This is a genomic window from Achromobacter anxifer (assembly GCF_903652925.1).
In the GTDB taxonomy this organism is placed as follows: domain Bacteria; phylum Pseudomonadota; class Gammaproteobacteria; order Burkholderiales; family Burkholderiaceae_B; genus Achromobacter; species Achromobacter anxifer.
The window spans coordinates 167761-374122 of record NZ_CAHLAR010000007.1 but is presented as its reverse complement, the minus strand read 5'-3'; the positions used below and the strand labels follow the sequence as shown (position 1 = coordinate 374122).

The 206362-nt window shown below is 66.3% G+C and carries 194 protein-coding genes, 2 tRNA genes and 1 pseudogene; 92 read left to right on the top strand and 105 right to left on the bottom strand.

The genetic code is table 11. The annotated features are described in order from the left end of the window. Both HWY37_RS23245 and argS read right to left on the bottom strand, forming a co-directional pair. Nucleotides 1-271, bottom strand: a pseudogene (locus tag HWY37_RS23245) (SPOR domain-containing protein); the annotation flags it as partial. 9 nt (nucleotides 272-280) lie between these two features. Beyond that, nucleotides 281-1963 carry an arginine--tRNA ligase gene (gene argS, locus HWY37_RS23240; RefSeq protein ID WP_176089947.1) on the bottom strand — a complete coding sequence of 561 codons (1683 nt, stop codon included), beginning with the start codon at nucleotides 1961-1963 and terminating at the stop codon, nucleotides 281-283. Between the two features lie 324 nt (nucleotides 1964-2287). Here argS and HWY37_RS23235 point away from each other — a divergent pair, with 324 nt between their 5' ends. Next, entirely contained in the window at nucleotides 2288-2635 is a 348-nt protein-coding gene (locus tag HWY37_RS23235; RefSeq protein ID WP_175211020.1) for a DUF1840 domain-containing protein, read from the top strand. 89 nt (nucleotides 2636-2724) lie between these two features. After that, nucleotides 2725-3042, top strand: a complete 318-nt coding sequence (locus HWY37_RS23230) for a hypothetical protein (protein WP_175211022.1) — start codon at nucleotides 2725-2727, stop codon at nucleotides 3040-3042. Between the two features lie 67 nt (nucleotides 3043-3109). On the opposite strand, the gene HWY37_RS23225 is transcribed toward HWY37_RS23230, so the two are convergent. The 6 genes from HWY37_RS23225 to HWY37_RS23200 form a co-directional block, all read right to left on the bottom strand. After that, nucleotides 3110-3910, bottom strand: a complete 801-nt coding sequence (locus HWY37_RS23225) for a carbohydrate ABC transporter permease (RefSeq protein ID WP_042795754.1) — start codon at nucleotides 3908-3910, stop codon at nucleotides 3110-3112. Continuing rightward, nucleotides 3907-4782 (bottom strand): carbohydrate ABC transporter permease, encoded by an 876-nt coding sequence (locus tag HWY37_RS23220; protein WP_175211023.1) that lies wholly within the window; start codon nucleotides 4780-4782, stop codon nucleotides 3907-3909. Before HWY37_RS23220 ends, HWY37_RS23225 begins: the two co-directional genes overlap by 4 nt. A 14-nt stretch (nucleotides 4783-4796) precedes the next feature. Next, the gene (locus HWY37_RS23215; protein WP_176089946.1) at nucleotides 4797-6092 is read right to left on the bottom strand and encodes an ABC transporter substrate-binding protein; all 1296 of its coding nucleotides are present in this window, start codon (nucleotides 6090-6092) and stop codon (nucleotides 4797-4799) included. 27 nt (nucleotides 6093-6119) lie between these two features. Further along, nucleotides 6120-7175, bottom strand: a complete 1056-nt coding sequence (locus HWY37_RS23210) for an ABC transporter ATP-binding protein (RefSeq protein ID WP_176089945.1) — start codon at nucleotides 7173-7175, stop codon at nucleotides 6120-6122. A 120-nt stretch (nucleotides 7176-7295) separates the two neighbouring features. Then, nucleotides 7296-8093: a phosphodiesterase gene (locus HWY37_RS23205; RefSeq protein WP_176089944.1), complete on the bottom strand. Its 798-nt coding sequence runs from the start codon at nucleotides 8091-8093 to the stop codon at nucleotides 7296-7298. Nucleotides 8094-8131: 38 nt separating this feature from the next. Next, nucleotides 8132-9145, bottom strand: coding sequence for a LacI family DNA-binding transcriptional regulator (locus HWY37_RS23200; protein ID WP_175211031.1), 1014 nt, complete (start codon nucleotides 9143-9145; stop codon nucleotides 8132-8134). A gap of 316 nt (nucleotides 9146-9461) precedes the next feature. On the opposite strand from HWY37_RS23200, the gene HWY37_RS23195 reads away from it, so the two are divergent. Continuing rightward, nucleotides 9462-10790: an amidase gene (locus tag HWY37_RS23195; RefSeq protein ID WP_175211034.1), complete on the top strand. Its 1329-nt coding sequence runs from the start codon at nucleotides 9462-9464 to the stop codon at nucleotides 10788-10790. A 182-nt stretch (nucleotides 10791-10972) separates the two neighbouring features. On the opposite strand, the gene leuA is transcribed toward HWY37_RS23195, so the two are convergent. The 3 genes from leuA to HWY37_RS23180 form a co-directional block, all read right to left on the bottom strand. After that, nucleotides 10973-12685 (bottom strand): 2-isopropylmalate synthase, encoded by a 1713-nt coding sequence (leuA, locus tag HWY37_RS23190; protein WP_175211036.1) that lies wholly within the window; start codon nucleotides 12683-12685, stop codon nucleotides 10973-10975. Nucleotides 12686-13138: 453 nt separating this feature from the next. Next, nucleotides 13139-14116 (bottom strand): tripartite tricarboxylate transporter substrate binding protein, encoded by a 978-nt coding sequence (locus tag HWY37_RS23185; protein WP_176089943.1) that lies wholly within the window; start codon nucleotides 14114-14116, stop codon nucleotides 13139-13141. A gap of 184 nt (nucleotides 14117-14300) precedes the next feature. Further along, nucleotides 14301-14933: a hypothetical protein gene (locus tag HWY37_RS23180; protein ID WP_175211039.1), complete on the bottom strand. Its 633-nt coding sequence runs from the start codon at nucleotides 14931-14933 to the stop codon at nucleotides 14301-14303. A 16-nt stretch (nucleotides 14934-14949) separates the two neighbouring features. Between HWY37_RS23180 and rpoN the strand changes: the two genes are divergently transcribed. Both rpoN and HWY37_RS23170 read left to right on the top strand, forming a co-directional pair. Next, a complete protein-coding gene (gene rpoN / locus HWY37_RS23175) occupies nucleotides 14950-16377 on the top strand; it encodes an RNA polymerase factor sigma-54 (RefSeq protein ID WP_484456028.1) in 1428 nt (475 codons plus the stop codon). A gap of 132 nt (nucleotides 16378-16509) precedes the next feature. Further along, nucleotides 16510-16791, top strand: a complete 282-nt coding sequence (locus tag HWY37_RS23170; RefSeq protein ID WP_175211043.1) for a (2Fe-2S)-binding protein — start codon at nucleotides 16510-16512, stop codon at nucleotides 16789-16791. A 30-nt stretch (nucleotides 16792-16821) separates the two neighbouring features. Here HWY37_RS23170 and HWY37_RS23165 read toward each other — a convergent pair whose 3' ends face one another. Next, nucleotides 16822-17679 (bottom strand): LysR substrate-binding domain-containing protein, encoded by an 858-nt coding sequence (locus tag HWY37_RS23165; RefSeq protein ID WP_175211057.1) that lies wholly within the window; start codon nucleotides 17677-17679, stop codon nucleotides 16822-16824. Nucleotides 17680-17814: 135 nt separating this feature from the next. Here HWY37_RS23165 and HWY37_RS23160 point away from each other — a divergent pair, with 135 nt between their 5' ends. Both HWY37_RS23160 and bfr read left to right on the top strand, forming a co-directional pair. Next, on the top strand, nucleotides 17815-18729 hold the full coding sequence (locus HWY37_RS23160) for a DMT family transporter (protein ID WP_176089941.1): 915 nt from the start codon (nucleotides 17815-17817) through the stop codon (nucleotides 18727-18729). A gap of 377 nt (nucleotides 18730-19106) precedes the next feature. Further along, nucleotides 19107-19583 carry a bacterioferritin gene (bfr, locus tag HWY37_RS23155; RefSeq protein WP_042795741.1) on the top strand — a complete coding sequence of 159 codons (477 nt, stop codon included), beginning with the start codon at nucleotides 19107-19109 and terminating at the stop codon, nucleotides 19581-19583. 82 nt (nucleotides 19584-19665) lie between these two features. On the opposite strand, the gene HWY37_RS23150 is transcribed toward bfr, so the two are convergent. The 4 genes from HWY37_RS23150 to HWY37_RS23135 all read right to left on the bottom strand — a co-directional run bounded on the left by HWY37_RS23150 (nucleotide 19666) and on the right by HWY37_RS23135 (nucleotide 24286). Continuing rightward, nucleotides 19666-20355, bottom strand: coding sequence for a hypothetical protein (locus HWY37_RS23150; RefSeq protein WP_175211051.1), 690 nt, complete (start codon nucleotides 20353-20355; stop codon nucleotides 19666-19668). Nucleotides 20356-20379: 24 nt separating this feature from the next. After that, the gene (locus tag HWY37_RS23145; protein ID WP_175211053.1) at nucleotides 20380-21987 is read right to left on the bottom strand and encodes a peptide chain release factor 3; all 1608 of its coding nucleotides are present in this window, start codon (nucleotides 21985-21987) and stop codon (nucleotides 20380-20382) included. Between the two features lie 109 nt (nucleotides 21988-22096). Beyond that, the gene (locus tag HWY37_RS23140; RefSeq protein WP_175211055.1) at nucleotides 22097-22726 is read right to left on the bottom strand and encodes a LysE family translocator; all 630 of its coding nucleotides are present in this window, start codon (nucleotides 22724-22726) and stop codon (nucleotides 22097-22099) included. Nucleotides 22727-22759: 33 nt separating this feature from the next. Next, complete coding sequence (locus tag HWY37_RS23135; protein ID WP_176089940.1) at nucleotides 22760-24286, bottom strand: DEAD/DEAH box helicase; 1527 nt, start codon at nucleotides 24284-24286, stop codon at nucleotides 22760-22762. A 303-nt stretch (nucleotides 24287-24589) separates the two neighbouring features. Here HWY37_RS23135 and HWY37_RS23130 point away from each other — a divergent pair, with 303 nt between their 5' ends. Further along, nucleotides 24590-26062, top strand: a complete 1473-nt coding sequence (locus HWY37_RS23130; protein WP_176089939.1) for a YdgA family protein — start codon at nucleotides 24590-24592, stop codon at nucleotides 26060-26062. Between the two features lie 83 nt (nucleotides 26063-26145). Here HWY37_RS23130 and HWY37_RS23125 read toward each other — a convergent pair whose 3' ends face one another. From HWY37_RS23125 to HWY37_RS23090, 8 genes are all read right to left on the bottom strand, one after another. Further along, entirely contained in the window at nucleotides 26146-27354 is a 1209-nt protein-coding gene (locus tag HWY37_RS23125) for a metal-dependent hydrolase family protein (protein ID WP_175208989.1), read from the bottom strand. A 25-nt stretch (nucleotides 27355-27379) separates the two neighbouring features. Continuing rightward, nucleotides 27380-29107 carry an ABC transporter ATP-binding protein gene (locus tag HWY37_RS23120; protein ID WP_175208988.1) on the bottom strand — a complete coding sequence of 576 codons (1728 nt, stop codon included), beginning with the start codon at nucleotides 29105-29107 and terminating at the stop codon, nucleotides 27380-27382. Nucleotides 29108-29114: 7 nt separating this feature from the next. Then, nucleotides 29115-30041, bottom strand: coding sequence for an ABC transporter permease (locus HWY37_RS23115; RefSeq protein ID WP_175208987.1), 927 nt, complete (start codon nucleotides 30039-30041; stop codon nucleotides 29115-29117). A 10-nt stretch (nucleotides 30042-30051) separates the two neighbouring features. Beyond that, nucleotides 30052-31023, bottom strand: coding sequence for an ABC transporter permease (locus HWY37_RS23110; protein ID WP_175208986.1), 972 nt, complete (start codon nucleotides 31021-31023; stop codon nucleotides 30052-30054). Nucleotides 31024-31142: 119 nt separating this feature from the next. After that, nucleotides 31143-32750 carry an ABC transporter substrate-binding protein gene (locus HWY37_RS23105; RefSeq protein WP_176089938.1) on the bottom strand — a complete coding sequence of 536 codons (1608 nt, stop codon included), beginning with the start codon at nucleotides 32748-32750 and terminating at the stop codon, nucleotides 31143-31145. A 356-nt stretch (nucleotides 32751-33106) separates the two neighbouring features. Next, nucleotides 33107-34498, bottom strand: a complete 1392-nt coding sequence (locus tag HWY37_RS23100) for a GTPase/DUF3482 domain-containing protein (protein WP_175208984.1) — start codon at nucleotides 34496-34498, stop codon at nucleotides 33107-33109. Next, entirely contained in the window at nucleotides 34491-35900 is a 1410-nt protein-coding gene (locus HWY37_RS23095; RefSeq protein ID WP_373418170.1) for a DUF2868 domain-containing protein, read from the bottom strand. The genes HWY37_RS23100 and HWY37_RS23095 overlap by 8 nt, the downstream gene beginning before the upstream one ends. Before the next feature lie 120 nt (nucleotides 35901-36020). Further along, the gene (locus HWY37_RS23090) at nucleotides 36021-36911 is read right to left on the bottom strand and encodes an AraC family transcriptional regulator (protein ID WP_176089937.1); all 891 of its coding nucleotides are present in this window, start codon (nucleotides 36909-36911) and stop codon (nucleotides 36021-36023) included. 155 nt (nucleotides 36912-37066) lie between these two features. On the opposite strand from HWY37_RS23090, the gene HWY37_RS23085 reads away from it, so the two are divergent. Continuing rightward, nucleotides 37067-37960, top strand: a complete 894-nt coding sequence (locus HWY37_RS23085; RefSeq protein ID WP_176089936.1) for a DMT family transporter — start codon at nucleotides 37067-37069, stop codon at nucleotides 37958-37960. A 21-nt stretch (nucleotides 37961-37981) separates the two neighbouring features. Here HWY37_RS23085 and HWY37_RS23080 read toward each other — a convergent pair whose 3' ends face one another. The 10 genes from HWY37_RS23080 to petA form a co-directional block, all read right to left on the bottom strand. Further along, nucleotides 37982-39178: an aminotransferase class V-fold PLP-dependent enzyme gene (locus HWY37_RS23080; RefSeq protein ID WP_175208980.1), complete on the bottom strand. Its 1197-nt coding sequence runs from the start codon at nucleotides 39176-39178 to the stop codon at nucleotides 37982-37984. A 25-nt stretch (nucleotides 39179-39203) separates the two neighbouring features. Then, nucleotides 39204-39677: a RidA family protein gene (locus tag HWY37_RS23075; protein WP_175208979.1), complete on the bottom strand. Its 474-nt coding sequence runs from the start codon at nucleotides 39675-39677 to the stop codon at nucleotides 39204-39206. Between the two features lie 97 nt (nucleotides 39678-39774). Continuing rightward, nucleotides 39775-40689, bottom strand: a complete 915-nt coding sequence (gene gcvA / locus HWY37_RS23070) for a transcriptional regulator GcvA (RefSeq protein WP_258129575.1) — start codon at nucleotides 40687-40689, stop codon at nucleotides 39775-39777. A 134-nt stretch (nucleotides 40690-40823) separates the two neighbouring features. Beyond that, nucleotides 40824-40899: transfer RNA gene (locus HWY37_RS23065), tRNA-Asn, on the bottom strand. 722 nt (nucleotides 40900-41621) lie between these two features. Beyond that, nucleotides 41622-41697: transfer RNA gene (locus HWY37_RS23060), tRNA-Thr, on the bottom strand. 68 nt (nucleotides 41698-41765) lie between these two features. Continuing rightward, on the bottom strand, nucleotides 41766-42212 hold the full coding sequence (locus HWY37_RS23055) for a ClpXP protease specificity-enhancing factor (protein ID WP_175208977.1): 447 nt from the start codon (nucleotides 42210-42212) through the stop codon (nucleotides 41766-41768). A gap of 12 nt (nucleotides 42213-42224) precedes the next feature. After that, a complete protein-coding gene (locus HWY37_RS23050) occupies nucleotides 42225-42836 on the bottom strand; it encodes a glutathione S-transferase N-terminal domain-containing protein (RefSeq protein ID WP_006388039.1) in 612 nt (203 codons plus the stop codon). A gap of 154 nt (nucleotides 42837-42990) precedes the next feature. Continuing rightward, entirely contained in the window at nucleotides 42991-43842 is an 852-nt protein-coding gene (locus HWY37_RS23045) for a cytochrome c1 (RefSeq protein WP_175208976.1), read from the bottom strand. Between the two features lie 23 nt (nucleotides 43843-43865). Continuing rightward, nucleotides 43866-45254, bottom strand: a complete 1389-nt coding sequence (locus tag HWY37_RS23040) for a cytochrome b (protein ID WP_175208975.1) — start codon at nucleotides 45252-45254, stop codon at nucleotides 43866-43868. 73 nt (nucleotides 45255-45327) lie between these two features. Beyond that, nucleotides 45328-45963, bottom strand: coding sequence for a ubiquinol-cytochrome c reductase iron-sulfur subunit (gene petA / locus HWY37_RS23035; protein ID WP_175208974.1), 636 nt, complete (start codon nucleotides 45961-45963; stop codon nucleotides 45328-45330). Between the two features lie 140 nt (nucleotides 45964-46103). Here petA and mscL point away from each other — a divergent pair, with 140 nt between their 5' ends. Next, nucleotides 46104-46553: a large conductance mechanosensitive channel protein MscL gene (gene mscL / locus HWY37_RS23030; protein ID WP_175208973.1), complete on the top strand. Its 450-nt coding sequence runs from the start codon at nucleotides 46104-46106 to the stop codon at nucleotides 46551-46553. A 106-nt stretch (nucleotides 46554-46659) separates the two neighbouring features. Here mscL and HWY37_RS23025 read toward each other — a convergent pair whose 3' ends face one another. After that, nucleotides 46660-47427, bottom strand: coding sequence for an aldolase (locus HWY37_RS23025; RefSeq protein ID WP_175208972.1), 768 nt, complete (start codon nucleotides 47425-47427; stop codon nucleotides 46660-46662). 146 nt (nucleotides 47428-47573) lie between these two features. Between HWY37_RS23025 and HWY37_RS23020 the strand changes: the two genes are divergently transcribed. Next, on the top strand, nucleotides 47574-48602 hold the full coding sequence (locus tag HWY37_RS23020; RefSeq protein WP_176089935.1) for an AraC family transcriptional regulator: 1029 nt from the start codon (nucleotides 47574-47576) through the stop codon (nucleotides 48600-48602). A 17-nt stretch (nucleotides 48603-48619) separates the two neighbouring features. Here the strand turns inward: HWY37_RS23020 and HWY37_RS23015 are convergent, their stop codons facing one another. The 3 genes from HWY37_RS23015 to HWY37_RS23005 all read right to left on the bottom strand — a co-directional run bounded on the left by HWY37_RS23015 (nucleotide 48620) and on the right by HWY37_RS23005 (nucleotide 51678). Next, nucleotides 48620-49951 (bottom strand): MFS transporter, encoded by a 1332-nt coding sequence (locus tag HWY37_RS23015; protein ID WP_175208970.1) that lies wholly within the window; start codon nucleotides 49949-49951, stop codon nucleotides 48620-48622. Nucleotides 49952-50001: 50 nt separating this feature from the next. Continuing rightward, on the bottom strand, nucleotides 50002-50628 hold the full coding sequence (locus HWY37_RS23010; protein ID WP_176089934.1) for a glutathione S-transferase family protein: 627 nt from the start codon (nucleotides 50626-50628) through the stop codon (nucleotides 50002-50004). Between the two features lie 273 nt (nucleotides 50629-50901). After that, on the bottom strand, nucleotides 50902-51678 hold the full coding sequence (locus tag HWY37_RS23005; RefSeq protein ID WP_175208968.1) for a Nif3-like dinuclear metal center hexameric protein: 777 nt from the start codon (nucleotides 51676-51678) through the stop codon (nucleotides 50902-50904). A gap of 19 nt (nucleotides 51679-51697) precedes the next feature. On the opposite strand from HWY37_RS23005, the gene HWY37_RS23000 reads away from it, so the two are divergent. After that, nucleotides 51698-52858, top strand: coding sequence for a trypsin-like peptidase domain-containing protein (locus tag HWY37_RS23000; protein ID WP_176089933.1), 1161 nt, complete (start codon nucleotides 51698-51700; stop codon nucleotides 52856-52858). A 66-nt stretch (nucleotides 52859-52924) separates the two neighbouring features. Here HWY37_RS23000 and HWY37_RS22995 read toward each other — a convergent pair whose 3' ends face one another. The 26 genes from HWY37_RS22995 to HWY37_RS22870 form a co-directional block, all read right to left on the bottom strand. Continuing rightward, the gene (locus HWY37_RS22995) at nucleotides 52925-53293 is read right to left on the bottom strand and encodes a helix-turn-helix domain-containing protein (RefSeq protein WP_175208966.1); all 369 of its coding nucleotides are present in this window, start codon (nucleotides 53291-53293) and stop codon (nucleotides 52925-52927) included. 74 nt (nucleotides 53294-53367) lie between these two features. Beyond that, complete coding sequence (gene tatC, locus HWY37_RS22990) at nucleotides 53368-54159, bottom strand: twin-arginine translocase subunit TatC (RefSeq protein WP_175208965.1); 792 nt, start codon at nucleotides 54157-54159, stop codon at nucleotides 53368-53370. Further along, the gene (gene tatB / locus HWY37_RS22985) at nucleotides 54156-54686 is read right to left on the bottom strand and encodes a Sec-independent protein translocase protein TatB (RefSeq protein WP_175208964.1); all 531 of its coding nucleotides are present in this window, start codon (nucleotides 54684-54686) and stop codon (nucleotides 54156-54158) included. The genes tatC and tatB overlap by 4 nt, the downstream gene beginning before the upstream one ends. A gap of 73 nt (nucleotides 54687-54759) precedes the next feature. After that, entirely contained in the window at nucleotides 54760-54987 is a 228-nt protein-coding gene (gene tatA, locus HWY37_RS22980; protein ID WP_013390942.1) for a Sec-independent protein translocase subunit TatA, read from the bottom strand. Nucleotides 54988-55001: 14 nt separating this feature from the next. Further along, complete coding sequence (locus tag HWY37_RS22975) at nucleotides 55002-55370, bottom strand: histidine triad nucleotide-binding protein (RefSeq protein WP_175208963.1); 369 nt, start codon at nucleotides 55368-55370, stop codon at nucleotides 55002-55004. A gap of 17 nt (nucleotides 55371-55387) precedes the next feature. Further along, nucleotides 55388-55738 (bottom strand): phosphoribosyl-ATP diphosphatase, encoded by a 351-nt coding sequence (locus tag HWY37_RS22970; RefSeq protein ID WP_175208962.1) that lies wholly within the window; start codon nucleotides 55736-55738, stop codon nucleotides 55388-55390. Then, nucleotides 55735-56139 (bottom strand): phosphoribosyl-AMP cyclohydrolase, encoded by a 405-nt coding sequence (hisI, locus tag HWY37_RS22965; RefSeq protein WP_042795709.1) that lies wholly within the window; start codon nucleotides 56137-56139, stop codon nucleotides 55735-55737. Before hisI ends, HWY37_RS22970 begins: the two co-directional genes overlap by 4 nt. A gap of 131 nt (nucleotides 56140-56270) precedes the next feature. Beyond that, nucleotides 56271-57089: an imidazole glycerol phosphate synthase subunit HisF gene (hisF, locus tag HWY37_RS22960; protein ID WP_175208961.1), complete on the bottom strand. Its 819-nt coding sequence runs from the start codon at nucleotides 57087-57089 to the stop codon at nucleotides 56271-56273. After that, nucleotides 57086-57826 (bottom strand): 1-(5-phosphoribosyl)-5-[(5-phosphoribosylamino)methylideneamino]imidazole-4-carboxamide isomerase, encoded by a 741-nt coding sequence (gene hisA, locus HWY37_RS22955; RefSeq protein WP_175208960.1) that lies wholly within the window; start codon nucleotides 57824-57826, stop codon nucleotides 57086-57088. Before hisA ends, hisF begins: the two co-directional genes overlap by 4 nt. Nucleotides 57827-57882: 56 nt before the next feature. Continuing rightward, nucleotides 57883-58581 (bottom strand): imidazole glycerol phosphate synthase subunit HisH, encoded by a 699-nt coding sequence (gene hisH / locus HWY37_RS22950; RefSeq protein WP_176089932.1) that lies wholly within the window; start codon nucleotides 58579-58581, stop codon nucleotides 57883-57885. A 34-nt stretch (nucleotides 58582-58615) separates the two neighbouring features. Further along, entirely contained in the window at nucleotides 58616-59203 is a 588-nt protein-coding gene (hisB, locus tag HWY37_RS22945; RefSeq protein WP_042795706.1) for an imidazoleglycerol-phosphate dehydratase HisB, read from the bottom strand. A gap of 1 nt (nucleotide 59204) precedes the next feature. Continuing rightward, nucleotides 59205-60305: a histidinol-phosphate transaminase gene (gene hisC, locus HWY37_RS22940; protein WP_176089931.1), complete on the bottom strand. Its 1101-nt coding sequence runs from the start codon at nucleotides 60303-60305 to the stop codon at nucleotides 59205-59207. After that, a complete protein-coding gene (hisD, locus tag HWY37_RS22935) occupies nucleotides 60302-61606 on the bottom strand; it encodes a histidinol dehydrogenase (RefSeq protein ID WP_176089930.1) in 1305 nt (434 codons plus the stop codon). Before hisD ends, hisC begins: the two co-directional genes overlap by 4 nt. 53 nt (nucleotides 61607-61659) lie before the next feature. Beyond that, nucleotides 61660-62334 carry an ATP phosphoribosyltransferase gene (hisG, locus tag HWY37_RS22930; protein WP_176089929.1) on the bottom strand — a complete coding sequence of 225 codons (675 nt, stop codon included), beginning with the start codon at nucleotides 62332-62334 and terminating at the stop codon, nucleotides 61660-61662. Continuing rightward, on the bottom strand, nucleotides 62331-63596 hold the full coding sequence (gene murA, locus HWY37_RS22925) for a UDP-N-acetylglucosamine 1-carboxyvinyltransferase (RefSeq protein WP_176089928.1): 1266 nt from the start codon (nucleotides 63594-63596) through the stop codon (nucleotides 62331-62333). Before murA ends, hisG begins: the two co-directional genes overlap by 4 nt. Next, nucleotides 63596-63841, bottom strand: a complete 246-nt coding sequence (locus HWY37_RS22920) for a BolA family protein (RefSeq protein ID WP_175208954.1) — start codon at nucleotides 63839-63841, stop codon at nucleotides 63596-63598. Before HWY37_RS22920 ends, murA begins: the two co-directional genes overlap by 1 nt. 5 nt (nucleotides 63842-63846) lie before the next feature. After that, a complete protein-coding gene (locus HWY37_RS22915; protein ID WP_175208953.1) occupies nucleotides 63847-64659 on the bottom strand; it encodes an ABC transporter permease in 813 nt (270 codons plus the stop codon). After that, nucleotides 64656-65468, bottom strand: coding sequence for an ABC transporter ATP-binding protein (locus tag HWY37_RS22910; RefSeq protein WP_175208952.1), 813 nt, complete (start codon nucleotides 65466-65468; stop codon nucleotides 64656-64658). Before HWY37_RS22910 ends, HWY37_RS22915 begins: the two co-directional genes overlap by 4 nt. A 169-nt stretch (nucleotides 65469-65637) precedes the next feature. Further along, complete coding sequence (locus tag HWY37_RS22905) at nucleotides 65638-66267, bottom strand: MlaC/ttg2D family ABC transporter substrate-binding protein (protein ID WP_175208951.1); 630 nt, start codon at nucleotides 66265-66267, stop codon at nucleotides 65638-65640. A 47-nt stretch (nucleotides 66268-66314) separates the two neighbouring features. Then, the gene (locus HWY37_RS22900; RefSeq protein ID WP_176089927.1) at nucleotides 66315-67097 is read right to left on the bottom strand and encodes an MlaA family lipoprotein; all 783 of its coding nucleotides are present in this window, start codon (nucleotides 67095-67097) and stop codon (nucleotides 66315-66317) included. A gap of 81 nt (nucleotides 67098-67178) precedes the next feature. Then, on the bottom strand, nucleotides 67179-67676 hold the full coding sequence (gene mlaD, locus HWY37_RS22895; RefSeq protein ID WP_175208949.1) for an outer membrane lipid asymmetry maintenance protein MlaD: 498 nt from the start codon (nucleotides 67674-67676) through the stop codon (nucleotides 67179-67181). Nucleotides 67677-67688: 12 nt separating this feature from the next. After that, on the bottom strand, nucleotides 67689-68477 hold the full coding sequence (mlaE, locus tag HWY37_RS22890; protein WP_176089926.1) for a lipid asymmetry maintenance ABC transporter permease subunit MlaE: 789 nt from the start codon (nucleotides 68475-68477) through the stop codon (nucleotides 67689-67691). Further along, nucleotides 68474-69310 carry an ABC transporter ATP-binding protein gene (locus HWY37_RS22885; RefSeq protein ID WP_175208947.1) on the bottom strand — a complete coding sequence of 279 codons (837 nt, stop codon included), beginning with the start codon at nucleotides 69308-69310 and terminating at the stop codon, nucleotides 68474-68476. The genes mlaE and HWY37_RS22885 overlap by 4 nt, the downstream gene beginning before the upstream one ends. 242 nt (nucleotides 69311-69552) lie before the next feature. Beyond that, nucleotides 69553-70614, bottom strand: coding sequence for an NAD(P)H-dependent flavin oxidoreductase (locus HWY37_RS22880; RefSeq protein ID WP_176089925.1), 1062 nt, complete (start codon nucleotides 70612-70614; stop codon nucleotides 69553-69555). Between the two features lie 18 nt (nucleotides 70615-70632). Continuing rightward, nucleotides 70633-71610, bottom strand: a complete 978-nt coding sequence (locus HWY37_RS22875) for a Bug family tripartite tricarboxylate transporter substrate binding protein (RefSeq protein WP_176089924.1) — start codon at nucleotides 71608-71610, stop codon at nucleotides 70633-70635. A gap of 25 nt (nucleotides 71611-71635) precedes the next feature. Further along, entirely contained in the window at nucleotides 71636-72859 is a 1224-nt protein-coding gene (locus HWY37_RS22870; RefSeq protein WP_175208944.1) for a YbfB/YjiJ family MFS transporter, read from the bottom strand. A gap of 65 nt (nucleotides 72860-72924) precedes the next feature. Here HWY37_RS22870 and HWY37_RS22865 point away from each other — a divergent pair, with 65 nt between their 5' ends. Continuing rightward, the gene (locus HWY37_RS22865; protein ID WP_175208943.1) at nucleotides 72925-73797 is read left to right on the top strand and encodes a LysR family transcriptional regulator; all 873 of its coding nucleotides are present in this window, start codon (nucleotides 72925-72927) and stop codon (nucleotides 73795-73797) included. Between the two features lie 34 nt (nucleotides 73798-73831). Here HWY37_RS22865 and HWY37_RS22860 read toward each other — a convergent pair whose 3' ends face one another. From HWY37_RS22860 to HWY37_RS22845, 4 genes are all read right to left on the bottom strand, one after another. After that, the gene (locus HWY37_RS22860; RefSeq protein ID WP_175208942.1) at nucleotides 73832-74470 is read right to left on the bottom strand and encodes an OmpW/AlkL family protein; all 639 of its coding nucleotides are present in this window, start codon (nucleotides 74468-74470) and stop codon (nucleotides 73832-73834) included. A gap of 201 nt (nucleotides 74471-74671) precedes the next feature. Then, entirely contained in the window at nucleotides 74672-76138 is a 1467-nt protein-coding gene (locus HWY37_RS22855; RefSeq protein ID WP_175208941.1) for a glutamate synthase subunit beta, read from the bottom strand. 8 nt (nucleotides 76139-76146) lie between these two features. Further along, nucleotides 76147-80886: a glutamate synthase-related protein gene (locus tag HWY37_RS22850; protein WP_175208940.1), complete on the bottom strand. Its 4740-nt coding sequence runs from the start codon at nucleotides 80884-80886 to the stop codon at nucleotides 76147-76149. A gap of 492 nt (nucleotides 80887-81378) precedes the next feature. Beyond that, nucleotides 81379-82149 carry a hypothetical protein gene (locus HWY37_RS22845; protein WP_175208939.1) on the bottom strand — a complete coding sequence of 257 codons (771 nt, stop codon included), beginning with the start codon at nucleotides 82147-82149 and terminating at the stop codon, nucleotides 81379-81381. Nucleotides 82150-82383: 234 nt separating this feature from the next. Here HWY37_RS22845 and fghA point away from each other — a divergent pair, with 234 nt between their 5' ends. The 3 genes from fghA to rpoH all read left to right on the top strand — a co-directional run bounded on the left by fghA (nucleotide 82384) and on the right by rpoH (nucleotide 85137). Further along, nucleotides 82384-83250 (top strand): S-formylglutathione hydrolase, encoded by an 867-nt coding sequence (gene fghA / locus HWY37_RS22840; RefSeq protein ID WP_176089923.1) that lies wholly within the window; start codon nucleotides 82384-82386, stop codon nucleotides 83248-83250. Between the two features lie 83 nt (nucleotides 83251-83333). Continuing rightward, complete coding sequence (locus HWY37_RS22835) at nucleotides 83334-84023, top strand: hypothetical protein (RefSeq protein ID WP_176089922.1); 690 nt, start codon at nucleotides 83334-83336, stop codon at nucleotides 84021-84023. 229 nt (nucleotides 84024-84252) lie between these two features. Further along, nucleotides 84253-85137, top strand: coding sequence for an RNA polymerase sigma factor RpoH (rpoH, locus tag HWY37_RS22830; protein ID WP_373418149.1), 885 nt, complete (start codon nucleotides 84253-84255; stop codon nucleotides 85135-85137). 328 nt (nucleotides 85138-85465) lie between these two features. On the opposite strand, the gene cpdA is transcribed toward rpoH, so the two are convergent. Beyond that, nucleotides 85466-86305 carry a 3',5'-cyclic-AMP phosphodiesterase gene (gene cpdA, locus HWY37_RS22825; RefSeq protein ID WP_175208935.1) on the bottom strand — a complete coding sequence of 280 codons (840 nt, stop codon included), beginning with the start codon at nucleotides 86303-86305 and terminating at the stop codon, nucleotides 85466-85468. Nucleotides 86306-86488: 183 nt separating this feature from the next. On the opposite strand from cpdA, the gene HWY37_RS22820 reads away from it, so the two are divergent. Further along, nucleotides 86489-89287 carry a cation:proton antiporter gene (locus tag HWY37_RS22820; protein ID WP_246302381.1) on the top strand — a complete coding sequence of 933 codons (2799 nt, stop codon included), beginning with the start codon at nucleotides 86489-86491 and terminating at the stop codon, nucleotides 89285-89287. A 19-nt stretch (nucleotides 89288-89306) separates the two neighbouring features. Here the strand turns inward: HWY37_RS22820 and HWY37_RS22815 are convergent, their stop codons facing one another. Then, entirely contained in the window at nucleotides 89307-90119 is an 813-nt protein-coding gene (locus HWY37_RS22815; protein WP_176089920.1) for an NUDIX hydrolase, read from the bottom strand. 291 nt (nucleotides 90120-90410) lie between these two features. Between HWY37_RS22815 and coxB the strand changes: the two genes are divergently transcribed. The 5 genes from coxB to HWY37_RS22795 all read left to right on the top strand — a co-directional run bounded on the left by coxB (nucleotide 90411) and on the right by HWY37_RS22795 (nucleotide 94585). Further along, entirely contained in the window at nucleotides 90411-91568 is a 1158-nt protein-coding gene (gene coxB, locus HWY37_RS22810) for a cytochrome c oxidase subunit II (RefSeq protein ID WP_175208933.1), read from the top strand. A 104-nt stretch (nucleotides 91569-91672) separates the two neighbouring features. After that, nucleotides 91673-93280 (top strand): cytochrome c oxidase subunit I, encoded by a 1608-nt coding sequence (gene ctaD / locus HWY37_RS22805; protein ID WP_175208932.1) that lies wholly within the window; start codon nucleotides 91673-91675, stop codon nucleotides 93278-93280. Nucleotides 93281-93311: 31 nt separating this feature from the next. Next, a complete protein-coding gene (locus HWY37_RS34565; RefSeq protein WP_217481316.1) occupies nucleotides 93312-93437 on the top strand; it encodes a cytochrome oxidase small assembly protein in 126 nt (41 codons plus the stop codon). A 9-nt stretch (nucleotides 93438-93446) separates the two neighbouring features. Beyond that, a complete protein-coding gene (locus tag HWY37_RS22800; protein ID WP_013390978.1) occupies nucleotides 93447-93671 on the top strand; it encodes a DUF2970 domain-containing protein in 225 nt (74 codons plus the stop codon). A 38-nt stretch (nucleotides 93672-93709) separates the two neighbouring features. After that, entirely contained in the window at nucleotides 93710-94585 is an 876-nt protein-coding gene (locus tag HWY37_RS22795) for a cytochrome c oxidase subunit 3 (protein WP_176089919.1), read from the top strand. 103 nt (nucleotides 94586-94688) lie between these two features. Here HWY37_RS22795 and HWY37_RS22790 read toward each other — a convergent pair whose 3' ends face one another. Then, the gene (locus HWY37_RS22790; protein ID WP_006224570.1) at nucleotides 94689-94889 is read right to left on the bottom strand and encodes a twin transmembrane helix small protein; all 201 of its coding nucleotides are present in this window, start codon (nucleotides 94887-94889) and stop codon (nucleotides 94689-94691) included. 38 nt (nucleotides 94890-94927) lie between these two features. On the opposite strand from HWY37_RS22790, the gene HWY37_RS22785 reads away from it, so the two are divergent. The 5 genes from HWY37_RS22785 to HWY37_RS22765 all read left to right on the top strand — a co-directional run bounded on the left by HWY37_RS22785 (nucleotide 94928) and on the right by HWY37_RS22765 (nucleotide 99032). After that, nucleotides 94928-95734, top strand: a complete 807-nt coding sequence (locus tag HWY37_RS22785; RefSeq protein WP_176089918.1) for an SURF1 family protein — start codon at nucleotides 94928-94930, stop codon at nucleotides 95732-95734. Nucleotides 95735-95830: 96 nt separating this feature from the next. Continuing rightward, nucleotides 95831-96406 carry an SCO family protein gene (locus HWY37_RS22780; protein ID WP_373418169.1) on the top strand — a complete coding sequence of 192 codons (576 nt, stop codon included), beginning with the start codon at nucleotides 95831-95833 and terminating at the stop codon, nucleotides 96404-96406. Nucleotides 96407-96467: 61 nt separating this feature from the next. Further along, nucleotides 96468-97502, top strand: a complete 1035-nt coding sequence (locus tag HWY37_RS22775) for a COX15/CtaA family protein (RefSeq protein ID WP_175208991.1) — start codon at nucleotides 96468-96470, stop codon at nucleotides 97500-97502. 13 nt (nucleotides 97503-97515) lie between these two features. Next, nucleotides 97516-98409, top strand: coding sequence for a heme o synthase (gene cyoE / locus HWY37_RS22770; protein ID WP_175208928.1), 894 nt, complete (start codon nucleotides 97516-97518; stop codon nucleotides 98407-98409). A gap of 17 nt (nucleotides 98410-98426) precedes the next feature. Then, a complete protein-coding gene (locus HWY37_RS22765; RefSeq protein WP_175208927.1) occupies nucleotides 98427-99032 on the top strand; it encodes an SCO family protein in 606 nt (201 codons plus the stop codon). Nucleotides 99033-99055: 23 nt separating this feature from the next. Here HWY37_RS22765 and HWY37_RS22760 read toward each other — a convergent pair whose 3' ends face one another. Beyond that, nucleotides 99056-99274 carry a DUF3717 domain-containing protein gene (locus HWY37_RS22760; RefSeq protein ID WP_175208926.1) on the bottom strand — a complete coding sequence of 73 codons (219 nt, stop codon included), beginning with the start codon at nucleotides 99272-99274 and terminating at the stop codon, nucleotides 99056-99058. A 131-nt stretch (nucleotides 99275-99405) separates the two neighbouring features. Here HWY37_RS22760 and HWY37_RS22755 point away from each other — a divergent pair, with 131 nt between their 5' ends. From HWY37_RS22755 to HWY37_RS22730, 6 genes are all read left to right on the top strand, one after another. Further along, nucleotides 99406-100077 (top strand): glycine zipper 2TM domain-containing protein, encoded by a 672-nt coding sequence (locus HWY37_RS22755; protein WP_176089916.1) that lies wholly within the window; start codon nucleotides 99406-99408, stop codon nucleotides 100075-100077. Between the two features lie 44 nt (nucleotides 100078-100121). Continuing rightward, nucleotides 100122-100904, top strand: a complete 783-nt coding sequence (locus HWY37_RS22750; protein ID WP_175207816.1) for a PhaM family polyhydroxyalkanoate granule multifunctional regulatory protein — start codon at nucleotides 100122-100124, stop codon at nucleotides 100902-100904. A 75-nt stretch (nucleotides 100905-100979) separates the two neighbouring features. Continuing rightward, nucleotides 100980-102353 carry a bifunctional UDP-N-acetylglucosamine diphosphorylase/glucosamine-1-phosphate N-acetyltransferase GlmU gene (gene glmU, locus HWY37_RS22745; RefSeq protein WP_175207817.1) on the top strand — a complete coding sequence of 458 codons (1374 nt, stop codon included), beginning with the start codon at nucleotides 100980-100982 and terminating at the stop codon, nucleotides 102351-102353. Next, nucleotides 102326-103738 (top strand): MFS transporter, encoded by a 1413-nt coding sequence (locus HWY37_RS22740; protein WP_175207818.1) that lies wholly within the window; start codon nucleotides 102326-102328, stop codon nucleotides 103736-103738. The genes glmU and HWY37_RS22740 overlap by 28 nt, the downstream gene beginning before the upstream one ends. 144 nt (nucleotides 103739-103882) lie before the next feature. After that, nucleotides 103883-105205, top strand: a complete 1323-nt coding sequence (locus tag HWY37_RS22735; protein ID WP_176089915.1) for a UDP-glucose dehydrogenase family protein — start codon at nucleotides 103883-103885, stop codon at nucleotides 105203-105205. Next, on the top strand, nucleotides 105202-106260 hold the full coding sequence (locus HWY37_RS22730; RefSeq protein ID WP_175207820.1) for a glycosyltransferase family 4 protein: 1059 nt from the start codon (nucleotides 105202-105204) through the stop codon (nucleotides 106258-106260). Before HWY37_RS22735 ends, HWY37_RS22730 begins: the two co-directional genes overlap by 4 nt. A gap of 12 nt (nucleotides 106261-106272) precedes the next feature. Here the strand turns inward: HWY37_RS22730 and HWY37_RS22725 are convergent, their stop codons facing one another. Further along, on the bottom strand, nucleotides 106273-106761 hold the full coding sequence (locus tag HWY37_RS22725; protein WP_175207821.1) for an Lrp/AsnC family transcriptional regulator: 489 nt from the start codon (nucleotides 106759-106761) through the stop codon (nucleotides 106273-106275). A gap of 152 nt (nucleotides 106762-106913) precedes the next feature. Between HWY37_RS22725 and glmS the strand changes: the two genes are divergently transcribed. Next, on the top strand, nucleotides 106914-108746 hold the full coding sequence (glmS, locus tag HWY37_RS22720) for a glutamine--fructose-6-phosphate transaminase (isomerizing) (RefSeq protein WP_175207822.1): 1833 nt from the start codon (nucleotides 106914-106916) through the stop codon (nucleotides 108744-108746). A 92-nt stretch (nucleotides 108747-108838) separates the two neighbouring features. Here glmS and HWY37_RS22715 read toward each other — a convergent pair whose 3' ends face one another. The 3 genes from HWY37_RS22715 to HWY37_RS22705 all read right to left on the bottom strand — a co-directional run bounded on the left by HWY37_RS22715 (nucleotide 108839) and on the right by HWY37_RS22705 (nucleotide 111765). Continuing rightward, a complete protein-coding gene (locus HWY37_RS22715; RefSeq protein ID WP_176089914.1) occupies nucleotides 108839-110080 on the bottom strand; it encodes a hypothetical protein in 1242 nt (413 codons plus the stop codon). 199 nt (nucleotides 110081-110279) lie between these two features. Further along, complete coding sequence (locus HWY37_RS22710) at nucleotides 110280-111137, bottom strand: ubiquinol-cytochrome C chaperone family protein (RefSeq protein WP_217706408.1); 858 nt, start codon at nucleotides 111135-111137, stop codon at nucleotides 110280-110282. Further along, nucleotides 111127-111765: a helix-turn-helix domain-containing protein gene (locus HWY37_RS22705; RefSeq protein ID WP_176089913.1), complete on the bottom strand. Its 639-nt coding sequence runs from the start codon at nucleotides 111763-111765 to the stop codon at nucleotides 111127-111129. Before HWY37_RS22705 ends, HWY37_RS22710 begins: the two co-directional genes overlap by 11 nt. Before the next feature lie 842 nt (nucleotides 111766-112607). Here HWY37_RS22705 and HWY37_RS22700 point away from each other — a divergent pair. The 16 genes from HWY37_RS22700 to HWY37_RS22625 all read left to right on the top strand — a co-directional run bounded on the left by HWY37_RS22700 (nucleotide 112608) and on the right by HWY37_RS22625 (nucleotide 131627). Then, nucleotides 112608-113867, top strand: coding sequence for a nucleotide sugar dehydrogenase (locus HWY37_RS22700; protein WP_175207823.1), 1260 nt, complete (start codon nucleotides 112608-112610; stop codon nucleotides 113865-113867). 38 nt (nucleotides 113868-113905) lie between these two features. Further along, complete coding sequence (locus tag HWY37_RS22695) at nucleotides 113906-116386, top strand: hypothetical protein (RefSeq protein WP_176089912.1); 2481 nt, start codon at nucleotides 113906-113908, stop codon at nucleotides 116384-116386. Then, complete coding sequence (locus HWY37_RS22690; protein WP_176089911.1) at nucleotides 116383-118440, top strand: glycosyltransferase; 2058 nt, start codon at nucleotides 116383-116385, stop codon at nucleotides 118438-118440. The genes HWY37_RS22695 and HWY37_RS22690 overlap by 4 nt, the downstream gene beginning before the upstream one ends. Before the next feature lie 24 nt (nucleotides 118441-118464). Beyond that, a complete protein-coding gene (locus tag HWY37_RS22685; RefSeq protein WP_176089910.1) occupies nucleotides 118465-119619 on the top strand; it encodes a polysaccharide biosynthesis/export family protein in 1155 nt (384 codons plus the stop codon). Between the two features lie 7 nt (nucleotides 119620-119626). Then, nucleotides 119627-120967 carry an ABC transporter permease gene (locus HWY37_RS22680; RefSeq protein WP_176089909.1) on the top strand — a complete coding sequence of 447 codons (1341 nt, stop codon included), beginning with the start codon at nucleotides 119627-119629 and terminating at the stop codon, nucleotides 120965-120967. A gap of 9 nt (nucleotides 120968-120976) precedes the next feature. Continuing rightward, complete coding sequence (locus tag HWY37_RS22675; protein ID WP_176089908.1) at nucleotides 120977-121696, top strand: P-loop NTPase family protein; 720 nt, start codon at nucleotides 120977-120979, stop codon at nucleotides 121694-121696. A gap of 88 nt (nucleotides 121697-121784) precedes the next feature. After that, on the top strand, nucleotides 121785-122849 hold the full coding sequence (locus HWY37_RS22670; RefSeq protein WP_246302380.1) for a KpsE/RkpR family capsule polysaccharide export protein: 1065 nt from the start codon (nucleotides 121785-121787) through the stop codon (nucleotides 122847-122849). Then, on the top strand, nucleotides 122842-124746 hold the full coding sequence (locus HWY37_RS22665; protein ID WP_176089907.1) for a Vi polysaccharide transport protein VexE: 1905 nt from the start codon (nucleotides 122842-122844) through the stop codon (nucleotides 124744-124746). Before HWY37_RS22670 ends, HWY37_RS22665 begins: the two co-directional genes overlap by 8 nt. Before the next feature lie 11 nt (nucleotides 124747-124757). Beyond that, a complete protein-coding gene (locus HWY37_RS22660) occupies nucleotides 124758-125969 on the top strand; it encodes a pectate lyase family protein (protein ID WP_176089906.1) in 1212 nt (403 codons plus the stop codon). A gap of 363 nt (nucleotides 125970-126332) precedes the next feature. Then, nucleotides 126333-126773, top strand: a complete 441-nt coding sequence (locus HWY37_RS22655; RefSeq protein WP_175207898.1) for an ester cyclase — start codon at nucleotides 126333-126335, stop codon at nucleotides 126771-126773. 123 nt (nucleotides 126774-126896) lie between these two features. Then, on the top strand, nucleotides 126897-127856 hold the full coding sequence (locus tag HWY37_RS22650; protein WP_175207831.1) for a Bug family tripartite tricarboxylate transporter substrate binding protein: 960 nt from the start codon (nucleotides 126897-126899) through the stop codon (nucleotides 127854-127856). A 39-nt stretch (nucleotides 127857-127895) separates the two neighbouring features. Further along, nucleotides 127896-128660, top strand: a complete 765-nt coding sequence (locus HWY37_RS22645; RefSeq protein WP_176089905.1) for an SDR family NAD(P)-dependent oxidoreductase — start codon at nucleotides 127896-127898, stop codon at nucleotides 128658-128660. A 12-nt stretch (nucleotides 128661-128672) separates the two neighbouring features. After that, nucleotides 128673-129203, top strand: coding sequence for a VOC family protein (locus HWY37_RS22640; protein WP_176089904.1), 531 nt, complete (start codon nucleotides 128673-128675; stop codon nucleotides 129201-129203). Nucleotides 129204-129265: 62 nt separating this feature from the next. Beyond that, entirely contained in the window at nucleotides 129266-130279 is a 1014-nt protein-coding gene (locus HWY37_RS22635; RefSeq protein ID WP_176089903.1) for a LacI family DNA-binding transcriptional regulator, read from the top strand. A 17-nt stretch (nucleotides 130280-130296) separates the two neighbouring features. After that, complete coding sequence (locus HWY37_RS22630) at nucleotides 130297-130803, top strand: 2,4'-dihydroxyacetophenone dioxygenase family protein (RefSeq protein WP_176089902.1); 507 nt, start codon at nucleotides 130297-130299, stop codon at nucleotides 130801-130803. A gap of 29 nt (nucleotides 130804-130832) precedes the next feature. Continuing rightward, nucleotides 130833-131627, top strand: coding sequence for an SDR family NAD(P)-dependent oxidoreductase (locus HWY37_RS22625; RefSeq protein ID WP_175207836.1), 795 nt, complete (start codon nucleotides 130833-130835; stop codon nucleotides 131625-131627). A 33-nt stretch (nucleotides 131628-131660) separates the two neighbouring features. Here HWY37_RS22625 and HWY37_RS22620 read toward each other — a convergent pair whose 3' ends face one another. Beyond that, complete coding sequence (locus tag HWY37_RS22620) at nucleotides 131661-132428, bottom strand: AraC family transcriptional regulator (protein ID WP_176089901.1); 768 nt, start codon at nucleotides 132426-132428, stop codon at nucleotides 131661-131663. 92 nt (nucleotides 132429-132520) lie between these two features. On the opposite strand from HWY37_RS22620, the gene HWY37_RS22615 reads away from it, so the two are divergent. Then, a complete protein-coding gene (locus HWY37_RS22615) occupies nucleotides 132521-133651 on the top strand; it encodes an MFS transporter (RefSeq protein WP_175207838.1) in 1131 nt (376 codons plus the stop codon). Between the two features lie 75 nt (nucleotides 133652-133726). Here the strand turns inward: HWY37_RS22615 and HWY37_RS22610 are convergent, their stop codons facing one another. Beyond that, nucleotides 133727-133900 (bottom strand): OsmC family protein, encoded by a 174-nt coding sequence (locus tag HWY37_RS22610; RefSeq protein ID WP_175207839.1) that lies wholly within the window; start codon nucleotides 133898-133900, stop codon nucleotides 133727-133729. 77 nt (nucleotides 133901-133977) lie between these two features. Then, entirely contained in the window at nucleotides 133978-134727 is a 750-nt protein-coding gene (locus tag HWY37_RS22605; protein ID WP_246302379.1) for a Crp/Fnr family transcriptional regulator, read from the bottom strand. A 140-nt stretch (nucleotides 134728-134867) separates the two neighbouring features. On the opposite strand from HWY37_RS22605, the gene HWY37_RS22600 reads away from it, so the two are divergent. From HWY37_RS22600 to HWY37_RS22575, 6 genes are all read left to right on the top strand, one after another. Beyond that, nucleotides 134868-136091, top strand: a complete 1224-nt coding sequence (locus HWY37_RS22600) for an ABC transporter substrate-binding protein (protein WP_246302378.1) — start codon at nucleotides 134868-134870, stop codon at nucleotides 136089-136091. A 5-nt stretch (nucleotides 136092-136096) separates the two neighbouring features. Further along, the gene (locus HWY37_RS22595; RefSeq protein ID WP_176089900.1) at nucleotides 136097-137011 is read left to right on the top strand and encodes a beta-keto acid cleavage family enzyme; all 915 of its coding nucleotides are present in this window, start codon (nucleotides 136097-136099) and stop codon (nucleotides 137009-137011) included. A 12-nt stretch (nucleotides 137012-137023) separates the two neighbouring features. Next, nucleotides 137024-137800, top strand: coding sequence for an SDR family oxidoreductase (locus HWY37_RS22590; RefSeq protein WP_175207841.1), 777 nt, complete (start codon nucleotides 137024-137026; stop codon nucleotides 137798-137800). Between the two features lie 169 nt (nucleotides 137801-137969). Further along, nucleotides 137970-138953: a TerC family protein gene (locus HWY37_RS22585; RefSeq protein WP_176089899.1), complete on the top strand. Its 984-nt coding sequence runs from the start codon at nucleotides 137970-137972 to the stop codon at nucleotides 138951-138953. A 23-nt stretch (nucleotides 138954-138976) separates the two neighbouring features. Then, entirely contained in the window at nucleotides 138977-139396 is a 420-nt protein-coding gene (locus HWY37_RS22580) for a universal stress protein (protein WP_175207843.1), read from the top strand. 69 nt (nucleotides 139397-139465) lie between these two features. Beyond that, nucleotides 139466-140245, top strand: a complete 780-nt coding sequence (locus HWY37_RS22575) for a fused MFS/spermidine synthase (RefSeq protein WP_175207844.1) — start codon at nucleotides 139466-139468, stop codon at nucleotides 140243-140245. Nucleotides 140246-140255: 10 nt separating this feature from the next. On the opposite strand, the gene HWY37_RS22570 is transcribed toward HWY37_RS22575, so the two are convergent. The 6 genes from HWY37_RS22570 to dkgB all read right to left on the bottom strand — a co-directional run bounded on the left by HWY37_RS22570 (nucleotide 140256) and on the right by dkgB (nucleotide 149850). After that, nucleotides 140256-141605, bottom strand: coding sequence for a hypothetical protein (locus HWY37_RS22570; RefSeq protein ID WP_176089898.1), 1350 nt, complete (start codon nucleotides 141603-141605; stop codon nucleotides 140256-140258). 19 nt (nucleotides 141606-141624) lie between these two features. After that, nucleotides 141625-143256, bottom strand: a complete 1632-nt coding sequence (locus HWY37_RS22565) for a CHAT domain-containing protein (protein WP_175207846.1) — start codon at nucleotides 143254-143256, stop codon at nucleotides 141625-141627. Nucleotides 143257-143267: 11 nt separating this feature from the next. Then, nucleotides 143268-146096, bottom strand: a complete 2829-nt coding sequence (locus HWY37_RS22560; protein WP_176089897.1) for a PAS domain-containing protein — start codon at nucleotides 146094-146096, stop codon at nucleotides 143268-143270. A gap of 43 nt (nucleotides 146097-146139) precedes the next feature. Further along, a complete protein-coding gene (locus HWY37_RS22555; RefSeq protein WP_176089896.1) occupies nucleotides 146140-148179 on the bottom strand; it encodes a hypothetical protein in 2040 nt (679 codons plus the stop codon). 21 nt (nucleotides 148180-148200) lie between these two features. Then, the gene (locus tag HWY37_RS22550; RefSeq protein ID WP_176089895.1) at nucleotides 148201-148899 is read right to left on the bottom strand and encodes an N-acetylmuramoyl-L-alanine amidase; all 699 of its coding nucleotides are present in this window, start codon (nucleotides 148897-148899) and stop codon (nucleotides 148201-148203) included. A 147-nt stretch (nucleotides 148900-149046) separates the two neighbouring features. Next, nucleotides 149047-149850, bottom strand: a complete 804-nt coding sequence (gene dkgB, locus HWY37_RS22545; RefSeq protein WP_176089894.1) for a 2,5-didehydrogluconate reductase DkgB — start codon at nucleotides 149848-149850, stop codon at nucleotides 149047-149049. Nucleotides 149851-149971: 121 nt separating this feature from the next. On the opposite strand from dkgB, the gene HWY37_RS22540 reads away from it, so the two are divergent. Beyond that, nucleotides 149972-150871: a LysR family transcriptional regulator gene (locus tag HWY37_RS22540; protein WP_175207851.1), complete on the top strand. Its 900-nt coding sequence runs from the start codon at nucleotides 149972-149974 to the stop codon at nucleotides 150869-150871. A gap of 19 nt (nucleotides 150872-150890) precedes the next feature. Here the strand turns inward: HWY37_RS22540 and lhpI are convergent, their stop codons facing one another. Beyond that, a complete protein-coding gene (lhpI, locus tag HWY37_RS22535) occupies nucleotides 150891-151835 on the bottom strand; it encodes a bifunctional Delta(1)-pyrroline-2-carboxylate/Delta(1)-piperideine-2-carboxylate reductase (RefSeq protein WP_176089893.1) in 945 nt (314 codons plus the stop codon). A gap of 414 nt (nucleotides 151836-152249) precedes the next feature. On the opposite strand from lhpI, the gene HWY37_RS22530 reads away from it, so the two are divergent. From HWY37_RS22530 to HWY37_RS22510, 5 genes are all read left to right on the top strand, one after another. Further along, on the top strand, nucleotides 152250-153188 hold the full coding sequence (locus tag HWY37_RS22530) for an ABC transporter permease (protein ID WP_176089892.1): 939 nt from the start codon (nucleotides 152250-152252) through the stop codon (nucleotides 153186-153188). Next, entirely contained in the window at nucleotides 153185-154090 is a 906-nt protein-coding gene (locus HWY37_RS22525; protein WP_059376989.1) for an ABC transporter permease, read from the top strand. The genes HWY37_RS22530 and HWY37_RS22525 overlap by 4 nt, the downstream gene beginning before the upstream one ends. Nucleotides 154091-154141: 51 nt before the next feature. Continuing rightward, nucleotides 154142-155719 (top strand): ABC transporter substrate-binding protein, encoded by a 1578-nt coding sequence (locus tag HWY37_RS22520; RefSeq protein WP_176089891.1) that lies wholly within the window; start codon nucleotides 154142-154144, stop codon nucleotides 155717-155719. A gap of 66 nt (nucleotides 155720-155785) precedes the next feature. Next, complete coding sequence (locus HWY37_RS22515) at nucleotides 155786-157240, top strand: amidohydrolase family protein (protein ID WP_176089890.1); 1455 nt, start codon at nucleotides 155786-155788, stop codon at nucleotides 157238-157240. Nucleotides 157241-157252: 12 nt separating this feature from the next. Then, nucleotides 157253-159013, top strand: coding sequence for an ABC transporter ATP-binding protein (locus tag HWY37_RS22510; RefSeq protein ID WP_176089889.1), 1761 nt, complete (start codon nucleotides 157253-157255; stop codon nucleotides 159011-159013). Nucleotides 159014-159018: 5 nt separating this feature from the next. Here HWY37_RS22510 and HWY37_RS22505 read toward each other — a convergent pair whose 3' ends face one another. Continuing rightward, nucleotides 159019-159678 (bottom strand): aspartate/glutamate racemase family protein, encoded by a 660-nt coding sequence (locus HWY37_RS22505; protein ID WP_176089888.1) that lies wholly within the window; start codon nucleotides 159676-159678, stop codon nucleotides 159019-159021. A gap of 75 nt (nucleotides 159679-159753) precedes the next feature. Here HWY37_RS22505 and HWY37_RS22500 point away from each other — a divergent pair, with 75 nt between their 5' ends. Further along, nucleotides 159754-160710, top strand: coding sequence for a LysR family transcriptional regulator (locus HWY37_RS22500; protein ID WP_175207858.1), 957 nt, complete (start codon nucleotides 159754-159756; stop codon nucleotides 160708-160710). On the opposite strand, the gene HWY37_RS22495 is transcribed toward HWY37_RS22500, so the two are convergent. The 3 genes from HWY37_RS22495 to HWY37_RS22485 all read right to left on the bottom strand — a co-directional run bounded on the left by HWY37_RS22495 (nucleotide 160707) and on the right by HWY37_RS22485 (nucleotide 163884). Continuing rightward, a complete protein-coding gene (locus tag HWY37_RS22495) occupies nucleotides 160707-161639 on the bottom strand; it encodes an N-carbamoyl-D-amino-acid hydrolase (protein WP_175207901.1) in 933 nt (310 codons plus the stop codon). The genes HWY37_RS22500 and HWY37_RS22495 overlap by 4 nt on opposite strands. A gap of 83 nt (nucleotides 161640-161722) precedes the next feature. Continuing rightward, nucleotides 161723-163192, bottom strand: a complete 1470-nt coding sequence (gene hydA / locus HWY37_RS22490; protein WP_175207859.1) for a dihydropyrimidinase — start codon at nucleotides 163190-163192, stop codon at nucleotides 161723-161725. A 266-nt stretch (nucleotides 163193-163458) separates the two neighbouring features. Continuing rightward, nucleotides 163459-163884, bottom strand: a complete 426-nt coding sequence (locus HWY37_RS22485; protein ID WP_175207860.1) for an Lrp/AsnC family transcriptional regulator — start codon at nucleotides 163882-163884, stop codon at nucleotides 163459-163461. 124 nt (nucleotides 163885-164008) lie between these two features. Between HWY37_RS22485 and HWY37_RS22480 the strand changes: the two genes are divergently transcribed. After that, nucleotides 164009-165049: an ornithine cyclodeaminase gene (locus HWY37_RS22480; RefSeq protein WP_176089887.1), complete on the top strand. Its 1041-nt coding sequence runs from the start codon at nucleotides 164009-164011 to the stop codon at nucleotides 165047-165049. Nucleotides 165050-165133: 84 nt separating this feature from the next. Here the strand turns inward: HWY37_RS22480 and HWY37_RS22475 are convergent, their stop codons facing one another. From HWY37_RS22475 to panB, 3 genes are all read right to left on the bottom strand, one after another. Next, nucleotides 165134-165346, bottom strand: coding sequence for a DUF1059 domain-containing protein (locus HWY37_RS22475; protein WP_176089886.1), 213 nt, complete (start codon nucleotides 165344-165346; stop codon nucleotides 165134-165136). A gap of 219 nt (nucleotides 165347-165565) precedes the next feature. Next, entirely contained in the window at nucleotides 165566-166675 is a 1110-nt protein-coding gene (locus HWY37_RS22470) for a YcjF family protein (protein ID WP_175207863.1), read from the bottom strand. A gap of 56 nt (nucleotides 166676-166731) precedes the next feature. Then, nucleotides 166732-167577, bottom strand: coding sequence for a 3-methyl-2-oxobutanoate hydroxymethyltransferase (gene panB / locus HWY37_RS22465; protein ID WP_175207864.1), 846 nt, complete (start codon nucleotides 167575-167577; stop codon nucleotides 166732-166734). Between the two features lie 327 nt (nucleotides 167578-167904). Between panB and HWY37_RS22460 the strand changes: the two genes are divergently transcribed. Next, complete coding sequence (locus tag HWY37_RS22460) at nucleotides 167905-168333, top strand: glycosyltransferase (protein WP_175207865.1); 429 nt, start codon at nucleotides 167905-167907, stop codon at nucleotides 168331-168333. 9 nt (nucleotides 168334-168342) lie between these two features. Here the strand turns inward: HWY37_RS22460 and HWY37_RS22455 are convergent, their stop codons facing one another. The 3 genes from HWY37_RS22455 to HWY37_RS22445 form a co-directional block, all read right to left on the bottom strand. After that, entirely contained in the window at nucleotides 168343-170256 is a 1914-nt protein-coding gene (locus HWY37_RS22455) for a bifunctional metallophosphatase/5'-nucleotidase (RefSeq protein WP_175207866.1), read from the bottom strand. Nucleotides 170257-170420: 164 nt separating this feature from the next. After that, nucleotides 170421-171530 carry an S-(hydroxymethyl)glutathione dehydrogenase/class III alcohol dehydrogenase gene (locus HWY37_RS22450; protein WP_175207867.1) on the bottom strand — a complete coding sequence of 370 codons (1110 nt, stop codon included), beginning with the start codon at nucleotides 171528-171530 and terminating at the stop codon, nucleotides 170421-170423. A gap of 27 nt (nucleotides 171531-171557) precedes the next feature. Continuing rightward, the gene (locus tag HWY37_RS22445) at nucleotides 171558-171848 is read right to left on the bottom strand and encodes a metal-sensing transcriptional repressor (RefSeq protein ID WP_041652083.1); all 291 of its coding nucleotides are present in this window, start codon (nucleotides 171846-171848) and stop codon (nucleotides 171558-171560) included. Nucleotides 171849-172058: 210 nt separating this feature from the next. Between HWY37_RS22445 and hutC the strand changes: the two genes are divergently transcribed. The 7 genes from hutC (at nucleotide 172059) to HWY37_RS22410 (ending at nucleotide 180618) form a co-directional block, all read left to right on the top strand. Then, entirely contained in the window at nucleotides 172059-172802 is a 744-nt protein-coding gene (gene hutC / locus HWY37_RS22440) for a histidine utilization transcriptional repressor HutC (RefSeq protein ID WP_258129536.1), read from the top strand. Continuing rightward, nucleotides 172799-173401 carry a HutD/Ves family protein gene (locus HWY37_RS22435; RefSeq protein ID WP_176089885.1) on the top strand — a complete coding sequence of 201 codons (603 nt, stop codon included), beginning with the start codon at nucleotides 172799-172801 and terminating at the stop codon, nucleotides 173399-173401. Before hutC ends, HWY37_RS22435 begins: the two co-directional genes overlap by 4 nt. Before the next feature lie 207 nt (nucleotides 173402-173608). Beyond that, nucleotides 173609-175297, top strand: a complete 1689-nt coding sequence (gene hutU, locus HWY37_RS22430; RefSeq protein WP_176089884.1) for a urocanate hydratase — start codon at nucleotides 173609-173611, stop codon at nucleotides 175295-175297. Nucleotides 175298-175379: 82 nt separating this feature from the next. Next, nucleotides 175380-176909 carry a histidine ammonia-lyase gene (gene hutH, locus HWY37_RS22425; RefSeq protein WP_176089883.1) on the top strand — a complete coding sequence of 510 codons (1530 nt, stop codon included), beginning with the start codon at nucleotides 175380-175382 and terminating at the stop codon, nucleotides 176907-176909. Between the two features lie 119 nt (nucleotides 176910-177028). Continuing rightward, nucleotides 177029-178423 carry an amino acid permease gene (locus HWY37_RS22420; protein WP_281372261.1) on the top strand — a complete coding sequence of 465 codons (1395 nt, stop codon included), beginning with the start codon at nucleotides 177029-177031 and terminating at the stop codon, nucleotides 178421-178423. A gap of 62 nt (nucleotides 178424-178485) precedes the next feature. Further along, complete coding sequence (hutI, locus tag HWY37_RS22415; protein ID WP_176089881.1) at nucleotides 178486-179703, top strand: imidazolonepropionase; 1218 nt, start codon at nucleotides 178486-178488, stop codon at nucleotides 179701-179703. Nucleotides 179704-179865: 162 nt separating this feature from the next. After that, nucleotides 179866-180618 carry a carbon-nitrogen hydrolase family protein gene (locus HWY37_RS22410; RefSeq protein ID WP_246302377.1) on the top strand — a complete coding sequence of 251 codons (753 nt, stop codon included), beginning with the start codon at nucleotides 179866-179868 and terminating at the stop codon, nucleotides 180616-180618. 28 nt (nucleotides 180619-180646) lie between these two features. Here HWY37_RS22410 and HWY37_RS22405 read toward each other — a convergent pair whose 3' ends face one another. Then, entirely contained in the window at nucleotides 180647-182056 is a 1410-nt protein-coding gene (locus HWY37_RS22405) for an MFS transporter (RefSeq protein WP_175207874.1), read from the bottom strand. 191 nt (nucleotides 182057-182247) lie between these two features. Between HWY37_RS22405 and HWY37_RS22400 the strand changes: the two genes are divergently transcribed. Then, nucleotides 182248-183243 (top strand): tripartite tricarboxylate transporter substrate-binding protein, encoded by a 996-nt coding sequence (locus HWY37_RS22400; protein ID WP_175207875.1) that lies wholly within the window; start codon nucleotides 182248-182250, stop codon nucleotides 183241-183243. A 35-nt stretch (nucleotides 183244-183278) separates the two neighbouring features. On the opposite strand, the gene HWY37_RS22395 is transcribed toward HWY37_RS22400, so the two are convergent. Beyond that, nucleotides 183279-184238, bottom strand: a complete 960-nt coding sequence (locus HWY37_RS22395) for a LysR family transcriptional regulator (RefSeq protein ID WP_175207876.1) — start codon at nucleotides 184236-184238, stop codon at nucleotides 183279-183281. Between the two features lie 131 nt (nucleotides 184239-184369). Between HWY37_RS22395 and HWY37_RS22390 the strand changes: the two genes are divergently transcribed. From HWY37_RS22390 to HWY37_RS22380, 3 genes are read left to right on the top strand one after another with little or no spacing between them, the layout of a single operon-like run. Beyond that, nucleotides 184370-185350, top strand: a complete 981-nt coding sequence (locus tag HWY37_RS22390) for a Bug family tripartite tricarboxylate transporter substrate binding protein (RefSeq protein WP_176089880.1) — start codon at nucleotides 184370-184372, stop codon at nucleotides 185348-185350. A 27-nt stretch (nucleotides 185351-185377) separates the two neighbouring features. Beyond that, nucleotides 185378-186571 (top strand): M20 aminoacylase family protein, encoded by a 1194-nt coding sequence (locus tag HWY37_RS22385; protein WP_176089879.1) that lies wholly within the window; start codon nucleotides 185378-185380, stop codon nucleotides 186569-186571. 25 nt (nucleotides 186572-186596) lie between these two features. Continuing rightward, nucleotides 186597-187334, top strand: coding sequence for a phosphoribosyltransferase (locus tag HWY37_RS22380; protein WP_176089878.1), 738 nt, complete (start codon nucleotides 186597-186599; stop codon nucleotides 187332-187334). Between the two features lie 113 nt (nucleotides 187335-187447). Here the strand turns inward: HWY37_RS22380 and HWY37_RS22375 are convergent, their stop codons facing one another. The 3 genes from HWY37_RS22375 to sorA form a co-directional block, all read right to left on the bottom strand. After that, nucleotides 187448-189133: an MFS transporter gene (locus HWY37_RS22375; RefSeq protein WP_175207880.1), complete on the bottom strand. Its 1686-nt coding sequence runs from the start codon at nucleotides 189131-189133 to the stop codon at nucleotides 187448-187450. A 264-nt stretch (nucleotides 189134-189397) separates the two neighbouring features. Beyond that, complete coding sequence (gene sorB, locus HWY37_RS22370) at nucleotides 189398-189742, bottom strand: SorB family sulfite dehydrogenase c-type cytochrome subunit (protein ID WP_175207881.1); 345 nt, start codon at nucleotides 189740-189742, stop codon at nucleotides 189398-189400. Between the two features lie 10 nt (nucleotides 189743-189752). Further along, nucleotides 189753-190988, bottom strand: a complete 1236-nt coding sequence (sorA, locus tag HWY37_RS22365; RefSeq protein WP_175207882.1) for a SorA family sulfite dehydrogenase catalytic subunit — start codon at nucleotides 190986-190988, stop codon at nucleotides 189753-189755. Between the two features lie 125 nt (nucleotides 190989-191113). Between sorA and HWY37_RS22360 the strand changes: the two genes are divergently transcribed. Further along, a complete protein-coding gene (locus tag HWY37_RS22360) occupies nucleotides 191114-191506 on the top strand; it encodes a DUF2809 domain-containing protein (RefSeq protein WP_176089877.1) in 393 nt (130 codons plus the stop codon). Nucleotides 191507-191543: 37 nt separating this feature from the next. On the opposite strand, the gene HWY37_RS22355 is transcribed toward HWY37_RS22360, so the two are convergent. Further along, a complete protein-coding gene (locus HWY37_RS22355) occupies nucleotides 191544-191759 on the bottom strand; it encodes a hypothetical protein (protein ID WP_175207884.1) in 216 nt (71 codons plus the stop codon). 227 nt (nucleotides 191760-191986) lie between these two features. On the opposite strand from HWY37_RS22355, the gene HWY37_RS22350 reads away from it, so the two are divergent. The 4 genes from HWY37_RS22350 to HWY37_RS22335 all read left to right on the top strand — a co-directional run bounded on the left by HWY37_RS22350 (nucleotide 191987) and on the right by HWY37_RS22335 (nucleotide 193771). After that, nucleotides 191987-192718, top strand: coding sequence for an iron-containing redox enzyme family protein (locus HWY37_RS22350; protein WP_175207885.1), 732 nt, complete (start codon nucleotides 191987-191989; stop codon nucleotides 192716-192718). Nucleotides 192719-192790: 72 nt separating this feature from the next. Continuing rightward, nucleotides 192791-193090, top strand: coding sequence for a 2Fe-2S iron-sulfur cluster-binding protein (locus HWY37_RS22345; RefSeq protein ID WP_175207886.1), 300 nt, complete (start codon nucleotides 192791-192793; stop codon nucleotides 193088-193090). Between the two features lie 4 nt (nucleotides 193091-193094). Further along, nucleotides 193095-193424, top strand: coding sequence for a ferredoxin (locus HWY37_RS22340; protein WP_175207887.1), 330 nt, complete (start codon nucleotides 193095-193097; stop codon nucleotides 193422-193424). Continuing rightward, on the top strand, nucleotides 193421-193771 hold the full coding sequence (locus tag HWY37_RS22335) for a 2Fe-2S iron-sulfur cluster-binding protein (protein WP_175207903.1): 351 nt from the start codon (nucleotides 193421-193423) through the stop codon (nucleotides 193769-193771). Before HWY37_RS22340 ends, HWY37_RS22335 begins: the two co-directional genes overlap by 4 nt. A gap of 139 nt (nucleotides 193772-193910) precedes the next feature. Here the strand turns inward: HWY37_RS22335 and HWY37_RS22330 are convergent, their stop codons facing one another. Further along, a complete protein-coding gene (locus HWY37_RS22330; protein ID WP_175207888.1) occupies nucleotides 193911-194630 on the bottom strand; it encodes a GntR family transcriptional regulator in 720 nt (239 codons plus the stop codon). 79 nt (nucleotides 194631-194709) lie between these two features. Continuing rightward, entirely contained in the window at nucleotides 194710-195453 is a 744-nt protein-coding gene (locus HWY37_RS22325) for a sulfite exporter TauE/SafE family protein (protein ID WP_175207889.1), read from the bottom strand. A 228-nt stretch (nucleotides 195454-195681) separates the two neighbouring features. Between HWY37_RS22325 and HWY37_RS22320 the strand changes: the two genes are divergently transcribed. From HWY37_RS22320 to HWY37_RS22305, 4 genes are all read left to right on the top strand, one after another. Next, nucleotides 195682-197214, top strand: coding sequence for a hypothetical protein (locus HWY37_RS22320; RefSeq protein WP_175207890.1), 1533 nt, complete (start codon nucleotides 195682-195684; stop codon nucleotides 197212-197214). Nucleotides 197215-197389: 175 nt separating this feature from the next. Beyond that, nucleotides 197390-198850, top strand: a complete 1461-nt coding sequence (locus HWY37_RS22315) for an aldehyde dehydrogenase family protein (RefSeq protein WP_176089876.1) — start codon at nucleotides 197390-197392, stop codon at nucleotides 198848-198850. A gap of 40 nt (nucleotides 198851-198890) precedes the next feature. Continuing rightward, nucleotides 198891-199370, top strand: a complete 480-nt coding sequence (locus tag HWY37_RS22310) for a GlcG/HbpS family heme-binding protein (protein WP_175207892.1) — start codon at nucleotides 198891-198893, stop codon at nucleotides 199368-199370. Nucleotides 199371-199382: 12 nt separating this feature from the next. Further along, nucleotides 199383-200390, top strand: coding sequence for a 2Fe-2S iron-sulfur cluster-binding protein (locus HWY37_RS22305; protein WP_176089875.1), 1008 nt, complete (start codon nucleotides 199383-199385; stop codon nucleotides 200388-200390). A gap of 10 nt (nucleotides 200391-200400) precedes the next feature. On the opposite strand, the gene HWY37_RS22300 is transcribed toward HWY37_RS22305, so the two are convergent. Further along, a complete protein-coding gene (locus HWY37_RS22300) occupies nucleotides 200401-200838 on the bottom strand; it encodes a universal stress protein (protein ID WP_175207894.1) in 438 nt (145 codons plus the stop codon). A gap of 242 nt (nucleotides 200839-201080) precedes the next feature. Between HWY37_RS22300 and HWY37_RS22295 the strand changes: the two genes are divergently transcribed. From HWY37_RS22295 to HWY37_RS22270, 6 genes are all read left to right on the top strand, one after another. Then, nucleotides 201081-201572: an ABC transporter permease subunit gene (locus tag HWY37_RS22295; RefSeq protein ID WP_176089874.1), complete on the top strand. Its 492-nt coding sequence runs from the start codon at nucleotides 201081-201083 to the stop codon at nucleotides 201570-201572. Continuing rightward, nucleotides 201569-202462 (top strand): ATP-binding cassette domain-containing protein, encoded by an 894-nt coding sequence (locus HWY37_RS22290; protein WP_246302376.1) that lies wholly within the window; start codon nucleotides 201569-201571, stop codon nucleotides 202460-202462. Before HWY37_RS22295 ends, HWY37_RS22290 begins: the two co-directional genes overlap by 4 nt. Nucleotides 202463-202521: 59 nt before the next feature. Beyond that, nucleotides 202522-202737, top strand: coding sequence for a TOBE domain-containing protein (locus HWY37_RS22285; protein ID WP_006227327.1), 216 nt, complete (start codon nucleotides 202522-202524; stop codon nucleotides 202735-202737). Nucleotides 202738-202859: 122 nt separating this feature from the next. Continuing rightward, nucleotides 202860-204257: a DUF3300 domain-containing protein gene (locus HWY37_RS22280; protein WP_176089873.1), complete on the top strand. Its 1398-nt coding sequence runs from the start codon at nucleotides 202860-202862 to the stop codon at nucleotides 204255-204257. A gap of 5 nt (nucleotides 204258-204262) precedes the next feature. Then, nucleotides 204263-205129, top strand: a complete 867-nt coding sequence (locus HWY37_RS22275) for a DUF2950 family protein (protein WP_175211355.1) — start codon at nucleotides 204263-204265, stop codon at nucleotides 205127-205129. A gap of 173 nt (nucleotides 205130-205302) precedes the next feature. Beyond that, nucleotides 205303-206283, top strand: coding sequence for a YVTN family beta-propeller repeat protein (locus tag HWY37_RS22270; RefSeq protein WP_176089872.1), 981 nt, complete (start codon nucleotides 205303-205305; stop codon nucleotides 206281-206283). Nucleotides 206284-206362 lie beyond the last annotated feature (79 nt).

Below are 206362 nucleotides of genomic sequence, written 5' to 3'. Positions count from 1 at the left end.
CCGTGGCGGTCGGGCCCGTGGACGGGGCGCCGGCGCCGCCGTCGCGTCCGTACAGGCCGGCGTTGGGGTCCGGCGCCTGGCGCGGGTCGGGCAGCTTGCCGTTGTCGCCCTGGCGGCTGGCCCGGTCGACGAAGGGCACGGGCGCCTTGGTGACGTAGAAGGCGACGGCGGCGGCCACGATCAGGCCGATGAGCAAGCCGGCCAGCGCGCCGTACAGGGTGCTGCCGCTTTCGCCGGAGGAACGACGGGTGGTTTTGCGCTTGGTTGCCATGAACCGATGTTACATCCGCTCGGGCGCGGACACGCCCATCAGTTCCAGGCCGTTGGCCAGCACCTGGCGCGTGGTCGAGGCCAGCCGCAGGCGGGCCAGCTTCAGCGCCGTGTCGTCGACCAGCACGCGCTCGGCGTTGTACCAGGCGTGGAAGTCCGAGGCGCAGTCACGCAGCCAGAAGGCGATGTGGTGCGGCGACAATTCCTGCGCCGCCAGCGCCACCACATTGGGGAATTCGGCCAGGCGCTGCATCAGCGCGAACTCGGTCGGGGCGGTCAGCAGCGCGGCGTCGGCCTGGGCCACGTCGGCGGCCGGCATGGCGGCGTTGTTGATCACCGAGCAGATGCGGGCATGCGCGTACTGGATGTAATAGACGGGGTTCTCGTCGCTCTTGGACAGCGCCAGGTCCACGTCGAACACGAATTCCGTGTCGGCGCGGCGCTGGATCAGGAAGTAGCGCACCGCGTCGCGGCCGACCCAGTCGATCAGGTCGCGCATGGTCACGTAGCTGCCGGCGCGCTTGGAGATCTTGACCTCTTCGCCGCCGCGCATCACCTTGACCATCTTGTGCAGCACGTAGGACGGGTATTCCTTGGGAATGCCCTCTTCCAGCGCCTGCAGCCCGGCGCGCACGCGCGCCACGGTGCCGTGGTGGTCGCTGCCCTGGATGTTCACGGCGCGGTGAAAGCCGCGTTCCCATTTGGCCTTGTGGTAGGCCACGTCGGGCACGAAGTAGGTATAGCCGCCTTCGCTCTTCCTCATGACGCGGTCTTTGTCGTCGCCCGTGCCCAGTTCGGTGGTGCGCAGCCACAGCGCGCCGCCTTCCTCGTAGGTATGGCCGCCGGCGATCAGCGCCTTGACGGTCGCTTCGACGCGGCCGGAGGTGTAGAGCGAGCTTTCCAGGTAGTAATTGTCGAACGCCAGGCCGAAGGCCTGCAGGTCCAGGTCCTGCTCGCGGCGCAGATAGGCCACGGCGAAGACGCGGATGTCGTCCAGGTTGTCCACGTTGCCGGTGGCGGTGACGTCCACGCCGTCGGAGTGGATGGTCGCGCCGGCCTGGAAATCCCGCGCGATGTCGGCGATGTAGTCGCCCTTGTAGCCGTCGGCGGGCCAGTCGGGGGAATCGGTCGTCAGGCCGCGGGCGCGGGCCTGCACGCTGATGGCCAGGTTCTGGATCTGGTTGCCGGCGTCGTTGTAATAGAACTCGCGGGTCACGTCCCAGCCGATGGCGTCGTACAGGCGGCAGATGGCGTCGCCCAGCGCGGCCTGGCGGGCATGGCCCACGTGCAGCGGACCGGTGGGGTTGGCCGACACGAATTCGACCAGGATCTTTTCACCGTTGCGCGGCGCGCGGCCGAAGGCGGCGCCCTGCTCGGCCACGGCGGCGATGACGGCCTGGCGCGCGGCGGCGGTGACGCGCAGGTTGATGAAGCCGGGGCCGGCGATTTCAGCGCTTTCGATCAGGCCGGCGGCGCCGGGCTGGGCCATCAGGGCATCGACGATGGCCTGGGCCAGTTCGCGCGGGTTGCGGCGGGCCGGCTTGGCCAGTTGCATGGCCACGTTGGTGGCGACGTCGCCGTGGGCGGCGACCTTGGGGCGCTCCAGCAGCACGGTTGCTTGCGCGTCGGGCAGGCTTTGCGCGACGGCGGCCTGGATCAGGGAGATAAGCTGTTTTTGTTGCTCGAGGAGCATGGGCGTCTGGAGAAGTTCTGAGTTAGTGACGGACGCGCCCGCCAGGGCCGGGCCAGTCGGGCGGAGCGGACAGGCAGCGGCGTATGGCCGGGCGGACCGCGCGCGCCGCATTCATGGCCGCGTCAGGTCCCGCTGTCACGGGAATCTCCTGAATCATAGCTTGATTTGGTTATCGGACAGGCCCTGGCCCGGGCCGGCAAGCCTCTGTCGGCGGGGCCGCAGGGGGCGGATCGTGCCGCTCAACGGACCTGCGTCAGGGGGCCAGTTGGCAGTCCTCGGGTGTTGCGGTAGTGTATGTAAGTAATCAATGTGGGAGACTGGAATATGCTGATCACCTTTCATTCCAAGGTCGTGGCCGAGGTTCTGATGCTGACCGACCATGCCGGCGCGCTGCTGCTGGCAGCCGGCAAGTCCTTCAAGGACAAGATCCCGGAGCGCGGCGTTTTCACCGTCGAGCAGCTGGGGCCGGCCATCAGCGGCATCGAGCACGCGATCGAGGAATACCAGAATGCCCGTGACGGCTCCGAGGAAGAGGACGAGGACAAGGCCCCGGCTTCGCCCATGGCCCGCATGGTGGGCCTGAAGGAGCGCGCCTTCCCCCTGCTGGACATGATGCGGCAATCCCAGGCCGCGGGCGCCGAGGTCACCTGGGAAGTGTCGCGCGGCTGGTAGGCCGGCAAGACTATGTCGCCGGGCGGACAATCTGCCCGGCGTTTTTTGCCTACCCTGGTCGCCTGACGCCACCCCGAGGAAACCACACCATGCGTTGCGATATCACCATTGTTTTCGATTCCCGCCGTTCGCTCGACCTCTCGGCCAGCGTCGAACCCTCGCCGCAACGCCAGAGCGACGCGCGCGACTGGTTCGACGGCGCCTGGGAAACGCTGGGCTGCGAACCGCTGCGTCCCAGCGGCAAGGTCCTGTTGCTGGACAAGGTGCTGGGCGTGGCCGATGCGCTGGGCTACGACACGCTGTCCTCCGACGCAAAGGAAGCCGGCGAGTTCGCGCAGCACCTGGCGCTGGCCCTGGAGCGTCCGCGCATCACCGTGGATCTGCCCGGCCTGACGGTCGGCTACTAGGAATCCGCCGCTTCAAAGAAAACTGCCCCGTCCGGGGCAGTTTTGCTTGGGGGCGGTCCGGTCGCGGTCAGCGGATGCCGGCGCGCATGAACGACTGCACGAACTGGCGCTGGAACAGCAGGAAGGCGATCAGCAGTGGCGCGGCCGACATCAGGGTGGCGGCGGTGATGACCGACCAGTCGATGCCCTGGTCGGTCGACGAGAACACCTGCAGGCCCACCGTCAGCGGCCGGGATTCGACCGAGTTGGTGATGATCAGCGGCCACAGGAAGTTGTTCCAGTGGTGGCTGACCGACACCAGCCCGTAGGCCACGTAGATGGGCTTGGCCAGGGGCACATACACCTTCCACAGCACCTGCAAGGCGTTGGCGCCTTCCATGCGGGCCGCCTCTTCAAGTTCGCGCGGCACGGTCTTGAAGGTCTGGCGCAGCAGGAAGATGCCGAAGGCCGAGGCGAAGTACGGCAAGCCGATGGCGAACACCGTGTCGCGGATGCCCAGCTGGCTCATGGAGCGGTAGTTCTCCACCAGCAGCACGTCCGGCATGATCATCAGCTGCAATAGCACCAGCATGAAGACGAAGTCGCGGCCGCGGAACTCGAAGCGCGCGAAGGCATAGCCGGCCAGCGTTGACAGCACCAGTTGCGCCGCCAGCACCATGGTGACCAGCAGGAAGGTGTTGAGGAAGTAGCGCGGGAACGGCGCGGCGTGCCAGGCGCGGACGAAGTTGTCCAGCGTCAGCGGCGCGAACAGGTCGAAGCGGGTCGCGTAGGCGGGCGGATGGAACGCCGCCCACATGGCATAGGCCAGGGGCAGAATCCACAACAGGCCGAGCGCCCAGGCGCCCAGGGTATCGAGCTTGTCTTTCATTGATAGTGCGTCCTGCGGTCCAGCCAGCGGAACTTGATCAGCGCGGTCAGCGCCAGCACCACCAGCAACACGACGGTCAGCGTGGCGGCGTAGGCCGTGTCCCAGAAACTGAAACCCACCTGGTAGATGTAGTACAGCAGCAGCGTGCTGGCGTTATCCGGCCCGCCGCGGGTCATGACCACCACGTGGTCCACCAGGCGGAAGGCGTTGATCAGAGCGTTGATCAGCACGAAGAGCGTGGTGGGCATCAGCAGCGGCCACAGGATGCGGCGGAAATACTGCCAGCGCGACGCGCCTTCCAGCATCGCAGCCTCGCGCAGCGACGGCGATACCGTCTGCAGGGCGGCCAGGTAGAAGATCATGAAGAAGCCGGACTCCTTCCACACCGTCACCAGCATCAGCGCGGGCAGCGCGGTCTCGCGATTGCCCAGCCAGTTGGGACCCGGCGAGCCGAACAGCTGCATCACCTGGGCGATCAGGCCGTATTGCGGCGTGTAGAAGAACAGCCAGATGTTGGCCACCGCCACCATGGGCAGCACCGTGGGCGTGAAGTAGGCCATGCGCAGGAAACCGCGACCGCTCAGGTTGCGGTTCACCCACAGCGCCATGATCAGCGCGATGCCGATGGACGTGGGAATGGTGCCCAGCGCGAACCACAGGTTGTTCCATAGCGACTGCCAGAACACCGGGTCGTCGAGCATGACGGCGTAGTTGTCCAGCCCCACGAAGCGCGCGGGGCGCGCGCCCTTGGGGGTGGAGAAAAAGCTGTGCCATAGCGTCGCCACCGCCGGGTAGTGCGTGAAGGCGGCGAGCAGCACGATGGCTGGCAGCAACAGCAGCCAGCCATAAAGCGCGTTTAAAGAGCGGCTCATCGTGCTTGTCGGCTTTACTTGTAGGGACGCAGTATGCGGTCGGCCTCGCGTTGCGCGTCGGTCAGGGCCTGCTGCGGCGTCTTGGAACCCGTCAGCGCCGCCTGCAAGGCGTCGTTCAGGGTCTTGGTGACGCGCTGGTTCTCATGCGTGGAGAATTCCGCCACGCTGACTTCCAGCTGGTCGCGCGCGACCGCGGCGGCCGGCACTTCCTGCGCGTACTTCTTCATCTTCTCGGTCTGCCAGGCGGCCGGGGTCACGGCCACGTAGCCCGTGGCGATGCTCCAGTCGGCGGCGCGCTCGGGCGTGGTGACCCATTGCGCGAACTTCAGCGCGGCCTGCTGCTGCGCCGGCGTGCCGCTCTTGAAGATGTAGAAGTTGCCGCCGCCGGTCGGGCTGCCGCCACGCTTCTGCTGCGGCATCATGGCCACGCCGAACGGGAAGTCGGCGTTCTTGCGGATGTTGGTCAGGTTGCCCGTCGTGGTCCAGACCATGGCGGCCTTCTTTTCCAGGAAGTCCTTGGGCGTGGTGCCCCAGTCGATGGTGCCGGTCGGCATGATCTTGTGCTTGGCCGACAGGTCGCGCCAGAACTGGGCGGCTTCCACCACCGCCGGCTTGTCCAGGTAGACCTCGTTGCCGGCCTCGTTCATCAGGATCGCGCCGTTGGGCGTGGTCAGCGCCTGGAACAGCCAGTAGGCGAACGCGCCGCCCGAGGGGATCTCGATGCCCCACTGCGTGGTGTTGCCGGAGGCGTCCTGCTTGGTCAGCTTCTTGCCGTAGTCGACCAGTTCGGCCCAGGTCGCCGGCGCGCGCTCGGGATCCAGCCCCGCGGCCTTGAACAGGTCCTTGTTGTAGTACATGACGATGGTCGAACGCTGGAACGGCACGCCCCAGGTATGGCCGCCGGTGCGGCTATTCTGCATGAAGGCGTCATAGAAGCCGCCCAGCCACTTCTTGTCGGCGTCGGTCTTGGCCAGACTGTCGATCGGCACGATGGCGTCTTCGTCGATCAGCGTGAACATGTCGGTGGACAGCAGCACCGCCAGCTGCGGCGGGGTGCCGCCCTTGAGCGCGGTCAGCGCCTTGGCGATCGAGTCCTGGTAGGAGCCGGCGTAGATCGGCTTGATCTTGATGTCGGGATTTTCCTTCTGGAAATCCGCAACCATGTCGTCGACGATCTTGGTGATCGGGCCGCCGACCGCGACGGGGTAATAGAACTCGACCTCGACCGGCTTGTTCTGAGCCTGTGCGGGCAGCGACAGGCAGGCGGCGGCCAGGCTGGCGGCCAGGGTTTTCAGTACGATGCGACGCATGTTGTTTTCCTTTCCTGTGTACGGGCCCTAGCGGCCGGCGGAGTTGATGACCGCCGAATCGGCGGCAAAGAAGTGCTGCTGGCTGTCCTGCCAGGACAGGCCCAGGGTTTCGCCCGCGCTGGCGCGAAGATGGCCGCCCACGCGCACGGCCACGCCGCTGGTGTCGCCCACGCGGCATACGACGATCGAATCCGCGCCGAAGTACTCCACGCTTTCCACGGTGGCCGCGATGCCGCCGGCGTCGATGCGGATGTGTTCGGGGCGCACGCCGAGTTTCGCCGCGCCAGCGGGCGCGCCTGCGATGTCGGGTCCCTGAGTGCCCGCGATGACGAAGCCGCCCTGCCGAGGGGCCAGGCTGATCAGGTTCATGGGCGGCGTGCCGATGAAGCGCGCCGCGAATTCGGTGGCGGGCCGCGCATACAGGCCGTCCGGCGTGTCGTGCTGTTCGATCTTGCCGCCGCGCAGCAGCACCACCTGGTCGGCCATGCTCATGGCCTCGGTCTGGTCGTGCGTCACGTAGACCATGGTGATGCCCAGGTCCTGTTGCAGCGCGCGGATCTCGCGGCGCATTTCATGGCGCAGCTGCGCGTCCAGGTTGGACAGCGGTTCGTCCATCAGGCAGACCGGGGCCTCCGAAATCACGGCGCGGCCCAGCGCCACGCGCTGCTGCTGCCCGCCAGAAAGCTGCGACGGCTTGCGGTCCAGCAGATGGTTCAGGCCCAGCAGGCTGGCCACGCGTTGCAGGCGGCGGTCGTAGTCGCGGGCCGGCTCCTTGCGCACCTTGAGGCCGAACAGGATGTTCTCGCGCACCGACAGGTGCGGAAACAGCGCATACGACTGGAACACCATGGAGATGCGGCGCTTGGCGGGCGGCAGCTGGGTGACGTCGCGGTCGCCGATATGGATGCTGCCCGAGGTCGGCGTGTCCAGCCCCGCGATCATGCGCAAGGTGGTGGATTTGCCGCAGCCGGACGGACCCAGCAGGACCGTGAAGCTGCCGGCGGGCACCGTGAAGCTCACTCCATGGATCGCGGCGGCGTTGCCGTACTGTTTGGTGAGGTTATCCAGAACGATGGATGACATGCTGTCTCGAAGATCTAATAGTTAGATCCGCATTGTTGCCTGTTATGAAAACCTTTTCATTGTGCAGCGCAAACATGACGGATGTATGGCAGGACAAACTTTCGTAGTCTAGCTTCGGCCTCAGGCGAAAGGGTATGGACCGGGGTATTCCCCGATCACGGCGTGATGCGTGATCAGGTTGCCGCCCTGCCACCAGTGCAGCTGGTAGCCGGGCGGTTCCATGATGTATTGCAGCGTCGGGCGCGGCCCCAGCTCCAGCGCGAGCTGGTGCGCGGTGCCCGGACAGGTGGAGGCGATGGTGCCGCCGAAGCGCTGGAAGATCGTGCGGTGCAGATGGCCGCAAAGCACGCGCTCCACATTGGGAAAGCGCGCCACGATGCGCTCGAGTTCGGGCGCGCCGGCCAGCAGGCCGATGGCGTCCATGTGTTCGATGCCGGTCAGGAACGGCGGATGGTGCATCAGGACCAGCGTGGGCCGCTCGGGCTGTTCCGCCAGGCGCGCGGCCAGCCAGTCCAAACGGTCCTGGCACAGTTCGCCATGGCTTTTCATCGGCACCACCGTGTCCAGCGCCAGCATGCGCAGCGGATAGGTCTCGATGGCGTACTGGATGAACGGGCCTTCGCCCTGCAGATAGCCATGCTCGGGAAACGCGGCGCGCAGCTGGGCGCGGTCGTCGTGGTTGCCGGGCAGCAGGAAATACGGGATCTCCAGCGCTTGCAGGTGTTCGCGCAGCGCCTGGTATTCATGCGGACGGCCCAGGTCGGTCAGGTCGCCCGTGATCAGCACGCAGTCGGGCCGCGGGTTCAGTGCATTGAGCTCGCGCACCGCGGGCGTCAGGAAAGCCGCCGGATCGATGATGCCGTAGGCCTTGTCGCCCGGGGTGCGCATGTGCAGGTCGGTGATTTGTGCGATGAGCATGACGCTTGATCGGATGAATGGTTGTTGTAGGGAAGGACTCAGCGGCGCACGGGCGCGGCGGTGCCGCCGACGACGATGCAGTGCGGCAGGCGGTCCGAGTGCGGGGGCTGGCCCTGGATCTGCGCCAGCAGGTTCGAACAGGCAGTTTCGCCGATGCCGTCGCTGGGCTGCGCCACGGTGGTCAGGGGCGGCGTCAGCAAGGCGCCGAAGCGCATGCCGTCGAATCCGCAAACCGAGATGTCCGAGGGTACGGACAGCCCCAGCCCGACCAGGTCCGCGATGACAGCGGTGGCCAGCAGATCGTTGGAGCAGAACAAGGCGGTGGGCGCCTGCTTGCCGCGCAGCGCGGTCTTCAGCGCGTCCACGTCGCTGCCCGTGTGCGAGCTCATCGAGATGTGCTGGATGGCGTCCAGGCCCAGGCGCTTGGCGCAGGCGCGCGCACCCACCAGGCGGCGGCGGGCGCGGTCGGAAGCGGTCAGCGGACCGGTCACGAGCGCGATGCGGCGATGGCCCAGCGCGGCCAGGTGGGCCACCATGTCGCTGGCGGCGGCGCGGTTGTCGACCGAGGAGAAGGGGTGGGCGGACGATTCGTTGTAGACGAGCACGTAGGGAATGCCGGCATGGTCCAGGTCGTCGAGCGTGGCGCTTTTGGCCGCGTCCGCGACTGTCAGGATCAAGCCATCCACCTGATGGTCCATCAAGCCCTGGACCGCGGCCGATTCCACCGCGGGATCGTAGCCGGTGGCCGTCAGCATGACGCTGTAGCCGGACTCGCGCGCGCGCCGCTCGGCGCCTTCGAAGCATTCGGCGAACACGGGGTTGGACAGCGTGGGCAGGATCAGCCCGATGGTGCGCGTGCTGCCCGAACGCAGGCTGCGGCCCACGCGATTGGGCCGGAAGCCCGCGCGCTTGGCGACGTTGCGGATATGCGCGAGCGTGTCGGGATGCACGATCTCGGGCTGATTGAACGCGCGTGAAACCGTCGCCGGGGAAACTCCCGCCTTGCGAGCCACTTCAATAATGGAAAAGCGGGGCGACGAGCGCGATGCCATGGCGGGGAGGTTGCGGGTTTCGTGAAAACGATTTCATCTTACTCGACAAATATGACCTTTGTGTTGCACGCGTTTGCGCTATGCTGGTAGCAACGCAACAATAATAGCCATGGCGCAACGTGCGATTTTCCCGGGAAAAACCGGCTTTTTCGGTGTTTTTCCCAATTGACTCGACGCGCACAATGGCTGAAGTCGGTCCACCCGAACTGCGCGGCAAGATGTCGCCGCGCAGCGCGGCGGATCCTCGGTCAAAGGGGGCCGGGTGCGTATTTTGCTGCCGCGCGAGATGCGCGGTACCGGTAAAGAGGAAAGGACCATGTCTACTGCCTTAAACAGACTTGGCGCGCTGGAAGCCGCGCGCAAGCTGCAACGGCGCGAATTGACCGCAGAGCAACTGGTGCGCGCCTGCTTTGCGCGCATCGAGCAACGCGAGAACACCATCCATGCCTGGACGGCGCTGCAAAAGCAGGCCGCGCTGGAGCGCGCGCAGGAACTGGACCGCGGCGCGCTGCGCGGACCGCTCCATGGCCTGCCCATCGGCGTGAAGGACCTGTTCGACACCGTCGATCTGCCCACGCGCTATGGCTCGCCCATCTATGAACGCCATCGTCCCGGCCTGGACGCGGCCTGCGTCGCGCTGTGCCGTGGCGCGGGCGCGATCGTCATCGGCAAGACCGTGACCACCGAGTTCGCCACCTATCTGGCGGGTCCCACGCGCAATCCGCGCAACGAGGCCTATTCGCCGGGCGGCTCGTCCAGCGGCTCGGCGGCGGCCGTGGCCGACGACATGGTGCCCTTCGCGCTGGGGTCGCAGACCGCGGCGTCCATCATCCGCCCGGCCTCGTACTGTGGCGTGGTGGGCTTCAAGCCCACCTTCGGCGGCATTCCTCGGGCGGGCGTCAAGAGCCTGGCTGAATCGCTGGACACCATCGGCGGCTTCGCGCGTTCGGTGCCGGACGTGGCGTTGTTCGCCTCGGTGATGATGCGCGATCCGCGCATGCTGGAACTGGCATACGACGGCAAGCCGCGCATCGGCATGTACCGCACCCTGCAATGGCGGCATGCCCAGGCCGAAACCAAGGAAGCCTACGCGCAGGCCGCGGCCATCCTGTCGCGCGCTGGCGCCATCGTCGAGGAAGTGCCGCTGCCGCCCGACCATTGCGTGCTGGTGCAGCTGCATGCCGACATCATGGCGTTCGAGGCTTCGCAGGCGCTGGCCTACGAGCGCCTGGAGCATGCGGCGCAGCTCAGTCCCAAGATCCAGGCCATCCTGGAGGCGGGTTCGCGCATCACCGCGGAAGAGCACATCAAGAACCTGGCCCGCGCCGCCGAATCGCGCGCGCGCGTCAATGCCTGGTTCGACCAATACGATGTGCTGCTCGCGCCCAGCGCCAGCGGCGAGGCGCCGTTCGCGGACCTGGGCACGGGCGACCCGCAGTTCTCGCGCGCCTGGACGCTGTTCGGCCAGCCTTCGTTGAACCTGCCCTTCGCCACCGGTCCGCAAGGCCTGCCCGTGGGGCTGCAACTGGTGGGCAGGCTGCACAGCGACCATCAGACGCTGGCGATCGCGGCCTGGGTCCATCAGCGCCTGCTGGCGGCCAGCGCGCCCGACATCGGCGCGGCCGACATCTGGCCGCGCGGCTGAGCGCCGCCCGATGGGTTTGCGCCATCGAGGCATTGCCTGAAGCAAGATGTGGCCCGGCAGGCAGCGCCATGAAGGCATCGCCTGAAGCAAAACGCGCCCCGGCGGGGCCGCGCCATCAGGGGGGCGCCCAAAGCAAAAAAGCCAGCCCGATAAGGCTGGCTTTTTTTACGCCGGGTTGCGGATCACGCGGTCTCGGCGGTTTCTTGCTCGGTTGCGGTCACGGTGCCGGCATTGATGTGGCGGTTGACGGCGCTCAGCACGGCCTGGAACGAGGCCGTCACGATGTCGCGGTCGATGCCCACGCCGAAGCCGGTGGCGGATTCGCCGACGCGCAGCTCGACATACGAAGCGGCGCGCGTGTCGGTGCCGGTGCCGATGGCGTGCTCGTGGTAGTCCATGATGCGCACGGGCACGTCCAGCGCGGCCACGAAGGCCGAGATGGCGCCATCGCCCTTGCCGGTCACGATGCGGCGTTCGCCGTTGTATTCGAGTTCGGCTTCGATGCTGAAGTGCTGGCCTTCACCGGCCGACGGGTTGCCGTCGATGCGATGGCGCACCAGCTTCCACGGCGACTTCTGTTCGAGGTATTCGCGGTTGAAGATCGTGTGCACGTCGTCGGCCGTGACTTCGCGGCCGGTCTCGTCGGTGACACGCTGGATGGCGCGACTGAATTCGATCTGCAGGCGGCGCGGCAACACCAGGCCGTGTTCCTGTTCGAGCAGGTACGACACGCCGCCCTTGCCCGACTGGCTGTTCACGCGGATCACCGCGTCGTAGCTGCGGCCGAGGTCGGCTGGGTCGATCGGCAGGTACGGCACTTCCCATACGGCGTCGGCCTTCTGCTGGGCGAAGCCCTTCTTGATGGCGTCCTGGTGCGAGCCCGAGAACGCGGTGAAGACCAGGTCGCCGGCATAGGGATGGCGCGGGTGGACCGGCAATTGGTTGCAGTACTCGGCGCAGCGGCGCACTTCGTCGATGTCCGAGAAGTCCAGGCCGGGATGCACGCCTTGCGTGTAGAGGTTCAAGGCGAGCGTGACGAGGTCGACGTTGCCGGTGCGCTCGCCGCTGCCGAAGAGGCAGCCTTCGATGCGGTCGGCGCCGGCCATCACGGCGAATTCGGCGGCGGCCACGGCGGTGCCGCGGTCATTGTGCGGGTGCACGCTGAGCACGATGCTGTCGCGGCGCGCCAGGTTCTTGTGCATCCATTCGATCTGGTCGGCGTACAGGTTGGGGCTGGTGGCCTCGATGGTCGCGGGCAGGTTCAGCACCATCTTGCATTCCGGCGTGGGCTGCCATACGTCGGCCACGGCGTTGGAGACTTCGAGCGCGAATTCGGGTTCGGTCGTGCTGAAGACTTCGGGCGAGTACTGGTAGCGCCACTGCGTTTCCGGGTGCTGGGCCATGTACTGCTTCACCAGGCGGGTGCCGGTGGTGGCGATGTTCTTGATCTCGTCCTTGCTCATGTTGAACACGACCTTGCGGAACGCCGGGGCGCAGGCGTTGTACAAGTGGACGATGGCTTGCTTGGCGCCGGCGGCGGATTCCACCGTGCGGCTGATCAGGTCTTCGCGCGACTGCGTCAACACGATGATGGTGACGTCGTCGGGGATGCGCTTTTCGTCGATGAGCTTGCGCACGAAGTCGAAGTCGGTCTGCGAGGCGGACGGGAAGCCCACTTCGATTTCCTTGAAGCCGATCTTCACCAGCTGTTCGAAGAAGCGGAGCTTGCGCTCGACGCTCATGGGCTCGATCAGGGCCTGGTTGCCGTCACGCAGGTCCGTGCTCATCCAGATCGGCGCCTTGGTGATGCGGCGGCTGGGCCAGGTGCGTTCGGAAAAGTCGCGGGTAAAGGGCGCGAAGGGGACGTATTTGGTGGCGGGGTTGGCAAGCATCATCACTACACCTCGATCGGTTTCTTTTGAATCCCGGGAGTACTGCTCTCGGCGGCTGCGCGACCGGATGACGGTCTTGTGCCAGGGTTTGCCGTGATTGGCCGGCAGGATTCAGAGATAAAAGGGGGAAATCGCGTGTGGCAAGCGTGGCTGCCGAGCTACCACGGGGACACTAGGCCCGGCAACCGATCGGTAGGTATAGCGATAGCGCGATGGAGGAGATGCGAGCGCGCAGGCCGGCAACCGGGGCGTCGAAGCGTCCGGTGGCAATCGCGAAGGAGGTGCGGTAATCGGCCATAGGTTGCTAGTCGAACATATTTTCGGCGGAAGCGCAACTGAATGTTCTTTTGCGTTGATGCGAAAAGCAGGACTGTGGTCGCACTTTTTGCTGAAGAAAATTCAGGAAAAAACGGGGTCGGATAATTTCCCCATTTTTTCCTGCACGCAGGGCGGGCGTTATTGCGTCCGCATGTTCCCGTTCTTCACGACCTTGCCCAGGCGTTCGCGTTCGCTCGCCGCGAACTCGACGAAGCTGGCGCGCGACCCGCCGCCGGGTTCGATGCTGCTTTGGCGCAACGCGTCTTGCACTTCCTTGGTCTGCAGGGATTGTTCGACCGCCGCGTTCATCTTGTCCAGGACATCCGCGGGCGTGCCGGCCGGGGCGAACAGGCCGGCCCAGTGGCCGATGCGGATCGCCGGAAAGCCTTGTTCCGCCGTGGTGGGAATGTCAGGCGCGCTGGCCATGCGCTTGTCCCAGGTCGTGGCCAGAGCCTTGAGCTTGCCGCTCTGGATCAGCGGCAAGGTGACGATGCTGGCTTCTGAGGTGGCGTCGACCTGGTTGCCGATCACGGCCGTCACGCCTTCGGAACCGCTCTTGTAGGCGATGGGGTCGATCGGCAGACCGGTCGCTTCCTTGACCATTTCCGCCACGAAATGCGGCGTGCTGCCGTTGCCCGCGGTGGAGAAGGTAATGCGGTCGGTCTTCGCCGCTTTGGCGCGCGCCACGAAGTCCTTCAGGTCCTTGGCCGGGTTGGACGGATTGGCGACGATGACCGAGGGCGTGATCGACAGCAGCGCGACCGGGGTCAGCTCGGAGTCCTTGTAGGGCTGGTCCGAGCGGATCAGGCTGTTGGTGACGGTGCCGTTGCTGCCGACCAGATAGGTGTAGCCGTCGGCGGGGCTGCGCGCGACGTGCGCGGCGCCCACGACGCCTCCCGCGCCGGGGCGGTTTTCGACGATGACGGACTGATGCAGGGTGGCGCCCACCGCCTTTGCGATGATGCGGGCGACCAGGTCATTGGCGCCGCCCGCGCTGAAGGGGGCGACGAAGGTAATCGGTTTGTCGGGCCAGGCGGCCGAGGCAGGCGCAGCGGCGAACGCGGCTGTGCAGGCCAGCAGCAGTCCGGCGGCATGCCGGGCAGAGGTGCGAAACATGGGTACAGCTCCAGGAGGCTGGCCGCGCATTCGGCTGTTGTGGCCGCCGGGAGGCTGGTTATGGTGCGCGGCCCGCGGTTGCGCGAGCCTGGAGCGGCAGTATAGGGTTGCCTGGCTGGCAAGGGACTGAAACAAACAGGCCGCCTCTCGGCGGCCTGCTATGGCGATGGAGGGAGGACTTGGCTTACCGGGCCGGGCCGATGCGCGGTTCCACGTAGCGCTCGCTGCGCCCTTCGTTGCGTGCTTCGCGGCGGACTTCGTCTCGGGGTTCGCGCGGCGGGCGGCTGTCGGAAGATTCCAGGATGCGGGCCTGTTCTGCGACCATGGCGATCTTGCCGGCGCGGTTGTGGCGGATTTCAGACAGCGCGCGGCGCAGATCGCCGACTGTGAAGGGTTCCTGGCGGTCGCCCCAGGTCCAGCGCAGCACGCCCAGGGTCTCGTCCGACAGATTGGGCGCCAGATCGGCCAGCACGCTGGTTTCGACCGGCGTGGCGCTGCCCGATGCCAGGCTGGCGGACAGCCAGGCGCGCAGCGTGAAGAACACGATCAGGGTCCAGATGCCGGCCACCACCCACCAGATGTAGGGATTGACCTTCTGCACCATGTCCATGGTCGGCTGCCCCAGGGAATGAAGGAATTCGTAGTTCACGGTGCGGCCGAAATTCAGTATCCAGTTGGCGGCCAGATACCAGATGACCACGGCGACGGCGATGACTATCGCACGCACTACGAGTCGGGGAAGCGCCAGTTTGAGCAGGGTCTGGCCAATGAGGCGGCAGTCCTGGCGGACGCTTGCGGGCGAAGTCAGATTCATCATGCAAAATATTGTACCTATGACCCGTCCAATTTTAGAACTGCGACCTGGCCAGCATTTGACGCTGACGCCGCAACTGCAGCAATCGATCCGATTGTTGCAGTTGTCCACGCTCGACCTCGAAGCCGAGATTTCGCAAGTGCTTGCCGAGAACCCGTTGCTGGAGCGGCAGGACGACGCGCCGTCGGCCGAAGCGCCGGCGGAATCCGACCGCGAATCCTCGGTGCAGGATGACGAGCCGGCAGCCGAGCGTGAGACGCCCGTGGACGAAATGCCGGGTTCGGGCGGGGTCTATCCCGATGAGGACTCCAGCCGGCCCGAGGCCGCGCGGCCGGAGACGCTGCGCGAGCACCTGCTGGGCCAATTGATGCTGACGCGCGCTGCGCCGCGCGATGCGGCGCTGGCTGGCCTTCTGATCGACGAACTGGACGAGAACGGCTATCTGGGGTCGCCGCTGGAGGAGATCCTGGGCTGGCTGCCGCCCGAGATGGAGCCGGACATCGATGAGCTGAAGGCCGCCCTGTCGCTGCTGCAGTCGTTCGATCCGCCTGGCATCGGCGCGCGCGACATGGCCGAATGCCTGCTGTTGCAACTGCGCAACCCCGACCTGGAGCAACTGCCCGAAGCGGCGGATTCCGCAGTCCTGGCATGCGCACGGCAGATCTGCGCGCAACACCTGGCCCTGCTGGCGACCGGCAACGCCGCGCGGCTGTGTGCGGCGGTGGGTTGCGACGAAACCACGTTCCGCGCAGCCCATGCCCTGATCCGGCGGCTGGAGCCGCGCCCGGGACGCGCCTGGACGGTGCCCGCGGCTGACTATGCGGTGCCGGACGTCATCGTGCGCAAGACCCGGGGCGGATGGCAGGTGACCCTGAACAGCGCCGCCGTGCCCAAGCTGCAAATCAACGGGCTGTATGCACAAATGCTGGGCAACCAGAAGGAGTCCGCGCACGCGGGGTTGCAATCGCAGCTGCAGCAGGCACGCTGGATGATCCGCAACGTGGAGCAGCGCTTTGACACCATCCTGCGCGTGGCCCAGGCCATCGTGCAGCACCAGACGGCCTTCTTCAGCCAGGGGCCGGCCGCCATGCGTCCGCTCATCCTGAAGGACATCGCCGGCGAGCTCGGATTGCACGAATCCACGATTTCACGGGCCACAACACAGAAGTACATGCTCACTCCGTTTGGCACGCTGGAGCTCAAGCGCTTCTTCGGTACGGGGGTGTCGACGGAGGGCGGGGACGCCACCTCGGCGACGGCGGTGCAGACCTTCATCCGTCAGATGGTTGCGGAAGAGAACCGGGCCAAGCCTTTGTCCGACAGCCAGATCATGCAAAAGTTGGCCGATCAGGGGATAGTCATCGCCCGGCGGACGGTGGCAAAGTACCGCGAGGCGCTGCGGATTGCTCCGGCATCGCTGCGCAAGGCGCAGGCGGCAGCGCGCTGACGGCGCCTTGAAATAAGGGACGGGACTGTGGAAATTCGTCCCTTATTTCAAAGACTTGCGTGACACTTCGGTTGCAAATTTATTTGCTTGCGGGGCTTGCCAGTAGCAGAATAATTTTCGATAATTATTCTCATGTACATTTGCGTATGTAATGCCATCACCGAACGCCAAGTCCGCGCCAGCGTGGACGGAGGCGCGACGACGCTTTCCGACCTGCAATTCGAGCTGGGCGTGGCCACGTGCTGCGGCTGCTGCGCGGCGACCGCCGCCGAATACCTGCCGGGCGGCCGCTGCTCCAGCGTGTGCGACGTGCGCTCCATAGCCGTTCCGGTCAATCCTCCGGCCGCCGTGGTCGAATCGGGTGCGCCCGCTGCCAACAGCAGCTTCCCGATCCCGCTGGTCGCCATCGCCTGAGGATTGCAGTCTCCCTGCGGCTCGCTGCCTTCACGCGGCGGGCCGTGTTGCTTCCTTCTCGCAAAATTCCCGGATAGTCATCGCCAGTTGCCTTGCGGGCTCGCGCAGCGTGTCGGCCAGGCATAGCGCCAGTTCGGTCGACGGCACCGCCGGCAGTGCCGCGTCGATGATCCGATGGTCCGGCAAGAGACAGCGCCGTTCCAGCAGCGCAACCCCCAATCCCCCCGTCAATGCCGCCTGCAAGCCTCTCAGATTCGGGCTTTCGTAGGCGATGCGCCAATGGCGGCCCGCCGCTTCCAGGGCGTGGATGGCGCGGTTGCGGTAGATGCAGCCTTGCGGAAACGCCACCAGCGGCACGGGTTCGCCGGGCGCCAGGGTCATGCCCGGGCCTCCGATCCAATGCAATTGCTCAGCCCAGGCGGCCAGCGAGACGCCCGCGCCGGGCTCCCGTTTGAGCAACGCCACATCAAGATCGCCTCTTTCCAAGGCACGCGTGAGCGCCGAGGTCAGATCGCAGCGGACCGATAGCCGCACGCCCGGCCGCGACCGCGCGAAATCCGCCACCAGGGCAGTGAGCGTGTCGGCCGCGAAATCGTCGGGAATGCCCAGGCGGATGACGTCCACCCGCTTGCGTCCGCTGACGGCCTCTCGGACCTCCGTCGACAGGGCCAGCATCCGCCGCGCATAGCCCAGCAGGCGCTCGCCATCCTCGGTCAACGAGACCTGGCGGCCTTCACGGACGAACAGTGCGCACTCCAGGGTTTCTTCCAGTTTGCGGATTTGCTGGCTGACGGTGGATTGGCTGCGGTGCACGCGCTCGCCGGCCGCGGTGAAGCCGCCGGCATCCACCACCGAAACAAAGCTGTGCAGAAGATCGAGATCAGGCATGGCGGCGTCCGAATGCATTTGATTTTCGAATACTTTCGATCCGAATAAAGAGTTTGTCAATGGATCGGTGCCCGCGCAGAATCTCCCCATCCGCCGCCTATCCGGCTTTGGCGCCCTACTTCGGATGTTCACTCCATGAAGGCCTCCTCGACTCTCTCCGCCGCCGCTTTGCCAGCCCAAGCCGCACCGGGCATCAGCTGGGCGCCCATCGCGGCATTCTGCTTCCTCTGGAGTTCCGCGTTTGCGGCCGCCAAGATCGCCGTGCGGGATTGCCCGCCGCTCACGCTGCTGACCATCCGGTTCCTGATCGCCGGCGCCCTCATGCTGGGCCTCGCCGCGGCCAGCGGCCGCTGGAAGCTGCCCACTGGACGCGATCTGGCGTCGCTGATCCTGCTGGGCGCGTTGAACAACGCGCTGTACCTGGGCTTGAGCTGGTCGGGCATGACCACCGTATCGTCCGCGTTCACCGCCGTGCTCATCAGTACCAACCCTTTGCTGATCGGCGTGTTGGCCGGCCCGGTGTTGGGCGAACGGCTGGGATGGCGCAAGTTGCTGGGCCTGTGCCTGGGACTGGCGGGCGTGGCCCTGGTGCTGCGCTCACGGCTGTCCGGCATGCAGGAAGACCTGCACGGCACGTTGCTGGTCACGGGAGGCCTGGTGGCGCTGGTGGCGGGCACGCTGCTCTACAAGCTGCTGAAGCCGACCTCGGGCCTGTGGACTTCGACGGGCATACAGTCGCTGGCTGGCGCTGCCGCGCTGTTGCCGTTTGCATTGGCGCACGAGAGCCTTGGCGACGCGCACATGACCGCGAGCCTGTTCTGGAGCATGGCTTACATGATCGTGGCGGTGTCGATGGGCGGCTACTACCTGTGGTTCATGATCCTGGGCCGCGCCAGCGCCACCGCGGCCAGCGCGCTGCATTTCCTGATGCCGCCGCTGGGCCTGTTGTTCGGCTGGGCGGTGCTGGGCGAGCACGTGTCGTGGCTGGACCTGCTGGGCATCGTGCCGATCGCGCTGGGCATCTGGCTGGCGACGCGGCGGACCGATTAGCGCATCGTTGTCGTGCATCGCCGCGGCGGGTTGCCGATCCGCAACGGATCGGCTTGCGCCGCTTGCCGCTGTCTTACGCCCAGCCCGGGGACGCATCGGGACATGCAATGGCGCGAATCTGACCGACGATTCCGCCACGCCGCGCGCCGATAGCCCGCGTGGGCGTTGCGCCAAGCATGCAAGGCATCACTCACGCATACTCATTCTCATTGGCCTGTCGCTTTCCGGTAGCGCTACTAAAGCGTTTTACCAAATGCAGCGCTAGGCTAGGCGCGGCCCCGCGCCAGATGGTAGTCTGCCGGGGTTGCGTACGCGCGGCATCGTGCGCTCCTTTGTCGCGATGCATCTGCGTCGCGCCTGACTGCAAGGAGTCCATCATGAAAGGCGACAAAACCGTCATCCAGTTTCTGAACAAGCAACTGACCAACGAGCTGACGGCCATCAACCAATATTTCCTGCATGCCCGCATGCTGAACCATTGGGGCTTCGACAAGCTGGGCAAGCACGAGTACGAAGAATCCATCGGCGAAATGAAGCATGCGGATCGTCTGATCGAACGCATCTTCATGCTGGACGGCCTACCCAACCTGCAAGACCTGCACAAGCTGCTGATCGGCGAAGACGTGCCGGAATTGCTGGCCTGTGACCTGAAGCTGGAGCAAGGCGCCCAGGCGACCGTGAAGGAAGCGATCGCGCATTGCGAATCGGTCCGCGATTATGTCTCGCGCGATCTGTTCCAGGACATCCTGGACGACACCGAAGAGCACATCGACTACCTGGAAACGCAGATCGACCTGATCGACAAGGTCGGCATCCAGAATTACCTGCAAAGCCAGATGTCCGTGCCGGAGTAATCTTCCGGTCATAAAAAAAGGCGCCCTGCGGGGCGCCTTTTTTATTGCTGGCACTGCGCGGCCTGTGCCGCGCGCCGATACTTCAATTCGGACGGGCCGGGCATTCGGCCATCGTGCCCCAAGCGCGGTTGGGACCGCAATACTTGTTGCGCGCAGCCCAGGAGCACGAGGGGCGCTCGAAGAAGCCTTGCGTGGCACAGTGCGCGAGTTCGCTCTTGAGCGCGTCCTTCCAGCCCATGGCGCCAGGCGCTTGGGCAGTGTTCGGGGGCGGCGGGGGCGCCTGCACCATTTGCGGCGTGCCGTAGCCGCTGGCCTGCGTCTGGCCGCCATTGATGGCGGTGGAAGTGCCGGGCGCCTGCAGATCCAGCGTGCTGACGTCGGAGGGGCCCGAGGGCAGCGGCACTTGCTGCGAGGCCGCCGCGATTTCACGCGCCTGGTCGGGGCTGATGCGTTCGCGCGAGAGCTTCACCGAAGGATCGCTGACGCTGTCGAACAGCGAAACGGTATTGACCTGCCATTCGCGGTCGGCGGGCTTGTCGGGCACGCCCAAGGTGCCGTCGATGCGCGGTTGCGGCGGTTGCGCCACATACGGACGGCCATTGGCATCCAGCACGGGCTGCTGGGATGCCGCGGCATCCTGGCCAGGAGCAGGCGCGGCGGGCGGCGCGTGCGCCACCAGCCAGTCACCCAGTTGAATTCCGCCCCAGGCCGACGCGCCAAGCGCGATCAGGAGCGTTGCGAATAAAAAACGCCAAGACATTGCTACCCTCATCTGCCGTGCGGAACCCGAACGGGTCTACGCCTTGTCTCCGAAAACCTTGCCGCCGTGCTCCCGCATGGCATGGAATTTCACATCGGGATACAGTTCCTCGGCCACGCGCAACTGCGCGGGCGAACCGATCAAAAACGCCGCCGCATCCACAACATCATAGGCGATATGGGCCGCATTGGCATCCATGAACTTGCGCAGCGCCTTGGGGTTTTCAGACGTAATCCAACGTGCCATTGTGTAGCGGGAAGGCAGCATCCGGGCGTCCACGCCGTACTCGGTCTTCAAGCGGTGGGCGACCACTTCGAACTGCAGTTGGCCGACCGCGCCCAGCAGCAGCGAGCCGCCGGCGGCTTCGGGGCGGAACACCTGGATGGCGCCTTCCTCGCCCAATTGGGTGAGGCCGGTGCGCAACTGCTTGGTGCGCAGCGGGTCCTTCACTTCCACGGCCTGGAACAGCTCGGGGGCGAAGAACGGCAGGCCCGTGAACTGCAGGGTCTCGCCTTCCGTCAGCACGTCGCCCAGCTGCAGCACGCCGTGGTTGGGAATGCCGATCACGTCGCCGGCATAGGCCTCGTCCAGCAGCTCGCGCCGCTGCGACAGGAACGACACCACGTTGTTGGGGCGCATTTCCTTGTTGGTGCGCGCGACCTTCAGGCGCATGCCGCGCTCGAAGCGGCCGGAGCTGACGCGCACGAACGCGACGCGGTCGCGGTGGGCCGGGTCCATGTTGGCCTGCACCTTGAACACCACGCCGGTGAACTTGGGCTCCACGGGTTGCACCAGGCGCTGCATGGACTCCCGCGGGCCCGGGGGCGGTGCCTGTTCGACCAGCGCGTCCAGCACTTCCTGCACGCCGAAGTTGTTGATGGCGGAGCCGAAGAACACGGGCGTCTGCTTGCCGGCCAGGAACTGCTCGCGGTCGAAGGCGGGCGCGGCTTCGTTGATCAGCTCGATCTCGCCGCTGGCTTGTTCAAACGCCGAGCCGAAGCGCCGCGCGATTTCAGGATTGCTCAGGCCTTCGATGAAGTCGTCGTTGTCGGAGCGGCGCTCCTGGCCGGGGCGGAATACGCGCATGCGGTCCTGGCGGATGTCGAACACCCCGCCGAACGCCTTGCCCATGCCGACCGGCCACGAGAACGGCACAGCGTCCATGCCCAGGTGGCCTTCGATCTCGGACAGCAGTTCCAGCGGTTCGCGCACTTCGCGGTCCATCTTATTGATGAACGTGATGATGGGCGTGTTGCGCGCGCGGCAGACCTGCAGCAGGCGGATGGTCTGGGGTTCAACACCGTTGGCGGCGTCGATCACCATGAGCGCGGCATCCACCGCCGTGAGCACCCGGTACGTGTCTTCGGAGAAGTCCGCGTGGCCCGGGGTGTCGAGCAGGTTGATGACGCAGTCGCGGTATTCCATTTGCATCACGGAGGACGCCACGGAAATGCCGCGCTGCTTTTCGATTTCCATCCAGTCGGACGAGGCGTGGCGCGAAGCCTTGCGCGCCTTGACGCTGCCGGCGATCTGGATCGCGCCTGCGAACAGCAACAGCTTTTCGGTCAGCGTCGTTTTACCCGCGTCGGGGTGGGAAATGATGGCGAACGTACGGCGCCGCGCTACTTCGTGAGGGATGTTCATGATCGGAGGATTTTACTTGGCGCCGCTTTAGGGCCCGGCGCGGTCCGGTATCGGGCATGAAAATGCGAGGGGCATGCGCCGACAGCGGCGCATGCCCCTCGCATGGGGTTCAGGAATGGCGGCGGAACGACGCCAGGAACACGCCCGCCAGGATGAACAGCGAGCCGAAGGTCCGGTTCATCCAGCGGATGTGCTTGGCGCTGCGCAGCATGCGCAACACGCGCGCCGCCAGCAGCGTGTACACGCCCATGGCCACCAGGTCGGTGAACGCCAGCGTGGCGGCGATTGCCGCGTATTGCTGCGTCAGCGGCAGCGCGGTGTCCACGAACTGCGGCACCACGGCCAGCAGGAACACCGTGCCCTTGGGGTTCATGGTGTTGATCAGGAAACCGCGCAGTACCAGTTCACGGATCGAGGCGCGCCTGGGGTCGCCGGAATCCACCGTGACCGGCGCCGCGTCCGTACGGATCTGGCGCACGCCCAGGTAGATCAGGTAGGCCACGCCCAGGTACTTGACCACGTTGAAGGCCATTTCGGACGTGGCCAGCACGGCGCCCAGGCCCACGGCCACCACCACGAACTGGAACAGGATGCCCATGATCAGGCCAGCCGTGTTCCAGTAGCCGCGCGCGAAGCCGTACTTGAGCCCCGAGGACATCGCCGAGATCGCTCCCGCGCCTGGCGAGAACGAAATGGCCCAGGAGGCCAGGAAGAACGTCAACCAGGTGGATAAGGGCATGGCGCGAGTCCGTGGGTGCGGTTGCGGGTGATATTACTTGCTCAGCAGCGCGGCGCGCGGAGCGCCCGCCGGGCGTCCCGAACCGCCGTTGCCTGCCGGACGGGCGGACCCTTCCGGACGGCGGTGGTTCTGCTGCGGACGGCCTTCGTTGCGGCCGGCGTGGGCCGGACGGTCGGCAGGCTTGCCGTCGCGCGGGCCATGGTTGGCACGGCCTTCGCCGCCGGCGCGGGCCGGCGCGGGGGCACGGCCGCCAGCCGCGGCGCGGGGCTGGCCCTGGGCGGGACGCGAGCGGCCGCCGTTGCCATTGCCATTGCCGTTGCCGCCACGGCCGCCATTACGGCCGCCGCCGCCGCGCGGGCTGCGGTTGTCTTCGTCGCGTTCCTGGCGGTCGAAGGCCGCGGCGGTCGTCGCCGGGGGCGTCCAGCCTTCCACGGGCTTGCGCTCGATGGTCTTCTTGATCAGGCGCTCGATGTCCTTCAACAGCTTGATTTCGCTGTTGTCGACCAGCGAGACCGCCGAGCCCGTGGCGCCGGCGCGGCCGGTGCGGCCGATGCGGTGCACGTAGTCTTCAGGCACGTTGGGCAGTTCGAAGTTGACCACCTGCGGCAGCTGGTCGATGTCCAGGCCGCGCGCGGCGATGTCGGTCGCCACCAGCACCGTCACGGTGCTGTCCTTGAAGCCGGCCAGCGCGCGGGTGCGCGCCGATTGGCTCTTGTTGCCGTGGATGGCGGCCGCGGTCAGGCCGTCCTTGACCAGCTTTTCGGCCAGGCGGTTGGCGCCGTGCTTGGTGCGCGTGAACACCAGCACTTGATGCCAGCCGCTTTCGCGGATGATGTGGCTGATGAGGTCGCGCTTGTGGTGCTGTTCCACCATGTGCACCGTCTGGGTGACCAGCTCGGTGGCGGTGTTGCGCGGGGTGACCGACACCTCGCCCGGATTGTTCAGGACGCCGCGCGCCAGGGTGCGGATCTCGTCGGAGAAGGTGGCCGAGAACAGCAGGTTCTGGCGCTGCTTGGGCAGCAGCGCGAGGATCTTGCGGATGTCGCGGATGAAGCCCATGTCCAGCATGCGGTCGGCTTCGTCCAGCACCAGGATCTCGACGCCGGACAGGTCCACGGTCTTCTGGCCGCAGTGGTCCAGCAGGCGGCCGGGCGTGGCGACCAGGATGTCCAGCGGCTTGCGCAGCGCGGAGATCTGGGGGTTGATGTTGACGCCGCCAAACATCACCATGGAGTTCAGCGGGGTGTACTTGCCGTAGGTCTGCACCGATTCCTCGACCTGCGCGGTCAACTCACGCGTCGGGGTCAGGATCAGGCAGCGCGGGCGGCCGGGCTTGCGCAGCTCGGGCTTCTTCTGCATCAGCAGATGCAGGATGGGCAGGGTGAAGCCTGCGGTCTTGCCGGTGCCGGTCTGGGCGGCGGCGAGCAGGTCGCCGCCTTTCAGGACCTGGGGAATGGCCTGGGCCTGAATGGGAGTGGGCGCGGTGTAGCCGGTGTCGGCAATGGCGCGCAACAGGGAATCAGCCAGCCCGAGGTCGGCAAAAGGGGAAGAGGTAGTCAAAACAACTCCAGCGGCAGCCCGTCGCTCAAGTTGAGAGACTCCAATCCAGGCGGACGAATAAGGAGAAAAGGGAAGCGCCCTGATGGGCGAAGCTTGGCAACGAAGGGCCTAGCGGACGTGTGCAGATTGGCAAAGCACACCGGGCGATTGTAGCGGATGTGGCGCTGCAGCACTTGCGGTAATCGGCCGTTCTGTATCAATAAGCAACATATTGCAGTGCCTTTGCACGAAATAAGTGTTTTCCCTAGGCGACAGTCCCTATAATCCGTCCGCTTTCATCCATTTGAAGAATAAAGGATTGCAATGAAAAAATCGGCAGTAGTGGGCGTTGTCGTCGCGCTGGGCGCGATCTGGACCGGCACGGCCTGGTATACGGGCCAGAAGGCCGAGGCTTTCGTCAAGCAATCGATCGATCAAGCAAACATCGAACTGAAGAAGTTTGGTGAAAAATGGGGTGTGACCCCCGTGGTTGAGCTGGTGTCGTTCGACCGCGGCGTGTTTTCGTCCACCGAACGCTACCGCGTGAAGTTCACCGAGCCGGCCGCCGACGGCAAGCCGGCGCAGGAACACGAGATCGTGTTCCTCGAGCACCTGGACCACGGCCCGTTCCCGCTGTCGAACCTGAAGTCGGGTTCGTTCGCGCCGGCCATGGTCGCCAGCCGCTTCCAGCTGGAAGAGACGCCGATCGTCAAGGAATGGTTCGCCGCGACCAAGGGCGCGGTTCCCGTCTCGGGCGCCTATAGCGTCAGCTACGCCAAGAACGTCTCGGGCAACTTCGCCCTGGCCCCCGCCGAATTTGCCAAGGACGCCAACAGCCTGAAGTTCTCGGGCATGAAGGGCGACATCACCTACGCCACCGGCAGCAAGCACGGCACGGTCGCGTTGGCCACCGACAGCCTGGTGCTGTCGGGCCAGTCCGATGACAGCGACATCGTCAGCGTGGCCATGCAGGGCCTGACCCTGAACAGCGACCTGAAGCCGGCCTCGAACGACATGTACGTGGGCAGCCAGAAGGTCGGGTTCAAGAACTGGACCATCACGTCCAAGGAAAAGCCGCCCGTCCAGCTCAAGGACACGGTCATCGCCGTCGACGTGACGGAAGCCGATTCCAAGATGGCAGCAAAGATGGCCGTCGATTTCGGCATGATCAACGTGCAGAACAAGGACATGGCAGGCCTGAAGCTGGCCCTGGACCTGAAGAACATGGACTCGAAGGCGTTCAAGGCGCTGAACGACGTCTATGAGGCTTCGTCGACCCGCATGATGCAAAACAAGGGCGAGCAACAGATGCCCGAGTTCACGGACGAAGAAAAGCAGATCCTCAAGACCAACTTCGAACTGATGCTGGCTGGCAATCCTTCCCTGTCGGTGTCGCCGCTGGAAGTGCGCACCGCCAACGGCACGTCGACCTTCAACCTGGATCTGGACCTGGCCAAGCCGACGTCGATGGACGGCGAGTTCGCCGAGACGCTGCAGCAGGCCATCCGCAAGCTCAACGCCAAGCTGGTGCTGTCCAAGGGCAACCTGAGCGACCTGATGGCGATCGAGCCCCAGGTGCGCGGCGTGCCGGCCGAGCAGGCTCTGCAGACCGCCAAGGGCCAGGCTGAAATGGTGGGCACCATGGCCACCGCCATGGGCATGGCCAAGGTCGAGAACAACAACATCGTGACCTACCTGAACTACGCCGACGGCCAGGTGGACTTCAACGGCAAGAAGATGCCGGTTGAGCAGTTCATGATGATGGTGATGAATGGCGTGATGGGCGGCGGGCGCTAAGACAGGCGTACGACCTCACCGCAGGTAATGGAAAGGCCGCCGCGCTTACGGGCGTGGCGGCCTTTTTCATTGCTTGCTTCGCATCAGAGCGGCAGCGCGCCGGCCGCCACTTCCCCGTTGCGCAGCACCGCCACGTGGAAGCGCTTGTCGGCCGCCTTCAGGATGTCCTCGGCGGGATTGCCCTGCACCAGCAGCAGATCGGCCACCTTGCCGTCGGCGATGACGCCGTGCTCGTCCATGCCCATCAGGTCGTGGCCGCGCGAGGTGCCGGCGATCAGGGCGTCCAACGGCGTCATGCCGAATTCCACCATGTAGGCCAGCTCCATCGCGTTCTCGCCGTGCAGATTGAACGGCGTGCCGGCGTCGGTGCCCATCGCGATGCGCCCGCCCGCCCTGTAGTACATCTGGAACGACTCGCGGTGGCGCTGTTCCACCGCGCGCGCCTTTTCCACGGCGTAGGCGGGAATGCCGTTGTCGGCATTGGCGATGATGTTGCGGACCGCGGCGATGGTGGGCACCAGGTAGGTCTGGGCGTCCAGCATTTCGCGCAGGCATTCGTCGTCCATGAAGATGCCATGCTCGATGGAATCGATGCCGGCGCGCACGGCGTTCAGGATGCCCAGCGTGCCCTGCGCGTGGCTGGCGGTGCTCTTGCGAAAGCGCTTGGCCTCGTGCACGCCGGCCTTCATTTCGTCGAAGCTGTAGTGCGCGTCCATGGGGCTGACGCCCGGCGTCATGACGCCGCCCGTGGCCATGATCTTGACCAGGTCGCAGCCGGCGTGGACCTGTTCGCGCACGGCCTTGATCACGTCCTCGCAGCCGTCGGCGACGCGGCCGATGCGGTTGCCGTGGCCGCCAGTCATGCAGATGATGCGGCCCGAGGCCCTGATGGTGGGGCCGGGAAACACGCCGCGCGCGATGGCATCGCGCACGCCGAATTCCAGATAGTCCTTGCCGCCGCAATCGCGCAGCGCCGTGACCCCGCCGCGCAGGCTGGCCTGGGCGTTTTCCAGCGCCGTCAGCGTGATCTGCGCCGGGCCCTGCTTGCTCAGCTGCGCATTGGGATCGGCGCCGCCGGTGTAGACCAGGTGCACGTGGCAGTCCGCCAGGCTGGGCATCAGGGTCATGCCATCGGTGCGCACGGTCGCGCCGGCAAAGCCGGAGAACTCGCCGGCCGGCGCCACGCGCGCCACGTGCCGGCCTTCGACCAGCACGCCGTGGCCGGGCAGCAGCTTGCCCTTGCCGTCGAAAACCTGGCCGCCGATGAATAGGGTCTGTCGTGTCGCCGTCATGTCTCGCTCCGGGTTGCGCCTGGCGCTACCCCGCCACGTCCAGCCCCTCGCGGGACATGGATTGCAGTCGGGGCATCAGGCCAAGCAGATGTTGGCTGTAGGGGTGTTGCGGACGTTCGAAGAGATCCTCGGTAGCGGCTACTTCCAGCAGTTCGCCATAGCGCATCACGCCCACGCGGTCGCACATCTGGCGGATCACCGGCAGGTCGTGGCTGATGAACAGCATGGTCAGCCCGAGCTCCTCCTGCAGGTCCTTCAGCAGGTTCAGGATTTGCGCCTGGATGGAGACGTCCAGCGCCGAGGTCGGTTCGTCGCAGATCAGGAAGCGGGGCCGCGTGGCCAGGGCGCGCGCGATGCAGATGCGCTGGCGCTGGCCGCCCGAGAATTCATGCGGAAAGCGCTCGGCGGCGCGGTCGCCCAGGCCCACCACGTCCAGCAGGTCGGCCACGATGCGGCGCGCCTCCGCCTCGCTGGCCGCCAGCTTGTGGAAGCGTATCGGCTCGGCCACGATGTCCAGCACGCGCATGCGCGGGTTGAGCGAGGAGAACGGATCCTGGAAGATCATCTGGATCTGCCGACGGAACGGGTTCAGCTGCTTTTCGCCCTTGAGCGCGGTCAGGTCGGTGCCGCCGAAGTTGACCGAGCCTTCGCTGGGCGTATAGAGGCCGGAGATCAGCCGCGCCACCGTGGACTTGCCTGAGCCGGACTCGCCCACCAGGCCGAACACCTCGCCTTCGCCGATGGAAAAGTTGACACGCTTGACCGCGTCCAGCGTGCGCTGGTTGCGCTTGAGCAGCGCGCTCTTGAGCACGAAGCGCATGCTCAGGTCCTTGACCTGCACCAGCGGGCCGCCGGTGCGCGCGCCGAAGTCGCGGCGCTGCCCCAGCCAGTGCGTGGCCAGGTCCAGCGGCTGCGCCGGCTTCTTCACGTCCTCGATGTAGGTCACCAGCGGGAAGCGCCGCAGCTTGATGTCGGGACGCGGCACGGCCGAGATCAGGCTGCGCGTATAGGGATGGTCGGGGTCGCCCAGGATCTTGGCGGTGGGGCCCTGCTCGACCAGCTTGCCGTGGTACAGCACCGCCACGCGGTCCGTTACGTCCGCGATCACGCCCATGTCGTGCGTGATGATGATCATGCCCACCTGCTCTTCGCGGCACAGCTTCTTGAGCAGCTCCAGGATCTGCGCCTGGATCGACACGTCGAGCGCGGTGGTGGGTTCGTCGGCGATGATGACTTCGGGCTCGCAGCACAGCGCCAGCGCGATCACGACGCGCTGCCGCATGCCGCCGGAGAACTGGTGCGGGTACTGCTTGACGCGCAGTTCCGGCTTGTCGATGCCCACCTGCGCCAGCAGCTGCACCGCGCGCTTTTGCGCCTCGGCGTGGGACAGGTCCAGGTGCACCTGCATGGTCTCGACCAGCTGGCTCTCGACCGTCTGCAGCGGATCCAGCGAGGTCAGCGGATCCTGGAAGATCATGCCGATGCGGCGGCCGCGCACCTTGCGCTTCTGCGCGGGGTTCAGCGTGTCGATGCGTTCGCCATTCAGCAGCACGGCGCCGCCCGCCAGGCGGCCAGGCGCTTCCAGCAGGCCGATGACGGCATTGCCTATGGTGGACTTGCCGGCGCCGGATTCGCCCACCACTCCCAGGATCTCGCCCTTCTCCAGGGACAGCGATACGCCGTCCACGGCCACCAGCGTGCCGCGGCGGCTGGGGAATTCGATGCGGATATCTTCGATGTTCAACAGGGCCATGGCGTCCTCAGCGCAGCTTGGGGTTGAGCGCGTCGCGCAGCCAGTCGCCCAGCAGGTTGACCGACAGCACCAGCGCCACCAGCGCGATGCCGGGGAAGATGGAGATCCACCACATGCCCGAGAAAAGATAGCTGTTGCCGATGCGGATCAGCGTGCCCAGCGACGGCGCCGTGGGCGGCACGCCCACGCCCAGGAACGAGAGCGTGGCTTCGGTGATGATGGCGATGGCCAGGTGGATGGTGGCGATGACCAGCACCGGTCCCATCACGTTGGGCAGGATGTGGCGGCGCAGGATGGTGAAGGGGCCGATGCCGATGAGGCGCGCCGCCTGCACGTATTCCTTGTTGCGTTCCACCAGCGTGGAGCCGCGCACGGTGCGCGCGTACTGCACCCAGCCGGAGATGCCGATGGCGAAGATCAGCACGTACAGCGCGAGCTGGTCATGCATGTCGCGCGGCAGGAGGCCGCGCGCCACGCCGTCGATCAGCAACGCCACCAGGATGGCGGGAAACGACAGCTGCACGTCGGCGATGCGCATGATGAAGCTGTCCACGCGGCCGCCGGCGTAGCCGCTGATGAGGCCCAGCGTTACGCCGAGCACCATCGAAAACAGCACCGAGGCGAAGCCCACCAGCAGCGACACGCGCGAGCCGTACAGCACGGCCGACAGGATGTCGCGGCCCTGGTCGTCGGTGCCCAGCAGGAAGTCGGGGCTGCCGCCCTCTTCCCAGGACGGCGGCGTGTTGGCGTCCATGATGCTCAGGGAGGCCAGGTCGAAGGGGTTGTGCGGCGCGACCACGGGCGCGAACAAGGCGCCCAGCAGGATGGCCAGCGTGACGATCGCGGCGACGATGGCGCCAGGCGACCGCTTGAAGCTGTGCCAGAGGTCGCTGTCGGCCGCGCGGGCGAAGAAGGGAGCGATGCGAGCAATCATGCGGATTCCTTTACTTGCTCTGCACGCGCAGACGCGGGTCCACGGCGAAGTACAGCAGGTCCACGACCAGGTTGATGAGCACGAACATGAAGGCGATCAGCACCAGATAGGCCGCCATGACGGGGATGTCCACCATGCTGATGGCCTGGATGAACAGCAGGCCCATGCCGGGCCACTGGAACACGGTTTCCGTGATGATGGCGAAGGCGATGATGGAGCCCAGCTGCAGCCCCGTGATGGTGATGACGGGCACCATGGTGTTCTTCAGCGCATGGCGGAAATTGATCAGCCGTTCCGGCAGGCCGCGGGCGCGCGCGAACTTGATGAAGTCGGCGCGCAGCACTTCCAGCATTTCGGCACGCACCAGCCGCATGATCAGCGTCATCTGGAACAGCGCCAGCGTGATGGCGGGCATGATCAGCGCCAGCCAGCCGGATTTGGTCAGGAAGCCCGTGGTCCACCAGCCCAGGCTGACCACGTCGCCGCGCCCGAAACTGGGCAGCCATCGCAGCTGCACGCCGAAGAACAGGATGAGCAGGATGCCGATCAGGAAGGTGGGCAGCGAGATGCCGGCCAGCGAGATCGCCATGAAGGCCTTGGACAGCACGCCGTGGCGTTTCAGCGCGGTATAGATGCCCATGGGTATGCCCAGGGCCAGTGCCATCACGGCGGATACGAAGGACAGTTCCAGCGTGGCCGGCATGCGTTCTTCGAGCAGTTCGCTGACGGGCCGGCGGTGGCGGTACGACATGCCGAAATCGCCGCGCACGGCGTTGGCCACGAAGTGCGCGTACTGCACCACGAAGGGATCGTCCAGGCCCAGCTGCTCGCGCAGCTGCGCGCGTTGTTCGGGCGTGGTGTCCTGGCCCACCATGCTGGCTATCGGGTCGCCTACGTAGCGGAACATGGCGAACGCGATCAGCGCCACCGTCAACATCACCAGCACCGACTGGATAAGCCGTTGCGCAATAAAGGAAAGCATTATCGGGAGCCCTCGGTTTCAGATAACGCCGGGCCGCGTTTCCCTCGGGTGGGGGGAACCGGGGCTGGGCCGGGCGCGCCCGGGCGGCATGCGCCGCCCGGGGCTCGCTTGCGGGTCGATTACGGCAGGACGACGTCGCGCAGGTCGAGCACGTCGTCGGCGCGCTGGATGACCTTGATGTTGTCCTTCACGCCCCAGGACATGGGCTGCTGGTGCAGCGGCAGATAGCCGTAGTCGTTGCGCACGATCTCGAATGCTTCCTTGATCATGGCGTTGCGCTTGGCCTGGTCGGTTTCCACGCCGATCTTGTCGGTGAGCTCATCGACCTTCTTGTTGCAGTAGCCGCCCAGGTTGAACTGGCCCGCCGCGGTCTTGGCATTGCGGCACGAGGTGAGGTTCAGCAGCGTGTTGTGCGCGTCGGTCGAGCTGGGCGTCCAGCCCAGCATGTACATGCTGGTCTGGTTGCCCGCCTGCAGCAGGATCTTGCCGAAGTACTTGGACTTGGTCTGCGCCAGCAGGTTGATCTTGATGCCCACGCGCGCCAGCATGCCGGCCACGGCCTGGCAGACCTTCTCGTCGTTGACGTAGCGGTCGTTCGGGCAGTCCATGGTGACCGTGAAGCCCTTGGGATAGCCGGCCTCGGCCAACAGCTTCTTGGAGCGTTCGGGGTCCGGCTTGTACGGCGCGCCGAAGGAATCGTCATAGCCGTTGATGGCGGTGGCGATGAGCGAGCCCAGCGGCTTGGCCGCGCCGCGCATGATCTTCTCGTTGATGGCCTTGGTGTCCACGGCCAGCACCACGGCTTCGCGGACCTTGGGATCCTTGAAGGGGTTCTTGCCCTTCACGTCCGAGAACAACAGTTCGTCGCGGTCCTGGTCCATGCCGATGAAGATGGCGCGCGCTTCGGGCGCGGTCAGCGGCTTGACGCCCTTGGCGTCTTCAAGCCGCTTCCAGTCCTGCACCGGCACGGGCTGCACCAGATCCATTTCGCCGGAGATCAGCGCGGCGACGCGTGTGGCTTCCTGCGTGATCGGCTGGAAGATGACTTCGTCGACGTTGGTCTTGATGTCCTTGTTCCAATAGCCGTCGAAGCGCTTGAGCACGGTCTTCACGTCGGGCTGGCGTTCGGCCAGCATGAAGGGGCCGGTGCCGTTGGCGTGCAGGTTGGCGTAGTTGCCCTGGTTGTCGCCCTTGACGTTGGTGGCTTCGGTGGTCTTGTTCTTTTCCGACCACGACTTGCTCATGATGTACAGGAACACCCATTCGCGCGGCAGGATGGGGTTGGGCGTGGGCGTGGTGACTTCGATGGTGTAGTCGTCCACCTTCTTGATGTCGGAGGCCTTGGCGCCATAGCCCTTCATGTCGGAGCCCGGCGTCAGGCTGCGCTTCCAGGAGAAGATGACGTCGTCCGCCGTGAACGGCGAGCCGTCATGGAACTTCACGCCCTTGCGCAGCTTGAACACCCATTTGGTGGGCTCGGGGTTTTCCCAGCTTTCCGCCAGCAGCGGGGTCAGTTTGAGATTGCCGTCGTAGCCGGCCAGCGTTTCGTAGATGTTGCCTTGGAAGCCCAGCGTGAACGTTTCGTTCAGGGCCATCGGATCCATGGACGTCGCATCGCCCTGATACGACCAGTGGAAGGTCTTGGCGGCCGCGCCAGCGCTGAATGCCAGCGAGGCAGCAACGGCAGCCGCGAGCGCAGCTTGCTTCAAGTGGGGAAAAGTACGCATAGCCCTCATGCTCCGTGTGGTGCGCGGATAGCGCGACAGAAGTGACAGGGCCCCGGCCCCATGGGGTGCCGGGGCATGGCGTTGCTGCTTACGACGAAAGACGGATTGGGGTCTGGCGGGACGCAGCGCGAGCTGCGCGCGCGCCGGTGATGGCGCTGCCGGGAATCACTGCGTAGGACTTCGACTTCACGATAGACCCAACCCCTTGTGATTATCATGACGGGGACGGACCCGCGCCGATGCAGAACGAATCTTATAGACGCATTCGTTTAAGCGTCAATCGGTTTGGATTGGGGTTAGTACTTGCTTGCCGACGGCGTGGAATGGTGCGTTCGGCAAGGCTGGCGGCTCTACGCTCAGGCGCCGGTAGGCGGCGCGTCGGCAAGGGTTTTCGCCAATTCGCGCACCACGCGCTTGCGCCGGTCGCTGTCTTCGTAATGCTCGCCCAGGGCTGACCATTCGGGCCGGCTGCGGGCTTCCTTCAGCGCCTCGGGCAAAGGTCCCTTGCGCCAGGCCTCGTCCTCCGGATGATCTAGTCTCAATGGCTCACGCGCGGCGTGGCCGCGCCGTTCCAGGGCTTCGATCAGCTGCCGCTGGCGCAAGGCCAGGAGGCGCAGCACGGGGTCGTCCACGCTGATCTCGCGCCAGCCGCGCAGCTTGCCGGCCATGCGCTTGCCCAGCTTCTCCACGCCTTGCCACAGGCCGCCCGCGGCGGCGCCGATCAGCATGCCGGTGCCCAGGCTCAAGCCCGCGCTGAACAGGTCCACGGCCGCGCCTGCCATCGCGCCGGCGGCGGCGCCCATGCCGACCTGCACGCCCATGTCCTTCAGCGCCTGCGGATGGAACAGGTCCATGCCCCAGCGCTCTCCCTGCAGCGGCAGCGCATCGTCGTCGGTGAAATCCGCGGCGCGGAAGTTGTAGAGCGCCAGCAGCGCATTGACGCAGGTCTGCTCGCGCTGGCGCACCTGGTTGCGCAGCTTGTCCGAGGTGGCGGCCAGCGCGGCATCGTCGCTGGCGCTGGACACGTGCAGCGCGGCCACGTCGATCAGCAGATCGGCCAGCAGTTCGTAGGCCGAGTCGCGGCGCGCGCGGCGTTGCGCGGCCAGGCTGGCGGACAGCCGCGACAATGCGGCGGCGTGGCGGTCCAGCAGCACGCCGAGCTTGGCGTAGAGCTGTTGCTCGCCATCCAGCGGCGGCGCGACGGTATCGAATTCCACAACCGCATGCAGCCCCAGCCGCGCCATGGCGGCGCGCCACTCGTCGGCGCGGTGCGCGGGCGCATTGACGAAATTCAGCACCGGCAGCAAGGGCCGGCCGCAAGCGGCCAGGATGGCGAGTTCGTCGCGGTGCTTGCCCAGCACCGGGTCGCGCGCGTCGATCACATACAGGGCGGCGTCGCAGTCCAGCATCTTGGCCAGCACGCGCGCTTCCTGCTCGTAGCGGCCATGGGCTTCGGGCGTGTCGAGAAAGCGGCGGATGCGCGCCGGGCCGTCCAGGCGTTCGTCGGGGCGGTCCAGCCGCTCCAGGTATTCCAGCAGCGAGATGCTGTCTTCCATGCCCGGCGTGTCGAACCATTCCAGCACGGCGCGGCCTTCCAGCCGCAGGCGCGCGCCTTCGACGTGGCGGGTGGTGCCTGGGCTGTCGGCGACGTCGCCGAAGGTGGTGTCGCGCGTCAGCGTGCGCAGCAGCGAGGTCTTGCCGGTGTTGGTGTGGCCGACCAGCGCGATCTTGATGATGTCATCAGCCATGGGTGGACTCCAGCCACGCATAGGGAGCATCAGGCGCCTGCAGCACGGCGTCGGCGGGCAAGCCCAGCGCGAGCAGGCGTTCGCGCCACAGCGGCGCGCGGGTGGCGGCGGCGTCCACGCCCGCGCGCGGCGTGACCAGCCAGACGCGGGTCTGTTCCGCGTGCGCGGCCAGTTCCGCGATCAGCGACAGCGTGCCCCGGTCGGGCGTCTGCCGCGCGTCGCAGGCGATCAGCATGCGGGTGGCGGCCTTGCTGGCCAGCGCGTCCAGCACGCGGTTGCGTTCCTCGCGTGTGTCCAGGTTGCCGGCCTCCTGGATGCCCGCGGGGATGCCGGCGGGCGGCCAGGCCAGGTCCGGCGGCAATTCCAGTCCCAGCAGCACGGGCTGGCCGCCCAGGCCCGCAAGCGGCGGCGCGCCGACCCGCGGCTCGTGCAGCGGATCGACGGGGCGGTCGATGCCGGTGGACTGGGCGGGCGGTTCCAGCCGGTCGCGCAGCGCGGAGAATCCGGGCAGCGAGGGATCGATGCGCAGGCCGCGCAAGGCGCGCAGCGTGTTGACCACGCACAGCGCGCCGGCCAGGAGGCGGGGCAGGATGCCGTAGACCACCAGCACGCCGATCAGCCAGAGCGACCATTGCACCTGCGCCTCGGCGGGCAGGACCTGGGCGCCGTCGCTGGCGCGGATCATCGCGGCGTCCGGCATCGGAAAGCCCAGCTGCGCCGGCAGCCAGCCGATGGCCTGGGTGAGACTGACGAAGGTGTCGGGCGCCAGCAAGGTGGTGGCCCAGATGAAGCGGTAGCTGGCGGTGGACAGCACGGCCAGCAGGACAGCCAGCGCGGCGCACAGCGCGGTCAGCCAGAGCAGGTGGCTGATGCTGCCGAACAGCCAGCGCAAGGCGCCCGCGCGCGCCAGCAGGTTCAGGAAGGCTTGTGGCACCAGTGCGCCGTCGGGGCCGCGGGCCAGCTTGCGGGTGGCCCAGAGCCACAGGCGTCCCAGCCCGGTGACGGCCGAAGCCCGCAGCAGGAAGCTGGCCAGCCAGAGCAGGAAGGTGAGCGTATGCAGGCCCAGCAAGGCGCCCAGCGCCCACAGCACGTTGACCGGCCGCGATCCGTCGCCTAGCGCGCCCAGGGCGGCGCCGGCGCCGGACAACAGGGCAAGCAGGAACAGCGCGGCCAGGATGCCGAGCGCGCTGCGGCGCCAGGTTTCGATCAGGGGAATGAGGTTTTCGCGCCTGGCCAGCAATGCGGCGCGGGCCAGGATGCGCGTGGGCAGGTCGCCGTCCTGCTGGCGCACGCGCCGGACCGCGTCCGCGTCTTCCAGAGGCCCCCAATGCGCTTCGCGCAGGCGGACCAGTTCTGCCAGCCAGTGCGCGCGCACGGGGCTGGCGCTGACGGGTTCAGCCAGAGGGGCGGAGTCGCGAGAGGTCGGGGTCGGCATCGCGTCGGGAAGGGGCGCGGTCAGGCCCTAGGGGCGGTGGGCCATTGTAGACCGGGCCGATCGGGAAACGGGGCCGTAGCGCCCGGTTCAGTGGCGGGCGCGGGCGCTGCGGTATTGGCCGGGGGTGACGCCGGTGGCCTCGCGGAACACCCGCGCCAGGTGGCTGGCGTTGCCGAAGCCGCTGGCCTGGGCGATACCGGCGAGATCGCGCTTGCCGGTCGTCAGCAGCGTGCGCGCATGCGCCAGCCGCCGCGCGCGCACCCAGGCGTGCGGCGGTTCGCCGAAGGAGGCGTGGAACATGCGGGCGAAGTGGTAGGTGGACAGCGCCGCCACGCCCGCCAGCTGGTCCAGCGTGAGCGGTTCGGCCAGGTGCGCGTCGACGTAGTCCATGATGCGCCGGCGCACGGCGGGCGCCAGGCCGCCGCGCAGCGTAGCCGAGGGCTTGCGCGCCACGCCCTGGTTCAGTAGGTGGTGCAGCACGGTCTCGGCCGCGCTGCTGGCCGCCAGCCGGTCGGCGGGCTGGTTCCAGTCGGTGCCGAGCAGTTGCCGGCACACGTCGATCAGCGATTCGTCGTGGATGTAGGTGCGGTCGCGCAGTTCCAGCGTGCGGGGCTCGCAGTCCAGCCGCATGACGGCTTCGCGCGCCAGCCGCTCCGGCGCGATGTAAAGGTGCAGGAAGTGCACGCTGTCGTTCATGCTCCAGCGCGAGTAGTGTTCCGAAGGCAGCACGCAGAACTTGCCTGCGCCGCCGTGCAGCGCATCCTGGCCTACGCGGAACGACTTGTCGCCGCCGCGCAAGTAAAGCGACAGGGTGTGATGGCCGGGGTTGTCGTAGCCCAGGGTCTCGTGGGCGCTGCGCGACCATTGCGAGATGGCGATGCCTTCGCCCAGCGCGGCAGCCCGCTCCAGCGTCGCGGTGGAGCTCGCCAGGGTGCGGAAGACGGAGAAATCGGCGGGAGCCGAGGCGGTGGTGGCCATAGGATCCAAATGCTACTGCGATCTCGCGCGGGACGCGCGCGCGCAGGGAAGAAAACCGCAAGAACCGGCAATCCTGGCCGTGCCGGCAGGTGCAAACTAGGTTCCCGGGCGGTTTCCTGGACCGCCGTTCCGCGTCCCTGTATCAGCCTCGCATCGTGAACCTCTTCCTGTATTTCCTCACTGTCGTCATCTGGGGCACCACCTGGATCGCCATCAAGCTCCAGCTGGGCGTGGTGGCCATACCCGTGTCCATCTTCTACCGTTTTGCGCTGGCGGGCCTGATTCTGTTCGTGATCCTGGCGCTGACCCGCAAGCTGCAGAAAATGGACCGGCGCGGCCACTGGCTGTGCGTGGGCCAGGGCCTGTGCCTGTTCTGCCTGAATTTCCTGTGCTTCTACACGGCGACCCAATGGATCCCCAGCGGCCTGGTGTCGGTGGTGTTCTCGGCGGCGACGCTGTGGAACGCGTTGAACGCCCGCCTGTGGTTCGGCACCCGCGTCGCGCCGCGCGTGATGCTGGCCGGCGCGATGGGCTTTTCCGGCCTGGTGCTTCTGTTCTGGCCGGAACTGGCTGGCCAGCAGGCCAGCCACGAAACCCTGCTGGGGCTGGGATTCGCGCTGCTGGGCACATTCTGCTTTTCCACCGGCAACATGCTGTCGTCGCTGCAACAGCGCGCCGGCATCCGGCCTCTGACCGGCAACGCCTACAGCATGCTTTATGGTGCGGCCATCCTGCTGGCAGGTTGCGTGGCGGCGGGCCTGCCGTTCGAGTTCGACACCTCGACGTCCTATGTGGGCGCGCTGCTCTATCTGGCCATTCCCGGGTCCGTGATCGGCTTCACCGCCTATCTGACGCTGGTGGGGCGCATGGGGCCGGCGCGCGCGGCCTACTGCACCGTGCTGTTCCCGGTCGTGGCCCTGAGCGTGTCCACCTTTGCCGAAGGCTACCAATGGACGGCGCCGGCCCTGCTGGGCCTGGCGCTGGTGATGCTGGGCAATCTGCTGGTCTTTACGAAGTGGACGCCGTTCGCGCGGCGCGCGGTGGCCTGACGGGCGCCGCCATGCCCTGGCTCAGCGGGCCAGGGCGCGCAGTCCATCCAGCAGGCGGTCGATTTCCGCGTCGTTGGTCAGATAGCTGACCGAAGCCCGCGCAATCTGCGTCAGGCCGCGCGCCTGCATGTCCAGCGGCGTGTAGGGCACGCCGTTGCTGCCGATGGTGACGCCCTGCGCCGCCATGGCGCGTTGCACCGATACCGCGTCCTGGCCGGCCAGATTGAAGGCCACCAGGCCCGAGCGCTCGCGGCCCTGGTCCAGCACGGTGATGCCGGGTATGGCTGCCAGTTCCGCGCGCAGGGCGCGGGCCGTGGCGTCGATGCGCGCCCGGATGGCCGGCAGGCCGAGGTCCAGGGCTTCCTGCAAGGCATTGGCCAGGCCGCAGCGCAGCGCTAGCGAGGCTTCCGCCGATTCCAGGCGGGCGGCGTCCTGCCGCAGCACCGGCTCGCCGTCCGCGCCCAGCGGGGCGGAATGCGTGTCGACGAAGGCGGGCGTGAGTTGCTCCAGGAAGCCGCGCCGCACATACAACAGGCCGGTGCCGCGCGGGCCGCGCAAAGCCTTGCGGCCGGCCCCGCTCAAGACGTCGCAGCCGATCTGCGCCACGTCCACCGGCAGTTGGCCGACGGCTTGCGCCGCGTCCACGAAGTACGGAATGCCGTGGCGTCGCGCCACGCTGCCGATGGCGGCGGCGGGATTGATCAGGCCGCCGTTGGCCGGCAGCCAGGTCAGCGCGATCAGGCGCACCCGTTCGTCCAGCATGGTCTCCAGCGCCTGCGCGTCCACGCAGCCGCTGTCGTCCGAGGGTATGGTCTCCAGCGTGGCGCCGGCGCGCTGCGCCTTCAGGCGCATGGCCGCCAGGTTGCCGCCCCATTCGTGGCGGCCCACCAGAATGCGGTCGCCGGGGCGCCACGGCGCCAGCGCCGCGAACGCCGCGCCCCAGCCCGGCGAATTGCCGCCAGTCAGCGCGATTTCGGCGGGCTCTGCATTGAGCAGCCGGGCCGCCAGCGCGCGGGCCTTTTCCGTCAGCTCCCGCGAAGCCACGCCGGCCTCCATCGGGCCTTGCGTGGCCTCGCGCTGCAGATGCGCATGGATGGCTTGCAGCGTGGCGGCTGAAGGCAGCGACGCGCCCGCATGATTGAAGTGGACGGTGGTCTGTGCGCCGGGAGTCTGGGCGCGCAACGCTTCCACGGCGCTGGGGGTCAGGGGGGCGGACATGGCTGCTCCGGCTTGGGTATGAAGATCAGGCTTGCGTCAGCGCGATGACGGCTTCGACTTCCACCGCCACGCCCTGCGGCAGGGACGCCACGCCGACGGCGCTGCGCGCATGGCGGCCGGCATCGCCGAACACCTCGACCATCAGGTCCGAGGCGCCGTTGGCGATGGCGCTCTGGCGATTGAAGTCCGGCGTGCTGGCCACGAATACGCCCAGGCGCACCACGCGCGCCACGCGGTCCAGCTTGTCGCCGGTGGCGGCGGCGATTTGCGACAGCAGTCCCAGCGCCGACAGGCGCGCCGCTTCCACGCCATCGGCGTCGGAGATCTGGTCGCCCAGGCGGCCCAGATAGGCGGCCTTGCCGCCCTTGCGGGAGATCTGGCCAGAGATGTACAGCAGGTTGCCTTCCTGCACGAAGGGCACGTAGTTGGCGGCGGGCGCGGAGGCGGCTTCCAGGGTCAGGCCAAGTTCGGCCACGCGGCCGGAGATCGAGCGGGTCATGAAGGGGCTCCTGAATGGGGAGAAATGGGTACTCCCCATGCTATCGGCCGTGGCTGCCCCTGACCAATCAATTTTCACGCAGTACACATGAGCAAAACTAATGTGTGTCGTCCAGCACAGCGGCTTCCTGCGCCAACCAGGCATGGAAACGTTGCGCCGCGTCGCCCAGCGAGCCGCGCGGCGTCACGTACCACCAGCCGATGCGGGGCGCCTCCAGCGCGGAGCCAGGCAGCGCCTCGACCAGCGCGCCGCTGGCCAGCTGGGCGCCGATCAGGCGGTGGCGTCCCATCGCCATGCCCTGCCCCGCCAGCGCGGCCTCCACTACGATGTTGTAGTCGTGCAGGCGCACGGGCTGCACGCCGCCCAGGTCCACGCCGTGATGCCGCGCCCAGGCGTCCCATTCGAAGGGATGGCGGGCATGCGAGGCCAGCAGCGGAAAGCGCAGCAGGTCCTGCGGCGCGCGCGGCCGCTTGCGGCCCGCGATCAGCGCGGGGGCGCAGACCACCGACAGGCGTTCCGTCATGATCAGCCGCGCGCGCACGCCGGGCCACACGCCGCGGCCGTAGCGGATGGCGACGTCGACCTCGCCGCCCGCAACGTCGGCCAAGCCGATGTCTGGCTGCAATTGCAGATCGATGTCCGGATGCGCTTCGGCAAACGCCGCCAGGCGCGGCGCCAGCCAGCGCGTGGCAAACGAAGCCAGCAGCCCGACGCGCAGCGTCTGGCGCGCCTTCGCGGGCGCCCGCAGCTCGTCGGTGCCCTGGCGCAGCAGTTCGAAGGCCGCGTGCACGCGTTCGTAGTAGGCCTGTCCGGCCGCGGTCAGCGCCACGGCGCGCGTGCGCCTTTCGAACAGCGCCACGCCCAGCTCCGCTTCCAGGCGCTGGATGTGGTGGCTGACCGCGCTCTGCGTCACGAAGAGTTCCTGCGCAGCCAGCGAAAAGCTCATGCGCCGCGCAGCCGCTTCAAAGGCGCGCAGGGAAACCAGGGCAGGCAAGGATCGCGCGGAACGCATGGAGACAGGCGAAGTGGTGATGAGGGAATGCGCATCATCGTACGCCGCGCGCGGCTCGGCAAACAGGCGCGTGCGCCGCGTCCAAATGCAAAAGGCCCGCAAACAAGTTGCGGGCCCTTCAGTACTGCATTCTTTGGCTCCCCGAGCTGGGCTCGAACCAGCGACCTGCGGATTAACAGTCCGTCGCTCTACCGACTGAGCTATCGGGGAACAGGTAGAGGGGGCGAATTATGCACAAAAAATCGGAAGAATGCAAAACGGGGTGGGCGAGAGGGTCTGACGCCAGTTTTTTTGCTGGCACGCCAAGGCGCGCACATGCGCGCGCCGGGTACTTGCAGTACCGGAACCCTGTCCAAGCGGAGTTCGGGCAGGAACCATTCTTTGCAGTGCGGAGGGCGGACCCGCTTCCTCAATGGCTCCTTGCCGGATACCCGTGCTTCCCGTTGTGATGGCGCGCAAGGCGGCGAACCTGCGCTGCGGTATAGCCCTATTCATGCACCAGCTCCACACGGAGTTGGTCTTCGGTTCTGTGCTGGCTCGACATCACCAACGGTGTCTTGCCATCCATGATTCAAAGAGAGATTCGCACCAGCTCTTCACCGCGGCGGTTCCGGCAACGAGGATAGGCGGTCCGTTGAACAGGACTTCTTTGGGCCACCTCTTTTGCCAGAGGCGCTTTTGCCGCGTTCCGGGGAGATGATTTGTGTGCATGGAGAACCGCGCCTCCTTGGGGCAGGACTTGACGCGATTGTAGGCAGCGATTTCGTGGGTAGGCCCGGTTTCGGTGTTCCGGGTCGTGTTTATAGGACAAAGCGCAATGCGCTGACGCTGGGCCTGGCTTTCCGTTCCGATTCCGGGCAACAAAAAACCCGCGCCGTCATAGCCGGAGCGGGTTTTTCAGATCGTCTCGGGACGGATCCGCGGAGTGAATCTGGTGCCGGTGAAAGGAATCGAACCCTCGACCTTCTCATTACAAGTGAGCTGCTCTACCAACTGAGCTACACCGGCGCTGCGTGCCGGGGCACGCGCAGGGTCTGCATTGTAATGAAAAAAATGCAGGCCCTGCGGGGCAGGTTTTATTTGACGATGGTCAGGCGCGGACGCTTGGGTTCGTCGTCTCCGCCGTCGTCGCCGGAGGGGGCGTCGGCGTCGGAGCCTTCGGGCGCGGCGGGGGCCGTCGCGCCCTGGGCGCCCGCTTCCGGCGGTTCGTAGGGCTGCACTTCAAAGCCCATGCCTGCGCCGGTTTCGCGCGCGTAGATGGCGCTGACGGCGCCCACGGGGACGTAGACGTTTTCGGTCACGCCGCTGAAGCGGGCCTGGAATTCGATGAATTCGTTGCCCAGCACCAGGCGGTTGGTGGCCAGCGTGCCCACGTTCAGCGTGATCTGGCCGTCGCGCACATGGGCGACGGGCACCATGGTGTGCTCGTCGACTTGCACGGTGATGTAGGGCGTGTAGCCGTTATCGGTGCACCATTCGTGCAGCGCGCGGATCAGGTACGGTTTGGTTGAAGTTTCACCCATCACGCAACAGCCTTAGCGACGCATCACTTTTTCCGAAGGCGTCAGCGCTTCGATGTAGGCCGGACGCGAGAAGATGCGTTCGGCGTACTTTTGCAGCGGAGCCGCGTTCTTGGGCAGTTCGATGCCGTAGTGGTCCAGGCGCCACAGCAGCGGAGCCACGGCCACGTCGAGCATGGAGAATTCCTCGCCCAGCATGTACTTGTTCTTCAGCAGCATGGGAGCCAGTTGGGCCAGGCGGTCACGGATGTTCTGGCGCGCGTTGGCCAGCTTCTTCTCGTCGGGCTTGGCGCTGCGGTCTTCCAGCGTCGAGACGTGAACGAACAGTTCCTTCTCGAAGTTGTAGAGGAACAGGCGGGTGCGGGCGCGCATGACCGGGTCGGCGGGCATGAGCTGCGGATGCGGGAAGCGCTCGTCGATGTACTCGTTGATGATGTTCGACTCGTACAGGACCAGGTCGCGCTCGACCAGAATGGGCACTTGACCGTACGGGTTCATCACCGAGATGTCTTCGGGTTTGTTGTACAGGTCGATGTCGCGGATCTCGAAATCCATGCCTTTCTCGAACAACACGAAGCGGCAGCGTTGCGAAAACGGACACGTGGTTCCGGAATAGAGCACCATCATGGCGGTAAGTCCTTTATTGAAAAACGAAAGGCCAGCGCCTTAATCTAGCAGGCGCTGGCCCCAATTGCCAGGCGGGATAGGCGTACAGCCCTATCCGCAGATTCCGTCCCTATTTGCAATCAGGGACAGATGGAAACCTGGCGGGGCGTTGCGGTTAGCGCACGTGTTTCCAGTACGAGGCATTGAGGCGCCAGGTAACCAGGAAGAACAGCAGCAGGAACAACATGACGCCGACGCCGAGACGGACGCGGAATGTCTGGACGGGTTCGGCCATCCAGGACATGAACGCAGTCAGGTCGGCGACGTCGTTGTCGTATGTTGCGACTTGGGCCGGGTTGGCGGCCTTAAATTTGGCATCGAAGGTGGCATGGCCGTGGTAGTTGGCTACCGGTTCGGCCTTGACCGTGGAAAAACCCTGTGCATCGTACACCGTCGTGACGCGTTCCCAGGTCTTGGGGTCGCCTTCCTTGCCCGCGACCTCGTGCATGGCGACGGTCGTGAGCTCGCGCGGACCCTGCACTTCCCAGAGCGCGTGAGGCATGCCCACCGACGGGAAGACCAGGTTGTTCCAGCCCGTCGGGCGCGAGGTGTCGCGGTAGAAGGTGCGCAGGTAGGTGTAGATGTAGTCGGCGCCCGAGGGGCCGGCGTTCACGGATTTGGCGCGCGCGATCACGGACAAGTCCGGGGGCGTCGTGCCGAACCACTGCTTGGCGTCCTTCGGGGTCATGGCGACGTTCATCATGTCGCCGACCTTTTCGCCGGTGAACAGCAGGCTTTCCTTGATCTGCTGGTCCGTCAGGCCGATGTCCTTGAGCTTGTTGTAGCGCATCGAGGACGCGCTATGGCAGTTCAGGCAGTAGTTGACGAACAGCTTGGCGCCGTTCTGCAGCGACGACATGTCGTTGACGCGGTACGGCGCCTTGTCCAGCGGGTAGCCGCCTTCGGCGGCGAAAGTGGCGGTACACGTGAGCATCAAGGCCACGGCACCAATCAGCTTCTTGATCATGGTTAATCCGTTATCTGGTGGGCTCAGTGAGCGTGGAACGTGACGCGCTCGGGCACTTTCTTGAAGGTGCCCAGGCGGCTCCATACCGGCATCAGGAAGAAGAATGCCAGGTACAGCAGCGTGCCGATTTGCGACGTGAGGTTCAACGGCGGACTGGGCGGCTGCGTACCGATGTAGCCGAGCACCAGGAAGTTGACCATGAAGATGCCGTAGATCCACTTGTGCCAGGTGGGGCGGTAGCGGATCGACTTGACCGGGGAGTGGTCCAGCCAGGGCAGGAAGAACAGGATGACGACCGTGCCGCCCATGGCGACCACGCCCCAGAACTTGGCGTCGATGGCGCGCAGCAGCACGGCCACGACGATCAGGATGCCGGGGACGGCGATGCGCATGAAGCCTTTCAGGTTGCTCTTGACGAGCAGCGCGATGGCGCCCAGGACGGAAGCGCCTGCCAACACCCAGGTGAACTCGTCGGTGGTGGCGCGCAGCATCGAGTAGAACGGCGTGAAGTACCAGACCGGCGCGATGTGCGGAGGCGTCTTCAGCGAGTCAGCGGGGATGAAGTTGTTGAACTCGAGGAAGTAGCCGCCCATTTCCGGCGCGAAGAACACGATGAACGCGAACACGAGCAGGAAGCCGGCCACGCCCATCAGGTCATGCACCGAGTAGAACGGATGGAACGGGATGCCGTCCTTCGGACGTCCGTACTTGTCCTTCGGGCCTTGCTTGATCTCGATGCCGTCCGGGTTGTTCGAGCCGACTTCGTGCAGCGCCACCAGGTGGGCCGCGACCAGGCCGACCAGCACCAGCGGAATGGCGATGACGTGGAAGGCGAAGAAGCGGTTCAGCGTGGCGTCCGACACGACGTAGTCGCCGCGGATCCAGATGGACAGCTCAGGGCCGATGAAGGGAATGGCCGAGAACAGGTTCACGATCACCTGGGCGCCCCAGTAGGACATCTGGCCCCAGGGCAGCAGGTAGCCGAAGAAGGCTTCCGCCATCAGACAGAGGAAGATCGCGACGCCGAAGATCCACACCAGTTCGCGCGGCTTGCGGTACGAGCCGTAGAGCAGCCCGCGCAGCATGTGCAGGTAGACGACGACGAAGAACATCGACGCGCCGGTGGAGTGCATGTAGCGCACCAGCCAGCCCCATGGGACTTCGCGCATGATGTATTCGACGGACTGGAACGCGCGTTCGGCGTCCGGTTTGTAGTGCATGACCAGGAAGATGCCGGTCACGATCTGCAGCACCAGCACCAGCAGGGCCAGTGAGCCAAAGAAGTACCAGAAGTTGAAGTTCTTCGGTGCGTAGTACTCGGACAGATGGGCTTTCCAGGTGGAGGTCACCGGGAAGCGCCGGTCCAGCCAGCCCAACAGGCCTGTTGTCTCGACGGTTTTCTCGCCAGCCATGTAACGGCTCCTTCTCTAATACGTGGCGTATTGTTTTACTTACGTAATTCGGGAAAAAAGCGCGACGCGAGCGTCAGGCCTTGTTGTCTTCATCGACGCCCACAATGATGCGGGTATCGGTGAGATATTGGTACGGCGGAACTTCGAGGTTGTCGGGAGCGGGCTTGTTCTTGTAGACACGGCCAGCCAGATCGAACGTGGAGCCGTGGCAAGGACAGAGGAAACCTCCCTGCCAGTCGGCGCCCAGGCTGCCGCCCTTTTCGAAGTGAGAGGTGGGCGAGCAACCGAGGTGGGTACAGATGCCGACGCAGACGAAGAGCTCGGGCTTGCGCGAGCGGCCTTCGTTTTCGGCGTATTTGGGAGTGAAGCCGGGGCGCTTGGACTGGGGGTCGGCAAGCAGCGGGTCCTGGGTTTTCAGGCCGGCCAGTTGTTCAGGAGACCGGTGGATGATCCAGACCGGCTTTCCGCGCCATTCAACCGTCTTCATGGTGCCGACGGGAATGTCGCCAACATCTACTTCAACGGGAGCCCCAGCAGCGCGGGCTTTTTCGGAGGGAGAAAACGTGCTCACAAACGGCACTGCCGTTGCGACACCTGCTACGCCACCCACAGCACAGGCGGTGGTAACCCAGAAACGTCGCGAAGGATCAGGTGGCAGGTTGGGATCAACCGCACCGTCATCGTCGTGCACCAGCGTATCCTGACTCATCTTCCTATCCTTGTTGATGCGCCCGCTCTACGAGTAGCATCACTTCTGCGGCATCGGGTTCGCGGGAATTTGTAACAACATAGCAACCGCGTATTATAGCGCCAGCCCACTCACGGGCGTATCACGAAGGGAGTGCTTTTATGAGCAAAGCGACTGGTTTCGTCAAAGAATTTCGAGATTTCGCTGTAAAAGGCAACGCGGTGGACCTGGCGGTTGGTGTCATCATTGGCGCGGCATTCGGCAAGATTGTCGACTCGCTGGTCAAGGACATCGTCATGCCGCTGGTCAACTTCATACTCGGCGGTTCAGTCGATTTTTCAAACAAGTTCCTGGTTCTGTCGATGCCGGCCGGCTACAACGGCCCGATGACCTACGCCGACCTTACCAAGGCCGGCGCCAACGTGTTCGCGTGGGGCAACTTCATCACGATCATCATCAACTTCGTGTTGCTGGCCTTCGTGATCTTCTGGATGGTCAAGGCCATCTACAAGGCTCGCGCCAAGGCCGAGGAAGCGCCGGCCGCACCCGCCGCGACGCCCGAAGACGTGGCGCTGCTGCGCGAAATCCGCGATCTGCTCAAAAAGCCCTGATCCGGCACTGCCGCAGGCCTGGGATTCGCGCTAGGCGGATTTCAAGCCTGCGGCTGGCGGACGTTCCCGCCGGCGTTGCGCCGGTTTCCGCTGAACGCCCCGCCCCTCAGTCCCTTTCCTTCGTCATTTCCCGTTCCACGCGGCGCGCAAACATTGCGAAGCTGGCGCGCACGATGCTGGGCTTCAACAGGAAGTCGTGCGATTCGGCGGCCAGCTCGTCATTCACCGGCTTCACTTCTCCGTATGCGGCCGCGGCCAGCAGCTGATTGCGCGCGGCGCGTTCCATCAGCACCGACAGGTACAGCGCTTCTTCCACGCAGGAGCCCGCGGCCAGGAAGCCGTGGTTGGCCAGCAGGATGCAGCGCTTGTCGCCCAGCGCGGCGGAAATGATCTCGCCTTCCTGGTCGGCGATGGGCAGGCCCGGCCATTCCTTCAGATGGGCGCAATCATTGTGGAACGGCGTCGCGTCCATGTGCGCGACGACCAGCGGCTGGCCCGTCATGGAGAGCGTCGAGACATAGGGCGGGTGCGTGTGGATGATGCATTGCACGTCGGGACGCTGCCGGTAGACCCAGAAATGGAAGCGCACGGCGGGGTTGGGCGTGCCAGGGCCTTCCAGCACCTCCATGTCCTCGTTGATGCGGATGACGGTGCCTGGAACGATCTCGTCGAAGGCATGGGCCATGGGCGTGGTCAGGAACGTGCCGTCGGGCTGGCGCACGGTGATCTGGCCCGCCAGGGTTTCCGAATGGCCTTCGCTGGCGAGGACGCGGCAGCTCAAGGCCATTTTTTCCTGTTCGCTCCAGTTGCCGAAGTCGAGCTTGTTCGCGGAACGCGCAAAAAAGGCGTCGGCATGGGCTTGTTTTTCCAGCATGGGGTCTCCTTGGGGATAATGGCTCAATTACACGCCCGCCTCGCGGCCCTGCAATTGACCGATCACGAACGTGGGTTGATTCAATGCGACAGGAACGCGGGCGCCCTACCGGCCATAGCAGGCCGGCCCGACAGAGTGTCCCGAGCATGCCACGCGCCAGCCAGACCACGAATCCAGCCGCCCGGCCCGCCTGGTCCGAGGCCGACCTCAACTTCGCGCCGCAGTTCCGGCCCTTCTACGCGCAGGAGGTGGCCGGCTACGAGCGCGAACTGGACAAGCTGGTCCTGCCCGGCGAGTTCCGCGCGCTGACCGAGCATCCCCGGCTGCAATTGCAGGCCTGTCGGCTGCGCGCGGGGGGATTGGTGGTGAGCCTGGAGTCCACGCCGATCAGCGTGCACCACCGCGCGGAGCACGCGGCCGATCTGCGGCATGCGGAGTTCCTGGCGAGCTTTGTGATCGCGGGGCATGGCGTCATCGTGCAGAACGAGGCCACCCTGCCGCTGGAGCCCGGCGACATCATCTTCCGCACGACCGCGCTGCCTTCCGAGATCCGCATGTACACCGACTCGCGCATCGTGGTGGTCAAGGGGCCGCTGTCGCGCTTGCTGGGCGCGCACAGCCCGGCGCTGTCCCAGTTCACCGCGCAGCGCGGCGCGGCGGCCCTGCCCATGGTGCAGACGGCGCACCGTTGCCTGCATCACGTGTTCTTCGATCAGGCGGAATCCAATCCCGCGTCGTCGTTGTTCGCCGAGCAGGCGCTGCTCGCGCTGCTGGCCTCGATCTACACCAGCCAGGCGCTGGAGAAGATACCGGGCGATGCGCGCGCGCCGGCCGACAACTGGCAGGTGCTGGCCAGCTATATCGACGCGCACATCACGGATCCGGAGCTCTCGGTGCAGGCGGTGGCGGACGTGCTGCGCGTCACCACGCGCTGGGTGCATCGGCTGTTCAAGATGCGATCGCTGCAATACACCAGCTATGTGCGCGAACGCCGCCTGCAGCTGGCGCGCGAAGCGTTGGAGGATCCGCGGCGCGCGCACGTCGAGGTCAAGGAGATTGCGGCGTCTTGCGGCTTCCAGCATGCGAGCCATTTCATCCGCCGTTTCCATGAGCGCTTCGGCATGTCGCCCGCCCTCTACCGCAAGACATCCAGAAGCGGCGACGCCGGCAACTAGAACCGCGCCGCCGCGCCTTAACCGCGACGCAGGTCCTGCGGCGTGGGCTTCATGAGGAATGCGGACGTGCCCGCGACGATCCCGAGGAATGCCAGGTAGACGCCGACGGGAAGAATGCTGTCGAACTTCTGCACCAGCGTGGCCGAGATCAGCGGCGCCAGGCCGCCGCCGATGGCCGCCGAGAATTGCACGCCGATGGACAGTCCCGAGTAACGCAGCTCCGCGGGAAACTGCGCGCTGTAGAGGCTGGACTGGGGCGCAATCATGATGGCGTAGTTGAAGGCCATGGCGATGAAGACGGCAAGACTGTAGGCCGCCAGCGAACCGCTGCCCACCGCGAGAAAGATGGGGATGGCCATGACACCAAGGAACATGCCGCCCCAGCCGCAAACGCGGCGCGCGCCGATGCGGTCGGCCAGCACGCCGAACAGCGGGATGGTGAACATCAGCACGCCGGCGCCATAGAGCAAGGCGTGCAGCGCGTCGGCGCGGCTGAAGCCCAGCTTGGACACGGCGTAGGACACCGAGAACACGAGGAAGGTATAGATCAGGGTCACCTCGGCGATCTTGCAGCCTATGCACAGCAGCAGCGATTTGCCGTGCTTGCGCAGCAATTCGCCCAGCGGCATCTTGTCTTCCAGCGATTGCCTGGCCTGCGCCTTTTCGCGCTTGACCTGTTCGAACTCCGGCGATTCGTCGATGCCGTGGCGGATGAACAGGCCGACGACGATGAGCACGGCGCTGGCCAGGAACGGCAGGCGCCAGCCCCAGGACAGGAAGTCCTCTTCCGGCAGCCGCGTTACCAGCGCGAAGGAACCCACCGACAGCAGGATGCCCAGGGGCGCGCCCACCAGCGGCAGGCTGCCGAAGAACGCCTTCCATTTCGGCGGCGCATGTTCCACCGCCATCAGCATGGCGCCGCCCATTTCGCCGCCGAACGACAGCCCCTGGCCGATTCGCAGCACCACCAGCAGCACCGCCGCGGTAATGCCGATCTGTTCGTAGGTCGGCAACAGCCCGATGAGCACGGTACAGATGCCCATCAGCAGCAGGCTCAGCGTCAGCATGGACTTGCGGCCGATGCGGTCGCCGAAGTGGCCGAAGAGGATGCCGCCGATGGGACGCGCCAGCATGCCGCTGGCGAACGCGCCAAACGCCGCGAGCGTGCCGGTCGCGGGATCGAACTGCGGGAAGAAGATCTTGTTGAACACCAGCGCGGCGGCGGTGCCGTAGGCGAGGAAGTCGAAGGCTTCCACCGCGGTGCCGATCACGGTCGCCACGGCGACGCGGAACAGGTTCGGCTTCTTGTGTGATTGGGCAATAGGCTGCGCGGCCTGTATGGCGTCCATGTCGTTCCCTCTTGTCTTGTAATAGTGGTTTTTGTCGTTGTGCGCGGGGCTCAGGGGCCTGGCGGCACGTAGCCCGGCAACTGCCGTATGCGCTTGCGCCACGCCGCGATGGCGGGATAGGCGGCGATGTCGATGGCGGCCTCCTCGGCCAGCGCCGCATAGCCGTAGCAGGCGATGTCGGCCACGGTCGGCACGGCGCCGCCGGCCAGCCAGTCGTGGCCGGCGAGGCGTTGGTCCATGCGGCGCAGGACGCGCTCCGTGCGCCGTTGCATGCCGGGCACGTCGAGCAGAGCTTCCTCCACGTCCAGGTGATGGGCCGCCTCCGCGTTGCTCACCACATGGGTCAGCCGCAGCGGCTGCAGGCTGTTCGCGATTTCGTTGGCGGACACCGAGATCCAGGCATGCATGGCGCCTGTTTCGGCCAGCGGCGCGAGCCATGCGGGGGCGTAATGGTGGGCCAGGTGCAGCAGGATGGCGTGGCTGTCCCAGATGGCGAGTTCGCCGTCTGTCAGCGCAGGGATCTGCTGGAAGGCGCTGATGCGCTCGAAGGCCTCGGTGTGGTTCTTGCGTGCAAGCACGTCCACGAACACGCTTTCATACTCTTTGCCGATGAGCGCGAGAAACAGCCGGACTTTGTAGCAGTTGCCGGAGCGGGGGTGGTCGTAAAGGGTCAGCATGCAGTGGCTCCGCGTGTAGGAGGCCCCGCCGGACAGGTCCGGCTGCGGGTGGCTGCATGGAATGCTAGGGCTGGGGACTGCGGTCAGAATTGACAGGGAGAGAACCGCGATTGACCGAAAGCGACGCACAGGCGTTGCTTTGACCGCGCCCTCTGGTTTTCCCGGAGCCGGGTCTGGCGGATCGAGGACCCGGCGGCGCGCGCGAAAGCTGCGGGCGCCTGCAATGCAAACGCCCCCTTCCGGGGGCGTTTGGTGAACGATGTGCGGCGCTTGTTATGCCGGATTGTCGATGTCCACGAATTCGACCTTGATGCCGAAACGTTCCGCCACTGCCTGTCCCAGCGCCTGCACGCCGTAGCGCTCCGTGGCGTGGTGGCCCGCAGCGATGAAGCCGACGCCGGTTTCGCGCGCCAGGTGCACCGTGGATTCGGAGACTTCGCCCGTGATGTAGGCGCTGGCGCCCGCGTCCACGGCGTCGGCCAGCATGCCTTGCGCGCCGCCCGTGCACCAGGCCACTTGCGCCAACGGCAGGTCGGGGTCGCCCACCACCAGCGGCTGGCGGCCCAGGTGCTCGGCCACGCGCTCGCCCAACTGGCCCAGCGTCTGCACGCCGGGAGCCGAGCCCAGCCAGACCAGGTTGTCGGGGCCACAGGTCCGCGGCGCGCCGTCGTCGCGCAGGGACGGGGACAGGCCCAGCACGCGCGCCAGCTGCGCGTTGTTGCCCAGCGTGGGATGCGCGTCCAGCGGCAGGTGGTAGGCGTAGAGGTTCAGGTCGTTTTTCAGGGCCAGGGCCATGCGCGCGCGGCGCGTGCCGATGACGCGGCGGTCCTCGTTGCGCCAGAGCCAGCCGTGGTGCACCAGCACCGCATCGGCGCCGCGTTCGACCGCCACGCGCAGCAGCGCTTCGCTGGCCGTGACTCCGGCGATAATGTGTGCGATTTCGGATCGGCCTTCCACCTGCAGCCCGTTGGGGCAATAGTCCTTGAAGCGCGCCGCTTGCAGGGTGTCGTCCAGCCAATTGGCCAGGACGCGGGAGTCCACTTTACTCATAGCTAGTCCTATCAGAATCATGCGCCGATATTGGCTGATATTTGCTCAGGCCGTCACGGTCTGCCTGGGTATTCTATTCGTGGTCACGACCTTGCGGCCCGACCTGCTGCGGCTGGCCGGCCCGGCCGCCGGGCCTCTGCCCGCCATCGCGGCGGCAAGGCCGGCGGCAGACCGCGCCGTGGCCGCGACGTCCTATGCGGACGGCGTCGCCCGCGCGGCGCCGTCCGTGGTCAACGTATACACCACCAAGCACGTCAACGTGCCGCTGATCCCGCTGCCCGACGATCCGGTGCTGCGCCAGTTCTTCGGCCAGGTGCCGGGCGTGACGCGGCGCCAGGCTTCGACCAGCCTGGGGTCCGGCGTGATCGTGAACCAGGACGGCTACGTGCTCACCAATTACCACGTGGTGCAGGCCGCGGATGCGATCGAGGTCGCGCTGGCGGACGGCCGCCGCGACGCGGCCAAGGTGGTGGGCGCGGACCCCGACACCGATCTGGCGGTGCTGAAGCTGGCGACCTTGCGCGCCCTGCCCGCGGCCACGCTGGCGTCGGACCGCGGCCTGCGCGTGGGCGACGTGGTGCTGGCCATCGGCAACCCGTTCGGCGTGGGCCAGACCACGACCCAGGGCATCGTGTCGGCGCTGGGCCGCAACGGCTTGGGCCTCAATACCTACGAGAACTTCATCCAGACCGACGCCGCCATCAACCCCGGCAATTCGGGCGGCGCGCTGGTGGACGCGGCGGGCAATCTGGTCGGCATCAATACCGCCATCTATTCCGAATCCGGCGGCTCGATGGGCATAGGCTTCGCCACCCCGATCGAAATCGCGCGCAAGGTCATGGACGAGATCGTCCGGACCGGCGGGGTCAAGCGCGGCTGGCTGGGCGTGGAGCCGCAGGACGTGACGCCGGACCTGGCGCGCGCCTTCGGACTGGAACGCGATACGGCGGGCGTGATCATCGCCGGCGTGATGCGCGACGGCCCGGCCGCGCGCGGCGGCTTGCGCGTGGGCGACATCGTGCTGTCGGTCAATGGCAAGCGCATGACGGATACATCCGGCCTGCTGTCGGAGATCGCGCAGCTGCCGCCGGGCCAGAGCGCCACGCTGGGCATCCTGCGCGGCGGCAAGCCCGTGGAGTTGGCGGTGGTGGTGGGCACGCGCCCGGGCAAGCCGCGGTAGGAAGGGGGCGCGCCGCGGCGCGGCGATGAGCCAGGCTGTTGTGGCGAGCCGGGCCGAGACGGTGGCTCAGGTCGCGGCCGGGTCCTTCGCCATCAGGCGCACCGCCGACACGATGGCCTTCTTGGTGCTTTCCGACTGGTTCCGCAGCAGCGCCCAGATTTCCGTGCAATAGCCGTCCGCGGCGCCGCCAGGAGGGTTGGCGCCGTTCCAGGGCGCATCGCCGCCCGGGCCCACGCCGTCGGTTAGCCAGGGCACGCTGGTGTCCAGGGCGAGCGCCAGCCGCTGCAAGGTGGCGCGCGAAGGCGAATAATGGTCTTCGCGCCTGAGTATGCGGTGGATGCAGGACTGCGGCACGCCGGAGATGCGCGCCAGTTGGTTCTGGCTTTTGATGCCGCGCCACCGCATCAGGGTGTGCAGCCGTTGGGCGAGTGACATGAAGGCAATGTAGAGTCGCCGTCAGCCGCCCACAAGGTGAAACGGTCCTGCTTTGTGGGCAGGACCGTCCAGGGTCAGTTGCGTTCGGTCAGCGAGCCCGAGTCTGAGCCGTTTTCCGCTTCCGGCTTGGGCGTGACCATGCGGGCGCAGATCAGCCCGATCTCGTACAGCAGGCACAGCGGCACCGCCAGCATGAACTGGCTGACCACGTCGGGCGGCGTGACCACCGCGGCGATGATGAAGGCGCCCACCACGACGTAGCCGCGGGCGGACTTCAGCTTGGACAATTCGACCACGCCCATCTTCACCAGCAGCACCACGGCCACGGGCACTTCGAAGGTGATGCCGAAGGCCATGAACATCGTCATGACGAAGCTCAGGTAGGCCTCGATGTCCGGCGCCGGCGTGATGGACTGCGGCGCGAACGTGGCGATGAAGTGGAACACCGTGCGGAACACCACGAAATAGCAGAACGCCATGCCCGCGATGAACAGGAAGGTGCTGGAAATGATGAGCGGCAGCGCCAGGCGCTTTTCATGCCGGTACAGGCCGGGCGCGACGAAGGCCCAGGCCTGGTACAGCACCACGGGCAGCGCCAGGATGAACGCGGCCATCATCGTGACCTTGACCGGCACCATGAACGGCGTGATGACGCCGGTGGCGATCATGCGCGTGCCTTCCGGCAGCGAGGCCAGCATGGGCTGGGCCAGCACGTCGTAGATGGCCGACGCGCCGGGGTAGATGAACAGCACGATGAACACGCCGATCACGGCGGCGGCGGCGCGCAGCAAGCGGGTGCGCAGCTCGACCAGGTGGGAGATGAAGGTCTCCTGCTGGCCTTCTTCTTGGGATGCGTCCTGGGTCACGTCGGTGTTCCGGAGGGCGGGACGGGCTTGGCGGCGGGCGCGGCGTCGTCAGCCTTGGGCGCGCTGGGCGCCGGGGCGGGTTGTTGAGTTGCGGCCGGGGCGGGCTCGGCCACCGGCGGCAGGTCCAGATCCAGGCTGTGGTTCTGGCCGGGCGGAGGGGCGATGCTGCGTTCGGGGGCGGCCGGCGCGTCGCCGACGATGACCGGCGCGGCCTTGACGCTGGCTTCGCGCGCGACCTCGTCGAGTTCCGCACGGAACTGCTGGACCGGCTCCTGCAACGAGGCCTGGGTTTCGTTCAGCGACTTCTGCACGCCTTGGGCGGCGTCTTCCATTTCGCTCTTGAACTTGCGCAGTTCATCCAGTTCGATTTCGCGCTGGATATCGGATTTCACGTCGTTGACGTAACGCTGCGCGCGCCCGAGCAGGTGGCCGACGGTACGGGCAACCTTGGGCAGGCGTTCGGGGCCGATGACGATCAGGGCGACGACGCCGATCACCATCAGTTCAGTGAAGCTGACATCAAACATTCGACGGCCGCTCGGGAGTGGATGCAACAAGGGCCGGCCTGTTCAAGGCGGGCCCGGGAGGTGAGCCGACGGCTCAGGAGTTCGACTTTTCCTTGGCCTGCACGTCGATGGTGTCGCCGGAGACGCGCTGTTGCGCTATCGGTTCCGCAGGCTTGTCGCCATTGGCGTCCTTCATGCCTTCCTTGAAGCCTTTGACCGCTCCGCCCAGGTCCGAACCGATGTTGCGCAGCTTCTTGGTGCCGAAAATCAGCGCCACGATGACCAGGACAACCAACCAATGCCAGATGCTGAAACTACCCATGATGTTTCTCCGAATTACGCGGTGGGGGCCACGCGCCCTTTCCAGGGACGCGAGCCGCCGATGATGTGGAAATGCAGATGCGGGACTTCCTGGCCGCCTTCGACGCCAGAATTGATCATGATGCGAAATCCACCATCAGGGCCCGGATTGCAACCGTTTTCAGCGGCTAACCGCGGCGCTAACGACATCATTCTACCCAACCATTCTGAGTCCTCCCCCCTAATATCCTGCATGGATGTGACATGACGTCGAGGGATCAGCAATAAATGTACCGGCGCGGCCGGATTGATATCGTGGAACGCAACAAAGTCCTCGTCCTCGTAGACTTTCTTGGACGGGATCTCGCCAGCGGCGATCTTGCAGAAGATACAGTTGTCGCTCATTTTTCCGGGTTCCGTGTTCAGTCTTGCGGGCGGCTCGCCTTTTCCGCCAGGCCGGACAGGCCTTCGCGGCGTGCCAGTTCGGCCAGCACATCCTCGGGCCGAAGCTTGAAATGGGTCAGGGCCACCAGGCAATGGAACCACAGGTCGGCGGTCTCGCTGACGATGCGGTCGGGCACGCCGTCCTTGGCGGCCATGACCAGTTCCGTGGCTTCCTCGCCGATCTTCTTCAGGAAGGCGTCGGGGCCCTTGGCCAGCAGCTTGGCGGAATAGGAGGCTTGGGGGTCGCCGCCGTTTTCGGGCCGGCGGGTTTCCAGGGTATCGGCGATGCGCGCCAGGATTTCGGCGGCGCTTGCAGCTTGTTGGGTCATTTGTAGATCAGTTCGGGGTCTTTCAGCACGGGGTCGACCGTGATCCAGGACGCCTGGTCGGTCTGGCCTTCCAGGCGGCGGTAGAAGCAGCTGGCGCGCCCGGTATGGCAGGCGATGCCGCCCTGCTGGTGGATTTTGAGCAGGATCACGTCGCCGTCGCAGTCCAGGCGCAGTTCGTGCACTTCCTGGGCATGGCCGGACTCCTCGCCCTTGCGCCACAGGCGCTGGCGGGACCGCGACCAGTAGACGGCGCGCCCGGTGGCGGCCGTTTCGGCGAGCGATTCGCGGTTCATCCAGGCCACCATCATGATCTGGCCGTTCTCGGCGTCCTGCGCGATGGCGGGTATCAGGCCGTTTTCGTCGAAGACGACGTCGGCCATCCAGGCGGGTTCGTTGCTCATCTCATTCATCCGTTGTCCTCGCGCGGCGCCTTGCAGGCCGCCACTGGCGCGTGGGGACTCATAATCTTACGGCAATACCTTGTTGCACGCCTGATCGGGGTTCCCCGAAGCGCCGCAGGCGCTTCGGGAGGTCACATCCGGACCGGGATGCCCTGGCTGGCCATGAAGCGCTTGCACTCGCCGACCGTATGCTGGCCGAAGTGGAAGATGCTGGCGGCCAGGACCGCGCTGGCGCGGCCGGTGGTGACGCCGTCGGCCAGATGCTGCAGGTTGCCCACGCCGCCCGAGGCGATGACGGGCACCGGCACGGCGTCCGACACGGCGCGCGTGAGTTCCAGGTCGAAACCGGACTTGGTGCCGTCGCGGTCCATGCTGGTCAGCAGGATTTCACCCGCGCCGTAGGCGGCCATGCGGCGCGCCCAGGCCACGGCGTCCAGCCCGGTGGCCTTGCGGCCGCCATGGGTGAAGACTTCCCAGCGGGCGGGTTCGCCCTCGGCCGAGACGCGGCGCGCGTCGATCGCCACCACCACGCATTGCGAGCCGTGATAGTCCGAGGCGGCCCGGACCAGTTCCGGATTGGCCACTGCGGCGCTGTTGATGCTGATCTTGTCGGCGCCGGCGTTGAGCAGGCGCTGGATGTCGGACACCTGGCGCACGCCGCCGCCCACGGTCAGCGGAATGAAGACCTGCGAGGCCACCTGTTCGATGATGGGCAGGATCAGGTCGCGGCCGTCGCTGGTGGCGGTAATGTCGAGGAACGTGAGTTCGTCGGCGCCCTGCTCGTTGTAGCGGCGGGCGATCTCGACGGGGTCGCCCGCGTCGAGCAGGTTGACGAAGTTCACGCCCTTGACGACGCGGCCCGCGGTGACGTCCAGGCAGGGAATGATGCGGCGGGTCAGCGCGCTCTGTGCGGGCGCGCCGGCCCCTGGGGTGCTGCTGGAAGTGGTCATTTTGCCAATTCGTCGGCGCGCGCCTGCGCCGATTGGAAGTCGAGCGTGCCTTCGTAGATGCTGCGGCCCAGGATGGCGCCTTCAACGCCTTCGTCCTCGACGGCGCAGAGGGCTTCGATGTCCTGGATGCCGGCGATGCCGCCCGATGCGTAGACCGGGATGCGCACGTGCTGGGCCAGGCGGACCGTGGCTTCGACGTTGACGCCGGACAGCATGCCGTCACGGCCGATGTCGGTGTAGATGATGGCTTCGCAGCCGTAGTCCTCGAACTTCTTGGCCAGGTCGAGCACGTCGTGGCGGGTCAGCTTGCTCCAGCCGTCGGTGGCGATCTTGCCGTCGCGGGCGTCCAGGCCGACGATGATCTGGCCGGGGAAGGCGCCACAGGCATCCTGCAGGAAGCCGGGGTTCTTGACCGCGGCCGTGCCGATGATCACGTAGGAGATGCCGGCGTCGAGATAGCGCTCGATGGTGTCGAGGTCGCGGATGCCGCCGCCGATCTGCACGGGGATGTCGTCGCCGACAGCGTCCAGGATCGCCTTGATGGGCGCCTCGTTCTTGGGCTTGCCGGCGACGGCGCCGTTCAGGTCGACCAGATGCAGGCGGCGCGCGCCTTGCTCCAGCCAGCGGTTGGCCATGGCGGCGGGGTCTTCAGAGAACACCGTTGCATCGTCCAGGTCACCCTGGCGCAGGCGCACGCAGCGCCCGTCTTTGAGATCGATGGCGGGGATCAGCAGCATGGTGGGCAGCGAAAAAATATAGGGGTTAAACGGGCTGACGGGCGTGGGCCAGGGGCCTACGGCTGCCAGTCTACAAAATTGCGATACAGGCGCAAACCGTGCTCGGCGCTCTTTTCGGGGTGAAACTGCACCGCGAAAATGTTAGCCGCCGCCACCGCGCAGGTAAAGGCGAGGCCATACTCGGTTTCACCAACAGTCAGGTCCGGATCTTCCGGATCGGCGTAATAGCTATGGACGAAATAGAAGTGCGTTTCGTCCGGAATGCCGGCCCAGATAGGATGAGAGCGCGTTTGGCGCACTTTGTTCCATCCCATGTGCGGGACCTTGAGGCGTTCGGGGCGGGTATCGACCAATCCGGCCGCGCCGGCGTCGGCCAGGCAGGCCTCGTCGTCGCCGCTGACAGGCTCGGCGAAATCCGGGCCCGAGAAGCGGCGCACCACGCCGCGGAACAGGCCCAGGCAAGACGTGCCGCCTTCCTCGCTGGAATCGAACAGCATTTGTTCGCCCACGCAGACGCCCAGGAGCGGTTTCTCGCGCGCGGCGCGGACGACGGCCTCGCGCAGGCCGGATTCGTTCAGCGTGCGCATGCAGTCCGCCATGGCGCCCTGCCCGGGGAACACGACGCGGTCGGCCGCGGCGATCTCCTGGGGCTGGCTGCAGATGCGGATGTCGGCATCGGGGGCGGCGTATTTCAGGGCGCGGGCGACGGAATGGAAATTGCCCATTCCGTAGTCGACGATGGCGATAGTGGTCACTTCTTTCTGCCTGCTGCGGTGTGGATGGCGGAGGTTACAGCACGCCCTTGGTGGACGGCACGACGTCGCCCATGCGGGGGTCGACTTCCATGGCCATGCGCAGGGCGCGGCCACAGGCCTTGAAGACCGTTTCCGCCTGATGGTGGGCATTGACGCCGCGCAGGTTGTCGATGTGCAACGTGATCAGGGCGTGGTTGACCAGGCCCTGGAAGAATTCACGGGTCAGGTCCACGTCGAAATCGCCGATGCGGGCGCGGGTGAAGGGGATGTGGTATTCCAGGCCCGGGCGGCCCGAGAAATCCACCACCACGCGCGACAGCGCTTCGTCCAGCGGCACGTAGGCGTGGCCGTAGCGGCGCAGGCCGGCCTTGGTGCCGACCGCCTTGGCAATGGCCATGCCCAGCGTGATGCCCACGTCTTCCACGGTATGGTGCGCGTCGATGTGCAGGTCGCCTTCCGCCTTGATGTCGAGGTCGATCAGGCCGTGGCGCGCGATCTGGTCCAGCATGTGGTCCAGGAACGGCACGCCGGTGTCGATCGTCTGCTTGCCGGTGCCGTCGAGGTTGACGGCCACGCGGATGCGGGTTTCGTTGGTGTTGCGGGTGATCTCTGCGGTACGCATGTTAAGCACTCAGAATCTCTTGCAGGGCGGATAGCAAGGCGGCGTTTTCAGCCGGGGCGCCCACCGAAATGCGCAGGCAGTTGGCCAGTAGCGGATGGGCGTTGGAGAAGTTGCGAATCAATATTTTGCGCGTTTTCAGCGCCAGATGCACGGCGTTGCCGTCCAGCTTGCCGGAAAAGCGGGCAAGAACGAAGTTTCCGGCGGACGGGAATACCCGCACGCCGGGCAACCGGGCCAGCGCGGCCGCCAGCGGCTCGCGGTCCGCGCGCAGGCGGGCGGCCTGTTCGTCCAGCACCGGCTTGTGGCGCAGCACGGCCGACAGCGTGGCCTGGGTCAGCACGTCCAGGTTGTAGGGCGGACGGACCTTGTTCAGTTCCGCGATCCAGGCCGGATGGCCGGCCAGGTAGCCGAAGCGCAGGCCGGCCAGGCCGATCTTGGACACCGTGCGCATGACGACCACGTTGGCCGCGTCCAGCACCTGCGGCATCCAGGTACGGTCGGCGAAGGGCTGGTAGGCCTCGTCCAGGACGACCAGCCCGGGGGCGGCGGCGACGATGGCCTGGACCTCTTCGTCGGACCAGAGGCCGCCGGTGGGGTTGTTGGGGACGGCCAGGAACACCACCTTGGGCTGGTGTTCGCGGATGGCGGCCAGCATGGCCGGCAAATCCAGGGTCAGATCATCCGTCAGCGGCACGCCGACGAAGCGCGCATGGTCGAAGCGCGCCGCCATGTCGAAGTAGACGAACGACGGCCAGGGCGACAGCACCGTGTCGCCCGGGTTGCAGCAGGCCTGCACGATGATGTGGATGAGCTCGTCCGAACCGTTGCCGAACAGTACGTCGGCCGCCTCGGGCACGCCGAAGGCCGTCTTCACGGCCTCCTGCAGCGCCGACAGGTCGGCCGCGGGATAGCGGTTCAGCGGGGTGTCGCGCACGGCCCGCGCGATGTCCTCGCGGACGGCGTCGGGCAGCTCGTACGGGCATTCCATGGCGTCGAGCTTGATGCAGCCCTCGGCATTGGCCACGGGATAGGCGGCCAGTTCGCGGATATCCCCCCGGACGGTGCCGGCGATGCGGTCGGCGACGCTGGCCGGCAGGCTCATGGCTGGTCGATCCGGTACTGGGCGCTGGCGGCGTGCGCCTGCAGGCCTTCGCCCAGCGCCAGTTCGGCGGCGATGCGGCCCAGCTTCTGGGCGCCCTGGTGCGAGACCTGGATCAGGCTGGAGCGCTTCTGGAAGTCGTAGACGCCCAGCGGCGACGAAAAGCGCGCCGTGCGCGAGGTCGGCAGCACGTGGTTGGGGCCGGCGCAGTAGTCGCCCAGGGATTCGGAGCTGAAGCGGCCCATGAAGATCGCGCCGGCGTGGCGGATCTGCGCGGTCCATTTTTCGGGATTCTCGGTGGAGATCTCGAGGTGCTCGGGCGCGATGTCGTTGGCGATCCGGCAGGCCTCTTCGAGGTCGCGCACCAGGATCAGCGCGCCGCGGTTGGCCAGGCTGACGCGCAGGATGTCGGCGCGCGGCATGGTGGGCAGCAGGCGTTCGATCGAGGCCTGTACTTCTTCGATGAAGGCGGCATCCGGGCACAGCAGGATGGACTGCGCGAGCTCGTCGTGCTCGGCCTGCGAGAACAGGTCCATGGCGATCCAGTCGGCCGGTGTCTTGCCGTCGCAGATAACCAGGATTTCGCTGGGGCCGGCGATCATGTCGATGCCGACCACGCCGAACACGCGGCGCTTGGCGGCGGCGACGTAGGCGTTGCCCGGCCCGACGATCTTGTCCACGGCCGGCACGGTGGCGGTGCCGTAGGCCAGCGCGCCCACGGCCTGCGCGCCGCCGATGGCGAAGACGCGGTCCACGCCGGCGATGGCCGCGGCGGCCAGCACGATGGGGTTGCGCGCGCCGTCGGGCGTGGGCGTGACCATGATCAGTTCCTGCACGCCCGCGACCTTCGCCGGGATGGCGTTCATCAGCACCGAGGACGGGTAGGCGGCCTTGCCGCCGGGCACGTAGAGGCCCACGCGGTCCAGCGGGGTGACCTGCTGGCCCAGCATGGTGCCGTCCGCGTCGGTGTAGGTCCAGGTCTCGGCGCGCTGGCGTTCGTGGTAGCTGCGCACGCGCTCGGCGGCGGCTTCCAGCGCGTTGCGCTGGGCGGCCGGCAACGCGGCCAGGGCCGCTTGCCATTCCGCCTTGGGGATCTCCAGCGTCTGGGCCGATGCGCCGGGCATGCGGTCGAAGCGCTGCGTGTATTCCACCAGCGCGGCGTCGCCGCGGGCGCGCACGTCGGCCAGGATGCCGGCCGCGGCGCGGTCGATGGATTCGTCCTCGGTGGCCTCGAAGGCCAGCAGCGTGGACAGGGCGGATTTGAATCCGGGATCGCGGGAGTCAAGACGATTGATCAGGGCCATGGCGTCATGGAGCAAGCGGGTAACGGCCGCCGCGGCGTCGCGGCGGGCGGAGGTCAGGCGTTGCGGGAGGCGGCTCTCTCGAAGGCGTCCAGCAGCGGCTGCAGGCGCGCGCCGCGGGTCTTGAGCGCGGCCTGGTTGACGATCAGGCGCGAGGAAATCGGCATGATGTCTTCCACCGCGACCAGGTCGTTGGCGCGCAGCGTGCCGCCGGTGGACACCAGGTCCACGATGCAGTCGGCCAGGCCCACCAGCGGCGCCAGTTCCATCGAACCATACAGCTTGATGATGTCGACGTACACACCCTTGGCCGCGAAGTGTTCACGGGCTGACTGCACGTACTTGGTGGCCACGCGCAGGCGCGCGCCCTGGTGCACGGCGCCTTCGTAGTCGAAGCCCTTGCGCACGGCCACGGCCAGGCGGCACTTGGCGATGTTCAGGTCGATGGGCTGGTACAGGCCGCCGGGCTGTTCCTTGGCGTGCTCGATGAGCACGTCCTTGCCGGCGATGCCCAGGTCGGCCGCGCCATACTGCACATAGGTGGGCACGTCCGAGGCGCGCACGATGATCAGGCGCAGGCCGGGATCGCTGGTCGGCAAGATCAGCTTGCGCGAGCTTTCGGGATTCTCGGGGACCTCGATGCCGGCCTCGGCCAGCAGGGGCATGGTCTCTTCGAAGATGCGCCCCTTGGACAGCGCCAGGGTCAGGGGGGTGAGGGGGGCGTCGCTCATGCCTGTTCCTTGGTAACGCGTTGGATGTTCGCGCCCAGGGCGCGCAGTTTCACTTCCATCTGATCGTAGCCGCGATCCAGATGGTAGATGCGGTCGACCAGGGTTTCGCCATCGGCGGCCAGGCCGGCGATGACCAGGCTGGCCGAGGCGCGCAGGTCGGTGGCCATGACGGTGGCGCCCGACAGGCGCGGCACGCCGCGCACGATGGCGGTGTGGCCGTCGATGCCGATGTCCGCGCCCATGCGGCGCAGTTCCTGCACGTGCATGTAGCGGTTTTCGAAGATGGTTTCGACGATGACCGAAGTGCCTTCGGCCACGGCGTTCAGCGCCATGAGCTGGGCCTGCATGTCGGTGGCGAAGCCCGGGTATTCCAGCGTGCGAAAGCCCACGGCGCGGGGGCGCGTGGACATGGCGCAGCGGATCCAGTCGGGGCCGGTTTCGATGGTCAGGCCGGCTTCGGCCAGCTTGTCGAGCGTGGCGCCGAGGATGCCGGGATCGGTGTTGCGCAGGACGATGTCGCCGCCCGCCGCGCCCACCGCGCACAGGAAGGTGCCGGCTTCGATGCGGTCGGAAATGACGCGGTGCTCGGCGCCGTGCAGGCGTTCCACGCCGTCGATCACGATGCGGCTGGTGCCATGGCCCTGGATGCGGGCACCCATCTTGATGAGCAGTTCCGCCAGGTCCACCACTTCGGGTTCGCAGGCGGCGTTTTCCAGCACGGTCCGGCCTTCGGCCAGCACCGCGGCCATCAGCAGGTTCTCGGTGCCGGTGACGGTGACCATGTCGGTGCGCACCGAGGCGCCCTTCAGGCGCTTGGCGCGCGCCACCACGAAGCCGTGCTCGATGCTGATTTCAGCGCCCAGCGCGGCCAGGCCCTTGATGTGCTGGTCCACCGGACGCTGGCCGATGGTGCAGCCGCCGGGCAGGCTGACGCGGGCTTCGCCGAAGCGCGCCAGCAGCGGGCCCAGCACCAGGATGGAGGCCCGCATGGTCTTGACCAGTTCGTAGGGGGCTTCCAGCTTGTCGATCTGGTTGGCTTGCAGCGTGACCGCGCCGTCCGCGCCGCGCTCGGCGCGCATGCCCATGCGGCCCAGCAGGCGCAGCATGGTGGCGGTGTCGTTCAGGTGCGGCACGTTGCTGAGGGTCAGCGCGTCGGCGGTCAGCAGGCCGGCGCACAGGATGGGCAGGGCCGAATTCTTGGCGCCGGAGATGGCGATTTCGCCTTGCAGGCGCGAACCGCCGGTGATGCGTAGCTTGTCCATTACTTGCCTGCTTGCTGGTATTCGGCGGGGGTCATGGTGCGCATGGACAGCGCATGGATCTCGGCCTTCATGCGGTCGCCGAGCGCGGCGTAGACCAGCTGGTGGCGCTGGATCAGGCGCTTGCCTTCGAAGGCGGCGCTGACGATGACCGCGTCGAAATGCGAGCCGTCGCCTTGCACGTCGAGATGTTCACAGGGCAGGCCGTCCGCAATGTATTGGCGGACTTGCGCGGGAGTGGGAAGCATGGACGTCAGTTCCTGAGTTTGTAGCCGCTGGCCAGTAGCCGCAGCGCATAGAGCGATAGCGCGAGGAACACCCCCGTCACCACCGCCAGGCTGCGCCAGGGGGAGACGTCCGACACCGAGAAGAATCCGTAGCGGAAACCGTCGATGGTGTAGAAGATGGGGTTCCAGTGGGACACGCTCTGCCAGAAGGCGGGGAGCGTATGGATGGAATAGAACACGCCGGACAGGAAGGTGGCCGGCATGATCAGGAAATTCTGGAAGGCCGCGAGCTGGTCGAATTTCTCGGACCACAGGCCGGCGATCAGGCCCAGCACGCCCATGATGCCGCAGGCCAGCACCGCGAAGACGGCCAGCCACAGCGGGTGGGCGGGAATCAGCGAGACGAAGAACAGCGCCACGATCCACACGCACAGGCCGACCGCCAGGCCGCGCACGATCGCCGCCAGCACGTAGGCGGCGAAGATGTCGCGGTGCGACAGCGGCGGCAGCAGCATGAACACCAGGTTGCCGGTGATGCGGCTTTGGATCAGCGAGGACGAGGGATTGGCGAAGGCGTTCTGCAGCATGCTCATCATCATGAGCCCGGGGATCAGGAAGGCCGTGTAGGGCACGCTGCCGTACACCATGACGCGCCCTTCCAGCACGTGCGCGAAGACCAGCAGGTACAGCAGCGCGGTGATGACAGGGGCGGCGATGGTCTGGAAGCTGACCTTCCAGAAGCGCAGCAATTCCTTGCGCAGCAGGGTTGGAAAGCCGGAACCCGCGTCCAGGCGGGGCTGCACCAGCGGCTGGCTGGCGGTCGCGGCGGGCTGGGTCATGACGAGATCTCTTCGGGTTGCAGGGCGGGCGCGGGTTGCTCGTCGCCTTCGTGCATTATGCGCACGAAGGCGTCTTCCAGGTCGACTCCGCCGACGCGGGCCATCAGGGCCTGGGTGGTGTCGAGCGCCACGATGCGGCCGCGCTTGAGCATGGCGATGCGGCCGCACAGGGCTTCCGCTTCTTCCAGGTAGTGGGTGGTCAGCATGATGGTGTGGCCGGCCTTGTTCAGGCGCGAGATGAATTCCCACAGCGTGCGCCGCAGGTCCACGTCGACGCCGGCGGTGGGTTCGTCCAGCACGATCACGGGCGGGCGGTGCACCAGCGCCTGCGCCACCAGCACGCGGCGCTTCATGCCGCCGGACAGCGCCCGCATGTTGGAGTTGGCCTTGTCGGCCAGCCCCAGGTTGAACAGGATTTCGTCGATCCAGTCGTCGTTCTTGCGCAGGCCGAAATAGCCGGACTGGATGCGCAGGGTTTCGCGCACCGTGAAGAACGGGTCGTAGACGAGTTCTTGCGGCACCACGCCCAGGGCCCGCCGCGCCGACTTGTAGTCGGCCACGACGTCGTATCCACAGACCGTGGCGCGGCCCGAGCTGGCGTGCGCCAGGCCGGCCAGGATCGAGATCAAGGTGGTCTTGCCGGCGCCATTGGGGCCGAGCAGGCCGAAGAACTCGCCGTGCTCGATGTTCAGGCTGACGTTGTCCAGCGCCTGGAAGCCGGCGCCGGGCGCGCGCCCGAGCAGCTTTTGCCAGCCGCGCTGGCGCGGGGAGTAGACCTTGGAGACGTTTTCTAGACTGACGGCGGACATGACGGCGGCAAGTGGCCCGAAAAGAGCGAATTGATCATTATATAAGCGCGCCGCTGCGGGCCCGGCCGGTAGCCCTGGCGTTTCCCCGGGTATCCGGTTGGTCTGTCCCCAAAATAATCGGCCCGGCGGGCCGCAAGGGCGCGCCGGGCCGCGACAGCCGCAAGGCCTGTCACTGATTGCGCTGGTTCAGCGCCTTGATCAGGCCGTCGATGCCGTTCTGATTGATCTGCTGCGCGAACTGGTTGCGGTAGTTTTCGATCAGCCAGATGCCTTCGACGTTCATGTCGTAGATCTTCCAGCCCTGGGGCGTCTTTTCCAGGCGGTAGTCGACGCCGGTCGGCTGGCCGTTGGCTTGGCTGATCAGCGTGCGCACGACCACGTCGTCGGCCTTGGGATCGCCGCGGAACGGCAGCGCGCTGACGGCGGTGCTGGACGTGACGCGGGTCAGCGCGCCGCTGTAGGTGCGCACCAGCGTGCCGCGGAAAGCCTCGGCCAGTTCCTTCTTCTGTTGGTCGGAGGCCTGGCGCCAGTAGCGGCCCGCGGCCAGGCGCGTCGTCTTCTGGAAGTTGACGTAGGGCAGGATGTGCTCGTTGACGACCTGGTTGATGCGGGCGGTGTTGCCGGCCTTGACGGCGCCGTCGGCCTTCAGCACGTCCAGGGCCTCATTGGCCGCGGACAGCACGAACTGGTCGGGGGCGCCGTTGGGGTCGGGTTTGGCCTGCGCGCCGGCGGCCAGGCTCAGGCCCAGAAGGCCCGTGAAGACCAGACGTTGCAGCAGGGAAACTAGGGATACTCGCATCAAAACTCCTTACTAGCACTGATACCGCGGAACTCGCGGTTGGCGGTTTACTTGACCGCCGGTTGTGCAACGGGGGCGGCTTCGCCCTCGTCGTCTTCGTAGTTGGGCAGCGCGGACTCGTCGTCCACCTTCTGGCCCAGCACCATGGCGGCGCGGCGCTGCAAATAGGCGTCGCGGATGAAGCTGTACGGGTCGAGCGCGACGCGGTCGATCGTGTCGGTGGCGCTCAGCAGGCTGGAACGCGTGTCGACGACGCGCAGGCCCCACAGCGAATTACGCAGGCGGACGTTGTCGATGGAGTCCACGCCCATGTAGCCGTAGGTCGTGCCGGCGTAGTCGCCCACCAGGCCCACGCCGTCGCGCACCGAGGACGCGCCGAAGAACGGCAGCACCAAGTACGGACCCTGGCCGAAGCCCCACACGCCCAGCGTCGTGCCGAAGTCGTTCGGGATGCGGCGCGCGCCGTTGGCCGAGGCGACGTCGAAGCAGCCGCCCACGCCCATGGTGGTGTTGAACAGGAAGCGGCCCAGCGTGTTGACGAAGTCGTGGCCGCGGCCTTGCAGGAAGCTGTTGGCGCCGGACCAGAGGTCGCCGACGTTGCTGAAGATGTTGTGCACGCAGCTGCGCACCGGCTGCGGCGTGACGTAGGTGTAGGCCTGCGCCACCGGCTTGAAGACGGCGCGGTCGACGGTGTCGTTGAACTTGTAGACACCCCGGTTGAAGCCTTCCCAGGGATCGCGAGGATCCGGGTTCTGCGGCGCCGCGCAGCCAGCCATCAACGCGCCTGCGGCGGCGACAGTGGCAATCCTGGAGAGAGCTTTCGTGTTCATGATCAGGGTATCCCTATCAACAATTCTTATGATATTGCGGACCTGAGACGCAAGGCTGTTACCGCGTCTGTCGCATTGTCTTTAATTAGGCGTCTTCGCGGCGGGTTCCGGCGCGTTCGTGCCTTGCTTCTCCGCCGACCCATACAGGAACTGGCTGATCAGTTGTTCAAGCACCACTGCGCTTTGCGTGTAGCGGATCTTGCCGCCATCGGCAAAGTTTTCCTCTTCGCTGCCCGCGGTCAGGCCCAGGTACTGTTCGCCCAGCAGGCCCGAAGTCAGGATGGACGCCGAAGTGTCCTTGGGGAACTGATAAGCCGTTTCCAGGTTGACCGAGACGATCGCCTGGTAGGTCTTGTCATCGAACGAGATGCCGGACACCCGGCCCACGACGACCCCGGCGCTCTTGACGGGCGCGCGCACCTTGAGGCCGCCTACGTTATCGAAGTTGGCCGTCAGCGTATAGGTTGGCGCGAAAGAAAAGGTACTCAAGTTGCCGGCGCGCAACGCCAGGAATGCCAGCGCGATCGCGCCCAGCAAGACAAACAGGCCTACCCAGAAGTCGGTTTTTTCGCGAGACATGATCGATCCGTATCAATTTCCAAACATCAAGGCGGTGAGCAGGAAGTCCAGCCCAAGTACCGCCAGGGAGCCCACCACCACGGTGCGCGTGGTGGCGCGGGCAACGCCTTCGGGGGTGGGCTTGGCCTGCCAACCTTCGTAGAGCGCAACCAGCGTCACCGTGACGCCGAACACCAGGCTCTTGATGACGCCATTGGCTACGTCCTTCCAGACGTCGACGCCGTTCTGCATCTGCGACCAGAAGGCGCCGGCGTCCACGCCTATCATCAGCACGCCCACGACCCAGCCGCCCAGAATGCCCACCATGGAGAACACCGCCGCCAGGATGGGCATGGCGATGATGCCGCCCCACAGGCGCGGCACCAGCACGCGGCGTATGGGGTCCACGGCCATGACTTCCATGGCCGCGAGTTGTTCGCCGGCCTTCATCAGGCCGATTTCCGCGGTTAGCGAGGTGCCCGCGCGGCCGGCGAACAGCAGCGCCGTGACCACGGGTCCCAGTTCCCGCACCAGCGACAGGGCCACCAGCAGGCCCAGCGCTTCTTCCGAACCGTAGCGGTTCAGCGTGTAATAACCCTGCAGCCCCAGCACGAAGCCCACGAACATGCCGGACACGGCGATGATCAGCAGCGAGTAGTTGCCGATGAAGTGGACCTGCTGCGACACCAGGCGCGGACGCGACAGCGCAATGCCGCTGCGCGCCAGCATGGAGCCGAAGAAGCGGGTGAAGTAGCCGATGCCGGAAACGCGGTTGCGCACCCAGCCGCCCAGGGCGCCGATGGCGTTGTTGGATCCGCTCATGCGCGGCGTCCCTCCTGTTGGGAAAGCCACTTCTTGAAAGCGGGCGTTTCGGGATACTGGAACGCGACCGGGCCGTCAGGCTCCCCTTTGAGGAACTGCTGCACGTAGGGGTCTTGCGAGGCCGATAGCATTTCCGGCGTGCCGGAGGCGGCAAGCTTGCCCTGCCCGACCAGGTACACCTGGTCCGCGATGGCAAAAGATTCGTGCACATCGTGCGTGATCAGCACCGAGGCGCAGCCGAGCCGGTCGGCCAGGCTGCGGATCAGGCGGGCGGTAATGCCCAGCGAGATCGGGTCCAGCCCGGCAAACGGTTCGTCGTACAGAATGAGTTCGGGTTCCAGCACCACGGCGCGGGCCAGCGCCACGCGCCGGGCCATGCCGCCGGAGATCTCGGCCACCTTCAGGTGCGCGGCCGCGCGCAGGCCCACGGCGTCGAGCTTGTCCAGCACGCGTTCCGTGACTTCCGGTTCCGTCAGCTTGGTGTGCTCGCGCAGCGGGAAAGCCACGTTCTCGAAGACGTTCAGGTCGGTGAAGAGCGCGCCCTGCTGGAACAGCACGCCCATGCGGGTGCGCAATGCTTGCAGTTCGGCGCGATTGACGTTGGCCATGTCCTGGCCGAAAGCCAGCACCCGGCCCCGCTGCGCGGTGAGCTGGCCGGTGGCCGCACGCAGCAGCGTGGTCTTGCCCGAGCCCGAACCGCCCATGATGGCGACCACCTGGCCGGCGCGCACGTCCATGGAGATATCGCGCAAGACGGTGAAATCACCGTAGCCTAGCGCCACACCTTCCAGGCGCAGGGCGAATTCCGTGGTGTTGCTGGTTTGAGCGGGCATGGGCAACGAAAGGGTGTTTCGGCGGCGGAGCTTGCCCTGCTGTCTGATTGACGCGTCTGGCAATACTGGGGGCCGGCGCGGCTAAGACAGGCGGCGTCGGGAAGCGCCCTGTTACTCATAAGCCGGAGGCAAGGCAGGGCCTGGGCTCCCGGCGGCGAGGCGCCATTGTAGCCCGACGCTTTGTAATCACAATGCGATAGCCCGTGCGTGGAACAGTGTTTTCGTCTTAAGGAACAATATGTTCAGCGGCGCGCCTGTGCCGCCGCGGTCTCCCGGACCAGGCGCCGGACCAGGTCGGCGGCGGTCTCGCGCCGCGCCATCGGCGCGCCCTGGCCGGCCCAAAGGGACAGCACCTCGAGGTTGCCGGCCTTGCCGCCAGCGGTGCGCATGGGCCGAGTCAGCGCGTTCTGCAGGGGATACGGCAGGATGTCGGCGGCGATGGCGTCGGCCTCTCGCATGAAGGCGTTTTCGATGCCGCGGGCCGGCCGCCCGGAAAAGGCGCGCGTGACGCGGGATTGCTCGGCGCGCGAGGCGGGCAGCAGCGCCTTGTAGCCTTCGCTGATGCCGGATTCCACGGTGGTCAGGAAGGCCGTCCCCATTTGCGCCAGATCGGCGCCCAGGGCCAGGGCGGCGGCGATGCCGCGGCCGTCCATGATGCCGCCGGAGGCAATAACAGGGACGGATACTGCGTCGACCACTTGGGGCACGAGCGCCATGGTGCCGATCAGCGATTCCTCGAAACCGCCCAGGAAAGTGCCGCGGTGGCCGCCCGCCTCGGCGCCCTGCGCCACGACGGCGTCCACGCCGTCCTGTTCGAGGGCGACCGCTTCGCGCACCGTGGTCGCCGTGCCCACGGTCAGGATGCCCAGTTCGCGGCAACGCGCGATGGCCGTGGCCGGCAGGCGGCCGAAGGTGAAGCTGAGAACCGCCGGGCGCACGCGCAGGACGGCCTCGATCTGTTCCGGCAAGGGGTCGGCCTGGGGGCCGGGCGCCGCGGGAGGCGTCAGGCCCAGTTGCTGGTGATAGCGGGCCATCAGCGCCAGCATGCGGCCGGCGTCGCCGCGCATGGGCTCTTCCGGCACGGACGCGAACAGGTTGATGGCGAACGGCAGCGGCGTGCGCGCCCGGATGTCGCGCGCTGCCGCTTCGATCTGTTCGGGGCTCATGTAGGCCGCCCCGAGCGAGCCCAGGACTCCCGCCTTCGATGCTTCGGACACCAGCTCCACCGTGGTGGCGCCGCCGGCCATGGGGGCCTGGACGATGGGGTGCTGCAGCTTGAGCAGATCAATCAGACGGGAAGCCATGGGAGTACTCCTGGAGGGTTACTGGAGCTGGATGTTGCCAGCCTTGATGACGTGCGCCCACTTCTCGGTTTCGCTCTTGATGAAGGCGCCGAATTCCTCGGGCGTGCCGCCGCCGGCCTGGCTGCCGGTGTCGGCGATCGCCTTCTGCACGTCCTGTTCCTTCAGGATGCGGTTGAACTCGGCGTTGAGCTTGGCGATGATGGGCGCGGGCGTGCCGGCGGGGGCGACGATGCCCTGCCAGTTATAGGACTCGAACCCGGGCAGGCCCGATTCGGCCATGGTGGGCACGTCGGGCAGCACGGCCAGGCGCTTGGCGGACGTGACGGCGATGGGGTGGATCTTGGCGCCCTGGATCGCGGGCAGCGCGGAATAGCCCATCTCGAACATCATCGAGATATGCCCGCCCATGAGGTCGGTCGCCGCCAGGCTGCCGCCCTTGTACGGGACGTGGACGATGTCGATCTTGGCCTGTTCGCGGAACATTTCGCCGGACAGGTGGTGCGCGCCGCCCACGCCGGACGAGCCGAACGACAGCTTGCCGGGCTGCTTCTTGGCCAGCGCGATCAGGTCCGCCAGCGTCTTCACGGGCAGCTCGTTGTTCACGCTCAGCACCAGCGGGCTGTTCTCGATCAGGATAACCGGGGCCAGATCTTTCTGCGGATCGTAGGGCATGTCCTTCATCAGCGTCGGGTTGACCGCCATGGGCGCCAGGTTGCCGGTGCCGATGGTGTAGCCGTCGGGCGCGGCGCGCGCGATCAGGTTGGTGCCGACCACGCCGCCCGCGCCCGCCTTGTTCTCGACCACGATGGGCTGGCCCAGCGAGTCGCCCAGCTTGCGCGCCAGCAGGCGCACGCGGGTGTCGGCGAAGCCGCCCGGGGCGTAGGGCACGATCATGGTGATGGGCTTGGACGGCCAGTCGGCGGCCTGGGCCTGGGCGGCGCCGCCGAAAGCGGCGGTGGCCGCCAGGGCGACAATAAGGGGACGCAACGATTTCATATAGATGACTCCTGGCTTTGTTTTTTTAGTGTGAACGGGCCCGCGGGCCGATCGCATTATGCCCAGCGGCATCGTCATCTGTCGTGATCTTTCCCAAACGCCACGCGGATAGCGCCAGCAGCGCGGCGCTGGCCGCCAGCACCTGCGGCAGGCCCGCGCCCCAGCGCGCCGCCCAGGACGCCAGCAGCGGTCCCAGAATCTGGCCGGCCGCGAAGGCCGCGGTCATGAGCGCCGCCGCGCGCGGCGCCGAAGCGCCGGCCAGGCGCCGCGCGGCCAGCATGCCCGCTTGCGTGATCACCATGAAGGTCCCGCCCACCAGCAAGGCGGCCAGGATCACGGCGGCGATATGGTGCCAGAGCGCCACCGCCACCATGCCCAGCGCCATCAGGGCCTGGGCGGCGCGCCAGACCCGCACGCTGTCGCGGCCCCGGGCCAGGCGCGGAACCAGCAGGCAGGACACCGCCGCCGCCAGGCCGAACAGCGGCCAGGCCCAGCCGAAGATGGCCGGGTCTGGAATGATTTCCTTAGCCATTGCCGGCAGGAAGGTGGCGGGGATGATGTAGCCCACGCCGAAGACGCCGTAATGCAGCGCCAACCGGGGGATGCCGCCCGGTAGCGGGGCGGCGGGCGCGGCGTTGGCTTGGGCACGGACCGGCGCCGCTTGGCGCTCCAGGCCCGGCCAGGCGATCGCGGACAGCGCCAGCGCCAGGCCGCCCAGGGCGATCCAGGTCGTGTCGGCGCTGGCGCCCTGCGCCATCAATGCCAGGCAGGCCAGCCCTGTCAGCGCGATGCCCGCGCCCACGCCGGCATAGGTCACGGCGGAGGCCTGCGCGTCGCGCGGATCGCCCGCCGGCACCGCCCGCCACGCCGCCACGCAGATGAAGGCGCTGGCGCTGGCGTAGCCGGCGGCCAGCCGCAGCGCGCACCAGACCGCGACGTTGTGCCAGAGCGGCATGGCCAGGGTCAGCAACGCCACCGCCAGCAGGCTGGCCGCCAGCGTGCCGCGCAGCCGGCGGATGGGCCAGGCCACGGCGGCCAGCGCGCCCAGCAGATATCCCGCGTAATTCGCCGAGGCCAGCCAACTGCCCTGGGACAGCGACAGGCCGGCCTCCTGCGCCATCAGGGGCCAGACCGGCGTGAACGCGAACCGGCCGATCCCCATGGCGGCCGCCAGCGCCAGCGCTGCTGGCCATGCCAGGGCGGCGGCGCTGCGGGGCGCGGGGATGGAAGGGTAAATGGGCGTTGACATGAGCCCTACTCTACGGCTGTACTAATATCTTGAATAATGAATTATTAAGATAGCGAGTTCTCAAAATGAGAAACTTGGACCTCGACGCGCTGCAGATCTTCAAGGCCGTGGCCGACCAGGGCGGCGTGGCGCGCGCCGCGGCGCACCTGAACCGCGTGCAGTCCAATGTGTCGACGCGCCTCAAGCAGCTGGAGAGTTCGCTCAACGCCCCGCTGTTCCGGCGCCAGAACCGCCGCCTGGTGCTGTCGGACCAGGGCCGGGTATTGCTGTCCTACGCCGACCGCCTGCTGCGCCTGGCCGACGAGGCCCAGGCGGCGGTGCGGGATGGCGCTCCGCAAGGCGCGCTGCGCATCGGCACCATGGAAAGCACGGCGGCCGCGCGCCTGCCGCCCATCCTGGCGGCCTACCACGCGGCCTGGCCGCAGGTGCGGATCGAACTGGTGACCGGCACGTCCGGCGCGCTGGCGGCCAAGGTGCGCAATTACGAAATCGAGGCCGCGTTCGTGGCGCAGCCGTTCCCGGCCGAGGGCCTGGCGACGATGGACGCGTTCAAGGAAGAGCTGGCGCTGATCTCGCCGCTGGCCTGGGACCCGATCGAAAGTCCCAAGGATCTGGGCGATCGCAGCGTGATCGCGTTCGCGGCGGGCTGCTCGTACCGGCGCATCCTGGAGTCCTGGCTGAACCAGGCAGGCGTCGCGCCGGGCAAGGTGATGGAATTCGCCTCGTATCACGCCATCGTCGCCTGCGTGGCGGCGGGATCGGGCGTGGCCATCGTGCCGCGCTCGGTGCTGGCGGTGCTGGGGGCGGAACATACCGTGCGCGTCAGCGCCCTGTCCGGCTCGCATGGCCGGGCCCTGACCCAGCTGGTGTGGCGCGCCGATGATGACACGCCCGCATTGCAGGCCCTGCGGCACAAGCTGGAGGCGCCGCAAGGCTGAGGCCGTCGCGCCAGGCGCGGCCTGTGCGCTTGCTTTAGAAGCGGTAGCCGACGCCGATGGTCGCGACCCACGGATCGATACGCGCGGTGCCGATGTGCTGGCCGTCCAGCTTCACCTTGGAGCGGATGTCGATGTAGCGGATGTCGGCGTTCATGAACCAGCGCTCGTTGATCTTGAAGTCCGCGCCCAGTTGCGCCGCGACGCCCCAGGAATCGCCCAGCTTCAGGTTCGAGCCCTTGAGCGGACCTTCCGCCTTGGTGTCGAAGAAGTGGGTGTAGTTGATGCCCACGCCGATGTAGGGCTGGATCATGCTGTCGGGCAGGATGTGCCATTGCAGGCTGAGCGTCGGCGGCAATTGCTTGGTGGAGCCGATCTTGCCCAGGCCGCTGCCGCTGACGTCATGCTGGAAGGGCCAGGCGCCCAGCAGTTCGATGCCGATGTTGCGCGTGGCCATGTAGGTCAGCGTGAAGCTCGGGCGCACATTGTTGTTCACGTCGAGTCCGACGCTGCCGTTGAGCACGGTGCCGTTGTTGGACGAGGGACGGACCTGCGTCACGCCGACCTTGAACAGCACGTCGCCCGCTTCGTGGGCATGCGCGGGGGCGGCGAGCGTGCCGGCGGCGATCAGGCCGGCGATGGCGGTGGCGCGAATACGCCCATTCAGCGAAAACATTCTCTTCTCCGATCTTTCCATTGGGTGAGACGACAGGTTCTCAAACCTGGCGTCTGGCCCGCTTGATGTGTGTCAAATCGTGAAAAGACCGCAATCGAAAAGTGGTTATGTTGCAACAGGCCCGGTGCGCCCAAGCCGCGCGCGCAAAAAAAAATCGCCGCCGGCGCGTGCGCTCGGCGGCGATCTGGCTGATGGCGGAAATCAGCGCGGCAGTTCGCTGCTGCCCATGAGGTAGGCATCCACCGAGCGCGCGCACTGGCGGCCTTCGCGGATGGCCCAGACCACCAGGGACTGGCCGCGGCGCATGTCGCCGGCGGTGAAGACCTTTTCGACGTTGGTGCGGTAGTCGTCGGTATTGGCGCGCACGTTGCCGCGCGAGTCGCGATCGACGCCGAAGGCATCCAGCACCGTCTGCACGGGCGACACGAAGCCCATCGCCAGCAGCACCAGGTCGGCCTTGATCTCGAATTCGGAGCCTTCGACCTCGCGCATCTTCATCTGGCCGGTGGCTTCGTCCTTGAACCATTCGACGCGCGCGCCGACCAGCTTCTCGACCTTGCCGTTGCTGCCCTGGAGCAGCTTGGTGGTCACGGACCAGTCGCGCTCGCAGCCTTCCTCGTGCGAGGACGAGGTGCGCATCTTCAGCGGCCAGTACGGCCACGTCATGGTCTTGTTCTCGCTCTCCGGCGGCTGGGGCATCAGTTCGAATTGCGTGACCGAGGCCGCGCCATGGCGGTTGCTGGTGCCGACGCAGTCGGAACCCGTGTCGCCGCCGCCGATCACCACCACGTGCTTGCCCTTGGCCAGCGTCTGGTTGGTGAGACGGTCGCCCGCCACCGCCTTGTTCTGCTGGCGCAGGAAGTCCATGGCGAAATACACGCCCGACAGCTCGCGGCCCGGCACCGGCAGGTCGCGCGGCGTTTCCGAACCGCCGCTCATCACGACCGCGTCGAACTCGGCCAGCAGCGATTCCGGCGTGCGCACCGTCAGGCCGTCGGCCACGGGGTCGCTGGGGTTGCCGATGTAGGTCGACGGCGCGAATTCCACGCCTTCGGCTTCCATTTGCGAGATGCGGCGGTCGATCTGGTGCTTTTCCAGCTTGAAGTCGGGGATGCCGTAGCGCAGCAGGCCGCCGATGCGGTCGCTCTTTTCGAACAGCGTCACCGAGTGGCCGGCGCGGGCCAGCTGCTGCGCGCATGCCATGCCGGCGGGGCCGGAGCCCACCACCGCAACCTTCTTGCCGGTCTTGCGCGCCGGCACCTGCGGCGAGACCCAGCCTTCGGCCCAACCCTTGTCGATGATGGCGTGCTCGATGGACTTGATGCCGACAGCGTCGCTGTTGATGTTCAAGGTACAGGCGGCTTCACACGGCGCCGGGCAGATGCGGCCGGTGAACTCGGGGAAGTTGTTGGTGGAGTGCAGGACATCCAGCGCGCGCTTCCAGTCCTGCTTGTACACCAGGTCATTCCAGTCCGGGATGATGTTGTTGACCGGGCAGCCGTTGTTGCAGAACGGGATGCCGCAGTCCATGCAGCGCGCCGCCTGCTGCTTGGCCTGGTCGTCGCTCAGGTGCAGCACGAATTCGCGCCAGTTCTTCAGCCGCTTCTGCGGGGCCTCGGAGGCCTCCTGCAGGCGCTGAAATTCCATAAAGCCGGTTATCTTTCCCATGGTATCCCTCACGCAGCCAGTTGTTGCGGGTTGGCTGCACGCCACATTTCACCCAATGCGCGACGGTAGTCCGTCGGCATGATTTTCACGAATTTGCCGCGCGAGGCTTCCCAGTCGCCCAGGATTTCGCGGGCGCGGAAGCTGCCGGTGTAGCGGAAGTGGTCTTCCACCAGGCGGCGCAGGATGGCTTCGTCCGTTTCGCGTTCGCCGCCGCGCTGGGCGCTGTGCCAGACGTCGATGTTGTTCTGGGCGAGCTGTTCCGCGTGCGGCACGATGCTTTCCAGTTCGACCATCGACAGGTTGGCGCGCTGCTTGAGCGTGCGTTCCGGATCCCACACGTAGGCCACGCCGCCGGACATGCCGGCCGCGAAGTTGCGGCCCGTGGCGCCCAGCACCACGACGGTGCCGCCGGTCATGTATTCGCAGCCGTGGTCGCCGGTGCCTTCCACGACGGTGGCCGCGCCCGAGTTGCGCACCGCGAAGCGTTCGCCGGCCACGCCGTTGAAGAACGCCTCGCCCGCCAGCGCGCCGTACAGCACGGTGTTGCCGGCGATGATGTGGTCGGGGCCGAAGCCGCGGAAGTCATTGGGCGAGCGCACGATGATGCGGCCGCCCGACAGGCCCTTGCCGACGTAGTCGTTGCCTTCGCCCACCAGGTCCATCGTGATGCCGTGGGCCAGGAACGCGCCGAAGCTTTGGCCAGCCGTGCCGTTGCACTGGATGTGGATGGTGTCGTCCGGCAGGCCTTCATGGCCGTAGCGCGCGGCCACCGCGCCCGAAAGCATGGCGCCGATGGTGCGGTTGCGGTTGCGCACGGGGACGATGAACGAGACCTTCTCGCCGCGTTCCAGCGCGGGCTTGCTGCGCTCGATCAGCTGGTGGTCCAGCGCGCCGGCCAGGCCGTGGTCCTGCTCTTCGGTCTGGCGCACGTCGGCGTCGGACTGGGTCTGATGGAACACGCGGGCGAAGTCCAGGCCCTGGGCCTTCCAGTGCTCCACGCCCGAACGCATGTCCAGCAGGTCCGCGCGGCCGATCAGGTCGTCGAACTTGCGGATGCCCAGCTGGGCCATGATTTCGCGGACTTCCTCGGCGATGAAGAAGAAGAAGTTCACGACGTGCTCGGGCTTGCCCTGGAATTTCTTGCGCAGGACCGGGTCCTGCGTGGCCACGCCCACCGGGCAGGTGTTCAGGTGGCACTTGCGCATCATGATGCAGCCTTCCACGACCAGCGGCGCGGTGGCGAAGCCGAATTCATCGGCGCCCAAGAGCGCGCCGATGACGACGTCGCGGCCGGTCTTCATCTGGCCGTCGGCCTGCACGCGGATGCGGCTGCGCAGGCGGTTCAGCACCAGCGTCTGCTGGGTTTCGGCCAGGCCCAGTTCCCAGGGCGTGCCCACATGCTTGATGGACGACACCGGGGACGCGCCCGTGCCGCCGTCATGGCCGGCGATCACGACGTGGTCGGCCTTGGCCTTGGCCACGCCCGCGGCCACCGTGCCCACGCCCACTTCCGACACCAGCTTGACCGACACCGATGCCTTGGAATTGACGTTCTTCAGGTCGTGAATCAGTTGGGCCAGGTCTTCGATGGAATAGATGTCGTGGTGCGGCGGGGGCGAGATCAGGCCCACGCCCGGCACCGAGTAGCGCAGCTTGGCGATGTATTCCGACACCTTGTGGCCGGGCAGCTGGCCGCCTTCGCCGGGCTTGGCGCCCTGCGCCATCTTGATCTGGATCTGGTCGGCCGACGACAGGTATTCGGCGGTCACGCCGAAACGGCCCGAGGCCACCTGCTTGATCTTCGAACGCAGCGAGTCGCCCTTCTTCAGTTCGACGTCCGCTTCGATGCGGTCCGAGCCCAGCACCGAGGCCAGCGTGTCGCCGTCCTTGATGATGCTCTTGCCTTCGCGCATTTCGGCGCGGTAGCGCAGTTCGTCCTCGCCGCCTTCGCCGGTGTTGGACTTGCCGCCGATGCGGTTCATGGCCACGGCCAGCACCGAGTGCGCCTCGGTGGAGATCGAGCCCAGCGACATGGCGCCGGTGGCGAAGCGCTTGACGATGTCCTTGGCGGACTCGACGTCGTCCAGCGGAATCGCGCGCGACGGATCGAAGCGGAACTCGAACAGGCCGCGCAGGGTCATGTGGCGGCGGCTCTGGTCGTTGATGATCTGCGCGTATTCCTTATACGTGCGGTAGTTGTTGGCGCGCGAGGCGTGCTGCAGCTTGGCGATGGAATCCGGCGTCCACATGTGCTCTTCGCCGCGCACGCGATAGGCGTATTCGCCGCCCGCGTCCAGGTCGTTGGCCAGGACCGGATCGGTGCTGAAGGCGGCGCGGTGCTGGCGCAGCGCTTCCTCGGCCACCTGGAAGATGCCGATGCCTTCGATGTTGGAGGAGGTGCCGGTGAAGTACTTGTTCACCAGGGCGGTCTGCAGGCCCACGGCTTCGAAGATCTGCGCGCCGGTATAGGACATGTAGGTCGAAATGCCCATCTTGGACATGACCTTGTTCAGGCCCTTGCCGATGGCCTTGATGAAGTTCTTGACCGCCTTTTCGGGGTCGTTCATCTTGCCCAGCGATTCCAGCGCCAGGTACGGGTGGATGGCTTCGGCGCCATAGCCGCCCAAGAGCGCGAAGTGGTGCACTTCGCGCGCCGAGCCGGTTTCCACCACCAGGCCGGTGTTGGTGCGCAGGCCGGCGCGGATCAGGTGCTGGTGGACCGCGGACGTCGCCAGCAGTGCGGGGATGGCCACGCGCTCGCTGTCGACCAGGCGGTCGGACACGATCAGGATGTTGTAGCCGCTACGCACCGCGTCCACGGCGCGCGCGCACAGCGCGGCCACGCGGGCTTCGATGCCCTCGGGGCCCCAGGCGGCGGGATAGGTGATGTCCAGCTCGAAGCTGCGGAACTTCTTGCCCGTGACCTGTTCGATGTCGCGGATCTGCGCCATGGCGGCGAAGTCCAGCACCGGCTGCGACACTTCCAGGCGCAGCGGCGGGTTGACGTTGTTGATGTCCAGCAGGTTCGGCTTGGGGCCGATGAAGGACACCAGCGACATCACCAGCTGTTCGCGGATGGGGTCGATCGGCGGGTTCGTGACCTGCGCGAACAGTTGGCGGAAATAGTTGTAGAACGGCTTGGCGCGGTCGGACAGCACGGCCAGCGGGGCGTCGTTGCCCATCGAGCCGATGACTTCCTCGCCCGTCGTGGCCATGGGTTCCAGGATGAACTTGTAGTCTTCCTGGGTCCAGCCGAAGGCCTGCTGGCGGTCCAGCAGCGACACCTGCGACTGCGTGGCGACGGCGGCCTGGCGCGGAGCCGGCAGCGATTCCAGCTTGATCTGCAGGCGTTCGATCCACTGGCGGTACGGCCGGCTGTTGGCCAGCTGCAGCTTGATCTCGGCGTCGTCGATGATGCGGCCCTGTTCCAGGTCGATCAGGAACATCTTGCCCGGCTGCAGGCGCCACTTCTTGATGATGCGGTTTTCAGGGATGGACAGCGTGCCGGCTTCCGAGGCCAGGATGACCATGTCGTCATCGGTGACCAGATAGCGGGCCGGGCGCAGGCCGTTGCGGTCCAGCGTGGCGCCGATCTGGCGGCCGTCGGTGAACGCGACCGCGGCGGGGCCGTCCCACGGCTCCATCATGGCGGCGTGGTATTCGTAGAAAGCGCGGCGGCTTTCGTCCATCTGCGTGTGCTGTTCCCAGGCTTCCGGGATCATCATCATCATGGCGTGGGCCAGCGAGTAGCCCGAATTCACCAGCAATTCCAGGCAGTTGTCGAACGTGGCGGTGTCCGACTGGCCTTCGTAGACGATGGGGTACAGCTTCTTCAGGTCGTCGCCCAGCACGGCCGACTGCATCATGCCTTCGCGTGCGCGCAGCCAGTTGAAGTTGCCCTTGACCGTGTTGATTTCGCCGTTGTGGGCGATCATGCGGTACGGGTGGGCCAGCGGCCAGGCGGGGAAGGTGTTGGTCGAGAAGCGTTGGTGCACCAGCGCCAGGGCAGACACCGTGCGGGTATCGGCCAGGTCGCGGTAGTAGCGGCCGACCTGGTCGGCCAGCAGCAGGCCCTTGTAGACCACGGTGCGGACCGAGGCCGAGGGCACGAAGTATTCCTTGCCGTGCGCCAGATGCATGTTCTGGATGGCGTGGCTGGCGGTCTTGCGGATCACGTACAGCTTGCGCTCCAGCGCGTCCGGCACCATCACGTCGGCGCCGCGGCCGATGAACAGCTGGCGGATCACGGGTTCGCAGGCGCGCACGGCAGGCGACATGGGCATGTCGACGTCCACCGGCACGTCGCGCCAGCCCAGGACGACCTGGCCCTCGGCGCGCACGGAGCGTTCCAGTTCCTGTTCGCAGGCCAGGCGCGAGGCCGTTTCCTTGGGCAGGAACACCATGGCCACGCCGTACTCGCCGGGGGGCGGCAGGACGATGCCCTGGTGGTTCAGTTCGTCGCGGTAGAGCGCATCGGGGATCTGGATCAGGATGCCCGCTCCGTCGCCCATCAGCTTGTCCGCGCCGACCGCGCCGCGGTGATCCAGGTTTTCCAGGATCTTCAGGCCCTGCTGGATGATGGCGTGGCTTTTCTTGCCCTTGATATGGGCGACGAAACCGACGCCGCAGGCGTCATGCTCATTCTTGGGGTTGTACAGGCCCTGGGCGGAAGGCAGACCGATGCGGCTGGCATCGATGGGGATCGCCTTGGGAGGGGGACAGGATTCGATCGGGGTGGTTTGGGGCATGGCGCGCTCCGCAGTGGGCCTGCGTCGTAATGTTGCAGTGCAGGAGACGGACAATACCCCCGACAAGAGTAGGGTGCAATAGGAATAAATAGGGCGTGTCCCTATTTATAATAAGGGCATGTCACTTTTCAATAATAAAGGGACGCATCAAGAGCCGCGCCAATAGGGGCTTGTGGGAGGGGGGTGCACCACGAGGGTGCGGGTACGGACTGGAAATCCGCCTTTTCCCGATTATCTGTCCCCGTTAATTTTGAGTTTTAGGCGGGCATGTGACCAAGGCGGACGTTGCGGGAATGCAAATGCGGACCCCGGGACGAAGCGCCGCCTAGTCCCGGCAGGCCAAAGCCGGGCGCGATCAGACGGCGAAGACAGTGGTGGGAGCCAAGCAGCGGGAGCCGAGGGCAACGCCCGATCCGTGGCGGTACGGGCCCGCGCGCGGCGTTGCTTCAGGGATGGGGATGGGCGGGATCCGCCGCGCGGGCGGATCCGCGATCAGGAAGTCGAGGTGGTGGGCGTGGACGTCGACGGCGTGGTTCCAGCGTCGGCATCGGAATCGGCGGGCGTCGCGGCAGCCGGCTTCTTGCGCGGTCGGCCGCGCTGGCCGGGAGCTACCCGGCGGCTGGCCGTGTGGGCCAGGCTGGCGATGAAGGCGGGGCCGCCCAGCGCCCACTGGCCAGAGACCGCCTGGTCGATGCGCTGGGTTTCCTCGCGCGACAGGCCGTCCTGCAAGCGCTTGCGGTAATTGGCCTGGCGGTCGAACGGGGTGTTGCCGCAGGCCCAGTAATCCGCGTGATCCGATTGCCACTGGGCGGGGGCTGCGGTGGTGTTGCCGGTATGGCTGGCGGCGGAAGACCAGGGCCAGGAATCGGGATCCTGCGACGCGCCGCTGCGCACCGGGTAGGTTTCCAGCCAGACCAGCGAGGGCAGAACCCAGGCCCCCGGCTCCAGCAAGGCGGAGCGGTAGCGGCCTGCGAAGACCCGGCCGCCGCGCAGGCGCGCCGCCAGGTTGCGGCCCAGCGTTTGCATCAGGCGCGGCAGGCCTTCTTCGTCGGCCGGCGTGGCCAGCAGCAGGATGCGGTCGTTGGCAAGCAGCCAGCCGTGAACCGAGACCCGGTGGCGTTGGGCGGATTCGCCCAGCCAGGTGGCCAGTTGGTTCAGGATGTCGGCCGGCGCGGGTTGCGACGGCGCCGCCAGCGGCTGGATGAAGTTGGCCTGCACCAGTTGGGGCAGCCCAGGGGCGTACAGACGGGGCAGACGGGCCATAGTGTCAGGACTTGCGTATCTGGAAGAACGGGTTGTCTTCGCTCACGGTATATAAATAGTGCCACGGTGGGCGCTGGTCAAGTCCCGTGATCATGGTCGGGGCATGAAATCGCTTTTTTTCTGTCGTTCGTACCCCATAAAGCCCAGGTTAACATTCGGCGACGGAACGTCGCACCGTGGGTATCCCCTAATCCGCGAGCGGTTTTTCCACCCCTTTGAAACTGGAGGAAAGCAATGGCAGTCGCCCTGGAACTCATTTCGCAGCATCGCTGCTTCGGCGGCTGGCAGCGCTATTACCGCCACGAGTCCGCGGAAATCGGCCTGCCCATGCGGTTCTCCGTCTATGTCCCGCCGCAGGCGGAACAGGGGCCGGTCCCCGTGCTGTTCTATCTGGCGGGCCTGACCTGCACTGAAGAGACTTTCATGATCAAGGCCGGCGCCCAGCGGCTGGCCGCCGAGCTCGGAGTCATGCTGGTGGCCCCGGACACCAGCCCGCGCGGCGCCAACGTGGCGGGCGAGGACGAAAGCTGGGACCTGGGCACCGGCGCGGGCTTCTATGTGGACGCCACCACCCCCGCCTGGCGCGGCCACTACCGCATGTACAGCTACGTGACGCAGGAGCTGCATGCCATCGTCACCGGCGACGCCCTGCCCGGCGACGCGTCGCGCACCGGCATCTTCGGCCATTCCATGGGGGGGCACGGCGCGCTGGTGCTGGCGCTGCGCAACCCGGGCAAGTTCCGCTCGGTATCGGCGTTCGCGCCCATTGCCGCGCCCAGCCAGTGCCCCTGGGGCAAGAAGGCATTCGGCGCCTACCTGGGCGACAAGGTCGAGGACTGGGCGGCCTATGACGCGTCGGCGCTGATGCGCGGCGCCACGAATCCGTTCCCCGCCGGCATCCTGATCGACCAGGGCGAGTCCGACCAGTTCCTGGCGGAACAGTTGTATCCCGAGGTATTCGAGGCGGCCTGCGCCGCCGCCGGCCAGCCGCTGGAGCTGCGACGCCAACCAGGCTACGACCACGGCTACTATTTCATCTCGACGTTCATCGAGGATCACATCCGGTTTCACGTCGAGCGGCTTGGAAAACCGGCCGCCTGAAGGCGCGCTTCTATACTGGCGAGCCTGCCGGGGCGGGCTCCCGGCCCGCCGCCTGCGGTCTGTGCTCAATAGGAACGCCTGATTTGATCAACGGAATCGCTCCCTTCGTCTGGATACTGCTGGGCGCCGTCGTTGTCCTGCTGCCGGGCATCGTCATGCTGCTGGGCCGCGGCGGCCCGCGCGACGAGCGCGGCCGCCGGATGTTCCAGTTCCGGCCCGTGCGCCGCCTGTTCGGCTTGATGCTGGTGCTGCTGGGCTGCGTGTCCGGGCTGCTGGCGCTGTCGCTGGTGCAGTTCTTTCGCCTGACGGCCGACGAGCCGGTGGCGCGCATCGAAGTCCGCCAGGTGGCCGACGGCCAGTTCCAGGTCAGCGCCAGCGCGCCGGGTTCCGGGACCAAGCAGTACGTGCTGTACGGCGACCAGTGGCAGATCGACGCGCGCGTCGTGCGCTGGCGCCTGCCGGCGCTGATGGCCGGCGTGCCGCCCTTGTACCGGCTGGAGCGCCTGTCCGGCCGCTACAGCGACGCGGCGCGCGAAGCTTCCGCGACGCGCTCGGTCCATGCGCTGGATGACTGGCCGGCGCCCGACCTGGGTTCGCTGAAGAAGAATTTTCCGAACTGGTTCCCCTTCGTCGATGTCCAATTTGGCAGCGCCGCCTATATGCCTTTGTTCGATGGCGCCCGCTACCAGGTCCTGATGGACCCGCGCGGGGCGCTATTCGTCCGGCCCGACGGAGCGGCCACGGCCGAGGGGCTCAAGCGCCTGGGATGGTGATGCCCCAGGCCACGCCCGGCGGCCGGGCCGGCCGCCCTGGGAGCGTGCTCCTTGTTAAATGGGGGTGCCCAGCATAGTCGCAGGGGCCGATCACCCCAAAAAATAAACGGGGACGCAATTGGTTCCAGGAAACTTTGACGCGCCGCAATAGTCGAATTAGCACTCCCAATACTAGAGTGCTAACATCGAATCCATGTCGTTATCCCTTCGCCATCCGGAGACCCCCGCTATGAAGCAACCCAGTACCTCGTTGGCCGCTCCCGGCAACGCCCTGGCGTTGGCCATTGCCAATCCGGGCGCACTTGGCACGATCGACGCTTATATTTCCTCGGTCAACCGCCTGCCGGTCCTGTCCGCGGAACGTGAAACCGAGCTTGGCCGCCGCCTGCGCGACCAGGAAGACCTGGGCGCCGCGCGCGAACTGATTCTGTCGCACCTGCGCCTGGTGGTGTCGGTGGCCCGCCAGTACCTGGGCTATGGCCTGCCGCATGCCGATCTCATCCAGGAAGGCAACGTCGGCCTGATGAAGGCCGTCAAGCGCTTCGACCCCGAGCGCGGCGTGCGCCTGGTGTCGTTCGCCGTGCACTGGATCAAGGCCGAAATCCACGAATACATCATCCGCAACTGGCGCCTGGTGAAGGTCGCGACCACCAAGGCCCAGCGCAAGCTGTTCTTCAACCTGCGCAGCATGCGCCCCGACGGCCAGACGCTGGACCCGGAACAGGTCGACCACATCGCGCGCGAACTGAACGTGCGCCGCGAAGACGTCAGCGAAATGGAAGTGCGCCTGTCCGGCCGCGACATGTCGCTCGAAAATCAGGACGACGACGATGACAGCTATGCGCCCATCGCCTACCTGTCCGACGAAGGCCGCCAGGAACCCACGCGGGTGCTGGAACGCGCTGCCCGCGACCAGTTGCAAAGCGTCGGCCTGACCGACGCGCTGGAAGCGCTGGACCCGCGCTCGCGCCGAATCGTCGAAGCCCGCTGGTTGCAGGACGACGGTGGCGCCACGCTGCACGAGCTGGCCCAGGAGTTCGGCGTGTCGGCCGAGCGCATCCGCCAGATCGAGGCGGCCGCCCTGAAGAAGATGCGCGGCAACCTCGCTGCCTGAGGTGTCCGCACGACCATGCAAAGGGCCGCGATCAGCGGCCCTTTTGCTTTTCAGGCCGGTTGCGGCCGGTCATGAATAAATTGATACAAATTCGATCGAGAATTTTGCACTGCGCCAGAAACTTAATGAGGATCGCGCCGCCTAACTTCATGTAGACCGCGAACTTTGGTTGGCTGTCTTGTCATCCGTCTCGGCTTCTCCTCTTTCCCCTCCCCTATGAGACGGATGCTTGCGGGGCACCATGCATACCTGGTGCCCCGTTTTTTATGCGCGTTCGTTTCGCAAGGGATGGCGCGCCGTGTGCGCCGCAGCGTAAAGGCTCGGCCGCTCAGGCCGCTTCGGCGTTATCGGACGCCGTCTTGGCGCCGTGCCACAGCGCGTCTTGCACGCGTCGCACTCCCGTCGCCATCGAGCCGTCCTGGTACAGCTTGATCCAGCGGTAGCCGGGCGCCATGTTGTCCACCACATGCTTGCCGTCGCGAATGCTGAACTGGAAGCAGGTCGACGGCGTGGCCAGCATGCGCAGGTTGTGGCGGCGCCGGTCGAACTCGTGATGCACGTGGCCCCACAGCAGCACGCGGACTTGCGGCCAATGCGTCAGCAGCTTGAACAGCGCCTGCGGGTTGTCGATCATCATCGAATCATGCCAGTGGCTGTCGATCTGCATGGGGTTGTGATGCATGGCGATCAGCGTGTGGCGGCCCGGCGCTTCGGCCAGGGCGGCCTCCAGCAGGTCGAGCTGGTTGGCGGGCAGATGGCCGGCGTTGGAGCCGGGCACGGTCGTATCCAGGGAGACCACGCGCCACGCGCCCACGTCGGTCACCGGCGCCGACCATTGCGGCAGTTCCTGGCGCATCACGCCCGGCAGGTCGTGATTGCCCGGCAGACAGCGGATATTGGCCTGCGCCAGGGCCGGCGCTTCGGACAGGACGCGCGCCAGGCGGCGATAGGCCTCGGCCTCACCGTCCTGCGACATGTCGCCGGTGGCCAGCAGCAGGTCGGGATGCTTGCCGTCGGCCTCGATCTGGCGCAGCACGGCTCGCAGGCTGGCGTCCGTATTGACGCCCAGCATCGAGGTTTCGGGCTCGCCGAACAGATGGCTGTCGGTCAGCTGGACCAGCATGGCGGGCGCATCGTCGCGCCGCGTCAGGGAATGGATCCGGGCCAAGTACTGCTCCTGCAAAGTTTGCGCGATTCCACATTACCCAAAAACGCGGCGCGACGCGTATCGCTTGTCCGCATTGGGGTAACGAAACGTGCATTCTCCACGATTCCTGACGGTTTCCCGCCCGGCGCCGGGGAAAAAAGCCGCTATTCTTGTGGAACTTTACACAAGCACCAATAACGGACCATGGATGTAGGTTTTCTCGTATTCGGCCTGGCGGGCTTGCTCACGCTGGTCTGTTTCATGCCGCCTCTGGCCGGCCGCCTCAAGCTGCCCTACTCGGTGCTGCTGGCTATCGTCGGCTGTCTGCTGGGCATCATCGTGCACGTGCACGGCTGGGCCCCCAGCTGGATCGGCGACTTCCTGGACTCGCTGGAACGTTTCGAGATTTCGTCCGAAACCTTCCTGATGGTGTTCCTGCCGGTGCTGCTGTTCGAGACCGCGCTGTCCATGAACGTGCGGCGCCTGATGGACGACATCGGTCCCATCCTCATGATGGCCATCGTGGCCGTGGTGGTTTGCACCGTGGTGGTCGGGGTGACGCTGGACGCCATTTCGCCCTACGGCCTGGTGGTCTGCCTGCTGCTGGGAGCCATCGTCGCCACCACCGACCCCGTGGCGGTGGTGGGCATCTTCCGTGAAGTGGGCGCGCCCAAGCGCCTGACCACGCTGGTCGAAGGCGAAAGCCTGTTCAACGACGCGGCCTCCATTGCCTTGTACTCCGTGCTGCTGGCCGTATTGGGCGGCCATGGCGAACTTACCGCCAGCGGCATCTTCAACGACTTCATCGTGCACTTCATCGGCGGCGGCATAGCCGGTTTCGCCATGGGCCGGCTGGCCTGCTTCCTGTTCGCCTGGCTGCGCGGCTTTCCCACCGCGGAAATCACGCTGACGCTGACGCTGGCCTACCTGTCCTTCTTCATTTCCGAGCATTACCTGAACGTGTCGGGCGTGGTCGCCACGGTGATCGCCGGCCTGGTGGTGGGATCCACCGGCCGCACGCGCATGTCGCCCACCACCTTCGAATACCTGTCCAGCGCCTGGGAACAGTTCGGCTTCTGGGCCAATTCGCTGATTTTCCTGTTCGCGGCCATGCTGATCCCCAAGCTGATGGCGGCCGCCGACTGGCAGGAACTGGCCCTGGTGGCCGTGGTGTTCGTGGCGACGCTGGTCGCGCGCGCCATCGTCGTCTTCGGCCTGTTGCCGCTGCTGGGGCTGACCCGGCTTGGGACCAAGGTCAGCAGGCCCTACAAGGTGGTCATGCTGTGGGGCGGCCTGCGCGGCGCAGTATCGCTGGCGCTGGCGCTGGCCGTTACGGAACAGACCGGCGTGGCCGAAGAGGCGCGCCAGTTCATCGCGGTCGCCACCACCAGCTATGTGCTGTTGACCTTGTTCATCAATGGCATCAGCCTGCGTCCGCTGATCCGCATGCTGGGTCTGAACCAGCTGTCGCCGGTGGAGCGCACCATCCGCAACCAGGCCCTGGCCGTGGCGCTGGAAGACCTGCAGGGCAAGACCGAGGAGGTCGCCAAGACCGAGCACATCGGCACCGAGGTCCGCGAACGCATCCGTTCCGTGTTCGACGCCAGCCTGACCAGCGTGCATGACGGCCAGGTCAGCCAGATGACCGACGACCAGCGCGTCGCCGTGGGCCTGGCCATCGTGGCCCAGCGCGAAGAGGAAATGTTCTTCGACATCCTGAAGGCGCAGATCGTGGATTGGCGCATGGCCGAAACCCTGCTGGCGCGCGCGGAACGGCTGGAGGACGCGATCCGCCTGGGCGGCATTCCCGGCTTCGAGCGCGCCATCGTGGCCGACGTGCGCTATTCCACCGGCTTCCGCCTGGCGCTGCGCCTGCACTACCTGTTCGGCTTCCAGGGCTGGCTGGCGCGCGAACTGGGCCAGCGATTCGCCAATCTGATGAGCAAGCGGTCCGTGGCGCAACGCCTGATCGTGTTCGCGCGCGAACAGATCACGCCTCTGCTGGGCGAGCAGGCCACCCAGCGCATCGTGTCCCTGCACCAGCGCCGCCTGGATCTCATCGAAAACGCCATGCAGGCCCTGAACCTGCAATATCCTTCGTACGCCCAGTGGCTGCAGGAAAGCTACCTGGGCCGCGTGGCCCGCGAAATGGAACGCATCCGCTACCGCGACATGCTCGAACAGTTCCTGATCAGCGGCGAGGTGTACGCGGACCTGATGTCCCAGTTGAAGAGCCGCTGGGCCCATATCGACAAGCATCCGCCGCTCGACATCGAAATGAGCGCGGCCGAGCTGATCAAGCGCGTGCCGCTATTCGAGGGCCTGTCCGCCGATTCGCTGAGGGCCATCAGCAAGCTGCTCAAGCCGCGCCTGGCGCTGCCCGACCAGCGCGTGCTGACCAAGGGCCGGCATGGCGAGGAAATGTGTTTCGTGGCATCCGGCGCCGTGGCCGTGCACCTGCCCGACCACACCATGATCGAACTGGGCAGCGGCGAGTTCTTCGGTGAACTCGGGCTGCTGGGCGAGCAGCAGATCATGCCGGACGTGACCTCGCTGGGCTACAGCAAGCTGCTGATGCTGTCTTCGCGCGACTTCCACGCCCTGCTGGCGCGCGACGAGCATCTGCGCGAACGCATCCAGCTCGTGGCCAAGCAGCGCCTGCGCGCGATCGAAGTGTGGAAGCAGTTCTCGCAGGCCAATGCCGCGTCTGTTCCGGCCCCCGCGCCGGTCGCCGCGCCCAGTCCCGCGCAGGCGGCCGAGGCCGCGGAAGCGGCGGGCGCATCGCCCAGCCCCGTGGCGCAGACGTCTCGCGATGCCCAGGGGGCGCGCGACGCCGAGGTATCTCGCGATACGCAGGGGCACCATGATGCCGAGGCATCTCGCGATACCCAGGCGCTTCACGATGCCCAGACGTCTCAAGAAGCCCGGGCCGCCGCAGCGCCGGACGACAACGACGCGCCGGACAGCCCGGCCCTGGGAGCGCCGGGCATCGTCCCCCGCTAATGGCTGTTGCCGGCAGGCGCTAGGCCGGGATTTCCCCGGCCGCGCGGCGCTGCATGATGTCCTCGATGATCACCAGCGCCGCTTCCAGCGTGAATTCGCCTTCGGCCACCTGGCGCACGGCCGTGGCCGCGTCGATGGTGGCGATCTCCATGACCTCGCCGTCGCGGTTGGCTGGGCGGGCGTCGGCCGCCAGCACGCAGGTGCTGGTCAGGACATCCTCGACCTGATAGCCCTCGGGCAGGCGGCGATGGATGCGCAGGATCGTGCGCAAGGGCGAGCGCCGCTGCAGGTCGGGTTCGTCCAGCCCGGCCTCTTCGCCGCATTCGCGCACCAGCGCCAGTTCCAGGTCCTCGCGGCTGCCGGCGAGTCCGCCGACCAGCGTGTCCCACATACCGGGATCGGTAGATTTGCTGAGCGCGCGGCGCGCCACCCACAGGCGTCCGTCCGGCGTCCACGCGTTCAAGTGCACCGCTTTCGTGAGCAGGCCCAGCGGCCGCACCGCGGCGCGTTCGATCACGCCCAGCGGCTCGTTTCCGTCCAGAACGTCCAGCAATTCGTTGCGCCAGCCGCGCAGGCAGTTGGCTTGGCGCAACAGTTCCGCGGCCTGTTCAAGCACGCCATCGAGGTCCGCGCCCGGTTGCATGTCTTCGCCGATGCGCAGGGCCGTGCCGTCGGATGCGATGGCGGGGGCGCCGCGCAAGGCATCGCAGGCCGCATGCGTGGCCCAGCCGCAGCGACGCCCCGCTATATATAAAGCGCGCGCGCCTTCAGGGGCGGGCTCTTGCGCGCGTGCGCGCAGGGCTGCGTACAAATCGGACAACTGCTTGGGCATCGTGGAACCGTGGTGATGATGTTGCCGATGATTTTATGCCACCCTGTTTGCGGCCCGCGGTCAAGGGGGCGCGGCCAGATGGGGGCGGGGCCGATGAATTCAAGGGCACTAACTTACATCTGTTTGCGCGTCCGCTATAATCCGCCAGTTTCTTTGTGATTTCGAGTGGGAACGACAGGGGCCGCTCTATCTCCCTGCCACGCCCTACCATCTAATAATTGCGCGTTGCCCGGTTCCGCGGTGACTTCCGCCACTAGCGAACGGACCTTCGCGCCGTGTTTCGAGGTAAGCATGAAGAAGTGGAGAGGGATACTGGGGGCTTGTGCGATGCTGATTGGCAGCGTGGCAGGTGCTCAGGTGCAAGACATGCCCGGCGGCCCGAAGGTCAATCAGCTCAATCTGCATGAAGGCGTGACGGCGATTTCGCGCGACATCATGTGGTTGCATTGGATGTTGCTCACGATCTGTATCGTGATCTTCATCGGCGTCTTCGGAGTGATGTTCTACTCCATCTGGGCGCACCGCAAATCGCGCGGCCACAAGGCTGCCACCTTCCATGAACATCTGGGCGTGGAAGTTGCCTGGACCGTCATCCCGTTCATCATCGTCATCGCCATGGCGCTGCCCGCCACCAAGACGGTGGTCGCGATGAAGGACACCTCCAGCGCCGACCTCACTGTGAAGGTCACCGGCTACCAATGGAAGTGGGGCTACGAGTACCTCGACGGCTCAGCCACTGGCATCAAGTTCCTCTCCACGCTGTCGACCCCGCGCGCCCAGATCGAGAACCGCGAACCCAAGGGCGAGTTCTACCTGATGGAAGTGGACAACCACCTGGTCGTCCCTGCGAACAAGAAGGTCCGCATCGTCCTGACCGCGGCCGACGTCATCCACTCCTGGATGGTTCCCGACTTCGGCGTGAAGCAGGACGCCATCCCCGGCTTCCTGCGCGACACTTGGTTCAACGCCGACAAGCCCGGTATCTACCGCGGCCAGTGCGCGGAACTGTGCGGCAAGGATCACGCCTTCATGCCCATCGTCGTGGAAGTCATGGCGCAAGCCGACTACGACAAGTGGGTTGAAGACCAAAAGAAGAAGATGGCGGCAAACGCCGACGATCCCAATAAAGAGTGGACGGAAGCCGAACTGGTTGCCCGCGGCGAAAAGGTTTTCGCGGCAAATTGCGTTGCCTGTCACCAGGCCAACGGCAAGGGCATTCCGGGCAGTTTCCCCCCGCTCGACGGAGACAAGGTTGTTCTGGGCCCGAAGGCGGACCAGATCAACACCGTGCTGAAGGGCAAGCCCGGCACCGCGATGGCGGCGTTCGGCGGGCAGCTCAACGATGTCGAAATCGCAGCGGTCATCAGCTATACGCGCCATGCCTGGAGCAATGCAGGCAAGGGGCAGGACCCGACGGTTCTACCGAAGGACGTGCAGGCTGCGCGCTGATTGCGCGCGCCTCGCCACGCCTTCGCAGAACCGGTTCCGTTTAGTTAGAGATACCCTGCCGGCCCCGTGGATCGGGCCCGGCACTCAGCAGGAAGGAGTCCATCATGAGCAGCGTCACTGTAGACCACGTGTCGCCGGGCCACGGCCACGGTCACGATGACCACCACCACGCCATCCCCACCGGCTGGCGCCGCTGGCTTTTCGCCACGAACCACAAAGACATCGGGACGATGTATCTCATCTTCTCGTTCGTCATGCTGCTGGAAGGCGGCACGCTGGCACTGCTGCTGCGCACCGAGCTCTTCGAGCCGGGCCTGCAGTTCTTCCGCCCCGAACTCTTCAACCAGTTCACCACCATGCACGGTCTCGTCATGGTGTTCGGCGCGGTCATGCCGGCCTTCGTGGGCTTCGCCAACTGGATGATCCCGATGCAGATCGGCGCCTCCGACATGGCGTTCGCCCGCATGAACAACTTCAGCTTCTGGCTGCTGCCGGTGGCCGCGATCATGCTGACGGCATCGTTCTTCGTGCCCGGCGGCGCCACCGCGGCCGGCTGGACGCTGTACGCGCCGCTGTCGCTGCAGATGGGCCCCGGCATGGACCTGGCGATCTTCGCGCTGCACATCATGGGCGCCTCGTCCATCATGGGCGCGATCAACATCATCGTGACCGTGCTGAACATGCGCGCGCCCGGCCTGACGTTGATGAAGATGCCGCTGTTCTGCTGGACCTGGCTGATCACCGCCTTCCTGCTGCTGGCCGTGATGCCGGTGCTGGCCGCCGCCATCACCATGGTGCTGACCGACCGCCATTTCGGCACCGGCTTCTTCAACGCCGCCGCCGGCGGCGACCCGGTGCTGTACCAGCACGTGTTCTGGTTCTTCGGGCATCCCGAGGTCTACATCATGATCTTGCCGGCGTTCGGCATCGTGTCGGCCATCGTGCCTGCGTTCGCCCGCAAGAAGCTGTTCGGCTACGCCTCGATGGTCTACGCCACGGCCTCCATCGCCGTGCTGTCCTTCATCGTGTGGGCGCACCACATGTTCACCACCGGCATGCCGGTGACGGGCCAGCTCTACTTCATGTACGCCACCATGCTCATCTCCATCCCCACCGGGGTGAAGGTGTTCAACTGGGTCGCCACGATGTGGCGCGGCTCCATGACGTTCGAGACCCCCATGCTGTTCTCGATCGGCTTCATCTTCGTGTTCACCATGGGCGGCTTCACCGGGCTGATCCTATCGGTGGCCCCCATCGACATCCAGGTGCATGACACGTATTACGTGGTCGCGCACTTCCACTACGTGCTGGTGGCGGGCTCGCTGTTCGCCCTGTTCGCCGGCGCCTACTACTGGGTGCCCAAGTGGACGGGCCGCATGTACAGCGAAAAGCTGGGCAAGCTGCACTTCTGGTCCACGCTGATCTCGTTCAACGTGACCTTCTTCCCGATGCACTTCCTGGGCCTGGCGGGCATGCCACGCCGCTATGCCGATTACGCCGGCCAGTTCACGACGTTCCACCAGATGGCCACCATTGGCGCGTTCTGGTTCGGCCTGTCGCAGCTGATCTTCTTGTGGGCGATGCTGCGCTGCTACATGGGCAAGGGCGAAGTTGCATCGGCCAAGCCGTGGGAAGGCGCGGAAGGCCTGGAATGGACGGTGCCTTCGCCCGCTCCGTTCCACACCTTCGAAACCCCGCCCGAAGTGAAGTAAAGCAGCCCTACATGTTCCAGGTAGCACAGCAATGACACCCGAGCAGCGCCGCCGCAACAAGATCGCAGGTCTGGTCCTGCTGGCTTTCGTCATCGCCGTGTTCGCCTGGACCGTGTTGCGCGGCTCGGCGCTGCTGTCAGGCGTCGCCCTCAGTTAGGCGCGGGCCATGAGCGACGATCTTCGCGAAACCTCCCAGCGCAAGCTGAGTTTCCTTCAGACCATGAAGGCGGTGGCGTGGGGATTTTTCGGCGTTCGCAAGGGGGCGGGCCACCGGGAAGACGTCGCCAAGCTCAACCCGGTCCATGTGATCGTGGCGGGGCTGCTGGCAGCGGCCATCTTCGTTACTGTGCTGGTATTAATTGTGCGTTGGGCCGTTTCCAGCCTGACTTGAATCACTTAATTCTATAAATCTGTACCAGGGAGAAAGCCATGAGTGCAAGCCACTCGGTTCAAGGTAAAGAGGCACCGTACTACTTCGTGCCCGCCGATTCGGGTCATCCCGTGCGTACGGCTGTGGCGCTGCTGTTCATGGGCTTGAGCGCCGCGGCCTGGATCAACGGCGTCGGCTGGGCCAAATGGACCCTGCTGGCGGGCTTCCTCGGTTTGATCGTGGTGCTGTACTACTGGTTCGGCGACGCCATCCACGAATCCGAGATCGGCCTGAACAGCAAGCGCATCGACGGTTCCTACCGTTGGGGCATGAGCTGGTTCATCTTCTCGGAAGTCATGTTCTTCGCGGCGTTCTTCGGCGCCCTCTGGTACACGCGCACCATCACCACGCCGTGGCTGGGCGACATGGACCACCGGCTGATGCTGTGGCCTGACTTCCAAGCCGTGTGGCCGAACTTCGGTCCCGCGGGCGTGGTCGAGCACTTCCAGACCGTCGGCCCCTTCTGGCTGCCCACCATCAACACCGCGCTGCTGCTGAGCTCGGGCGTCACGCTCACCATCGCCCACCACGCGCTGCGTGAAAACCACCGCGGCAAGACCATTTTCTGGCTGCTGGCCACGGTCGTACTGGGCTTCGTCTTCGTGGCCTGCCAGGCCTACGAATACCATCACGCCTATACCGAGCTGAACCTGAAGTTCAACTCGGGCGCCTACGGTTCGCTGTTCTACATGCTTACCGGCTTCCACGGCTTCCACGTGCTGCTGGGCGCCACCATGCTGACCGTCATCCTGGTCCGCCTGATCCGCGGGCATTTCACGGCCGATCATCACTTCGGGTTTGAAGGCGCCGCCTGGTACTGGCACTTCGTGGACGTGGTGTGGCTGGGCCTGTACCTGTTCGTGTACTGGTTCTGATCGTTACGCGGTATCGTGAAGCGCGCCAGTTCTTGCCCAAGAACTGGCGCGCTTTATCCATCTGCAATCATCACGAATCTCCGGGAACCCGCATCCCGGATGCCTATCTAAGGCCTGTGCTTTCGATCCAGCCCATGTGATGGGCGAACAGCACGAACAGGAACAGGGCCACGGATAATCCAATGCGTACCGTCAGCGCGTTGACCGTGCGGCTGGTGGTGCCCTTGTCCCGCATCAGGTAGACCAGGGCCGATGCCAGGCTGGCCAGAATCCCGATAAAGGCCAGGACGACGAAAACGCGCATATTGGTCTCCGGACGAATCAGAGTAGTTATTGAAGAATATGGCCCGACCGCATTCAACCCGCTACACGGTAGCCGCCTTATTGCTGCTGGGCGCCGCCGTGGTCATCCTGGCGTCGCTGGGGCAATGGCAATTGCGCCGCGGCGACGAGCGACGCGCCATTCTGGCCGCTATCGAAGCGGGCCGCAAGCAAGCGCCCCTGCCCCTGACCCCGGCCACCGATGCCGGCGAGATGACCGCGTGGCGCGCCGCGCAAGCCGCCGGGGTCTGGCTGCCGCAATTCAGTGTACTGCTGGACAACCGCAACCATGACGGCAAGCCTGGCTACTGGCTGGCCACGCCGCTGTTGCTGGATGCCGATGCGCGCCGCGCCGTGCTGGTGCTGCGCGGCTGGCTGCCGCGTGTCATGCGCAGCCAGGGCCAGGGCCCCGCGCAGCCGCCGCTACCGGCCACGCCCGCGGGCGAGCAGACCGTGAAGGGCGAACTGTCGCCGCGCGTGCCGCGCCTGTTCGAGCTCTGGTCGCTGGGCGCGGCGGACCAGTCCGCCTTGCCCGCCTCGCTGCCGGTGGCGGGCGGCGTCCTGCCGCAGGTGCAGAACCTGCCGCTGGATGCCTATGCCAAGGCGACCGGGCTGGCTCTGCTGCCCACCGTGCTGTCGCAGTCGGAGGGCGGCGCGGACGACGGCCTGGTGCGGGACTGGCCGCAGCCGTCGGTGGACTTCCAACAGAACACGTCCTATGCCGTGCAGTGGTTTGCCTTTGCCGGGATAGCTGCGATTGCATGGCTGGTGGTGCTGGGGGGCGCCATCCGGCGCGTGCGGCGCGCGCAGAACGGACCCGGGGCCTGACCCGGCGCCGATTCATCATCCACAAGACTTACAGGATACAAAGTGGCTCGCGACCTTTCTTCTACCAAGCCCGCACGCAAGCGCTCGTTGACGCCCATGCTGCTGGTGTTCCTGTGTTCGCTCGCGCCCATCGTGGCGGCCGTCGTGGTCTACATGAATCCGCAATGGTGGCCCGCTGAGTCCAGCAACTACGGCACGCTGGTGAGTCCGCAGCGGCCCATGCCCGCGGCCGGCGAGCTGCGCCTGACCACGCTGGACGGCCAGCCCTTCGACCTGCAAAGCCTGAAGGGCAAGTGGCTGCTGGTGGCGGCCGATGGCGGAGCCTGCCCCGAAAGCTGCGCCCGCAAGCTGTTCATCACCCGCAACAGCCACGCCAGCCAGGGCAAGAACGTGGACCGGCTGACGCGCGTCTGGTTCATCACCGACGATGCGCCCGTGCCGGACAAGGTGCTGGAAGCCTACCAGGGCACGATCATGGTGCGCGCCAACCCGGACCAGCTGGCGCGTTTCCTGTTGGCGCGCGACTCGGCCGCGGGCCAGCCCGGCCTGCAGGATCCGATCTGGGTGATCGATCCCCTGGGCAATTTGATGATGCAGTACCCTGCCGAGGCTGATGGCGTGAAGGTGCGCAAGGACATCAGCAAGCTGGTCTACAACTCAAGAATAGGCTGAGCCTCGGCAGGCATGGTTTCAAGGCGTCGCGAGCGGCGCCGCAGAGTGGATGTTTATGGATATCGAACGCATCAAATCGCGTTATCGCAAGCTGGTTTTCTTTACCTGGTTCCTGACGCTGGACCTCATCATGTTCGGCGCCTTCGTGCGCTTGACCGACTCCGGCCTGGGCTGCCCCGACTGGCCCGGCTGCTACGGCAGCGTCACGCCGCTGGGCGCGATGGGCGACATCCATGAAGCCTCGCAGGCCATGCCATTCGGCCCGGTCACCCTGTCCAAGGCCTGGATCGAGATGATCCACCGCTACGTCGGCTCGATCCTGGGCATGCTCATCATCGGCATCGTCTACATGGCGTGGCGCTACCGGCGCCAGCTGGGCCGCTCGCCCGCGCTGGCCATCGTGACCCTGGTCGCGGTCTGCGTGCAGGGCGCGTTCGGCGCCTGGACCGTGACGCACAAGCTGATGCCCGTCGTCGTGACAGCGCACCTGGTGTTCGGCCTGTCGGTGCTGGCCCTGATGACCTGGCTGTCGGCGCGCGAGCGCCCGCATCTGGCCGTGGCCGCGGCGGCCGCGCGCTGGAAGCCCTGGGTGGCGGGCGGCTTCGCCCTGCTGCTGGTGCAGGTGACCCTGGGCGGCTGGGTCAGCACCAACTACGCCGCGCTGGCCTGCATGGACTTCCCCATGTGCCACGGCGCCTGGGTGCCGGAAATGGATTTCCACGGCGGCTATTCCATCATTCGGGCCCTGGGCGAACTGCCTTCGGGCGAGATGATTTCCCAGCCGGCGCTGACCGCAATCCATTGGGTCCATCGCAATTTCGCCTTCGTGGTGTTCCTGTACCTCGGCATCCTGGCGTGGCGCCTGCGCGCCGAGCCCGGCCTGCGCGGGCCGGCCACCCTGATGCTGGCGTTGCTGGGCGCGCAACTGCTGACCGGCCTGACCACGATCTTTTTCCAGTGGCCGCTTTTGATCGCGGTGCTGCACAATGGAGGCGCCGCCGGCCTGACCCTGGCCGCGGTGGTTTTGATGGTGCGTTTGTCCACAGCTGGGCGTGCGCCTGCCGGGGGCTACGGCCCCAATTCGGTGCGCGTTTAAAATAGGGCCCACTATGACCAGTATTGCCGCTCCTCAACCCGGATTGTTCCGCCAGTATTTCGTCCTCACCAAGCCGCGGGTGACGCAACTGGCGGTGTTTTGCGCCGTGATCGGCATGTTCCTGGCGGCGCCCGGCATTCCGGACATGCGTCGGGTGCTGTTCGGCACCCTGGGCATCTGGCTGCTGGCCGCGGCCGCCTTCGCCATCAATTGCCTGATCGAACAGGAAATCGACGCCCGCATGCTGCGCACCGCGCGCCGCGGCACGGCGCAGGGCACCATTTCCGCGTTCCAGGTGCTGAGCATGTCCGGCCTGCTGGGCGGCGCGGGCATGTTCGTGCTGTATCACCTGGTCAACCCGCTGACAATGTGGCTGACGTTCGCCACCTTCGTGGGCTACGCCGTCATCTATACCGTCATCCTCAAGCCGCGCACGCCGCAGAACATCGTCATCGGCGGCCTGTCGGGCGCCATGCCGCCGGCCCTGGGCTGGGCCACCGTGGCGGATTCGGTGCCGGCCGAAGCTTGGATCCTGGTCCTGATCATCTTCATCTGGACGCCGCCGCACTTCTGGGCGCTGGCGCTTTACCGCAACCACGACTACGCCAAGGCCGGCCTGCCGATGCTGCCGGTCACGCACGGCAACCAGTTCACCCGCCTGCACATCCTCTTGTACAGCGTGGCGCTGGTGGCCACGACGCTGTTGCCCTATGCCATCCGCATGAGCGGCGAACTGTACCTGGTGTCCGCGTTGGCGCTGGGCGGCATGTTCGTGTCCTACGCATGGCGGCTGTACCGCGCCTACAGCGACGAGCTGGCGCGCAGCATGTTCCGTTTTTCCATACTCTACCTGGCGCTGCTGTTCGGCGCCCTGCTGGTGGACCACTGGGTCGGCCTGCTGCGCTGATCCCCCGGAGGTTATCGATGCCCGTGTTTTCCGCCAGCCGCCGGCTGATCCTGCGCGTGGGCGCAGCCGCTGCTTTCGCCGCCGCCCTGGCCGCCTGCGGCGACAACGCGCCCGTGTTTAAGGGCAGCGACATCAGCGGCACCCAGCTTGGCCGCGGCATGGAGCTGGTCGACTACAACGGCAAGACGCGCCAGCTGTCCGATTTCGCCGGCAAGGTGGTCGTCGTGTTCTTCGGTTTCACGCAATGTCCGGACGTGTGCCCGACGTCGCTGGCCGAACTGTCCGAAGTCATGAAGAAGCTGGGCCCGGACGCCGACCGCGTGCAGGTGCTGCTGATTTCGGTCGACCCCGAGCGCGACACGCCCGAAGTCCTCAAGCAGTACGTCACCGCCTTCGATCCGCGCTTCCTGGGACTGACCGGCACGCCGGATCAGGTCAAGAAGGCCGCCGCGTCGTTCAAGGCCTATTACGCCAAGGCGCCCACCAAGGACGGCAGCTACACGATGGACCACACGGCCGCGTTCTACCTGCTGGACGGCAAGGGCGAATCGCGCGTGCTGGCCAATAACAACATCGGGGTGGATGCTCTGACGCAGGACATCAAGGCCCTGCTCAAGGGGTGAGCTAGCGGGCTGTCAGGGCCTGCCTACTTGCCGGTGGCGGCCCAGCCGGCCAGCGCTGCGCGGGCCAGATCGCTGAGTTCGGCCACGGGGATCTCGCGCCGGTGCGCCATGATCATCAGCGCGTAGGGCGTGGCCAGCGCGGCAGCCTCGGGACACAGGCGGGATTCGTCGCCCACCGACGGCGAAATATTGCGCCAGTAGTTGATTGCCTGTTCGAGCTGGGGCAGGGTAATGGGATCCATCCGTCTATTGTCCACGAATGGGCAAGGCTGTCCACCAGCCTGCGCGCTGCAAAGAAGCGTCACCATCGCAACACGCCGAAACCGCGCCCGGGTGCTATACCACTGCCGGTTAGTAACGATGGAGCATCGTCATGAATACATCCTCGAAATTCGAAGCCGCGCGCCGCGGCCTCCATCCCCTGGTCGCCGCCGCGGCAGTCGCCGTCATCGTCATGTGCTCGGTGGGCGTTGCCGCCGTGATGGGCTGGCTGCCCACGCCTTCGGCCAATCCCCATGCCGACGAGCCGGTGGCCGAGGCCGGTCCGGAAGGCGCCAACCTGGCGCCCGCTCCCCAGGCCGCCGTGCCGCCCGCGCAGGCCCAGCAAGGCGGCCAGGCGCCCGCCGCGCAGCGTCCGCAGGCCCAGGCGCCTTCTGCCCAGCGCCCCGCGCCCCAGTCGCCTGCGCCGCAGGCCTGTGCGACCTGCGGCGTGGTGGAATCGATCCGGCAAGTGCAGGTGCCCGTCAAGGACAATAGCGACCACCTCATCGGCACCATCGGCGGCGGCGTGGTCGGCGGCGTCGTGGGCAACCAGTTCGGCGGCGGCAGCGGCAAGACGGCCTTGACCGTGCTGGGCGCGGTGGGCGGCGCTTTGGCAGGCCGTGAAGTTGAGCGTAATATCAGACAGCAACAAACGGTGACGCACTATGAACTCACGGTGCGCATGAGCGACGGCAGCACGCGCCAGTTCCGCAGCGCGCAGCCCTTCGCCTTCGCGTCCGGCGACCATGTGCGCGTGGAGAACAACCAGCTGCTGCGGGGATGATCCCGCCTGTCGGCGACCATCATCTGTCTTAGGGGAGACCAGGAATGAGCGACCAACACACGAACCCGTTCGTCCTACCCGGCATGGGCCAGAATTCCGACTTGTCGGGCAACCCGCTATTGGCCAGCATGGAAATGATGCGCCAGGCCTGGGCCGGCCTGACCGGGCCCGGGGGCCTGGCCAGCAGCCTGCCCATGGCTCCCCCGATGAACCTGGAAGACCTGGACCGCCGCATCGCCGAACTGCGCTCGGTGGAAAACTGGCTGCGCATGAACCTGTCCATGCTGTCCAGCACGATCCAGGGCATGGAAGTCCAGCGCTCCACCATCAGCACGCTGCGCGCCTTCGTCGACAGCGCGGCCAATCTGGACATGGGCGCGTTCCACGACAGCAGCGCGGCGTCGCCGCTGGAAGTGGTGCTGGGCCTGAAGCCCGCGCCCAAGTCCGCCTCCAAGCCGGCGGCCGCCAGCGGCCCTGCAGCCGGAGACGGCAAGGCCAAGGGCGCGCAAGCCGCAGGCGCGGAGGGGCAGCAACAGGCCGCCGCGCCCGGCATGAGCGAGCAGATGGGCGCCGCGGCGCAATCGGCGTCCAAGGCCTGGTGGGACTTGCTGCAGCAGCAGTTCAACCAGATCGCGGCCGCCACCGCGGCCTCCATGCCGGCGGCGCCTGCCGCTGCCGGCGCCGATGCCGCGGCCAAGGCCAAGCCGGGCGAATCCAAGGCCGCCGCCGCGCCTGCCGCCAAGGCGTCCAAACCGGCAGCCCGCAAGCCAGCAGCGCCGCGCAAGGCTGCCAAGACCGCCAAGAAAACCGGACCGGACGCCAGCTAGCGGCGGTCCTCTCCTTAAATCGTCGGGCAAGACGGCCGCAAGGCCTCTCGGCCGCCATTCAACCTATTGGAACCTATGCTTAACGTAGTAATTCTTGCCGCCGGACTGGGTAAACGCATGCAGTCCGACCTCCCCAAAGTGCTGCACACGCTGGCCGGCAAACCCATGCTGGGCCATGTGCTGGACAGCGCGCGCCAGTTGCAGCCCGCGCGCATCATCGTCGTGGTCGGCCATGGCGCCGACCGTGTCAAACAGGCCTACGAAGGCCAGCCGGACCTGCACTTCGTGCTGCAGCAGCCGCAGCAAGGCACGGGCCACGCGGTGCAGCAGGCGGTGCCGCTGCTGCTCGAAGGCGACGGCAAGGATGACGTGACGCTGGTGCTGTACGGCGACGTGCCGCTGGTGCAGCCCGAAACCCTGCAACGCCTGCTGGCCGCCCGCGGCGCGGGCGCCGCCGTGCTGACCGAGGTGCTGGCGGACTCCACCGGCTATGGCCGCATCGTGCGCGACGCCAGCGGCAACGTCTGCCGCATCGTCGAGCACAAGGATGCTTCCGACGCCGAGCGCGAGATCAAGGAAGTGAACACCGGCATCCTCTCCGCGCCGACCGCGAAGCTGAAGGACTGGCTGTCCCGCATCGACAACAACAACGCTCAGGGCGAGTACTACCTGACCGACGTGGTCGGACTGGCGGTGGTTGACGGCGTGCCGGTGGGCGCGGCGCAGCCGGGCGCTTCGTGGGAAACGCTGGGCGTGAACAGCCGCGTGCAGCAGGCCGAACTGGAGCGCCGCTGGCAGGCCGAACAGGCCCGCCGCCAGCTGGAAGCCGGCGTGACGCTGGCCGATCCGGCGCGCTTCGACGTGCGGGGCTCGCTCACTTGCGGACGCGACGTGTTCATCGACGTGGGCTGCGTGTTCGAAGGCCAGGTGTCGCTGGCCGACGGCGTGCGCGTGGGCCCGCACTGCGTGCTGCGCGACGTCAGCGTCGGCCCGGGCACGCATATCGAGGCCTACAGCCATCTGCAGCAGGCGCAGGTCGGCCGCGACGCGCGCGTCGGCCCCTACGCCCGCCTGCGTCCGGGCGCCGAGCTCGGCGACCGCAGCCACGTCGGCAACTTCGTCGAAATCAAGAAGAGCGTGCTGGGCGCCGACAGCAAGGCCAATCACCTGGCCTACATCGGCGACGCCGACATCGGCGCCCGCGTGAACGTGGGCGCGGGCACCATCACCTGCAACTACGACGGAGTGAACAAGCATCGCACCGTGATCGAGGACGATGCCTTCATCGGTTCCGACACGCAGCTGGTAGCGCCGGTGCGCGTCGGCCGCGGCGCCACGCTGGGCGCGGGCACCACCCTGACCCGCGACGCGCCGGCCGAGAAACTGACGGTGTCGCGCGCCAAGCAGGTCACCGTCGACGGATGGCAGCGCCCGGTCAAGAAATCGTGACGGGGCAGAGCGAGCAGGCGCCGGGCAACGGCGCCAAGCCCGCCGCGCCCGACGGCTTGCCCACGCCGCGCCGGTACTGGGCGGCGGCCACGGTCATGACAGGCATCAGCCTGTCGGTCCTGGACACCACCATCGCCAACGTGGCGCTGCCCACGATCGCCGTCGACCTCAATGCGTCGCCGGCCCAGGCGGTCTGGATCGTAAACGCCTACAACCTGGCAGTGGTGATGATGCTGCTGCCGCTGTCGGCGCTGGCCGAGCGCATCGGCTTTCGCCGCATGTTCACCTTCGGCCTGATGCTGTTCACGCTGGCCTCGCTGGGCTGTGCCCTGGCTGGCACGCTCTGGCAACTGACGGCGGCGCGGGTGTTCCAGGGCATAGGCGCGGCGTCGCTGATGTGCATGTTCGGCGGCCTGGTGCGCAACATCTATCCGCTGAAACTGCTGGGACGAGGCATCAGCCTCAACGCCACCACGGTGGCCATCATGTCGGTGCTGGGGCCGACCATCGGCTCGGCCATCCTGTCGGTGGCGCCCTGGCCCTGGATCTTTGCCGTCAACCTGCCGATCTGCGCGCTGACCATGCTGGGCCTGCGCCACCTGCCGGAAGTGCCGCGCAACAACGTGAAGCTGGACTGGATCAGCGCCCTGCTGTGCATGCTGACCCTGGGCGTCTTCATTTCCGGCGTGGACATGATGGGCATGGACCTGTTGCGCGGCATCGGGCTGGTGGCGATCGCGTCGGTCGTCGGCCTGGTGCTGGTGCGCCGTGTCGGCAAGCAGCCGGCGCCGCTGGTGCCGGTGGACCTGCTGCGGATCCGGCCGCTGGCCTTCGCGGTGGGTGCGTCCGCCTGCACCTTCGCGGCGCAGATGGCGTCCTACGTGTCCCTGCCGTTTTACTTCCAGCAGGTGCTGGGCCGGCCTTACCTGGAAGTGGGCATGCTGATGGGCGCCTGGCCGGTGGGCACCGCCCTCATCGCGCCGCTGGCGGGCCGGTTGTCCGACCGCTATTCCGCCGCCACGCTCAGCGGCATAGGCGCGGCCTCGATGGTGGTCGGCATGCTGTGGCTGGCGGCGCTGCCCGCCACGGTCTCGAACTGGCCCATCATCGCGGGCATGTTCGTGGCGGGGATGGGCTTCGGCTTCTTCCAGACGCCGAACAACCGCGCCATGCTGTCGGCCGCGCCTCGTTCGCGCAGCGGCGCGGCGGGCGGGCTGCAGGCCACGACCCGGGTGTTTGGCCAGAGCTTCGGCACGGCGCTGGTCGCGATCGCGTTCAGCATCAGCGTGGCTCATGGCCCCGGCCTGGCCCTGGTGTTGGGGACCGTCTGCGCGGGCCTTGCCGTGGTGGTCAATACCGTGCGCTTCAGCAAGTTGCGCCCATAGCGCCCTGCCGCGTGGGCCCTGGTGCCCGCGCGGCGGCCTTTCCCGGCCCGGCGGGCCCAGGCCCCCGGCCGCTTCTATAATGACGGCCGGCGCTGGACTACAGTCATCCGGCGCGACGATTACCTATTTTGAAGGCGTTCAGGCATGAAAATCACGGTCGTGGGTACCGGTTACGTGGGGTTGGTGTCGGGAGCATGCCTGGCCGACATGGGCAACGACGTCATGTGTCTGGACGTGGACGCGGCGAAGATCGCCCTGTTGCACCAGGGCGGCATTCCCATCTATGAGCCGGGCCTGGAAGACCTGGTGCGCCGCAACGTGCAGGCGGGCCGGCTGCACTTCACCGACGATGTCGCGCAAAGCGTGGCGTTCGGCGATGTGCAGTTCATCGCCGTCGGCACGCCGCCGGGCGAAGACGGCTCCGCCGACCTGAAGTACGTGCTGGCCGCCGCGCAGAACATCGCGCGCCACATGACGGCGCGCAAGCTGATCGTGGACAAGTCCACCGTGCCGGTGGGCACGGCCGACAAGGTGCGCGACGTGGTGGCCCGCGAATTGGCCGCGCGCGGCGTGGACATTCCGTTCAGCGTGGCGTCCAACCCCGAATTCCTGAAGGAAGGCGCCGCCATCAACGACTTCATGAGCCCGGACCGGGTCGTGGTCGGCGCGGACGACGACTACACCATCGGCGTCATGCGCCGCATCTACGAGCCCTTCCAGCGCACCCATGACCGCCTGATGGTGATGGACGTGCGCTCGGCCGAGCTGACCAAGTACGCCGCCAACGCCATGCTGGCCACGCGCATTTCCTTCATGAACGAAATGGCGAACCTGGCCGAGGCCCTGGGCGCGGACATCGAGCAGGTGCGCCGCGGCATCGGCGCCGACCCGCGCATCGGCTATCACTTCCTCTATCCCGGCGCGGGCTACGGCGGTTCCTGCTTCCCCAAGGACGTGCAGGCGCTGGTCAACACGGCCGCCGAGAATTCCCTGCCCATGCGCGTGATCGAGGCCGCAGAGGCCGCCAACCACGCGCAGAAGTTCCGCCTGTCCGACAAGCTGGTCGAGCGCTTCGGCGAAGACCTGAAGGGCCGCAAGATCGCGCTGTGGGGCCTGTCCTTCAAGCCCAACACCGACGATATGCGCGAAGCGCCCAGCCTGACGGCCATCGCCGAACTGACGCGCCGCGGCGCCGAGGTGCGCGCCTACGATCCCGTGGCCACGCGCGAGGCGGCCCGAGTGCTGGCCGGCAAGCCCGGCATCAGCTTCGCCACCGATATGTACGACGCGCTGGACGGCGCCGACGCGCTGCTGATCGCCACCGAATGGAAGGTCTTCCGCGCACCCGACTTCGACCGCGTCAAGGCCTTGCTCAAGACGCCGCTCATCATCGACGGCCGCAACCTTTACACGCCCGCGGACGTGCGCGGCCTGGGCTTCGAGTACTCGGGCATCGGCCGCGCATGAAGATCCTGCAGCTGAACTTCGAGAAAGGCTGGCGCGGCGGCGAACGGCAGACGCTGTACTGCATGCGCGCCTTCCGCAAGGCCGGCCACGACGTCGAAGTGATGTGCCGCGAAGGCGCGCCGCTGGCCGAGCGTGCGCGCCAGGAGGGCTTCGTGGCCCATACCTGCCGCAACGTGCCGGGGCAGCTGGCCTTTCTGGCCGGCGCCGGCCGCTACGACATCATCCACGCGCAGACCGCCAACACGATCACCTGGGCGGTCCTGACCAAATGGCTGCACCGCCGTCCGGTGGCTTTCTCGCGCCGCACCTCCTTCGTGGTCAAGCCCGGCGAGGAATGGAAGACCGGCTTCAAGTGGCGCCGCGCCAACCTGTTCGTGGCCATCAGCGAAATGGCCGCCAGCGAACCGCGCCGCCTGGGCATAGAGCCCGTCATCATCCGCAGCGCGGTCGAGCCGCATCAGATCAATGCGGAGAACGTCGCCAACCTGGTGCGCGAATTCGATCTGACCGGCAAGAAGGTCATGGCCACGTCCGCCGCGCTGATCCGAGACAAGGACCCGGTCACCCTGGTGCGCGCCGTGGGCGAACTGGCCAGGACGCGCCGCGACTTCGTGTTCCTGCACTTCGGCGCGGGCGGCGACCGCGAGCAGCAGGCCAAGGACGAGGCGCGCAAGCTCGGCATCGAGGACGTCTACCGCTTTGCCGGCTTTCGCAAGGGCGTCGAGGACTTCTACAGCATCCTGGACGTCTTCGTCATGAGCTCCGAGGAAGAGGCCTTGGGCAGCAGCGTGCTGGACGCCTTCCTGCAACGCGTGCCGGTCGTGTCCACCGACGCCGGCGGACTGAAGGAAAGCCTGGCCGACGGGCGCGGCGTGCTGTGCGCGGTGGGCGACTTCCAGGCCATGGCGCAAGGCATGGCCCGCTGCCTGGACGACGCGGCCTTCCGCCAGGAAGTTACCGAACGCGCCTACGACTACGTGCGCAACGAGCACGACGTGCAGAAAATGGGCAACCGCTACCTGGCGCAGTTCGAGCGCCTGGTCGGCCGCCGCTGATCCCTCCGCGCATCAGGCGCGCAGGTCTATCCGGGTCTCGAACTTGGCCCGATGAACCGAGAAGAACGTGCGCACGTTGCGCACGTTGGCCTGCGCGGTGAAGGCCCGGTGCACCAGCGCGTGATAGGCCGGCATGTCCTTCACTTGCGCGATCACCACGAAGTCCGGCCCCGGCGATACCCGGTAGCACTGCAGCACCGCGGGTTCCGTCAGCATGCTCTGTTCGAAGGCGTCCAGGCTTTCCGCCGCCTGCACGTCCAGCGTGATCTCCACGATCGCCGTCAGCGTGCTGCCCAGCTTTTCCGCCGACAGGATCGCCACCTGCCTGTCTATCACCCCTTCGTCCACCAGCCGGCGGACCCGCCGCAGGCAGGTCGGGGGCGAGGCATGCACGCGCTGCGCCAGTTCCTGGTTGGTCAGCGAGCTGTCTTGTTGTAACTGTTCAAGAATGCGCCGGTCCAGATCGTCCAGCTCAGGCAGCGGAATTGGAGCGTTTTGCATGATAAATTTCAAAAAATCCTAATTCGAGAAAGATAATTTAATCACAATCATGTAAGGGAATTAAATTCCATATGTAGACAAACAAAGAAATCAAATTTCTTTGTGGCGCGAGCACAATGCGTCGGTACACGAACTTACCGGAGCACTCTCCTATGTGCGGCATTGTTGGCGCCGTCGCCCAGCGCGACATCACCCCGATCCTCGTTGAAGGCCTCAAGCGGCTGGAATACCGCGGCTATGACTCCTGCGGCGTCGCCGTCTACGCCGACGGCCATCTGCGCCGCACGCGCAGCACGCAGCGCGTGGCCGAACTGGCCGAACAGGTTGCGCAGGACAAGGTCAGCGGTTTCACTGGCATCGCCCACACCCGTTGGGCCACCCATGGCGTGCCGGCCACGCACAATGCCCACCCGCATTTCTCGCATCTGGGCAACGACGAGCCGCGCATCGCCCTGGTCCACAACGGCATCATCGAGAACCACGACGAACTGCGCGCCGAGCTGCAGGCCGTGGGTTACGTGTTCGAAAGCCAGACCGACACCGAAGTCATCGCGCACCTGGTGAACCACCTGTACGCCGGCGACCTGTTCGAGGCCGTGCAGAACGCCGTGCGCCGCCTGCATGGCGCCTACGCCATCGCCGTGTTCTGCCGCGACGAACCGCATCGCGTGGTCGGCGCGCGCCAAGGCTCGCCGCTGGTCGTGGGCGTGGGCCAGAACGAGAACTTCCTGGCCTCCGACGCGCTGGCTCTGGCTGGCACCACCGACCAGATCATCTATCTGGAAGACGGCGACGTCGTCGACCTGCAGCTCTCGCGCGTCTGGATCGTCGACGCCAACGGCAAGAACGTGAACCGCGAAGTCCACACGGTGCACGTGCACACCGGCGCGGCCGAACTCGGCCCCTACCGCCACTATATGCAGAAGGAAATCTTCGAGCAGCCGCGCGCCGTCGGCGACACGCTGCAGGACATCGAAGCCATCACGCCCGAACTGTTCGGCGACCAGGCCTACAAGATCTTCAAGGACATCGATTCCCTGCTGATCCTGGCCTGCGGCACCAGCTACTACGCCGGCCTGACCGCCAAGTACTGGATCGAGTCCGTCGCCAAGATCCCCGTGGCGGTCGAAATCGCCAGCGAATACCGCTACCGCGACAGCGTGCCCAACCCGCGCTCGCTGGTGGTCACCATCTCGCAGTCCGGCGAAACCGCCGACACCCTGGCCGCGCTCAAGCACGCGCGCTCGCTGGGCATGGAAAACACGCTGACCATCTGCAACGTGTCCACCAGCGCCATGGTGCGCGAGTGCAAGCTGTCGTACATCACGCGCGCCGGCGTTGAAATCGGCGTGGCCTCCACCAAGGCCTTCACCACCCAGCTGACCGCCCTGTTCCTGCTGACGCTGACGCTGGCGCAGGTGCGCGGCCACCTGAGCGAAGAGCAGGAAGCCGAGCATCTGAAGGCCCTGCGCCACCTGCCCGTGGCCATCGGCTCGGTGCTGGCCCTGGAGCCGCAGATCATGGCCTGGGCCGACCGCTTCGCTTCCAAGGAAAACGCCCTGTTCCTGGGCCGCGGCATGCACTACCCGATCGCCCTGGAAGGCGCGCTCAAGCTCAAGGAAATCAGCTACATCCACGCCGAGGCCTATCCGGCCGGCGAACTCAAGCACGGCCCGCTGGCCCTGGTGACCGAGCACATGCCCGTCGTCACCATCGCGCCCAAGGACGAGCTGCTGGAAAAGCTGAAGTCCAACATGCAGGAAGTGCGCGCCCGCGGCGGCGAGCTGTACGTCTTTGCCGACGCCGACAGCAAGATCCAGAGCGCCGAAGGCATGCACGTGATCCGCATGCCCGAGAACTACGGCAAGCTCTCGCCCATCCTGCACACGATCCCGCTGCAGCTGCTGTCGTACCACACGGCATGCGCCCGCGGCACGGACGTGGACAAGCCGCGCAACCTGGCCAAGAGCGTGACGGTCGAGTAAGGCCGGCAAGCGAGCCACAGCAGTGAAGACGAAAAATAGGCCGCTGATTGCGGCCTATTTTTCATCGGGGCCTTATCTGGCTCGCGGAGTTTTCATGGCGCAGCCTCTTGTTCCGCCTGGAGATCGAAAGGGACCTCGATCCGCAGATCATAGATGCGCGCCATCTGGCAGAAGATTTCGTGCTGCAAAACGCGTGCTTCCTTGACCGCGGATTTTTCGGGGAAGTCGGCAAACCGGTCGTTGCTGAGAACAAACGTGTAGCGGTCGTCGCCAGCAACGTCCAGGACGAGTTCGTCGGCCTTGCGCTTGCTCGCGACAACGTGCACTTGAGCGGCGTCCGGAAAGGCCGCTTCAATGTCCTTGTTGGATAACTTCAGTTTGCCGCGGATGCCGGAATCGAAAATCAGCGTCACCTTGTAGGCTTCGGCGAGAATCGGGACGATGGCTTCAAGCGCTGCCAGGCCGATAAACCCGCTGCCCCCCTCGTAGCACAGGTTGTTGCCGTCGATAACGATGTTCCTGACATCCCGACTGGCGATTTTGACAAGTTCGGCGATTCGGGCGCGAAGCTTCGTAATGTCGGCCTCAACACGACGCAGCGCCTTGCGGCTTTCCCGCATGATGACTCCGGGTCTCTCGTCTCCCAGCCGGCTGCCGCATCTTGAATGTATCTGCCTCTTCTCATAGCTTGCGGCCTTGCTGAGCTCGTCCTCGAATTTCTCCGCGAGCTCGATCCGGTCCAGGAGCTGGGTGCGTTCCCTCTCTTCGTCGTACAAACGTTGCTGCGGTTCCAGCAAGGTCTCGTCCAGCTTGTCGCTGCGATGACGCAAAGCGGCCAGTTGGGGGGCAAGCCGTTCTATGGTGGTTTGAAGCGCGACGATTGTCGACTGCGCGAGCAAAGGGTCGAAGACCCGCGCTTTTTCGATTCTGCTTTGGATATCTCGACCGGCTACAGCAGCATTCGAGATGGCCGCTTCCATGCTTGAAATCGACGCTTTTCCGTCGGCCAGCTTCTGTTGCATCGCTGCCAGTTGCCTCTTTGCAATCGCACGTTCGGACGAGAACCAGTGGCGCGGGTCGATCCCCATGCCCGCCTCTTCCTCCAGGCGCTGTACCGTCGTCGCCAGGTCGACAAGGCCCAGGCGCATGGCTACAAGCCGCGTCTGGGTTTCGGCTTGCGTGCGCTGAGTGCGCATGAGCTCACCCGTGGCTTGGTCGAGGTTGACGCCCTCGAACCAGGTGAGCTTCGCCTTCCAGCGGTCCAACTCGTTTCTGGCCGCGTCGTGGTTACGCTCCAGCGTTTCGATTTCTTCGGTGAAGGGATTGGTGTTCATTTTTTTTCTGCGAGAGGGGAACAGGGAATGTCGCTGCTGTCGGTGCGTTGATTTTGGAAGCCCATGCCGCTAGTCGAGCGTGTTCTTATCTTCCAAAGCACGACGTGCCAGCAGGGCGCCGACTGCCATGGCGATAGCGTAGGACGCGACAACACGCAACGGCGTAGAGATGATGACCAACATGATGTGTGCCCGTATCTCAGTTTGACGAGGCCGGAGCCGGAAGGAGGGAAGTGAGGCGGTTGCCACATTCGCCGCAGAACTTTTTGCCGATATCGACCATTGCCGAGCACGCCGGGCAACTGCGATATGCGGCCTTCTGGCGCATGTAGGCGATTTGAACCACGCATGGCACCGTTACGCGGTAGGCCGGGCTGCCGAGGTCGAACAAGGTCCAGATCGCGGTGATGGCCCAGCCGATCGGGCCGGCGAATACGCTGATGCCGCGCATTAGCCCAGCCGTGGTGCCGAAGGCCAAACCTCTTCCCAGGATGGCCTTGGCGATGGCGTTTGCCACGACTGCCGCGAGCTTGAATGCGCCGAAGCCGGAGGCCTTGATTGCAGCCTGCAACGCTGCCATTACGACGGGGCCCGCGCCCGGGACATAGGTGCTGCCGAATTCGGCAAACAGGTTCTCTTTGTCCTGCTCGCTCATCTTGTCCAGCGATTGCTCCAGTATCGCCTCCAGGATGGCGATCTCGATTTGCGCGCAGTCGTTCTTGGAAGAGTATCGGGCGTTGACGTGGCTCGCCACGTCGCAGAGCACCTCCTTGTAGGGCACCCCGGCGCCGCCTCGCATCAGATTGAAAAGCGAGTTGCCGCCAAAGCGCTGTAGTTCTTCGGCGATCAAAGCCCGGCTGGCTTCATCCGCGCGCCCTGTTGATTTCGCGTCGACGAGTTTCTTGCAAGCTGCCGACGAAAGCGAGATGCGTCCTTCGCCCTTGTCGGTAATGTGATCAATCAGTACGGCGAGGTCGTCGACGTCGGCGCCGTCCAGTACCTGTGCGAGATCGGGATCGGAGATTAGGGAAGTCATGGAAGGGGTGTCAATGGTCATGGGTTTGGGTTGAGTTGCTGGGATTGAATGGCGTCATTTCGTTGGCCAGAGCGGCGGCCAGCGCGGTCAAGTCGGCAAACTTGCGGTGATCGCCTCGCGCCGCAGGTTGGGCTAGCGCGGCCATCACAAGGCTGGTTCTACGTCGCCACTCATTGCGGGCGTCGAGTCGCCGAATTTCCTGGGCGTCATAGGCCACGCCAAATGGAGGGTATTCAGGGTGGACCTTGCAGCGCCTTAGAATCACTTCCGCAAACGCCGGGCCTCCCAGAGAGTCGGTGACCAAGCCGCGCGCGGCGGTCTGGTAGTCCGCCAGGGTTCCAATCGCTTTGATCAGGCCACGCCAATCGTCGGGTGTCATCAGAAGGAATGCCACGGGCACTCCCATCGCCTCGGCCAGCTTTTGAAGCGTTGACAGGTCCGGGTTGCGCTGGCTCGAATCGGTCGTATCCAGGAGCGGTTTCAGCGTGGTCCGCGACATGCCTGTGCGGCGCATGACGTCGATTTGACGAAGCTTGTGCGGTTTGCCATCGCGATCAGGTCCGGCGACGCGGAGCGCCGACGTAACGCTGAGTGCGAGTTGCTTCTTTGAGGGAAGCTTCGGGCCATCGGAGGTTGGAGATGTGGTCATTTCGGAAAGTTACGTAATGTGACCGGTAAAGATTATCTGTAATCGACGCCCGTTGTGCGGGCTAAACGATCGAAAACAGTCGCTTATTCCCAAAATCGGATCGTCTGCGGTGTGTTTTGGCCTGACGGCCATGCTGGTACTCGCCTTGTGCCGACATGGGCGGGGCAAGAGTGCGTAGCGGCGGCGCCGTTTGTATCTTCACTTGGCCGACGGCGTACAGGCTGCGGCCGGTTGGATCCGCGGTGAGAAGCTTTTGGCGCACAGCAGGGGGCCTCGGTCATAGAAAAGCCCGCCTTGACGGGATTTTCTCTTTGCGCGGAAACGGCGTGTGCGACCACTTACTCCCTGCAACGCGCGAGTCAGGCTTTGTTATGTCTGAATAATGACTGTAGCCGTGCTGTTTTGGAATATGACATTTCCCGGGGCTATTAATAAATAACCCCTTGCCGGGATTATGTTTTTTCATTTTGGTTAAATCGAACCAGGAAAAACGCTTTTTAATATTCACTAACAATTGCCCGGCGGAACAATGTTGCGATTTATGTAATGGATGTAATTGTTTGAGGGATTTCCCGGGGTTTATTACGGCGAATCTGACGTATTTCCACAGCAATAAAAATTTTTAGAAAGAAGTTTGCTGACTATGGCCTTTACGATTCCCTGGCTCGTCGCCAAAACCGTTTTACGGCGTATCGAGCTGTAATAATTTTTAAGCAATACGCCCGTCCGGAATAGGGCAAACATTATTCGATTCCCTATCGAATTCGCGCCTCCGGACGTCAATTTCTAGTGTCCTCGACACGACGAAAACAGTGAGGTCCCCCGTGGTAAAGAGAATCGCAGTGTGTGGCCTTGGATATGTAGGCCTGCCGGTGGCAGTGGCATTTTCCAAGCGCTTTGATGTTATCGGCTTTGATGTGGACAAGCGCCGGATCGCACGACTGAAAGAGGGAGATGACTGGACTGGCGAGATCGAGCGCGACGTATTGCTGGCTTCCCCCATGCAGTTCACCGACCAGATTTCAGAACTGGAAGGCTGCGACTTCTTCGTGGTCGCCGTTCCGACTCCGGTGGACGAAAAGAACAATCCGGATTTTTCGCTGCTGGTCCGCGCCTGCCGCTCCATCGGCCCCGTGCTGCGTCCTGGCTGCATCGTCGTTTTCGAATCCACGGTTCATCCCGGCGCGACCGAGGAAATCTGCGGACCGGAGCTGGAGAAGGTGTCCGGCCTGCGTTGCGGCATCGATTTCAAGCTGGGCTACAGCCCCGAGCGGATCAATCCGGGCGACCGTGAGCATCCGCTGGAAAAGATCGTCAAGATCGTGTCCGGCCAGGACGAGCCATCGCTGGAAATCATCGCGGGCGTCTACGAGCAGATCATCGACGCCGGCGTGCACCGCGCTTCTTCCATCAAGGTCGCCGAGGCGGCCAAGGTGCTGGAGAACACGCAGCGCGACATCAACATCGCGCTGATGAACGAAATGTCGAAGATCTGCGACCTGGTCGGCATCCGCACCTCGGAAGTGCTGGCGGCCGCCGGCACCAAGTGGAACTTCCTCAAGTTCTCGCCCGGCCTGGTGGGCGGCCACTGCATCGGCGTCGATCCGTACTACCTGACGTCCAAGGCGCAGGAACTGGGCTATCACCCCGAAGTCATCCTGTCCGGCCGCCGCATCAACGACGGCATGGCCAGCCACGTCGCGTCGCGCGTGGTTCAGACGCTGGCGCGCAACGGCCGCCTCAATGCCTCGACCCGCGTCGGCATCCTGGGCATGACGTTCAAGGAGAACGTCCCCGACATCCGCAATTCGAAGGTGGTCGACCTGTACAAGGCGCTGGGCGACTACGGCATCACTCCGGTCGCCTGCGACCCGATGGTCGACCCGGAGCAGATGGAGCACGAGTACGGCATCAAGCTCGTGGAGCGCGATCAGTTCCGGGATATGGATGTGCTCATTCTCGCGGTGCCGCACCGCGAAACCATGGACTCGATTTGGGACGACATGCCGACTCTGGTCAAGAGCGGCGGCATGGTATGCGACCTGAAGTCCGTGCTTGACACCAAGCGGCTTCAGTCCGACCTCCTGTACTGGACTCTTTGAGTTCAGGCTCACGATCGATCTCTAGAGGAGAGCCCTGAATGGCTGCTTTTACCACTGCTCCGATTGGAACCTGCCGCATCCATACGCCGCTGCGCGATGGGGTGGGCCGTTACCCGATCAAGCTGCAACTCGGGCGCAACTACGGCTTCGTGCACACCAGCGCCGAAGCGCTGCAGCAGGCGCGCTTCATGTTCGGCCAAGCCGAGATTCCCGCCGACGTGCAGCGCGTGATCTTTCGCCCCTCGAACGGCGAACAGGCGCTGCGCGGGACGCACAAGCCGGCCGACCTGTACGTGGTCGAACTGTCCTCGCGCAAGCTGCTGGCCATCGACGGCTACCCGATACAGTCCAACTACTTGGTGCGCTACTTCAGCGAATTCTTCGCCGACCGCGCGCGCACCCGGATGTTCTGGTCGCTGGCCAACGCCGACCGCCTCACCGAACGGCGCGCCCTGCTGGATCAGGAGCCGGTCTTCAAGGCGCTTACCCCGGAAGACCGGGACCTGCTCTCCCGCATCGTCAAGCGCGACCAGACGGACGAAGAGATCGAGCAGGAGATGAACCAGCTCGTCGACCTGCTGGGCCGCGACAAGGTGGTGTTCGTCACCCACGTCAACGCCTACACGCCGGACAACGCGCCGATTGAACAGCGCGAACAGCTGATCGCCGCCGTGACCGCCAGCGCGCAGCGCATCGGCGTGCCTTGCTACGATCCGACGCCGCTGATGAACAAGATCGGCCAGGCCGACGCGATGGAGAACGGCGGGCTCGACCTGACCCACTACACGCCGGCCTTCGCGGAGCGCCTGTGCTCCGACTGGTTCAAGAATTTCATACGGCCGCGCCTGAGCGCGTCCACGCCGCAGTCTTCCGCGCCCAAGCTCGCCGCCGACGAAAGCGTCGACCGCATCGAGAAGCTCTGGGACGCCGGCAATCTGCGCGAGGCCTCGCGCCGCTTGCGCGACGTGCTGCGCCGTCACCCCGGACTGCCCGATCACACGCTGCTGTTCGCGCGCATCCAGGAAGAGCTGGGCGACTACGAAGGCTCGCTGGCATTGCTGGGCAGCGCCGATGGCGCGCTGGCGTCCGGCAGCAAGGCCGAGCAGATCCTGATGCGAAACCAGTTCAAGCTGGGACGCCATGATGTGGCGTACTCGCTGGCCGCCGGCCTGCTGGGCGACGAGATCGAGACCCCGGAAATCGTGCGCATCGCGGCCGTTTCCGCCGGACAGCTGGGCTATGTGGACGAATCCCTGGGCAACTGGAAGCAGCTGTTCCGCATCTCCTCGCCCGACGACGAGAAAGCGGTGGAAGCCGCCGACACGGTGCTCTCCCTGCTGCAGGCCAGCAGCGACATGGAAGCCGCCATCCGCTGGGTCCACGAGGTCCGCGCGACCATGCCGACGTATGGCCGCGGCTTTGCGATGCTGTGGCGTGACCGGCTGTTGGCCGGGGACCGCGCCGGCTTGCGCAGCCTGGCCGCCGAATCCCCCGCGCTGGCCGATGGCGACGTGCTGGAACTCGTGAAGGAAGCTTCGTGGCGCGGCTGCATCCAGGCCGCGGCCATGCTGGCGGTCTCGCGCAAGCTGGCGGACAGCGAACAGGAAGACATCGGCGCGTGGCTGCATTCGCAGTCGCAGGCCTGGGTCGATGAAGGCGGCCGCGCGCTGGAGGAAGGACGCCTGCGCGATGCGGCCGAACGGATCTGCGCGCATCGTCTGCTCAATCCGGATGCCCTGGCCGGCGCGCGCGCGCAGCGCGCCTTCGAGCGTGCGATGCGTCTGGGCGTGCGGGCCGCGCTGGTGGCGGGCAATCACAAGGACGTCATCGAACTCACGGACATCGCACTCGATTCCCAGGTCGATTTCCCCGAACTGCACGCCATGCGCGGCCGCGCGGCCGATGCGCTGGGCGACAAGAAGACCGCCATGCGGCATCTTGAGCAAGCTGCCGCCAATGATCCCGCCTCGTTCAGCACGCAGCTGCACTTTGCCCGGGTCGCCTTCCATGGCGGCTGGTTCGGCGAAGCCATCGACGCCTACAAGACGGTGCTCGACCACACCGCGGCCGACCAGAGCGCCAAGGACGAAGCGCAGCGTCAGCTGGGCAGGCTCGGCCCCCGCGCCATCCGTGGTGCCCGCGAGATCCTGTCCTCAGGCGATCACCAGGCTGCCTGGAACCTGCTGGAGCGCGTGGCGCAGTCGTGGCCCGCGATGACGGAAGTCGACCACGAAAAGCGGCGCATCATCGCCGCGCTGTATGCCGAAGCGCGCGCGCTGGATCCGGCCAGCACCACCGAACGCCTGGCGCTGGGCGAGCGGATCCTGAAGCTCGTGTCCGATGATCCCATCGGCCTGCGCCTGGCCGCCGTCGGCGCCATGCGGCTGCACCGCTTCGAGCAGGCCCTGCCTTACTGGCGCCAGCTCAAGGAACGTTCCGAGAACCCGGCGCAGTTCGATCACTACATCGAACGCTGCCTGGTGTGGATCGAGAAGATCAACAGGAGGAAGGCCGCATGAATCCCCCACTGACTACCGAGCGGGTGGACGTTGCGTCCGGTCTTCAAGCGGTACAGGCTCAGTTGGAGGAAATCGTCACGGCGTCGGTGCGGGTTCAAGTCGCGCAGGAAAACCTGGCCCGCGCGCAAGCGCTGGCGCGCGACTACATGGCAGACTCGAAGGTCCGCTTCCTGCTGCTCAGGCTGAAGGAAGCAGCCGGCCTGAACGAAGGCATGGCCGATCAGTGGGCGACCCTGCTGCAGGAGTGCCCGGACGATTTTCTGATCGTCCGCTACTGCGCCACGCGCCTGGTGAAGGAACGGAAGATCGACGAGGCCTTGTCGCTGGTCGACCGCCATCTGCCGCCGTCGACGCAGAACCCGGACCGCCTGTTTTCCCGCGCCAAGCTGCTCAGCGACATCCGCGCGCACAAGCAATCGGACGAGCTGTTCCGCCGGCTGATCTCCGAGAACACGGACCGCAACATGCGCGTCGAATTCGCCAAGCGGTTGCGCAAGCGCGGCCTGCTGGCGGACGCCTACGATGCGATCGCGCCGGTGATGAAGCATCTGGCTCCCGGCAGCAAGGCGGCGGAGCTGGCCAATGACCTGGCCAGCGACTACGTCTTCTACCAGCGCTTCGAGTCCGAGGAAGGACTGGTCGGAAAGGACGTCCGGATCGTGTCGATGAAGCACGCGATCCTGCACTTCCGCGACCGGCAGATCGTCGAGCAACCGGTGGAAAAGCCAGTATCGGTGGCGCTGGTGACGGGCAGCCTCGGTCCCGGCGGCGCCGAGCGGCAGCTGACCCGGCTTGCGGGCGAACTGACCCGGCTGGCCGAGACGCCCGAGCGCCGGCCGGCGGACGTGCACATGCTGCCGAAGAAGGTCGAGGTCATGGTGAAGCAGCACACCGAGCCGGCGGGCTCGACCAAGAAGCAGGGGCTGGACTTCTTCCTGCCCGTGCTGGTGAAGGCGCAGATTCCGGTCACGGAAATCAATCGCCTGCCCGCTATTTCCGTGTCCCACCAGACCGTGCCCGACGGCAATCTGGGCCGCTTGCTGGAGCAATTGCCGCCGCCCGTGCATTACGGCGTGACGCGGTTGGCGCCGGTTCTGCGGGCCAATCCCTTCGACGTGGTGAGCCTGTGGCAGGACGGCACGTGCCTGTTCGGCGCGCTTGCCGCGTTGCTGGCCGGCGCGCCGACCATCCACCTGGTCTTCCGCGGGCTGCCGCCGAACATCCGCAAGGACCGCTTCCGCGAAGAGTATCCCGAGCTGTACCAGGCCCTGGCCCAGGTGCCCGGGGTGGTGTTCGTCAGCAATAGCTGCAAGGCCGCGGAGGCCTATTCGGAATGGCTGGGCATACCCATCACGCGCTTCCACATCCTGTACAACGGTGTGCCGGATCTGGCGCTGGACGCGTCCGACGCGGACGTGGAGAAGTGGAAGGCCTTCCAGGAAAGCACCAGCGACGCCACCGAGACCATCGGCGGCGTGTTCAGGCTGGAGCCGGACAAGCGGCCACAGCTCTGGATCAAGCTGGCCGCCATGTACTTGAAGGAGCGTCCACAGGCGCGCTTCGTCATCGTGGGCGATGGCCGCCTGCGGGAAAACATCGAGGCGCTGGCTGAGGAACTGAGCGTGACCGACCGGCTATTGCTGGTCGGCCTGTCCAACCACGTCGGCTATTGGTATTCGCAAATGGACGCCAGCGTCCTGCTGTCGCGCTACGAAGGCTTGCCCAACGTGCTGATCGAGGCCCAGCTCGTGGGCGTGCCGGTGATCTCGACGCCGGCGGGCGGCGCGGGCGAGTGCTTCGTGGAGAACGAAACCGGCCATCTGCTCAGCTGCGTCGATCATCCCGATCTGCACGAGGCCTGCGAGAAGGTCGCCTCCATGGTGGACCAGGTGCGCAGCAACGAGCAATTGAGGACGAACAGCCGGGACCGGGCGCAGAAGCTGTTTTCGCTCGATGCCATGCTGACCAAGTTTATGGGCCTGTGCATGCCTGTCATGGCCGTGTCCGAGAACGATGAGCGCATGGATATCGAGCCGCGCCTGATGCAGGCCTGACCGGCCGTTGAAACAAAGGATCTTATGCATATGTACGTCCCGGCTGCAGGACCGCGGCGCAAGGCGGCCCTGGCCACGGTGGTGATAGCCACGCTTTTGTTGACGGGCTGCCAACTGCCGCGTTCCGGCCCGATGTTGAGCGAGATGACGGGGGCTCACGATGCCAAGGATGTCATCGTGATGCCTGTGTCGCGCGAGCTTGCGCAGGCGAGCCGGGTGCCCGACGTTTCCGACTTTCCGGTGCGATACCGCGATCTGACGCAGGCCGGCTTCGACCGCCTGGTGCCGGGCGACGGCATCAACGTGAAGGTGTGGGAGCGCGGCGGGCTGGGCGTGTTCGCGGCCGACCCCTCGGGCGTGAGCGATCTGGGCAACCAGGAGATAGACCCGACGGGGAACGTGAGCTTCCCCATCCTGGGGAAATTCCATGCCGCCAACATGACCCTGGCGCAGTTGCAAGACGCGGTCGTCGCGCGTCTGGCCAAGCTCGTCGTGGGCGCCGACGTCAGCGTGACGCGCGCCGCCGATGCGCGCGGGCAGATGGTGACGGTGCAGGGCAACCTGACCAAGCCGGGCATGTATCCCATCACGCAGACCGCGCAGCGCCTGAGCAGCGCGCTGGCGCAGGCGGCTCCGGTGCAGACCAATCCCGAGCAGCTCGTCATCAGCCTGCGCCGCGACAACCAGGTGGCGTCGGTGCGCCTGTCGGATATCTACCGCAACCAGAACAACGACATCCTGTTGCGCTCGGGCGACGTCATTACCGCGTACGACTCGCGCGAATACCTGACCGTGCTGGGCGCCGCCGGCAACCAGGGGCGCGTGGCCATTAGCAAGCGCAATTACACCGTGCTGGATGCGCTGGCGGACTCCAGGGGCCTGGACGACAAGCTGGCGGATCCGCGTTCCGTGTTCCTGTTCACGCCCGCCAAGGCCGGCGTCGAAGGCAAGCCGGACCAGTTGCCGGTGGTCTACCAGTTCGACCTGACGCGTCCCGAGCAGGTGGCGCTGGCGCGCGAGTTCAGCGTGCATGAAGGCCAGGCCATCTACATATCCGATGCGCCCTTCACCCAGGTGCAGAAGGTCCTGTCGGCATTCCGCGTCACCATGAGCGCCGGCTTCAGCGCAACGCGGGCGATCGACAGCGATTCGGGCGGCTCGTCGGGCGTGAATCAATAGCGTGTCGATGAGTAACGAGGATCGGATCAAGGGTTGGCGTTCGCGCCGCAAGCAAGGCAACTACACGGTAGGGTCCGGAGGCGCGGCGTGGCGTCTGGATCCGGCCGCGCTGTTTGAAGCGAAGGCCACGCCGGCGGTCCTGCTGAAACCGTTGATCGCGCGGCTGCAGGGCGAGCCGCACGATTCGGTGGCCGCCCGGCGCACGGTGTATGAAGCGGTGCAGGCGGAGCTGGACGCGGAGATCGCGCGCAGCGCCGTCGACGAGACGCTGGCCGACTTTTCGCGGCGGCGCCTGCGCGTCATCGTGCGCTTGCTGGAAATGGACATCCGCGACGGCGTGGAGGTGTTCGCGCCCGGATACATGCCGGCCAAGCTGGTGGCGGAAGACGAGCGCCTGGCCGCCGCGCATGCGCGGCGCGTGGAGCGGCGCAAGCAGGACGAGGCGCGCGAGGCGCGCCGGCATGCCTCGCGCAACGACATTGCGCTGGAAGTCGAGGTGCCGCCGGACGAAGCCGGCGACCTGGCGATATTGCGGGAGCGCCTGCAGGACCTGCACCAGGGGCACGACCCCAGCCACTCGGCGCAGGTCCGGCCGGTGGGCCGCACGCTGCTGGCGATGTTCATCTACCAGCTGCGGGTCATGCATGGCGAGAGCCGGATCGCGCTGGTATGGGCGCTGGTCGGTCCGGTCGTGCTGCTGACGCTGATTTCGTCGTTGTACATCCTGATGGGCACGCACTACATCATGGGCATGGACGTGCAGACGTTCTCGCTGTTGGGCGCCACCACCTGGATCATGTTCCGGCAGATCGTCTTTCGCAGCAGTACGGCGTATGTATCGGCGCGCGGGTTGCTGAACTTCCAGGGCGTCACGCCATTGATGTGCGCGCTGGTGCAGGCGCTCATTTATGTATCGGTGTACATAGCGGTTTTCATGGTGTTGATCAGCGCGGGCCATGCGCTGGAGCTCATCACCTTGCCGAAGAGTTGGCCGGGGTTCCTGCTCTTTGTCGTGCTGATGGGCTGCTTCGGGGCTGCGCTGGGCGTGCTGTTCGGATCGATCGCGACCTTCTGGCATTTCTTTCTCAGGCTGGCGCCGATCATCGAGCGCTTTCTGCAGATCTTCGCGGCCGTGTTCTTCGTGTCGGAGCAGTTGCCCGAGCACCTGCGCCCCTGGATGTTGTGGCTGCCGCTGGCGCACGGCATGCAGTTGCTGCGCTCGGCCTATTTCGAGGCCTATTCCTCGCACGACGCGAGCCTGGGCTATTTCCTGACGTCGCTGGTTTTCCTGATGGTGGTCGCCCTGGCGGCGGAGCGCCTGGCCCGTCCCAACGTCCAGCCCATGTGAGGGAGCAAGATGATCCATCTCAATGGCGTCACCGATGAACCTTATGCATTTGGAAGCAGGCAGGCGCTGCTTTCGAATGTCGATCTCGACATACCCGTCGGGCGCTACGCCTTGCTGTCGCCCGCGCCGGAAATGCATCGCCAGATCGTCGACGTGCTGTGCTGCCTGCGTCCGCCCAGGAGCGGCTTCGTCAAGCACGACGGCAATGTCTCCTGGGCGATAGGCCGGCAAGGTTTCATCCGCGGCAAGGCCAACGGCCTGAGCATGATCGACTTCGTCAGCGAGATGTACGAGATCGACGCGGAGGCGACGCACGAACTGGTCGCGGACCTGATCAGCGATCCCAAATGCCTGGCCCGGCCCATGGAACATTGGCCGCTCTACATCCGGCAGGAGTTTTCGTTCGCGCTGGCGCTGGCGCCGGCGTTCGACGTCTACGTGATCGAAGGAGCCATTCCCTTCGAACCCTGCCGCTTCACCCGCCTGTGGCTGGCGTTGTTCGAAGAGCGGCTGGTTGGCCGGACCCTCATTCTCTCCAGTTACCGCCAGAATCAGTTGGCGGACTATTGCTTCAAGGGCTTGATTTATGAACGAAGCGCACTCAGCATCGAAGACGACCTCGACCAGTGCATCCGCAAGTTTCCCCCGAGACGATCAAGGAGCGAATCCGGCAGCGCAGGCGACGACGTCTTCGGAAGCGGCTTCGAGGAAAGCGGAATCGGCATCTGAGGCCCGCTCCGAGATCGAACGCCGCCGCCGCGAACGGCAGTCGGCGCTGCGCGAGCGGCGCCGCCACCGCTGGATCAACACGCTCATCGTGCTGGCGCCGGTGGCATGCGCCCTGGTCTATGCGCTTTGCATCGCCACGCCCCGCTACGAGGCGGAGTCGCGGTTCTTCGTGCAGTCGGCCTCCGGCCAGCAGGGCGCAGGCGGCGCCGCGGCAAGCCTGCTGACCACGGGCAATGCGGGCGGCATGCTGGGCGGCTTCGTCGACGGTTGGGCAGTGGCCGACTTCCTCAAGTCGCGCGATGCCATGCAGCAGCTCGACCGGAAGGTCGGCCTGCGCCAGTACCTGATCCGCGGCGGCATGGACCCGGTGAATCACCTGTCCGAGGATTCCAGCGAGGACGATCTCTATCGCGCCTACCAGGCCTCGGTCAAAGTCTCCTTCAACGCGCTGGAGCAGATCGACGTGTTGCGCGTGAGCGCGTTTTCCTCGGAGGATGCGGCGCTGCTGTCCAAGGCGCTCATCGGGCTGGCGGAGGAATTCGTGAGCACCATGAACGAGAAGGGCGTGGCCGACAAGCTGAAGGTGAGCGAGGAATCCATGAAGCTGGCGGAGCAGAAGGCGCTGGCCGCCCGCGAAGCGCTGACGGCGTGGCGGACCGCCCACGGCAACATTGATCCGACGGCCACGGTGGCCATGCTGCTGAACCTGTCCAGCCAGCTGGAGGCGGAGCTCAGCAACGCGCAGATCAATCTGGACAAGATCCGCGCGCTGGGCAACAAGGATCACTTCATGCTCAAGCCTGCCGAGATGCAGGTTGCGACCTTGAAGAAGCGGCTGGCCGGCGTGCGCCAGCGCCTGAGCGGCGACGGCAACACGGAAGCGAAACAGCTCAAGTCGTACGAGGCGCTGCGCAATACCCAGGCGTTTGCGGATTCGAACCTGACCCTGGCGCAGCAGACCTACCAGCAGGCCATGACGGACACCCTGCGCTTGCAGCGCTACCTGTCCATCATCGCGCAACCGGTGCCCACGGACCGTCCCAGCAGTCCGCGCACGGCGATGCTGCTGCTGCAGGCGCTGGCGCTGGGCTTTGTGCTCATGTTCATCGCGCGCGTGGCGATGGCTTTGTTGAGGGGGCTGCGTCATGGTTGATACGGTCATCGATAAGCGTCCGGCCGAGGCGGATGCCACGGCCCGGCTGCGGGATGTCATCAAGCGCATCCATGACGCGGCCGATCCCATGAGCGAAATGGTCGCGCTCGAGTCGGCGCTGCGCCATTCCAGGGATGGCTGGCGCGACGCGCGCCGATTGCTGGTGGCGCCGTTCGTGAAGGAAGGCAAGCTCGCGCCTGCGATCGCCGCGCTGGAAATACTGGTCACCGTCTACCCGGCACGCGCCGACGAACGCCGCCTGCTCGCCAGCCTCTTCGGTCGCACCGAGCAATGGGACCGCGCCATCGCGCAGGCTGACGCCGCTGCTGATATAGAACCGGAGGCCGCGGCGCTGCATGCCGCTCGCATCCAGCTGCGCGTGCAGGCCGGGCGGACGGCTGAAGCCGCCGGGGTCGCGCGCTCCACCATGGAGCTGGCCCGGCGCGAACCCGGCGAGGCCTATGCCTGGATGCTGGCGTTCGTGCGCAACGGCGACGCGGCCGAGGCGGCGGCCACCGCTGCGGCCTTGGACCCCGGCGAGCTGCCGAACGAGCGCGTGGCGACCATGGCCGTGCGCGCCTTGCTGGAAGACGGCAGGGTGGAATCGGCGATCCAGTTCGGCGAGGGGGCGTTGAATTCCGGCCATGACTGCCCGGCCTTGCGCTCGTCGCTGGGGTTGGCGCATCTGCGGCGCGGCACCGAGGAAGACCGCAAGACGCACGCCCTGGCGCATTTCGAGGCAGGCTTGAGCGCGGCGCCCGCGGACGTGAGACTGCTCACGCTGCATGGCGAAACCCTGTTGCGCGCCGGACGCTACAAGGAGGCGCTGGAGCCCTTGAAGCAGGCCACCGACCTGGCGCCGGAGCTGGAGCAGACGCGGGCCTTCTACGCGCGCGCGCTGCGCTACACGCTGCAGTACGACGCCGCCGCCGACCAGATGCTGCATCTGCTGGAGAAATCTCCGGAAAAGACGCTGTGGCAGCGCGCGACCATCAGCGCGCTGTCGCAGGCCGGGCGCAGGCAGGAGGCCGAGGCGCTGTTCGGGAAATACATCGCGCAACGCGGCGAACGGCTGCCGGCCACCTTCAAGCAGGCCTTGGCGCAGCTGGAGGAACGGCTCGATACCACGCCGATCCCGCAGGCGCGGCTGGACTGGGCCTGGGCCATGCGCGGCGACACCAGCATCGACCGCGCGCAGTGGGAACGCCGCGCGCGCTGGGGCCATCTGGTGGATCACCTGCTGTTCGACTGGCTCGAATGCCGCGAGGAAAACGTCGAGGAAGCCATGCAGGTGCTGGGTGAACTCGACACCGGCGAGCGTTTCTTCGCGCCGTTGCTGGCGGCCGGCCGGGGCGTGGTGGTGGCCACTGCGCACGTCGGCCCCATGTATGCGGGCCTCATGGCCTTGGAACTGGTGGGCATCCCGTCGCGCTGGCTCGCGACCGCGCCCAACATCGCGCAGAGCAGCTATTCCGAGGCCTTGATCTCCACCGCGGACCAGACCGAGGCGCAGGTCGCCAAGGCCTGCATGCGCGCGCTGACTTCCGGCTATGTGCTGTGCCTGGCCCTAGACGGCGCGGCCAATCCCGCCGCGCCGCGCACGCGCTTCGAAGGGCAGGAAGTGACGTATTCCGGCTTCGCCTCGCACCTGGCGCATCGCATGCGCGTGCCCTCGGTGTTCTACGCGCCGCGCTGGGAGAACGGCCAGGTGGCCTACACGCTGGCGATGTTGCCCGCGGCCGAGCCCGGCGAGGATGCCGAGGCGTACTCGCAGCGTTGGCAGAAGGCGTATTTCGAACGGCTCAGGGAACACCTGGCCGGACCGCCCGAGAACCTGCGCCTGAGCGGCGGAATCTGGCGCCATGTGACGCCCGCGGACCGGTCCGTGCAGCAATAGGGAGTAATGCGATGAAGTCAGGAATCAAGACCATGCGCTGGCTGCTGGCCGCGGCCATGCTGTACAGCGCCGCTGCCGCCGCCAACGAGTCCTGCCAACGGCCGGACGAGCGCTGCGCTGCCGTTTCCGCGCTGCTGCAGCAGCGCGAGGGCTACGGCGCCAAGGCCACGGGCGGACTGGGCGGAAAGTTCATCGACGTCACGTCCGACCAGGACTCGGGTCCGGGAACGCTGCGCGCCGCGCTGGCGCAGGCCAAGAAGGGGCCCACCTGGATCCGTTTCGCGTCCGACATGACCATCGTCCTGAATTCGCAGCTGCGCGTGCCGTCGAATACGACCATAGACGGACGCGGCAAGCGCGTCGCCCTGATCGACGACGGGTTCGGCGTATACGGCAGCCAGAACGTCATTCTTACGCATCTGACGATAGACGGACGCCTGAACCGGCTGACGCAAGCGGTGAACGTGGCCAACGGCAGCCGCGACGTGTGGGTCGACCATATGGACCTGTCGCGCATGTCCGACAGGCTGCTCAACGTGAAGAACGGCTCCACCGACGTCACGATCTCATGGACCAAGTTCCATAACTCGAACAAGGTCATGCTGCTCAACAACATCACCTCCAAGAACCTGTTCGAGAACTACGAGCGCGATTCGATCGCGCGGGTGACGCTGCATCACAATTACTTCTTCAATACCGTGCAGCGCAATCCCAGGGGGCAGTTCGGCACTTTCCACCTGTTCAACAATCTGCTGGAAAACTGGGACTTCTATGGCATGAGTTTCAGCCTGGAGGCCAAGGCCTTTGTCGAAGGGAACATTTTCAACAACGACGCGCAGCGCAAATGCGTCGAGCCCGAGTTCTTCCCGACGGTGGAAGGCGTCAACGTCAATTACTGCAGCTATATCCCCACCGCAGCCAAGCGCAGCGCTTTGGAGAACGGCGAATCCGACCGCGGCGCCTACGAGAAACTGAAGTCCCAGAACGGCTACACGCGCGACTTCAAGGCCTTTCTGCGCCTGAAGGACAACCTGTACATGGGCGACGCCAAGCCGGTGCTGCAGGACTACCGCCCCGAGTCGGCTCCGACGCCGCCGTACTGCTATGGCTACGAGAAGCCGACGCCGGAATTGGCGGAGAAGATCCGCAAGTTCGCCGGGAACACGTCGGGGGATACGCCCTTGCCCGCGTCCAGGATCGGGTCGGGTTGCGCGGGGTCTTGAGCTTCAGGCGGTTGTTGCGGCTCGCGGGGGCCGGGCGGCCCAGGCAAGTGGAAAGCGGGTGTTTTCCATGAAATACAGTTCATGGTTTGTATTTTCGAAATACAAACCATGATTTGTGAAAAGACAGCAAACCATATTGTGTATTTCAAATTAACAGCCTAAGCCTTGTATATCTGAAATACAGCTTGAGGCTGGAAAGCAATGCCGGCCAGGTCAGCGCCGACCGGCTGCTTCAGTTGTTGCTCAGCATCGTGCGTCGGAAATAAATCGTTCCCGCACTCATATGGAAATCCCTAGGTATAGCCCAATAGAAAAGCATGCATAATTTGTGGAAACGTTTCCACAACATCAAAAGGGCAGGCTATGGGCAAGGAACTCCAGGCGGCGCGCGTGCAGACCGTGATCGATCACATGGCGCTGGAATGTGTCCAGGAATGGGACCAGGTCATCGACACGTTCGAGCACCCTCGCTACGAGATGCATTCGAGCGGCGCAACCTTTGACGGCACGGACCAGGTGATGGGCTACTTCCTCTCGTCGCGCGCGTCCTTTCCCGATTTGAAGAACGAGATCATCGCCATTGCCGCTGCCGAGGGTACCGATACGGTGCTGGTCGAGTTTTGGCTTTCCGGCACTCACACCGGTCCGTTCAGCGTGGACGGCAAGACCTACGAGCCTACCGGCAGGACCTTCCGGGTGCGCATGGCCGCGACATTCGAGTTCGCGCCCGATTCCGACAAGATCATCTGTGAAAGGCCGTACTCCTGTCAGAACGCCAAGCTGCGTTCTCTCGGGCTGCTGTAAAGCCTGGCCTGGCGCCGTTCAGGAGGCGGCGCCAGGCTAGTTGTTGCCGTACTGAAAACAAGAAATCCGTCCTGCAGCCTGATCCAGCGCTGCCGCCGGCGAATGCCCAAGAGGAGACAAAAAATGAAAATGTTGTCCAAGGCAGCACTGTTGTTGGCAGTACTCACGTCGTCCGCGGCGCATGCCGATGGCTATCCCGACCATCCCATCCGGATGCTGCTGCCTTTCTCCGCGGGCGGCGGCGGCGACACGCTGGGCCGCATTCTTGCCGAGCGATTCGCCACCGAACTCAAACAGCCCGTCATCGTGGAGAACAAGCCCGGCGCCGGCGGCACCATAGGCATCGCCTCGGCCGCCAGGTCGGCGCCGGACGGCTACACCATTACGATCGGCGGCATGACCACGCACGTGCTTGCGCCGGCCGTGTACAAGTCGCTGCCCTACGATCCCATCAAGAGCTTCATCTCGCTGGGAGCGATAGGGAATTCCGCGATCATGGTGATCGCCGCCAATGATTTTCCGGCGAACAACGTCGCCGAGCTCAGGAAGCTGTCGACGTCCAGGAAGGCGCCGGTGCAGTACGGCAGCTGGGGCATAGGATCGACCGGCCATTTCTGCGGCGAAGTCATGGTGCAGAAAGGCGGCTTGAAGATGGAGCACGTGCCCTACAAGGGCACGCCCCAGGTCATCACGGACGTCATCGGCGGTCACGTCGATCTGGGGTTCGTGGACATGGCGACGGCCACGCCCATGGTCACGCAGCACAAGGTGAAGGCGCTGGCTGTCTGTACCAAGCGTTCGCCCAGCGTGCCGGACGTGCAGAGCTACAAGGAACAAGGCATAGATTTCGACCGGGACCTGAACTGGGCCATGTATGTGCCGGCCGAAACGCCGGCCCCCATCGTGCAGAAGCTCTCTGCGACCCTGGAAAAGGTTCTGAAAGAGCCCGACATCGCCGACAAGCTGCTGGCCCTGGGGATCACGGCGCATTACGTGTCCGGTCCCAAGCACACGCAGGCCAGCATCGCGGACATCGAGGCCTGGAAAGCCGTGGCCCAGGACGCCGGCATCCCGCCGCAGTGAGCGCCGCTCCCTCCTCCATATCCATGCTGCGAGATCCCCATGAAACTGCTTGATGGCCGAGTTGCGATCATCTCCGGCGCCGCGCATCCCAAGGGCATAGGCAGGGCCACGGCCCGGCTGTTCCTGGAGCATGGCGCCCGGGTGGCGCTGCTGGACCTGGACGGGGCGCAGATGAGGCAAGGCGCGCAGGATCTGGGCGCGGCCGCCGCCAGCGTGCTGCCGTTGGACTGCGACGTGGGCGATGCGGGGCAATGCGCCGCGGCGGTGCGTGAGGTCGCGCGCTGGTCGGGGGGCAGGATCGACATTCTGGTCAACAATGCCGCGATTACGCAGAAGGCCATCTTCCGGGATATTGCCGCAGAGGATTTCGACCGTGTCGTCCGGGTCAACCTCAAGGGCGTCTTCAACCTGAGCCAGGCGGCCGTGCCCTACATGGTCGAACGCGCGAGCGGCAGCATCGTGAGCATTTCGTCCCTGTCGGCGCAGAACGGCGGCGGCGTCTTCGGCGGCGCCCACTATTGCGCCGCCAAGGCCGGCGTCCAGGGGCTGACGCGAGCCTTGGCCAAGGAGCTGGGCGCCAGCAACGTCCGGGTCAATGCGATCGCGCCGGGGTTGATCACCACGGATTTCTCCCGTACCGGACGATCGGACCAGAGCAAGGACGAGGCGGCCCGGATCTGGCCGCTGCAACGGGCGGGACGGCCCCACGAGGTCGCGGGCGCCTGCCTGTTCCTGGCCAGCGACCTGAGCAGCTATGTGACCGGCACGACACTGGACGTCAACGGCGGCGCCCACATGAACTGAGAGGAAGCGGCAATGAGTACATTCTTCAACGGCGTGCGCCAGGTGGGCTATGTGGTGCGGGACATAGAAAAAGCCATGACGCATTGGGCCGGGGTATTGGGCGTGGGACCCTGGTTCTACAAGGAAGAGGTCGGGACCACGGAGTTCCGCTACTACGGCGCGGAATCCCGGCCGCCGCGGCTTTCTATCGCCCTGGCCAATTCAGGGGATCTGCAGATCGAACTGATCCAGCAACGCGACGATGCGCCATCCCTGTATCTCGATTCCTTGAAGCGTGCCGGGGAATGCGCGCAACACATCGCGTTCTGGACGATGCATGACTTCGATGAATACTCGGATCGCCTTTTGCGCAGCGGATACCGTGAAGGCCATGCCGGAAGAATGGGCCTGCGCGGCCGCTTCGCGTACTTTCTGCACCCTGATCTTCCCAGTGGGATGATCGAGCTATCCGAAATGAAAGGGGGCAAGGGCGAGTATTTCGCGGAGATAAGGAAAGCAAGCGAGGACTGGGATGGCGAGCACCCGATCCGCGCGCGTTCGTAATCCGCGGGCCTGGCCGGAGGACGGTGTATGTTAGCCACTTCGCTACAGGCAGAGAGCTCAGCATGAAAGACCGCATCACTATCCGGGACGTTGCGAAAAAGGCAGGCGTTTCGCTCGGCACCGCGTCGCGCGCGCTCAATCGCACCGGCAGGGTCAGCGACGCCGCCATCGCCGCCGTCAACCAGGCCGTGCGCGACCTCAACTACAAGCCGGACGTGGTCGCGCGCAGCCTGCGCACCCGGTCATCAGGGGTCATCGGGCTGCTGGTGTCCGACCTGGCCAACCCGTTATACGCGCGCATCATCACCGCCGCGGAAACCGCCTTGCAAGCCGAGGGCTATTCGCTGCTGGTGGCAAGTACCCGCAACGAGAGAAAAAGGGAAGCGTCGCTGATCGAAATCTTCCGCGGCCGGCGCGTCGACGCGCTGATCCTGGGACCTTGCGAGCGCGAGTCCGTCGAACTGATCGAAAAACTGGCGAAAGAAGTGCCGGTGGTTGCGCTGGACCGGGACTTTGGAACCGGCTCGGCGGGCATCGTGGTGGACCATGCCGCCGGCGCCTTCCAGGCCGCGCAGTACCTGCTGAACCTGGGCCATACCCGGATCGCGCTGCTGACGCCGGGCACGGAGCTCAGGACCGGCAAGGAGCGAATCGCCGGCTTCCGCAGGGCCTTCGAGGCCCGCGGCATTGAACCCGATCCCGCGCTCATCCGGGCCGAACATTCCGCCATGCAGTTCGCCTTCTCGGAAGCGATGTCCCTGTTGTCGTATGCCGAACGTCCCACCGCGTTTCTGTGCCTGGGCACGCGGATACTGTCGGGCGCCTTGCAAGCCATTCGTCACGGCGGCTATTCGCTGCCGCAGGATGTGAGCGTTATCAGCATCGGCGACACCGACCTGTCCCAGCTCTTCAGCCCCACCATCACATCGCTGAGCTGGGATCTCGAAGTCATGGGAACTTGCGCGGCGCAGCTGGCCTTGAAGAGCCTGGACCGCGAAGCCCAGCCCCCCCTCAATGACCGCATCGTCATCAAGACTCAACTCATCCTGCGCGAATCCTGCGCACCACCTGGCTGATCGACCAAGGAGTACTCATGTCCCTGCCTTATGCGACAACCCATCAGGACCGTCTGTTGACGGTCAATATCAAGGATGGCATTGAACTGCCCGGCGCCGCGCCCGGGTCGTCCATCGTGCCGCTGTTCCTGGATCGGGAAAATGGCGTTTGGGTGCTGTATGGCAAGTTTGCGCCCGGCACCAGGCTGCCTACCCATTTCCACACCGGCGTGGTGCATTTCTTCACCACCAAGGGGCAATGGAACTACCTCGAATATCCCGGGGATCCGCAGACGGCGGGCAGCTACCTCTACGAGCCCGGCGGCTCCGTGCACACATTCTCCGTGCCCGAGGACGCGACCGAGCCTGCCGAGGGTTTCATGGTCGTGTTCGGCGCGAACATCAACTTCATCGAAGGCGCGTTTGCCAACATCCGCGACGCCGGCGCAATCGAAGACTCTATCCTGGAAGCCGCCCGGAAGGCGGGCTTGCCGCTGCCGCGCTATATCCGGCCGAAGGGCGGTGCGGAATTCACCCGCGATTGACAACGTCATTCATCTTGAAGGAAGCCGACATGAGGCTGGCAGGAAAAATTGCGTTGGTGTCGGGCGCAGGGACTCTCAAGAAATCGTTCTCGGCGGCGGACCAGGTCGGCAACGGCGCCGCCTGTGCGCTCAGGTTTGCGCGCGAGGGCGCGCTGGTCGTCTGTACGGACCGGGTGCTTGAGGCGGCGCAGGAAACGGCGGGACTGATCCGCGCCGAAGGCGGCCGCGCGGCCGCCCTGGCGCTCGACGTCATCGACACGCCCCGGATTGAGGAAGTGGTTGCCGAGGTCATCCGCAACCACGGCGGTATCGACATACTCCACAACAACGTGGGCATCGAGATCCAAGGGGATCTGCTGCAGGTCAAGGATGATGAGTGGGACCAGGTGATGGCGGTCAACGTGCGCGGTTCGATGGCGATGTCCCGAGCCGTTCTGCCGCACATGCGCGCACGCGGCGGCGGTGCGATCATCAACGTTTCATCCACCGCAAGCCTGAAGTGGAGTCCCATGCAGTTCCTGTCGTACAGCACGGCCAAGGCCGGGCTGAACCACATGACCCGTGTGATCGCCCGCCAGTACGCGGCGGAACAGATACGTTGCAACTGCATCGTTCCCGGGATGATACGCACGCCGCATGCCGACGCGCTGTATTCGAACCAGGACGAAGCCGCCCAGGGCCATGAGTTCCGCGATTCGCGCTGCCCGATGGGGCGGCAAGGCTCGCCCTGGGATATCGCCAACGCCGCGCTTTTCCTGGCTTCGGACGAGGCCGCCTACGTCACCGGCGCGATGCTGGTGGTGGATGGGGGCGCCAGTCTCTAGCTCGCTTGCGCCGGACGCGGACGGCATCGCGGCTCATCGCTCGCTGTGCACATACCGCCCCGGCGTCTCGCCCGTCATCTGCCGGAAGTAGGCGATGAACGCGCTGTCGCTGGCGAAGCCGAGGTCAAAGGCGACCGAGGTCACGCTGCGGCCGCAGGCCAGCAGATCCACCGCGTGCAGCAGGCGCCAGAGTTGCCGCCAGGCCTGATAGCTCATGCCGGTCTCGCGCTGGAATATCCGGGTGATGGTGCGGGCGCTCGCGCCCGCGCGCCGCGAAAGCGCTTCGAGTTCGGGCGGCAGTTCCTCCAGGTCCAGCGCGGCCAGGCGGCGGTCCGTGGGCACGGGCAGCAGCATGGGTTCGCGCTTCGCCGCGCGCAGTTCGTCCATGCAGACGGCCAGCAGGTTGCGCGGAGCGCCCTGGGACCAGTCCGTGTCGAACGGCTCCAGACTGATGCGTTCGAACACCTCGCGCAGCAGCGGCGTCATGGACAGGATGGCAGGCCCGGCCGCGGGCGGGGAGACGCGGGCCGGGTCCAGATAGATAGAACGGTATTCGACCTCGCTATGGATCCGGACGCGGTGCTCGGCCCCAGGCGGAATCCAGGCCACGCGGATCGGCGGCAGCACCGAGATCAGCCCGGGCATGGCGAGGCGGATCGAACCCGCGTGGGCAAACAGCAACTGGCCCCGTTCGTGCCGGTGCAAGCCGGAATCATGGCGTACCAGGCGCGACGCGATGCCCGTCACCGGCTGCGCCATTGTGTCGGGGTTGAAAGCGTCGCTGGGTGCAAGCCTGGCCATTTGTCCGAGTTCCGATGTTTCTTGTCTGTTTGCCTATAACGGGTCCGATTGCGGCGGGATAAAAAACGGGCTCTCCGTTTACCGATGCCGCCATGTCTCGCCGCCCGCCTCTTTTGCTGGTCATCCTGCTGCTGAGTTTTCCGCAGATCGTGGAAACCTTGTACAGCCCCGCCCTGCCCCTGATCGCCCACGCCTATCGCGCCACGCCCGAAGAGGCGGCGCAGACGCTGTCGTTCTGGTTCGTGGCCTTTGCCCTGGGCGTGGTGGCCTGGGGCCGTGCCTGCGATCTCTGGGGCCGCAGGCCGGCGTTGCTTGCCGGGCTGGCGCTGTACGCGCTGGGCGCGGGAGGGGCAATGATCGCAGGCGGCTTTGCGCAACTGCTCGCGGCCCGCCTCATCTCCGCCTTCGGTGCGGCGGCGGGCTCCATCGTAACGCAGACCGCCTTGCGCGACGGCTACCAGGGATCGGCCCTGGCCCGTGTCTTTTCGATGCTCGGGATCGCCCTGGCGGTGAGTCCGGCTGCGGGCATGTACGCCGGACAGCAGATCGCGGCGCATGGCGGCGTCCAGGGCGTCTTCGCCGCGCTGGTTCTACTCGCCATCCTGTTGTTCTGCGCCAGCCTGGTTTGCTGGCCCGAAACGCGCCCAGCCGCCATCACCGCGCGCCCATTCTGGCCGGTCCTGCGCGCCATGCTCCAGGACCGCGCGATCTGGCGCAGCGCGGCGCTGATCGCCGTCTTCAACCTGGCGATCTTCGGCTACTACCAACTGGGTCCGTTTCTTTTCGAACGGCTGGAGGATGCCTGGATCGGCTTCGGCGAAAGCGGCCTGGCGTTGGCCCTGGCTTCGCTGTGCGGCGCATTCCTGAACGCGGCCTTGCTGCGGCGGGGCTGCGGCTCCGGGCGTCTGGTGCTGTTGGGTATCGTGCTGCTGGCGCTGGGCGCCGGACTGGTCGCCGTCCTGATCAGAAGCCCCGCGTTCCTGATAGGTATGGCCCTGATCGCGGCGGCCTACGCGATCGCCATCCCCAATATCTTGGCGCATGCGCTGCGGGCCTATGCCAGCGCCGCGGGCACGGCCGGCGCGATCCTGAGCCTGTTCTACTACAACCTGCTGGGAGGGGCGCTGGTGCTGGCGGGACTAGGGCAGCGGCTGGACCTATTGCTGTGCTGCTGCGCCGTGGGTGCGACGATTGCATACGCCTGGAAAGGGCACAGACGCTGAACGGGCATGGGTAGGAGCCTTGGGCGTCCTATGCGTGGCCACGGGAAGCTCCCGCACGAGGAGCCGCTTGTCTTTTCAGCAGAGATGCACCGACGAGGCAATGCCCTGGTCTGCCATCTTGGAGTACGGGCAGATCGTCTCTGTTTCGTGAACCAGGGCAAGCGCCTGATCCCTGGGCAGCCCGGGCAATGAGATCTCCAGCCAGGTCTTGATGCAGAACAAGCCGTTGAACGCTTCGCGTGCGAACATAGATTTGTCCCCATCGGACGAAAAGACAGAATTTCTGTTCCGACCGGCACCTTTTTTATACCGTGGGTCCCGGTTTTCTAGGCGTTCTTCTTGACCTTGGCAAGTCTGTGCAATTCTTCCACGTCGAGGATGGCCAGCCCGCCATAGTAGGTTTCCAATACGCCCGCGCGGGCCAGCCTGGCAAGCGCCGCGTTGCAGCGTTGCCGTGATATTCCGCACAGGCCCGCGATTTCCTCCTGGGAAACCTTCAGGCGTCCATTCGTGCCGGAATGCCTCTCCGCATTGAACTGCGCGGCGACCGCGCGCGCGACCGTCGTGTCGACGTCTAGCAGCACGTTGGATGTGAAGCTGCTCATCAGCCAATCCACGCGCTGCGCCAGGTGCATCATCAGCGCCTTGGTGAACTCGATGTTGTTGTTCCAGAGACGCTCGCAGGTCTCGCGCGGAAGTATCACGATCTGGCTGGGCCTGAGCGCGACCACCTCGTATTCGAACCGCTCGCGGCGAATCATTGTCGCTTCGCCGAACCAGCTGCCGGTGCTGAATCCAGCGAGAGACAAGGACTTGCCGTCGGCGCCGGGAGAGGACCATTTCACCAGCCCTTGCACCACGCCATACCATCCGGGCGAGCGGTTGCCCGCGCGGAACAGGAACTCGCCGGCGGCGAGCGATACGACGCGCAATTCGGCGCGGATCAGGTCGCGTTCGAGTTCCGGCAAACCCTTGTACCAGGGGACGACGTCGAGCATCTTGTCCACCGCGCCTTGCGCGCGCCGCTGGCGTGCGCTCAAGGGTTCGTCGCGGGCGTCGGCAAGCCGTTCGCGCATGTGTGCCTCCTTCCTAGCCGTTGAAGCGCCGCTGAGGTAAACCCTAGGGCGCTTTGTCACCATGATGACTGTCCGCGCCATGGCGCCAGCGCCAGAATAGTCGAGGCCCCAGACGCCAAAACCAACAAGAGGAGACAGGCATGTTGCCCACGCAAGGCATGATGTCCCGCACCGCCATGGCCTGCGGCCTGGCCGTGTCGCTGTTGCACGCCCCTGCCGCCCAGGCGCAGATCTCAGACGATGTTATTCGAATCGGCTTCATCACCGACATGTCCGGCGTGTACTCGGGGCCGGATGGCCCCGGCGGGGCCGAAGCCATCAAGATGGCGATCCAGGAGATGGGCGGCGAGATCAATGGCAAGAAGATCGAGCTGCTGACGGCCGACCACCAGAACAAGGCGGACATCGCCTCGGCCAAGGCGCGCGAATGGTTCGACCAGGCGGGCCTGGACATGCTGATCGGCGGCACGAATTCCAGCACGGCGCTGGCCATGTCCAAGGTGGCGGCCGACAAGAAGCGGCCCATCATCGTGGTGGGCGCGGGCGCGCCGGCGCTGACCAACGAGCAGTGCACGCCCTATACCCTGAACTACGCCTACGACACCGTGGCGCAGGCGCGCGGCACCGGCGCGGCGGTGGTCAAGGCAGGCGGCAAGAAATGGTACTTCCTGACCGCGGATTACGCCTTCGGCAACGCCTTACAGGCGGACACGACGAAGGTCGTCGAGGCCGGCGGCGGCACCGTGGTCGGATCGGTCAGGCACCCGCTATCGGCCAGCGACTTCTCGTCCTTCCTGTTGCAGGCGCAAAGCAGCAAGGCGGATATCCTGGCCCTGGCGAACGCTGGCGCGGACGCCACGAATTCGATCAAGGCGGCCAATGAGTTCGGGATCACCAAGACCATGCGGCTGGCGGGCATGATCATGTTCATCAACGACATCCATGCCATCGGGCTACCGGCCGCGCAGGGCATGTACCTGACGGACAGCTGGTACTGGAACGCCTCGGACGAAACCCGCGACTGGGCCCGCAAGTTCTTCGAGCGCCGCAAGGCCATGCCCTCGTCGCTGCAGGCCGCCGATTATTCCGCGGCGCTGCAATACCTGCGCGCGGTCAAGGCCACCGGCACCGACGACGCCGACCGCGTGCTGGCCTATCTGCGCGAAAACAAGCTGAACGACATCTACATCAAGAACGGCGTGGTGCGGCCGGATGGACGGGTCGTGCACGACATGTACCTGTTGCAGGTCAAGACGCCGGAGCAGTCCAAGGAGCCCTGGGACTATTTCAACGTCGTGCAGACCATCGACGGCAACCAAGCCTTCACCACCAAGGAAGAGAGCCGCTGCGCGCTCTGGAAGTGAACACCATGGCCAAACGCAAAGTGATCGTGACCATCGCCCCGACCGGGGGCATGGCCTTCAAGAGCCAGAATCCGCACCTGCCCACGCAGCCGCTGGAGATCGCCGAGGACGTGTACCGCTGCTACAACGCCGGCGCCAGCGTGGTGGCGCTGCACGCGCGCCGTGCCGACGACCAGGCCACCTGCGACGCCGCGGTCTACCGGCAGATGAACCGCCTCATCCGCGACCGTTGCGATATCGTGCTGAACAACTCCACCGGCGGCGGGGTGCACGGCGACATGGTCAAGGAGACCACGCCAGGCACCTGGGAGATTTTGTGGGAGGAACGCCTCAAGGGCATGGACGCCGGCGCGGAGATGTGCACGCTGGACGCCACCACCTTGAATCTGGCTTTCGGCGACCGCGAATACCTGATGAACACGCCGCTCTCCAAGGCTCGCGAGCTTGCCGCCGGCATGCAAGCGCGCGGCATCAAGCCCGAGTGGGAGGTCTTCAGCCCCACGCACATCCTGCAGGACGCGACGACGCTGATCGACGAGGGGCTGGACGAAGGCCCCCATTTCATCAACCTGGTGATGAACGTCCACCGCAACTTCCAGAACGCCATGCCGTTCTCGGTCCGGCATCTGCAGATGATGGTGGACCTGCTGCCGCGCAACAGCATCTTCTGCGTCAGCGGCATCGGACCGGCGCAGCTGGAGGCCAATATCGCCGCGCTGCTGCTGGGCGGCCATGCGCGGGTCGGGCTGGAGGACAACCTGTATTACCGCCATGGCGAGCTGGCCTCGAACGTCCAGCTGACCGAGCGCATCGTGCGCATCATCCGGGAGATGGACATGGAGCCCGCCACGCCCGCCGAGGCGCGGGAGATCATGGGCCTGCCGCTTAAAAGCGGAATCCGGCCGGAATTCGCGCTTTGAGATGGAGATGACATGAGCAATTCATTGCAGGGCAGACGCGTCCTCGTCACGGCGGGCGCACAAGGCATAGGCCTGGCGATCGCGCGCAGGTTCCTGGACGCGGGCGCGGAGGTGCATGTCTGCGACGTGGACGAGCGGGCTTGCGAGGCCGCCCTTGCCGCCCATCCCCGTCTGAGCGCCAGCGTGACGGACGTCTCCAGCGAAGCGCAGGTCCTGGCCATGTTCGGCGAACTGGCCGGCCGCTGGGGCAAGCTCGATGCGCTCATCAACAACGCGGGCGTGTCCGGCCCGACCAACCGGCTTGAAGACACCGAGCTGGGCGCATGGCAGCGCACGCTGGACGTCAACCTGACGGGGACCTTCCTGTGCGCGCGCAGCGCCGTGCCATTGCTGCGGGCGGCAGGCGGCGGGTCCATCGTCAATATCTCATCCGTCGCGGGCCGACTGGGCTTTTCCTTGCGTACGCCCTATAGCGCCAGCAAGTTCGGGTTGGCCGGCTTGACGCAGACCTGGGCCATGGAACTGGGGCCGTCGAACATACGCGTCAACTCCGTGCTGCCCGGCGTGGTGGCGGGCGACCGGGTGGAGCGGATCATCGCCGCGCGCGCCTCCGCGGGCGGCGTGAGCAACGACGCCATGCGCGAGCAACTGGTGGAGAAGGTATCGCTGCGCCGCATGACCCAGCCCGAGGATGTCGCCAACCAGGTGGCTTTCCTGTGTTCGGACGAGGGCGCGCTCATCAGCGGCCAGAGCATATCGGTCTGCGGCAACGTGGAGTATCTGGGCTGAGCGAGGCGTTGGGCGCTCTTGCGCGCGGGTTCGGACGGTTCCAAAAAACCTGAACGTCATTTCGTTCCTGGCGAATTGTTCGGCGAATCATGAAGGCCTAGACTGGTCTCGTACACGCCTTGTGTACGAGCTGCCGCCGGCCTGTCCGCCGGGGCGGCGGGAGGTCCTGATGAGTCAGGTCGAGACCTTTGCCACCATGCCGATGTGGGCGGGGTTCGTCGGGTTTGTGCTGGTCGTGCTGGCGCTGGATCTGTATGTGCTGGGCGGCCGCCATGCGCACCGCGTATCGCCGCGGGAAGCGCTGTGCTGGGTAGGCGTCTGGATCGCGTTGGCTACGCTGTTCGGCGGGCTGCTGTGGTGGTACCTGGACGCGAACCTGGGCCGCGCCGTGGCGCACCGCAAGACGCTGGAGTTCTACACCGGCTACCTGATCGAGCTGTCCCTGTCGGTGGACAACATGTTCGTCTTCTCGCTGATCTTCGGCTACTTCGCGGTGCCGCTGGAACTGCAGCGCAGGGTCTTGCTATACGGCGTGCTGGGCGCGATCGTGATGCGCGTCTGCATGATCCTGGCCGGCGTGTGGCTGCTATCGCGCTTCGACTGGCTTTTCTACGTGTTCGGCCTGTTGCTGGTGTTCACGGGAATAAGGATGCTGGCCCACGCCGATCATCAGCCGGACATCGCGCGCAATCCGCTGGTGCGGCTGCTGCGTTCGTCCATGCGCATCACCAAGGACTATCACGGCGAGTCGTTCTTCGTGCGCATCGGTGGCCTGCGCTATGCCACGCCCATGTTCGTGGTGCTACTGATGATAGAGGCGAGCGACGTGGTGTTCGCCGTGGACAGCATTCCCGCCATCTTCGCCGTCACCACCGACCCGTTCCTGGTCTTCACGTCAAACATCTTCGCCATCATGGGCCTGCGGGCGCTTTACTTCCTGCTGGCCGACATGCGTGAACGCTTCCGCTACCTCAAGCACGGCCTTGCCGCCGTGCTCATCATCATCGGCGGCAAGATGCTGGCCGCGCCGTGGTTCCACCTGCCGGTGCAATGGTCGCTGGGAGCCGTGGGCCTAATCTTGCTGGCGTCCGTGGGCGCCAGCCTGATCCTGCCTGGAAGGGCCGCGGCGAAAGCCGCGCGCCGCAAGGGCTGAGTGTCACCAACCGGAGATCTGTCATGAACACGATCATTCTTGCCACCGATGGTTCCAGCCATAGCGACGATGCCGCGCGCTACCTGGCCGACGGCCCTTTGCTGAACCGGGATTTCCTGGTGCATGTGGTGCATTGCGAGCCCGACGTGACCGGCGAGGTCAAGGCCTTCATCGGCCAGGCCGACATCGACGCCTGGCATCACGAAGAGAGCGGCAAGGCGATGCAGTCCGTGGTCGATATCCTGCGCGCGGGCAAGGTCGGCTTCGAATGCCACGAACTCACGGGCCACACGCCGGACAAGATCGTCGAACATGCGGCGAAGGTCGGCGCGGCGGCCATCGTGATGGGCTCGCATCACCGGGGGCCTTTCCTGGACGCCTTGCTGGGTTCGGTGTGTGCGCGCGTGGTCGCGCAGGCGCCCTGCCCGGTGCTGCTGATCTGAGGAGGCGCGGGCGTCGCCGGGCCGGGCAATGGTATCTTCTGCGTATTTCCCCGCAATACGCAGCGCTTCATGTCCGACGACGTTCACCTTCCCGCCGCCACGGCGCCATCCGGCGCGCCGGCCGCCAGCCCAAAGCCCTTTGTCCGGGACTCCGGCACCACACGGACGCTGCATTTCACGCAGCAGGAAATCCAGAGCAGCATGTCCACGCTCAATCCCGATGCGCTGGACTTGGAATACACGCGGATGATGATGGGCTTCGTGCTCTTCAATCCGGAGCCCGGCCGCATCCTTATGGTGGGGCTGGGCGGCGGATCGTTGCCCAAGTTCTGCCACCGCTACCTGGCGCGCAGCGCGGTCGAGGTGGTCGAGATCGACCCCGAAGTCATCGCTTTGCGCGACGCCTTCATGGTGCCGCGGGACGGTGAACGGTTCCGCGTGATACAGGCCGATGCGGCCGCGTACCTGCGCGGCATCGAGGATCATGCCGACGTGATTTTCCTGGATGGATTTGGGGTGGGCGGCATCCCAGGGCCGTTGTGTACGGCGGAGTTCTATGCCGACTGTTACCGGGCCCTGCGCGACGACGGCATTCTGGTGATCAACTTCCACGTGAATCATCCCGACCATCACGAATACATGGACCGGGTGCGGGCAGCGTTCGGATCATCCATGTTCGAAGTGGTGGACGACGACATGACCAACAGCATCGTGTTCGCCTGCAAGGGCAATCTGCTGGACGATCCTGCCGCCGCCGAACTGCGGCGGCCGGCGTCCATGCCCAAGGACGCCTGGCGCCAACTGATGCCGACGATGAAGGTCATCGGCGCGACCCTGGTACTCAGGTAGCGCTCCGCTCCTAGGCCGTTTCGGCCAGGATGGCCGACAGCATTTCGCGCGAGGCGCCGGACAAGGCCGCGGGCGCGGCGCCGGCCTTGCCGGCTTTGCCGGCCGCGGCGGGTTCCAGCGCGTCGAGCAGCGAGGCGAACGACTGTGCCAGCGACGCATCGGACTGCGGGTCGGCAGGCTTGCCGGCGGCGGCCGATCTCGCCAGCACGCGCCTCGCGGCATCCAGCGGCTCCGCGACGGGGCTCTTCCTGCCGGCGGCGGCCTTATGCCTGTCGGCCACGGCGGCCGCGATGTTCTGGCCGGCGCCGTCGCTGGACGCGGACTTCAAGGCCTTCTTCTTCGCTTTCCATTTTTCCCTTTCGCTGGCATAGGCGGCCAGCAGCGCGAAGCGGTCCTTCTCGATCAGCAGCGGTGAACCCGCGATGTCCACCGCCAGCGACTGGAAGGCGGCCTTGGCCGCGATGGCGTTGTCGTTCAGCAGCGCTGCGGTCGTCTCCATCCATTTGCGATGGAATGGCAGGGCCGCTGCGGCGCTGAACATGTCGTCTCCCAGGGTGGCGCGCTGCTCGAACGCCAACACCATGTAGTCGACGTCGTTGACGGGCTCCAGGGCGCCGCCCTGGCCCTGGCGGTGCAATACGCCGTCGACCAGCTGCAGGCCCTGCAATCTGTCCTGGGTATCGGCGCCCGCCAGCACGCGATAGCCGCTGCGGCGCAGCGCCAACCCGTCGAAGACGCCGAAGCGGATGCTGACGCCATCGGTGCCGAACAGCTTGCTCAAGGGCTTGAGCAAGCCCTCTCCGGCCTTGACGACGGCACCGCCCACCGCGCCGCCGAACATGCTGACGGCGGTCGCCACGAAGTCGAGCACGCCGCGCGTGAGGCTGCTGTCGCTGAAGCGGCATAGCGCGGCGAACATTTCCAGGCCGTCGCTGTTGTAGGGCACGTTGCGGGCGATGTAGACGTCGCGGAACACCACCTTGCCCGCGCCCGCCTGCGGCGCCGCCGCGCCCATGGCCTGCTGGATCGCGTCATAGCCGACCACGTAGGGGATTTCGCGCTGCGCGCCGGCTTCGGTGTAGCGCAGGAAGAACGCGCACAGGGGCAGGAAGGTGGCGATGCAATTGCTGGCGTCCGTCAGGCGCATTTCCACCATGCGCACGCTGAAATAGCATTGTCCGGGGACGAAGGCTTCCCCGTTCAATCCCTGTCCGGCCGGGGCCGCGCCGTCGGGCGGCGCGTCGATTTCGGCGTAGTAGTTGCGGCCGGCGGGCACGGTTGCCATCAAGGCGCCGGCGCCATCGGCCGGGCTGCCCAGGTCGCCGATCTTGCGCAGCATGCCGAATAGGGAATTGGCCATGTCGACTCCGGTATGAATGTCAGTCCCGCACTACTGCCAGCGCGGAAGCCCAGGTGGGCGTGCCCCGGGCTTCGTCGTGCGCGCCGGCGCAGGCTTGCCGGTAGGCTTCCGCGAATCCCTGGGTGTTGGCCGGATCGAAATAGGCAGCGTAGAAGCGCTTCATGAAGCGGGAGCAGGATTTTTCCTCGACCTGCCAGCGGAAGGCCAGCACGCCCATGGCGCCCGCCCGCATGACTTCCAGCGCAGTGCGTACCGAGCCGCCCTTGCACGAGGACAGGACCAGCAGCTTGCAATTGCCCTTTTTCATCCATGAACCCACCAGGCGGATCGACAGTTGCAGGCCCTTGCCCTCCTCCTCTCCCGGCAACACCAGCATGGTGCTGTCGCGGATAGAGGTGGAGTGCCCGGAGAAATGCAGGATGTCATAGCCGCCGCGGCTCACTTCCTCTTCGAGGTAGTCCTGCAATGCATAGCCCGTCAGCGCGGGCGCTTCTTCGATCACGAGGCGGCCAGCCTGGGCCTTGGCCAGGGACCGCAGGTTCGCGAGTTCATCGGCGATGGAGCCAAGCGAGGGCAAGGTGACGCTGGGCAGGTCGGCGCCGCCATCTTCCGGCTGGAATGAGATCGTGCCGCTGAAATTCGCGCCGATGAAGAGCAGCCGCAGCGGGCCGGCCGGGCGCAGCCTGGCCGGGCTCCAGTCGCCGGCGGGGCTCATTCCCTCCAGGCGCAGACGCCTGGCCATTGGCACGCGCAGGCACAGGTAGCGGCGGTTGTTGGCCTCGAAGTTGGCGTTGCAGCTCATTTCGAACGGCAGGCTGAAGAACGCCGCGCTTTGCGGGTCGGTGAGGTTGAAGTCGAATCGCAGGTCCATCCATGACAGCCCGTCGCCGATCGCAATGTGCTCCTGATCGCAGGCGCGCTGGATCAGGGGGGCGATGGGGGAGCCCAGTGTGTCGGAAATCATGACGTCGAAGGCTTCCCAGCCCAGCGTACCGAGCGAATCCAGCCAGTCCTGCACTTTCTGGTCGTCCAGGTAGGGAGAGAATTTTTCAACCCGTTTGATCAGCGAGGTGATGTGGAGCTGCCTTTTATAGGGTTTCTCGGGCGACTGGAAGTCGTGCGGGCCGAACTGGATGCGGTAGCGCGCAGATTTCTCCGCGACTTCGATGATCAGCCGCCGATGGTGCGTGGCCGCGGCCACGTCATTCAACACGGCCGCGAGATCGGCTCCGCCGTCGCGTTTGCTGCCGATCTCGTTGCTCCACATGAGCCGCTCGGAACGCTCCAGCACGCAGCGCTGCACGGCCTCGGAGGGGTTCTCCGTGACCACCAGGACGGGCAGGGGCGCGCGTTCGGCCAGCCAGTTCAGCAGTTCGACGGCGTTGGCGCCAGGCTCTCCCTGTCCGGCCCGGGAGGCCAGGGCCGCGTCGACGATCACCAGCCCCGGCGCGGCCGTCGCTTGTTCGAGTTCCTGCCGGGCGCCTTCCAGGGTGGACTGGCGGCGCAATGTTGCGCCGATGAAGGGCTTGATCAGCGGATACGCCTGTTCATGCCGTGCCAGTTGCTGGATGCGGTCGGCCCAGCAAGCTTCTTCGGTGTCGCTGCCGCTGGCCAGCAGGATCCAGTGAATCGTCTGGGCTGGGTGTTCCATCTCCATCTCCCTCAGCGGGACCGGGCCGGAAAGCGCAGCTCGAACGAGCGCCACGGCGGCAGCAGCGATTCATAGGCCTGCGCGGGCGGCCCTGCGGTTTCGGAAAGGGGCGGCTCGGTGATCAGCGTGCCGCCGTGCGCATGCATGGCTTGCAGTATCTGCGCGATGGCCAGGCCCGCGCCGTCATGCGCGGCTCGTTCCGCGTTCAGCAGCGCGTCGTCGGGAACGGCGTGCGCGCGCGTACTGCTGTCCCAGGCCTGGCTGGCGCTCAAACCCAGGCGTATCGAACATGCGTCCGGCGAGTCTTCAATGGCGATCTCCACGTGGGCTTCGTCGCTGCGCCAGCGCAGCAGATAGGCCAGGATGGACCGCAAGGCGGCCGACAGCGAGCCGGCGTCCCCGGAAATCTCGGGGCCGCCGTCCGGGCCGGCCTGGCTCAGGACGGCAATACGGCCTTGGTCGCGTGCCGGCAAGGCGGCGATGATGCGCGCCAGCAGATTGTGCAGCGCCAGGCGCTCATGCCCGGTGGACGCTCGCCGCCGCGCCTCGCTGGCGCTGGCGAGCCGCTCGAAGGTGATGTCCGCCTTGCCGATCTCCGCAACGATGCGCTGGCTCAGGTCGTGGGCCCGGCCGACGATGGCTTCGGACTCTGCGCCGCGCGCCGCGTCTTCGTGCAGCAGGGCGGTCTGCGTGGTCAGGCTGCAGGCCAGCGCCAGCGAGGCCCGGGTCTGTTCGGCGATCTCAGCCACGGTTTCGCGCAGGAAGCGCATGTCGCGCGACCACTTCATGTCCGCGATATCGGTGAAGAACCAGATCGACATGTCCAGGCTGGGGTCCAGGTCCGTGCGGGTGGCCAGCACTGAACGCGGCTGTCCGCCCGCGTCGCGCAGCTCGATGCGTTCGCGCCTGACGCTGGCCTCGGTGCTCAGCAAGGCCTGCGCCGCGGCGTCGTCCTGCAGGGTGAATTCCGTGAGCAGCACTGGCGTCTCGCCTTCCTGGCATCTGCCGGGTTCGGTGCCCAACATGTCGGCCGCCACGCGGTTCATTTCGATGATGGAGCCTTCGCGGCCGACGAATATGACGGCCTGTTCGGTCTCGGCCATCAGGCTGCGCTTGGTCTGCCGCAGCAGGTGCTGATCCAGTCCCTTTTCCAGCGATGCGATGATTTCAAGCAGATCTATGGCGTCGGGCCCCTTGAAGGCATGCGATACGGAGGCTTCCACGTCCAGCAGCCAGCGGATGCGGCCGTTCAGGCGGATCGGCACGGTCATGGCCGAGCGCAGCGGCCGTGGCGGGCCGGTGTAGTCGTTCCTGGGGTCGTCCGGTTCGCCCGCGTCGTCGAGCGCCAGCAGCCGGCGCTGGCGCAAAGTCTGGCCCAGCATGCCGCGTTCGATGGGTTGCAGGTAGTCGGCGGGCAGCGCGTACTCGGGCGCCCGGCTGTGCTGGGTCACGATCTCGAAGCGGCCTTCCTTGCGGTTCACGCGGAACAGCGCCACGTAGTCCCAGGAAAAGAACTGCGCCAGCATGGGCACGATCTTGTCTGCAGCTTCTCGCAATGAGGCGGCTTTCGTGATGGTCTTGCGCAGGGATTCGGTGAAGGCGGCGCGCTCGTCGTCGCGTTCCTTTTCGAAGCGCATCAGCACCGGCTCCAGGTCCAGGGCGCGCAGCATGTCCAGGTGGCGCTGGCCATACTGGGCCCGCTGGCGCGTGCACAGGCTCAGCGCGGCGCTGTAGCCGCCGGGGCGGGTAACCGGCAGCGTGACGCTGGACTGCATGCCCATGTCGCGGTAGCAGCGTACGACCTCGTCGCCCGGCTCGAAGCGCTGGTCGCTGACGAACTGTTCCATTTCCTCGATCCAGGTCTGGCCGGAATCCAGGAACGATCTGATCGCGGGCGGCAGGTCCATCCAGCGCGCCGGCCAGAGCTGCACGCCTTCGGGGCGCACCGCGATGGCGCGGAACAGCGACACCCCTTTGTCGTAGATGCCGAACACCGCATGTTCGAACGGCACCAAGGGGCGGATCTGTTCCAGGATGAGATCCAGCTTGACGCGCCACTCGCTGATGGCCGGGTCCAGCGCAATGCGCCGGATTTCATCGCGTGCGGACTCCAGCGCCCGCGACTGGATGATGGCGATCACGCCTAGCAGTTCGCCGTTGGGCGCGGGGTCGGGCGTCAGCATCAGCTGGAAGGGGCGTTCGCCGCAGACGTCGTCGCGCAAGGCGACGTTCGCGGTCGCCGTGGCATCGCCTGTCCGGTTCTCGCGGCAGCGCTCGATCGCGTCCAGCACGCGCGCTTCGTCGTCGGCGCGGAAGTAATGGCTAAGGCATATGCCGCGCACCTTGTCGAATTCGGCGTCCAGCATGCGGCAGGCTGCGGGGTTGGCATAGTGCACCATGCCTCTCAGATCCAGCCGGAACACGGCGTAAGGCGTGTGTTCGAAGCGCGAGGCTTCCGCTTGCCGGAACGGCAGGCCGTCGTTGAAGAGCACCATCAGCTGGCCGCCTTCCAGCGCGCACAGCGGCACCAGTTGCGCCGGGATGCGAGCGCCGTCGCGGCCCCGGTAGATGGCATCGACGGCGCCCTGGCCCATCGCCAATGGCTGCGCCAGGCGATAGATCTCGGCGGCGCTGTGGCCGGCCAGCATATCGGCGGGAGGCGAGCACGCGTCGCTGGCGGCCAGGATGGTGCCATCGCGGGCCAGCAGCAGGCATGGCACGCCGGCTTCGGACATCATGCGCAGCATGTCCCGGGCGGTGCCCGAGGCCGCGTCGGGCCTTGGCGCGCGCACACGGGCCGGCTCTTCCCGCAACATTGCGCCCTGCTGCATCTCTGGCATAGCGAAGTCCTCCTGCGGAGCGCCTTGTCGGGAACCCGCCGGCTCAGCGCTTGATGAACGCGATGATCTGCTGCTGGGTGCCCTTGTCGTTGTCGAAGCCGCCGTGCGTGCTGGCCGCCACGGGCGGATTCGAGGATCCGGGCGTGGGGCTGCCGGCGGGTGATACATGCACGGCGTCGCAAGGGATGCCTGCGCCGCTGAAGTAGCGCTCCATGCCCAGCAGCGGCGTGGTGGTACCGCCCTCGAACGATTCGCTCACCAGGTAGAGCAGCGAACGGCGGTACGGGCCGCAGGTAGGGTCGTCTTCCTCGGCCCGGTCGGACAGGTGGAATTGCTGATAGCGCTTCACCCGGGTCTTGAGGTTGGGCACGACCAGCTTGCGGAAGGTGTCCAGCGTCACCGCCGGCGCCATCAGGCTCAGCGATTCCAGTTCGCCGCCGTCGGCCGCCAGCCGGTGCACGAAATGGCTGGCGACGATGGCGCCGGCTGAATGACCCACGATGTGCAGGCGCACGCGCCCCTGGCGGACGTGCGTCTTGAAGTGCTGGTACAGCATGATCATCGCCGCCTCTTCCTGCGCCAGGCCCTTGGGGACGGGCGCGCTCATGGCCTCGGCGTTCTGTTTCATTTCGCCCCAGATCACCGTGCCTGGCCGGGCCAGCCAGCGTTCCAGGCGTTGGTTCCACCAGCGCTCCAGCCGTTCGCCCAGGCCGCCCGTAGTGCGGGGCACGCCGTTGGCCGCGTCCTGGATGATGTTCTTCACCGTGGTGATGAAGTCCGTTTCCCACATCAGGAAGACCGGGAAGATCTGCTTTTCGTAGAGCAGCGGTATCCATTCGGCCGCCGCCTCCGCCGCGTCTTCCTCGCCCACCAGGCCGCCGTGCGCGTAGACGCACACGTCCATGGGCTTGTCCTTCAGATTCCATTTCTCGCGCGCGGCGTTCATGTGCACATCGACGATGGCGCGCAGATCGTCCGGCGTGGTCCGGAACGCGCCGCTATTGCTGAGCTTTCCGTTGTTGCCCACGTTGACGATGAAGGGCGAGATCTCGCGGTTGCGCAGGACCGTGCCCGCGGCCAGCGTGACCTTCTTGCCTTCGGTGCGCAGCGTGATGCTGTTGGAGATCCTGGTGTGCTCGTGAGTGACCACGCCCAGTTGCACCACCCAGCAATCCATGGCGTTGCGCATCCAGTCGTCATAGGTCAGCACCGCCATGCCGTGGGTGCCCCATTCCTCGCCCCAGGAATTCTGGATCAGGAATCCGTCCTGGGTGTAGCCGACGATGACGAAGGCGTGGCCGTCGGTCGCCGACTCCTGATCGTCGGGCGGAATGATCCAGAACGGCTGGGCCGCCGGCGTCGAAGGCGCCTTGAGCGGCGTCTTGCCGTGGCCCGCGTCCCAGCCGGCGTGGCAGCCGGCGCTGGCGTAGAGTATGCCGACCTCATTGAGCGCGGCATGCATCTCGACGATGCTGCGCGTATCGATGCGGTAATACGCGCCCAGCGGGCGCTTGACCGCGTCCAGCCACCAGTCGTCGGCGGTGTCGTTGACCGCCGCCGGCATGTCCAGGCCGGGAAACAGATCCTGGGCGCAGGCGCCGTGCTTGAACCAGCCCTTGAGCGCGCCGCGCAGGCTGGATCCGTTGTCGTCGACGGAACCGGGGAATTCGTCGTAGCGCCTGGCCATGGAATACAGCATGAACGGCGAGATGGCGGGACGCGGCTCGCGCTCCGACTTGCGCAGCAGGTATTCGACCACCGTGGACAGGGCGAAGCCGGTGCAGGCGGAAGTGTCCTCCTGATGCTTCACCGTCAATCCCATGGCCGGGATCATCTCGGTCTTGGGCGTGACCGAGATGTTGGGGTGGAACAGGATGTCGCGGGAATCGAAGGCATCGGGCTTGGCCGTGCGGCGAAACGGCAAGGCCGGCGGCAGCTTGCGCGCCCTGCGCGCCGGCGCCGGCGCAGGCTTTGCGGCCGCGGACGACTCTGCCGTTGCCGCCTGGCGCCGGGCCGCCGTCTTGCGCCCGGCGGTGGCGGACGGCTTGGGGGCGGCGCGCCCTGCTTGCTTTCTTGCAGCCATGGCGTTCTCCGAGGGGCGCGTTCAGCGCGGGGCCGTCTTGGGATGGGCAGGGCTGCCAGTCTCGGTCACGCCATGGTCGGGCATGGTGGACACGGGCGCGGCTGCGTTGGCCCCGCGTCTGCCTGCCGGTCTCATGGGGGCCGCCGGCGACAGCAGCGCGCCGTCGTCGGAGAACGTCGCGGCCAGGATGAAGTCCGCTTCCGCCACCGAGTACGCTGGATCCCAATGCGTGTTCTCCGGCACGTGGCAATGGCCGTAGTGGCCGGCCTGCGTGTCCCAGGTCTTCGCGTCGCGGTTGTGCCCGCCGGGATCCTTGCCGTTCTTGGCGGGCAAGGGACGGCCGGAAGGCCAGACGCGGGGAACGCCATGTTCCTGCTCGATCCAGCGGCACAGCCGCGCCAGGTTCGTCAGCGCGCGCCCGTCCTTGGGCAGGTGCGCGAAGCCGACCAGCTCGATCTGCACGGCGGAATCGCGGTTGGTCTGCACGCCGCCCGCGTCGTTGCGCAGCGCCCTGGCGCCTTCCGCGGTATCGATGTGCTGATAGATGTTGCTGCCGTCGACGGTGAAGTGCGGATCGGAGCGGTTCTGCTGGAAGGCGGCCATCGCGCCCTGCGCGCTGCTGCCTTCCGTGGTGTGGTGGACGATTTTGTAGGGGCCGCCCAGATGGGGGCCGGAAGATCCGGATATGGGTCGCCAGGTCGCGAACGGACACCGTGCCATTGCTTGTCTCCTCGAAACGTGCGGGCGTTTTCCAGGCAAGACGACATGACGACAGTGATGATTGCGCCCGTAGCTGGGATATATAGGCGCGGCTAATCCTATCCGCTAGTTGAAGCTGCAATGGTGCAGTTTCACTATGCGCAGGTCTCAGTCCCAGGCCGCCGCCAAGCCTTCCGGACTGACTTCGCGGCCGTTGCGTTCCAGCGCGGCGATCTGGGCCATGTCTTCCTCCGTCAGGCGCAGTTCTTGCGCCAGCAGGTTGCTGGCCAGGTTTTCGCGCTTGGTCGACGACGGGATGACGGCGTAGCCCAGCTGCAAGGCCCAGGCCAGCGCGACCTGGGCTGGCGTGGCGTCGCGGCGCCGGGCGATCTGGCCGATGACCGGATCCTGCAGCACCTTGCCATAGGCCAGCGTCATGTACGAAGTGACCGGTATGCCCTGCTCCTGCAGAAAGGCGGCGAGCTTGCGGTTCTGCAGGTAGGGGCTGAGTTCGATCTGGTTGGTGGCGATCCGTTCCTTCCCCACCACGGCGATGGCGGCGCGGGTTTCCGCGATGGGGAAGTTGGAGATCCCGATCTGGCGCGTCAGGCCTTGCGCCTGGGCTTCGGCCAGGGCCGTCATGTATTCCTCGATGGCAACGCCGTTGCCGGGCGCGGGCCAATGGATCAGGGTCAGGTCCGCGTAGTCGCTGCGCAGCTTGGCCAGGCTGTCCTTCAGGCTGGGCACAAGCTTGTCGCGAGCGTAGTTGGCGACCCAGATCTTGGTGGTGACGAACAGTTCAGCGCGCGGCACGCCGGAGTCGGCGATGGCCTGGCCGACCTCGGCTTCGTTTTCGTAGATCTGCGCGGTGTCGATGGCGCGGTAGCCGAGATCGAGTGCGTTGCGCACGGAATCGATGACGGCGTGGCCTTGCAGGCGGAAGGTGCCGGCGCCGAAGGCGGGAATGCTCATGTGTAGCTCCTGGGTGGTTGCGGATTCGGGCGCAGGCGCCCGGGAATGCTCGCAGTGTGCCCGTCCGATACTTGCGGAAAAAGTCCGTTATGCACGAAAGACTTTTGATATAAATGCAAGAATGAAAACGACCCTCGACGAAATGCAGGTCTTTATCGCCATCGTGGACAGCGGCTCCATCACCGCCGCCGCGGATGCGCTGGGACAGACCGTTTCCGCCGCCAGCCGGACCATGAGCCGGCTGGAAGAGAAGCTGCAGACCACGCTGATGCGGCGGACCACCCGGCGGCTGGAATTGACCGAGGAGGGCCGCGCCTATCTGGAGCAGGCGCGCAGGATCGTGGCCGCGGTAGAGGAAAGCGAGGAACTGATGAGCCTGCGCCGCAACCAGCCGGCCGGGCTCTTGCGGGTGGACGCGGCCTCGCCCTTCATGCTGCATGTGATTGCGCCGCTGGTGCCAGGCTATTGCAAGCGCTATCCGCAGGTGGAACTGGAGCTCAACAGCAACGAAGGCAACATCGATCTGCTGGAGCGCCGCACCGACCTGGCCATCCGCATCGGGCGCCTGAAGGATTCATCGCTGCACGCGGTGCCGCTGGGCCATAGCCGCGTGCGCGTGCTGGCCAGTCCCGGCTATCTGGCCGCGCACGGCACGCCCAGGCGCGTGGCGGACCTGGCCTCGCATACCTTGCTGGGCTTCAGCCAGCTGGAAGCGCTGAACGAATGGCCGCTGCTGGCGGCCGACGGGCAGGCCCTGCATATCAAGCCGCGGGTGCGCGCCTTCAGCGGCGAAACCCTGCGGCAGCTGGCCTTGAACGACGGCGGCGTGGTCTGCCTGTCCGACTTCATGACGCGCGGCGACCGCGACAGCGGCGCCTTGCAGCAGCTGCTGGTGAAGCAGACGCAGGACGTGCGGCAACCGATCAACGCGGTGTACTACCGCAACACCGCGATCTCGTCGCGCATCAAGTCCTTCATCGATTACATGGTCCAGGCGCTGGGACCGCGCGGCTTCGAATAGTGCCGGGGGCGCCGCCGGTTCAGGCGCGTTCGCCGCTGACCGATTCGTACACCAGCGTCGCCAGCGTCAGGTCTTCCAGCGCGCTGCCCACGGCCTTGAACACGGTGATTTCCTGGTCGTCGCGGCGGCCTGGCAATTCGCCCGCGGCGAGCTGGTGCAGGTCGCCGCGGATGTCTTCGCGCTTGAGCGTGCCGGCTTCGAAGGCGGCCAGCAGGTCGCCGGACTTGGTGGCCGCTTCGCTGGTGTCCACATAGACCGAGGTGCCGTCGAAGCAGGCCGCGTCGGTTTCGCGCATTTCCGGCTTGAAGCTGCCGATCAGGTCCAGGTGCACGCCCGGGCGCAGCCAGGCGCCCTGGATCAGCGGCACGGTGGACAGGGTGGCGCAGCTGATGATGTCGGCCTGGCGCGCGGCGCTTTCCAGGTCGGCCGCGGCCTCGGCGTCGAAGCCCTGCGCGCGCAGTTGCTCGGCCAGCTTTTCGGCGCCGGCCGCACGCACGTTCCAGACCAGCACGCGCTGGATCGGGCGCACCGTGCGCATGGCCTGCGCCACCAGGCCGGCGATGCGTCCGGAGCCCACGATGAGCAGCGTGCTGGCGTCGGCGCGCGCCAGGTAGTCCGCGCCCAGCGCCGCCGCGCCCGCAGTGCGGTAGACGGTGACGATGTCGCCGTCGACCTGGGCGATGGGCACGCCGGTGGTGGCGCTGTACAGGTTGTAGGTGGCGTGCAGGCCCGGCAGGCCCAGGTGCGTGTTCTCGGGGAAGATGTTGATGATCTTCACGCCGAAATAGCCGCGGTCGCTCCAGGCCGGCATGATCAGCGAGGTGCCGTGCGCGCTGCCCGACTGGATCGCATGGACATGCCGCGGCGGCACGGTGGCGCTGCCGCGGAAAGCCTCGCGCAGGGCGGGAATGACGGCGTCGAAGGATAGGGCGTCGCGGGTTTGGTCGGTGTCGATGAAGCGCATGGGTAGGTGCCTGCGGCGGGGCGGTCTGTCGTAGGGAGCTGGGGCAGTCTAGCAGCGCCGCGTCCGTGGCGCGCCGCAAGGGCGGCGGCGGGCCCCGCCGCCGGCTATCAATCTTTGCGCAGGCGTCATAACACCCCGTTATCGGATGTCCGCGCGCCGTGCTTTTTCTATTCCATAAATTCCTTTTGAATCAATGATTTGATTGGAATTTACCGAGCCAACGCAAAATCCCTGCATAGTGGATTTCCCTGGGTCCACGGGGGCAAATCCCGCTGGCATGCTTCGACCACCGTTAGCGCCTGGGCGCGCAAAGAGAGGTCGTTTCATGTCGAGTTCAATTCATCCCGCCACAGGACGGCCCGTGCTGGCCCGGGCTGTCCGTGGGCAGATTTCCGCGGCCGGAGCGCGCGTCGCATGATCCGGCAACTCCTCAACCGCCTCACCATCTCGCTGCCCGTCCTGCTGGGCGTGGTGGTGGTGTGCTTCGTCCTTCTGCAAGTGGCGCCGGCGGATCCCGCCGCCGTCATCGCCGGGCCTACCGCAACCGCGGAAGAGCTGGCGCAGGTACGCCAGGAACTGGGCCTGGATAAGCCGATGGCCTACCAATTGTCCATGTACATGTGGCGCCTGCTGCATCTGGACCTGGGGCGGTCGATGATTTCCAACGTGCCGGTGATCGACGAGATCGGCGCCACGATAGGCGCGACGGCGGAGCTGATGCTGGCCAGCGTGGTCTGGTCGGTCCCGCTGGCCATCCTGCTGGGCACGCTGGCCGCCTACCGGCGTGGCAAGCTTGTCGACCGGTTCGTGATGACGCTGTCGGTCGTCGGCGTGTCGCTGCCGGTGTTCTGGGTCGGATTGCTGCTGGTGCAGCATGTGGGGGGCGCGGGCCTGCTGCCTTATATCGGCCGCAATGGCCCTTTGTGGACGCTGGCCGGGCTGCAGTCCATCGCCCTGCCCGCCCTGACCCTGGGTTCGGTGCTGATCGGGCCGGTGGCGCGCATCACCCGCACCGCCGTGATCGAGACGCTTAGCGGTGACTATGTGCGCACGGCCCGGGCCAAGGGCGCGGGGGAACGCCGGGTCGTGCTGCGCCACGCGCTGCGCAACGCGCTGCTGCCTATCGTCACGCTGGTAGGCCTGCAAGTCGGCAACCTGCTGGGCGGCGCCGTGGTGACCGAACAGATCTATTCCTGGCCAGGCGTCGGCCGCATGGCCGTGGGAGCGATCTTTGCCGGCGATTTCCCGCTGGCCCAGGGCGCAATCCTGGTGACGGCGCTGGGCTTCATCCTCATCAACCTGATCGTGGATCTGCTCTACGGCTACCTGGATCCGCGAGGACAAAAATCATGAGCGCAGGCGCGACTTCTTCGTTGGGCGGCGTGCCGCCTCAGGCCATGGCCGCGCCGCTGGCGCGCCTTGCGTCGCGCTTGCGCCGCGACCCCATCCTGCTGCTGTCGCTGCTGGCGGTGATCGCGATTGTGCTGACGGCGGTGTTCGCGCCCTGGCTGGCGCCGCACGACCCCTATTCCACCAACATGTCCATCGCCCGCAAGGCGCCGGGCTGGACCTCGCCCGAGGGCGTGGCCTATTTGCTGGGCACCGACGTGCAGGGCCGGGACATCCTGTCGCGCATCATCTACGGCATACGCGCCACGCTGATGCTGAGCGTGCTGGCGGTCATCGGCGGGTCGGGAATCGGTGCGGCGCTCGGCATCCTGGCGGCCTATTACCGTCCGTTGGAAGGCGTGATCATGCGCGTGGTGGACGTGCTGCTTTCGTTTCCCGCGATCCTGTTCGGGCTCAGCCTGTCGGCGCTGATGGGGCCAGGAACGCTGAGCATGGTGCTTGCCCTGGGCATATCCGCCATCCCTGGCATGGCGCGCATCGCCCGCGGTTCGGCCATGGTGGTGATGAAACAGGAATACATGGAAGCCGGCCACGCGATGGGCTTCGGCAACTTCTACCTGATCACGCGCTACCTGCTGCCGAATTGCTCGTCGATGCTGATGATCTACGCCACCTTGCAGCTAGGCCACACCATCCTGCTGGGATCGGTGCTGTCGTTCCTGGGCCTGGGGCCGCAGCCGCCTTTCGCCGAACTGGGCAGCATGGCCGCAGACGGACGCAAGTTCCTGCAGGTGTTCCCGCATATATCCACCATTCCGACGATGACGATCTTCTTCATCGTGCTGGCCTTCAACCTGCTGGGCGACAGCCTGCGCGATGCGCTCGATCCCAAGCTGCGGTTCTGAACCGCGGCGCGCTTGACCACACATCAGACCAACTTCGGGGAAACCACAACCATGACGATCACCAAGGGCCTGGCCCTCGCGCCGCTGGCATTTACCTTTCTGCTTTCCATGCAGACGCCCGCGCTGGCGCAGTCCGACAAAACCGTCCTGATTCTGCGCGAGCTGGATACCGACAAATACGACCCGCACCGCACCACCGCGCGCGGTGCGGCCGAGGTGCTGTTCATGGCTGCCGACACGATGGTGGGCCTGGACTACGACATGAAGACGCCGGTGCCGGCGCTGGCCAAGAGCTGGACCGTATCGCCCGACGGCCTGACCTATACCTTCAGCCTGCGCGACAACGTGACGTTCTGCAGCGGCAAGAAGATGACGGCCAAGGACGTGGTGGCGAGCTACGAGCGCTGGTTGAATCCGGAAACCAAGGGACTGGAGCGCTGGCGCGCGGGCCCGGTGGACAGCATCACGGCGCCCGACGACTACACCGTGGTCTACAAGCTGAAGAAGCCCTACAACGAGCTGCTGCAGCAGATGGCGCACTACATGCATTCCGTCATCAATATCGATCAGGTCAAGGCCCTGGGCCAGGACTATGGCGTGAAGGCCTTCGATGGCACCGGCCCCTACTGCTTCCAGAGTTGGACGCCGCGCAACGAGGTCGTGCTGACCAGGCATGCCGGATACGACTGGGGGCCAACGATCTACAAGGATCCCAAGCCCAAGGTCGACCGCATCGTGTGGAAAATTGTGCCGGAGGAAAGCACCCGCCTGACGGCGCTGCAAAGCGGCCAGGCGGACCTGTCGCGCTACCTGCCGCAGTGGTCGATCAAGGAACTCAAGGCCGACAAGCGTCTCTTCGTGAGCAAGGCGGACCCTTTCTATTGGACCTTCTTCCTGGGCTTCAAGATCGACAAGCCCATGCTGACGGACGTGAACGTGCGCCGCGCGATCAACCTGTCCATTAACCGCCAAGCCTTGACCGAGGCCATTACCTTCGGCGAAGCAACACCGGCCACCAGCATGCTGGCCACCAAGACGCCGGCGGGCAAGAACGAGGCCTACCGCTACGACCCGGCCGCCGCCAACAAGCTGCTGGACGACGCCGGCTGGAAGATGCAGTCCGATGGCTACCGCTACAAGGATGGCCAGAAGCTCTCGCTGCTGCATTACGGGATCACGGGCTACTGGAAGGACATCATGGAAGCCGTGCAAGGCGACATGAAGAAAGTCGGCGTGGACCTGCGCGTGCAGCTGTTCGATTCGACCTCGGCCTGGGGCAAGCTGGCCACGCAGGAGTTCGACGAGTTCAGCATGAGCTTCGGCTACATGAGCACGGGCGAGGCGCTCAACAGCTATTTCCTGTCAGCCAGCATCCCGACGCCGAACCGCATGAACTGGAAGGATGCCGACACCGACAAGTGGCTGGAGGAAGGCGGCCAGGCGCTGGACCCGAAGGAAGGCGACGCGATCCTGTCCAAGGCGCTGACCAAGATCTCGGACGGGGTCGCCTGGATTCCGCTGTACCACGACTCGCTCTACCTGGTGGGCGGACCGCGCATGAAGCCGATGCAGGCGCACGGCATTTTCGGCGCGGCGGCCTACAAGGGCCTGGACATCGCCTTCAAGTAAGCGCGATGGCGGCGCGGCCGGTCCGCGCCGCCGTTTCATCATTCATCACGTCGCTGAGAGCCTTCCGTGAGCGCAAGCAATCAATCCCGTATCACTCATTTCAAGAACCTGTCCACGCTGGTGGCGTGGGATGCCGAACTGGGCTCGCACGTCTATATCGAGAACGCCGATCTGGTGATGCGCGGCAACACCATCGTGCACGCCGGCTCCGGCTACGCGGGCCCGGCCGATGAGGTGGTGTCCGGCAGCGGCCTGATGGCGATGCCGGGGCTGGTCAACGTACACACCCATCCCTCCTCCGAGCCGGGCAACCGCGGCCTGCTGGAAGAACTGGGCAGCGATAAGCTGGGCCAAAGCTCGCTGTACGAATACATGCCTGTGTTCCGCATGGGCATAGAGACCGCGCCGTATGCCAATCAGGTGGCGGTGTCGGAGATGTTGCTGAGCGGAGTGACAACCTTCGTCGACATGTCCCTGCCGCGTCCGGGCTGGGCCGACGTGGTGGCGGCCACAGGCATCCGCGGCGTACTGGGGCCCATGTTCCGGTCCGCCGCGTGGCGCACCACGGACGGCCATTCGGTCGAATACACCTGGGACGAGGACGCGGCGGAAAAATCCTTCGAGGCGGCGCTGGACGTGGCGGACAGCGCCATCAATCATCCCAGCGGACGCCTGAGCGCCATGCTGTGCCCCTCGCAAGTCGATACCTGCTCGCCCGGCCTGCTGAAGCAGGCGCAGCAAGCCGCCCGCCGCCTGGGCGTGCCGATGCAGATACACGCCGCGCAGAGCGTGGTGGAATTTTCGGAGATGACGCGCCGCCATGGCCGCACGCCCATCGAATGGCTGGACGACCAGGGCCTGCTGAACAGCGACCTGATCATCGGACACGGCATTTTTCTGAACGATCACCGCACGCTCTATTGGCCCCATGCCTACGACTTCGGCCTGTTGCAGCGTTCCGGCGCCCACGTGGCGCATTGTCCGACCGTATTCGTGCGCCGCGGCATTGCGCTGAGTTTCCTGGGCCGCTACCTGCGCGCCGGCATCAACGTGGGCATCGGCACCGATACCTTTCCGCACAACATGCTGGATGAGATGCGGCTGGCCTGCTATGTGGCGCGGCTGCAGGCGGGAAACTTCCGCGCCGCGTCTACGCAAGAAGTTTTCAACGCTGCCACGGTCAATGGCGCCAGGATGCTGGGGCGCGACGATATCGGCCGGCTGGCCGTGGGCGCCAAGGCGGACTTTTCCCTGGTCGACCTGTCGCACCCGTACATGCGCCCGGGCCGCGAGCCGCTGCGCAGCCTGATCTACTCGGCCGGGGACCGGGCCATACGCGATGTCTACGTCGATGGCGCACAGCTGGTGCGCAATAGCAAGCTCTTGACGATAGATATCGAAAACGCGATGCAGCAGGTGGAGCGCGCCCAGGCGCAGACGATCGCGACCGTGGCGCAGCGTGACTATGCCGGCCGCAGCATCGACGATATGTCGCCGCGCGTTTTCCCCAGCCGCGCTTAACGGAGAGCCTGGATGAGCGAGACACTACTGGCGGTAGAAGGCCTGAGCGTGGAGTTCGGCCCGCGCGGCCAGCCCTACCGCGCCGTGAAATCGCTGGATTTCACCATAGGCCGCGGCGAGACCGTGGCCCTGGTCGGCGAATCCGGTTCGGGAAAATCGGTCACGGCGCTGTCCATCCTGCGCCTCATCGAGCGCGCTGGCGGCCGCATCGCGGCGGGGGTGGCCCGCTTCATGCCGCGCGACGGGCGCGAAGTCGACCTGTTCAAACTGGAAGAGTCGGCCTTGCGGCGGGTACGCGGCAACGAGATATCGATGGTGTTCCAGGAGCCCATGACGTCATTGAACCCGGTGATGACGGTGGCCGATCAGCTGGCCGAGGTGTATCTGCTGCATCAGGACATCTCCCGCGCGCAGGCGTGGAAGCAGGCCGAAGCCATGCTGGCCGCGGTCAAAATGTCCGAACCCGAGCGCCGCATGACCCAGTATCCGGGCGATCTGTCCGGCGGCATGCGCCAGCGCGTGATGATCGCCATGGCGCTGGCCTGCCGGCCGCAGCTGCTGATCGCGGACGAGCCGACGACTGCGCTGGACGTGACGGTGCAGGCCGAGATCATCGACCTGATCCGCGACTTGCAGCGCGAGGTGGGCATGGCGGTGCTCTTCATCACCCACGACATGGGCGTGGTGGCGGAGATCGCCGATCGCGTGGTGGTCATGCGGCACGGCGACAAGATCGAGGAAAACGAGACCGCCGCGCTGTTCGGCGCGCCGAGCCAGTCTTACACCCGGGACCTGCTGGCGTCCGTGCCCAAGCTGGGCGATGGTTCTCCCGGCGAAGCCGCGCTGCAGGGCCGTCCCGTCGTGCTGGAGGTCGCGGGCCTGGCGAAGCGCTTCCCGGTGAAGGCGGGGGCGTTTGGCAAGGTGGTGGCGAACGTGCACGCGGTGGAAGGCGTGTCGTTTGCGCTGCGGGCCGGCGAGACGCTGGCGCTGGTGGGCGAATCCGGTTCCGGAAAATCGACCACCGGCCGCCTGCTGATGAAGCTGGTACAGCCCACCGAGGGGGCGATCCGGCTGGCCGGCCAGGACGTGACCCACATGAAGCCGGACCAGATGCGCGAGATGCGGCGGCATATCCAGATGATCTTCCAGGATCCATACGCCTCCCTGAACCCGCGTCTGCATGCCTGGGATCTGGTCAGCGAACCCCTCAAAGTGCATGGCGAGCTCAGCCGCGAGCAGCGCCGCGAACGCGCCGCGCAGCTGCTGGAGCGGGTCAACCTGCCGCGGGAATTCCTCGACCGTTACGCGCATCAGTTTTCGGGCGGCCAGCGCCAGCGCCTGTGCATTGCGCGCGCCTTGAGCGTGAACCCGAAGGTCATCGTGGCCGATGAGCCGGTGTCGGCGCTGGACGTGTCGGTGCAGGCGCGCGTGATCGAGCTGATGAAGGAACTGCAGGCGGAGATGGACCTGTCCTACCTTTTCATCTCGCACGACATGGCGGTGGTGGAGAAAGTCAGCCACCGCGTGGCGGTCATGTATCTGGGACAGATCGTGGAGATCGGTCCCACGCAGGAAGTGCTGCATCGTCCCCGGCACCCGTACACGCAACGCTTGCTGTCGGCGGTGCCGATTCCCGATCCTGCCCGCCGCCACCAGCGCGCGGCGAGCACCGCGCGCGATATTCCCAGCCCCATCCGCAAGGTCGGCGACAACCCGCAGGTCGGTGAGCTGGTGCAGGTGGCCGCGGGGCACTACGTGCAGCTGGCGGCCTAGGAAACTCAGGCGCGGCTGAAAAGCCGCCCTGCCGCCATGGCGACGGCGGCCTGCGTGGGTTCCACCACGGGCAGGCCGCAAGCCTCTTCCAATCTGTCGCGCAGGTCGGCCATGCCGGCGCATCCCATGATCAGGACGTCGGCGCCGTGGTCGTCGCGCAGCGTCCGGCCCACCGCCGTCATGCGCTCGAAGACCCTTTCCGGATCTGCCAGGTCGCTGACTTTCATGTCCAGCGCCAGTTCGCCGCAGATGCGGTCGGCGACGCCCATCGCGCGGAAGTAGCGCAGGTGCCGCGCAACGGCGGCGCTGGCGATGGCGATCACGCCGATGCGCGTAGCCATGCTCATCGCCGTCAGCACGGAACACTCTCCGATGCCCAGCACGGGGACCGCGACCAGGTCCCGCAATCCGTGCAGACCGGGATCGCTGAAGCAGGCCACGATGAAGGCGTCGGTGGCGGCGGCCTCCTGCTGGAACAGCTGCGCCATCGGCGCGATGCTGGCGTCGGCCTCTGCCTGGGTCTGGATGCCGGCGGGGCCGCCGGCCGAGGTCAGAAAGCGGAACTCCAGCGGCAGGCCCTGGAACGGCGCCGTCGCGCGTGCGATGGCCTCCGTGACCTTGACCAGGGAGTTCGGGTTTACGAGGGTGATGCGGGCGTTGGACACGATTGAGTAGAATCCCTGCGAAAGAGGCGGAGAGGCGCGGCGCGCGCGGTTCAGGTCTGGAGGAAATAAAGCAGCATGTCGGAATTACCTGGAAAGGTCCGGTCCGGGCCGTTGAACCTGCGGCAGATCGAGGTATTCCACGCCATCATGATCACGGGCTCGCTCAGTGCGGCGGGCCGGCTGCTGCACGTGACGCAACCCGCCATCAGCCGGGTGCTGGCATCGATAGAGCTGCGTCTGGGCTATGCCTTGTTCGAGCGGTTCAAGGGGCGCCTGCATCCCACCAAGGAGGCGCGCAGGCTGTTCCAGGAAGTTGAATCGATTCAGGCCGGGGTCAGCCGCCTGAACGACATGGCCGCCGGCATGGCGGGGCATGGCGCTGGGCTGGTCAGCGTGGTGTCGAGTCCCAGTTTCGGCGAATGGCTGATTCCGGCCGCCACCGCGAAATTCTGCGCGCGCAATCCGGGCGTGCGCATCCGCTACCGGCCGCTGGGCATGGACGCGCTGCTGCCTCAGCTGTTGCTGGGGCATGCGGATATCGCCATTTCCACCTTCAAGCCCGAGCATCCCAACCTGATCACCAGCGAACTGGCGCAAGGCGAGATCGTCTGCGTGCTGCCGGCCGGCCACCGGCTGGCCCGCGAAAGCGTCATCGAGCCGGCGATGCTGGCGGGCGAGATGCTGGTGGGCTATGGCCGCGACACGCCGCTGGGCGAGACCCTGCACGACTATCTGGGGCCGCTGGGCCAGGGATCCACGCCAGCCATCGAGGTGCGCTCGTCGCAGACCGCGTGCTCGTTCGTGCGCCAGGGCGTAGGCATCGCCCTGGTGGATTCGTATGGACTGACGGACGCGCTGATGCAGGGCATCGTGGTGCGCCGTATCGAACCCGCGATAGCGCTCTCGGTGCACGTATCTCATTCCCGGATCGAACCTCCGCCGTCCATCGCCAAGGCGTTTCTGGCCCAGTTTTCCCAGATCGTCAAAAAGGAACTGCCTGCGATGACGCAGGCCATCATCAACCGGGCCTAGACCACTTCCGGCACCGGCAGCGGGTCGCCGGCGCCCGTGCGTTCGATGATCAGCCGGTAGTGATGCGGGCTGCGATGCTTGGCGAAGTTGAAGACGTGATCGCGGAAGGTCTGGCCCATCGCCAGATCGATGTTTGCCGTGATCACTTCATCTTCTTCGCCGCTGGAACGCGCGACGATCTCGCCGGACGGCGCCACGATCATGGAGCTGCCTATCATGTGGTGACCGTCTTCATGGCCGCACTTGGCGGCGGCGCCGACCCAGACCGCGTTCTGGTAGGCGCTGGCCTGCAGCACGATCTCATGCGTGGTGGTGCGCAGGTGCGCGGGTTCGTTCCAATGGATGTTCAGCGATGGCGTGTTGTAGCCCAGCACGATGAGCTCGGCGCTTTGCAGCGACATGACGCGATAGGTTTCGGGCCAGCGGCGGTCGTTGCACAGGCACATGCCGATTTTCACGTCATTGGTTTCCCAGACGCCGAAACCCAGGTCGCCGACTTCGAAGAACTTCTTTTCCAGGTGCTGGAACGGCGCGCCGATCTTGTGGTCGGAGTGGCCCGGCAGGTGGATCTTGCGGTACTTGCCGATGATCCGGGCGCCGCGGTCCACCAGGATGGCGGTGTTGAACTGGCGGCCCTCGGGCGTCAGCTCGGCATAGCCGAGGTAAAAGCCGATGCCGAGTTCGCGCGCGGTGTCGAACAGCGGCTGCACGTCGGCGTTGGGCATGCTCTTCTCGAAGTACCGCTCGACGGCCTCGGCATCGTCCATCCAGTAGCGCGGGAAGAACGTGGTCAGCGCCAGTTCGGGGAAGACGACGAACTCCGCCTTGCGGGCTGCGGCTTCTCGCATCATTTCGACCAGGCGGCGGACTACCGCCGCGCGGGAATCGGCAAGGTTGACTGCGCCCATCTGGGCGACCGCCAGGCCCATCTTGCGGGCGGGGGTTGCGTTGCTCACGATGTAAATCTCCAGGTGTTGCTTATCGTTGTGGATTGCGTGCCCTGCGCCGTGGTCTACGGCTCGATCACGGTCGGAAAAATCTTGCGCAGCAGGGCGGCGCGCGGACTGATCTCGCGCGTTTTCTGCAGCGGGGCGGGCAGGCCGCGGGCGATGAATTGACCCCGGCCGCGCTCGGCGTTCAGCCGGCCTTCGTCGATGATGACGGCGCCGCGGCTGATCACCGTGACGGGCCAGCCAGTGACCTGGCGGCCCTCGTAAGGCGTGTAGCCCACGGCGTCGTGCAGGCCGGCGGCGCTCACCGTCACGGTCTTCTCCGGATCCCAGATCGCGATGTCGGCGTCGGCGCCCACAGAAAGCGTGCCTTTGCGCGGGTACAGGCCGTACATGCGGGCGTGGTTGGTCGAGGTCAGCGCCACGAACTGCTGCAGGCTGAGGCGGCCGCTGCGCACGCCTTCCGAGAACAGCAGCGGCATGCGCACTTCCAGCCCTGGCAGGCCGTTGGCGATCTGCTTGAACGTGGTGGCGTCGCCGGCGGGCAGCTTGCCGGATTCGTCATAGCGGTACGGCGCATGGTCTGAAGACAACAGCGCCAGCGTGCCGCTATCCAGGCTCTGCCACAGCGCTTGCTGCGATACCGGGTCGCGCGGCGGCGGGCTGCAGCAGAACTTGGCGCCTTCGACGCCGGGGATGTCGATGTCTTCGGCGGTCAGCAGCAGGTAATGGGGGCAGGTTTCGCCATAGACGGGCGCGCCCAGCGTTTGCGCCGCGTGGATCGCCTGTGCGCCGCCCTGGGTCGACACATGCACGATCAGGACCGGCACTTCCAGTACTGCGGCGAGCTTGATGGCGCGTTGTGTCGCTTCGGTCTCCGCAATGGGGTCATGACTGACGGCGTGGTATTTCGGCGCCGTGTGTCCGGCCGCTAGCAGGTGGCGCGCAATCCAGCTGATGACGTCGTTGTTTTCGGCGTGGACCATCGGCAGCGCGCCTTCGCGCGCCGCGATGGCGAACACGTCCAGCAGTTGTTTGTCGTCCAGCTTGAGTTTGTCGTAGGTCATGAAGACCTTGAACGACGTGATGCCCGCGCGGATCAGCTCGGGCAGGTCGCGGTTCAGCGTTTCGGGCGTGGGGTCGGAGATGATCAGGTGGTAGCTGTAATCGATCACCGATTTTTCGGCGGCCGAGGCGGCATAGGCATCCGCCACCTGGCGCAACGATTGGCCGCGATGCTGCGCGGCGAACGGCACGATGGTGGTATTGCCGCCATGGGCCGCGGAAACGGAGGCGCTGTGCCAATCGTCGGCGCACAGCACGCCCATGCTGGAAAGTTGTTCTACGTGGCAGTGGCTGTCGATGCCGCCAGGCATGACCAGTTTGCCGCTTGCGTCGATGGCGCGGCGGCCTGCTGGCAACGATGTCGACATCGCGGCGATGACGCCGTCCACAATGCCGATATCGCCGATGAAGTCGGCGTCGGCCGTCACGATGCGGCCGTTGTGCAGGGTCAGATCGAAGTCTGTCATGGGAATCCGAGCGCGGGGAAGGGCATGCCGCGGCGCGCGCGGCGGCGCGCCCGGCGGAAGACGCAAGCATGCATGCGTACCGGGAAATCGGAAACCACGCGGCAGGCCCGCGCGCCGCCGCGAACGGCGCGCGGGGATTTACGCTAAGACCATGATTCGGCGGGCTATTTAACGGACAGGGAGAGGCTGCCCGCGCACCATGCATAACGCTGGATCATGGAGGCTATGCAAAGTTTTATATCGGGTTTCCCCGGGGCAATCCGAGCTCAGAGCGCCTTGAAGGTCTTGAGATGGATGCTGGTTTCCGTGGCGGAAATGCCCTTGAGCGTGCGCAGGCGGTCCAGCACTTCGGACAGCTGGTCGATGGTGGGCACGCGCAGTTCGGCCAGCAGGTCCCAGCGGCCGTTGGTGTCGTGCAGGCCCGCCACGCTGGGTTCGCCCATCAGCAGGCTCACGATCTTGCGGGTTTCATGGCCTTCGACGGCGATGCTCATCCAGGCGACGATGTCCTCGGTTTCGACCTCCGGGCGCAGCCGCACGGTGTAGCCCCGGATGATGCCCCGTTCTTCCAGTTTCCGGATGCGGTTGTCGATGGTGCCGCGGGAGACGTCGAGTTTTTTCGCCAGGGTGGCGACGGACATGCGGGCGTCGGCGCGCAGCAGGCCCAGCAGGTTCTGATCTAGCGTGTCCATTGTTAGAAGTGCTATTTTTCGCTGGCAGAATGGCAGAATCTTAGCGTTTTGTGTGGATTGTTGTCACTATTAATTGGTTTGCCCATCCCCCAGAATTTCTGTTCCATAACTAGGGGAGAACAAATTGACGACCTTGCTTTCAACTTCCGAGGTGGCGAAGATCGTGGCCCTGCAAGGCCCGCAACAGGTCTTTGCCGGCATGCTGGACTATCTGCTGTCGGACTTTCTTCGATGGCAGGAATTCGACAAGAGCGCGCGGGTAGCCAGCCATTCCGCGACCGGCGTGATCGAATTGATGCCCACCGCCGACAGCGATTACTACACCTTCAAATACGTCAACGGCCATCCGGGCAATCCGTTGGCCGGACTGTCCACCGTGATGGCCTTCGGCGCGCTGGCGCAGGTCGGCACCGGCGAGCCGCTGCTGATCAGCGAACTGACGCTGACCACTGCCCTGCGCACCGCGGCGACCTCCGCCTTGGCGGCGCGCGCGCTGGCGCGGCCGGATTCGCGCAAGATGGCGCTGATCGGCAACGGCGCGCAAAGCGAATTCCAGGCGCTGGCCTTCCATTACATCCTCGGCATCGACACGCTGCACGTTTATGACGTGGACGCAGGCGCCACCCGCAAGCTTGAAAGCAACCTGGCTTCAGTGCCCGGCTTGCGCGTGGTGCGCTTCGATAGTGCGGCAGAGGCGGCCAAGGGCACGGACATCGTCACCACCGTGACGGCGGACAAGGCCTACGCCACGATCCTGACCGCGGACATGGTCGAGCCGGGCATGCACATCAACGCCGTGGGCGGCGACTGCCCGGGCAAGACGGAACTGCACGCCGACGTGCTGCGCGCGGGACCGGTGTTCGTGGAATACGAGCCGCAGACGCGCATCGAAGGCGACCTGCAGCAGATGCCGGCGGACTTCGCGGTGACGGAACTGTGGCGGGTGCTGACCGGCCAGAGCGCCGGCCGCAAGAGCGCGGCGGAAGTGACCATCTTCGACTCGGTCGGTTTTGCGCTGGAGGACTTCTCGGCGCTGCGCTGGCTGCGCGACGCCGCCGCACGCCACGGCATCGGCGCCCGCATCGAGGTGGCGCCGCAACTGCCGGATCCGAAGAACCTGTTCGACGTGGTGCGCGCGGCGCAGCCCGCGCACGCCCGGGCCTAGTGCCGGCGATGGCTGCGTCTTCATGGCGCGGCCCGGCTGCCGGCGCGGGGACGCGCCGGCGTTGATGCGATGGCGGCCGCGCGGTCAGGCGCGGCGCGGGGTCTCCATCGGCGGCGTGCCGTCGTGGAACAGCGACTTCAGCTGCGAGCGCAGCTCGGGACTGTCCGTGTGCTTGTGGACCGTGGTGGCGTGCTGCACGGCCGCTTCCAGCAGTTCCTTTTCGGAATCCGCGGCCAAGGCCACCGAGCAATTCATTTCACTGGGGTACTCGCGGCAATCGATGTATTTGCGAGTCATGAGAGTCTCCCTGCGCGCAGGCCGCCTGGGCCTGCGCAAGAACATCCGGCGCGCGGCGGCGGACGTCCGGGCCGCTGGCGCGTCGCAGCGGCGGGGGCGGTTTGAAAAGTATAGATCTGGCGCCGTGAGCGCGTTGCGGTTCGCAAGTGGCGGTCCGCGCTGGCGCACAAAAGAGGCCTCGCCGCACTAGTGCGCAAGCACCAGTGCGGATGCGGCGTCTCAGAAGCTGACGCGCTGCTTCAGAGCCTTGGCGATCATGGCGGTGTCGATGTCCTTGCCGGGATTCTTCAGGCAGAAGTCGTACAGCACGGCCACATAGGCGTTGCCCAGCAGCTTGGTGATGGTGCCGGCGGTGGTGGCGGCGATGGTGCCGCCCACCGCGCTGCCCGCGCCGGGGATGAACTTCAGCAGGCCCGAGACGACCGAACGGCCGATCAAGGTGGCGGCGGACGCACCCAGCGTGGAGGTGACCAGCGTGGTGATGGCGGCGGTGTCCAGTTCCATGCCGAAGGTGATGCCGATCTTGGCGATCATGCCGACCTGGATGGGCACCAGCGCAAAGGCGTCCGAGAACGGAATGGGCGCGGCGGCGGCCGACGCGGCCAGACCGGCGGCCACATTGACCTCTATCTCAGCCCGCTTTTTTTTTACTTCCAGGGCCTTCTTGTTGCGGGTGGATAGGGCGTTGGCATAGGCCCGCTGCTGCGCCTCGGGAATGTGCTGGGCGGTGGCCTCGATCAGGTTGTCCAGGCCCATGGGCGGCAACTCGGCGTCCAGTTCCTCGATCCATTCCGGCAGCGCGCGCACCGCCACCACCTGCTTGGCGCGCGGCAGCAGCTTGCGCGCTTCGTCGACGAAGGGGCTGTTCTTGCGCGCCTTGGTCAGCACCGCCACGACCGGGATGCCGGCGTTGGACAGCATGTCGCACAGCTCGATCTCGGCGTCCTCGACGCGATGGCTGCTGTCCTGGATGCAGAGCCAGGCCACGTGCAGATGCCGGTCCTGGTCGTCGGAGGCGGAGCGCTCCTGGATCAGGTCCGCCAGCTGCTGGCGCGAGCGCTCGTAGTCGCCGACTTCCAGGCCGCGGGTGTCGATGATGGTGAGCGGATGGCCGGCCCGGGTGAATTCCTGGGTGGACTGGGTGACGGGCTTGCCCGCGCCGGTCTTGGCCAGGTCGCCCCGGAACACGGCATTGATCAGCGTGCTCTTGCCCACGCCGGTCTTGCCCGCGATCAGGATGTTCACGCGCCCGGCGCCGCGCGTCGCGGTGCTGATGGCGTCCGCGATGGCGTCCTGCAATTGGGGCGGGTCCATGCGAGGCGTGCTCATGAGGTGTGCGCAAAGTAAGACATGGGAACGATTCTAGCGAGAAATGCGCGCCGCCATCAGGCGCCGCCGGGCACGCCGTACAGGTGCGCGGATGCCGGGAACTGGCGCGTCCGGACCTCGGCGGCATAGGCCTGCGCCGCCTGCTGGATGCGGCCGGCCAGGTCGTCGTAGCGCTTCACGAAGCGCGCGGTGCGCTCGAACATGCCGAGCATGTCGTCCACCACCAGCACCTGGCCGTCGCATTGGGCGGACGCGCCTATGCCTATGGTCGGGCAGGAAACGGCCTGGGTGATCGAGGCCGCCAGCGGCTCGACCACGCCTTCGATCACCAGCGCGAAGGCGCCGGCGTCCGCCACGGCGGCGGCATCGGCGGCGATGCGGGCGTACTCCGCTTCGCCGCGGCCGCGCGCGCCATAGCCGCCCAGGATGTTGACCGCTTGAGGCGTCAGTCCCACGTGGCCCATGACCGGAATCCCGCGGGCCGACAGATAGGCCACCGTGGGCGCGATGCTCTGGCCTCCTTCCAGCTTGACCGCGCCGGCCCCGGTTTCCTTCATGACGCGCGCGGCGCTGCGGAAGGCCTGCTCGGGGCTTTCCTCGTAGCTGCCGAAAGGCATGTCGACGACCACCAGCGCGCGCCGCGAGCCGCGCACGACGGCGGCGCCGTGCGCAATCATCATGTCCAGGGTCACGGGCACGGTGGAAGGCAGGCCGTAGATGGTTTGCGCCAGGCTGTCGCCGACCAGCAGGGCGTCGCAATGCGGGTCCAGCAGTTCGGCCATGCGCGCCGTATAGGCCGTCAGCATCACCAAAGGCTCCTGGCGCTTGCGGGCGCGAAAGCCCGGCACGGTCAGGCGGGGGCCGGCGGCCGCGGCGGCGTTCAGGGTGGCGGTCGTAGACATCGAATTCCTTCCTATCCAGGGTCCAGTATTTGAGTCGGAATATTGCGATATGTGTTGCGCTATGCGCATCGTAGCGGAAGGACGGGCAGGCTTGCCGCGCGAATCGGCGGCCGATCTTTGCGGCAAAACGTAATCGCAGGTTTTGGGGGCGACGGCGGGGCGGCCCAGCAGGCGCGGCGTGAGCGCCGGGGAAGGCGGATTTCCAGGGGCCGCAAAGCGTTACATCTGTACGGGTTCGCTCGCTTTTTCAGCGTGCCACCTGCTTAGAATCGATTCCTCGCAAGCTTTCCCTGCGGCTGCCGAGCAACCGCGGACGGATGTAAGGCCATGAAGATTCTGTACACCCATTTGCAGCAAGCCGATGACGCCGGCTATATCGGCAGCGTGATGCCGCTGGCGCGCATCCTCTGTGAGAAATCGCAGGTGACGGTGGCCGCGCCGGCCAGCAGCCGCCTGCTGGCCCAGGCCGGCGCCTTGCCCGGCGTGCGCACGCTGGCCCTGGATTTCAAGGGCGGTCCGTTGCAGCGGCTGCGCGCGTTGAGCCATTTGCGCGCCCTGCTGCGCGACGGGCGCTTCGACGTGGTCCATGTCAACGGTCTGGCCGACAGGCGCCTGTGCATGCTGGCGACCTTGGGCCTGGGGGCCAGGCGCCCCTTCATGGTCCGCGCCCAGCCGCTGCTGGCGCAGCGCCTGCAGGCCAGGCGCGCCGCTGACGGTCTCGGCGCCCTGGGCCGCTTGCGCGAGCCCAGGGCCTGAGCCCGACCCTTACTCGCTGTACGTCTTGGTGCTGTACAGGCTGACGGGCAGCAGGTTCAGCACCGGCAGGCCGCTGACGGGATCCTTGGCCTGCTTGTCGATGTAGGCCTGCAGCACGTCGGCATCCAGCACCCCGATGTCCTGGCGGCGCGAGGCCGGCACGCTGGCCAGGGTCTTGTAGCCGTCGCCGCCGGTGGCGTTGAAGCTCAGCACGAACAGCTTGTAGCTGCGGCTGGCGTCCAGCGGCAGCCAGTTGCCGCTGGCCTGGTCCCGCACCTCGATGTTGGACACGCGGCTGCCCTGGGCCTGGGCCGCGTTCACGTCCCAGCGCAGGCCGCCCGCATACGGATACGGGCCGGTCGAGCCGCCCGGGCCGTAGACCGCCTGCATGCCGTCCTCCAGCATGCTCTTGACCTCGGCGCCGGTGACGTCCAGGCGCCACAGCATATTGCCGAAGGGCACCACTTCGATCACGTTGGCCGCGGTCACGTTGCCCTGCAAGGGCACGCGCACGCCGCCGCCGCTTTGCAGCGAGATATCGGCGCCGCCGTAGCTGGCGTTGGCCACGTCCAGGTAGGCCTGGGCCACCAGCTGCTGGATGTCGCCGCCGCGCAGGCTGACGCTGCCCAAGGTGTTGCAGGCGACGCTGGAACGGCTGTAGTCGCGCGTGCCGGGGCCGCCGGGCACGCGGCGCGAGCACAGTTCCTGCGGCACCGAGGCGACCAGGCTGCGGCTGAACTGGTCGACCTTGGCCTTGAACGGCTGTAGCACGGCCGCGGCCTGGGCGTCGGGCGCCTGCATGCGCAGGAAGCCGCTGGCCTGCACGTCCGCCAGGATCGCGGTTTCGTCCGCGGCCGAGGGGGCGGCGCCCGCCACCTTGAGCGGACCGTCCATCAGCACGTGCGGCGTGCCGGCGCAGGAAGTCACGTCGCCGTTGGCGTCGAAGCTCACCTTCAGTTCGCCCACCACTTGCGAATACTCCCAGGCCTGCACCAGGCAAACGCGCTTGCCATCCTTATTCTGCAGCACGGTGGGGTAGGCGCCGGCGGGCGAGCCCACGCCGTAATCCGCCATGGCGGCGGGCCCCAGCAGCGTGTGGGAATCGCCGCCCACCACCACGTCCACGCCGCTCAATTGCTGAATGATCTGCTTGTCGTAGTCGTAGCCGATATGGCTCATCACCACGATCTTGTTCACGCCTTGCGCGCGCAGTGCGTCGATCTGTTTTTGCGCCGCGGCGGTCTCGTCCGAGAACAGCGTGCCGGCGTCGGGGCTGGACGACTGCTGCGTCTTGGCGGCGATGGTCAGGCCGATCAGGCCGATGTCCTGGCCGTCGCGCTTGAGGATGACGGCGGGCTTGACCATGCCGGGGGCGCGCGACGGATTCAGCGCTGAGCCGGCGGCGAAGGTGACGTTGGCGCTCAGCACCGGCGTCTGGCAGGTTCCCGCGTGCAGCAGTTCGATGAAGCGCTTCAGGCCGCTGTCGCCCTTGTCGAACTCGTGGTTGCCCAGCGTCATGGCATCGAAGCAGACGGTGTTCATCATCGCCGCGTCGGCTTCGCCGGGCTCGCCGGCGCGGTTGAAGTACAGCGTGCCGGTGGTGGCGTCGCCGGCGTGCAGCTTGAGCACGTTGGCGGATTGCGCCGACAGCGCATTGATCGCGCCCGTCACTCGCGGGAAGCCGCCGACGTCGGCGTTCACGGCCACGCGCCCGCCCGAGGCCGTCTTGAGTTTCAGGTCTTTTTTCTTGCTGTCCAGGTTGGAGTGATGATCGTTGATGTGCAGGATCGTCAGTTCCAGCGGCTTGCCGGGTTCGGGGGGCTTGGGGGCGGGCGTATCGTCGTCGTCGCTGCCGCCGCAACCGGCCAGGAGCGCCAGGACGCTCAGCATCGCCGCGCCCGCCTGTTTCTTCCACGTGTTCATTCGTGTGTATCCCTCTGGTTCTTGGAGGGCGAATGGTCGCGGGTGAAGATGACGCGGAAATGAATGACAGTGCTGTCACATGGCGCGCGACATGTCGCGCGCCTGTCATGAAACGGCACGGGCCCGGCGCGATGCGCGCCGGGCCCGTGTTCGCAAGCGGAAGCTTAGTAGTGGATGACCGTGCGGATCGACTTGCCTTCGTGCATCAGATCGAAGGCTTCGTTGATGCGCTCCAGCGGCAGCGTGTGCGTCACGAACGGATCCAGGTCGATCTTGCCGCTCATGGCGTCTTCCACCATGCCCGGCAGCTGCGTGCGGCCCTTGACGCCGCCGAAGGCCGAACCGCGCCAGACGCGGCCGGTGACCAGCTGGAACGGACGGGTGCTGATTTCCTGGCCGGCGCCGGCCACGCCGATGATGATGCTCTCGCCCCAGCCCTTGTGGCAGCATTCCAGCGCCGCGCGCATCACGTGCACGTTGCCGATGCACTCGAACGAGAAGTCCACGCCGCCGTCGGTCATGTCGACGATGACTTCCTGGATCGGCTTGTCGTGGTCCTTGGGGTTGACGCAGTCGGTCGCGCCCATGGCGCTGGCCAGCACGAACTTGTTGGGGTTGGTGTCCACGGCGATGATGCGGCCGGCCTTGGCCTGCACCGCGCCCTGGATCACGGCCAGGCCGATGCCGCCCAGGCCGAACACGGCGACGGTGTCGCCTTCCTTGACCTTGGCGGTGTTGTGCACGGCGCCCAGGCCGGTGGTGACGCCGCAGCCCAACAGGCACACCTTTTCATGGGGCGCCGCGGGGTTGATCTTGGCTAGCGAGATTTCGTTGACCACGGTGTATTCGCTGAAGGTCGAGCAGCCCATGTAGTGGTAGAGCGGCTTGCCGTCGTAGCTGAAGCGCGAGGTGCCGTCGGGCATGACGCCCTTGCCTTGCGTGGCGCGCACCTTCTGGCACAGGTTGGTCTTGCCGGACAGGCAGAACTTGCACTCGCGGCATTCGGCCGTGTAGAGCGGAATGACGTGGTCGCCCGGCTTCAGCGAGGTCACGCCCTCGCCCACTTCAACGACGACGCCGGCGCCTTCGTGGCCCAGCACCGCGGGGAACAGGCCTTCAGGGTCGTCGCCGCTGAGGGTAAAGGCGTCGGTGTGGCAGACGCCGGTGTGGGTGATCTTCACCAGCACCTCGCCGCGCTGCGGGGGCGCGACGTCGATTTCAACGATTTCCAGCGGCTTGCCGGGTCCGAATGCGACTGCTGCGCGTGATTTCATAGCTAGGCTCCACGTATGTCAGATGGTTTATTTCAAATAGGAACGGACCAGGCGCATCAGGAGATCGATCTCCGCTTCGGGTTCGATCGTGGCGTCCTGGCGTCCGCCCTGGGCGGATTGGAGGAAGGTTTCACGCAGATGGCTTTCCAGCACCTCGGCCATCAGGCCGGTGGCGGCGCCGCGCAGGGCGGCCAGCTGTTGCAGCAGCGCCCCGCATTCCGTGCCTTCGTTCACGGCCCGTTCCAGCGCCAGCGCCTGGCCCTGGATGCGGCGCAGGCGGGTGACGACGCGTTTTTTCTCTTCCGGGGAGTGCGGCACGGCGGGCTCCGATGAATACAGGGGGGGAGTATAGAAAATATGGCGGCCCCAGTCCACTACGGTACTGCGGAGCCGCGCGCGATGCCTGGCCGCGCCTTGAGGCCGGCAGCCGTGGCCGGGTCCATTGCGCCGCGCCTCAAGCTATCTGTACCTGTCTATACTAGACGCTGACCGCAAGCGGCTGCCCAGCGCCGCACTACAGGACTCCCCGTGGCCTCGACTCCTCCCAAATTGCCCATCCAAGCCAACGCCCCGCCTGCCCCGCTCTACGCGCAGGTCAAGCAGATGATCGCGCAGCAGATCCGCAGCGGCGCGTGGCCGGAACACTACCGGGTGCCGTCGGAAAGCGAATTGGTGGATGAGCTCGGGTTCAGCCGCATGACCATCAATCGCGCCCTGCGCGAACTGACGGCCGAGGGCCTGCTGGTGCGCATGCAGGGCGTGGGCACCTTCGTGGCGCAGCCCAAGGCGCGTTCGGCGCTGTTCGCCGTCAACAACATCGCCGACGAGATCGCGGCGCGCAGGCACCGCCATCACAGCCGCGTGGTCCGCCTGGCGGAAGAGCCGGCGGGTGCGGAACAGGCGTTGGCGCTGGACATTCGCGCGGGGCAGCCGGTCTATCACTCGGTCATCGTCCACTACGAGGACGAGGTGCCGATCCAGCTGGAAGACCGCTACGTGAATGTGCGCCTGGCGCCGGACTATCTGAAGCAGGACTTCACGCAAGGCACGCCGTACGAGTACCTGACGCGGGTGGCGCCGCTGAGCGAAGGCGAGCACGTGGTCGAGGCCATCCTGGCCAAGCCGCGCGAATGCCAGCTGCTGCAGATCGAGCGCGACGAACCCTGTCTGCTGATTACCCGCCGCACCTGGTCTGGCGACCAGACGGTCACCCTGGCCCGCCTGATCCACCCCGGTTCCCGCCATCGCCTGGAAGGCAAGTTCACCACATGAAGCAAGCCGAAGTTCATCTGTACCGCGCCGCCGACTATCCGCGCATGCCCTGGCGCAACGGCGGCGGCACCACGCAGGAAGTCGCCTGCAATCCCGGCGGCAGCACGGCCGCGTTCGACTGGCGCCTGTCCATCGCCGACGTGGCCCAGGACGGCGGCTTTTCGGCCTTCACGGGCTATCAGCGCATCATCACCGTGCTGGAAGGCCAGGGCATCCAGCTCACCGTGGACGGGCAGGAAAAAGCGCCGCTGACGCCGCGTCGCGCCTATGCCTTCTCGGGCGATGCGCAGGTGCAATGCCGCCTGCTGGGTGGGCCGATACGCGATTTCAACCTGATCTACGCGCCGGCGCGTTATCACGCCCGGCTGCAGTGGGTGGCGGGCGTGGATCGTTGGACCTTCCATAGCGCCGCGTCCAGCGTGCTGGTGCTGAATGCGGGCGGCGCGCTGTCGGTGCGCGTCAATGGGGCGCCGCACGCGCTGCCATCGCGCTACGACTGCCTGCACGTCGAGTCGCGGGGCGGCCTGGCCGAATACGGCCTGGAAGCCGCCGCGCCCCTGGATGCCTGCGTGATCGAGTTGCTGCCGCGCAATACCTGATGCTTCGTGCGGCCGCCTTGCGAGCCGCTTCCTCCTGCTGTTTTCAAGATTCCCGGGACGCTTGCCGTCCCGGTTTCTTTTGCACGGGAAATCCCTAATAAAGAATCAGCTTTTATCAGCTTGTATATACAAGCATAGGCATCCTATGATTCAGGCAATCGCAGCGCCTGTTTCGGGCGCGCAGCCGAACCGATCAAGGAGACTCTCTTGGAAAATTCGAACCGATACCGCGACGTGGTCATCCGTGCGCCGCGCGGCACGCAACTGAACGCCAAGAGCTGGCTGACCGAGGCACCGTTGCGCATGCTGATGAACAACCTGGATCCCGACGTGGCCGAGAACCCCAAGGAACTGGTGGTCTACGGCGGCATCGGCCGCGCCGCCCGCAATTGGGATTGCTACGACAAGATCGTCGAGTCGCTCAAGAACCTGAACGAGGACGAGACCCTGCTGGTGCAGTCCGGCAAGCCGGTGGGCGTCTTCAAGACCCACGCCAACGCGCCGCGCGTGCTGATCGCCAATTCCAACCTGGTGCCTCACTGGGCCACCTGGGAACATTTCAACGAGCTGGACGCCAAGGGCCTGGCCATGTACGGCCAGATGACGGCGGGCAGCTGGATCTACATCGGCAGCCAGGGCATCGTGCAGGGCACCTACGAGACCTTTGTCGAGGCCGGCCGCCAGCACTATGGCGGCAACCTCAAGGGCCGCTGGGTGCTGACGGCGGGCCTGGGCGGCATGGGCGGCGCGCAGCCGCTGGCGGCCACGCTGGCCGGCGCCTGCTCGCTGAACATCGAATGCCAGCAGGCCAGCATCGACTTCCGCCTGCGCACCCGCTACGTGGACGAGCAGGCCAGCGACCTGGACGATGCGCTGGCGCGCATCGCCAAGTACACGCAGGAAGGCCGCGCCGTTTCCATCGCCCTGTGCGGCAACGCCGCCGAGGTCCTGCCCGAACTGGTGCGCCGCGGCGTGCGTCCGGACATGGTCACCGACCAGACCAGCGCGCACGATCCGCTGAACGGCTACCTGCCGCTGGGCTGGACTTGGCAGGACTACCGCGCGCGCGCCAAGAGCGAGCCCGCCGCCGTCATCAAGGCCGCCAAGCAATCGATGGCCGTGCACGTGCAGGCCATGCTGGCGTTCCAGCGCCAGGGCGTGCCGACCTTCGACTACGGCAACAATATCCGCCAGATGGCCAAGGAAGAAGGGGTCGAGAACGCATTCGACTTCCCGGGTTTCGTGCCCGCCTACATCCGTCCGCTGTTCTGCCGCGGCGTGGGCCCGTTCCGCTGGGCCGCGCTGTCGGGCGATCCGCAAGACATCTACAAGACCGACGCCAAGGTCAAGGAACTGATTCCCGACGATGCGCACTTGCACCGCTGGCTGGACATGGCGCGCGAGCGCATCAGTTTCCAAGGCTTGCCGGCGCGCATATGCTGGGTGGGATTGGGGCAGCGCGCCAAGCTGGGCCTGGCGTTCAATGAAATGGTGCGCACGGGTGAACTGTCGGCGCCCATCGTCATCGGCCGCGACCACCTGGATTCCGGCTCCGTCGCCAGCCCCAACCGCGAAACCGAATCCATGCGCGACGGTTCGGACGCCGTGTCCGACTGGCCGTTGCTGAACGCCCTGCTGAACACCGCCAGCGGCGCGACCTGGGTTTCGCTGCATCACGGCGGCGGCGTGGGCATGGGCTTCTCGCAGCATGCCGGCATGGTCATCGTGTGCGATGGCACGGATGCGGCGGCCGAGCGCATCGCCCGCGTGCTGACCAACGATCCGGGCACGGGCGTCATGCGTCACGCGGACGCCGGCTATGACATCGCGATCCAGTGCGCGCAGGAGCAAGGCCTGAACCTGCCGATGCTGAACGGCAAGCGCCAGGCCGGCTGAAGCCCTCCATCAACGATCCGGCGCGAGCGCCGGTGCAACAACGATTTTGCATGGCGCCGGCAAGCGGCGCAGGAGACCCAGAATGGATTTGCATTTGAAGCCCGGCCAATTGACCTTGGCGGATCTGCGGCGCGTCTACCAGCAGCCGGTACGCGTGACGCTGGACCCGGCCGCCGGGGGCGCCATCGACGCCAGCGTGGCGACGGTCGAGCGCATCATCGCGGAGGGCAGGACGGTCTACGGCATCAATACGGGCTTCGGCTTGCTGGCGTCGACCAAGATCGCCCGCGAGGACCTGGAGGCGCTGCAAAGCTCGCTGGTGCGTTCGCACGCCGCGGGCGTGGGCGAGGCGTTGGACGACGCCATGGTGCGCCTGATCATGGTGCTGAAGATCAACAGCCTGGCGCGCGGCTATTCTGGCATACGCCGCCAGGTCATCGACAGCCTGATCGCGTTGCTGAACGCCGGCGTCTACCCGCACATTCCCTTGAAGGGCTCGGTGGGCGCGTCGGGCGACCTGGCGCCGCTGGCGCATATGTCGATGGTGCTGCTGGGCGAAAGCCGCGCCCGCTACCAGGGTGCATGGCTGGCCGCGCCCGAGGCGCTGGCTCGCGCGGGCCTGGCGCCGCTGACGCTGGCGGCCAAGGAAGGCCTGGCGCTGCTGAACGGGACCCAGGTGTCCACCGCCTATGCCCTGCGCGGCCTGTTCGAAGCCGAGGACATGATGGCGGCCGGCCTGGTGTGCGGCAGCCTCAGCGTGGAAGCGATGCTTGGGTCGCGCGTGCCGTTCGACGCCCGCATCCACGCCGCGCGCGGCCAGCCCGGCCAGATCGCCGTGGCGGCGGCCTATCGCGAACTGCTGCAAAGCGATAGCGAGGTCGGCCATTCGCACGCGGATTGCGAAAAGGTCCAGGACCCGTACTCGCTGCGCTGCCAGCCGCAGGTGATGGGCGCCTGCCTGACGCAGATCCGGCATGCCGCGCAGGTGCTGGAAATCGAATCCAACGCGGTCTCGGACAACCCGCTGGTCTTCGTGGAGCAGGGCGACGTGATCTCGGGCGGCAACTTCCACGCCGAACCCGTGGCGATGGTGGCCGACAATCTCGCGCTGGCGCTGGCCGAGATCGGCGCCTTGTCCGAACGCCGCATCGCGCTGATGATGGACAAGCACATGTCGCAGCTGCCGCCGTTCCTGGTCGCCAAGGGCGGCGTGAATTCGGGCTTCATGATCGCGCAGGTGACTGCTGCGGCGCTGGCCAGCGACAACAAGGCGCTGGCCCATCCGGCCAGCGTCGACAGCATGCCTACCTCCGCCAACCAGGAGGACCACGTGTCCATGGCGCCCAATGCCGGCAAGCGTTTGTGGGCGATGGCCGAGAACGTGCGCGGCATCCTGGCGATCGAATGGCTGGGGGCGTGCCAGGGCCTGGATTTCCGCGAGGGCCTGAAGACTTCGCCCCAGCTCGAACAGGCGCGCCGCGCCTTGCGGGAGAAGGTGCCGCACTACGAGGAAGACCGATTCTTCGCGCCGGATATCGCCGCGGCCAGCGATCTCATCGCCGCGCAGGTCCTGAACGACCTGATGCCCGCGGGCCTGCTGCCCAGCCTTTGATCCCGATCCTGCGGCTCCTGCAGGGAAGCCGCCGTTGTTGCCAGCCATGTGAACGCGCCCGCAGACGGCGCGCGCATGGCGCTTGATGGCGCTCGCCTATAACTTGTATGGAGACAAAAATGCAGGACCTCAAAAGAGGACTGAACGCAAGGCACATACGCTTCGTGGCCCTGGGATCCGCCATCGGAACCGGCCTCTTCTACGGCTCCGCCAAGGCCATCCAGGAGGCCGGCCCGTCGGTGCTGCTGGCCTATCTGATCGCCGGCGCCGCCGTCTACATGGTGATGCGCGCGCTGGGAGAAATGGCGGTGCACAACCCGGTGTCGGGTTCGTTCGGCCAGTACGCCACCAGCTACCTGGGACCGGTCGCCGGTTTTCTGACGGGCTGGACCTATGCCTTCGAGATGGTCATCGTCTGCCTGGCCGACATTACGGCCTTCGGGCTGTACATGGGGTTCTGGTACCCCGACGTGCCGCGCTGGATCTGGGTGCTGTCCATCGTGTGCTTCATCGGCGCGATCAATCTGTGCGCGGTGAAGATATTCGGCGAGCTGGAGTTCTGGCTGTCGCTGCTGAAGGTTGCCGCGATCGTGGCGATGATTGCCGGCGGCCTGGGCATCATGCTGTTCGGTTTCGGCCTGGGCGCGGATAGCGCCGCCACCGGCGTGCACAACCTGTGGGAGCACGGCGGCTTCATGCCGCACGGCGTGGGCGGGCTGATTGCGTCGCTGGCGGTCGTGGTGTTCGCGTTCGGCGGGATCGAGATCATCGGCATCACCGCGGGCGAAGCCCAGGATCCCGGCCGCACCATCCCGCGCGCCATCAATGCGGTGCCGCTGCGCATACTGCTGTTCTATGTGCTGACGCTGTTCGTGCTGATGTCCATCTTTCCGTGGACGCAGATCGGCAGCCAGGGCAGCCCGTTCGTGCAGATCTTCGACAGCCTGGGCATCGGCTCGGCGGCCACCATCCTCAACATCGTGGTGATCTCGGCGGCGGTGTCGGCGATCAACAGCGACATATTCGGCGCCGGCCGCATGCTCTACGGCATGGCGAAACAAGGCCAGGCGCCGCGCGGTTTCGGCATGGTGTCCCGCAACGGCGTGCCGTGGATGACGGTGGTGGTGATGTCGGCGGCGCTGCTGCTGGGCGTGGTGCTGAACTACCTGATCCCGGAAAGCGTGTTCGTGCTGATCGCTTCTATCGCCACGTTCGCCACGGTATGGGTCTGGCTGATGATTCTGTTGTCGCAGGTGGCGATGCGGCGCAAGATGAGCAAGGAAGAGGCCGCGGCCCTGAAATTCCCGGTGCCGTTCTGGCCGGCTGGACCGATAGCCGCCATTGTCTTCATGCTGTTCGTGTTCGGGGTGCTGGGTTATTTCCCCGGGACGCAGGCGGCGCTGGCGGTGGGCGTGGCGTGGATCGCGCTGCTGTGCGTGGCGTACCGTTGTTGGGTGCATCCCAAGCGTCCCTCCGGCGGCGTGCCCGCGCCGGCCGCGCAGGGTTCGGATTGAGTGTTGCGGCGCCGCCCCAGGCCAGGACAGGCCGGTGCGGCGCCGGTTTCAGGAGCAAGCTGATGAGACAGGTATGGCGCAATTTCAACGCCGTCACGATGACGGGGGGCGCCTATGCCCTGATCGAGCGGGCCGCCATGGTGACGCGCGCCGAGCGCATCGAGTGGATCGGCCCCGAAGCCGAACTGCCGCGGACCGACGCGGCGCATGAGCACGACCTGGGCGGCGCCTGGGTCACGCCTGGCCTGATCGATTGCCATACTCACCTGGTGTTCGGCGGCGACCGCAGCCAGGAATTCGAGCAGCGCCTGCAGGGCGTGGATTACGCCACCATTGCCGCGCAAGGCGGCGGCATCGCCAGCACCGTGCGCGCCACGCGCGCCGCCAGCGAGAATGAACTGTATGCCAGCGCGCGCAAGCGGGCCTTGCACCTGCTGCGCGACGGCGTGACCACGCTGGAGGTCAAGTCCGGTTATGGGCTGGATCTGCCCAACGAGCGCAAGATGCTCAGGGTGGCGCGGCGCCTGGGCCAGACCCTGCCGCTGACCGTCAGCGCCACCTGCCTGGCCGCGCATGCGCTGCCGCCCGAATACGCGGGGCGCGCGGATGACTACATCGACGAAGTCGCGCGCCGCATGCTGCCGGTGCTGGCGGCCGAGGGGCTGATCGACGCGGTGGATGCCTTCTGTGAACACCTGGCGTTCACGCCCGGACAGGTCGAGCGCGTGTTCCTGGCCGCGCGCGAGCTGGCCCTGCCCGTGAAGCTGCACGCCGAGCAGCTGTCGCCGCTGCATGGCGCGACGCTGGCGGCGCGCTACGGAGCGTGGTCGGCGGACCATCTGGAGTACCTGATGGAAAGCGATGTGCAGGCCATGGCGCGGGCCGGCACGGTGGCGGTGTTGCTGCCGGGCGCCTTCTACGCCCTGCGTGAGACGCAGCTGCCGCCGGTGGACCTGTTGCGCCGGTATGGCGTGCCCATCGCCATTTCCACCGATCTGAACCCCGGCACTTCACCCGTGCTGTCGTTGCGGCTCATGCTGAGCATGGCTTGCACGCTGTTCAGGCTGACGCCGGAGGAAGCGCTGGCCGGGGTCACCACGCATGCGGCGCAGGCGCTGGGGCTGCAGGCCACGCACGGCACGCTGGAAGCCGGCAAGTACGCGGACTTCGTCGCCTGGGAACTGGGGCATCCGGCGGAGCTGGCCTATTGGATAGGCGGGGACCTGCCCAAGCGTGTGGTCCGGCATGGCGCGCCGGTGGACTTCGCGGCGCTGGACTGAAGCTGGACTGAAAGCGGCGGATCCGGACAGGATTGCGTCCGATACGGACCGTTGGAGCCCGCCCGCGCGCATATGCGCCGCACGCGGTCTACGATGCGCGCAGGACGCGTCCATTCCGGGGCGCGATGCGCGATCAGAAGAGGTGCGGGTATGCGGATATGCATGATGGAGGGGCCGGTCGACCTGGAGCCCCAGGGAGCAACCTGGGAAGGCATGGCCGAGCGTATCGGCGAGCTGGCGCCGGACCTGCTGGTGACCAACGAAATGCCCTTCGGTCCCTGGCTGGCGGCGGACCCCCAATACGATGCGGGCCGCGCGGCGGCATCGGTGCGTCTGCACGAGGCCGGCCTGGAGGCGCTGACGGCGCTGGGCGTGCCGGCCATCGTCTCGTCGCGGCCGGTGCATGCGGGCGAGCGGCTGGCCAACGAGGCCTTCGCCTTGCAGGACGGGCGCTACACCCGGCTGCACCACAAGCAATACTTTCCCGAAGAGCCAGGCTATTTTGAAGCGACCTGGTTCCATTCCGCCTTTGACGGCTTCGAGGTGTTCGAAGTGGGCGGCATACGCCTGGGCGTGCAGCTGTGCACCGAGCTGATGTTCAACGAGCGCTCGCGGCGCTACGGACGCGCGGGCGCGGAGCTGATCGTGGCGCCGCGCGCCAGCAGCCCGTCGACGGGCCGCTGGCTGACGGCGGGCGCCATGGCGGCCCTGGTGTCGGGCTGCTACGTGGTCAGTTCGAACCGCGCGGGACGCACGGCGGCCGGGCAGGTGTTCGGCGGAACGGCGTTCGCGTTCCAACCCGACGGCGAACCCTTGGCGCGGACCAGCGATACGGAGTCCATCGTGGCGATCGACATCGATCCGGCCCGCTCGCGCGCGCAGCAGTCGCTATACCCCTGCTACGTGGGGGAATAACGCCATCCGCGCCCGACGCAACGGGGCGCTAGCGCGGCGTCGGCGCCTGCACCGGTTCCGACGCGTCGAAGCGCAGCCGCGAAAAACTGGCGATGCAGGCCAGCGCGGCGCACACGCAGCCCAGCCACAACGCCGCGATGGCGCCGTGCGTGCTGGACACGTTGAAGCAGGCGGCCACCAGGGCCGCGCCCGAGGCCTGGCCCAGCAGGCGCACCGTACCGATCATGCCGCTGGCGCCGCCGGCCCGCGAGGCCGGCGCCGACATCATGATGGCGCGCAGGTTGGGCGACTGGAAGAAGCCGAAGCCCGCGCCGCAGATGGCCATGCGCCAGCCTATGTCCCAGACGGAAGGCGATGCGGGCATCAGCGCCAGCGCCGCCATGCCCAACGCCAGCAGCGCCAGGCCGACGCCGCCCAGGGCGCCGGCCGCGTAGCGGTCGGACAGCCGGCCCGCGATGGGCGCCATGATCGCCACCACCACCGGCCACGGCGTGATGAGAAAGCCGGTCTGCACCTGGCTGTAGCCCAGCGTGGCCTGGAGCAGGAACGGCAGGGACACGAAGGCCAGCGCCTGCGCCGCGAAGGCGCACACTGCGGTGGCGGCGGACAGGGCGAACAGCGGCCGGCTCAGCAGGTCCACGGCCAGGATGGGCGCGGGGTGCCCGGCCTGGCGGCGCATCAGCAGCCACAGGCTGGCCGCGGCAATGCCCCATTCCAGCGCCACGCGCGGCCAGGGCGCCGCGTGCGCCAGTTCGTTGGAGCCCAGCACGAACAGGCCCAGCGTCAGGGCGCACAGCGCGGCGGCCAGGCCGTCGAAGCGGTGCGGCGCGCGCACGGTCTCGGGCAGCTTGCGCAGGCCCAGCGCGAAGGCCAGCAGGCCGATGGGCACGTTGATCAGGAACAGCCAGTGCCAGGATCCCAGCAGCAGGATGGCCGAGGCCACGGTGGGCCCCGCCGCGAAGGAGATCCCCACCACCATGGCGTTCAGGCCCAGGCCGCGGCCCAGCAGGCGCGAGGGGTAGATGAAGCGCAGCAGCGCGCCGTTGACGCTCATGACGCCCGCCGCGCCCAGGCCTTGCAGCACGCGCGCGGTCACCAGCGTGGGCAGCGACGGCGCCAGGCCGCTGGCCAGCGAGGACAGGATGAAGATGGCCAGCCCCACGATGTAGACGCGCCGGTGGCCCAGGATCTCGCCCAGGGCGGCGGCTGGCAGCAGGCCGGCCACCATGGCCAGCTGATAGCCGCTGACGATCCAGATGGAGCCCGCGTCGCTGGCCTGCAGGTCGCGCGCGATGGTCGGCAGCGCCGTGTTGGCGATGGCGGTGTCCAGGCTGGCCATGCACAGCGCCAGCATGACGGCCAGGAGCGCGCCTGGGCGTTCGGCAGCGGGCAGGCCGACGCCGGCCGGGTAAACGGTGTGGCGGGAGAACGAGAGCATGTGCGGGACCGAGGCGAGGCATCCGGGCAGAAGGCCGGACGCCGTGATCACTGATTCTAGAACGTGTTAAGCGTTCCGGTCCGCGACGGGCCGGCGGCGCTCTGGCGGGCCCCATTTTGCTTGCAGGGCGTTTCTCCTTATCCTGCCGGCTCGACGCGGCGCCGATCCGCGTTCCGGAGGAGCAGCCAACCATGCAAATTGCCGTATCCCTGCCGCGCCGCAGGCTCGTGTCGACGCTCGCGCTGGGCGTCCTGGGGGCGGCGGCAGGGCGTCTTCAGGCCGTGCCCTTGACGCGCATCCTGGTGGGCTTTCCGCCGGGCGGCGGCGTGGACGTGATCGCCCGTCTGCTGGCGCGGCAGTTGGAGGCCGGCCTGGGCGAGGTGGTGCTGGTCGAGAACCGGCCCGGCCAGGGAGGGTTGCTGGCGGCGCAGGCGCTGCTGGCCGCGCGGCCCGACGGCCACACGCTGCTGTTCACCAACGACCATGCGTTGGCCATCGTGCCGCATATCGTGGAGCAGGCCGGCTATGCCTCGCCGGACGATTTCGCCGCGGTGGCGCAGGTCACGGACAAGGCCGCCATGGGCCTGGCGGTGAAGGCGGATTCGCCGCTGCAAAGCCTGGAGGACCTGCGCGCGCACCCGGACGCGCTGTTCGTGGGCGTGCCGGCGCCCGGCAGTATTCCCGAGCTGGCTCTGGACCTGCTGGGGGCGCATCTGGGCGTGGTGGCGACGGCGATCCCTTACCGCGGCGGCGCGCCGCTGGTGACCGATCTGCAGGGCGGCTATCTGGCGCTGGGCATGACCTCCCTGGCTGAATTGCTGGAGCCCGTGCGCGCCGGACGGTTGCGCATCCTGGCGATCTCGGGCCCGGACCGGCATCCGGCCGTGGCGGATGTCCCCACCTTTGCGGAGCAAGGCATCGCCGGGCTGGAGCGGGGCGGCGTGGCCGGCCTGTTTGCACCGCGCGGCGTGGCGCCCGCCCGTATCGAGCAGTTGCAGCGGCAAGTGGCGCGGGCGCTGGAATCGGAGAGCGTACGCCAGCAACTGAGCCGGCAGGGTTCGCGGCTGAACTACGGAGACTCGGCCACGCTGGCGCGCAATATGTGCGCCATCCATCGGGCCTGGGCGGAGCGCGCCGAGGCCTGGCGTGCGCGGCCGGGCCGTCAGGCGGACGCCAGCAGCGCCTAGGGCCTGTGCAAGGCTCGATTGAGTGTGAGCAGACCCTAGGCCTGCGCGGACGCCAGGAGCGCGGCGCGCCCGCGCAGCTGTTCGGCAAGTTCCGCGTGGCACAGCCTGACAGCCGCGCGGGCCTGCTGTTCGGGGGCGCGCGTCATCAGGCAGATGCGGCGCGTGAGCTGCGGGCGTTGCAGCGGCAGGATGGACAGGCCGTCCTGCCGCTGTCCCTGCGTATACAGGCGCGAGATCAATCCCACCCGCAGGCCGGCGCGCACCAGGCTGTACAGCGTGTCGGTGTAGTTCAGCGTGTCGGTGGCGGCCAGGTCCGCGCCCAGCTGGCGCAAGGTGGCGACGATCATCTCGTAGGTGCTGCCGCGCGACAGGACGGCCAGCGGCTCGGCCTTCAGGTCCTGCCAGGTCACCGCCTGGCGGCGCGCCAGCCGGTGGTCGGCGGCCAGCACCGCCACCAGGTCGTCCTCGGCCACGAAGGCTGCGGCCAGGCCGGGCGTGAGGCCGAAATCCAGGCCCAGGCCGATGTCCAGTTCGCCGTTGCCCAGCGCCGCCATCAGTTCGTCGTTGAGATGGTCGCTGAGGATCAGCGTGATTTCGGGATGGCGCAGGCGCCATTGCGCCACCACCGGCGCCAGCAGGTGCATGGTGGACGGAATGCAGCCTATGCGCACCGTGGCGGCCTGCGTGTCCAGCAGGCGCTGCAGGTCCTCGGCGCCCTGGGTATAGCTGTTGAGCAGCCATTCGATCTGCGCGCGCGCGGCCTGCCCGGCGGGCGTCAGGCGCACATGGTGGGTGCTGCGTTCGAACAGCGCCACGCCCATCAGGGTTTCCAGTTCGCGGATGGCGGCGGACAGGGCCGGCTGGCTCAGCGCCAGGGCCTCGGCGGCGCGGCTGAAGCTGGCGTGGCGCGCCACTTCCTTGAAGCCGCGCAACTGGCGCAGCGTGGGCTGGCGTAGGGGCGCGGCGTGGCTGGCGGGGGCGGGGCGCTTGGTCATAGATTTACCTGATGAATCTATAAAAATATAGCATTTCAGTTATTACCAGGATCTGGTTAGGATGGCGCCGTCGCCCTCCTCCGCGCCGCCATTTCCCCGCGCGCGCCTGTCCGTTCCGACCGTTCCGCTCCATGTTCAAACGACTGCTCCTGTCCGTGTCCGCGCTGGCGGCCGCGCTGTGCCTTGCCCCGGCGGCCAGCGCCGACACCTGGCCCGAGGCCCGGCCCCTGACCCTGATCGTGCCGTTCAGCCCGGGCGGCAACGTCGACACCACGGCGCGCCTGGTGGCGCAGAAGCTGGCCGACCGCCTCAAGCAGTCCGTCATCGTGGACAACCTGGCCGGCGCGGGCGGCGTGCTGGGCGTGGCGAAGGCCGCGCATGCCAAGCCGGACGGCTACACGCTGGTGATGGGTTTCGACGGCCCGATCAGCGTGGCCAAGCTGATCAATTCCGCGGTCAAGTACGACGCCGAGACCGACCTGATGCCGGTGGCCCTGGTGACCACGGCGCCCGTCGTGCTGCTGGCCCGTCCCGGCCTGCCGGTGAAGAACATGGACGAGCTGATCGCGCTGGCGCGCGAGAAGCCCGATACGCTGACCTATGCCTCGTCCGGCGTGGGCACGGTGCTGCACCTGGCGATGGAAGTGATGCAGGACCAGGCCAAGGTCAAGCTGGTGCACGTGCCCTACCGCGGCGGCGCGCAGATCACCAACGACGTCATGGGCGGCCAGGTGGACCTGGGCCTACTGGTGACCACCAGCGCCACGCCGTTGGTGCAGCAGAAGAAGCTGCAGGCGCTGGGCGTGACCTCGGCCGCGCGCGTCGCCACGCTGCCGGACGTGCAGGCCTTCGGCGAGACGCCGGCGCTCAAGGGCTTCGAACTGAACACCTGGACCGGCGTGTTCGCGCCGGCCGGCACCGATCCCGCCATCGTGCAGCGGCTGAACCAGGAACTGAACGCGGTGCTGCAGCTGCACGACGTGCAGAAGCGCCTGGCCGAAGGCGGCGCCATGCCCGGCCAGGGCACGCCGCAGGACTTCGCCGCCTTCCTGAAGAAGGAAAAGGACCTGTACGCGCACATCGTGAAGAGCGCCAACATCCAGCAGGAATAGGCCTGCCCGCCACCGGACGCCAATGCCATGAACACTACCGCCCGCGGCCCCGTGCTGCCCGAGATCCAGGCCATCCAGGACGAGATGGTGGCGCTGCGCCACCGCATCCATGCCAATCCCGAACTGGCCTACCAGGAGGTCGCGACGGGCGACCTGGTGGCCGGGAAGCTGGCGGCCTGGGGTTATGAAGTGCACCGCGGCCTGGGCGTGACCGGCGTGGTCGGCACCTTGCGCCGGGGCAACGGCACGCGCCGCCTGGGCCTGCGCGCCGACATGGACGCCCTGCCCATCCACGAGACCACCGGCCTGCCCTATGCCAGCCAGAACCCCGGCAAGATGCACGCCTGCGGCCACGACGGGCATACCGCCACGCTGTTGGCCGCGGCCCGTGCGCTGGCCGAGCGCGGCCGCTTCGACGGCGCCGTGCACCTGATCTTCCAGCCCGCCGAGGAAGGCCACGGCGGCGCGCAGAAGATGATCGCCGACGGTTTGTTCCAGCGCTTTCCCTGCGACGCGGTCTACAGCTTCCACAACGAGCCGGGCTATCCGGCCGGGCATTTCGGCTTCCGCCCCGGCGTGATGTACAGCTCGTCCGACACGGTGATCCTGACCGTCAGCGGCATCGGCGGCCACGGCGCCATGCCGCACGTGGCGGTGGACCCCATCGTGGCCGCCGCCAGCATCGTGCTGGCCTTGCAGACCATCGTGTCGCGCGAGATCGATCCCAACGACATGGCGGTGGTGACCATAGGCGCCATCCATGGCGGCGACGCGCCCAACGTCATTCCGAAAACGGTGGAGCTGCGCCTGACGGTGCGGGCGCGCCGCCCCGAGACGCGCGCGCTGCTGCGCGAACGCATCACGGCGATCGCCACCGCGCAGGCGGCGGTGCATCGCGCCACCGTGCAGGTGGATTACCGCTGGCGCTATCCGCCCGTCATCAACGACCGCGACGCCACGCAGTTCGCCGCGGACGTGGCGCGCGGCTGGCTGGGCGAGGACCTGCTGATTCCCGACCTGGAGCCGCTGCAGGCCAGCGACGACTTCGCCTTCATGCTGGAGGAAGTGCCGGGCAGCTACTTCATCGTCGGCAACGGCGAGGGCGAAGGCGGCTGCATGGTGCACAACCCCGACTACGATTTCAACGACGACATCCTGCCGGTCACGGCCAGCTACTGGGTGACGCTGGCCGAAGCCTATCTGGCCGGCGGCGCGCGCTGATTCGCAACCGCACTTTCCGCGACGCATGACTGCTACCCAAGACCCGATCGCCGCCGGCGCGCCGGCCTTCGACGCCACCACCGGCTACTGGCAGGAGATCGTCGGCGCCGACGCGCTGACCGTGCCCGTCGATCCGCCCTATTCCCGCGGCTATCCCGCGCGGCTGCCCGACGGCCGCTACCTGGTGTTGCCGCTGCGCGGCGTGCCGGGCGACCCTGAACGTTGCGTGGCGTCGCTGATCGCCAACCATGCCAGCCTGGAGGTGGTCGACACACTGTCCGGCTTCATGGCCGAGCGGGCGCGCGCCTTCAGCGCGGAAGTGGTCGTGGGCCTGCCCACGCTGGGACTGGCTTTCGCGCCCCTGGTGGCGCGCGGGCTGGGCTTCACGCGCTACGTGCCTTTCGGCTATTCGCGCAAGTATTGGTACGACGAGCGCCTGGCGGTGCCGGTGAAATCGCTGACCACGCCCGACGCCGGCAAGCTGCTGTACGTGGACCCCAATCTGGCGGGCAGCCTGGCGGGGCGCCGCGTGCTGGTCGTGGACGATGCCGTCAGCACGGGGCAGACGATGCTGTCGGCGCTGGAACTGCTGGCGCGCTGCGGCGCGCAGGTCGCGGGCATCGTCGTGGCCATGTGCCAGGGCCAGCGCTGGCGCGAGCGGCTGGTGGACGGGAGCGGCGCGCCGATACCGGTGGCCTGCGCGTTCGAGTCGCCGCGCATGCGCCGCACGCCCGCGGGCTGGGTGCCGGAAGCGGCGGTCTGACGCGGCGCCGTCCGGTCTTCGGGCGGCTGCTTCGTGACAATTCCGGGCGGCCGCTACAACGCGATGTCCGGGGCGGTCGCAGCAGGACCGCTTTCCGGGTTGCTCCAGTGCGGCTACAGCGATTCAGGATCGCGGCGCAGCGAGAAGCCCTGCGCTTCGTTCATGGCCAGGTAGCTGACGTTGCGTGACACCACCGGCGGCTTGTCGCCGGCGTGCAGCGCGTGCACCTTGTCCAGCACCATCTTGTCGGCCAGCGTCATGCGGTCGATCATGCGCAGGTACTGCATCCAGCTTTCCACCAGGAACACTTCGCGCCAGACGCCCTCGCGCTCCAGGTCGCGGAATAGCTGCCACTGCTGCGCGCCATTGCGCAGCCGCAGCAGGCGCAGCGGATGCGCCGCGCTGATCAGCGCCGACAGCTTCTCCTTTTCGATCAGGTACTCTACCGCCACCAGCACGGCGCCGTGCTGGGTATTGAATCCCGCCGCGGCCAGGGCTGGTTCGGCGCTGTCGGCGCGCGCCAGCGAAGTCGCGTCCACGTGTTCGGGCAGGCGCGAGCGGTACAGCAGCGCGACGGTGATGCCCAGCATGATGCCGGCGGAAGCAAGCGCACCCGACACGCCCATGGTGTCGGCGAAATGCCCCCACATGAAGGAGCCTGCCGCCAGGCCGCCGAAGATTGCGGTCTGGTACAGCGCCAGCGCGCGCGCCTTGACCCAGTCCGGCACCAGCATCTGGACCGTGGTGTTGTAGGTGGCCAGCACGCCGATCCAGCAGCTGCCTGAAATCAGCAGCGCCGGAAAGGCCACCCACAGCGTGCCGGTCAGTCCCAGCGCCAGCAGGCAGACGGCCAGCATCGCGGCCGCCACGCTGACCAGACCGCTGGCGCCCCAGGCGGCCTGCACGCGGCGCACGAAGGCGCTGCCCAGGATGGCGCCCAGGCCCAGCGCGCCCAGCATGTAGCCGTACAGCAGGGCGCTGCCGCCCTCGTGTTCGTGCGCCAGCAGGGGCAGCAGCGCCCACAGCGCGCTGGCCGACAGGCCGAAGGCGAAGGAGCGCAGCATCACCAGGCGGGTGACGGTGGAGTGCTGGGTATAGCGCAGCGCGGCCACCACGCCCTCCAGGATGCCTTCGGGCGGCAGGCGGCGCAGGGGCAGGTCGCGCTTCCAGCGCCAGATGGCCCAGATCAGTCCGCCGTAGCAGAAGCAGTTCAGCAGGAACACCCAGGGCGCGCCCATGGCGCCCAGCAGCAGGCCGCCGATGGCCGGCCCGACCGCGCGCGCCACATTGAAGTTGACGCTGTTCAGCAGCACCGCGCTGCCGACGTGGGCGCGCGGCACCTGTTCGCCCACCGCGGCCTGCCAGGCCGGCGTGACGATGGCGCTGCCGATGGCGATGCAGAAGACGGAGGCGATCAGCGTGATGGGGTGCAGCAGCCCGGCAAATGCGAGGATGGTGATGAAGACGCCGCCGGTCAGCTCCAGCAGCATGCCCGTCAGCATGACCTTGCGGCGGTCGTAGTTGTCGGCCAGCACGCCGGTAAGGATGGACAGTGCCACCAACGGGAAGGCGGCGGCCACCTGAATCATGGCGACCATCAGGGGGCTGCTCTGTTCGGTGGTGATGATCCAGGCCGCGGCGACGGATTGCGCCCAGGTGCCCAGGTTGGCGAACAGGTTGGCGATCCAGATGATGCGGAACGCGGGGAAAGCGAAGGGAGACAGCGTGCTCACCTGCAGCACGGGCGCGGCCGGCGCGTCGGCGGGCAGGTCGGTGTTGGCCGAAACGGGTTGCAGCATGGGATTCTTCCGGCGCGCCGGGTGGGCGCTCCTATCGGGCTTGGACGGGTCGGCTAATGGTACGCCTAAGCCGGCGCCCGATGGGCGAGCGGAGAGATCGGGGCGGCGCGTCGCGGCGGTCTTGCGGAGCGGCCGGCGGCTTCCAATGGCTAAGGGGCAAGCGTCCCGCGGCTGTCTTGAGGCGGGCCTGGACGGAGAGCATGGACGCGGGGCTGGACGGGGCGCCTGGACGAGGCGCCCCGGGGAGTCCTGCCCGGCCGCCGCCTATTGCTTGGCGGCGGGAGCCGGCGCCGCGGCCGGCGGGTAGGCCTGGTTCAGGTATTCCACGATCAGCGGAACCTGGTCGGCGGGGATGGGGGCGCCGTAGGTGCCCACCATCTTCTTGACCTCGGCGTCCCAAAAGCCCAGCGGCATGGGCGGCTGCGACGACACGTAGTCCACCGAATGGCACATCAGGCACAGGGCGGCGTGCTGGGCGCCGGCGCCCGTGCCGGGATGCAGGGTGGCGGTTTCCTGGGGCAGCTTGATTTCCAGGGCCTGGGCGGCGGGGGCGGCGCAGGCGGCGGCCAGGACGAGCGCCGGCAGGCAGCGGCGGATATGGCGGTTCATGGCGCTCTCCTCAGGCGGCGGTGACGCGGACGGCTTCGACCACATTGCGCATGTAGCCGGCCGGATTCCACAGCGCTTCCAGCGGCTGGGTGTCGCCGGCCGTGTTGGTGGCGCGGACCTTCAGCGTGTAGTCGCCGGGGGCCTTGGGCGTGAAGTCGGCGTGCCACTCGCGGAAGGAATAGCGGCCCATATCCTTGCCCAGTTTGGCGGCCTGCCAGGTCTTGCCGCCGTCGGACGAGAACTGCACCTCGCGTATGCCCTTGCCGCCGTCGAAGGCGATGCCGCGCACCTGCACCGGCTTGCCGCGTGCGACGCGCGCGCCTTCGGCGAGGCTGGTGATGAAGCTGCGCACGTTGTAGCGGCCGATGGGGCGGGTCTTTTCGGGCGCCTTGCCCGGCGGCGTACAGGCGCAATCGTTGTCGGGGATGCGATAGGCCTTCTGCATCCAGAAGCCGTCGAACTCCTGGTCCAGCACCTTGATGTCGGCCAGGTGCTTGACCCAATAGGTGCCGTAGTAGCCGGGCACCACCAGGCGCACCGGATAACCATTGAGCATGGGCAGGTCGGCGCCGTTCATGGCGTAGGCCAGCATGACTTCGCCGTCCAGCGCGTGGGCGGCGTCCAGCGCCTTGACGAATTCCGGCGTGCCGGGCAGCACCGGGCGGTCCAGACCTTCGAAAGTGACCTGGCGCGCGTTGGCGCGGATGCCGGCCTTTTCCAGCACGCGCTTGAGCGGAATGCCCAGCCAGCGGGCGTTGCCCATGGCGCCGTTGCCCAGCTGCCCGCCGCCCACGCGCGGCGTGAAGAAGCCGCGGCTGTTGCCCGAGCATTGGGTGACGGCCACCAGTTCCACCGGCTTGCCGAACTGCTGCTTCAGGTCGGCCAGCGACAGCTCCAGCGGCTTGTCCACCAGACCGCTGACCTTGATGCGGTAGGTGTTCAGGTCGATGGAGGTGGGAATGTTGCCCAGGTGGTAGCGCACGAAGAAGGCGTCGTTGGGCGTGATGAGGTTTTCATTGAAGACCGCGAAGGGCGTTTCCAGCTGCGGCGGGCGCGAGGTCTGGCGGATCAGCGGACGCTTTTGCGGATAGGCGATCAGGTCGCGCTCGCCATTGGCGAACGGCAGCGTGACGGTGGCCGGCGCCGCCAGGCTGGTCAGCGCGTGCCCGGCCAGCGTGCCGGTCGCGCCCAGCGTACAGGCCTGGCGCAGAAAGCGCCGGCGCCCATTCGGGTCGAATGTGCTCATCTTGGTGTCTCCTCTTTCTTGTCGGCGCCCTGCCCCCGGCGCATTCAGACGAGACTACGCGCCGCGGCCTGACAAATGCGTTAACGTCCGCGCTGCCCGTTTCACTTTCCGTGTTTTCCGCCGCAATGATCCTGACTTTCAACAAGCGCGCCTTTGCCGCGCTGCTGGCCGTAACCGCGCTGGAAGCGCTGATCGCCACCCTGGGTGCTCCCTATCCCCTGTTGCGGGGCTTCGTGGGCGACGTGGTGGCGGTGGGGTGGGCGTACCTCGTGTACCGCAGCTTCATCCGCGCGGGCGTGCTGCCGCTGGCGCTCGCGGCGCTGTTCACGGGGTATGCGGTGGAGCTGGGCCAGTTCCTGGCCCGGCATTTCGGCTGGCGCGTGGAGCAGCCGGTGTTGCGCATCATCCTGGGCAGCGTGCCCGACTGGTGGGACATGCTGGCCTATACGCTGGGTTTCGGGCTGGTGCTGGCGCTGGCTGCCTGGAACAGGCGACGCGCCGCGTTGCGCGCCGCCTAGGCGCTGCCGGATTCAAGCCTGGCCGCTAGCGCCAGGCTCAGCCGGCCTGGCAGACCGGCGTTTCGCCGCGTCCGGACGCGGCGGTCTTGGCCGCGCGCAGCGGCTGCAACTTGGCGTCGCGGAACGGCGCGAAGCACTCGGCCCAGGACGAAGGGAACAGCGGGGTGGCGTGGCGCACGGCGTCGCGGCGGGCGTAATGCGTCAGCAGTTGTTGGCCTATCGGGGCGTCTCCCAGGGGGTGGCGGGTATTCATGGTATTTCCGTATTGCATTGAAAGTGTATTCATTGTACCAGCGATGCGCTATCTCGACCACCCCGCCCTATGAAGCGCCAAGTCATTGATCCGTAAAGGCTGTCCCTGTTTTTCAGGTCAAACTCCGGGATTGCCCTAGCAGTTCAAAATAGTAGACGGTATACAATGTTCAGCATGCCCGGGCTAAGACCAGCCTGGAATCCTCCCTACTGGACCTGGAGTGCGTCATGGCTGAACTGATGAACCGAGATGAATTCCGTACCGCGTTGGAAAACGCGATCAAGGGCAAGAGCGCCAACGCTTCGCCCTTTTCCATTGCCTGGGCCGAGGGCAAGCTCAGCCGCGAACATCTGCAGCGCTGGGCCGAGAACCACTACCACTACGTGGGGCCGTTCGCCGACTACCTGGGCTATCTGTACGCCCGCACGCCCGATTCCTACACCGAAGCCAAGGATTTCCTGCTGGCCAATATGTATGAGGAGGAAATCGGCGGAGACCGCCATACCGACCTGCTGATCCGCTTTGCCGAAGCCTGCGGCACCACCCGCGAACGGGTGGTCAACCCTGACAACATGTCGCCCACCACGCGCGCGCTGCAAAGCTGGTGCTACGCCGTGGCCATGCGCGAGGACCCGATCGTGGCCGTGGCCGGCCTAGTGGTGGGCCTGGAATCGCAAGTGCCTTCCATCTACCGCAAGCAGACCCCGACCCTGCGCGAAAAGTACGGCTTCACCGATGAAGAGGTGGAATTCTTCGACCTGCACATCGTGTCCGACGAGATCCACGGCGAACGCGGCTATCAGATCGTGCTGGAACACGCCAATACGGTGGACCTGCAGCAGCGCTGCCTGAAGATCTGCGAGATCGGCGCCCAGATGCGGCTGCTCTACACCACCGCCCTCTACACCGACTACGTGCAGCAGGAAATCACGCTGCCCGAGCTGGGCCTCGCCGCCTGAGCTTGCTGCGCGGCCGTCCGGCCTGTTGCGCCGGCCGGCCGCGGCCTACGCAGATCCTGGAATAGAGAATCCATGCCTACCATCGTGTTTCATAAGGGCGGCCAGACCTACACCGACGTGGTGAAGGACAACACCAACCTGGTGGTGCGGGCCGGCATCAAGCAGTTTCCGTATCCGTATCTGCGTTACGAGTGCGGCATGGGCAAGTGCGCCAAGTGCGCCTGCCGCGTGCTGGCCGGGGCCGAACATCTGCCGCCGGTGAACTGGAAGGAAAAAAAGCAGCTCGGCGACCGCATCGACCAGGGCTACCGGCTGGCGTGCCAGCTGTGGCTCACCAGCGATATCGAGCTGGTCCAGGACGTGGAGGCCTAGCGCGATGGAACCGGCCTACGTGATCCTGACCACCAAGCCCGGCGTGTTCCGCACGGAAGCGGACGACGGCGTGGTGGATATTCTTGAAACCTACGACTACGTGTTCTACGGCCGCGCGCTGGCGGTCTACCGCATCGCCCGCCTGCATGGCGAGACCAAGCTGATCGTCACCGAGGAAACGCCGCCCTACGTGGTGAACCGCGTGCCGTCCAAGTTCCTGGAGAAATTCGCGTCGGTGGAAGCGGCCCGCAAGGAACTGGCCCACCTGACGCGCTTTGGCAGCATGGAATCGACCTTGACGTTGCGCCCGGGCGCCGTCGCCGCGGAGCACTGAACACCATGGTCCAGATCACATTCATTTCCAATGGCGGCAAGGTCGCCACCGCACCAGAGAACAGCAATCTGCTGCGCGTCTCGCTCAAGGAAAAGGGTGGCATCCCCTTCAAATGCGGAGGAGGCCTGTGCGGCACCTGCAAGTGCCGCATCGAGGAAGGGCTGGAAAACACCGACGCCATCAAGCCGAAGGAGCGCAAGCATCTGCGTCCGGAGGACTTCGAGGCCGGTTACCGCATGGCCTGCCAGACCTTCGTCAATGGCGACGTGAAGGTTTCCTGGGTGATCCAGAACGGCAAGGGCGTGGTGGTGGGCGCGGCGTCGGATCCGGTCGAAGCGGCAAGCTGAGGATTGCGGTCCGCAGGTTGCAGGGCCGCTATCCAGGCGCCGCTGGTGAAGCGTGGCCAGCTGGATGCGGTCGGCTTTTGGCGCGGCCGGCTTATGGCGCGGCCAGCTCAAGGCGCGGCTAGCTCAAGGCGCGGCCAGCTCAGGCCACCGATGCGTGGGCCGGCTGCTGCGCTTCGGTGTAGGCCTTGGCGGCGTTGTGCACGTGCTGGCTGGCCAAGAGCGCGGCCAGGTCGCCGTTGCCGGCGATGACGGCGTTGAGGATCTGCGAGTGCTCGTCCCAGTTCTGCTTGGCGCGCAGCATGTTGCTGGGCGCGAACAGCAGCGCCGTGCGGTCGCGCAGCGAACGCATCAGGTCGGTCAGCACCACGTTGCCGCCGATGGTGGCCAGCATTTCGTGGAACTGGGAGTTCAGCGCCAGGAACTTGTCCAGCTGTTCGCTGCGGGCGGCTTCCGTGCCTTCGCGCAGAAAGGCCTGCAGGCGTTCCACGGTCTTGTCGTCGCGGCGCTGGGCGGCCAGCTTGGCGTTCAACCCTTCCAGGGTGGCGCGCACTTCCACCATGTCGTAGGCGACCGCGTCGGACAACACCGACACGGACGCGCCGCGGCGCGGCTCGATGGTGACCAGGCCTTCCGCGGCCAGGGCGCGCAGCGCCTCGCGCACCGGAATGCGCGATACGCCCATTTCCTCGGACAGGCGGCCCTCGACCAGGCGGTCGCCCGGCGTGAATTCGCCGCTGAGGATGCGTTCGCGCAGCTTGTCGCGGATGACGGCGAACAGTTGCGGATGCTGCTCGCCGATCTTCAGCGGGGCGGAATGCTGCGTTTCTGCGGCTTGCGGGCTGACGGGTGAGGTGGTCATGGCGAGCAGGTCTGGCTTAATGGATACAGTCTCCATTGTATTACCGGGTGTAGCCGCATGGCTTCGCAAGTAGGACTCATCACTGTCCCCAAAAAGCCTTGGCCAGCACGCCCAGCGCGCCCAGGGCGCATACCGCCAGCAGCACGCCGCGCACCGCGCGCGGCGGCAGCCTGTGGCGCAGCCGGTTGGAGACCGCAAAACCGGCCAGCAGGAAAGGCGCCAGGCTGAGGGCCAGCCCGGCGTGATAACCCGTGTAGCGCTTGGCCCAGGCCAGCATGGCCAGCGAGAAGATCGATCCCAGGAACAGCACCATGCCCAGCGTGGCGCGCAGGCGCGGCGGCGCCGCGTGCTGCATGACGATGGCGATGGGCGGCGCGCCCACCGAGGTCATGGTGCCCATGATGCCCGAGGCCACGCCGGCGCCCGACACGCGTCCCGGGGTGGCGGAAAAGTGCAGGCCCGCCGCGCTCAGGGCCACGGCAGCCAGGATCAGGCAGGCGAACAGCACGCCCAGCGCCTGCGGCGCGAAGCGCGTCATGGCGTAGATGGCGATCAGCGTGCCCACCGCCCGCCCCGCCAGCGCATAGGACACGGACGGCCAGTCGATGGCGGCGCGTTCGCGCAGCGCGGTTAGCAAGGAGATGAAGCCGCCCAGCGTCAGCAGCGGCCCGGGCGCCAGCTGCGGGAAGAACATGGCCGCCACGGGCGCGGCGAACATGGCGAAACCCACGCCGCCCACGCCCTGCGCGATCGCGGCGCCGAACACCACTGCGGCCATGGTGGCGTATTGCAGGAGATCGGGGTACGGCAGGGAGGAGCTCATGCCTGGATTTTGTTCATTTATGTATACGGTAGTCTATCCAGGATTTTTACGAATTTCGCGAAGCGCTTCAAAAATTAGGGTAATTCCCTGATTTACCAGGGTTATTCATCAATTATTCAGAATTATCGCTTTCCCTAGGCGTTGCATATTTCGGTTGGTATGACTACAAACGAAATATAGTATACCGAACGTGGCGAGCTACAGCCACGCACACAAGGGGAATAGCACATGCAAGCGGACGTAGTGCTCAACGCTGCTCACTGGATGTACCTGATCAGCGTGGCCGCCATCATCCTGACGATGATCCTGCGGGCCAATGTGGTGGTGCCGTCGGTGATAGGCACCTTTCTGGTGGTGCTTGCCATCACGGGCAATCCGATCAGCGCCCTGATCGGCATCTTCTCCGCCAGCTTCGTGGCGGCCAAGGAACTGTTCAACATCTTCCTGGTGATCACCTTCATGACAGCGCTGCTCAATGCGCTGAAGACCTTGCAGGCGGACGTGCGCATGGTGCAGCCGTTTCGCCGCGTGATGCGGGGCGGGCATTCGTCCTTCCTCATCATCGCCCTCTGTACTTACGTGATCTCGCTGTTCTTCTGGCCCACGCCGGCGGTGCCGCTGGTGTCCGCCATCCTGCTGCCCGCGGCCATCGCCGCCGGCCTGCCGCCGCTGGCGGGCGCCATGGCCATCGCCATCGCCGGCCAGGGCATGGCCCTGTCCTCGGACTACGTGATCGGGGTGGCGCCCAGCATCAGCGCCAAGGCGGCGGGGGCGGCGGTCAGCGCCGCCGTGGTGGCCGACCGCGCGCTGGTGCTGTCGCTGATCACCGGCGCGGTGGCGCTGGTGGCCGCCTACCTGCTGATCCGCAAGCACATCGTGCCGGCCGATGCGGGGCTGTTGTCCGCCTGGCAGGCCCGCGCGCAGGACGGCAGCCTGGCGAGCATCGAGCAATCCGGCTCCTTCGACAAGGCCGAGCTGGCCCGCGGCACCATGGGCGCGGATCCGGCCCTGCCCACCGGTCCGGGCCTGAGCGACGAAGAGCGGCGCCGCGTGCGCTGGTCCAAGACCTTCGCGGTGGTGACGCCGCTGGCCTTCCTGGCGGTGATCGCGGTGATGGTACTGCCGCGCCTGTTCCCGTCCCTGCCCGCGCTGCGCGGCGGCGATGCCGCGGCGCTGGTGGGCGGAGTGGCCTTTGTGGTGATGATGCTGGTCACCCTGGCCGCCGAAGGTCCGCGCAAGATGCTGGACGTCTGTCCGGAGCACGTCACCGACGGCTTCGTGTTCGCCTTCAAGGCCATGGGCTCGGTGCTGCCGATTGCCGGCTTCTTCTTCGTGGGCGCCAATGAAACCGCCGCGCAAATCCTGGGCGTGCCGCAGGCCCAGGCGCCCGGCCTGCTGTTCGAGGTGATTTCCGCCGGCCAGCACCTGATACCCGAGAACCATTTCCTGGTGGCCTTCGGCGTGCTGCTGGTAGGCATGATCACCGGCATCGACGGCTCGGGTTTCGCCGGCCTGCCCCTGACCGGCACGCTGTCCGGCGCGCTGGGTCCGGTGGTGGGCGTGGACCCGGCGACCCTCGCCGCGGTGGGCCAGATGGGCGCGGTCTGGACGGGCGGCGGCACGCTGATCGCCTGGTCCTCGCTGATCGCCGTGGCGGGCTTTGCGCGGGTGAACGTGCTGTCGCTAGTGCGCGCCCTGCTGGTGCCGGTGCTGCTGGCCTTGTTCATTTCGACCATATGCGCGGTGCTGATCTGGCGCTGAGCCGTTTCGCGGGGCTGCTTGGGGTCCCTGCGGGGACCCATTTTTTTCGGCAGGCGCCCGCGTTGGAGCAGGGGTTAACACGTATCGCCCCATATTGATTAAAGTATACAATGTTCATAAGCCAACCCGCCCAGGCACTCGCGGCCAGCCGGGCGAAGATCAAGGAACAGCTCCCGTGGACGATCTCTCGCAGCAAACATTCCTGAACCACATCGGCGGCAGCTGGGTTGCCAGCGGCACAGGCAAGACGGCGCCCAACATCAATCCCGCCGATACCTCCGACATCGTCGGCCGGTTCCAGGTGTCGGACGCCGAGGATGCGCGCCAGGCGGTGGCCGCGGCCGAGGCCGCGTTCGCGGGCTGGCGCGATACGCCGATCTCCAAGCGCGCCGCCATCCTGTTCCGCGCCGCCCAATATCTGGAAGACCATGCCAACGACATCGCCCGCGAACTGACGCGGGAAGAGGGCAAGAGCTTGAACCTGGCCAAGGACGAGGTGCTGCGCTCGGCGCAGACCATCCGCTTCTATGCCGTGGAAGGGCAGTCCTATACCGGAGAGACCTATCCCAATGACGATCCGGATATGGTGGTCTACAGCCAGCGCGAACCGCTGGGCGTGGTGACCGTCATCTCGCCGTGGAACTTCCCCATCTCCATTCCCGCCCGCAAGATCGCGCCAGCCCTGATCACCGGCAACACCGTGGTGTTCAAGCCCTCGTCCGATGCGCCCATGTCGGGCTACCGGCTGACGGAGGCGTTCGTGCAGGCCGGCTTGCCGGCTGGGGTGCTGAATTTCCTGACTGGTCCGGCCGGCGCCGTCGGCGAGGCCATCACGGCGGCGCGGGCGGTGCGGGCGATTTCCTTCACCGGTTCCACCGCGGCGGGCGAACAGATACACCGCAATGCCGGACTGACCACCCGCACGCAGATGGAGCTGGGCGGCAAGAACCCGCTGATCGTGCTGGCGGACGCGGATCTGGACCGCGCGGTGGACCTGGCCGTGAAGGGCGGGTTCTCGTTGAGCGGCCAGGCCTGCACCGGCACCAGCCGCGTGCTGGTCGACAAGCGCGTGCGCCAGGCCTACACCGACAAGCTGCTGGCCCGCATCAAGGCGCTGACCATAGGCAATGGCCTGGACGGCAACTTCGACCTGGGCCCCCTGGCTACGGCAAAGCAGCTGGACAACGTGCTCGGCTACGTGGCCGTGGGCAAGCAGGAAGCGACCCATCTGTACGGCGGCGACCGCCTGACCGGCGTGGGATTCGAGCGCGGCTATTACGTGTCGCCGGCGCTGTTCACCGACGTTACGCAGCAGATGCGCATCGCCCGCGAAGAGATCTTCGGTCCCGTGATCGCGCTGATCGAGGTGGACGGTTACGAGGATGCCATCGAGAAGGCCAATGACACCGAATATGGCCTGTCGGCCGCCATCGCAACGTCTGACGCGCGCTACGCGCACCGCTTTGCCCGCGACATCCAGGCCGGCACGGTGAAGATCAACCGGACCACCACCGGCAACCTGATCAACGCGCCATTCGGCGGGCTGAAGCAGTCCAGCACGTCCACGTTCCGCGAGTCGGGGCGCGTGGGGCTGGAGTTCTACACGCAGATCAAGACTGTCTACCGCGCCGGCTGACGCGCGGCCCTTTTAACGGCAATCAGGAGAGGTCATTCCCATGAAGCAGGTCTATCGTCTGGAACTTGAAGAAGCGCGCGCCATGGTGCGCGCGGCCATCGCCAAATCGGAAGAGATCGGCGTGCTGGAGACGATTTGCATCGTCGACGACGGCGGCTATCCCATCGCGCTGGAACGCATGGACGGCGCCCGTATCACCGGCCCGCAGATCGCCTGGAACAAGGCCTTCACGGCGGCCGGGCACAAGCGCTCCACGCATCTGTTCAATACCCCGCCCAACGGCCCGGCGCTGCCCGGCAACGAGGCCTTCGGCATCCAGTGGAGTTTTGACGGCAAGTTCGCCGTGTTCGTCGGCGGCTTTCCCATCGTCGTCAACAACGAGGTGATCGGCGGCGTGGGCCTGAGCGGCGGCAACGGCGAACAGGACACCAAGGCCGGCCTGGCGGCGCTTGCCGCGCTGGCGGCGCTGCTGGAGCCGCGCGGCATGAAAGTGCTGGTCGAGGCGGACATCAAGAAATAGGCGAGGCCGGCCATGGCATACCGCGTGCATATCCTGCAGACCGACGAATCGTTCCAGGTCGAAGAAGGCGAATCCGTGTTGCAGGCCGCCGAGCGCTCGGCGGTCAGGTTGCCGCACGAGTGCACCTTCGGCGGCTGCGGCACCTGCCGCATCAAGCTGGAATCCGGCGCGGTGGAGTACGAAGAATTTCCCATGGCCCTAACGCCCGAAGAAGCGGCCGAAGGCTACGCCCTGGCATGCCAGGCGCGGCCGCTGGGCGATCTTTGCATCAGCGTGGCGAGCAGCCGGCAAACCTTTCCGGAGCCGCGCCGCCTGCCTGCCACCATCCACCGCATCGAGCGCTTCTGCGACGACGTCATCCACCTGACGCTGGCGCTGCCCGAAGCGGGCCTGGACTACGTGCCGGGCCAGTACATGAACGTGGTGCTGCCCGACGGCGAAACGCGCAGCTTTTCCATGGCGTCCGCGCCCGTCGGCAATCTGGTGGATTTCCATGTGCGCCGCATTCCCGGCGGCCGCTATACCGACCAGTGGCTGGGCCAGGCGCAAGCCGGGGCCGGGCTGGAGATCGAGGCGCCGCTGGGCGTGTTCAGCTATCACGAGGAAGACTGGCGGCCGCTCATCATGATGGCCACGGGGACCGGCATCGCGCCGATCAAGGCCATCCTGGAATCGCTGCTGGACAACGAGGACTGCCCGCCGGTCACGCTCTACTGGGGCATGCGCACCGAAGCCGATCTCTATCTGCGCGACGTGATCGAAAGCTGGGCGGGGCGGCTGTATGAATTCAACTTCGTGCCGGTGCTGTCGCGCGCGGGGGCGGACTGGCAGGGCCGCCGCGGCCATGTGCAGCAGGCCGTCATGGAAGACCACGAAGACCTGTCCGAGCATGCCATCTACCTGTGCGGCGCGCCCGACATGATCCGCGAGGCCAAGAGCCTGCTGGCCGCGCGCGGCGCCAGCCTGGACCACATGTACGCCGACAGCTTCACCTTCCAGCACGCGCTGGCCGCCGCCTGACGCGGCGGCGCTAGCGGTACACCAGCACCGGCAGGCGGGTGCGCGCCAGCACGCGCTGGGTTTCGCTGCCCAGCAGGAAGCCCGTCATGCCGTGCCGGCCGTGCGATCCCATGACGATCAGGTCGCAACCCTGGCTCTGCGCCGCTTCGACGATGGCTTCGTGCGGGTGGTCGTTGACCGTGACCACGATGTTGCACGGCACCAGCGCATGGCGCGCTTCCATTTCCAGGTTGTCCAGATAGGTTTGCGCATTCTTGCGCGCCTGGTCGGTGTGCTGCGCCTGCGTGGTGCCCAGCATTTCGGCCTGGTAGACCAGCAGATGGTCCTCCGGGATGGCGCGGATGAGCGTGAGGGTGGCTCCCATTTCCTTGGCGAAAACAAGAGCGCGCTTGAAAGCCGATTCGGACAGCAGGGAACCGTCCACGGCAACGAGCAAGTGCTTGTACATGTTGCCTCTCCTTTAGGAAAAGGAATACGGAGCAACTAGCAAAATCAGTATAGGCTCGGCGCTGGGCGCAATCCAGTCCTGCATACGGACGAGGTCGCGGGCGCGGCGGCCCCGCATATTTCCAAAAGAAGTCGAACCTGGCGCGCCACATAACCTCATATCGACTAAGTATTTTTCGGCGCAGCGCCGCGATGACAGAATCGGTTCGTCTTCTTGAACTCCATCCGGAAACGAATTCAACGATGCGCCGCGCCCTCGATCCGTCATCCTCCCGTGCGCCGCTCTTGGGCTGGCTTGGAGCCGTGCTGCTGCTGGCGCTGTGGCTGGGCCGCGAGCCGGACGCCAGGCTGGCGTTGCTGCCGTTCGCCGTGCTCCTGCCCGTGCTTTGGCAGGCCGCGCGCGGCATCCGCGCGGTGGATCCGGCGTTGGTCGAGACCGGCCGGTCGCACGATTTGCGCGGATGGCCGCTATACCGGCACGTGCTTCTGCCTGGCGCGTTGCCCTTCATCTTCACGGGCCTGAGGCAGGGGCTGGGACTTCTATGGCTGACCCTGATCGCGCTGGAACTCTTCGTGACGCCCTCGGGCCTGGGCCTTCCGACGCCGCCGGCCGGCGGCTCGCCGGGCGTCCTGGCGCTGTTGCTGGGCATCGCGCTGTACGCCTTGCTCATCGCCGGGTCGGGGGCGCTGGTAAGCCTGCTGGAGCGCTGGCTGCTGCGCTGGAGGCCGCGATGATGTTCATCAATCCGAACGAGTTCGAGCTGTTGCAGTACCTGGAAGCGCGCGAGCAGATCCAGCCCGATGAAACGCCGGCTGCCGGACCCCAGCCGGCGCTGCGCGTGACCCTGCGCCGGCTGGCCAGGCGACATGGCGACCGGGTCGCGTTGCAGGCGCTGGACCTGGACATCGCGCCGGGCGAGTTCGTGGCCGTGGTCGGGCGCGGCGGCAGCGGCAAGAGCACCTTGCTGAACCTGCTGGCGGGCCGGTTGGCCCCCAGCGGCGAGCAGGGCGGCGCGCCGGAGCGGTCGCCGGTGCTGTTCGACAACTTTCCCAGCTGGGCGCCCGACAGCCGGGTGCGCCTGCTGCAGCCGGACGCGCGCCTGCTGCCCTGGAAGACCGTGCTGGGCAATGCGGCCCTGGGCCTGTCCGGAACGGCGCAGGCGCTTGAAGCCTTGCGCCTGGTAGGCCTGCTGGACCGCGGCGGCGATTGGCCCGCGCAATTGTCCGAGGCGCAACGCCAGCGCGTGGCGCTGGCCCGGGCGCTGGCGCGGCGTCCCGGCTTGCTGTTGCTGGACGAGCCGTACGCCGGGCTGGACGCGATTGCGCGCATCGAGATGCAACGCTTGCTGGAAGAGGTCTGGCGCCAGCAGGGCTGCACCACGGTGCTCGCGACGCACGACGCGGCCGAGGCCGTGGCGCTGGCGGACCGCATCCTGGTGCTGGACGAGGGGGGCGTGGTGCTGGACGAGCGAGTCGATCTCGCGCGTCCGCGCCGGCGCGGGTCCGCCGCGTTTGCGGCATTGGAGGCGCGGGTGCTGAACGCCGCGCTGCAACAGGATGCCGCGGCCGGGGACAGGCCGTTGGCGCCCGTCATCCACATCCGGCATTTGCGGCTGGCGGTTTGAAGCCGCAACCAGGAATTCACGCACAGGCGGCGCGCCGCCCCTACTTCAGGAGCAAGACCATGAGCATTCAATCGATCAACGCCCGCAACCAGTTCCGCGGCAAGATCAAGGAAATCATCCTGGGCCCGGTGGTGTCCGAGGTCGATGTGGATACGCCCGCCGGAATTGTCACGTCCGTGATCACCACGCGGTCCGTGAAAGAACTGGACTTGCAGGTCGGCACCGAGGTGCTGGCCTTCGTCAAGGCAACCGAGGTTTCCGTTGCCAAGCTGTGACTGGAAATAGATTTTCGCCGGCGCTTCCCCTGCGTCGGCGTTAGGCATATATTTGTCTGCGCGATATCCGGCAGTTCCCTCCTGGCTTGTGGCTTTACGCTTTGATTCACGGAGAACGGAAAATGCGTCGACTGCAACGGTGGTTCATTGGTTGCTTATGCCTGGGGTTGGCCATCTGCCTGCCCGCCGCGGCGCAGCCCAAGCTGGACAACGCGCAACTGGATCAGCTGATGGCGCCCGTGGCGCTGTATCCCGATTCGCTGCTGTCGCAAATCCTCATGGGGGCGACCTACCCCGACGACATCGCGGCGGCGGCCAAATGGTCGGCCGCGCATACCTCGGAATCCGGCGATCAGGCCGTCAAGGCGGTCGAAGGCGAATCCTGGGACCCCAGCGTCAAATCGCTGGTGGCGTTCCCTTCCGTCATGGACATGATGGGCCGCCAGCCGGACTGGGTGAAATCCGTGGGCGACGCTTTCCTGGCGCAACCCGATGCCGTCATGGACTCGGTCCAGCGGCTGCGCGCCCAGGCCCAGAAGGCCGGCAACCTAAAGAGCACACCGCAGCAGAAGGTCACGTCCAGCACGACCAATGACAAGACCGTCGTGGTGATTGAGCCGGCCGATCCGCAGGTGGTGTACGTGCCCAGCTACAACCCGACCGTGGTCTACGGCACCTGGGCCTATCCTTCGTATCCGCCCTATTACTATCCGCCGCCGCCGGGCTCGGTGTTCGCGACGTCGCTGGTTGCGGGCGTCGGCTTCGGCCTGGGCGTCGCCGCCGTCAACTCGATGTGGGGCGGCTTCGACTGGGGCCACAACGACGTCGACATCAACGTCAACCGGTACAACAACATCAACGTCAACCAGCGCATCAACAACGGCAATATCAATAGCAACAAGGCCACGTGGCAGCACAACCCGGCCAACCGCGGCAATACGCCTTATGCCGACCAGGGCAGCCGCCAGCGCTACGACAGCCAGCGCCAGGCTGGCTTGCAGAACCGCTCGCAGATGCAGGGCCAGGCCGGCGGCCGGACACCGGGCGCGGCCCCGGCGCCGAACTCGCGCGATGCCGCCCGCGACCGCGCGGCGCAGTCCTTCCAGGGCCGCACGGGGCAGTCCATTCCCGGCCATGCCGAGCCGGGCGCCGGGCGCGGGCAGGGAGCGGCTGGCCGGGGACAAGGACCAGGTGCGCAAGGCGGGCAGGGCGCGCGCGAGCGTGCCCAGGGCGCCACGCAACAAGCGCCGCACAACCGCGGTTCGTCCGGCGTGTCGACCCAGGACCGCCAGGCCGCGGCCCAGCGCCAGCGCGCGGATGAAGCCGCCGCGCGCGACCGGGGCCGGGCATCCAACAACAGCAGCGCGCTGCGCGATGCCGGCAATGGCGACCGCATGCGGCAGCAAAGCCAGCGCAGCGAAATGAGCCACGGCGGCGGCGGGCGCATGGGCGGTGGAGGTGGCGGCGGCGGCCATTTTGGCGGCGGCGGTGGTGGCGGACATTTCGGCGGCCGGAGATAAGCACCATGGACAAGAGAATGCTCATGACCATTGCGCGCTGGCGCGCGCTGGGCGCCGCCTCCGTGCTGGCGCTGGGACTGGCGGCCCCCGTGGCGGCGCAAAGCCTGTATCCCAGCCCGCAAGCGGCGGCGGACGCTTTCGCCGACGCCATGGCCACCAGCGACACGGCTGCGCTGGCCAAGGTGCTCGGGCCCAATCACCGGAACATCGTGCCCGGCGGGGTGGAACAGGAGGACGTCTACCGCTTCCTGGCCGCCTGGTCCCGCAAGCACGAAATCGTGGCCGACGGCGGCCGTTCCTGGCTGGCGGTGGGCGATTCCGGCTGGACGCTGCCGGTGCCCATCGTGCGCGCAGGGAAGGGGTGGCGCTTCGACCCGGCGGCGGGCACGGCGGAAATCCGCCGCCGCGCGATCAACCGCAACGAATTGACCGCGATCGAAACCCTGCTGCAGCTGCAGGCGGCCCAGACGCGCTACAAGCAGGGTGTGGGGCAGGGGCGCTATGCCGCCCGCCTCGTCAGCCGCCCCGGCGAACGGGACGGCCTGTACTGGCCCGAATTGCCTGACGCTCCGCCGCAGGCCTTCGGACCGGACGCGCTGGCCATGGGGCCGGAAGTACCCCTGGCCGACGCCTATTACGGCTATCGGTACAAGGTGCTGCCGGGCGCGAACGACAATTCGTACCGCATCGTCGCCTGGCCCGCCCGCTACGGGCAGACCGGCATCGGCTCCTTTGTCGTCGGGCCCGACGGCGGGGTGCTGGAGGCCGACCTCGGGCCGTCGTCCGCGGCGCGCGCGGCGGCGTTGCGGGAACGCGATATCGGCGCCGGAAACTGGATCGACGCCAACGCGCAACCCGTTGGAAGCAAATGATTTTTCGGGTTTTCCGAGGTTGATCCGCATACGCCTGTTGCTGGGTCGCAACAGGCGTATGCGTTTGTGGCCAAACCGGGGGGTGTCGCGCTTTTGTCGGCTAGCTAAGCCTAAAATGGCGAGCACCGGGTGCCTGCCCGATTCTCCTTTGCCGGACCTAGAAATTGAATCCCATGCATTTTGTCCGCTACGCCCTCTTCGGCGTAGGGATGGCGCTCAGCGCCGCGGCGGCCTCAGCCCCGATTTTTGTCCTGAACTCCCTGGACGCCAACGTCAGCATCGTTGATCCGGCCTCCTACAAGGAATTGCGGCGCGTGCCCACGGGCAAGGAACCGCATCACCTGTACCTCACGCCCGACGAGAAATCGCTCATGGTGGCCAACGCCACCAGCGACTCGATCACGCTGATGGATCCCAAGACGGGCGAAGTGCAGCGCACGCTGACGGGCATCGTCGACCCTTACCAGTTGCAGTTCTCGCCGGACATGAAGTGGTTCGTGACCGCGGCCAACCGCCTCGACCACATCGACATCTATGCCTGGAAGCCGCTGGAAAAAGGCTTTGACCTGAAGCTGGTCAAGCGCATTCCGGCCGGCAAGACGCCCAGCCACATCATGATCGACAAGGCCAGCACCACGGCTTACGTGACGTTGCAGGACAGCGACCAGCTCATCGCCATCGACCTGGCCACGCAGACGCCGAAGTGGACGGTGTCGGTGGGCAAGACGCCCGCCGACGTGTTCCTGACGCCCGACCAGAAGACCCTGCTGGTCGCGCTGACGGGCGACTCCTACGTCGAAGCCTACGACGTGAGCAACGGCCCGGCCAAGCTGGTGACGCGCATCAAGACCGCGGCCGGCGCCCACGCCTTCCGCGCGCAGGGCGACAAGCGCCATCTGTTCGTGAGCAACCGCACGGCCAATTCCATCAGCCGCATCGACATGCAGACGCTCGCCGTCACCGACACCTTCGCGGTGCCCGGCGGCCCCGATTGCATGGACGTGCTGGCCGACGGCAAGACGCTGCTGGTCACCTCGCGCTGGGCCCGCAAGCTCACCGTGGTGGACCTGGAGCAGAAGAAGGTGGTCAATCAGGTGCCGGTGGGCAAGTCGCCCCATGGCGTCTGGACCTTGAACCATGCTCCAACCCGCTGATAAGGCTCCGCACGCCGCAGTCCCCCCCAAGACGGCTGTTTTGCCCGGAAGCGGCCCGGCGGGGACGGCGGCAAAACGG

What these genes read in the sequence shown, in the direction of transcription:
- argS (WP_176089947.1), bottom strand. Translation starts at nt 1,963, where the DNA reads ATGCTCCTCGAGCAACAAAAACAGCTTATCTCCCTGATCCAGGCCGCC.
- HWY37_RS23235 (WP_175211020.1), top strand. Translation starts at nt 2,288, where the DNA reads ATGCTGATCACCTTTCATTCCAAGGTCGTGGCCGAGGTTCTGATGCTG.
- HWY37_RS23230 (WP_175211022.1), top strand. Translation starts at nt 2,725, where the DNA reads ATGCGTTGCGATATCACCATTGTTTTCGATTCCCGCCGTTCGCTCGAC.
- HWY37_RS23225 (WP_042795754.1), bottom strand. Translation starts at nt 3,910, where the DNA reads ATGAAAGACAAGCTCGATACCCTGGGCGCCTGGGCGCTCGGCCTGTTG.
- HWY37_RS23220 (WP_175211023.1), bottom strand. Translation starts at nt 4,782, where the DNA reads ATGAGCCGCTCTTTAAACGCGCTTTATGGCTGGCTGCTGTTGCTGCCA.
- HWY37_RS23215 (WP_176089946.1), bottom strand. Translation starts at nt 6,092, where the DNA reads ATGCGTCGCATCGTACTGAAAACCCTGGCCGCCAGCCTGGCCGCCGCC.
- HWY37_RS23210 (WP_176089945.1), bottom strand. Translation starts at nt 7,175, where the DNA reads ATGTCATCCATCGTTCTGGATAACCTCACCAAACAGTACGGCAACGCC.
- HWY37_RS23205 (WP_176089944.1), bottom strand. Translation starts at nt 8,093, where the DNA reads ATGCTCATCGCACAAATCACCGACCTGCACATGCGCACCCCGGGCGAC.
- HWY37_RS23200 (WP_175211031.1), bottom strand. Translation starts at nt 9,145, where the DNA reads ATGGCATCGCGCTCGTCGCCCCGCTTTTCCATTATTGAAGTGGCTCGC.
- HWY37_RS23195 (WP_175211034.1), top strand. Translation starts at nt 9,462, where the DNA reads ATGTCTACTGCCTTAAACAGACTTGGCGCGCTGGAAGCCGCGCGCAAG.
- leuA (WP_175211036.1), bottom strand. Translation starts at nt 12,685, where the DNA reads ATGATGCTTGCCAACCCCGCCACCAAATACGTCCCCTTCGCGCCCTTT.
- HWY37_RS23185 (WP_176089943.1), bottom strand. Translation starts at nt 14,116, where the DNA reads ATGTTTCGCACCTCTGCCCGGCATGCCGCCGGACTGCTGCTGGCCTGC.
- HWY37_RS23180 (WP_175211039.1), bottom strand. Translation starts at nt 14,933, where the DNA reads ATGATGAATCTGACTTCGCCCGCAAGCGTCCGCCAGGACTGCCGCCTC.
- rpoN (WP_484456028.1), top strand. Translation starts at nt 14,950, where the DNA reads ATGACCCGTCCAATTTTAGAACTGCGACCTGGCCAGCATTTGACGCTG.
- HWY37_RS23170 (WP_175211043.1), top strand. Translation starts at nt 16,510, where the DNA reads ATGTACATTTGCGTATGTAATGCCATCACCGAACGCCAAGTCCGCGCC.
- HWY37_RS23165 (WP_175211057.1), bottom strand. Translation starts at nt 17,679, where the DNA reads ATGCCTGATCTCGATCTTCTGCACAGCTTTGTTTCGGTGGTGGATGCC.
- HWY37_RS23160 (WP_176089941.1), top strand. Translation starts at nt 17,815, where the DNA reads ATGAAGGCCTCCTCGACTCTCTCCGCCGCCGCTTTGCCAGCCCAAGCC.
- bfr (WP_042795741.1), top strand. Translation starts at nt 19,107, where the DNA reads ATGAAAGGCGACAAAACCGTCATCCAGTTTCTGAACAAGCAACTGACC.
- HWY37_RS23150 (WP_175211051.1), bottom strand. Translation starts at nt 20,355, where the DNA reads ATGAGGGTAGCAATGTCTTGGCGTTTTTTATTCGCAACGCTCCTGATC.
- HWY37_RS23145 (WP_175211053.1), bottom strand. Translation starts at nt 21,987, where the DNA reads ATGAACATCCCTCACGAAGTAGCGCGGCGCCGTACGTTCGCCATCATT.
- HWY37_RS23140 (WP_175211055.1), bottom strand. Translation starts at nt 22,726, where the DNA reads ATGCCCTTATCCACCTGGTTGACGTTCTTCCTGGCCTCCTGGGCCATT.
- HWY37_RS23130 (WP_176089939.1), top strand. Translation starts at nt 24,590, where the DNA reads ATGAAAAAATCGGCAGTAGTGGGCGTTGTCGTCGCGCTGGGCGCGATC.
- HWY37_RS23125 (WP_175208989.1), bottom strand. Translation starts at nt 27,354, where the DNA reads ATGACGGCGACACGACAGACCCTATTCATCGGCGGCCAGGTTTTCGAC.
- HWY37_RS23120 (WP_175208988.1), bottom strand. Translation starts at nt 29,107, where the DNA reads ATGGCCCTGTTGAACATCGAAGATATCCGCATCGAATTCCCCAGCCGC.
- HWY37_RS23115 (WP_175208987.1), bottom strand. Translation starts at nt 30,041, where the DNA reads ATGATTGCTCGCATCGCTCCCTTCTTCGCCCGCGCGGCCGACAGCGAC.
- HWY37_RS23110 (WP_175208986.1), bottom strand. Translation starts at nt 31,023, where the DNA reads ATGCTTTCCTTTATTGCGCAACGGCTTATCCAGTCGGTGCTGGTGATG.
- HWY37_RS23105 (WP_176089938.1), bottom strand. Translation starts at nt 32,750, where the DNA reads ATGCGTACTTTTCCCCACTTGAAGCAAGCTGCGCTCGCGGCTGCCGTT.
- HWY37_RS23100 (WP_175208984.1), bottom strand. Translation starts at nt 34,498, where the DNA reads ATGGCTGATGACATCATCAAGATCGCGCTGGTCGGCCACACCAACACC.
- HWY37_RS23090 (WP_176089937.1), bottom strand. Translation starts at nt 36,911, where the DNA reads ATGGCCACCACCGCCTCGGCTCCCGCCGATTTCTCCGTCTTCCGCACC.
- HWY37_RS23080 (WP_175208980.1), bottom strand. Translation starts at nt 39,178, where the DNA reads ATGTCCGCCCCCCTGACCCCCAGCGCCGTGGAAGCGTTGCGCGCCCAG.
- HWY37_RS23075 (WP_175208979.1), bottom strand. Translation starts at nt 39,677, where the DNA reads ATGACCCGCTCGATCTCCGGCCGCGTGGCCGAACTTGGCCTGACCCTG.
- gcvA (WP_258129575.1), bottom strand. Translation starts at nt 40,689, where the DNA reads ATGCGTTCCGCGCGATCCTTGCCTGCCCTGGTTTCCCTGCGCGCCTTT.
- HWY37_RS23055 (WP_175208977.1), bottom strand. Translation starts at nt 42,212, where the DNA reads ATGGGTGAAACTTCAACCAAACCGTACCTGATCCGCGCGCTGCACGAA.
- HWY37_RS23050 (WP_006388039.1), bottom strand. Translation starts at nt 42,836, where the DNA reads ATGATGGTGCTCTATTCCGGAACCACGTGTCCGTTTTCGCAACGCTGC.
- HWY37_RS23045 (WP_175208976.1), bottom strand. Translation starts at nt 43,842, where the DNA reads ATGATCAAGAAGCTGATTGGTGCCGTGGCCTTGATGCTCACGTGTACC.
- HWY37_RS23040 (WP_175208975.1), bottom strand. Translation starts at nt 45,254, where the DNA reads ATGGCTGGCGAGAAAACCGTCGAGACAACAGGCCTGTTGGGCTGGCTG.
- petA (WP_175208974.1), bottom strand. Translation starts at nt 45,963, where the DNA reads ATGAGTCAGGATACGCTGGTGCACGACGATGACGGTGCGGTTGATCCC.
- mscL (WP_175208973.1), top strand. Translation starts at nt 46,104, where the DNA reads ATGAGCAAAGCGACTGGTTTCGTCAAAGAATTTCGAGATTTCGCTGTA.
- HWY37_RS23025 (WP_175208972.1), bottom strand. Translation starts at nt 47,427, where the DNA reads ATGCTGGAAAAACAAGCCCATGCCGACGCCTTTTTTGCGCGTTCCGCG.
- HWY37_RS23020 (WP_176089935.1), top strand. Translation starts at nt 47,574, where the DNA reads ATGCCACGCGCCAGCCAGACCACGAATCCAGCCGCCCGGCCCGCCTGG.
- HWY37_RS23015 (WP_175208970.1), bottom strand. Translation starts at nt 49,951, where the DNA reads ATGGACGCCATACAGGCCGCGCAGCCTATTGCCCAATCACACAAGAAG.
- HWY37_RS23010 (WP_176089934.1), bottom strand. Translation starts at nt 50,628, where the DNA reads ATGCTGACCCTTTACGACCACCCCCGCTCCGGCAACTGCTACAAAGTC.
- HWY37_RS23005 (WP_175208968.1), bottom strand. Translation starts at nt 51,678, where the DNA reads ATGAGTAAAGTGGACTCCCGCGTCCTGGCCAATTGGCTGGACGACACC.
- HWY37_RS23000 (WP_176089933.1), top strand. Translation starts at nt 51,698, where the DNA reads ATGCGCCGATATTGGCTGATATTTGCTCAGGCCGTCACGGTCTGCCTG.
- HWY37_RS22995 (WP_175208966.1), bottom strand. Translation starts at nt 53,293, where the DNA reads ATGTCACTCGCCCAACGGCTGCACACCCTGATGCGGTGGCGCGGCATC.
- tatB (WP_175208964.1), bottom strand. Translation starts at nt 54,686, where the DNA reads ATGTTTGATGTCAGCTTCACTGAACTGATGGTGATCGGCGTCGTCGCC.
- tatA (WP_013390942.1), bottom strand. Translation starts at nt 54,987, where the DNA reads ATGGGTAGTTTCAGCATCTGGCATTGGTTGGTTGTCCTGGTCATCGTG.
- HWY37_RS22975 (WP_175208963.1), bottom strand. Translation starts at nt 55,370, where the DNA reads ATGAGCGACAACTGTATCTTCTGCAAGATCGCCGCTGGCGAGATCCCG.
- HWY37_RS22970 (WP_175208962.1), bottom strand. Translation starts at nt 55,738, where the DNA reads ATGACCCAACAAGCTGCAAGCGCCGCCGAAATCCTGGCGCGCATCGCC.
- hisI (WP_042795709.1), bottom strand. Translation starts at nt 56,139, where the DNA reads ATGAGCAACGAACCCGCCTGGATGGCCGACGTCGTCTTCGACGAAAAC.
- hisF (WP_175208961.1), bottom strand. Translation starts at nt 57,089, where the DNA reads ATGACCACTTCCAGCAGCACCCCAGGGGCCGGCGCGCCCGCACAGAGC.
- hisA (WP_175208960.1), bottom strand. Translation starts at nt 57,826, where the DNA reads ATGCTGCTGATCCCCGCCATCGATCTCAAAGACGGGCGCTGCGTGCGC.
- hisB (WP_042795706.1), bottom strand. Translation starts at nt 59,203, where the DNA reads ATGCGTACCGCAGAGATCACCCGCAACACCAACGAAACCCGCATCCGC.
- hisC (WP_176089931.1), bottom strand. Translation starts at nt 60,305, where the DNA reads ATGAGCCTGCCGGCCAGCGTCGCCGACCGCATCGCCGGCACCGTCCGG.
- hisD (WP_176089930.1), bottom strand. Translation starts at nt 61,606, where the DNA reads ATGGCCCTGATCAATCGTCTTGACTCCCGCGATCCCGGATTCAAATCC.
- hisG (WP_176089929.1), bottom strand. Translation starts at nt 62,334, where the DNA reads ATGAGCGACGCCCCCCTCACCCCCCTGACCCTGGCGCTGTCCAAGGGG.
- murA (WP_176089928.1), bottom strand. Translation starts at nt 63,596, where the DNA reads ATGGACAAGCTACGCATCACCGGCGGTTCGCGCCTGCAAGGCGAAATC.
- HWY37_RS22920 (WP_175208954.1), bottom strand. Translation starts at nt 63,841, where the DNA reads ATGCTTCCCACTCCCGCGCAAGTCCGCCAATACATTGCGGACGGCCTG.
- HWY37_RS22915 (WP_175208953.1), bottom strand. Translation starts at nt 64,659, where the DNA reads ATGACCCAGCCCGCCGCGACCGCCAGCCAGCCGCTGGTGCAGCCCCGC.
- HWY37_RS22910 (WP_175208952.1), bottom strand. Translation starts at nt 65,468, where the DNA reads ATGTCCGCCGTCAGTCTAGAAAACGTCTCCAAGGTCTACTCCCCGCGC.
- HWY37_RS22905 (WP_175208951.1), bottom strand. Translation starts at nt 66,267, where the DNA reads ATGCGAGTATCCCTAGTTTCCCTGCTGCAACGTCTGGTCTTCACGGGC.
- HWY37_RS22900 (WP_176089927.1), bottom strand. Translation starts at nt 67,097, where the DNA reads ATGAACACGAAAGCTCTCTCCAGGATTGCCACTGTCGCCGCCGCAGGC.
- mlaD (WP_175208949.1), bottom strand. Translation starts at nt 67,676, where the DNA reads ATGTCTCGCGAAAAAACCGACTTCTGGGTAGGCCTGTTTGTCTTGCTG.
- mlaE (WP_176089926.1), bottom strand. Translation starts at nt 68,477, where the DNA reads ATGAGCGGATCCAACAACGCCATCGGCGCCCTGGGCGGCTGGGTGCGC.
- HWY37_RS22885 (WP_175208947.1), bottom strand. Translation starts at nt 69,310, where the DNA reads ATGCCCGCTCAAACCAGCAACACCACGGAATTCGCCCTGCGCCTGGAA.
- HWY37_RS22880 (WP_176089925.1), bottom strand. Translation starts at nt 70,614, where the DNA reads ATGGCTTCCCGTCTGATTGATCTGCTCAAGCTGCAGCACCCCATCGTC.
- HWY37_RS22875 (WP_176089924.1), bottom strand. Translation starts at nt 71,610, where the DNA reads ATGAAATCGTTGCGTCCCCTTATTGTCGCCCTGGCGGCCACCGCCGCT.
- HWY37_RS22870 (WP_175208944.1), bottom strand. Translation starts at nt 72,859, where the DNA reads ATGTCAACGCCCATTTACCCTTCCATCCCCGCGCCCCGCAGCGCCGCC.
- HWY37_RS22865 (WP_175208943.1), top strand. Translation starts at nt 72,925, where the DNA reads ATGAGAAACTTGGACCTCGACGCGCTGCAGATCTTCAAGGCCGTGGCC.
- HWY37_RS22860 (WP_175208942.1), bottom strand. Translation starts at nt 74,470, where the DNA reads ATGTTTTCGCTGAATGGGCGTATTCGCGCCACCGCCATCGCCGGCCTG.
- HWY37_RS22855 (WP_175208941.1), bottom strand. Translation starts at nt 76,138, where the DNA reads ATGGGAAAGATAACCGGCTTTATGGAATTTCAGCGCCTGCAGGAGGCC.
- HWY37_RS22850 (WP_175208940.1), bottom strand. Translation starts at nt 80,886, where the DNA reads ATGCCCCAAACCACCCCGATCGAATCCTGTCCCCCTCCCAAGGCGATC.
- HWY37_RS22845 (WP_175208939.1), bottom strand. Translation starts at nt 82,149, where the DNA reads ATGGCCCGTCTGCCCCGTCTGTACGCCCCTGGGCTGCCCCAACTGGTG.
- fghA (WP_176089923.1), top strand. Translation starts at nt 82,384, where the DNA reads ATGGCAGTCGCCCTGGAACTCATTTCGCAGCATCGCTGCTTCGGCGGC.
- rpoH (WP_373418149.1), top strand. Translation starts at nt 84,253, where the DNA reads ATGAAGCAACCCAGTACCTCGTTGGCCGCTCCCGGCAACGCCCTGGCG.
- HWY37_RS22820 (WP_246302381.1), top strand. Translation starts at nt 86,489, where the DNA reads ATGGATGTAGGTTTTCTCGTATTCGGCCTGGCGGGCTTGCTCACGCTG.
- HWY37_RS22815 (WP_176089920.1), bottom strand. Translation starts at nt 90,119, where the DNA reads ATGCCCAAGCAGTTGTCCGATTTGTACGCAGCCCTGCGCGCACGCGCG.
- coxB (WP_175208933.1), top strand. Translation starts at nt 90,411, where the DNA reads ATGAAGAAGTGGAGAGGGATACTGGGGGCTTGTGCGATGCTGATTGGC.
- ctaD (WP_175208932.1), top strand. Translation starts at nt 91,673, where the DNA reads ATGAGCAGCGTCACTGTAGACCACGTGTCGCCGGGCCACGGCCACGGT.
- HWY37_RS34565 (WP_217481316.1), top strand. Translation starts at nt 93,312, where the DNA reads ATGACACCCGAGCAGCGCCGCCGCAACAAGATCGCAGGTCTGGTCCTG.
- HWY37_RS22800 (WP_013390978.1), top strand. Translation starts at nt 93,447, where the DNA reads ATGAGCGACGATCTTCGCGAAACCTCCCAGCGCAAGCTGAGTTTCCTT.
- HWY37_RS22795 (WP_176089919.1), top strand. Translation starts at nt 93,710, where the DNA reads ATGAGTGCAAGCCACTCGGTTCAAGGTAAAGAGGCACCGTACTACTTC.
- HWY37_RS22790 (WP_006224570.1), bottom strand. Translation starts at nt 94,889, where the DNA reads ATGCGCGTTTTCGTCGTCCTGGCCTTTATCGGGATTCTGGCCAGCCTG.
- HWY37_RS22785 (WP_176089918.1), top strand. Translation starts at nt 94,928, where the DNA reads ATGGCCCGACCGCATTCAACCCGCTACACGGTAGCCGCCTTATTGCTG.
- HWY37_RS22780 (WP_373418169.1), top strand. Translation starts at nt 95,831, where the DNA reads ATGCTGCTGGTGTTCCTGTGTTCGCTCGCGCCCATCGTGGCGGCCGTC.
- cyoE (WP_175208928.1), top strand. Translation starts at nt 97,516, where the DNA reads ATGACCAGTATTGCCGCTCCTCAACCCGGATTGTTCCGCCAGTATTTC.
- HWY37_RS22765 (WP_175208927.1), top strand. Translation starts at nt 98,427, where the DNA reads ATGCCCGTGTTTTCCGCCAGCCGCCGGCTGATCCTGCGCGTGGGCGCA.
- HWY37_RS22760 (WP_175208926.1), bottom strand. Translation starts at nt 99,274, where the DNA reads ATGGATCCCATTACCCTGCCCCAGCTCGAACAGGCAATCAACTACTGG.
- HWY37_RS22755 (WP_176089916.1), top strand. Translation starts at nt 99,406, where the DNA reads ATGAATACATCCTCGAAATTCGAAGCCGCGCGCCGCGGCCTCCATCCC.
- HWY37_RS22750 (WP_175207816.1), top strand. Translation starts at nt 100,122, where the DNA reads ATGAGCGACCAACACACGAACCCGTTCGTCCTACCCGGCATGGGCCAG.
- glmU (WP_175207817.1), top strand. Translation starts at nt 100,980, where the DNA reads ATGCTTAACGTAGTAATTCTTGCCGCCGGACTGGGTAAACGCATGCAG.
- HWY37_RS22740 (WP_175207818.1), top strand. Translation starts at nt 102,326, where the DNA reads ATGGCAGCGCCCGGTCAAGAAATCGTGACGGGGCAGAGCGAGCAGGCG.
- HWY37_RS22735 (WP_176089915.1), top strand. Translation starts at nt 103,883, where the DNA reads ATGAAAATCACGGTCGTGGGTACCGGTTACGTGGGGTTGGTGTCGGGA.
- HWY37_RS22730 (WP_175207820.1), top strand. Translation starts at nt 105,202, where the DNA reads ATGAAGATCCTGCAGCTGAACTTCGAGAAAGGCTGGCGCGGCGGCGAA.
- HWY37_RS22725 (WP_175207821.1), bottom strand. Translation starts at nt 106,761, where the DNA reads ATGCAAAACGCTCCAATTCCGCTGCCTGAGCTGGACGATCTGGACCGG.
- glmS (WP_175207822.1), top strand. Translation starts at nt 106,914, where the DNA reads ATGTGCGGCATTGTTGGCGCCGTCGCCCAGCGCGACATCACCCCGATC.
- HWY37_RS22715 (WP_176089914.1), bottom strand. Translation starts at nt 110,080, where the DNA reads ATGAACACCAATCCCTTCACCGAAGAAATCGAAACGCTGGAGCGTAAC.
- HWY37_RS22710 (WP_217706408.1), bottom strand. Translation starts at nt 111,137, where the DNA reads ATGACCATTGACACCCCTTCCATGACTTCCCTAATCTCCGATCCCGAT.
- HWY37_RS22705 (WP_176089913.1), bottom strand. Translation starts at nt 111,765, where the DNA reads ATGACCACATCTCCAACCTCCGATGGCCCGAAGCTTCCCTCAAAGAAG.
- HWY37_RS22695 (WP_176089912.1), top strand. Translation starts at nt 113,906, where the DNA reads ATGGCTGCTTTTACCACTGCTCCGATTGGAACCTGCCGCATCCATACG.
- HWY37_RS22690 (WP_176089911.1), top strand. Translation starts at nt 116,383, where the DNA reads ATGAATCCCCCACTGACTACCGAGCGGGTGGACGTTGCGTCCGGTCTT.
- HWY37_RS22685 (WP_176089910.1), top strand. Translation starts at nt 118,465, where the DNA reads ATGCATATGTACGTCCCGGCTGCAGGACCGCGGCGCAAGGCGGCCCTG.
- HWY37_RS22680 (WP_176089909.1), top strand. Translation starts at nt 119,627, where the DNA reads ATGAGTAACGAGGATCGGATCAAGGGTTGGCGTTCGCGCCGCAAGCAA.
- HWY37_RS22675 (WP_176089908.1), top strand. Translation starts at nt 120,977, where the DNA reads ATGATCCATCTCAATGGCGTCACCGATGAACCTTATGCATTTGGAAGC.
- HWY37_RS22665 (WP_176089907.1), top strand. Translation starts at nt 122,842, where the DNA reads ATGGTTGATACGGTCATCGATAAGCGTCCGGCCGAGGCGGATGCCACG.
- HWY37_RS22660 (WP_176089906.1), top strand. Translation starts at nt 124,758, where the DNA reads ATGAAGTCAGGAATCAAGACCATGCGCTGGCTGCTGGCCGCGGCCATG.
- HWY37_RS22655 (WP_175207898.1), top strand. Translation starts at nt 126,333, where the DNA reads ATGGGCAAGGAACTCCAGGCGGCGCGCGTGCAGACCGTGATCGATCAC.
- HWY37_RS22650 (WP_175207831.1), top strand. Translation starts at nt 126,897, where the DNA reads ATGAAAATGTTGTCCAAGGCAGCACTGTTGTTGGCAGTACTCACGTCG.
- HWY37_RS22645 (WP_176089905.1), top strand. Translation starts at nt 127,896, where the DNA reads ATGAAACTGCTTGATGGCCGAGTTGCGATCATCTCCGGCGCCGCGCAT.
- HWY37_RS22640 (WP_176089904.1), top strand. Translation starts at nt 128,673, where the DNA reads ATGAGTACATTCTTCAACGGCGTGCGCCAGGTGGGCTATGTGGTGCGG.
- HWY37_RS22635 (WP_176089903.1), top strand. Translation starts at nt 129,266, where the DNA reads ATGAAAGACCGCATCACTATCCGGGACGTTGCGAAAAAGGCAGGCGTT.
- HWY37_RS22630 (WP_176089902.1), top strand. Translation starts at nt 130,297, where the DNA reads ATGTCCCTGCCTTATGCGACAACCCATCAGGACCGTCTGTTGACGGTC.
- HWY37_RS22625 (WP_175207836.1), top strand. Translation starts at nt 130,833, where the DNA reads ATGAGGCTGGCAGGAAAAATTGCGTTGGTGTCGGGCGCAGGGACTCTC.
- HWY37_RS22620 (WP_176089901.1), bottom strand. Translation starts at nt 132,428, where the DNA reads ATGGCCAGGCTTGCACCCAGCGACGCTTTCAACCCCGACACAATGGCG.
- HWY37_RS22615 (WP_175207838.1), top strand. Translation starts at nt 132,521, where the DNA reads ATGTCTCGCCGCCCGCCTCTTTTGCTGGTCATCCTGCTGCTGAGTTTT.
- HWY37_RS22610 (WP_175207839.1), bottom strand. Translation starts at nt 133,900, where the DNA reads ATGTTCGCACGCGAAGCGTTCAACGGCTTGTTCTGCATCAAGACCTGG.
- HWY37_RS22605 (WP_246302379.1), bottom strand. Translation starts at nt 134,727, where the DNA reads ATGCGCGAACGGCTTGCCGACGCCCGCGACGAACCCTTGAGCGCACGC.
- HWY37_RS22600 (WP_246302378.1), top strand. Translation starts at nt 134,868, where the DNA reads ATGTTGCCCACGCAAGGCATGATGTCCCGCACCGCCATGGCCTGCGGC.
- HWY37_RS22595 (WP_176089900.1), top strand. Translation starts at nt 136,097, where the DNA reads ATGGCCAAACGCAAAGTGATCGTGACCATCGCCCCGACCGGGGGCATG.
- HWY37_RS22590 (WP_175207841.1), top strand. Translation starts at nt 137,024, where the DNA reads ATGAGCAATTCATTGCAGGGCAGACGCGTCCTCGTCACGGCGGGCGCA.
- HWY37_RS22585 (WP_176089899.1), top strand. Translation starts at nt 137,970, where the DNA reads ATGAGTCAGGTCGAGACCTTTGCCACCATGCCGATGTGGGCGGGGTTC.
- HWY37_RS22580 (WP_175207843.1), top strand. Translation starts at nt 138,977, where the DNA reads ATGAACACGATCATTCTTGCCACCGATGGTTCCAGCCATAGCGACGAT.
- HWY37_RS22575 (WP_175207844.1), top strand. Translation starts at nt 139,466, where the DNA reads ATGTCCGACGACGTTCACCTTCCCGCCGCCACGGCGCCATCCGGCGCG.
- HWY37_RS22570 (WP_176089898.1), bottom strand. Translation starts at nt 141,605, where the DNA reads ATGGCCAATTCCCTATTCGGCATGCTGCGCAAGATCGGCGACCTGGGC.
- HWY37_RS22565 (WP_175207846.1), bottom strand. Translation starts at nt 143,256, where the DNA reads ATGGAACACCCAGCCCAGACGATTCACTGGATCCTGCTGGCCAGCGGC.
- HWY37_RS22560 (WP_176089897.1), bottom strand. Translation starts at nt 146,096, where the DNA reads ATGCCAGAGATGCAGCAGGGCGCAATGTTGCGGGAAGAGCCGGCCCGT.
- HWY37_RS22555 (WP_176089896.1), bottom strand. Translation starts at nt 148,179, where the DNA reads ATGGCTGCAAGAAAGCAAGCAGGGCGCGCCGCCCCCAAGCCGTCCGCC.
- HWY37_RS22550 (WP_176089895.1), bottom strand. Translation starts at nt 148,899, where the DNA reads ATGGCACGGTGTCCGTTCGCGACCTGGCGACCCATATCCGGATCTTCC.
- dkgB (WP_176089894.1), bottom strand. Translation starts at nt 149,850, where the DNA reads ATGAGCATTCCCGCCTTCGGCGCCGGCACCTTCCGCCTGCAAGGCCAC.
- HWY37_RS22540 (WP_175207851.1), top strand. Translation starts at nt 149,972, where the DNA reads ATGAAAACGACCCTCGACGAAATGCAGGTCTTTATCGCCATCGTGGAC.
- lhpI (WP_176089893.1), bottom strand. Translation starts at nt 151,835, where the DNA reads ATGCGCTTCATCGACACCGACCAAACCCGCGACGCCCTATCCTTCGAC.
- HWY37_RS22530 (WP_176089892.1), top strand. Translation starts at nt 152,250, where the DNA reads ATGATCCGGCAACTCCTCAACCGCCTCACCATCTCGCTGCCCGTCCTG.
- HWY37_RS22525 (WP_059376989.1), top strand. Translation starts at nt 153,185, where the DNA reads ATGAGCGCAGGCGCGACTTCTTCGTTGGGCGGCGTGCCGCCTCAGGCC.
- HWY37_RS22520 (WP_176089891.1), top strand. Translation starts at nt 154,142, where the DNA reads ATGACGATCACCAAGGGCCTGGCCCTCGCGCCGCTGGCATTTACCTTT.
- HWY37_RS22510 (WP_176089889.1), top strand. Translation starts at nt 157,253, where the DNA reads ATGAGCGAGACACTACTGGCGGTAGAAGGCCTGAGCGTGGAGTTCGGC.
- HWY37_RS22500 (WP_175207858.1), top strand. Translation starts at nt 159,754, where the DNA reads ATGTCGGAATTACCTGGAAAGGTCCGGTCCGGGCCGTTGAACCTGCGG.
- HWY37_RS22495 (WP_175207901.1), bottom strand. Translation starts at nt 161,639, where the DNA reads ATGGGCCTGGCGGTCGCCCAGATGGGCGCAGTCAACCTTGCCGATTCC.
- hydA (WP_175207859.1), bottom strand. Translation starts at nt 163,192, where the DNA reads ATGACAGACTTCGATCTGACCCTGCACAACGGCCGCATCGTGACGGCC.
- HWY37_RS22485 (WP_175207860.1), bottom strand. Translation starts at nt 163,884, where the DNA reads ATGGACACGCTAGATCAGAACCTGCTGGGCCTGCTGCGCGCCGACGCC.
- HWY37_RS22475 (WP_176089886.1), bottom strand. Translation starts at nt 165,346, where the DNA reads ATGACTCGCAAATACATCGATTGCCGCGAGTACCCCAGTGAAATGAAT.
- HWY37_RS22470 (WP_175207863.1), bottom strand. Translation starts at nt 166,675, where the DNA reads ATGAGCACGCCTCGCATGGACCCGCCCCAATTGCAGGACGCCATCGCG.
- panB (WP_175207864.1), bottom strand. Translation starts at nt 167,577, where the DNA reads ATGTCTACGACCGCCACCCTGAACGCCGCCGCGGCCGCCGGCCCCCGC.
- HWY37_RS22460 (WP_175207865.1), top strand. Translation starts at nt 167,905, where the DNA reads ATGAAGATTCTGTACACCCATTTGCAGCAAGCCGATGACGCCGGCTAT.
- HWY37_RS22455 (WP_175207866.1), bottom strand. Translation starts at nt 170,256, where the DNA reads ATGAACACGTGGAAGAAACAGGCGGGCGCGGCGATGCTGAGCGTCCTG.
- HWY37_RS22450 (WP_175207867.1), bottom strand. Translation starts at nt 171,530, where the DNA reads ATGAAATCACGCGCAGCAGTCGCATTCGGACCCGGCAAGCCGCTGGAA.
- HWY37_RS22435 (WP_176089885.1), top strand. Translation starts at nt 172,799, where the DNA reads ATGAAGCAAGCCGAAGTTCATCTGTACCGCGCCGCCGACTATCCGCGC.
- hutH (WP_176089883.1), top strand. Translation starts at nt 175,380, where the DNA reads ATGGATTTGCATTTGAAGCCCGGCCAATTGACCTTGGCGGATCTGCGG.
- HWY37_RS22420 (WP_281372261.1), top strand. Translation starts at nt 177,029, where the DNA reads ATGCAGGACCTCAAAAGAGGACTGAACGCAAGGCACATACGCTTCGTG.
- hutI (WP_176089881.1), top strand. Translation starts at nt 178,486, where the DNA reads ATGAGACAGGTATGGCGCAATTTCAACGCCGTCACGATGACGGGGGGC.
- HWY37_RS22410 (WP_246302377.1), top strand. Translation starts at nt 179,866, where the DNA reads ATGATGGAGGGGCCGGTCGACCTGGAGCCCCAGGGAGCAACCTGGGAA.
- HWY37_RS22405 (WP_175207874.1), bottom strand. Translation starts at nt 182,056, where the DNA reads ATGCTCTCGTTCTCCCGCCACACCGTTTACCCGGCCGGCGTCGGCCTG.
- HWY37_RS22400 (WP_175207875.1), top strand. Translation starts at nt 182,248, where the DNA reads ATGCAAATTGCCGTATCCCTGCCGCGCCGCAGGCTCGTGTCGACGCTC.
- HWY37_RS22395 (WP_175207876.1), bottom strand. Translation starts at nt 184,238, where the DNA reads ATGACCAAGCGCCCCGCCCCCGCCAGCCACGCCGCGCCCCTACGCCAG.
- HWY37_RS22390 (WP_176089880.1), top strand. Translation starts at nt 184,370, where the DNA reads ATGTTCAAACGACTGCTCCTGTCCGTGTCCGCGCTGGCGGCCGCGCTG.
- HWY37_RS22385 (WP_176089879.1), top strand. Translation starts at nt 185,378, where the DNA reads ATGAACACTACCGCCCGCGGCCCCGTGCTGCCCGAGATCCAGGCCATC.
- HWY37_RS22380 (WP_176089878.1), top strand. Translation starts at nt 186,597, where the DNA reads ATGACTGCTACCCAAGACCCGATCGCCGCCGGCGCGCCGGCCTTCGAC.
- HWY37_RS22375 (WP_175207880.1), bottom strand. Translation starts at nt 189,133, where the DNA reads ATGCTGCAACCCGTTTCGGCCAACACCGACCTGCCCGCCGACGCGCCG.
- sorB (WP_175207881.1), bottom strand. Translation starts at nt 189,742, where the DNA reads ATGAACCGCCATATCCGCCGCTGCCTGCCGGCGCTCGTCCTGGCCGCC.
- sorA (WP_175207882.1), bottom strand. Translation starts at nt 190,988, where the DNA reads ATGAGCACATTCGACCCGAATGGGCGCCGGCGCTTTCTGCGCCAGGCC.
- HWY37_RS22360 (WP_176089877.1), top strand. Translation starts at nt 191,114, where the DNA reads ATGATCCTGACTTTCAACAAGCGCGCCTTTGCCGCGCTGCTGGCCGTA.
- HWY37_RS22355 (WP_175207884.1), bottom strand. Translation starts at nt 191,759, where the DNA reads ATGAATACCCGCCACCCCCTGGGAGACGCCCCGATAGGCCAACAACTG.
- HWY37_RS22350 (WP_175207885.1), top strand. Translation starts at nt 191,987, where the DNA reads ATGGCTGAACTGATGAACCGAGATGAATTCCGTACCGCGTTGGAAAAC.
- HWY37_RS22345 (WP_175207886.1), top strand. Translation starts at nt 192,791, where the DNA reads ATGCCTACCATCGTGTTTCATAAGGGCGGCCAGACCTACACCGACGTG.
- HWY37_RS22340 (WP_175207887.1), top strand. Translation starts at nt 193,095, where the DNA reads ATGGAACCGGCCTACGTGATCCTGACCACCAAGCCCGGCGTGTTCCGC.
- HWY37_RS22330 (WP_175207888.1), bottom strand. Translation starts at nt 194,630, where the DNA reads ATGACCACCTCACCCGTCAGCCCGCAAGCCGCAGAAACGCAGCATTCC.
- HWY37_RS22325 (WP_175207889.1), bottom strand. Translation starts at nt 195,453, where the DNA reads ATGAGCTCCTCCCTGCCGTACCCCGATCTCCTGCAATACGCCACCATG.
- HWY37_RS22320 (WP_175207890.1), top strand. Translation starts at nt 195,682, where the DNA reads ATGCAAGCGGACGTAGTGCTCAACGCTGCTCACTGGATGTACCTGATC.
- HWY37_RS22310 (WP_175207892.1), top strand. Translation starts at nt 198,891, where the DNA reads ATGAAGCAGGTCTATCGTCTGGAACTTGAAGAAGCGCGCGCCATGGTG.
- HWY37_RS22305 (WP_176089875.1), top strand. Translation starts at nt 199,383, where the DNA reads ATGGCATACCGCGTGCATATCCTGCAGACCGACGAATCGTTCCAGGTC.
- HWY37_RS22300 (WP_175207894.1), bottom strand. Translation starts at nt 200,838, where the DNA reads ATGTACAAGCACTTGCTCGTTGCCGTGGACGGTTCCCTGCTGTCCGAA.
- HWY37_RS22295 (WP_176089874.1), top strand. Translation starts at nt 201,081, where the DNA reads ATGCGCCGCGCCCTCGATCCGTCATCCTCCCGTGCGCCGCTCTTGGGC.
- HWY37_RS22290 (WP_246302376.1), top strand. Translation starts at nt 201,569, where the DNA reads ATGATGTTCATCAATCCGAACGAGTTCGAGCTGTTGCAGTACCTGGAA.
- HWY37_RS22285 (WP_006227327.1), top strand. Translation starts at nt 202,522, where the DNA reads ATGAGCATTCAATCGATCAACGCCCGCAACCAGTTCCGCGGCAAGATC.
- HWY37_RS22280 (WP_176089873.1), top strand. Translation starts at nt 202,860, where the DNA reads ATGCGTCGACTGCAACGGTGGTTCATTGGTTGCTTATGCCTGGGGTTG.
- HWY37_RS22275 (WP_175211355.1), top strand. Translation starts at nt 204,263, where the DNA reads ATGGACAAGAGAATGCTCATGACCATTGCGCGCTGGCGCGCGCTGGGC.
- HWY37_RS22270 (WP_176089872.1), top strand. Translation starts at nt 205,303, where the DNA reads ATGCATTTTGTCCGCTACGCCCTCTTCGGCGTAGGGATGGCGCTCAGC.